The following is a 171,575-nucleotide window of genomic DNA, read 5'->3' on the forward strand; positions in this document are numbered from 1 at the left end:
CATCTGGCCCGGCACGGCATCGTTCAAAGCATGAGCCGAAAGGGGAACTGCTGGGACAACGCCGTCGTCGAACGCGTCTTCCGAAGCCTTAAACAGGAGTGGTTCGGCGAGGAAACCTTCCCGACCCGAGCTTTGGCATCACAAGACGCGATCGACTATCTGGTTCGCTATTACAACCACGAGCGCCTGCACTCCGCGCTCGACTACCGCCCGCCAGCCGAGTTTGAGAGGATGGCGGCTTAACGCTCCTATGCGTGGTCCTCAAATACCCGGCCACTACAGCCTTGCGCGCGATGCCCTTATCGCCGTGCCATCACCGTGGCGAACAGAAGCAGTAAGCGTAAACGTTAGGCTTGCCCGCCTCCGCCGTGCGGAACAACGCGAACTCCGGCGCCAGCTTCGGCAGCATGGCCACCCAGGACGGCAGGCGCATGCCCCACGAAAGGGCGACACGCGTTTCGGCGCTGTCGCCGACATTGGTGAGGAAACGCTCGACCGCGCCCATGGGCTTCTCGGCGTAACGCACGTTGAAGTCCTTGCCCAGATGAGCTTCCTGCGCGGCATCGTTGATGGCGTCCTCCAGGCTGCCGAGCTTGTCGACGAGACCGCGATCCAGTGCCTGCTGGCCCGTCCAGACACGTCCCTGCGCAATCGCGTCGATCGCGGCGAAATCCTTGCCGCGCGCCTTCGCCACGTTGCCGACGAAGTCGCGGTAACCCTTGTCGATGATGCTCTGGATCAGCATGCCGACCTTGGGATCGAGCGGACGCGTCACGTCGAACGCGCCCGCCAGCGGGCCCGTGGCGACGCCATCGCTCTTCACGCCGATCTTCGCCAGCGTGTCGGGCACGGTGAAGAACATGCCGAAGATGCCGATCGAACCGGTGATGGTGTTGGGCTCGGCATAGATCCGGTTCGCGTTCATCGAGATCCAGTAGCCGCCACTCGCGGCGACGTCGCCCATCGAGACGACCACCGGAATACCGGCGTCGCGCGTGAGTTCGACTTCGCGGCGGATCTGCTCCGCCGCATACACCTCACCGCCCGGCGAATTCACGCGCAGGACCAGCGCCTTGGTGCGACGGTCGTTGCGCACGCTGCGAATGAGCGCCGCGGTGGAATCGCCGCCGATGGTGCCCTGCGCCTGCTTGCCGCCACTGATCTCGCCCTCGGCGACGACCACGGTCACGCCATCGCCGGTCTGCAGCACGTCGATATTGGACAGGCCGCGATCGGCGAGATAGCCACCCAGGTCGACCTGGCGGAAGCCCTGCTCTTTCTTGCCGGCGGGTACGCCCTGCTTGCGCAGCATGTCGACGAACTGCTGCTCCGTAGCGATGCCGTCGACGAGTTTTTCCTCGACGGCGAGATCGGCAAGGCTGCCCCTGGCGTCGCGGACGCGCTCAGCCAGCCCGTCCACGTCACCGCGCAGCGTGGCGGGGTCGAGGTGGCGACGCGCGGCGACTTCGTCGATCCAGGTGGACCAGAGGCCGCCCAGCCAGAACGCATCCGCTTCTTTCGATTCGGGCGACGCGTGATCGAGGATGAACGGCTCCGCCGCGCTCTTGAACTGGCCGACGCGGAACAGGTGCACCTGCACGCCGAGACGGTCGAGCAGGTCCTTGTAGAACAACCGGTAGTTGGCCAGGCCCGTAGCCATCACACCGCCCTGCGGGTCGATGTAGACCTTGTCGGCGTGCGACGCCAGGTAGTACTGGCCCTGATCGAGATTGGCGGCCCAGACCAGCACCGGCTTGCCCGACGCACGGAAACGGTCGAGCGCGGCGCCGACTTCGCGCAGCGCGGCGAAACCGCCGGCCTGGATGCGATCCGGACGCAGGACGATACGGCTGACGTGATCGTCCGTGGCGGCCGCGTCGATGGCGCGGACCATGTCGCGCACCTGCACCTGCTTCACGCCGTCGCCGGACATGCGGCTGAGCGCGCGTGACAGCGGATCGGCGCTGTACTGCTCGACCAGCGCGCCCTCGGGCGCGATCACCAGCACCGTCTTGTCGTCCACCCTGGCGTTCCGGCCGCCAAGGAAGAGCGCCAGCAGGAACACCGCCAGCAGACCGAAAAAGAGCACGTTGATGATGATCAGGCGGGTGACATTGATGCCGCGGCCGAGCCCGCGCATGAAACGACCGAAGCCACCACCGCGACGCGGCGACGGCGCGGGACGGGAGCGATCCGGCAGGGGCGGCGGCACGGCGTCGTAGCGATCCGACATCTAAGCGATTTCCTTGATGATTGAGTGCAGCGTAGCGCGTCGCAGGGCCTGCATCACGTGTGGATTGGCACAGGCGTGGCGTTGTCGGGATCGTCGCGCCAGCGGCCGCTCGCGCTGCTGCGCCAGAACCGCGCGAAGAGCAGGATCGCTGCCATGCTCAGGCCCGCGATCAGCCCCATCCACATGCCGCGCGCGCCCAGCCCCTGCGGAAAGGCGAGCCACCAGCCGATCGGCATGCCGACGCCCCAGTAGGCGAACAGCGTGATGCCCATCGGCACCCGGGTGTCCTTCAGTCCACGCAAGGCGCCGTTGGAGGCCACCTGGATACCGTCGGAGAACTGGAAGAACCCGGCGAGGATCAACAGCTGGGACGCCATGGCGATGACCGCGGCGTCGCTCGTGTACAGGCGGGCGATCGGGCCGGGCAGCGACAGCATGATGCCGGAGGAGATGAACTGCGTGACGAGCACCAGCGTGATGCCGGACATGCCGGCATAGCGCACGCCCGCGGCGTCACGGCGGCCGGCCGCGTTGCCGACCCGCACCGTGATCGCCATGGACAGGCCGAGTGGAATCATGAAGGCCACCGAGGCCACGTTGAGCGCGACATGGTGGCCGGCGGTAACCGTCTCGCCAAGCCGTCCGATCAGCAGGGCCACCGCGACGAACAGGCCCGCCTCCATCAGCAAGGTCACGGCCATCGGCACGCCGATGTGCAGCAGCTGGCCGATCTGTTTCGCGCTGGGCGGCGCCATCCGCTGACGCAGGTTGAGGTCGCGGTAATTGCGGTGACGCCAGACGTAGATGCCGAAACCGAGCATCTCCAGCCAGAGCACGATCGCCGTGGCGATACCGCTGCCACGCGCACCCATCGGCGGAAAACCCAGCTTGCCGTACATCAGTACGTAGCCCAGCGGCGCCAGCACGAGCAGTCCGCCGAAGCTGAAGTACATCGAGGGTCGGGGCATCGACAGGCCCTCGGAGAGTCCGCGCAACGCGAAGTACGTGGTGAGGGCCGGGGCGGCCCAGCAGATGGCGTGCAGGAAAGCCCGCACGTCGGCCCGCATGGATTCGACCACGCCGAACAGGTCCATCAAAGGCGAGGCGTTCCAGACCGCGATGCCCAGCAGCAATCCAAGACCCCACGCGATATACAACGCCTGGTGGAACACCGCGCCGACCTCACCCCGGCGACCGGCGCCGTCCAGCTGGGCCACGGTGGGCGGCACGGCCATCATGGTGCCGATGCCGGTGACGATGGCCAGGACCCAGATGTTGGCACCCGTGACCACCGAGGCCTGCGTATGCGCGCCCTGGTGCCCGGCGAGCACGGCATCGACCACATTGGTGCCGATGGCGGAAAGCTGCGCGGCGATCATCGGCAGCGCCAACCGGACGGTGGCGCCGATCTCGCGGCGGGCGCGGGCGCGGTCGAAGGACATGGGAGGGCAATGGCGTGTGGGCCGCCCATTGTACCGGGCCGCGTGCGATGATCCGACCCCGTCAGGGGACAATGGGGAACTCACGGAATGAAAGAGCTCGAGCCGTCGCCCGCGCTGCTGTGCGCGAACTGCTCCGCGCCGCTGCGGGGCGCGTTCTGTCACGACTGTGGCCAGTCGATCAAAAGCGTGCTCCAGCCGGTCTCGCACATGCTGGAGGATGCCGGGGACATCTTCTTCCACCTCGACGAGCGCATCGTCCATACGCTGCCACCGCTGTTTACGAAGCCCGGCTTCCTGACCCTTGAGTATTTCTCCGGGCGGCGGGTGCGCTATATCGCGCCGTTCCGGCTGATGTTCGTGTTCTGCCTGCTGGCTTTTTTCCTGCTCCACCTGGCCATCGGCGACACGAAGTTCGGCAGTAACGACGGCAAGCCCGTCGCGGCGGATTCGATGGACGCCTTCGCCGCGGCGAAAACGCCGGACGAGGTGCACGCGATCTACAAGGATCAGGTCCGCGAACTCCATGAGTCGCTGGATGACCCGGAGACCCCGGCCGCGGCCAGGGCGGGCATGAGCGCCCTCTACGGCGTCGTTCGCAACGCCGCCAACACGCGCCTGACCGAACTGAAAGCACCTCCGATCGAACGGCAGGCCGACGAGCCGGCGTCCGATGTGCGACGGAGTGGCGAGGAGCGGGTCGACAGCTGGTTCGGCAACCACGCGAAGATCGACGTCGCCTGGCTGCCCGGTGCCGTCAACCGGCGCCTCGACGCCGCCTTCAGCCACTTCAAAGCCAACCTGATCCCTGTTCTCAACGGCGGTGCGCAGCGTCAGGAGGCCATGCATCGCATCCTCGAGGGATTCTTTTCGGTCCTGCCTCAGGCCATGTTCGTCATGGTCCCGCTGTTCGCCCTGATCCTGAAGGTGTTCTACGCGTTTCGCCGCCGGCTATACATGGAACACGTGATCGTGGCCCTGCACAGCCACGCTTTCCTGTTCCTCTCCCTCATTGCGCTGACGCTGCTGGGGCTCGCGAAGGAGCCGGTCCGGTCGCATCTGGCGATCGGCGGCAGCGCGATCGGGCTGGTCCAGTTCGCCATCTGGGTGTGGATGCCGCTGTACCTGCTGATCATGCAAAAGCGCGTCTATCGACAGGGATGGCCCATGACGATCGTAAAGTACTGGCTGATAGGCAGCGTCTATTTCTGGCTACTGCTCTTCGTCATCACCGTCGCCTTCGTTATCGGCATGACGCATTAGGACTATTTCCTAAGTAGAGAAGGGTTGTGCACAGGCGGAGTGGCGCCTTCGCATTTGTCAAGGTTTTGCGGACGCCCGCTGAACGATCGTGACAAGCAATTTGCAACTAATTGATTCATAAGTACATTTCAGCTTGGTTAAAATGTACGCAAGCTAACCCGGAGGGCCCAACCATGCGCCTTGGACCCCCTCCATCCGAAGCTCATCCACAGAGTTATCCACAGAGCCTGTGGATAACCTCGAAACCCTCCCGACGGCGGGCACTTACTCGCGATTCCTCTTCCCGGAGGTCTCAATAGGTCCCAAACCCATGGCGCCGTGGTCAATCATTGACCAGCAAAATCGGTACACCCCGGTAAACTAGGGCCGGCATGACACTCGTTCTCCGCGTCGCCTTACCCGTCCCTTTGCTCACCCTGTTCGACTACCTGCCGCCGGCGGTGGGCGAAGCGCGGGCGGGATCGCGCGTGCGGCTGCCTTTCGGTAAGGGCGAGATGGTGGGCATCGTGGTGGACCCGGCCGCCGAAGCCGCCGTGGGTGTGAAACGGCTCAAGCGGGTCAGCGAGGTACTGGACGATGCGCCTCTGCTCGATGCCGAGCTCATGGCCACCCTGGCCTGGGCGGCGGATTACTGGGCCGCCGCGCCGGGAGAGGCCTTTTCCAATGCCCTGCCCCTCGCCCTGCGCGAGCCGCGCGCCCTTCCCGCGACCGGGCGTGAAGTCTGGTCGCTGACCCCGGACGGGCAGGCGGCGCGCGAGGCGAAGCGGCGCAAGGGTGGCTCCGCCGCTTTGCTGGACGCCCTCGCCGGGGGCCCGCGTGCCGCCGACGAGCTGGGACTGGCGCTGCCCGACTGGCGGGCCGCCGCGCGTCGGCTCGCCGAGGCCAATCTGGTCGAACGGCAGGAGATCGAGGAAGCCGTCGCTCCGAACAGCCCCGCCCCCGGCCCGGCCCTCAGCGAGGAACAAACCGCCGCCGTCGCCGCCATTGGCGAGGGCTTTGGCGGCTTCCAGCCTTACCTCCTCGACGGCGTGACCGGCAGCGGCAAGACCGAGGTGTACCTCGCGCTGATCGAACGCGCGCTGGCGGAGGGCAGGCAGACCCTGCTGCTCGTTCCCGAAATCGGCCTGGCGCCGCAGACGGTGCGCCGACTGCGCGAGCGACTGGGCGTCGCTATCGAAGTACTGCATTCGAACCTGGCCGAGGGTGAGCGCGCGCGCGCCTGGCTGCGCGCCCGCAACGGCAGCGCACGTGTGGTGCTGGGCACCCGCTCGGCGGTGTTCACACCGTTGCCGTCGGCCGGACTGATCATCGTCGACGAAGAGCACGACGCCTCCTATAAGCAGCAGGAAGGTTTCCGTTACCACGCCCGCGACCTGGCCCTGGTGCGCGCCCGTGCCCACGGGGTGCCAGTGGTGCTCGGTTCGGCGACGCCCTCCCTGGAAACGCTCGGCAACGTCGCGACGGGTCGCTACAGGCGCCTGGTGCTGCGCGGCCGCCCCGGCGCCACGCAATCGACCCGGGTGCAGATCGTCGACATGCGCGCCCAGCGGCTCGACCACGGCATGTCGCCCACGTTGATCAACGCCGTCGCCGCCTGTGTCGGTCGTGGCGAGCAGGCGCTCGTGTTCCGCAATCGCCGCGGCTACGCGCCGGTGCTGCTCTGCTACGACTGTGGCTGGCACGCGGACTGTCCGCGCTGCGACCGACCGATGACGCTGCACGCGGGCCGTCGGCGCCTGATCTGCCACCACTGCGACAACACCGTGCCGGTGCCGGCGGTGTGTCCGTCCTGCGGATCGGCCAACATCAGCCCGCAGGGCCAGGGCACCGAGCGACTGGAAGAAGCCCTCACCGAACGGTTTCCCGAGGTGCCCGTGGTTCGCATCGATCGCGAGACCACACGGCGCAAGGACGCCTTCGGCGACATCCTCGACGGCCTGCGCGAAGACAAGCCCGCGATCCTCGTCGGCACGCAGATGCTGGCCAAGGGCCACGACCTGCCCAACCTGACGCTCGTCGCCATCGTGGGTGTGGATGAGGGCCTGCACAGCGTGGACTTCCGTGCGAGCGAGCGGCTGGCACAGCTGGTGGTCCAGGTCGCCGGCCGGGCCGGCCGGGCAAGCAAGCCGGGCAGCGTCCTGCTGCAGACCCACCATCCCGATCATCCGATGCTCCATGCGCTTCTTCGCGGCGGCTACGGCGCGGTGGCGACGGAGTTGCTGGAGGAGCGCCGGCTGCTCGAGCTGCCACCGTTCGCCCATCAGGTGCTGCTGCGCGCCGACGCGCACGGCCGCGCGGAGGTCGACGAGTTCCTCGGCCAGGCCAACGCCGTGCTGGGCGATCCGGGCGACCTGCGTGTGGCGGGGCCCATGCCGGCCCCCATGCCGCTCAGAGCCGGTCGTCATCGCGGCCAGCTGCTGGTCGAGGCAGGCACACGCGCGCGCCTTCACGCGTTTCTGCGGCCGTGGCAGCAGGCGCTCACCGCGCTGCCCGCGGCACGCAAGGTGCGCTGGTCGCTGGACGTCGATCCGATCGATCTGTACTGAGATTACTGAATCGATACCTTCGGATGCCTGTCACTTCACATCGAACGGCGCGACAATAGGGGTCTCATCAGGTAACGGAACTCTCAACGTGACCACTCAGCTCGAGCAACTGCGCAAAATCACCACCGTCGTGGCCGACACCGGCGACATCACCGCCATCGCCAAGTACAAGCCGGAAGACGCGACCACCAATCCGTCGCTGCTGCTGGCCGCCGCCGGTATCCCGACCTACTCGGGTTACATCGACGAAGCCGTGCAGTGGGCCAAGAGCCAGAGCAACAGCCGCGACCAGCAGCTGACCGATGCCAGCGATCGCCTGGCCGTGCTCGTGGGCCGCGAGATCCTCAAGATCGTCCCGGGCCGCGTTTCCACGGAAGTCGATGCCCGCCTCTCCTTCGACACGAACGCCTCGATCGAGAAGGCCAAGCGCCTGATCGGCTTCTACGAAGACATCGGCATCGACAAAGAACGCATCCTGATCAAGCTCGCCTCGACGTGGGAAGGCATCCGCGCGGCGGAGAAGCTCCAGAAGGACGGCATCAACTGCAACCTGACGCTTCTCTTCAGCTTCGAACAGGCCGTGGCCTGCGCCGAAGCCGGCGCGTTCCTCATCTCGCCGTTCGTCGGCCGCATCTTCGACTGGTACGTCGCCAATACCGACAAGAAGACCTACGAGCCGGCCGAAGACCCGGGCGTGCAGTCGGTCCGTCGCATCTACGACTGGTACAAGCTGCATGGCTACGAGACCGTCGTCATGGGCGCCAGCTTCCGTAATATCGGCCAGATCCAGGCCCTCGCCGGTTGCGACCGCCTGACCATCTCGCCCAACCTGCTGAAGGAACTGGAAGAGAACAACGACGACCTGCCGGTCGCGCTGAAGGACAGCGGCCGCCGGGAAGACAAGCCGGCCAGGCTCGACGAGGCCAAATTCCGCTGGGGCCACAACGAAAACGCGATGGCCACCGACAAGCTCGCGGAAGGTATCCGCAAGTTCGCGGTCGACCAGCGCAAGCTCGAGGCACTGCTGGGCGCGAAGCTGTAAAGCCACGCGCGACCGGGTGTAAGACGAAGGGGCCGCGAGGCCCCTTCTTTTTGCCCGTCGCCCGGTATCTACCGGCGGATCTTGAGAGAGAGCAGCCGCTTTATCGTCGTGCCATACGGCGGCCTGAGCATGGCCGTCACGTCGAAGCGGGCCTGTCGGTACACCGACCGCGCGTGGCTGAAGGTGAGAAACCCGTCGTGCCCGTGGTAGGCACCCATGCCCGAAGGACCGATGCCGCCGAAGGGCAGATCGTCCATCGCCAGGTGCATGACGGTGTCATTGATCGTGACGCCTCCCGCGACCGTCTTCGCCAGCACACGCTCCTGCTCCCCGGTGTCGTTGCCGAAGTAGTACAGGGCCAGCGGTCGCGCATGCGCATTGATGTAGTCGACCGCACCATCGATGTCGTCATAGGGGAGGATCGGGAGCAGCGGCCCGAAGATCTCGTCACGCATGATGTCCATCGAATCGTCGGCGCCCAGAACCACCGTTGGCGCGATGCGGCGATCGTCGAAACGTTCGTCGCCCCTGCCGAGCACCCGTAGCGTCGCGCCTTTCGCACGCGCGTCGTCGAGGTACCCGAGCAGGCGGCCATGGTGACGCTCGTTGACGATGGACGTGTAGTCCGGATTGTCTCGCAGCGTCGGAAACATCGATGCGACCGAGCGTGACAGCGCATCGACGAAAGCATCGACGTGCTTGCGCGGCACCAGCGCGTAATCGGGCGAGACGCAGACCTGACCGGCATTGAGTGTCTTGCCGAACAGAAGTCGCCTCGCGGCGAGTTCGAGATCGGCGTCGCGTCCTACGATAGCGGGAGATTTTCCGCCAAGCTCCAGCGTCACCGGTACCAGGTTTTCCGCCGCGGCGCGCATGATGTGCTTCGCCACCGATGTCGCGCCGGTAAACAGCAGGTGATCGAAGGGCAGACGCGAAAACGCTTCGCCGACGTCGGAGCCGCCCGTGAACACCGCGACCTCCGTCTCATTGAAGGCCTTGCCGATCATTCGCTGCATCAGTGCCGACGAACGCGGTGTGAATTCGGAAGGTTTGATCATCGCGCGGTTACCCGCTGCGAGGATGCCTGCGAGAGGCGCAAAGGTGAGATTGAACGGAAAATTCCACGGCGAGATGACGCCGACGACGCCCTTGGGCTGATAGTCGATCCAGGCACGCGCGCCGATCAGCGCCAGCGGCGCGGGCGAGACAGGACGTCGTTCGCGCCGCATCCACCGACGCAGATGGCGCTTCGCGTGCTTCAGCGGCTCGATGGACGCGGCGACGTCGGTGAACATCGATGCGTCGACACTGCGATGACCGAAGTCCTCCCGGAGCGCGTCGGTGATGTCGCTGGCGTGGTCGACGAGCAAGCCGATCGCGCGATCGAGGCGATCGATGCGTACCGACGCCGAGGGAGGGCCTTCGGCGAGCTGGGTGGCTTTCTGGCGCTGCAAGGTATCGAGCATCAGCCTAGTGTAGGAGCGCGCCATGCGCGCGAAAAGCCTACGCAGCGGTGAAGAGGTACGGCTTCACCGCTGCGTAGGCTTTTCGCGCGCGAGGCGCGCTCCTACGGGGCCGCGTGACCGCGTCAGGTCGTCGACCAGCCACCACCCAGCGCACGGATCAGCTGCACACTGGCCCGGAGCTGACGCGTCTCCAGATCGATCACGCTACGCCGTGCGTCCAGCGCGGTCGTCTGCGCCTGCACCACGTCGAGGTAGCCCACCGCGCCTTCACGGTACCGGTTCAGCGACAGGTCGACCGAACGCTGCGCCGCATCGGCGGCGGCGCGCTGGTCGTTCAGCGCCGAGCCGAGATCGCGCAACAGCGTCAGGTTGTCTTCCACCTGCGCGAACGCATTCAGTACGACATCGCGATAGCGCGCGCCAGCTTCATCGGTCGCTGCCTGTGCCTGCGCCACGACCGCCTTGCGGCGACCGCCGTCGAACAGGTTGAGCGCGAGCGTGGGGCCGATCGCCCAGAAACGGTTCGGTGCGGTGGCGATGCTGCCCCACGCCGAGCTTTGCCAACCGCCCTGTGCGTCCAGCGTCAGCTGCGGGTAGAACGCCGACCTGGCCACACCGATACGCGCATTGGCGGCGGCGGTACGACGTTCCGCCGCGGCGATGTCGGGACGACGCTGCAGGATCACCGACGGCACCTCGACCGGAATCGTCGGTACCTTGACCTGCTCATCGTCGGTGGCGAGCTGGAAGCTCGACGCCGAGTCACCGACGAGGACGGCGATGGCGTGCAACACCAGCGAACGCTGTGCCTGCGCCTGGGTCAGCTGCGATTTAGCGCTGGACAACTGCGTCTGCGCACGCGCGACGTCGAGACCGGAAGCGATACCCCCTTCATGGCGCGATTGCGTCAGGTTGAGCGCCTTCGCGAAGGCGTCGATGCTTTCGTTCAGCACCTTGATCTGACGATCGAAGCCATTGAGCTGGAGGTAGCTGTCAGCCAGCTGCGCCTGAAGACTGAGGCGTGCGGAGGCGAGATCCGCCGCGGATGCCGCCTGCTCCGCCGTGCCCGCGGTGACGGTGTCACGCACGCGACCCCACAGGTCGATCTCGTAGTCGAGCTGCGCGCCGATGGTGTACGAGTTGTAGTAAGTCGGCGACGTGGCGCCGCGAAGCGGACGCGTGTCCGACTCGCGGTTACGCGTGCCGTTACCGTTCAGGCCGATCTGCGGGAACAGCCCCGCACGGACCTGGCGCGTGAACGCCTCGGACTGTTCGTAGTGGGCGAGTGCGGCCGCGAGTGACGCGTTATTCGCGACGAGCTTTGTCTGCAGGTCATTCAGGCGGCTGTCGCCGTAGAGCTTCCACCAGCCGTCGCGATCGAGGTGATCGGCGGGCCTGGCTTCGGTCCACGGCGATTCCGCGTTGGCGTATTGCGGGGCGACGGGGACGTCGGGGGTCTTGTACGCGGGTGCGAGGGAGCAGGCTGACAGGCCCAGTGAGACCACGAGGCCGGCGAGGATCGATCGTGTCGGGGAGCCTTCACCGAAAGGATTGGCTCCCATCACGGCCCGCATGGCCAGGCCGGTCCGCTGCCGTGTGGAATCACGCCTTGGCATGGTCGGCTTCCGCTTTCTTCGGCGCGTTGACGCGGACCGTGTCGCCATCGGCGAGGCCGTCGGGCGGACTCTCGATCAGCCGGTCACCCTTCGCGATGCCCGAGCCGAGCTGCACGGTCTTGCCCATGTCGCGCGAGATGGTGACGTCCTTGAACTTCACCTTGTTCTGCGCATCGAGCACCGCCACGCGCAGGCCCTTCTCGTCGAAGACGAGCGCGCTTGCCGGCACGTTGAAGAGTGCCACGTTGCCGGGAAGGTCGAACGTGACGCTCGCGTACGCACCCGGCAGCAACTTGCCGTCCTGGTTGTCGACGGATACCTGCACCAGCGTGGTGCCGGTCGCCGCGCTGATCGACGACGACGACGATTCGACCGTACCGGTGAAGGTCTGACCGGGGTATTCCGGCACGGTGAGCTTTACCGTGGCGCCCTGCCTGATCGACGGCGCGTAGTTCTGCGGCACGTTTACGTACATGCGCAGCTTGCGCGTGTCCGACACGACGAACAGTTCCTGGCCACCGCCACCGGCGTTGATCAACGCGCCGACGTCGGTCTCGCGCGCGGTCACCGTACCGTCGAAGGGCGCGGTCAGCTTCGCGAAGCCCTTGAGTGCCTGAATGCGTTCGAGGTTCGCCTGCGCCGCGGTCGCCAGCGCGTGCTTGGCATCGTAGTCACCGGTCTTCTCGTCGACTTCCTGTTTGGAGACCGAATCCGAGTCGCGCATGGACTGCCAGCGCTTCGCCGTGGTCTGCGCCAGCGCCTCGTTGGCACGCGCACTGGCGAGATCGGCTTTGGCCTGGAGCAGCTGCTGGTCGAGATCGGGGGTCTCGATCTCGGCGAGCACATCGCCCGCTTTCACCTTCTGGCCGATGTCGGCCTTCCAGTATTTCAGGTAGCCGCTGGTACGTGCGTAGATGGGCGCGCGGGCATAGGCCTGCAGGCGACCGGGGAGGTTCAGGTCTCCACCGCCCTGCCCGCCTTCCGGGCTGACCACGTTCACCGTGGGCACGGCCTGATCGTCGGTCCACTCGCGCAACTTATGCGAGTCGTTGGCGCGAGTGGCGACGCCGGCGACGACGATGGCGAGAACCACGATCGCAGCGATGATGCCAGCGAGACGGAGACGGCGCGGCGGAGGGGTGTGCAAGGTATCAGGCGACATGGACGGGCTCTCCGGAATTCGCCGGGGTGGGGGACGGGTGACCACGACGCGCGTGGATCATGCTGAAGACGACGGGCACGAAGAACAGCGTGGCGGTGGTGGCGAAGATCAGGCCACCGATGACGGCGCGGCCGAGCGGCGCGTTCTGCTCACCGCCTTCGCCCATGCCGAGTGCCATCGGCGCCATGCCGATGATCATCGCCAGCGCGGTCATGAGGACGGGACGGAAGCGGACGAAGCCGCCTTCCAGCGCCGCGGCGGTCGCGTCGCCGAGTTCGGCGAGCCGCTCGCGACAGAAGCTCACGACCAGGATGGAGTTGGCCGTGGCCACACCCATGCACATGATCGCGCCGGTAAGCGCGGGCACCGACAAGGTCGTATGCGTGGCGAACAGCATCCAGATGATGCCCGCGATGGCGGCCGGGAGCGCCGTGACGATCACGAAAGGATCGCTCCACGACTGGAAGTTCACCACGATCAGCAGGTAGATCAGCACGATCGCGCCGAGCAGACCGAAGATCAGGCCGGAGAAGGCGCTGTTCATCGTCTGCACCTGACCGAGCAAGGCGGTGCTGGACGCTTTCGGCAGGAACTTCTTGTTCGCGTCGATCACTTTCTGGATGTCCGCGGCGACCGCACCGAGATCGCGATCCTGCGTCGTCGCGAAGATCTCCACCATCGACTGAATGTTGTACTGGCTGACCACCGAACTCGACGTCGTGCGCGAGACCGTGGCCAGGCCGCCGAGGACCTGCGAGCCACCATTGCCCGTGCTCGGGCTGATCGGAACGTTCTCGAGGTCCGGCAGCGAGTCGATGCTGTACTGAGGCGTCTGCATCACGATCGGATAGGACACGCCGTTCTGCGGATTGAGCCAGAACGTCGGTGCGATCTGACTGGAGCCGGCCAGGTTGACGCCCAGGCTGCTGGTGACGTCACGCTCGGTGATACCGACCTGCTGCGCACGACTGCGGTCGACGTCGACCTTCAGCGTCGGGCTGGCGTTCGATTGCTGGATGCGCGCATCCGCCACGCCCGGAATCTTGCGGATATCGCGCAGCAGTCGGCTGGCGTAACCGAAATTGGCGTCGAGGTTCGGACCACGCACCTGCAGGTCGATGGGTGCGGGCGAGCCGAAGTTCAGGATCTGACTGATGATGTCCGCCGGCGGGAAGGAAAACGTCACGCCGGGAAACTCACGCGGCAGCTTCTCGCGCATCTCGCGCACGTAGTCGGCGGTGGGCGCGTGCCCCTCGTTGAGCGCGATCTGGATGTCGCCATCCTGCGAACCGACCGTACCCGTGTTGTTGTACGTGTTGTTGATGCCCGAGGAGGACAGGCCGATGTTGTCGACGACGGTGCCGAGCTCTTCCCTGGGCACGATGCGGCGTACGGCGTCGGTCACTTCGGCGAACAGACGCGCGCTCTCCTCCACGCGCGTGCCGATCGGCGCGCGGACGTGCATGAGGATCTGCCCCGAGTCCACCGAAGGAAAGAAGTTGCGACCCAGCATCGGCACCAGCGCGAAGGACAGCACGACGAAACCCATGAACCCGATCACGAACGCCTTGCGATGATCGAGGGCCAGCCGCAGCAGTCCGTGGTAGCTCTCGCGGATCTTCTCGAAGCGCGCTTCGAAGCGACGCTGGAAACGCACCAGGGGATTGCGCGACGGCGCCTTGCCCTCGCCGTGGGGATCGTCGTGATCGTGCGGATGAAGCAGATACTTCGCCATCGTCGGCACCAGCGTGCGCGAGAGAATGAACGAGGCGATCATCGCGAACATCACCGCCTCGGCCATCGGCACGAAGAGGAAGCGGGCGACGCCGTTGAGGAAGAACATCGGCACGAAGACGATGCAGATGCACAGCAACGAGACGAAGGCCGGGGTGACGATCTGCGCCGCGCCGTCGAGGATCGCGGTCTCCACGTCCTTGCCCTGCTCGAGATGCCAGTTGATGTTCTCGATGGTCACCGTCGCGTCGTCCACCAAGATGCCGACGGCGAGCGCCAGGCCGCCCAGGGTCATGATGTTCATGGTCTCGCCGATCGCCGAGAGTGCGGCGATCGAGCCGAGGATCGCCAGCGGAATCGATGTGGCGATGATGACCGTCGAGCGCCAGCTGCCGAGGAACAGCAGGATCATCAGACTCGTGAGCGCCGCCGCGATGATGCCCTCGCGGGCCACGCCCTCGATGGCCCCGCTGACGAACAGGGACTGGTCGCCGATCGGTGCGATCTTGAGATTGGCCGGAAGACCGTCCTTCATTGCCTCCACGCGCTCCTTGATGCCGGCGATGATCGCCAGCGTGGAAGCGGAACCGTTCTTCAGCACCGTCATCAGCACCGAGCGGTTGCCGTCGACGTGGACGATGTTGGTCTGCGGCGGCGATCCGTCGCGCACGTTGGCGACGTCGCGGATGAACACGGTGGCACCGTTGACCGTCTTCACCGGCAGGTTGCCCAGTTCGTCGATCACCGAGGGCGAGTTGTTGAGCTGCAGGGTGTATTCGTACTTGCCGATCTTCTGCGTACCCACCGGCGTGATCAGGTTCTGCGCCGCGAGGGCGTTGGCCACGTCCTGGGCCGACAGTCCGCGGGCCTGCAAAGCCGGCGGATCGATGTCGATCTGCACCTGGCGCGTCTTGCCGCCGAACGGATACGGAATAGCGGCGCCCGCCACCGAGGTCAGCTGGGGTCGGATGATATTGAGGCCCAGATCGGCCAGGTTCTGCTCGGTCAGGCCGTCACCGGAGAGCGCCAGCTGGATGATCGGCACCGTCGAGGCGTTGTAGTTGAGGATCAGCGGTGGTGTCGTACCCGCGGGCAGCTGGCGCAGCAGCGTCTGGGCCACGGCGGTGACCTGCGCGTTCGCCGTGCGGATGTCCACCGTCGGCTGGAAGAAGATCTTGACGATGCCGAAGCCCTGGATCGAGTTGGCCTCGATGTGCTCGACGTCATTGACCGTGGTGGTGAGCACCCGCTCGAAGGGCGACGACACGCGGCCGACCATCTGATCCGGCGGCAGGCCGGTGTACTGCCAGACCACCGCGATGACGGGAATCTTGATGTCGGGAAAGATATCCGTCGGCGTGCGCAGCGCGGCCAGCGGACCCACGATGAGGATCAGCAGGGCGAGGACGACGAAGGTATACGGTCGCGAGAGTGCGATCCGGACGATGCCAATCATGAGGGACGGATTCCGTGCGCGAATGTTGCGTCGCGGCGAATTTTGCGCCCATGACGATCGTCGTCGTAGTTAAGATTTGTTTATGAGCTTACGACCGGGGGGCAGGTGACTGAAAACACAGCGCCTTTTTCGTCCCCACCGACCGACAGCGAGTACCCGTGCAGACGAACGATCGCGCTGACGATGGCCAGTCCCAGACCGCAACCAGGCTTGGTACGGGTTTCGTCCCCGCGGTAGAAACGACGGAACACCGCCTCGCGCTCGCCCTCGGGAATACCGGGGCCTGTATCGGCGATATCGATCCGCGCGTCGCCGGCGGCGTCGGTGGTCGCGACGAGGCGAACCGCCCCGCCGTCCGGGGTGAACTTGATCGCGTTGCCGACGAGGTTGGCGAACGCCTCGAACATCAGTTGCGGATCGCCTCGCAGCGGCGGCAGTTTGTCCAGCCGGATCTCGAAGGCCTGCCCGCGGTCCTCGGCGAGCGGCGCATAGAAGTCATGGACGTTGCGCAGGACCGCGCCGATGTCCAGTTCCTCGAAGCAGGCGCTGCGCTGGCGATCTTCCAGTTCGGACACGCGCAGCAGCGCGCGGAAGCGTCCCAGCACCGTATCGATCTCGGCGACGCACGCTTCCAGCTGATCGCCTTCGGGCGTCTCGGCGAACTGTTGCTGCAGACGGTAAAGCCGCGTGCGCATGCGCGTCAGCGGTGTGCGAAGGTCGTGGGCGATGTTGTCGCTGACGCCCTTGACCTCGCCCAGGAGGCGCTCGATTTCGCCCAGCGTGGTGTTGACCGTCGCGGCGAGCAGGTCGACCTCGTCGCCGCCGCGGCTCACGGGCAGACGCACGCTTAGGTCGCCTTCGCGGATGGGCTCCATGGCTTGCTGAATCGCACGGATGCGGCGGGCTGGCCCTCGTGCGATGAGCACGCCGCCCAGTACGCCCGGGATCAACGTGAGCGACAGGCCCCAGAGCAGGCCGCGCCGGATGATCGCACCGAGACCGTCGATCGTGGTGCTGTCCTTGATGACGACCAGGCGGCGTCCGTCGGGGAGCTGCCGCGTGATGCCGCGTGCCCGCATCGGCGCATCGCGCGAGGCATCCACCAGCATGGCCTTCACCGAGGTCACGGTGCCGTCCTCGCTCAGTTCATCCGGTACGCGGGCGATGTTGCCGGCGACGCGCCGGCCATGGGCGTCGAACAGGCCCACGCGCATGAAGCCCTGGACGTCGACCGCGCTGGCCGTCGCCACCGTATCTGGAAGGTTCCGCGCGTCGGTGCCTTCCAGATAATGGATGCGTGCGACCAGCATCTGGTCGACCACGCGCGACAGGTAGCGTGACGCCTCCCACTGCACCACGCCAAGCAACACGACGCACCAGATCGCGAACAGCGCCCCGTAGATGAGGATCAGTCGTGAGGTGGCGGAACGCCAGGCGTCAGTCAGCGGGCGCAAGGAGATACCCCGATCCACGAACGGTACGAATCAGAGGCGCCTGCCCCGTGCCGTCGATCTTGCGGCGCAGGCGTCCGATATGGACGTCGATCACGTTGGTGCCCGGATCGAAATGGAATCCCCAGACGTGCTCGAAGATCATCTGCCGTGTGACGACCTGACCGGCATTGCGCATGAGGAATTCGAGCAGGCGAAACTCGGTGGGCAGCAGCGTGAGCGGCTGACCGCCGCGCAGCGCGTTGTGCCTGACCAGGTCGAGTTCGAGGTCGGCGACACGCAGGCGGGTTTCGTTGGCGGCGGGCCGGCGACGACGCAGCAGCACTTCCGCTCGCGCGGCCAGTTCGTCCGGTGAAAACGGCTTGGTCAGATAATCGTCGCCGCCGGCGCGCAGACCGCGCACGCGTTCGTCGACATCGGACAGCGCGCTGATCATCAGCACAGGCGTATCGATACGTCGCTCGCGCAGCGCGGACACGATGTCGATACCGTCCATGCCGGGAAGCATGCGGTCGAGAGTGATGATGTCGTAGCCATCGGCCAGCGCGCGGGTCAGCCCGTCGCGGCCATTGGCCACCCACTCGGCCGTCAGGCCGTGAGCGCTCAGCTCCGCGACGATGTCGCGAGCGGTGACTTCATCGTCTTCGATGACCAGTGCCCTGGGCATCCGCTTGGACTCCTGACTCAAAGGGGAAACGGAAAACGGCCCCACGAGGGGGCCGCTCCGGATCTTACGCCGAACGGGGCACTCAGGCCGCGATGGCGACGCGCATCTTCTTCATCGCGTTCGCTTCGATCTGACGGATACGCTCGGCGGAAACGCCGTACTCGTCCGCAAGATCCTGCAGCGTGGCCTTGTTGTCTTCCGCCAGCCAGCGACGCTGGATGATGTCGCGCGAGCGGGCATCCAGGTTGCCGAGCGCCGACGACAGCGCGCCCATCTGGTTGTTGCTCGCGTCTTCCTCGGCGAGGTTGTCGTACGGGTCGGCGCCTTCGTCGACGAGGAAGGCGGCCGGTGCCGGCTTGTCGTCGTCATCGGCATCGGCCGGAGCTTCGAAGCCCACGTCACGACCCGACAAACGCGATTCCATCTCGCGGACGGTGGCTTCCGGGACACCCAGGTCGTGAGCGACGACACGGACTTCTTCGGCATTCATCCAGCCCAGGCGCTTCTTGCTCTTGCGCAGGTTGAAGAACAGCTTGCGCTGCGCCTTGGTCGTGGCGACCTTCACGATGCGCCAGTTGCGCAGGATGAACTCGTGCATCTCGGCACGGATCCAGTGCACCGCGAAGCTCACCAGGCGAACGCCCTGGTCCGGGTCGAAACGCTTGACCGCCTTCATCAGGCCGATGTTGCCTTCCTGGATGAGGTCCGACAGCTGCAGGCCGTAGCCGTTATAGCCGCGGGCCACATGGACCACGAAACGCAGGTGGGACATAACGAGCTGCTTGGCGGCGTCAAGATCGGCGTCGTCACGGAAGCGGCGCGCCAGCGACTGCTCCTCGTCAAGGCTGAGCACCGGGATGCGATGAACCGCCGAGATGTAGGAATCCAGACTGCCAACGACGCTCGGGAGCCCGTAGTTACGGGTAACGAGTGCTTGGGACATGTGTGGAACCTCCTGAAAGTCTGTATGCAGATTAGCAGTCCCGATGTGAGAGTGCTAAGTCAGCCCGAAGTTCATCGGTTAACTGTACGCTATGGTACAGAAATACCCCCGGCGTGTCCAGAGTCGGTGCCGGGGTGTTCAGGAGGCAGACGGCTCCCCGGCCGCGAAAACGCGGCGCCAAGGGCGTCTACGGCGGCTATGTGTCCGCCGTTGTTACAGTTATTGGGGCTTGAAGCTGACTTTAAAGGGCGGAGACCAAAGCGGCCTTTGGCGGCAGCGACCAGTCGATCGGCGCCTCCCCGCGCGATTCGAGGTACGCGTTCGTGTCAGCGAAGTGCCCACAGCCCAGAAAACCGCGATGCGCCGACAGCGGCGACGGATGCACGCTGCGCAGAACTTTGTGGCGCCTGGCGTCGATCAGCTGGCCCTTCTTCTGGGCATGGCTACCCCAAAGCAGGAAGACCAGGCCCTCGCGCTCGCCGTTGAGGGCGTCGATCGCCGCATCGGTAAACCCTTCCCAGCCCTTGCCCTGATGCGATGCGGCCTGCCCCGCTTCCACGGTGAGCACCGCGTTGAGCAACAGGACGCCCTGATCGGCCCAGGGCGTGAGGCATCCGTGGTCGGGGCGCGGTATACCGAGGCTGGCCTCGATCTCCTTGAACATGTTTTGCAGCGAGGGCGGCACGCGGACGCCGGGCCGCACCGAAAAGCTCAGGCCGTGCGCCTGTCCGGGACCGTGATACGGATCCTGGCCGAGGATCACGACGCGTACGCGATCGAAAGGCGTGTGCGCGAACGCATTGAAGATCTCGGGGCCGGGCGGGTAGATGACCTTACCCGCCGCCTTCTCCTCGCGCAGAAATGCCGACAGCGCCAGCATCTCCGGACGATCGAGGTAATCGCCGATCCGCTCCTTCCACGATGCTTCCAGCTTGACCCGCTCGTTCAACCTTCCGCCCTTTCACGCAGGTGTAGCGCCACCCGCAACTGGAACAACAGCTTCGTGATCAGCAACTTTTCTTCCACCGGCTTCTCGACGAGATCGTTCGCGCCGGCGCGCAGCAACGCGGCCTGGTTCGCGGGGTTTTCGTCGCCGGTCATGATCAGCGTGGGCAGCTGCCCCTTGCCGTAGCCGAACTCGTTGCGGATACGTTCCACGAGATCGCCACCGGTGAGTTCACCCTTGAGGCTGACGTCGGTAAGAACGATGTCGGCGCCCATGTCGCCGCGGGCCTTCGCCTCGTGCAGGTACACGATGGCGTCTTCGGCACTGATCACGTGGTGCACCGTCAGGCCGTACTTTTCCATCATGCGGCGCGTGGCCAGGGCGACCACACGACTGTCCTCGACGTAAAGCACCTCGCCCTCGGCACCGCCTTCCGGGCGCACGTAGCCACGGATGAATTCGGCCAGCGCGCCGAAGCCCAGTGACTTGTCGAAGTAGTCGGTGACGAACTCGCCGAGTTCCCGCCGATGAAGACGCTCTTCCACGTCGCCGGAGACGACGACGATCGGCATGTAGATCTGCGGCGCGGATTCGCGCACGAAGCGTGCGATGTCCAGACCGTCCATGTCGGGCAGCCGCAGCGCCACGGTGACGAAGTCGAAGACCCCTCGCTGCAGTTCGGCTTGCGCCTCCGCGCCGGTGGAGACGCCCACGATCTCGACGCCCGGCACCTCGGCGCTGACCACGCGCGAAATCAGCTGGCGGACGACCTTGGAGCCGTCGACCAGGAGAATCCGCGGCGCCGCGCCGGCAACGCCTGAACCGATGTGAGTCGCCACCCCAAATCCCCTTGTCTAGACCGCCGCGGCGCGACGGATCTGTCGTGCACTCACCAGACGGGCACCCAGCCAGCCGAGCAACGCGGCGGCGACGGGTACCGAAAGCAACAGCCACGCGGGCAACCCGCCGAAGCTCACACTGCCATCGTACGCGGCCGCAAGACGTCCCACCGGGCCGGCCATCGCAAGTTCGAGCACGACGGCCAGCACCACGGCCAGAACGCCGGCAAGAAACCCGAGCCAGATGCCCGCGTAGAGATAAGGACGGCGAACGAAGGGACGGCTGGCACCGATAAGCAGCAGCACACCGATCTCCGCGCTGCGGCTCTGGATATCGACACGAATGGTGTTGCCGACCACCAGAAGGGCCGCGACACCCAGCAAGGCCGCCAGCAGGCTCACCGCCCGCGTACCCACGCCAAGCAGCGCGTCGAGACGCTGGCGCCATGCGCCGGTGTCCTGAACCATGTCGACGCCCGGCGTGGCCTTCATCGCATCGACCAGGCGTCCGGCATCGTCAGCCGCCAGACCCGGCCGGGGCTGGACCGAGAGGACGTATGGGAGCGGATTGACGTCGAGGGACTGCAGGGAGCCGGAAAACCCCTGGACTTCGGCGAGCTCATCGAGCCCGTCTTTGGGCGTGCGAACGACGACGTCCGCCACTTCCGGGCGCCCGCGCAGCGCGGAGGCGGCGGTTTCCGCCATGGCCGCGTTCTGGCCCGGCTTCATGAAGGCGCTGATGGACTGGTTGCGGCCCAGCGCGTCGCCCATACGCTCGACGTTGCCGAGCAGGAGGTAAAACGCGAGCGGCAGAGCCAGGGCCACGCCCATGACGGCGACGGTCAGCAACGTGCTGAGCGGCCGGGCCGCCAGACGGCGCCAGCTGATCGACAGGCTCCAGGCGTGATGCTCGCGCCAGGCGCCGACCTTGCGCCCTTCGCTGCGCTGGGTCTTCGGCGGCTCCGGCGGACGACGGGATTCGCGAACGGTATTCATACGACCTCCGTCGCAGGCACGTCGGCCACCAGCTTGCCGTGGTCGAGTACGACCACCCGCTTCTTCATTCGCTTGATCAGCATGAGGTCGTGGCTGGCCACGAGGACGGCCGTGCCGACCTGCTGGAATTCCGCAAAGAGGGTCATGATTTCCATGGCCAGCTGTGGATCGAGGTTGCCCGTCGGTTCGTCGGCAATCAGGACCGCCGGCTTAGCGACGATCGCGCGCGCGATACCGACGCGCTGCTGCTCACCCGTGGACAGCGCCTCGGGCAGCTGTTTTTCGTAGCTGAGCAGGCCGACCTTTTCCAGAGCGGCGCGCACGCGACGCGACCGGTCGGCCGGCGCCACGCCGGCGATCACCAGCGGCAGTTCGACATTGGCGAAGACCGTGCGATCCAGGAGCAGGCGGTGATCCTGGAAGACCATGCCCAGCTTGCGGCGGATGCGCGGGATATCCGACGAGCGGACCGTGTTGAGTTTCTGGCCGTCGAGGGTGACGACGCCGTTGGTCGGCCGTTCGATCATGGCCAGCAACTTGAGCAGGGTGCTCTTGCCGGCGCCGGAATGGCCGGTAACGAAGGCCATTTCACCGGCCGCGACCTGGAACGATACATCGGTAAGGGCCTGGTGACCGCCCTCGTATCGTTTGCTCACCAGATCGAAACCGATCACCGCATTACCTGTTGGCCCGTTGGACCCCAGAGGATAAGGGATGTCGGGTGGGTTGTGCGGGGTGGAACGTGCCGGGCATGTGCCGGACGGGATGCAGGAGCGCGCGCGGGCGCGCTCCTGCCGGTCGTGGGTTTACCGGCCGCCGAACAACCGGCCGATGCGGCGGAAGAAACCGACCTTCTCATGCGTATGCGGTGCAGGCGCCGGAGCGGCAGCGGCAGCGGCCGGGCGGTTCGCTGCGACCTGACGCGACGGGCGGCTGCCCTGACGCGACTGACCATCCGCGTGACGCGACGGGGCGGCTGCCTTCGGGCCTGCGGCCTGATCGGTGGCGCCGCTACCCTCGACGGTCTCCACACCCTCACGCGCACCGCGGCCACGACCGCCACGGCGGCGGCGACGCTTTTTCGGGGCGCCGTCGGCAGCGATGGCCTCGGCAGCGGCCGGCAGCTCCTCGACCGACTCGGCAACGATCACGGTCTTTACCGGGACCTCCGTGGAGGCGGCGGTGAAGCCACCGACCGGGGTGTCCTCGCGCGGCGGGCGCGGGCGACGCTCGCGGCTGCCGGAGCGCTCGCCCGAGCGGGAACCGCCACGACCACCCTCCCGACCGCCACGACCGCCCTTCTCCGGCGGTGCGCCGCGCGTCGGGATGTGACCGCCCGTATCGTTCGGATCGTCGACTTCGTCCTGCACGCCGTCGGCGCGCGGGCGCGGCGCCGGCATCACCAACATCTTCGCTTCGATCGAGGCGGTCGGAATCTTCTGGTTGATGTACGTCTCGATGTCCGGAAGGCCCATCGCGTAGAGGTCGCAGGCGAAGCTGATCGCGTCGCCTTCAGCGCCCAGGCGGGCCGTACGGCCGATGCGGTGCACGTAGTCCTCGGCATCCTGCGGCAGGTCGTAATTGAAGACGTGACTGACGGCGGGAATATGCAGACCGCGCGCGGCGACGTCGGTCGCCACGAGCATGTCGATCTGGCCGTCCTGGAAACGCTGCAGCAGCTTCTGGCGCTTGACCTGCGGCACGTCGCCCGAGATGGCGCCGACACGGAAGTTGTGGCGCTTGAGACGATCGGTGATGCGCTCGGCGGCGGCCTTGGTGTTGACGAAGATGATGCTGCGCTCGGCCTTGGTCTCTTCGAGCAGGTTGAGCAGCAGCGGCATCTTCTCTTCCTTGGACGGGAAGTAGACGACCTGGCGGACGCGGTCGGCGGTGACGTTTTCCGTCTCGACGACCAGCTTTTCGGCCTCGTGCATGTGCTCGTAGGCCAGCTCCAGCACGCGATGGCTCAGCGTGGCGGAAAACAGCAGCACCTGACGCTGCTCGCGGGCCGGCAGGCGGCGGAAGATGAAGCGGACGTCCTTGATGAAACCAAGGTCGAACATGCGGTCGGCTTCGTCGATGACCATGACTTCGACCGAGCCGAAGCCGAACACGTCCTGCTTGTGGTAGTCGAGCAGGCGACCCGGCGTGGCGATGATGATGTCGCAGCCGTCGCGCAGCTGCTGGCGCTGCTTGTCGTAATCGACGCCGCCGTAGATGAGCGCGCTGCGCAGACCGGTGGCCTTGCCGATGGTCTGGAAGTCCTTCTCGATCTGGATGGCCAGTTCGCGCGTCGGCGCGATGATCAGGGCGCGCGGATCCGCGTCGCGGCGGTTGGGCGCGGCCGGATGCTTCAGCAGGCGGTCCATCAGGGCGACCAGGAAGGCGAAGGTCTTGCCCGTGCCCGTCTGCGCCTGACCCGCTACGTCACGGCCCGTCAGGGCGAGCGGCAGGGTCAGCGCCTGGATGGGCGTGCAGCGGGTGATGCCGGCGGCGGCAAGGCCCTGATGGAGAAGCGGATGAAGGTCGAGGTTTTCGTAGAAGACGTCGGTGAGAACGGTTTGGGACATAGGTATGGATGGCCTGGCGTCTCGTCGCGCGGAGGCGCGACGGCATCCCGGCGGCCGGGCGGGCCCCGGGACGGTGGGTGATCCGGCCGGCGTCACGGGAGAGTCGGGGGCGGCCAGGTGTCAGTCCGGCGGCCAGACGACGCGCCCGGCGCACGATGGCCGGAGGCGGCGGCGCGCGACCCGACGGTTCCCGCTGGCATAGGTGAAGAGGCTTGAAACGATTAACCTTTTCACCTATGTCAACGGAAACCATCCCGTCGGCGCCCTTGAATCGCTTGAATCGCGCCCCTAGTTGCGTTGGAATGAGGGCCAGCGGCTGCAATGGCCAAGACCTTCGGTTCCGGTTGGACCCGCGACATGAGGCTCCTTAGTGTAGCCGATGCAGGCGTCACGGTCGTCAACCCCCTATTACCCCCATTCTGGAGATCACGGTGAGCGAAAAGATCACCCATACGAGCGACTCTGCCTTCCAGCAGGAAGTCCTCGATTCCGACACCCCGGTCCTGCTCGATTTCTGGGCCGAGTGGTGCGGCCCGTGCAAGTCGATCGCTCCGGTGCTCGATGAACTGGCCGGCGAGTACGAAGGCAAACTGAAAATCGTCAAGATCAACATCGACGAAAATCAGCAGACGCCCCGCCAGTTCGGCGTCCGTGGCATCCCGACCCTGATGATCTTCAAGGACGGCAAGGTCGCCGGCACCCAGATCGGCGCCGTCGGCAAGGGTCAGCTGACCCAGTTCATCGAAAAGTCCCTCTGAATTCCCCGTTTCACCCACGCCGCCGCGTGAGGCGCTTTACGCCGCGCCTCACGCGATGCTAGGCTCTAGGAGTTCGCCGGGACACCGCTTGTCCCCTCCAGTCGCGAACCCTCTCCCTTCTTCTTTTAACGGCGCCCCGTGAGGTTTGCCCGTGTCCGATATCGAAACTAAAGATTCCATCGACGCCAAGGGCGCCGGCGACCAGCCTGCGACCGAACCGCGTCCCCGTACGCGCCGAAAGGCGCCAGCCGCCGCACCCGCGGTAGAGACGAGCGCACCCGCGCCGGCTCCCGTCGCGCCGCCGGCGGTCAAGTCACCGCCGCCGCTGCCTCCGGTACCGACACCGGCGCCGCAGGCCGAGTTGCAGTTGAGCAACGCGCCGGCGTCACCGGCGGAGCAGCGTCCCGCGGCCCCGTCGACTGAAACGCGCGACGGCGGCCAGCCTGCCCCTTCGCAGGGCGGCGGTCAGGGTCAGGGTCAGGGCGGTCAGCAGCAGGCCCGGGGCGACAACCCCAACCAGCAGCCGAATCGCAACGACCGTAACAACCCGAACAACCCGAACAACGAGCGCGAAGGCCGGGGCCGTCGTCGCCGGAACGAACGCAACGACCGCGGCGACCGTGGCGACCGGAACAACCAGCAGCGCCCAGGTGGCGGTAACCCCGGCAACGGCGGCAACTACCAGCACCCGCGCAACAACAACAACAACGGTTATCCCGTCGACGATGACGAGAACGCCGACGCCGGCAGCAACGATCGCCTGATCAACCTGACCGAACTCAAGCGCAAGAACGCGATCCAGCTGCTCGAGTTCGCCGAGTCGCTCGGTGTCCGCGAGGGCGTGGCCCGCCAGCGCAAGCAGGACGTCGTCTTCAATATCCTGAAGGCCCACGCCCGTTCGGGCGGCGGCATCTGGGCGGAGGGCGTGCTCGAAATCCTCCAGGACGGCTTCGGCTTCCTGCGCTCGGCCGACGAGTCGTACCTGGCCGGCCCGGACGACATCTACGTCTCCCCCAGCCAGATCCGCCGCTTCAACCTGCGCACGGGTGATTACATCACCGGACGCGTCCGCCATCCCAAGGAAGGCGAGCGTTACTTCGCGATGCTCAAGGTCGACGACATCAACGGCGATCCGCCGGAGGCGTCGAAGAACAAGCTGCTGTTCGAGAACCTCACCCCGCTGTTCCCGCGCAAGTCGTTCAAGCTCGAGCGCGGCAACGGGTCCACCGAGGACATCACGGGCCGCATTCTCGATCTGGTCGCACCCATCGGCCGCGGCCAGCGTGGCCTCATCGTCTCCCAGCCGAAATCCGGTAAGACGATGATGTTGCAGAACATCGCGCAGGCTATCCAGTACAACCATCCGGACGTCCATCTGATCATGCTGCTGATCGATGAGCGCCCTGAGGAAGTCACGGAAATCGCGCGTACGGTTCGCGCCGAAGTCATCAGCTCGACCTTCGACGAGCCGGCCGTTCGCCATGTGCAGGTCGCCGAAATGGTGATCGAGCGCGCCAAGCGTCTGGTCGAGCACAAGAAGGACGTGGTGATCCTGCTCGACTCGATCACCCGCCTGGCCCGTGCCTACAACACCGTGGTACCGAGCTCCGGCAAGGTCCTCACCGGCGGTGTCGACGCCAATGCCCTGCAGCGCCCCAAGCGCTTCTTCGGCGCGGCGCGTAACGTCGAGGAAGGCGGCAGCCTGACGATCATCGCCACCGCGCTGACCGACACGGGCTCCAAGATGGATGAGGTGATCTACGAGGAGTTCAAGGGCACCGGCAACATGGAAGTGCACCTGTCCCGTCGTATCTCCGAGAAGCGCGTCTATCCGGCCATCGATATCAACCGCTCGGGCACCCGCCGCGAAGACCTGCTCATCGATCCGGACCTGCTCGCCAAGATCTGGATCCTGCGCAAGCTGCTGCACCCGATGGATGAGCTCGCCGCGATGGAGTTCATGCTCGACAAGATGAAGAACACGAAGTCCAACGACGAGTTCTTCAATTCGATGAAGCGCTGATCGCGCCGCACCGGATCTTGCGAAGAGGCCGCCCATCGGGCGGCCTCTTCGTCTTTGGAGTGCCAGCACACGCGCCGGTCAGGCAAGTGAGAGGCTCGCGCGAGAATTTGCAACGTATCGACGGCGAAGGGGGGGGTGCCTTGTGCCACTGGCGGCCCCCGTTCTAAACTTCACGCCTAAGTGGACTGGGGGTTCCCGGTCGGCGTCATAGCCTCGGTGAGTTCACCGGGGCTTTTCGCTTTCTGCGTCAGGGAAAAGCTTGAGCCCCCACCCTTCGAAGTCGACGCCAAGCTTTTTGCGCCCTCCTTTGCAGAAGAACTTACGCTTGAGCACCTCAAATGCCCGATTAGGGCTTTGCGGTCGAAGGACCGACAGACCGATGGGCCGGGCTACAAGATCGGCGAGTTGCAGTCCGGAGGAGTTGGTCTTCTTGTCGGCGAATTTAATGGCGAATGGCAGCTGGCGCCCCCACCTGTTAGCGCCGTCACAAATTCTCCGGAATTCCAGCTCCAGATCACGATCTTCTTTTTTACCTCGGCACTCAACGACGACGTGAGTCGGACGATCGCCCTGTTCTTTCTCCTCAACAAGCTCAAACAGCGTCTCGAGACAGAATCCGAGAGCCAGATGGTATGGATTGCTTTCAAGCTGAGCACGCTCCCTGAGCCTCGCCTTGCTGATGACGCAGCTGATCAGAATAAAGTTGCTCGTGTCGATCAACCCAGTGAGCTCGTCAAGAAAAACTTCCTTTTCCAGGCGATTGTTGAAGCGGAAGATTCCCTTTTCCTTCCGTATGTCGTGTTCGTGAAGCACGACGATGTCATGCCCGAAGTGCCTGAACTTGAATGACTCGATCGCGGGGACGATGGCATCCGCATAATGCCCTTTGTGAAAGACACAAAATGCCAGCACGAAAACAGGATAGTTCGGGTCTACGGTTTCAAGACCATGATCGCCGCTCTCGTCAACGTAAACGACGTAGTTACTGAACCGGCCTGCTGGCGCCACGGCCAGAGCCTCATCGACCGCGTGATCGACCCCGGGCGACAACGGCAGCACCCATTGGCCGGTCGGCAACGCCTCAGGCTCTTGCTCCTTGCTTGACCTTCGCTTGACGGTCATCGCCTCATGACTCCCTTGTCGATGCATATTGCCGCCAGAGTATAGGAAGCATCGACGCATGCCTGGATAGCTGCGCGACTGACGAGCGCCAGGGTCGGCAAGGGCAGAAGGTCCCGACCTCCTCGTTTTCACCGACTCGCCGACGCATTTGCTACCCTGCGCCGCCGGCATGCCACCTTTTCCCGGCGGGCATGCGCCCCCATCTGGGCCGCATCCGGCCAAAAAGCCCCCTCTTCAAGGAAAGCCCCGTGTCCATCCCCAGCGCCGCCAAGAGCACGCCCATCGGCGACCGTGACGATCTGGTCGCCTATCTCGCCAGGGGCGAGAAGCCGCGTGAAGCCTGGCGCATCGGAACGGAGCACGAGAAATTCGGCTTCTACAGCGACGACCTCACCCCGCCACCGTTCGACGGGGACCGTCCGGGCATCCGCCAGCTACTGGAGACCCTGGCGACGCGCTTCGGCTGGGACGTGGCCCGTGAAGGCGACACCCCGGTCGCGCTGACCAAGGGCATGGCGAACATCACCCTCGAACCGGCCGGGCAGCTGGAGCTCTCCGGTGCGCCGCTGGAGACGATTCACGAGACCTGCGACGAAGTCACCAACCACCTGAAGGAAGTCCGCTCGGTGGCCGAGGAACTCGGCATCGGCTTCCTGGGAATGGGCTTCCAGCCCAAGTGGCGTCGCGACCAGATGCCGTGGATGCCCAAGGGCCGCTACAAGATCATGCGCGAGTACATGCCCAAGGTCGGTTCGCTCGGCCTCGACATGATGACGCGCACCTGCACGGTGCAGGTCAACCTCGACTACGCGACCGAGGCGGACATGGTGAAGAAGTTCCGCGTGGGCCTCGCGCTGCAGCCGATCGCCACGGCGCTGTTCGCCAACTCCCCCTTCACCGAAGGCAAGCCCAACGGTTACAAGTCGTATCGTTCGCACGTCTGGACCGATACCGACGCCGATCGCACGGGCATGCTCGACTTCGTTTTCGAAGACGGTTTCGGCTACGAGCGCTACGTCGACTACATCCTCGACGTGCCGATGTACTTCAGCTATCGCGACGGCAAGTATGTCGACCTGTCCGGCCAGGACTTCAAGAAGTTCATGCGTGGTGAGCTGGCCGCCTTGCCGGGCGAGAAGGCCAACATGCGCGACTGGGCCGATCACCTGACCACCGCCTTCCCCGAGGTGCGCCTGAAGCAGTACCTCGAGATGCGCGGCGCCGATACCAGCACGTGGAACTCGCTGTGCGCACTGCCCGCGTTCTGGGTGGGCCTGCTGTACGACGACACCGCGCTGGACGCCGCATGGGACCTCGTGAAGGACTTCACGAAGGCCGAGCGCCATGCGCTGCGTGACGGCGTACCGAAGGAGGCGCTCGCGCTTCGCTTCCGCGACCACAGCGTGCGCGAGCTGTCACTGGAGGCGGTGAAGATCGCCCGGGAAGGCCTCAAGCGGCGCAACCGCACCGGTCACCGCGGCGTCGACGAATCCGTCTACCTCGAACCGCTGGAAGAGATCGCCCTCTCCGGCAAAACCCAGGCCGACACCAAGCTCGAGCTCTTCCAGAGCGAATGGAACGGCAGCGTCGACCCCGTGTTCCGCGACTACGCTTACTGAGTCATTGCCATGCAGATGAATGAAACGCGCCTGGGCCGCCTCGACGACCTCCTGATCTCGACCAACCGCTATTCGCTGGAGACGCTGGACGGACTCTTCTCGGCGGCGATCGTGGGCCCGGCCGACGTCGACATCGACGACTGCATGGCGATCCTCGACACCGACGAGGCGACGCCCTGGGAGTCCGAGGCCGTGCACGCGGAGGTCGCCACGCTGCTCAAGGAATTCTGGGCGGTGATCGAGGCACGCGTGTCGGGCGATCCCAAGGTACTGGCGGAAGACGCTCTGCCCTTCATCGACTCGCCAGAGGAATTCGACGAGATCGAGGACGTCGCTTCGTACAATGGCGACTTCCCGCTCGCGAGCGACTGGGCGCTGGGCTTTCGCTTCGCCCTCAGCGAGTGGGAAGAGGAATGGTCCGAGTGGCTGGATGAAAAGACCTATCCGTTCGTCGGCATGCTGCTGACCCTGACGGCGGATCAGACCGATCCGGACCCGGGCACACCGACGGTGGCCCTGCCGTCGTTTGAGGAGCGGATGAACCTGCTCAACGAGATCCCGTTCCAGCTCGCCCAGCTCTACCGTCGCCGCCATCCGCGGCACGGCAAGCCCGTACAGCGCGACGAGTCGAAAGTCGGCCGCAACGACGTCTGCCCATGCGGCAGCGGCAAGAAATTCAAAAAATGCCACGGCGCCGAAGGCCTGTAGGAGCGCGCCCCGCGCGCGATCCCGTTCGAATGGCCTGAAGGCCACCCACAAAAAAAACCTCCCCGTCACCGGGGAGGTTTTTTTACTGGCTCATATCAGCCGATCGGGGAGACGATCAGAACTGGTACTTGGCCGAGACGCTCAGCAGGTTGCCCTTGTCGTCGTTCTGGCCGACCAGACGATCGTTGGTGGCGTTGGTGACGCCAGCGATGTGAGCCTTGTTCACGAAGATGTGGGCGTAACCCGCGTTGACTTCGAAACGCTCGGTGGCCTTGTAGCCGATACCGAAGGCCAGCCACTTGCGGGTCGAGTCCGGCACGCGCGGCGAGCGGGTATCGTCGTAGGTCGGCGTCGTGTCGACGGCGACACCGGCGCGCAGCGTCAGCTTGTCGGTCGGGTAGTACTCGCCACCGGCGGACAGGAAGTAGCTGTTGCGCCAGCTGTAGTCTTCGCTGGTGGACGGCTGGTTCGGGTTCGAGTAGTTGACCGTGAGGTCCTTGAACTCGTTCCACTTGGTCCACGACAGATCGAAGCCCAGGCCGAACTTCACGTCCTGGTGCCAGAAGCTCGCGGTGGCGACGGACGGCGTGGTGAAGTCAGCCGTACCGTTAGTGTGGGTGAACGGCGGCTGGCCCGAACCGAGCAGCGCACCGACGGCCGGGTTGGACAGCACGGCCGTCACGTTGCTCGGCATCGTGAAGTTACCGGTGCCTTCCAGCTTGTGGCTGATCTTGCTGCGGTAGTTCAGGGCGATGCGGTCGTTCTGGGTCAGCTTCCACAGACCACCGATCTGCCAGCCGTAGGCCCAGTCGTCACCCTTGATCTTGGCGACGCCGTCGCTACCCGGCGGAACCACGGCGGCGTACTGTGCGGCCAGCGCGCGGGCGGTGGCGGGCGGCAGCTGACCCGCGGCGGCGGCGCGCTGGATCAGGCCGAGGCCGACCGTGTTGTAGTTGATCGCACTGGTCAGTTCCGCGGTCGTCTTCTGCGCGATGAAGCTTGCGCCGAGGGCGAAGTCGTCCGTCACGTCGAACGACGCCGACAGCGTCGCGTCATACGACTTGAAGTCGGACTTGATGGCGTTGTAACGACCCTTCCAGTCGGAGTCGTATTCGGTCTTGAAACCGAACGGGGCGGTCAGGCCGAGGCCGATGTGCCAGCGATCGCTGACCTGGGTCGCGACGTAGAACGCCGGAACCGGGATCGTGGTGCCGGCGTCGCCGCCGTTGCCGCCCGAGATGGGACGACCCTGAGCGTCGGTCGCGGTGCCGTGGAACTTGGTGCTGAAGTTGATGCCGGTGACGTCGGCCTGGAACGTGGTGCCCTTGAGCAGGCTCATGGCGGCCGGGTTGTTCACGATCACCGAGGCGTCGTCACCCGCGGCGGCGGAACCGGCGAAAGCGCGACCGAGGGCGGCGGCGCTGTTTTCCTTCAGCTGGAAGGCGCTGGCGTGAGCGGCCTGCGGAGCCACCAGCGCGCCGGCGATGGCCAGCGAAAGGGCGGCGACGGCCAGCGAACGGGTATGGGTCAACTTCTGCATGCGTGGTGGCTCCTGCTTTTGTTCTGTTCTGGGTCGATGTCACGTGCGCGGAACGGAAAAGTTAGCCGTTTTCATACGCGCGTTTAACAATCTGGGGTGGGACTCTGGACGACTTGACGAATAATTTGCAAGTGCATGTGCAACAAAGTCGAAACATCCGACGTTTATGCACACTTGCGCCGTCACTCTTTTGCTAACGTATGCTGCCGATCCGCAAGCGAGACCGCCGTCATGCACTGCTACGTCTACGCAAGCCTTCGCAAGCCCGATACCTACGTCTGGATGACCCGCCGGGACGGCTTCGACATGCTTCCCGAGCCGCTCGTCCTCCTGCTGGGTGAGCTCCGCTTCGTGCTGGAGTTCGAACTCACGCCGCAGCGCAAGCTCCCGCACAACGACACTGAGCAGGTGCTCATCAACCTCGCGGGTTGCGGCTGGCATCTGCAGACGCCTCCCGGCGACACGCTCACCGTCTGCAACCAGCCCAACCACAATCGCGAGATCGACCCCGACCGGACGCTCGTGCGCGTCTGATCGGCCGAATCCGCGCACAGGCAGAGTGCGCGGCGTGGGTTAACACGTCGTTACCGCGTGATGCCATGCGCGTCCGTATACTCGCGCGCATGGCCAATCCCAAACGTCGTCGACCATCGCTGATCAAGGCGCTGCCCTGGTTCCTTCCCGCCCTCGCCGCTGTCGCCTGCGCGGGTCTCACGGCGTCGCCGCTTGCGCTGATTCCGCTGCTGCTCGCTAACGCCCTGGTGATGGCCGCGGTCTGTCACGCGATCGGTTTCGATCCCGAAACGAGCTTCCTGCGTACGGCCTTGCGCCGTGGTTCGGCGCACGTCGTGATCTTCACGGCCTACACCTTCGTCGTGTTCGTGCTCGTCGCCTGGCCGCTGCTCAAGCTGACCCAGGCGCCCAGCCTGGGCGTCGCGCTGCTGCTGGCAGCGACGCTCGTGGTCGCGCTGGCGGCGCTGTGGCGCATGTGGCCGGCGTTCGGGCTTCTTTTCCTCTGGGACGATGCCTACCCCGAGGACAGCGGTAACGGCTCGTGGATCTTCACCGCGGTGGCCCGCTCGGTCAGCTTCGGCCGCCACCTTTCCGCCGAGGAACGTTTCTTCTCGCATTTCCTGCCCGCCGCCTTCAGCCTGCTCGTACTCGCGTTCTGCGCCGTGGCCCTTTCCGGCCTCTACGGCGTGTTTCCCCCGGAGATGCGAATCGCCGCACTGGCGATCTATGGCGTGGTGCTGCTGCCCGTCGCCGGCATGGTGATCGCGAACCGCACCCTCCGTGCGCTGCTCTGCGAGCGCCGCGGGCATATCCGTACGGCCCGCGCCGAGCCCCGGCGTGAGCCGGGCATCGAGCCGGACGTGGCTGCGCCGCCTCCCCCCATTCCCGTACTCAGCAACGAAGAAAGTCAGCCAGGCGTACGTGAGCACGCGCTCCTGGCAGCGGCCCGCGAAGGCGACATCGCACGGGCCGTGGCGCTCGTCGAAGCCGGTGCCGACCCCAACACCGCCGCGGAACCGGGCGATCGCGACCAGCGCCCCGTGCTGACGCTCGCCGCCCTTTCCCCCGACATCCGCCTGCTGCGTGCGCTGATCGCGCGTGGCGCGCAGGTCAGCCGTGCCCATCAGGGCGTGACCGCGTTGCACGCCGCGACGCGCGACAGCTGGCACGGTCGCCCTGAAGCCGTCCTCACCCTGCTGACCAACGGCGCGAACGCTGCCGCCACCGATGCCGAGGGCAACACCGCACTGCACGGGGCGGTGCTCAGCGCCGAGCCGACCGTCGCCGCCATGCTGCTCGATGCAGGCGCGCCGGTCGACGCCGTCAACGCCGCCGGCGACACGCCGCTGGCCATCGCGTGCCGCGCGGCCAACTGGGCACTCGTACGCTTCCTTCTCGAGCACGGTGCCAAACCCGCTCCCGTCGGCGGCGAGCCCGCCCTGGTCGCCGCCGCCGGTATCGCCGACGACGACGCGGAAGGCGTGAAGGTGCTGCTGCGCTACAAGGCACCGGTGAACGCCACCGACGCCCACGGACGCTCGGCCCTGATCGCCGCCTCCGCGGAAGGTCACGAGCAGATCGCCCGGGCCCTGCTTCAGGCCCACGCCCAGCCGAACCTCGCCGACCGGCATGGCACCACCGCCCTCATGGAGGCCGCGCGTGCCGGCGCTCACGGCATCGTCCAGTTGCTGGCCGACGCCCAGGCCAATGCCTCGCCGCGCGACAGCCACGGACGCGACGCGCTGACGCTGGCCTGCCAGTCGCCACGCGCCCAGGCCGCCACGGTACGCGCGCTGCTCGCGCTGGGGGCCCAGCCGAAGGAAGCCGGCGCGGATGGACGCAGCGCGCTCGACCACGCGGCCGGTACGGGCCGCTGGGACTTCGTCGCCCTGCTCGACCCGGAGACGCCACTGCCGACATCGCTGAGCGAGTCGGTCGTACCGGAGGCGGGGGCGGATTCGCCGATGCATCTCTACGATGCCTTGCGTTTCGGACACTGGGCCGTCGCGTCCACGTTCACCGCCAAGGTTCGTGCCTGGCCCGCGGAAGAACTCGCCGCGCTGTATGTCGATCTGGCTGGCACGGGCTTCGATGCGGCACGCGCGTGGCTGCTGGACCATGGCCTCCATGCCGAGGCGCGGCTGGCGCCCCCGGCCGACGGAACCGACACGACCGGTCGCCGGCTGTTCGACGCCCTGCTCCCCCAGCTTCCCCAGTCGGCCGACGCGCTGCTGCAGCTGATGCGCGCGGGCGCCACCCCCGCGGGTGCTGGCCTCCTCGGTCAGGCGGTGTGCCGTCTGGACGGTGCCGACGAACGCCTGACGCTCGCGATGCTCGAAGCCGGTGCCGACCCCTTCGGCGCCGACGCGCGCGGTCGCACGCCGGTGCACATGGCGGCTGCCACCGGCCGCAGCGCGTTGCTCGGTGCCTTGCTCGCCCGGGGCATGGACCCGAACGTGCGCGATGCGGGAGGCCGTACGCCCCTGCATGCCGCGCTGGAACAGGGCGGCGAGAGCCTGCCCCTCGTCCGCCTGCTGGTCGCTCATGGCGCGGACCCGGAAGCGGCGGACGTCAATGGCGAGACGCCGTACGGCCTCGGCATCGGCCATGGCGATGTCGAGCGCTGGCTGAGCTGGACCGCATGGCCACTGCCGCGCCGTCCGCTGCGTGCCGATGACTTACCCGCCGCCGCCGCCGCGGGCGACATACAGGCGGTCGACCGGCTGCTCGAACTCGGTTTTGCCGTGGACACGCGCGATGCGCAAGGCGCCACCGCCCTGCTTCGTGCCGCCGGCGCCGGAAGGCGGGATGTGGCCGAACACCTCATCGAAGCGGGCGCCGATCCCACGCTCGCCGCCGCTTCAGGCATCACGCCACTCGCCGCCGCGGTGAACGCGCGTCGCGACACGATCGTCGAAGCGTTGCTCGCGCGCGGCGTGGCGGCGGACCAGCGACTGCCGGGCGATACGACCGCCCTGATGATCGCCGCCGCCCTCGGCTACCCCGAGATCGCCGAGATGCTGCTCGCGGCAGGCGCCGATGCCCGCGCCGAGGACGCGCACGGACACACGGCGCTGCATGCCGCCGCGCAGTACTGCTTCAGCAGCAGCGACAGCCTGCGCGCACGCCGCCTGCTCGATACGGTCATCGGCAAGGGTGCCGATGTGAACAAGGCGGACAAGGACGGCGTGACCCCGCTGCTGATGCTGCTGGGTGCGCATCTGCGCCCCGGTACCGAGGCGGATGCCACCCACCTTGGCGCGCTGGTACCCGTCCTGCTCGACGCGGGCGCGAAGATCGAACACGCCGACCATCGCGGCGTCAGCGCGCTGCACGCAAGCGCGATGCATGCGCTGCTGGGCCCGGCCCGCGTCCTGATCCATCGCGGTGCGAACCGTCAGGCGGCCGATGCGTTCGGCCGGACCGCCGGCGATGTCGCCCGGCATCTGGGTTACGTGGACATCGCGCACGAGCTCGGAACGCGTGTCGGCGCGATTCCGAGCGTGAGGCAGACGTTGCGGCAGCCGGCGCAGCCGGACTAAGACCACGGCGGCCTGTGGCTCCCTCGCGACGGGCTGTCGCGAGCGGGGCTCGCTCCTACAGCGAGCGCGCTCGCCTCTTCAGGGTCAGGCTTCCTTTTCGCGCTCTTCCACCGCATCGGCCTCGAAGAGCTGCTGCAGGTCGTGCAGGGCTTCCTTCGAGGACTGCATGAGGGCGGCATCGTCGTCATACACCAGGTACTGCGCGCGCAGCACCTGCTCGTCGTGCTTGCGGAACCGCGCGATACGGCTGTCGACGACGTCGGCCGACATGTCCAGCGACTGGAGCACGTGGCGGGTCATCTCCAGGCTCGAGTAGAAGGTCTCGCGCACGGGATCTTCGATGCCGATATCCATGAGACGGAACGCGTGCTGACGGTTACGCGCGCGGGCGACGATCTTGAGGTGCGGGTACTGGCGCTTCACCAGCCGCGCGGTGCGGATGTTGGCTTCGGGATCGTCGGTGGCGATGACGAACACCTCGGCCTTGTCCGCCTGCGCGGCACGCAGCATTTCCGGACGCCCGGGATCGCCGAAAAACAGTGATGTGCCGCCGAAGCGGCGCGAGGTCTCCACCTGCTCCACCGAGCTCTCCAGCGCGACGAACTGGATGCCCTGCGCGCGCAGCACGCGAGCGACGATCTGGCCCATGCGCCCGAAGCCGGCGATGATGACGCGGGGCGTATCGGCCTCGATGGTGTCGAATGCACGGTCCGGCTTGCGCACACGCTCATGCACGAGACGCGACGCGGCAAGCACGAGCAACGGCGTCAGCGCCATCGACAGCGAGATCGCCATGACCATGAGGCCACGCTGGCTGTCGTCGATCAGGCGATTCTGCTGTGCGAGGTTGAGGATGACGAAGGCGAATTCGCCGCCGCTCGCCAGCACGGCCGCCAGGCGCACCGAATCGGCGGTGGTCAGCGAGGCGACCAGCCGGCCCAGCGGAACGATCAGCAGAGCCTTCACCGTGAGCAGCAGCGCCACCATGCCCAGCACGAGCAGCGGCTTGGCGACCAGCAACGCGAGGTCGACCGACATGCCCACGCTGACGAAGAACAGGCCGAGCAGCAGCCCCTTGAAGGGTTCGATATTCGACTCGAGCTCGTGGCGATACTCCGAATCCGCCAGCAGCAGGCCGGCGAGGAAGGCGCCGAGCGTCACGGAGATGCCCGCCAGCTCCATCAGCCATGCCGTGCCCATGACCACCAGCAGCGCCGTCGCGGTGAACACCTCGGTGCTCTTGGCGCGGGCGACGAAGCGGAACACATGGCGCAGCAGCAGCCGGCCGCCGAGGATCACGGCGAAGATGGTGCCGACGACCCGGACCACGCTCATCGTGTCGGGACCGTGCGCGCCGTGGGCGACCGCGCCACCGAGCAACGGCACCGCGGCGATCAACGGAATGGCGGCGAGATCCTGGAAGAGCAGGATGGCGAAGGCCTGGCGACCGTAGGCGGCGCCGGCCTCTTTGCGCTCAGCGAGGATCTGAAGGCCGAACGCGGTGGACGACAGCGCAAGGCTGCCACCGACGATCACACCCGCCTTCCAGGTCAGGCCGAACAGGAAGTAGCCGATAGCACCCAGAGCGAGCGCACAGGTGATCACCTGCAGGCTGCCGCTGCCGAACACCGCACGGCGCATCACCCACAGGCGGGACGGCGACAGCTCGAGGCCGATCACGAACAGCATCAGCACGACGCCGAAATCGGAGATCGTCGCAACGCCCTCGGTGTCGCTGACCAGGCCGAGGACGGACGGCCCGATCACGACGCCCGCCAGCAGGTAACCCAGCACGGCACCCAGACGGAAGCGTTTGGTGAGCGGCACGGCAACCACCGTCGCCAGCAGGAAGACGACGGCCGTCTCTAGAAAGTGATGTCCATCCATGCTGCGGCTCCCGGGAAATCGTCCCGGATTATGTCATGCGGATCCCGCTGCCGTTTTGGACGAAATGCCGCTCAACCCTTCAGCCAGCGCGCCACGTCCACCGCGAAGTAGGTCAGGATCGCATCGGCGCCCGCCCGTTTCATCGCCAGCAGCGATTCCATGACGACGGCCTTCTCGTCCAGCCAGCCGTTCTGCGAGGCCGCCTTGATCATGGCGTACTCCCCGCTGACCTGATAGACGAACGTGGGCGCGCCGAAGGCGTCTTTCACCCGCCGTACGATGTCCAGATAAGGCAGGCCCGGCTTCACCATCACGGCATCGGCGCCTTCGGCGAGATCCAGTTCGACCTCGCGCAGGGCCTCGTCGCTGTTGCCGACGTCCATCTGATAGGTGTGCTTGTTGCCCTTGCCCAGATTGGCCGACGAGCCGACCGCGTCGCGGAACGGGCCGTAGAAACTCGACGCGTACTTCGCCGAATACGCGAGGATACGGGTATGGATGTAGCCGGCGTCTTCGAGCGCGTCGCGAATCGCGCCGATGCGGCCGTCCATCATGTCCGAAGGTGCGACGAAGTCCATGCCCGCTTCGGCCTGGGCCAGCGACATCTTGATCAGCGCCTCGACGGTCGGCTCGTTCATGACGTAACCGTCGGCGTCGATCAGGCCGTCCTGACCGTGCGTGGTGTACGGATCGAGTGCCACGTCACCGATGAGACCCAGTTCCGGAAAGCGCTTCTTCAGCTCGCGCGTGGCGCGCTGGAACAGGGCATCGGGATTCCACGCCTCACGGGCGTCTTCGCTTTTCACCCCGTCGCCGACGGACGGGAACAGCGCCAGCGCCGGTATACCCAGGGCGACGCACTCCTCGGCGAGCTTCAGCAGTTCATCGATCGACAGCCGGTCGACACCCGGCATGGACGAGACCGGCTGGCGCACGCCTTCGCCATCGACCACGAAAGCGACCATGATCAGGTCGGACACGGTGAGCACGTTCTCGCGCATGAGGGCGCGGGAGAAAGCATCGCGGCGCATGCGACGCATGCGGACGGCGGGGAAGGTCATGGGACGGAGGCCTGTTGGTTGGCGATCGCCCCATTTTACGCCTCGGCCGACGCGCCGGTGGTGGCAAGGCGTCGCAGGCGTCTCACGCCCCGCCGATACGCCCGTCGACGGCAGCGCATCGGCGGAACGCCGCCATGAGGCGGCCCCGCCCCATGCTTACACGTCGATTCGCAGCGTGCTTTCCGGATCGAAGAAGTGGACGCGCTCCAGATGGAAGCCCAGCGCGACGTCGCTGTCCGGCTGCACCGTCGAATGGGGCGGTACGCGCGAAACGAGCTCTTCGCTACCGTGACGCATGTTGAGGAACACTTCGTTACCCACGGGCTCCACCACGTCGACATGCGCCTGCAGGCGTGCGTCGACACCGGGATGGTCGCTGACCGTGAGCAGATCCTCCGGACGTACCCCGACGATCAGCGGCTTATCGATGTAGGGGTCGAGCGCGGCCGCCTCGGTGGCGAGCGCGAGTGAGCCATCCTTCATCTCCAGACGAAGCCCGTCGGCGCGACGCAGCGTCCCGTGGAAAAGATTCATGGCGGGGCTGCCGAGGAAACCCGCGACGAAAAGATTCGCCGGCTTGTTGTAGAGGTTCATCGGCGTATCCAGCTGCTGGATCACACCGCCGTTCAACACCACGATGCGCTGACCCAGCGTCATCGCTTCGATCTGGTCGTGCGTCACGTACACCATCGTGGCGCCCACGCGGCGGTGAATACGCGCGATCTCCACGCGCGTGGAAAGGCGCAGCTTCGCGTCCAGATTCGACAAGGGTTCGTCGAGCAGGAAAACGGAAGGATCGCGCACCATCGCACGGCCCAGCGCCACGCGCTGCCGCTGACCGCCGGACAGCGCGGCGGGACGATGATCGAGGCGTTCGTCGAGGCCGAGCATGTCCGAAGCGCCGGCGACACGGCGATCGATCTCCGCCTTGTCCACGCCACGCAGGCGCAGGCCGAAGCCGAGGTTCTCGCGAACGGTCATGTGCGGGTACAGCGCGTAGTTCTGGAAAACCATCGCGATGTCGCGATCCTTCGGCGGCACGTCGTTGACGACGCGGTCGCCGATGCTCAGCGTGCCACCCGAGATGGACTCGAGTCCGGCGATCATCCGGAGCAGCGTGGTCTTGCCGCAACCCGAGGGCCCGACCAGCACCAGCAGTTCGCCATCGGCGATTTCGAAGCTCGCCTCCTTCAGGGCCACATGCCCGTTCGGATAAACCTTGCGCACCTTCTCGAGGCGAACCACTGCCATCACATACTCTCCCGTTGTACCCGTGCCTGGCAGGCAACTGCCTGCCATTGACCCGGGCGATGGGGTATTCTGCCGACGTAAACGTTTACGTCAAAGTGCCGGTCCCCACCGTCACACCGGGAGGCTCTGCGTATGTCAAGACGGCGCAGAGCAAACCGTCACTAGACGCCAGCGCCCGCGCGAGGCAACCTTGCGGGCTTCCGTGATCTGACAGGTCCTTAAAACATGTCCAAAGTTAGCGCCGCGGCGCCGACCCTGCTCGCCGACCTCGGCGGCACCAACGTGCGCTTCGGCATTGCGCATCCGGAAGCAGATCAACCACTTATCCAGGAAAGTGTCCGGCGTTACCACGTCAAGGACTACGCTTCGCTGGGCGATGCCGCCAAGCAGTACTTCAAGGAAACCGGCCACGAGGCGCAGCGCGCCATCATCGCCGCCGCCGGTCGCATCGATAACGGCGAGACGGTGAAGGTCACCAACAACCCCTGGGCCATCTCGGCGAAGAATCTCGCCGCGGAGCTCGATCTGGAGTGGGTTCACCTGGTGAACGACTTCGCGGCGCAGTCGATGGCCGTGATGCTGATGAGCGCGGACAAGGATGCCGAGGGCCACCAGGATCTGGTGGAAGTCGGCACCCTGCCCGTGCCGAAAATCGGCGCCAAGGAAGAGCAGACCTTCGTCGTCGTCGGTCCGGGCACCGGGCTTGGCGTGGGCGGCCTGCTCATTCGTGGCGACAAGGTCAGCGTGCTGCAGACCGAAGGCGGCCATGCCGGCTTCGCGGCGCACAGCGCCGAGGACATCGAGATCCTCAAGGTGCTCAACCTTCGCTACGGCCGCGTGTCCAACGAGCGCCTGATCTGTGGCCAGGGTCTGGTGAATCTCTATGAGGCGATTTGCGAAATCTCCGGTCAGAAGCCGCAGGCCGACATCACCCCGGAAGAGATCACCAAGCGCGCCACCGACGAAACCTGCCCCATGTGCGCACGCGCGGTTGAAACGTTCGCGGGCATCTTCGGCAGCGTGGCCGGTGACCTCGTGCTCACGCTGGGCGCGTGGGACGGCGTGTATCTCACAGGCGGCATGACGCCGATCCTGCTGCCTTGGATCCAGAAGGGCAAGTTCCGCGAACGCTTCGAAGCCAAGGGCCGCTTCCGCGACACCATGGAGCAGGTACCGACCCAGGCCATCATGAACCCGGAGCCGGGCCTCATCGGCGGCGCCGCGCTGGCGATCGTCGAAGCCGGCGGTACGCCGCTGCGCCGTTAAGCCCATCGACCGGTAAACGTCATGCCGCGCGCAGGTGGATGCCTGGCGCGCGGATGATGCGCATGACCGTGGAGAACCCGGGATTCCCGTTCGCCGGGAGTGCGCGATCGCTCCTACGCAGCACGGCGGGAGAGCCCGCGGACTGAGTGCTTCAGGCCGGCGGAGCGAGCAGTGCGTCGAGATCGCTTTCGTCGAAGCTCAGTCGCTCACGGCTTCCGCCACCTTCGAGCACGGCGTCGGCGAGCTCGGCCTTGCGGGCTTTGAGTTCCTCGATGCGTTCTTCGACGGTGCCCGCCGTGATCAGCCGGTAAACGAACACGGGCTTGTCCTGACCGATGCGATGCGCACGGTCGCTCGCCTGTGCCTCGGCCGCCGGATTCCACCAGGGGTCGTAGTGGATGACGGTATCGGCGCTGGTCAGGTTGAGGCCCACGCCGCCCGCTTTGAGCGAGAGCAGGAACAACGGCACCTCGCCGTCCTGAAAACGCTGCACCGGCTCCGCGCGATCGCGCGTTTCGCCCGTCAGCGTCACGTAGCTGATGCGCCGGCGATCGAGCTCGACCGCGATCAGCTTGAGCATTTCCGTGAACTGGCTGAACAACAGGACGCGGCGGCCTTCGGCCAGCAGCGCGGGAAGCATGTCCATCAACAGTTCGAACTTGGCGGACTCGCGCACGCCGCGGGCGGCCTCGAGCTTCACCAGCCGCGGATCGCAGCAGACCTGACGCAGCTTGAGCAGCGCATCGAGGACGACGATGCCGCTATGGGCGATGCCACGCTGCGCGATGACCTCGCGCAATTCCTCGGCCAGCGACAGGCGCAGGCTTTCGTAGAGATCGCGCTGACGCGGCTCCATCACCACACGACGTGTGATCTCGGTCTTCGCCGGCAACTCCGACGCGACCTGCGCTTTGGTGCGACGAAGGATGAACGGCGCAATGCGACGGTTCAGACGGTCCTGGCACTCGATGTCCTGGTGCTTCTCGATCGGCGCACGGTAGTGGCGACGGAACGCACCTTCGTCACCCAGCAAGCCGGGCACGGCGAGATCGATCTGCGACCACAGTTCGCCGAGGTGATTTTCCAGCGGCGTGCCGGTGAGGCAGAGGCAACGCGGCACCTTCATCGCGAGCAACGCGCGGCGCGCCTGCGTGCGCGGGTTCTTCACCTGCTGCGCTTCGTCGAGCACCACGAGGGAGAACGCCTGCTTCTTCAGCGTCTCGACGTCGCGCGGAAGCAATGCGTACGTCGTGAGGATGACATCGTTCTCGCCGATGTGCGCGAACGTTTCCGCGCGTTGGGGACCATGCAGCGCCAGCACACGCAGACTGGGTGCGAAGCGCGCGAGTTCGGACGACCAGTTCGGCACGAGGCTGGTCGGCACGACGACGAGCGCGGGCGACTCGAGATTGCCGTTTTCCTTCAGCGCCAGCAGATGCGTGATGAGCTGGAGCGTCTTGCCCAGACCCATGTCATCGGCGAGTACGCCACCGGTGCCGGCTTCGGCCAGGGCGTTCATCCAGCGCAGGCCATCGCGCTGATAGCCGCGAAGCTCCGCCTGCAACGCCTCGGGAACCACATCGCTGGCGCGCTCGGCCGCTTCACGCAGACGCCTGGTAAAACCACGCAGCCGCTCGGGCGCTTCGAACGAGCCGCCACTGGGCAAGGCCTGCGCGAGCTCTTCGAGACGACCGGCCTGTACGCGAGGCAGATGCAGTTGCTGACGCGGCTTCTCGAGGTATTCGGCGAGCGGAGCGAGCAAGCCTCGCAATTCTTTCAGACGCACCGGGACGCGACGGCGTTCGTCGACGGGCGCGTACCAGACCGAGTCTTCAGCCTCACCGGGCGTCGGGCTCAGACTGAGCTGGTGCTCGGCCAGCGCCTGCGCGACGGCAGGCAGCAGGTTGACGCGCTTGCCCTCGACTTCGATGCCGATTTCCAGATCGAACGCACGGTCCGCGTCGTCTTCGTGCGCCTTCCCGTACCAGTGCACGGGACCCTCGAGCACTTCGAAGGGGAAACTGCGGTCGTACTCCAGCACGAAGCCATCGCCTTCGAGCCGGGGACGCAAGGCAAGCCATCGGGCCGGTGTATTGACCTCCAGCGCACCGGCATAGCCCTTGCCCGGGAACAGCCACGCGTCATCGGGCAGCGTGTCGGCCATGTCCCAGGGCAAGCCCTCGGTATCGACCGCGGGATTGAGGCCTGCGCCTTCCAGTGTTTCCATCGAGGCGAGTTCTTCAGCACGGCGTCGCGTGATTTCAAGCAGCGCACCGTTGCGCACGCGTCGGACCAGCGGCTCACCGCCGCGCCCGGGCAGGCGCTCGCCTGCGTAGTCGAAGGCAAGCCTTCCATAGGCCAGGGGGGGCGTACCCGCGGCGAGCCGCGCATGCCGGGTCAGGGCGTGGAGTACGAGCACCGGGCGCGGGGAAACTTCCGCCCGACGCATGTCACCGAACACCTGCGGCGGCGGCACGCGCGGCCCCATGCGCGTGCCTTCCATCCGGGCGAGGAACGCGGCCGTGCTTTCGGGCGGCAGAGGCGGAAGATCGAGCCAGGCGCCTTCGTCAGGAGAACCTTCCAGCGGACCGATCTCGGCATGCTCCGCGTCGAGGAACCAGAGCGAGCCCACACGAAAAAGACGCTGACTGGTCGGAAGCGCCGGCACCAGCTTCTGGCTGCCGTCCTTTTCGAGGTTCCAGCGCCAGCTCAGGGGATGAGCCTGCCCGCGCGACAGCTTCAGACCGGCAACGCCGCCGAAGAAACACGGTGCGCCATCGAGCACTTCAGCCAGGAGCTGGTCGCCCAGCGCACCGGCGAAACGCGCGTAGCTGCGACTCTTGCGCAAGGTCTGCGGCAGGCCGAGCACCGTGGCCGCCAGACGCTTCTCGGCCACCGTGAGCGCGGCTTCGGGCAGGTGGCGGCTATCCAGCGGCAGGGGGCGGGAGTAACGGCCCTCCGCACTCAGCGTGAGCAGGACCGGAGCGGCATCCAGCCGGGCCGCCGGCTCGTGGTCGTCGTTGACGCCCTCGAGGAAGAAGCCCAGCACACTGCGCTCGGCCAGCGGAGGAGCGGCCGGCTCGTCGAATGCGCGCTGCCACGCCAGAGGCAGCACTTCTGCCATGGCGTGACGCCTGCGCTTGTCGTCCGGTTGATGCATCCGTATGCGAGCCTGTCAGCGCGACCAAAACAGGAAGCTTAGCAAAGGCGGGATGGCGTGCCCGTAAGACTTTTTACCCGGCGGACCGGCCCGGTTCAGCCAGACGGGAGACCCGCCGCGGCGTCAGTCGCGGCGGTGAGGGAACAGATCGACGGGATATTCCGCCTTCTGCTCGCGCCCCATGAGGGTGCGCAGACCCTCTTCCGGGGTGACTTCGCCATGCAGCACCGACCGGACGGCGGCCGAGATGGGCAGGTCCAGCCCATGGAAGCCGGCGAGGCGGGCGACTTCGTCGGCCGTCACGACGCTCTCGACCACCTGGCCGATCTGGCGAACCGCTTCCGTCAACGGAATGCCCCTGCCCAGGGCCAGACCCAGGCGGCGATTTCGCGACAGGTCGCCGGTGCAGGTCAGGACGAGATCGCCCAGGCCGGCAAGGCCCATGAGCGTCTCGGCACGCGCCCCAAGCGCGACACCGAGGCGAAGCATCTCGTTCATGCCGCGGGTGATGAGGCCCGCGCGGGCGTTGAGCCCCAGCTCCATACCGTCGGCGACGCCGGTGGCGACAGCCAGCACGTTCTTCATCGCACCGCCGAGCTCGGCCCCCAGGATGTCGTTACCCGTGTAGGCGCGGAAGTTGGGCGCGTGCAGCAGCACGGCGAGTTCCTTGCCGAAGGCGTCGTCCGTGGCGTGGACCGTGACGGCACTGGGCAGGCCGGCGGTCACCTCGCGGGCGAACGAGGGGCCGGTGACGACCGCGGCAGGCCTGCCGGGAAGCTTTTCGTTGACCAGTTCGTGCAGGAAACGCCCCGTACCCGTCTCGAAACCCTTGGTAGCCCACGAGATGCGGACACCGGGTTCGAGCATGGGCACGATCTGGTCGAGCAGCGCGGCGAACGCGTGGCTCGGCACCACGAGCAGAACGATGTCCGCCCCCCGCAGCACGCTGGCCAGATCGCCGTCGTAGGCGAGTTCCGGCGGCAGGTCGAGGTCGGGCAGGTAACGCAGGTTGCGACGCGCCGCGGCCATTTCCGCGAGCGCGTCGGCGTCGCGCCCCCACAACCGGGTGGGGACGTCGTTGCGCGCCAGAAGCGCAGCCAGCGCGGTACCCCAGGAACCGGCGCCGAGAACGGCGACGGTGGGTCGGGAGGCGGAGGTCATCGCTCAGCTGTTGAGCGTATGGGTACCGGCGCCGCCTTCGACCTGCTGACGCTGCTGCTCGGCGTAGAGGGCGTCGAAGTTGATCGGCTGCAGCAGGAACGGCGGGAAGCCACCTTCCTGAATCATCGCCGAGACCATCTGACGGGCGTAAGGGAACAGCAGGTTCGGGCAGTACGAACCGAGGATGCCGTCGCGGTCGTCATCGGTGAAACCACCGATACCGAAGATGCCGGCCTGGTGCACTTCGGCGAGGTAAGCGGTGCGCTCGCCGAGGTTGCAGGTGAGGGTGAGGCTGAGCACGACTTCGAACAGGTCGTTGCCGAGGTCGACGGCCTTGTGGCCGAGGTTGAGCTGGACCTGCGGCTGCGCCTCGGTCTCGCCCATTTCCTGGAACACCTGCGGAGCGTTCGGCGCTTCGAAGGAAGCATCCTTGACGTAGATCTTCTGCAGCACGAGCTGCGGCTGGCCGGCCTGGCCGTTGGCGGTGATTTCTGCCATTGCGTAAGTCCTCGAGAAGGCGTCGTGTGGGCGGGATACGTGCCGCTGGCACGAAAGCCGGGATTGTTTCACACAACCCGGCGCCCCGCACAGTCCGGCTTGCGCGAGGACGTAGGATTCTGAGAGAATGCCCGGCTTCCCTATGCCAACCCGATCCGTCGGGAACGCCCGTCATGCGATGCGGGCCTCATTGTCAGGGATGTTCCACCCCCTCCAGCCATCGCATGGCGCCCCGTAACCGGGTCGTGGCTGGGCCGTCGCCACCCTGGCCAAAGGGCGGTCCAACGAATCTAAAGGAGGTCATCATGGCCCGTAGATGCCAAGTCACCAATAAGGGCGTGCAGAGCGGCAACAACGTCTCGCACGCAAACAACAAGACCCGTCGCCGCTGGTTGCCGAACCTGCACGAGCGCCGCTTCTGGGTCGCCAGCGAGAACCGCTGGGTGAAGCTCCGCGTTTCCAACCACGCGCTGCGCACCATCGACAAGAACGGCATCGAAGCCGTGCTGGCCGACCTCCGTTCCCGCGGCGAAAAGATCTAAGGAGATCAACCATGGCAAGCAAGCGCGATAAGCACCGCCTGATTTCCACCGCGGGCACCGGTCACTTCTACACGACCACGAAGAACAAGAAGAACACGCCGGAAAAGATGGTGTTCATGAAGTACGATCCTGTCGTCCGCAAGCATGTGGAATACAAGGAAGGTAAGATCAAATAAAAATTGGCCGCCGAATGGCGGCCTTTTTTTATTTACGCGGCGCAAGCCGCGCGTAGGAGCGCACTTCGTGCGCGAACCCTCAGCACAACATTCGTGCGAATGAGGCCTTACGCCACCTCGAGCCCGATGTCCCGGCTACGAAGCGGCTTTGCGGCTCTTACGCATGGCCAGACAAAAAAAGGGCCCGCCAGATGGCGGGCCCTTTTTTCGAATCGGCTTGATCGTATTACGCGCCGACCGCCGAGTAACCCTTCAGCCGCTGTGCAAACTGCTGCAACGAACGGATGCCGCTTTCTTCCGCCTCGACGATCCACTGCTGCAGAGACTTCAGCGCCTTGTCGGCACCGCGCTCTTCCATCAGGGCGACCAGGCGCGCGCGGAACTCGCACACCGTGGTGAGCGCCGGGCGGTTGGCCAGCGCGGCATGCATTCGCTCACGCGCATCGTTGTCGAGCCAGCGACCACCGTCGGCCAGCGCACGACGAACACGACGCGGCACGGCTTTCAGATTGTCTCCGGCCTGACTGACTTCTTCGCGCATGGTCGGAAGGATGACGTTGCGGTAGTAGTCCGTCGTGGCCTGGAAACGCAGTGCGAGGACGCCCTTGAGCGTTTCGGCATCCGGCAGGTGCACGTTCGGACGGATGTTCAGCGTGGGCGCGACACGCAGCACCTTGGCCAGACGGAAGAAGCGCAGGCTGCAGATCACCGCCCAGCCGATATCGAACTCCCACTTGCGCAAAGCGAACTTGGCCGAGCTCGGGAAGGCGTGATGATTGTTGTGCAGCTCTTCGCCGCCGATCCAGAAGCCCCACGGCGAGATGTTGGTCGCGGTGTCGGAGCTTTCGAAGTTGCGGTAACCCCACCAGTGGCCGATGCCGTTGACGAAACCGGCGGCCCAGAACGGAATCCAGATCATCTGCACGGCCCAGATGGCCATGCCGATCACGCCGAACAGCGCGACATCGATAAAGGCCATCAGCACCGGGCCCCAGTACGGGTGCGCGCCGAACAGCTTGCGCTCGAACCAGTCGTCGGGGGTGCCACGGCCGTACTTCTCCATGTCGGCCTTGTTGTAGCTGGCCTCACGATAGAGCGACACACCGTCCAGGAAGACTTTCTTGATACCGAAGACCTGCGGGCTGTGCGGATCTTCCTCGGTCTCGACCTTGGCGTGATGCTTGCGATGGATCGCTACCCATTCCTTGACCACCATACCCGTGGTCAGCCAGCCCCAGAAACGGAAGAAGCCGTTGAGGGTCCAGTGGAAATCCACACCACGATGGGTCGCGCTGCGGTGGTAGTACAGCGTCACCGTGAAAATGGTGAGCTGGGTGACCACGAGCACATAGACAGCGATCTCGCCCCAGCTTGCGTGGGTGAGGCCGTTGGCCAGGAAATCGAGCAGGGTGTCGAGCATCAGGTCGGTACCGCGCGGGAAGTGAAGGGGTCGTACAGGTACCAGTCTAACGAGCCGATTCCATACCCACCAGCACGGAATTCGGCGAAATGTGAAGCCCACTGTTGTGGTTTCCGAACCCCTTTCCGCACAATCGCGGGATGACCGCCCCCTCGCTCGTTCAGCATGATCACTCCCCTGCGTCTTTTTGCTCGCAAGATAGTGCGCGTTACGCGGTGTTCGGCGACGTAGCCGCATGAGCGCGGCCCATTTGCTGAATGTCGCAGACGTTACGAGACGCCGTGCCGGGCGCCTGGCCGTCGAGGGGGTGTCGTTTTGCCTGAACCGTGGTGAAGTCCTGGGCCTCCTCGGCGTCAATGGCGCGGGCAAGTCCACCACGCTTTCGATGCTCGCCGGTGCCCTTCGCCCTGACAGCGGACGTATCGAGCTGGACGGCATGGATTTCGTGCGGCAACCGGCCATGGCGGGACGTCTGCTCGGCTGGCTGCCTGAAAGCGCCCCGCTGTGGCCTGAGCTGTCCGTCGACGAGCACCTGATCGCGTTTTCCCGGCTCCGCGGCGCCAGCCGGGCCGTGGCAAAGCGCGCGGCGGACACGATCGTCGCCCGCCTGCAGCTCGGCGACCTTCGCAGGCGCCTCGCGGGGGTCCTGTCGCAGGGCCAGCGCCAGCGACTCGGGCTCGCCTGCGCCCTCGTCCACGACCCGGCGCTGATCATTCTCGACGAACCCGCCAACGCACTGGATCCGGTGCAGGTGGGCGAGCTGCGCCGACTGATCCGCGAGCGGGCCGCCGCCGGTGCCGCTGTGATCCTGTCGACTCACGTCCTTGGTGAGGTGGTCGCCGTGTGCGACCGCGTGGCGATCCTTCACGAAGGGCGCCTGCGTCACGATGCGCCGCTGCACGACGACCACGGCGGCGATATCGAATCCATCTTCTTCGGCATCGCCACGGGAGCCGGCGCATGAGCATCGCCGCCGTCGCCCGCCTGGAATGGCGCCGCCTCGCTGTCCGCCCGCTCGCATGGGCGCTCGCCGCACTCACCATCGCCTGGCTGGCCTGGACCTTCGTCCTGGGCCTCGGGCAATTTCTCGGTGCGCAGGTGAAGCTGGCGGGGATCGCCGACGCGCCGGGCTTCACGGATCTGGTCGCCATTCCGCTGCTGGCGGAACTGGTCAAGCTCGCGTTTCTGGTGGTCCCGCTGATGACGATGACCCAGCTCGCCGGTGAACGCCGCGCGGGCACCCTCGCCCTGCTGGCCTCCACGGGCCTGTCACCGACACTAATCGTGCTGGGCAAATACATCGCCGTGCTCGGATGGCTGGCGCTCTGGCTGCTTGCCACGCTGTCGATGCCCCTGCTGGTCGGTGCCGAATCAACCGCCGACTGGGGCAAGCTCGCCGCGGCGACACTGGGCACGGCCCTGCTCCTGGCGACACTGGCCGCGATCGGCCTCGCCTGCTCCGCGGCGACGGCGTTCCCTGCCATTGCCGCGGCGATGGCACTCATCGTGACGCTCGTCCTCTGGACGATCGATCGGGGCGCTCAGGCGGCAGGCCTGAGTGGCGGCTTCCTCGGCTGGCTGACCATGGCCACGCATCTGCAGAACCTGCTTCGCGGGCTGGTGGTCTCCAGCGATCTCATCTGGTTCGCACTGGCCATCGCCCTGTCACTGATCCTCGCCATCCGCCGACTCGGCGCCGACCGGGAGCGCCAGTAATGCGCCGCCTCGATCGCTGGCTCGTCCTGCTCGGGCTGCTGGTCGCCACCGGTTGCATCGGTTTCCTGAGCACACGTCACACGTGGACGGCCGACTGGTCGCGAGGCGCGCGCGCCAGCCTCGCGCCGGAAAGTGTCGCGGTGCTCGACACACTGCACGGCCCGGTCGAGGTGGTCGGCTACCTCTCGCCCACCGGGCCACTGAGCGAGCAGATCGCCGCCGTCATCGAGCGCTATACGCGTGAAAAGAAAGACCTGACGCTGTCCTTCGTCGACCCCGACCTCGACCCGGCGGCCTCGCGCCAGCTCGGTATCGCCGGCGACGGCGCCCTGCTGGTGCGCTATCAGGGCCGCGAGCAGCGGGTCGAAAGCCCGATCAACGAACGCAACCTGTCGAACGCTCTCGAGCGACTGGCCCGGGGCGGCGAACGCGTGGTCGCGTTCGTCACCGGCGACGGCGAACGCCAGCCCGACGGTCGCGCCAATGCGGACCTGGGCACGTTCATGACCCAGGTGGAGCGCCGCGGCATTCGTGCCGTACCGCTCAACTTCAGCCAGACGCGCGGGGTGCCGGATCACACCGACCTGGTCGTGCTCGCCAGCCCCACGAGCTCCCTTCCGGCGGACAGCGTCGCCGCGCTGGTCGACTACGTGCATGGCGGCGGCAACCTGCTCTGGCTCACCGAACCGGGTAACGAGGACTTCGGCACCGGCCCGCTGGCCGACGTGCTCGGCGTGCGTGTGCTTCCGGGCGTCCTCGTCGACGGTCAGGGCAGCACCCTCAACGTCAACGATCCCCGGATGGTCGTGCTCGGCGACTACCCGTTCCACGCCATCACTCGCGGGTTCCGGGAAAGCACCCTTTTCCCGCAGGTATCGGGACTGGCCCAGGTCTCCGACCACGACTGGGCCGTGGTGCCTTTCCTGCGCTCGGGCGAGCGCAGCTGGACGGCCTTCGGCGGTATCGATAACGCCAGACCGTCGACGATCGCCTTTCACCCGGAAGCGGGCGAACTCAAGGGCCCTCTGGATTTCGGCTTCGCCCTGAACCGACTGTCACCCAGCCCCGATCGCAATGAGCAGCGAGCCGTCGTGATCGGCGATGGCGACTTCCTGTCCAACACGTACATCGGCAATGGCGGCAATCGCGCGCTCGGCGAACGCGTGCTCGACTGGCTCCTCGGCGACGACGTACTGGTCGACCTGCCGACGCGCGGTGCACCGGACCGGGTGATCTCGTTGTCGCAGGACGGGCTCAACGCCATCAGCTTCGGCTTCCTCATCGCGTTGCCGGTGACGCTGCTCGGCCTCGGCGTCGGCATCGCCTGGCGCAGGCGGAGACGCTGACGTGCGCACGCGACTGATCGGCCTGCTCGTCGTCCTCGCGCTGATCGTCGCGGTGGCCTGGCAATGGCGCGCGGATGAAAGCGATGCGCGCGCGCACCTGCTTACCGCGCTGGATCCGGACACGGTGAGCCACGTCGAGCTGACCCTGAAGGGATCGCCTGCGCAGCGTTTCGAACGGCACGACGGTCAGTGGCTGACCGATGGCACCCGGATCGCCGATCAGGGCCGTGCCGACGAACTCGCCTCGCTGGCCGCCACGCCGGTCGCAACGTGGAATCCGGCCTCGACGTTCGATGAGGCAAAAATCGGGCTGGCACCGCCGGTCGCCGTGCTGGTGCTCGACGGCGTCCGCGTCGAGTTCGGCGAGATGGCCGCTCTGGGTAAGCAGCGCTACGCGAAAGTCGGCGACCGGATCGCCTTCGTACCCGCCCAGGCCCTGCCGCGCGCACCACGCACGGCCTCGCTGCCGACCCACGATTCACCGGCGCCCTGACCGGCAACGGTTGCCAGCCGCCGCGACAGCCCCCATCTTCGGCCCATGCCAGAACTTCCCGAAGTCGAAACCACCCGTCGCGGTATCGCACCTCACCTGGAAGGGCGTCGCGTGACGGGCGTCGTGCTGCGTCGACCCGATCTGCGCTGGCCGATTCCACCGGAAATTTCTTCGTTGCTGCCTGGGCAGGTCATCGAAGCGGTGGACCGACGCGCCAAATACCTGTTGCTGCGAACACAGGCGGGAACCGCCCTGTTCCATCTGGGCATGTCCGGCATGCTGCGCGTGCTTCCCCCGGACACGCCCGTGGGCAAACACGACCACGTCGACCTGATGCTCGAATCCGATCGCGTGCTGCGTTTTACCGACCCCCGCCGGTTCGGTGCGCTGCTGTGGCAGATGCCCGGCGAGACGCACGCCTTGCTCGATGGTATCGGTCCGGAACCTCTGACCGACGCGTTCGACGGTGACGTGTTGTGGCGACTGTCCCGCGGCCGCAGCGCCGCGGTAAAGACCTTCATCATGGACAACGCGGTCGTGGTCGGCGTCGGCAACATCTACGCCAGCGAGGCGTTGTTCGCCGCGGGAATCGATCCGCGCCGCGCCGCCGGCAAGGTGTCACGCGAGCGCTACGCGAAGCTCGCCAGCGAGATCAAACGGATTCTCGCGTACGCCATCACACGAGGGGGCACCACCCTGCGCGATTTTCTCGCGCCGGATGGCGCCCCCGGATACTTCTTCCAGGAGTTGTTCGCTTACGGACGCGCCGGCGAGCCGTGCCGAACCTGCACGACGCCGATCAAGGTCGTGACGCTCGGCCAGCGAGCGTCGTTCTATTGCCCTACATGCCAGCATTAGAAAAGACGACAACGTTTCGAGCGTTTCGCGGACTCCGAAGCGCGTGGGCACGCCACTAGGCTGACAGTTATCCTACTGCGGCAGGGAATGCCCTCATGAAAAAACTGCTGTTCGCCGTGGCGACATCGATCGCTACACCGATGGCCCTTGCCGGCCCGACGGAAACCCTCGGCCTGGACGAACCCTTCGACCGCTACACGTGGCTGACCGCGCACAACGCCTTCACCAGCAACGGACTGATTCGGAATCAGCGGACGACGATCGCCCAGCAACTCGAGGCTGGCGTACGCGCGTTCATGCTCGACCTGCATCCGTTCGAGGGACGCGTGGCACTGTGTCATGCGAAGTGCACGTACGGCCCCGGCACCGAGCGGTTCGCCACGCTGCTGGAGGCGACCATCCTGCCCTACCTGGATACCCATCCGGAGGCGGTCATCACGCTCCAGCTCGAGGATTTCAGCACGCTGGCACAACTCAAAGCCGAGCTGCGACGTGTTCCGCGCCTGGGGAGCGTCACCTTCGATCCCACGACCTGGGACACCGAACGATGGCCGACCTATCGCGAGCTGATCAGCCGCGGCCAGCGCCTGTTGATCTTCAGCCTCAACGAGGCGAACAGCGGTGCGATCTTCACCGAGCACGGGACCGTACACATCATGCCGACCGTCCGCTACACCGTTGAGAACTACTGGAGCCTGGGCATGACGATACTGACCCACGACCGCAGCTGCCGCAGCCGGTGGGATGCGGACGTACAGCCCCTCGACCGCACGTCCATCCCCGGCAAACCGGGCTGGCGACCGCTGTTCACCATGAATCACTTCCACGGTTTACCGGTCGCACACCACGCAAGTCACGACAACGCCTTTGAAGAGCTGCGTCGCCGTTACCTCGACTACTGCCTTCCGGCAGCGAAGCGCAAGCCCAACTACGTCGCCGTCGACTTCCACGACGAAGGCGATGCGCAGGCGTTCGTCGACTGGCTCAATCAGCTACCTGACGCGCGCTGAACCACGCTGACTCAGTCAGGCCAGCGCATCGCCGCATGCGAGTTGTTGAACAGCGGATCGCTCTCGTCACCGGAGAGAGCCACGGTCAGGCCACCCTTCACCCCATCGACCTCGACGGTCTGATCCTGCTCGAAATGCGCGCCCAGCGCCCCGAGGTCGACGAAGCGCTCGGACAAGGCGCCCGCGCGGTCGATGTCGCGATCGGGCACGTTGGTCAGGCTGATATCCGGACGACCGAACTTGCGCATGCCACGCGTACGGATCCACGAGCGCCCCTTGGTTTCCTCAGGGCTGCAGAGAATCAGCACGTGATTCCGCGTCGGCGCGCCACCCTGGACCAGGTAGTGCTCGCGCCAGCCGGCGGCATCGAAAAGGGTCAGGATCTGCGGATCGACGACGGCCTTGCCACCGATGTCGGTCAGCGCGGCTACGACGCCGAGGGTGTCACGCAGATAGTCGAGATTGTCGCGGTCCGGGAAGCGGCCGCGGATCGCCACCACATGCGGCGCCGCCTTGGCGGCGGCAAAGGCCTCGGGGCTATCTTCGCGGAGCAGGTCGCCGAGGGCGCCGGACAGCGGGTACCCCTCCCAGCGCGACAGCACGGCGTTCTGAAAACGCTGCAACTCCACACCTTCGGGCAGGCCCGGGCTGCCATAGCGGGCAGCGGGGATGGCGAGATCCTGCGGAAAAGCGCCGAAGACGAAGAAGAGCAGGACCGCCTCCTCGTGACTCGGCTGCCAATGGGGGCGCGGCCAGCTGGCGGCGGTGGTCGTCGTCTCGGTCACGCGGGCTTTCCTTCGTCGGAATCGGATTCGCCGAGCGGCAGCACGGATTGCTGCAGCTCGATACGGCCTTCACCACCGGTAATGCTCTTGAACTCGGCGCGGCTGACGGAGACATAGCGGTCGTTGCCGCCGATCTCAACCTGCGGCCCCTGGGTGACGGCGCGGCCGTGTTCATCCACGCGCACCACCATCGTCGCCTTCTTACCGGAATGGCAAATCGTCTTGATCTCTTCCAGGTTGTCCGCCCAGGCCAGCAGATACCGGCTGCCTTCGAACAGCTCACCCCGGAAGTCGGTGCGCAGCCCGTACGCCAGCACGGGAATGCCTAGGCGGTCGACCACGTCAGACAGCTGCCAGACCTGGTTCCTGCTCATGAACTGGGCCTCGTCCACCAGCACGCAGTGCAAGGGCCCACGCGCGGCGATATCGCGCTCGACCATGGCGAAGATGTCCTCTTCGCCAGCGAAACGCAGCGCCCGCGCCTGCAGGCCGATCCGCGAGGCGACGATGCCCTCGCCGTAACGGTTGTCCAGCGCCGGGGTCAGGATCAGCGTGCGCATCCCGCGCTCGTGGTAATTGTGCGCGCTCTGGAGCAGCGTCGTGGTCTTGCCGGCATTCATTGCCGAATAGTAGAAATACAGCTTGGCCATACGGGATCGGTCCGGAACGTGACCGGCCATGGTACCGCCAAGTGCCCGCCACGGCAGTCTCGCCGCCGTTGAGAGTGACGAGTCCGGGGTCCGCCGACCTCCGCACCTGATACCATCCCCGTCCTCGTTCGCCTGTCCTCTCCGGCCCGAATCCCGATGCTCAATCCGCAACAACACGCGGCCGTCGAGTACTGCGACGGTCCCCTTCTCGTGCTGGCCGGCGCCGGCTCGGGCAAGACACGCGTCATCACCGAAAAAATCTCGCACCTCATCTCACGGCGCCACCTGGCGGCCGAGAAGATCGCCGCCATCACCTTTACCAACAAGGCGGCGAAGGAGATGCGCGAGCGCGTGGGCAGGCTGATCTCCGAGCAGTCGGCGAAGGCGCTCACGGTGTGCACGTTCCACGCGCTGGGGCTGAAGTTCCTGCAGATCGAGCACGATCGCGCGCAGCTGCGTCGCGGCTTCTCCGTGCTCGACGCCGACGACAGCGCCAACATGATCAAGGAGCTGTCGCCCAAGGGCGTCAAGCCCGAGGTGATCCAGGGCATCCGCAACCTGGTGGGCAAGGCCAAGAACGGTGGCCTGACACCCGAGGAAGCCATGGCCTCGGCGCGCAGCCCGCGCGAGATCGAAGCGGCGACCATCTACGACCTGTACCAACAGCGCCTGGCCGCCTTCAACGCGGTGGACTTCGACGACCTGATCCGCCTGCCTCTTCGCATCCTCGAGACGGACGACGAGGCGCGCGCGATCTGGCAGGAGCGCCTGCGCTACCTGCTGGTCGACGAATACCAGGACACCAACGACGCGCAGTATCGTCTGCTCAAGGCCATCGCCGGCCCCAAGGCACGCTTTACCTGCGTGGGCGACGACGACCAGAGCATCTACGCGTGGCGCGGCGCGAACCCCGAGAACATCGACCAGCTCGGGCGCGATTTCACCAACCTGCGCGTGATCAAGCTCGAACAGAACTACCGCTGCGCCAAGCGCATCCTGCGCGCGGCCAACCAGCTGATCGCCAACAACCCGCACGTCCACGAAAAGAAACTGTGGAGCGACCACGTCGAAGGTCCGCCCATCCGCGTACTGGAATGCAAGGACAACGACCACGAAGCGGAACGCATCGCCTCGATCGCCGCCAGCCTGCATGAAAAGTACAAGGACAAAGGCATCCGCTGGGATGACTTCTGCATCCTGTACCGCGGCAACTTTCAGGCGCGCGTGATCGAGAAGGCGCTACGTCTCGCGCGCGTCCCGTATCACCTGAGCGGCGCACTGTCCTTCCTCGATCGCGCGGAAGTGAAGGACATCCTGTGCTACCTCCGCCTGCTGACCAACCCGACCGACGACGCCGCGTTTCTGCGCGTGGTCAACGTACCCAAGCGCGAGATCGGCGCCACGTCGCTCGAAAAGCTCGGCCAGATGGCGCAGGCACGCAATGCCTCGCTGCTCGACGCCGCGCGCAGTGACAGCGCACTGAAGAACATCGCGGCCCGCCCCGCGTCGGCACTGGCCAGCTTCGCACGCCTGATGGACGAGCTGCGCAGCCACGCCGTACACGAAAGCGCGGCCGACCTCGTCAACACCGTCATCGAAAAGACGGGTTACGGTGCGCAGATCGCAGCCTCCACCACGGACGAAGTGCTGCGCGAACGCCGCCTCGGCAACCTGCGCGAACTGGTCGACTGGTTCCGCGCGATGGGCAAGGACGGCGGCCGCACCGGCGATATCGCCGCGCAGCTCGCACTGCTCAGCCACGCGGATCGGGACGACCCGGGCAACGCGTTGCGCATGATGACGCTGCATTCGGCGAAAGGCCTCGAGTTCCGTTTCGTCTTCATCGTCGGCTGCGAAGACGGCACGCTGCCTCACGAAGGAGCGATCGACGAAGGCCGTCTCGATGAGGAGCGACGATTGATGTATGTGGGCATCACACGCGCCAAGGAAATGCTGACGCTGTCGTTCTCGGCACGCTCGCGCAAGTACGGCGAGGTGCTGTCGAACGATCCGAGCCGCTTCCTCGACGAACTGCCGCAGGACGATCTGCACTGGGATGGCAAAGACCCGGATGCGGATGCCGAGGTGAAAAAAGAAGCGGCCGATACGCATATCGCGCGCATCAGGGCGATGCTGGCGGGCGGTGGATAACAACTGCGAATCCGGCAGGTCGTTCGAGGCGAAGCTGATGTACCGCGTGGATGGCTGCCAGATAACGTTAACCGGCGAACGCATGGAAGAAACGAAAGATGAAGACAGGTATTTTGCTAGCCCTGTGCATGACGGTTCTTACGTTTGGGACCTCCGCCTTCGACGCTGAAAGTCGTACGGCTCAGGCAATGCGCCGCAGTGCGCCGAAAGGAATCACAGAAGCGCTCTATGCGTGCGTTGATAACGCCGGCCTCGACCAGGCACTGCTTGGAAAATGCCTCGCATCGGAGCGAAGTATCCAGGACGCTCGTCTCAACAAGGCCTACGGGCAGTTGATGAGGAAGCTGGACGACAGAACCAGGGAGGCCGTCAAGGTAGCCGAGCGTGCATGGCTGGATTTCAACGTCAAAACGGTAGCTGCCGAGACCGCCATCGGCGGCACCAATCAGGTCGCCAATGTTGACGTAGCCAACGCCGAGCTATTCAGGTACTGCGAGCGCGCGAACGTTCTGGAAAATTATTTATTTTCCATCGGCGACTAGCTAGTCTCGGTTTCAGGGAAGGAGCGGATCAGATAAGCCGCTCCGCCTCCAACTCGCTCTTCAGGTAGGCGTAGTAAATCGGAGCCGCCACAAGGCCCGGAATGCCGAACGCCGCCTCGAACACCAGCATCGCGATCAGCAACTCCCACGTGCGCGCGCGAATCTGCCCGCCGACGATCTTTGCGTTGAGGAAATATTCGAGCTTGTGGACGACCACGAGGAAGACCAGCGCCGCGACGCCCACCCAGAGTCCGACGGACAGCGCCGCGACGACGATCAGCGTATTCGAAATCAGGTTGCCCGCGACCGGCAGCAACCCGACGACGAAGGTCACCGCCACCAGCGTTTTCGCCAGCGGCACATGGATGCCGAGAATCGGCAGCGCCACCAATAGGAACAACGCCGCGAGCGCCGTGTTGATCGCCGAGATCTTCAGCTGGGCGAAAATGATGTTGTGGAAGGCCTGAGCCAGGCGCATCGTGCGCGTCGAGAGTTCGAACGCCAAGGGCTTGGCCGGACGGCCACCGGCCCCGTGCGATACGGCAACGATCGCACCCAGCACGAGACCGATCAGGATATGCGCCATGACGCGCGCCGCGGTCGTGCCCACGAGCTTCAGGTCGCCCGCGTGCTCATGCGCCCATCCCATCCCTTGCGATCGGAAATCGTTGAAGCTGTCCGGCAGGCGAGTGGTCAGCCACGCCGGCAGCTGCTCGTGTGCCTTGTCGAGCAAGGGCACCAGCTTGCTGTCCCACAGTTCCTGGGGATCGCCGATATCGCGCCGGTAGAAGCTGAGCGCCGCGAACACCAGCAGGATGATCGCCCCGACCACGATGATCGTGACGACACCCACGGCGATCGGGCGCGCACGCTCGCCGGGGATCACCCGTCGGATCAACGGCGTCAGCGCCTCGACGACCTCATAGACCAGCAGGCCGGCCAGGAGGGCCGAAACCAGGTGCAGCATCAGCACGCCCCACAACGCCAGCGCCGCGAGGACGTAGGTGGCGATGCGGACGGCGCGGGAATCTCCAGGCGTGCGGATCATACGGAACTCCTTGAACTGGCGGCGATTCCACCAGCAAGGAGATGAACGTCAGATCAAGCGTTCCGCTTCGAGTTCAGACTTGAGGTAGGCATAGAAGATGGGGGCCGCGACCACGCCGGGCAGGCCGAAGGCGGCCTCGAACATCAGCATGGCCACCAGCAGCTCCCAGGCGCGGGCCCGGATCTGGGTGCCGACGATACGCGCGTTGAGGAAGTACTCCAGCTTGTGGATGACGATCAGGAAGACCAGGGCACCCAGGCCGACGTAAAGGGACACGGACAGGCCGACGATGGTGATCGCCGTGTTGGACAGCAGGTTGCCGATCACCGGCAGCAGGCCGACGATGAAGGTGACGATGATCAGGGTCTTGGTCAGCGGCAGGTGCACACCGCACAACGGCAGGATGCAGAGCAGGTAGATCGCCGTGAACGCGGTGTTGACCAGGGATATCTTGATCTGCGCAAACACGATGTTGTGGAACGCGTCCGCCAGGCGCGCGCTGCGGAGCGACAGTTCGGCGGCGAACGGCCCCACCTGATGCGTGGGGCGGGTGCGGCTCAGCGCGACGATGGCGCCGAGGATCAGGCCGATGAGGATATGCACGAGTACGCGCGCCGCCTCCTTCCCTGCCAGCTGCAGTGTCACGGCGTGGGAGCGCGCCCAGTCCATCGCCGTGAAGCGCAGCGCTTCGACGCTGTCGGGAAGACGATCGACGATGGCCGCCGGCAACTGCTGGCGCGCCCGTTCGACGAGCGGCATCAGGCGATCCTGCCAGAGCTCCTGCGGGTTGCCGATCTCGTTGCGGAAGAAACTGATGCCGCCCAGGATCAGCAATGTGAGCAACCCCACCACGACCACGCCTATCACCGCGACGGCGAGCACGCGCGCACGGTCGCCGGGAAGGCGACGTCCCATGAGCGGCGCCGTGGATACGACCATTTCGTAGACGAGCAGGCCGGCAAGCAACGCCGGCAAGAGACGCAGCAGGAGAATGAGCAACAGCCCGACCGCGGCGGCGACGTAACTGGCGATGCGCACGGCGCGGGTCCGTGGGGTGGAAGCGTCCATGGACGACCTCGTCGTGTGTGAGACCGCAGTCTGTCAGTACGCGGGGCCACAGCGCCAGAGGCGTGCGCCTCGTCGTCAGGCTGTCGTAAACTCCGTGGAGAATCGCCGCCCCTCGGGTGCCGATACCCGATCCACAAGGGGTTTTCATGATGAAGTTCGCTCCGGTCGCGCTCGCGGCCGCTCTCGCTCTCGCGGGCTGCGCGCAGGCGCAGCGTCCCGCCGCGTCCACACCGACGGCGGTGTCGGCGCCTGCCGCCGCCGTCGAGGCACCGGCCACGGCCGGCGTCGCCGCCGACGACAATCTCAACGCGGTGGCCTGGTCCCAGCGCGCCAGCGAGCACGACTTCATCTACGTGCAGACGTTCCGCAATGCACAAGAGAAAATTCTCAAAGCGAAGCAGGATCCAAACTGGGACGCCCTGCCCCGGGACGACCGCGCGGTGCACCCCTCGCTCAAGGGCCTGAAGCCGGCCGTGATCCTCGACATCGACGAGACCGTGCTGGACAACTCACCCTATCAGGCGCGTCTCATCCGCTCCGGCGGTGAATTCAACGAGGCCGCCTGGGCCGACTGGTGCAGAGAAGCGGCCGCCCGTGCGCTGCCCGGCGCCGTGGAGTTCACCCGTTTCGCCGCGGACCACGGCGTCGCCGTCTTCTACGTGTCCAACCGTGCCAAGGATCTGGACGAGGCGACCCTGGCCAACCTGCGCTCGGCCGGCTTCCCGGTGGCCGGCAAGGCATCGTTCCTGGGCCTCGGGACGTTCGTCGAAGGCTGCGAGCAGGCCGGCAGCGAGAAGAGCTGCCGCCGTCAGCTGGTGGCAAAGAACTATCGCGTGCTGATGCAGTTCGGCGATCAGATCGGCGATTTCACCAGCATCCCCGGCAACAACGACGAAGGCCGGACCAGGGCCATGGCACCCTACACGGCATGGATCGGCGAACGCTGGTTCGTCTTGCCGAACCCGACCTATGGCTCGTGGGAGCCCGCTTTGTTCGACAACGACTACGATCTGCCCCGTGCCGAGCGCCGCCAGAAGAAGATCGAAGCGCTTCGCATCAAGTAAAATCAGATACTTAGATGCATGTTTATGACGTATTGCTTTAGCAATGTCGTCCAACTATCATCCCTCTCGCCGAAACCCGTGGCGCCAAAAGCAATGCGGGCAAGGCCATTTCCCTTTCCGGCTTCGGGCTGGATAACCCCGTGAGACGATGAGTCTCCGGGGTTTTTTCTTGTACGCTCCCCGTCCCCGCTGTGCCGAGACGCGAGAAGCCCTCCCCTATGCGCCGCCCCCTCCTGCTCGTACCGGTCCTTCTGGCCCTGCTTGCGCTTGTCGCCGCCTGCGACAAGAAAAAGGCGGAAACGGCCGGCACGCCTGGCGGTGGCTCACCCGAAGACGCCACACGCGAGTCGCTCGCCCTGATCCGCGACGGCAAGTTCGACCTGTTCTGGAAGCACGCGCTCCCGCCGGCCGACTTCGACAATCTGCGCAAGGACTGGCCGCGTCGTAACGAAGCGGAGGCGCCGATGGATCCGGACGACCGCGCCAAGTTCGAGGCCGGTGTGAAACGCCTGACCGATCCGGACGCGGAGAAGAAACTGTTCGCCGACCTGCGGCCGACCCTCGTACGCTTCGATCGCGACTATAAAGACCAGATGCCCCTGATTTCCGGTGTGGGCCAGTCGATGGCGCTCACGGCGATCGATCAGGCCAAGGACCTCACCGTGCCGCAGAAGCGGCAGCTCCGGGAGGCGGTCAACGTCATCGCCCCGTGGACGCAGACGGTGGCCTGGGGCGATCAGGCCCGCGCGAAGGAAGCCATCGGCGTGCTGGTCGACACGGCTCGCAAGGCTGGCCTGTCCACGCCTGACGCGCTGCACCAGATGACGTTCGAGCAATCCATGGCGACATGGTCGACCGCCTGGCTCGGCTTCAAACGCCTGCTCGATGTCTATGGCCTGTCGGTCGACAAAAGCTTCGACTCCGTCAGCATCGATACGCTGGAAAACAGCGGTGGATCGGCGCACGTCACGATCACTTACACCTTGCTCGACAAGCCGATCCAGACCGACGCGACCCTCGTTCTGCTCGATGGGCGGTGGTACGACAGCGATCTGCTGCAGCGCGTCCGCGACGACCACGCGCGCCTTGCGCCGCCAGCGCCATCGGCCACCGCGCCTGCCCCGGCGAGCACGGTCGCTCCTCCCACGCGAAGCCCAGGCGCACCCGTCGCGGTCGCCCGGGGCCGCTGAAGCCGTACAATCCCACGATGTCAGAAATTCCGATGAGTGCGGATCCGCACGTCCATGTCGCCCGTTCGCCCTGGTGGTTCAAGCTGCTGGGGCGGCTTCTCGAACCCTGGGTGCGGATCAAACGCGAGCCCGCCGAACCCGCCGTGTTACTCAGGAGCGGGGCGGCCGTGTGTTACGCCATCGAGCGCGATGGCACCTCGGACGCGCTGATCCTGGAGCGCGCGTGCCGCGAGGCCGGCTTGCCGAGCCCGATGCAATTGCTCGATCTGCCGGGGCGCCGCCGTCGCTCGGTGTTCTCGCTCAGTCGCCGTCATGGCTGGCTGTTCGGTCGTACGGATGCCCGTGGTCCGAAGGAGCCCATCGGTCAGCTCATCCGGGCGATCGAAGACGATCCTTCGCGCGACATCCAGATCGTCCCCGTCTCGATCTACGTCGGTCGCGCCCCCAACCGTGAGAGCGGCTGGTTCAGCGTGCTTTTCGCCGAGAACTGGCTGGTCGTGGGACGTTTCCGGCGCATGCTGGCGCTGCTGCTCAACGGACGCGATACGGTGGTGCACTTTTCGGCGCCCGTATCGCTGCGCTCGGTGCTCGACGAATCGCGCGGTCTTACGCCGGAACGTCTGACGCGCAAGATCGCCCGCGTGCTGCGTACGCACTTCCGTCGCATCCGCGCCGCGGTCATCGGCCCCGATCTGTCGCATCGACGCACCGTCGTCGACGCCGTGCTCAACACCGAGCCGGTGCGCGACGCCATCGCCGCCACAGCGAGCAAGGAAAACATCACGCTGGCGAAAGCGCAGCGCCGCGCGCGGGATTTCGCCCTGGAGATCTCGGCCGACTATTCGCATCCCGTCGTGCGTTCGTCCTCGTTCCTGCTCGCGAACTTCTGGAACAAGCTCTACGACGGCATCGCCATGCACCACTTCGACAAGGCACGCGCCGCCGCGCCGGGTCATGAAGTGATCTACGTGCCCTGCCATCGCAGTCACACCGACTACCTGCTGCTTTCGTACCAGCTGCATCACTCCGGCGTCGTGCCGCCGCACATCGCTGCCGGCGTCAATCTCAACCTGCCCGTGGTCGGACCGATACTGCGTCGCGGCGGCGCGTTCTTCCTGCGTCGCAGCTTCAAGGGAAACGCACTTTATTCCGTGGTGTTCAACGAATACCTCGCGCAACTGGTCGATCGCGGCGTTCCGCTGGAGTACTTCATCGAAGGCGGCCGCTCGCGTACCGGACGGCTGCTTGCCCCGCGCGCGGGCATGCTGGTGATGACGCTGCGGGCGTTCCTTCGTGCGCCGCGCCGCCCCGTGCTGTTCCAGCCGGTCTATATCGGTTACGAGAAGCTGATGGAGGGCAAGTCGTACATCGGCGAACTGTCCGGCAAGCCCAAGGAAAAGGAATCGCTGCTCGGACTGATCCGCGGACTCAAGGTGCTGCGTCAGCGCTATGGCCACGTCACGCTTAACTTCGGTGAGCCCATCGAACTCACCCCGATGCTCGATGCCGTCGCGCCCGACTGGCGCGCGACGACCGCGGATCCGGACGTCAAACCGGAATGGATGAACAGCGTGGTCGACGATCTCGCCGACCGCATCCAGATCAACATCAACCGCGCAGCGGACGTCAACCCGATCAACCTGCTTGCGCTCGCCTTGCTGGCGACGCCCAAGCACGCGATGGCGGAAAACGACCTGCTTGCGCAGCTCGAGCTGACCAAGGCGATGTTCATCGAACTGCCTTATTCGGACCGCGTCACGATCACGCCCATGAATCCACAGGGCATCATCGCGTACGGCGAGCAGATGGGCTGGATCCGTCGCGTCAGGCACCCGCTTGGCGACGTGCTGGTCACCGACGACGAGCAGGCGGTGCTGCTCTCCTACTTCCGCAACAACGTGCTTCACCTCAATGCGGCCGCCGCCTGGGTGGCGGCGTGCTTCCTCAACAACCGCCGCATGTCCCGCTCGTCGGTCATCCGGCTGGGCCGGATCATTTATCCGTTCATCCAGGGCGAGCTTTTCCTGCCCTGGGATCAGGACGGTTTCGCCGCGCAGATCCAGGAAACGATCGAGTTCTTCGTGCGCCGCGGCATCCTCGAGTCCAGCGCCGAAGGCCGCGTGCTAGAACGCGGGCCCGGCCAGGACGACGGCTCCTATCAGCTGCGTGTCATCGCACGCAGCATGTTGCAGGCCTTCGAGCGTTACTACATCGCCATCGCCGCGCTGGTGAAGAACGGTCCGCACACGATGAGCTCGGGCGAACTCGAAACCGCGTGTACACTTACCGCTCAGCGCCTCGGCCTGCTCAATGAGCTGTCCGCGCCGGAGTTCTTCGACAAGGCGTTGTTCCGTGGATTCATCCAGAAGCTGCGCGAGGTCAAGGTCGTATGGACCGACAACGCTGGTAAACTCGACTTCAGCGACGCGCTGGAAGACATGGTGCGTGACGCACGCGTCATCCTCGCTCGCGAGGTGCGCCATTCGATCCTGAAGATCACCCCCGGCGGCGAAAACGACCGCGATCTGGACGCCCGCCCGCCGAGCGATCCCGGCGAAACCACCGCCGAGTCGCTGCACGAGCGGCACGTGGCGAACGAAACGATCCGCCACCGGGAGCATCCAGCGGAGTAAGCGCCGACACGCTGTCGCTCTCAATGGGGACAGATGTCGGCGGGCGGTGTGCTTAACCTTTGCTCGGGATTCCCCACGCAAAGGACGCACCATGGATACGACTCCGCCGCAGGCGCCGCCTGCCGTCGTCAGCAGCACCCAGCAGGAGGCCATCGATGCCCTCCAGCGCATGACAGACGCCCAGACATGGCTAGGCCGGCAGCAGGATGCGCTGCCGGCACTGCCCAAATCTCTCACGACCGAGAGCCGCGACGCCTACCTCGCCGGGCTGGACGCCTACTGGCGACAATCCGTCGACGATGCGCCGGGAACGGCTCCCGTGACGCGTGTCGCCGCACTCGCCACCCGGCTTGCGGCGATCATGCGCGACGAAGCCATCGTTCGCCGTAGCGACGACACGCTGGGAGCGCTCGCCGTCGAGCTCGCCACGCGCTTCGCGCGCTCGGCCGACGGCCTGCCGCCGCCCGGCATGGAGGCGCGCTCGCTGCTCATCGGCGATGTCGCCTGTGCCGGTGCGGTTGTCCTGCTCGACAGCAACCATCCCGACACCGTTCTTCGCTTCCTGCCCGATCGCGGGTGGGACGCCTTCACCAGCCTCGAGCAACTGCACGCGCAGACCGAGACGATGATGCGCGAGCGGCTTGCCGCCCAGCGAAAACTTCCGGGATTGCGCGCCGACGACACGCAGCGCGTGATCGCCAACGGGCGGTTCGTCGGATCGGCCCCCATCGAGGGTCCCGTGTTCGATGCGATGGCGCAATCGCTAGTAGCCCTGCAGAAAAGTGAACTCACGGACGCGTGGCCATCGTCGACCGATGCTCCCACGCCGGCGGCGGTGGCCGACGAAACCTCGTCCGCGCTCGATCTGTCGGTAACGGTCGACGTCTTCGCCATCCTCGGCCAGCGCGAAACGCGCCTCGCGGTGGCGCTGAACGAGGAGCGCCTCGCCCGTGTGCCGGCGGACGTGGCACAGGGCTGGCGTGACGCCGTCAGCGCCTACCGCCACGCCAGCACGCTCTCCGGTGACGCCACGCGACAGGATGGCGAAGCACCGTCGACGCTGGCCACGTGGACGCGGACGGAGCTCGCGTCCGCGCTGGCTTCCCGCGGCTTCCCGATCGACCCCGACGATATCGGGATCGAAGCCTCCGGAAGCGAAGCGCTCACGGTCCCCGCGCTGGGGACCGCGCCAGCCGCCCCCGTTACGCGCATGAGCCTGGCCGCTTTCGCCTTGCGCAACACCGGCCACATCGATGCACGGCGCCTTCGTGTCGTCTCGACCGCCTTACCCGACGGGGTGCGAGCGCCCGACATCGCCACCATCAGGGATATCGCCCGCCGTCTCGATCTCGCTCCGCGTTATGAGGCTTATCTGCGCGCGCGCATGAGCGATCCCGCCGGACGCGCGTTCCGCCAGTCGACCATGCGTCTGCAGCAGGCGCGGATGCGTGTCGAAGCGGCGTCCGCGCGCATGGCGACCTACCTTCGCGGCGAGACACCGGTCTTCCTCGACGACCACGAGGAACGCGGCTATCGCCTGGTGGAAGCCGTACTGGACGCTCCCTCCGCGGCGGCGCGCCGTCGCGTCGGCGGTCACCGTGTCACGGTGCGACAGCTGGTCTATCGCGGCGCCGCTGTCAGCGATGTGCTCATCATCGGCGTGCACGATCCGGCAAGTTCACCGCGCGTCGTGATCTACACCCCCGATGCACCCGATGGCCGGCCTTTTCACGAATTCAGCGACCGTGCGACGGCGGGACGGCAGCTGTTCTATGCCAAGGCGTTCGAGCAATACCTGTTGCAGCGGCTGCCGGCGGAATTCAGCGAGCCCGTGCCCCAGGGGGGCGGACGTCGGTTCCGCATCTCGGAAACGACCCGCCGTTCGCACTGGGTGCTTTCGGCCGCCGGTGACGGCCGTGGCACCCTTACCGAGGCCCGGTTCGAGGAACGCGACGTCGACGGCGACGTCCGTACCGCACTCTTCGACGCGGAGGTGGAACGCCAGGCCCGTGACGTCGCCTGGATCGGTCGCAGCACGGACCAGGCGGACAGGGAGTCGATCACCGACACGCTGGCGGTCGTTCTGCGTGCGTTTCGCGGCCCGGAAGCACTGGTCGAGGACTCGCTCAGCGCTGTCGGCCAGGCGCTGCGCGCCACCTGGCGTTTCTACGATAACGTCAAGGCGGGCGACCGCCACCAGGCATTCGTCGATTTTACGGAAGCCTATACCGCATCGCTGCATGTCGCCGGCTGGGGAGCGGGATTCGGCAAGGCGCTGCGTCCACGCCTGTCGCTGCGTCCGCCAGCAGGCGGGCTGCGCAGCCTGGATGCCGGCCTCCGCCTGACGGACACGCGTCAGCGGCTCGATCCTCGTTATGCGACCCGGGATATCGATCTCTCCGGCATACCGTCCGACGCTCTCGGCGTGCACCGGCTACACGGCCGGCGCTACATCCGCCAGCAGGAGTCCGTCTTCGAAATTCGCCATGACGCGGCCTCCGGTACGTGGCGGCTCGCCCGCCCGAATGCCCTCGACGCGGCGTTCGCAGGCCCGGCCATCGAGCCTCTGGCCTACGGCGGCTGGCGCCTGCGCACGGGTATGGGGCTACGGGGCGGCTGGGTGGACGACGCGGCATTCCCGCAACCCGCCTCGCGCGGCGTGACCGGCCAGGAACTTGCCGGTCTGAGCGACTTCCAGCGCTGGACGTTCGAGCAGTCGTTCGCACAACGGCTGCGCAGCGCGGGAGAAGCCAATCTGATCGTCTGGGATGTCACGTCGCAGCCGCACCCCCGCTTCGTCACGCTGCGCCAGCGGACGGCGTGGAACGACGCGCTCCGCACGGCCCGCGGCGCACCGACCGAGCCCCTGCCCCTCGGCGCGCAACCGGGCCCCGGCGCCTCGTGGCGCGTGCTGAATCCGGGCGAATGGCCGAACTCACTGTTTCACTACCCGGCGGGCTTTTACGGCGCCCTCGGCAACGGCTCGCAGGTGATTCCGCTGCAGGTGTCGCCGGGCACCGGGCTGCGCGGCCTGCCGGCGACACGCACACCGCCCGCGGCACGCGTCGCCGGGATGGCCACGGGCAACGTGCCGGGTGCGCGGTCACAGGAGTGGGTGGAAGTGCACCTGGACCGCTACCGGCACCGTCCGGGACCGAACGGCAGGCCGGCCATCCGGGTGATCGAGGATCGTCGTGGGGCGGAAATCACCTATGTGATCCAGCCCGACACGGGGTTCTCCATCAACTTCCTCGGCCTTGAGCCGGGCGACTTCACCGCGGGACGCCAGGCCTTGCCGTGACCGCGCCCGCCGCTTCCCGACGAGCCCTGCGCTCGCCGGGGGGCGGCAACCGGGGTACCATCGCCGCATGGAAAAGACCGATACCACCCACTTTGGTTTCCGCGACGTCCCTGTCGCCGACAAGCAGAAGCTCGTCGGCCAGGTGTTCACCTCGGTCGCCCGAAACTACGACCTGATGAACGACCTCATGTCGTTCGGCATCCACCGCCTGTGGAAGCGCCATTTCGTGGCGGTGAGCGGCGTGCGTCGTGGTGACCGCGTGCTCGATCTCGCGGGTGGCACGGGGGATATCGCCGCCCTGCTGAAACCCGTCGTGGGCGACGATGGTGAGGTGGTGGTCGGCGACATCAATGCGGCGATGCTCGGCGTCGGCCGCGATCGCCTCACCGATCGCGGACTCGTCTCCGGCTTGCGCTGGGCGCAAATGAATGCCGAGGCGCTGCCGTTTCCCGACAACAGCTTCGATGCGGTGACGATCGCTTTCGGCCTGCGCAATGTCACCGACAAGGACAAGGCGCTGGCGGACATGCATCGTATTCTCAAGCCCGGCGGCCGCGCGCTCGTGCTGGAATTTTCCAGGGTGCAGAGTCCCGTCCTCTCGAAACTCTACGACGTGCATTCGTTCCGCATCCTGCCCCGCCTGGGCAAGCTGTTCGCCAACGATGCCGACAGCTATCAGTATCTGGCGGAGTCGATTCGCAAACATCCCGACCAGGAAACCCTGAAAGGCATGATGCTGAAGGCCGGCTTCGGCCACGTGGAAGTTCGCAACCTGACGAACGGCATCGTCGCCATCCATCGCGCTTATAAGCTCTGAAAGCGCGGGGCTCGTTCTGACGAGGTTTATCCCGACGCGGTCGCTGTCGCAGCACTGACCGGAAGTCGGTGAGCACGGGGACATATCTCCGTAGGGCGACTGCCTAACCTTTGCGTGATATCCCACGCAAAGGACGCACATGGACATGACCCCGCCGCAGGCACCCCCTGCGATCGTCAGCGACGCCTCGCAGGCGAGCATCGACACCGTCGCCCGCCTCGACGCAATGCAGGCCTGGCTGATCGCGCAGCAGGATTCCCTGCCCGTACTTCCCGACGCTCCCGACGTGGATGGCAAGGCCGCGTTTCTCGGTGCCTTGCATGCGCACTGGCAGGCCCCGGTCGATGGTGCGCCCGGCATGGCTCCGGGAACGCGCGTGAGCGCTCTTGCGCAGCGCATGGCCGACGTAGCTCGCGACGACGGCGCCCTGCTACGCGACGACGGCACCCTGGACGCCGCGGCGGCGGACCTCGCCATGATCGCCTCGCGCGCAGGCGGAGCCCCGCTGCCCGCCTCTGTGACGATGAGCGAGCTGCTCGTCGGGGGCAGCGCCTATGCGGGCGCCTTCGTCGTAGAAGACGGCAGCCGGCCCGACCTCGTGCTCGCCTTCACGCCCGACCGTGGATGGGAACGCTTCGACGGTGTGGAATCGCTCCGGCAGGTGCTCGACCATCGCTTGCGCCAGGCACTCGCGTCGGGTCATGGCCTGGTCGCCGTCGACGACGCCTCGCCGCTCGTGCTCGGCGAGGGCGTGGCGGTAAGCGAACGTCCCCTGGGCGAACAACCCTTCGCGCGCCTCGCGGAACGCATCGTCGCGACCCAGGCCGGGAAGATCGGCAGCGCATGGGATCGGTTCGCCGCGGGCGACTGCGACGTCGCCGGTCTGGTGGACCATGTCACCGCGGCCTTGCGCCTGTCGTCCTACGTCGATGTTCACGCTGTGCTCGCTCAGCGGGACGTACGGCTCGCGGGAGCGATCGACGAGGCACGGCTGCGCGACGTTCCCGCCGCCGTGCGCGACGACTGGTATCGCGCCCGCGCCGATTACCGGAACACGATGCAGGGCATGGGCGAAGCGAGGCGCGGTGAAGGCATGACCGAGACCCTCTCGCTCGACGCCTTCGTGCGCGCGCAGCTCGCGGCGCGGCTCGTACCGCTGGGCATCACGGACGATCCATCCACCCTCTCGGTCACCATGGCGGACATGCCGACCGGCGATCCGATCGCCACGCTGTCCATGCTGTTCGGCGGAACGCAGGGGCGGAAGGTGCCGCTGGTCGCGCTGGCGTTGCGCAATATCGCGTCGCATGGCCTGTCCGTGGGCGCGGTCTCGCGCGACGACGGGCAGCCACTGTCCGTACCCCTGAACGGTGCGGCGCTCGCGACAATGATCCGCGAGCTCGACGCGGGGCGGCGCTACGCGGAGTACCTCGAATCGCGACTGCGTTCGACACCGGCCGGAGCGACGTCGCGCGATTTCGCGATCGCGTTGCAGCAGGCGCGGATGCGGTTCGAAGCCGCCGACGCGCGGATCGCCTATTACCGCCGGGACGAGCCGCGAAGCTTCTACGACGATCAGGGCGAGTTCGGCTACCGGCTGCTCGCCGCCGCGCTCGATGCGCCCACGCCAGGACGGCGCGCGAAGGTACTCGGTCACGACGTCGTCGTTCACCAGCTCACGTTCAAGGGCGTACCTCTATCGGACATGGTCTTCGTCGCCGCGCGTGACAGCCGTGCCTCGTCGCGTGTGGTTTTCTATACACCCGACGCGCCGGATGGTCGCACGTATCGCGAGTTCGCTTCGCGCGCCGAAGCGGCACGGGAATTCCTGCTCAATCCCACTTTCGAAAGCTACCTGCTCGACCGGCTTCCCGCGGAATTCGCGCAGACCGAGCAGAACGGCAGCCGGCGGTTCCGCATGAGCGACGGTTCGCGTCTGGCGAACTGGGTCTTGTCGCAGCAGGGAAATACGGGCCAGTCGCGCATGGACAGTCCCTTCGAAGAGCGTGAGATTCACGACGATTTCCTCAAGGCCATGTACGACGCCTCCGTCGATCACATGCTGCACGATGTGCGCGCGGGGTCCCGGACGACCGGCGAGGCCGATGCCGAGGGGCGCCAGGCCGTACTCGCGTCGCTCATGTCCGTCATCGGCTGGCAGGAACGCGCCGTCGCGCACACCGTGTCCAGCGTCGTGCAGTCGGTACCGCGCACGTTCCAGGCGTCCTGGCGCTTCTATGACAACGTCAAGGCGGGCGACTACTCGCAGGCTTACCTCGACATCGTCGATGGCTATACCTCGGCGCTGAACGTCATCGGCCTTCGTCCGGTGCTGCCACGCGTCGCCGGTGCGATGGTACGCGCACGGGCTTCGTCCACCCTGCTTACGCCGACGCGGCGAAGCATCACCCGGGCCGACGCCGTGTTCGAATCACGCTTCGAGGTCACCGTCGATCTGGCGGGAGCGACGCGCAGTTCGGAAGGTTTCCACGTGACGGGCGGGCGGCATTACCTGCGCCAGCATGACAAGGTCTACGGCGTCCGCTACGACCGCGAACACGCGACCTGGCGTCTCACGCGTGCGGGCGCACCCGATGCGAACTTCACGGGGCCGGCGATCGCCCGCTCGCCGGACGGTGTGTGGACGTATCGGCGCGACGTCGGCCTGCTCGGCGGCGCACCGCATGCGGTCACCCCGGAGATGCACGTGCTGCTGCGCAACCGGGGTCTTACCGATCCGGAGGTCGGCGCACTCAACCTGGCCCAGCGCGATATCCTCCTGCGCGAGCTGTCGCGGCTGGCCGGCGGCTCGGACGAGGCGGTCCAGGTGCTTCGCGGTACGGGAACCGCCGCAGTGCCGACAGGCGCCCACGCATCGACCTGGCGCGAAGCGCTGCGTCTTGCCCGTCACCTTCCCGGAGCCCCCATCAACCGCTCGCTCGTGGCGTCATCCCAACTCGTGCACGACCTCAGCGTGGGCACAGCACCCGCGAACATGGTGGTCGTTCCGCCGTCCGAGTGGCCGGCAACCGTGTGGTATTACCTGCCGCGCGATCAGGCGGACCTGTTCCGGGGCGCCGCCGTCTCGATACGCCAGCATCGGCTGTTCACGCACACCGGGATTCCCGTCTATTCACACTCGCCCCACACCGCGTTTCCCGGGATCGCCGGGGCCACGTACGGGTCGCTCAAGGGAGCGTGGCTGCGCATCGACCTGCGCGTGATCGCCACACGGCAGACCGGGTCGTTGCTGCCCCCGTTCGACCTGCTGCGGTACGGTATCGGCGATCCCGGAACCCTCACGATCCGGCCGAGACTGCCGACCGGCGCGCCGCGGGCGGCCCCGCCGAACGTATGGCTATGGGGGAACGAGTTCGAACTCGGCACCTGGCCGCGCCTTCCGCGCTGAAGGCCAACCCGTCGATCCGGTGCGTACGCGCCGGATCGATCCGGGCATGAATGGCATACTGGGTGCTTCCTTCCACCGGAATCCCGCAATGCGCCTGCTTCCCGTCCTTGCCCTGACCATGACGTTTCCCGTCGTGGCTTTCGCGGCCGACCCGCACTCGTACGCCCAGCCCGACGCCGTCCGCGTCACCCACCTGAATCTCGACCTGAAGCTCGACTTCGGCAAGCGCGAACTGGCCGGCGACGCCACGCTCGACCTGGACTGGAAAGATGCCAGGGCGAAGGATCTCGTACTCGACACGCGCGACCTCAAGATCGCCAGCGTCGACGCCGTCGATGCGAACGGCAAGACCTCTTCGCTGAAATTCGCCCTCGCACCGCGCGACAAGGAACTGGGGTCGAAGCTGACGATCCAGGCACCGGCGCACCCCGCCAGCGTGCGTATCGCGTATACGACCGTGCCGGAGGCCTCGGGCCTGCAGTGGCTGACGCCCGAGCAGACCGCGGACAAGAAGCAGCCCTTCATGTTCTCGCAGTCGGAGTCCATCCACGCCCGCTCCTGGGTACCGCTACAGGACTCTCCCGCCATTCGCTTCACCTACGACGCGCACATCAGCGCACCGAAGGACGTGCGCGTGGTGATGAGCGCGATCAACGACGCGAAGCACCCGCTGAACGGCGACTTCCGGTTCGACCAGCCGCATCCGATCCCCTCGTACCTGCTGGCCATCGCGGCGGGCGACATCGCGGTGAAGGAAACCGGACCACGCAGCGCCGTTTATGCCGAACCGAGCATCGTCGGCAAGGCCGCGCACGAATTCGAAGACACCGAGAAACTGATCGCCACGACGGAGAAGCTGTACGGGCCGTATGCGTGGGGTCGCTACGATATTCTCGTGTTGCCGCCGTCCTTCCCCTTCGGCGGCATGGAAAACCCGAACATGACCTTCGCCACGCCGACGGTGCTCGTCGGTGACAAGAGTCTCGTCTCGCTGGTGTCGCATGAGCTGGCCCATTCGTGGTCGGGCAACCTGGTGACCAGCGCCGCGTGGCGCGACATCTGGCTCAACGAAGGTTTCACCACCTACGTACAGGGACGCATCACCGAGGCCGTTTACGGCAAGTCGCAGGCCGACGAGGAAGCCCTGCTTTCCGCTCGCGAACTCGAAAAGACGATCGGCGCCATGCCCGCCAACACCCAGAAGCTCACGCCGGACGCACGTGGCGTCGGCGCGGACGACTCCCTTTCCTCGGTCGCCTACGACAAGGGGTCGTGGTTCCTCCGCACCCTGGAACAGCGTTTCGGCCGCGACACCTTCGATGCCTATCTGAAGGGTTACTTCGCGCACTTCGCTTTCCAGAGCATCGACACCGACACGATGTTCGCGTATCTGAAGGCCAACCTGCTCGACAAGTACCCGGGCAAGATGAGCGAAGCCGAGGCACGCGCGTGGATCTGGCAGCCGGGCATTCCGAAGAACGCACCGCTGCCGACCTCCGCACGCTTCGACGGCATCGACAAGCAGCGGGACGCTTTCCTGGGCGGCACCCTGGCGGCGGACAAGCTCGAGGCGAAAACCTGGAATACCCAGGAATGGATGTACTTCCTGGATCGCATGCCGGACGTCCCGCCGCTGGCGAAGATGAAGGAGCTGGACGCCGCCTGGCATCTCACCGGTACGCCCAATGCCGAAATCGGCATGCGCTGGTATGCCCATGCGATCGCCGCCGGCGACAAGGACGTCTGGACCGCCGCGGCCGAACACATGACCCGGATTGGCCGTCTGTACCTGACGACGCCGGTCTATCGGGCGTTCGCGCGGACGCCGGAGGGTCTCGCATACGCGAAGGCAACCTACGCCAAGGCGAAGGGCGGCTACCACCCGATGACGCAGCAGGCGGTGGAGCGCATCCTCGCCGGGACGTCGAAAAAGAACTGACCGCAGGTTCCTGCGCGCCGCTCCGGCGGCCGCGGGGCTTGCATCCTGCTCCCACGCCCCGCATCTTGCGGGGCGTCCTTCGTTCCAGGCTTCCGATTTCATGGCAAAGACCCCCATCCCGGCCACCACCACGTCGCGCCCCCTCTGGCAGCGCCTGTTGCTGCGGCGACTCAAGTTCCTCATCGTCGTCGCGGCGGTGCTGGGCGTAGGGGCCGGAGGCATCTACCTGTTCGCGCCATCGCTGTTGCTGAAAGCGGACGCCGCGCGTCTCGCGATGGCGGCACACATGGAGGAGAAGCAGGTCGTGGCGGGCGATACGACCTGGTCTTACTACGAGGGGGGAACCGGCCCCACCATCGTGCTGCTGCACGGCTTCGCCGCCAACAAGGAAACCTGGCTGGAAATGGCCAAGGGCCTGACCGATCACTTCCATGTCGTCGCACCGGACCTGCCCGGCTGGGGCGAATCGTCGCGCAACGACAACGGCGACTACGGCATTCCCGCACAGGCGGCACGTATCGAAGCGTTCGCGGCGGCGACGGGACTGCAGCATTTCCTGCTGGTTGGCCAGTCGATGGGCGGCGCGATCGCCGGTGTCTACGCAAGCGAACACCCGGACCGGGTCGCGAGCCTCGTGCTGATGAGTTCGCTCGGACTGACCTTCAAGGACAACGACTTCGTTCGTGACGTGAAGGCCGGCAAGAATCCGTTCCTGCTCAAGGACCGTGCCGACCTGGAAGCCCTCCTCGCGCGGATTTTCCTCAAGCCACCGCATATTCCGGGGCGTCTCGAGGACGCGATAGTGGACCGTAACGCCAAGGACCACGAGTTCATCGCGCGTACGTTCGCCCAGCTGAAAGACCCCGCACAGGCCTACGCGCTCGATCCCGTCATCGGCACATTGCCCATGCCGGTGCTCGGCATGTGGTGCCGGGACGACAAGATCATCGACGTCTCCGCACTGGATACGCTGCGCAACGGTCTGAAGAGCTCGCCAGCCATCAGCGTGACGATCATGAATGGTTGCGGGCACATGCCGATGCTCGAAAAACCCGATGAGACGGCGCGGGTCATCACGGGTTTCGCGCTGGCGCATTGAGGTGGCTTGTCATCGCCAGCGAGCCTGGCGATTCAGTCCGCGACGTCGGCCACCAACCGGTCCAGCTGCATCTTCAATCCGCTGCCATGCGCGCGGAGCCAGTTCCGCTGCTCCTTCCAGTCCGGGAAAATGCCTTCGACCCAGTGCCAGAAGCGCGGCGAGTGATTGCGCACCTTCAGATGACACAATTCATGGACGAGCACATAGCGTAGTGCCGCGGGGGGCGCCAGCGCGAGGGCGAGATCCAGATTGATGCGATCGCGCGTATCCAGACTGCCCCAGAGACTTTTCAACGGGCGGATTTTCAATGCGGTAGGGGCCGCGTTGATCATCGGTATATAGGCCGGCAGCCAGCGCGAGACGTCCTTTCGGATCTGTGCTTCGAAGTGGGTGGCGAGCAGACCGCGAGCCACGAGCAACGCCCGCGTGTGCGGACGTGGAATGACAAGGGTGAGGCCGTCCGCCGTCGGCTCGACGCGGGGATAGGGGCCCTCGGCCCAGTCAAGCGCGATTTCTTCGCCGCGGAACGGGAACGTCGTCGGCACACCGACTTTCAGCCGCGGAAGCGGCTCGGCATCGAGGTGAAACTCGCCGAGCTTCTGCTCGAGCCAGTCGGCATGATGACGGAGAAAGGCCGTCATCTGCGCCGTGTGCGTACCGTTGGGGTAGGTGAGACGGGCACCCTTGGGGGTGACCGTAAGGCGCAGTCGACGCGCGCGCGGGTGCGCCGACTTGAGCACGCGGATCGTGCCTCCGGTCGGCGTCGACAGCTCCAGCCACTCACTTTCTTCCGATGCCATGTCGCGAGTCTCTTTTCGATCCCGACGAACATCCCACCAACCCATATCAATTCCTGCGACGCGGCGCCTGAATCACTCGGGGCGCGGCAACTTGAACCATTCTTCCAGCTTGCCGAGAAGTCGCGCGTACTCGCCTGCCATCAGGGCGAAATTCGCGTCCATCTCCGCGGCAGCCGATTCAGGGCTGTCGCCCTGCTCGTCCAGCACCACATCCGTGAACTTGATCTTACGCAGAATCAGGTCTTCACCGAGCACGAATGAGATGCGGTCGTCGAAGACCAGGCCGAGCTGAAACACCTGCTTACCCGTACGCAGATGCTCACGGATCTCATCGGTGTCGAGATCCTGTCGGCGGCAGCGCGCGATGGCGCCGGAGGCGGTGGCCGGGTCGCGCAGTTCGCATTCGTCGCCGAGCGCCAGACCCGCCGGCAATTCTCCGGTGGCCACCCAGTGAGTCATGAGGATGCGCGGCGATTCCTCCGGCGCCAGCGGCACGGCCGGAAAGCTGCCCAGCGCCTCACGGATCTGGCTGAGCGTGTTCTCAGCCGACTTGCGACTGGATGTGTCCATGACCAGCCAGCCGTGCTTCTTGTCGGCATAAGCGGACATACGCGACGTACGCACGAAGGCGCGCGGCAGCAGCTCGTTCATGACGTCGTCTTTCATGCGCTTACGCTCGCGACCGCTGACCTTGCGGCCCTCTTCGTCGACGATCTTCTGCACGCGGTTGGCCAGCTCGTCGTTCACCACGGACGTCGGCAGGAGCTTGTCTTCGCCGGCGACGGTGACCATCGTGTTGCTGGCGACGGAATGGGTCAGTGCTTCTTCCTTGCGGCCGAGCGGGGAGATAAAGCCGCGCGTCGACATTTCCATCGGACCCACGGAACGAAGGCGATGCTCGGGCAGCACCTCGTCGAGGCGCTGGAGGTCGGCGGCGACCGGCTCGGAGAAACGGAACAGTGTCAGGTTGCGATAGAACATGGATCGGCGATTCTCTTGCGAATGAGGGACCGCGGCGGGCGCGAGGCGCCGCCGGCGTAGGAGCGCGGAATGACGGTCAGACGACCTGGGCGATCGCGGAAGCGACGCGGTCCAGATTGCCGTCGTTGAGCGCGGCGACGCAGATACGGCCGGTACCGACGGCGTAGATGCCGAACTCAGTGCGCAGGCGATCGACCTGCGCCGACGAAAGACCGGAATAGGAGAACATGCCGCGCTGTGCTTCGATGAAGCCGAAGTCGCCGTGCTTCGCCAGTCGCTCGACCAGACCACGACGCATGGCGCGGATGCGATCGCGCATCTCGCCCAGCTCGGTTTCCCACTGCGCGCGCAGCTCGGCGTGGTTGAGCACCGCCGAGACGACGGCGGCACCGTGGGTCGGGGGGTTGGAATAGTTGGTGCGGATGACGCGCTTGAGCTGCGACTGCACGCGAACGGCTTCGTCATGCGAACCGGTCACGATGGACAAGGCACCCACGCGTTCGCCGTACAGCGAGAACGACTTCGAAAACGAGCTCGCGACGAAGAACGGCAGGCCGGCATCGGCAAAGAGGCGCACCGCGATGGCGTCGGCTTCGATACCGTCGCCGAAGCCCTGATAGGCGATGTCGAGGAACGGCACGAGGTCGTACTTGCGCACGGCCTCGATCACGCGCACCCAGTCCGCCTCGACGAGGTCGACACCGGTCGGGTTGTGGCAGCAGGCGTGCAGGACGACGATCGCGCCCCGGGGCAGTTTCGCGAGGCCGCCGAGCATGGCGTCGACGTCGACACCGTGCGTCGCGGCGTCGTAATACGGGTAGTCGACGACCTCGAAGCCCGCTCCTTCGAACAGCGCGCGGTGGTTTTCCCAGCTGGGGTTGCTGATGGCCACGGGCACCGACGGGTTCAGGCGCTTGAGGAAGTCGGCGCCGACTTTCAGAGCGCCGGTGCCGCCCAAAGCCTGGGCCGTGACGACGCGGCGATCGGCAAGCAGCGGGGATGCGGCACCGAACAGAAGGTTCTGTACGGCGCTGTCGTAGAGGGCGATGCCGTCGATGGGCAGGTAACCGCGCGGCAGCTGCGCCTCGAGGCGGGCTTTTTCGGCCTCACGCACGGCGCGCAGGAGCGGCACATGGCCGTTGGCGTCGTAGTACACGCCAACGCCAAGGTTGACCTTGTCGGTGCGGGTGTCTGCGCCGAACGCTTCGTTGAGGCCGAGGATCGGATCGCGCGGTGCGAGTTCGACGGAAGAGAAGAGAGTCATGGTCGGCAGGCCTTGAAGCGGGTAGAGGAAATGATCAGTCGTTATCGTCACCGGCGTCGCCGCCGGTCAGCCAGGCATGTGCGTCGGCGCGCGCCGCGCCTTCGCGTGCGCCCAGCGCCGCGAAGTCGAACAGGCTACGGTCCGTCAGCTGTGAGGGCGCGATATTGCCCATCGCCCGGAAAATCGTTTCGCTGCGGCCGGGATGGGACTTCTCCCATTCCTGCAGCATGCGTTTGACCACCTTACGCTGCATGTTCTCCTGCGAACCGCACAGGTTGCAGGGAATGATGGGAAACGCGCGGGCCTCGGCGTAAGTCTCGATGTCATCCTCGCGGCAGTACGCAAGCGGGCGGATGACGACATGGCGACCGTCGTCCGAGAGCAGCTTCGGCGGCATGGCCTTGAGGCTGCCCTGGTAGAACATGTTCAGGAAGAACGTCCCCAGGATGTCGTCGCGATGGTGACCGAGCGCGATCTTGGTGATCCCGTTGTCCGACGCCCACTGGTACAGCGCTCCCCGCCGCATGCGCGAGCAGAGGCTGCACATGGTCTTGCCCTGCGGAATCACACGGGTGACGACGCTGTACGTGTCCTGCTCGATGACGTGGAACGGCACGCCCCGTCCTGTCAGGTACTCCGGCAGCACGTGCGCGGGAAAATCCGGCTGCTTCTGGTCGAGATTGACCGCGATCAGTTCGAAACGGACGGGTGCCTTCGCCTGCAGCGACAGCAGCATGTCCAGCATCGTGTAGGAGTCCTTGCCGCCGGAGAGGCAGACCATGATGCGGTCGCCGTCCTCGATCATGCCGAAGTCGGCGATCGCCTGGCCGACCTGGCGACGCAGGCGTTTGGCCAGCTTGCCGGCTTCGTAGCTCTGCTTGCGTGTGGCGTCGGGCGTGGCGGACATGCTCAGGCGGTATTCGGAGGGGACGGCCCCCTATTGTAGCCGCTGCGGGACCCCGCGCCCGGGGTTACAATCGTCGCTCCCCTCCTCGCCCGGCCCAACGCCATGCAGGTCCAGGATCCTCACGAGCTCCAGCAGCGCCTCGCCGAACTGAAGGTCGAGCATCGCGACCTCGACGCCGCGATCGACCATCTGGCCGCCGCCATCAGCCGCGACGAGCTCCAGCTGACTCGTCTTAAAAAGCGTAAGTTGCTGCTGAAGGACACCATTTCCCGTATCGAAAGCCGGCTCATCCCGGATCTGGACGCCTGAAGGACGCCGATGGACCCCGTTCGCCTGGAAAACCCCTACGTCAGCCTCGAGCCGCTGCAACTGGCCCACATCGAGCCGCTGGAGCGCGCGGCGGCGGACGGTGACCTCTGGAACCTCTGGTTCACCTCGGTGCCCGCCCCGGGCCGGATGACCGACTACGTCGAAGCGGCGCTGCGCGGCCAGGAAGAAGGCCGGATGTCTCCCTGGGCGATCCGCGAGAATGCCTCCGGCGAGATCGTCGGCAGCACGCGCTACTACGACATCGTGAACGATCCGTCCCGGCTGGCCATCGGCTACACCTGGTACGCCCGGCGCTGGCAGCGCAGCCATGTGAACACGGCAAGCAAGCACCTCCTGCTGTCCAACGCCTTCCAGAACGTCGGCGCCGTGGCCGTCGAATTCCACACGGATGCCTACAACCAGGATTCCCAGCGAGCTATCGAGAAGCTGGGGGCAAGGCGTGAGGGCGTGCTTCGGGCCCATAAGCGTCGTCCCGACGGATCGCTGCGTGACACCGTCTGCTACAGCATCCTCGCCACCGAGTGGCCGGATGTGGACAAGTGGCTGCAGTTGCGGCTCGCGCGGCTGGCTCCGCCGCAGGCCTGAGGGACCGCGGCGCTCAGCGCGCCGCCACCGCCTCCGGGTGCGACGGCCGCACGATCAGCGTCGCCGTCATGCCCGCCGACAACACCACGCCCGCCGGCAGGTGGTCGCTGTCGATCCGCACCCGGACCGGCACGCGCTGCGCCAGGCGCACCCAGTTGAAGGTCGGATTCACATCGGCCAGCAGGTCGCTTCCGGTCGGGTTGTCGGCGTCGGTGATGCCGCGGGCGATGCTCTCGACGGTGCCCTTCAGGCGCGCACCACCGCTCATCAGGCGGATATCCACCGGATCGCCGATGCGCAGGCCCGGCAACTTGGTTTCTTCGAAGTAGCCGTAGATCCAGTAGGAATGGCTGTCGATCAGGGCGAGGCGGGCCGTGCCGGCACTGGCGTAGTCGCCGACGCGGACGTCGAGATTGGTGACGAAGCCATCCACCGGCGCGCGCACCTCCGTGCGGTCGAGATTGAGCTGTGCGGAAGCGAGTTCGACCTGAGCCTGCGCAACGGCGGCCAGTGACTGCTGCTGCGCCGCACTGGCCTGCTTCGTGCTGGCCTGCGCCTGCTGCCAGCCTGCCTTCGCGGCATTGGCGGCGGCCATCGCGTTCGCCTTGTCTTCCGCCGAGATCACGTTGTTGATCAGTTTCTGGCGGCGCTCGGACTGCGCCTCGTACATCTCGAAGTTGGAGCGGCTCTGCAACGCGCCAGCCTGAGCCGCATTGATGCTCGCCCCCGCGGCACGCGCCGCCGCCTCGGCGGCATTGAGGTTGGCCTCGGCCTGCGCCACGGCGTTGAGATAGCGGGCCTTGTCGACGACGAAGAGCAGGTCACCCTTCTTCACCGTCTGGTTGTCGATGACCTTGACGTCCGTCACCAGTCCGGCGACGTCGGGAGCGATACGGACGATCTCCGCTCGTACGCGCCCGTCACGCGTCCACGGCGAATACATGTAGTGCTTCCACATGGCATGTCCGACGAAGGCGGCGATGACGACGACGACCGCGGTAACGGCGAAACGAATGATGCTGGCGAGTTTCATGAGGGTTCCACTCAGAACATGAACAGCGCGAAGGCGCCGAAGACACAGACGAAGACAGCAAGACGAAACAGCGGCGGATGCCACACGAGCCGGTACAACCCCAGGCGACCGGCGATACCGTCCAGCAGCCACAACAGCAGCAGCGCCAGGACGAAGAAGACGAGCAGGCCCGGAACGAGCGCGTCGCCGAGTGCGATTTCACGAGGCATGAGCGATGTCCTTGCTGAGCGGGGCATTGGGCATGTAGGCGGCGAGGACGGATTCACCGTCGAGCAGCGCCATGCGGACGAGATGGAGATGTTCGAGCAGATGAGCGACACCCTCATGCTCACCCACGCTGGCGATGGCGGTCGCGACGGCGTCGCGCGCCAGCAGGTAGCCGGCCGCATCGGGCTTCTCGTAGAAGCGCGCCAGCGTGCGCAAGGCGTCGTCGAGGTAAGGACGAAGCGTCGGCGGCACATCCCCGCGCGCCATGTCGTGACGGAGTTCGATCAGCGCGCGCCCGGTCTCGTGGACCGCGAGGGCCCAGGCGATCAGGGACCGCGAGTCCGCACTGCCCGGCTGGGTCTGCGCGACGACCTGACTGACCAGATCGTAGTTGACGCTTTCGAACCGATGGCGGAGGCCCGGCAGCGGCGCTTCGGCGGCAAGCGCGACCTGCCCGCGCAGACGGGCCAGCTGGCGCCGGCGCAGCCACGCGCTGCCGATGGCTGGCGGAATCACGACGAACGAGACGGCGGCGGCGCCAAGCCCCACGACCTGGGCGATGGCGTCATTGATGAAGTGAGCGGGATCGTAAACCTGCACGTTCTTCAGCGAGAGGATGTAGGCGAAGCCCATCGCCCAGCCGAGTCCATAGAACGCGAGACGCTGCGTCATCATCATGACCAGCCCGAGGGCCAGGAAAGGTGCGACGCACACGACGAGCAGCCCATACCCGTCGACCTGGGTCAGCAGTAGAAACTCGCAGATAAAGCCCACCGCCATTCCCGACAGATAGCCGAGCATGACCTGCCAGGTCACGCGCGTCGGATTGGGAATCGTGGCGAAGAGGCCCGCGAAAACCGTCGCCAGCAGCATCGCGCTCGAGCCCAGCGGCCATGCGCTGTAGATCCAGAACGCACCGAGCACGAGCATCGTCAGCGTCGTGCGAAACGTCGCAAGACCCGCACCGAGGAAGTCGTTGCCGCGATCGAAGCGCACGCGCTCGGCGGAGCCGGCGATCACCCGCGGCGTCTGCAGCGACGCCGCGGCGTCGACGTAACCGTGCAGCTCATCGACGAAGCGGGTCAGCAGCGAGGCGCCCGTATCGAAGTCACGCACGTCCTGTGAGTCGGACAAGGACGCGCGCAGGCCCGGAACCGATGCGCGCATCGTGTCACGCGCCGACACCAGCCTGGGCAACAGGACACGGGCGGCGGCGCCGGCCTCGATGGGTGCATCGAGCGCCTCACCGATGGGCGCGTAAAGCCGGATGAGCGTATCCGCGGCGAGATCGCGCTGCGCGCGCTTCAGCCGGTTGATCAGGTGATGCAGCGACTGGAAGCTGGTCGACGCGGCCATGAAGCGCTGGTTGAAAAGACGCAGGTGATTGCTGCGCGCACGCGCTTCGGCGTCCTCGAAAATCACCGAGCTGCGCAGGTCTTCCAGCGTCACGGCGGCGCGCACGAAGCGCAGGTGCGCTTTCTCCATGGTGTCACGCGCGATGCTTCCCCCCGTGCTGTCGCGGACGAAGCCGACGAAGCTCGCGAACTGCTCGCGGGCCGCGCGACGCAGGACGTCACGCATGCGACTCGGGAAAACGATGTCGTTGACCAGGCCACTGACCATCAGGCCCAGCAGCACCTCGCTGATGCGAGCCCACGAAGAGTCGAAGACGCCGGGCGGATTGTCGATGACGGGAATGGCGACGATGGCCGCCGTGTAACCGCCCAGTACGAACGCGTACGACTTGAAGTTACGGTACAGCGTGGCACCGCCGGCGCAGACGCCGATCCACAGCGACAGCGCGAGAAGGAAGAGGTCGCGCTCCTGCGGGAAGGCGGCCACGATGGCGATCGCCGCCGTGGCACCGGCGAGGGTACCGATCGCACGATAGAAGCTCTTGGCCAGCACCATGCCCGACTGGCGGTTGGCGACGATGACCGTGGTCAGCATCGCTGTCGAAGGCGCCGGCAGGTCGAGTCGCATGGCGAGCCAGCCCGTCAGGAAAAAGGCGATCAGCGTCTTGACCACGAACAGCCAGACGTTGACCTCCTCGCGCAGCGTCTCGACGACGATCTGGCGGGTGTCGGGGGTGGCGTTTTGTAGGCCGGTGGCAGACATGGCGCGCCCTGGTTACTCCCCGAATCCAGCCAGCATCTTCTTCAGCAGGCCTTCCAGCAGCGCCTGTTCCGATGGCTGCAGATTACGGGTCTGCCGATGAAGCAGCGTGACGATATCCGGCAGGAAGCTCTCGATCAGTTCGAGGCCCTCGGGCGTCAGGGTCAGGGTCACCTTGCGGCGATCCTCGTCGCTGCCGGTCCGCACGATGTAGCCCTTGTCGCAGAGCTGGGTCGTCAGCCGGGTGATGTTGGCCGACTTCTCCCCGGCGGCCTCGGCCAGCTGCGACGGATTCATCGCGCTGTCCGGCGAACCGTAGAGCATCATCAGGATGTTGTACTCGGGATGGTTCAGCCCGAACGGCTTCGTCACGGCGTTGGCCTCGTCGTGCACTTCCTTGTAGATGTGCTTGATGAGGCGAACGAGCACGGCCGGCTCCCGCGGAAACCCCGGATACTTCGCGCGGGTGACGTCGAGGCGTGCTTCGGTGGGGGCGAAATCGCTCATGGGGTGTCCCGTCTTCGGTTACCCCATAAGTATATAGTTCATTTATGTATTATCAATAGGTGTAATTTATCCGGAAGAAATCGCGGTGCGGTCGAGCAGGCGGCGGAGTCGCTGCGGCTCGCTGCTGGCGGACGGACGGACGACATTGGCAATGATGGAGCGGGTCGACAACTTTGCACGCAGGAGGCTGCATCGATCGGTAGTGAAAGGTCTACGCGCTCAGCGCAACGCCTCGGCGAGCCGCAACAACAGCGCCGCGACCGCCTGCGGATCCTCCGGTGCCGACGCCTCGCGCAGACGTCTTTCCGCGTCGGCCGCGATGCCCGACGCGGCGTCCAGTGCATCGAGTCCCGCGGCGGTGAGCTCGGTTTTCTGAACCCGTCCGTGGTCGGGATCGGCCGTGCGCACGATGAGGTCCGCGCGCTCCAGCGCGACCAGGATGCCTTGCATCGTCTGTGGCGTCACAAAGGCGCGCCGTGCGAGCGTCGCGTTCGACGCACCCGCTTCGTTCTTCAGATAGGTGAGCACGGCGTATTGCGGCGTCGTCAGTCCGATCTCCCGCAGACCGGCGTCCATCCTCGTTCGCAGCGCCTGCTGGGCCATTTTCAAGGCGTAGCCGATGGTCGCGTAGGGATCGCTCATCTCGGGTCGCGATTTACGGCTGGTCATATCAGGGCCCTTACATTAGTATCAGCACACTGATATCTTAGCCCAACTCACGCACAGGAGAGACTGTCATGCCCCATCTGATCGGCCCCGACTTCGTCGGCATTCAAACCCATGATCTCGATGCGGCACGGGCTTTCTACGCCGATGTCGTGGGGCTGAAGGTCGCAGCCCAAAGCCCTCCCGGCGCCGTGGTCTTCGATACCCGACCCATTCCGTTCGCCGTGCGCACGCCTGTCGCCGAGCTCAGCCGAAACGACAACCTCGGTGAGGGCATCGCTCTCTGGTTCGGATGCAACGATGCCGATGCGCTGCACGATCATCTCGTCGGGCACGGGACGCCCATTGTGTTCGCACCGAAAGATGGCCCTTTCGGCCGCTACTTCGCCTTTGTCGATCCGTTCGGTTACACGATCACGGCGCATACCGTCGCGCACTCCGGCAGCTGAGCAAGAGCAATGCCCTCATCCCGCCCGCGTCGCCACCACAGGCGGGACCGCCGCCGCGCGCAGGGCGGGCCCCAGCACGGCCAACTGCCCGAGAATCCAAAGCGTCGCGCCACCCACCGCCAGATACCACGGCGGCAACAAGGGCACTTCGTAGAAGTGCATGAGCGTGAGGCTGGCAGCGTAAGCCAGCAGCACGCCTGCGCCGATGCCCATGCTTACGATGAAGAAATTCTCCAGCTGGAAGTACTGGACGATGTCGCGACGGGACGCGCCGATCGCCCGGCGAATGCCGATCTGCTTACGCCGCCGCTGCACCCAGAAGCTCGCCAGGCCGACGATGCCCAGCGCCGTCACCAGCAACAGGGTCACGATGATGCCGACGAGGAGGCTCATCATCGCCCTGTCGTTGGCGAAGTGGGCGGCGCGCAACGCCGGCAGAGAGTCGCTGTTTTCACGGATCAGCACGGCATCCGGCGCCAGTGCGGTCACCGCCTCGCGCGCCTTATGCATCACGGCGGGTAGATCGCCCGGCTTCGCGCGAATCACGTAAGTGCCGGCCAGCGTGGGCCCGGCAAGCGACGGCGCGAACACCGACCAGTCCGTTTCCTCCGGCCCCATGGAACCGGGCCTGGCGATGGAGAGGTGTTCCATGACGCCGATGACACGGAAGTGGTTCTTGTCGACGAAGATCTCCTTGCCCAGAGGACTCACACCAGGCCACATGTGATCCGCGGCGGCGCGTGTAATCAGCACGTTCGCCTGGGAGGGAAAGAAGTCGCCCACAGGACGGTAGTCCTCGGCGCCGGGCGCGCGCCCTTCGACGATGAGTATGCCCAGTGCCTCCAGCGTACCGGGCGTGCCCAGATAAACGTCGACGACGCCCCCCTCGCGCTGCCCCGCGGCGTCCAGTGTCACGCCTACGGTTCCCGCGCCGTGACTGAAGGGCACCGTGTTCACCACGTTGACCGCCGTCACCCCGGGGATGGCACGAAGCCCGGCCACCATCCGCGCGTTGAGGTCATTGGCGCGTCCCGGTTCGAAACCCGACAGATACAACGTGCCGAGCGAAGCCTCGTCGATACCGGTCACCAGCTGCATGGCCTGCCAGCGTGCCGCGATCAGCGAGCACGCATTGCACATGACGGCGCAGGCAAGCGCGATCTGCAGCACGATGAGCGTGGTGGCGAGGCGGTGATGCCGGAGTCCGGCGAAGATGGGGTGCGTCCGCATGGCGATCGTCCTTACAGCGTCTTCAGGTGCAGCGCGGGGGCGACCCGACCGGCACGGATGGCGGGTAGCGCGCCCGCCAGCAAGCTGGTCGTCACGGCGAGAACGAACGTCGTCATGAACATCGATGCATCGAGTCGGACCATATCCGCATAAGGCACAGGTTGCTGGCGCACGAGCCACAGGCCGGCCAGGGTGAACAACCAGCCGAGCAGACCGCCGGCGATGCCGATGACGCCGGTCTCGACGAGGCACTGCATGACGACCGCCCCGCGCGTGGCCCCCAGCGCCCGACGCACACTGAAGTCCGCGCCACGGCGAAGGAACTTCGCGAGCAACAGGCCGACCGTGTTGCACAGGCAGATGGCGAGGAAGGCGAACGCAAGCCATACCTGCAAGCGCACGTCACCGGGTACGACCCGATTGCTCGTCATCCATTCCATCAGCGATGGCACGGCCGTCAGGTCGTGACGGAAGCGACCTTGCGCCTTCTGTTGCGCAGCGTAGTCGGCCACGAAGCGGCGATACGCCGCGACTTTCGCATCGTCTTGCAGCCGCACCCACAACCTCACCCAAAGACACGGCGCATCCTGCAGATGGCCCGGTGACGGAGGAAGTTGCCAGCACGTGAACTGGACGAAATTGCCGTCGTTGATTTCGAGGCCGGACTGGAAGGGCGTCATTACGTCCTCGATCTTCCCGTAGAAGTCGGCGGTGTCGCCATGCGCCATGCGGCCGCCATAGACGTCGTAAAAGAGCGGCGACGGACGCCAGGGTTTCAGCACACCCACGATGCGAACGTCGCTGTCGCGCAGGCGGATGATCTTGCCGATACTGTTTTCGCCTCGGAAGAGCCTGTGGTTCAGATCGGACGAGATCACGGCGACCCGAGCGTGCTTCTCGTCATCCTCCGCCGTCCAGGCGCCACCATATTCAAAGGGCGCCGCGAACATGGTGAAGAAGTCCGCATGAGTCGACAGCATGCTCAGCAGCAGTGGCGGCGATGTCGACGCCGGGACATGGACCTTGATCGTGCTTCCGACCAGAAGTGCCTGCTGATCCGCGCGCTTCGCCTTCCACAGATCCATCGCGGAGCGGTAGTCCATCACTTCGCTGGGATGCGTGGGCGTTGCATCCTGGGGATACGGCGTGACCTGCACGTAATGGAGATGCTCGCTTCGACCCGGAAGCGGATCCCCTGAGAGCAGATGCATCACGGTCAGCGTGGTCATGCTGGTGCCGATACCCACCGCGATGGCCAGCACCATCAGGCCCGTCAGTACGGGATTGCGCCTGAGGCTGCGCACGGCCAGTTCCACGTAATAGCCAAACATCCCGGTCGGTCCCCTGCCCTTGTTCGCATACCCGAAAGAGCAAGAGACGGGCCAAACCCACAAAAGGACGCTAACTCGCGCTGGCTCAGCGAGTTGCGGCACCGCGTGACACGCCGGCCAGGTGTCCGCGGACACTGTCCGTGTCCGCCACCGTGTCCGACCGGGCTGACGGTCACGTGCCCTATCCGTGCCGGCGCTTTCCCCGATCGGATCAGCAGCACGCTGGCGATCAGCCCGCCCTGACCGTCAGCAGATCCTCGATGCCCGCGCGCCAGAACAACTCGCGACGCATGCGGTCCGCGACGCCACTGACGATTTCCGCACCATCCTGGGACGGATCGACATGCACCCGGAACGGCCGCTTGCCGAAGGGCAAGCCGACCACCTCGACGATCTTCGTTGCCACCTCACCCGCGTCGGCATCGGCCGGTTCGAGCGCAGCCAACCCCTTCAGGATCGTGTCCGGCATGCCCTTGTACGGACCATCCATATAGGCGGCCGCGCGCGGCTCATCGGAGGGCTTGCCCGCGTGAGCGAAGTGGTTGGTTCCTCTGGTGAAGGCGCCCGGCACCATGATCGAAGTCTCGATACCGAAGCGGGTCAGCTCGCCGGCATAGCTGACCGCGAGCGAGTCCATGGCGGCTTTCGCGGCGAAGTACGGAGCGAGAAACGGCGGCGTGCCGCCGCGCGTGCTGCTCGATGAGACCCAGAGCAACAGGCCCCTGCCCTGCGCACGCATCACCGGTAACGCGGCGCGGTTCACCCTTTGCGTGCCTAGGACGTTGACGTCGTAGAGCTGGGCGTACTGCTCCGCCGTAAAGGCTTCAGCGGGACCGAACACCATATGACCCGCGTTGTGCACGAGGACATCCAGACGGCCATCGCGATCCACAATGGTTTTCACGGCCGCCTCTGCGGATGCCTCGGAGGTGACATCGAGCTCGACGACGCGAAGATCGACCTGCCGTTCAGCCGCTTCTTTCAGGACCGCTTCGGCGTTGGCGGCATTGCGACCCGCGACATCGCGCATGCTGGCATAGACCGTGTGTCCCGCCGCCGCGAGTGCGCGCGCCGTCAGCAGGCCGAAACCGCTGGATGCCCCGGTAATGAGGATGATCTGCTTCACGTCAGACCACCCCGCCGTTGGCGCGCAGCACCTGACCGTTGATCCAACCGCCGTCCGGCCCCGCGAGGAATGCCACGGCAGCGGCGATGTCGTCCGGCGTGCCGAGACGCTCCAGCGGTGACAGCTTGGCCAGCCGGTCAACCAGCTCGGGCGACTTGCCGTCGAGGAACAGGTCGGTGCCGGTCGGACCGGGGGCAATCGCATTCACCGTGATGTGGCGGCCACGCAGTTCGCGCGCCAGCACCATCGTGGTCGCTTCGATGGCCGCCTTGGTCGCGGCATAGGCGGCATAGCCCGGCTGCAACAGGGCAACCACGCTGGATGAGAAATTGACGATGCGGCCACCTTCGCGAAGGCGCGTCGCCGCTTCGCGCATGGTGTTGTAGCTGCCTTTGACGTTGATCGCGAAGAGGCGATCGAAGTCCTCGTCCTTCAACTCGGCCACCGGGGCCAGCGCCATCACGCCCGCGTTGTTCACCAGGACATCCACGCCGCCGTAAACCTCCTCGGCCTTGTCGAACAGGCGACGCACATCCGCGGCGTTCGCGACATCCGCCTGCGCACTGATCGCCTGGCCACCGGCCGTTTCGATCTCCCGGACGACCGCCTCCGCCGCCTGCGCGCTCCCCGAATAGTTCACGAGGACGGTAAAGCCGTCGCTGGCGAGCCGTTTGGCAACCGCGGCACCGATGCCGCGCGAGGCACCCGTCACGATGGCGATCCTGCTGTTTTTCACGTTCATCTCGGTTCTCCGATACCGGCGCGATTGCCGGGCGAGACCAAGATGGGCGTTGGCTGTCGGCGGATAATCCACCTATATTGGGCTTCACTATTCCTTGCAACGGAACAAAGGATGGCCCTGGATCGTTTCGACACCATGCGATTGTTCGTCCGCATCGTGGAACGGAGAAGCTTCACGCTCGCTGCAACGGACCTCGACCTGCCGCGGTCGACCGTTACGCAGGCGATCAAGCGACTCGAGGCCAGGCTCGGCGTCCGCCTGCTCCAGCGAACCACCCGACATGTCAGTCCGACGCTGGATGGGGAGGCTTACCATCGCCGCTGCGTATCAATCCTCGCCGACGTGGAGGATGCGGAGGCTGCGTTCGTGGACGCCCGCCCGGCCGGTTTATTGCGCGTGGACGTACACGGCACCCTCGCCCGCCACTTCGTTCTTCCGTCGCTGCCGGAGTTCCTGGCCCGTTATCCCGCACTGAATATCCACGTGGGCGAAGGCGACCGGTGGGTGGATCTCGTTCGCGAAGGGGTGGACTGCGTGTTACGTGTCGGCGATCTCAGCGACAGCACGATGGTGGGACGCCGCATCGCCTGGCTGGACGAGGTGACGTGCGCCAGCCCCGGATATCTCGAAAGACACGGTGGCATGCCCTCGTCTCCGGACGATCTCGACGGGCATGAGGCCATCGGCTTCCTGTCGACGTCGACGGGAGCAACGCTGCCCCTGGAATTCGTCGTCGGCGACGACGTGCGGCACGTCACCTTGCCATCGACGGTCACGGTGACGGGCGCGGAGACGAATCTGACACTCGCGCGGCTGGGGCTGGGCCTGATTCAGGTGCCGAGATACCACGTGGCCGCTGACCTCGCGGCCGGCACGCTCGTCGAAGTACTCAAAGCGTTTCCGCCGACACCGTCGCCGGTATCTCTGCTCTACCCGCACAACCGGCAGCTGTCGCCGCGGGTGCGCGTGTTCATCGACTGGCTGGCGGCGACCTTCGCCCGGCACGCGGGCGAAGGGGTGAGGCCGATCTGAGCCAGGCTCAGTTCTTCAGCGGGACGGTTTCGAACCCAGCCTGCGGCGCCGCGTTGTTGTTCTGCGGCGGAGGCGGCGGCGGGTTGTTGGCACGGCCCGGACCGGCACCGCGAGGCCCACACGAATAGGCGCCCCACTCCTGCGAACCACCGTTCGGATCGCCGAGCGGCTTGACGGTATCCGCGCCCATCTTCGCGGCTTCGTTGCGTGCGAGCACTTCGAGTTCGTCGCGGACCTTCAGGTCGTTGCGATCGATAGGGCCGACACGACTCTGTACGGAGACGGTGACCTTGCCCTGATCGCGGCAGCTGGACACGTCGCCGTTCCAGGCGGTGCGGACATTGCGCGCGCTGTCATCGAGCTTGATGCCCCACGTGCAGGCCGAAAGGGCGAGCGGGATGAGGAGGACAAGGGCCTTGCGCATGGTAGAGCTCCGGAAGATCGTTCGATGGGTATGCTAGCCGGATGGAAGCGAGGGCGCGATCTTCTTCGTTCGCGCCCTCGCGCCCGGTCACTTTTTCGAGGGGGCCGGTTTGGACCTGGCCGCCCTGGCAGGCACGGTGTCCTTCGCCGGCGCGCCATCGGCATCGATCACGTGCACTTCGCCGAGGTTCAGCGCACGCACCGGGGCTTCGATCTTGCGCAGGTCACCGACGATCACCCAGGTCAGCGCGTCCGGATGGATCACGGCTGACAAGGCGTCTTCGGCGTCCTTGCGGTCGACGCCTTCGATACGCGACTTCAGCGTCTGCACGTAGTCGTCCGGACGGTCGTAAATCAGGATGCCCGTGATCGCCCCCAGAACGGCCGAGGTGGTCTCGAAGCTACCGGGCAGCGCACGAACACGCTGCGCGCGGATCTTCTCGATTTCCTCGTCGGTCAGCGGCTTCGGTCCGATAACGGCCTTTGCCTCCTTGAGGATTTCCGCAGCGGATTCGGCGGTCTTATCGGTCTGCACCGGCGCGTAGAACAACAGCGGGCGCTGACCCTGAGCATCGGAAAGCATGCTGCCCGCACCATAAGCCCAACGCTTCTCCTCACGCAGGTTCATGTTGAGGCGCGAAGTGAACGTGCCACCGAAGGCACCATTGGCGATGCCGAGGTCGAGCGCGTTCTTCGCCTTGGTCGACGGCGCCAGCAGACCCGCCAGGATCAGCGACTGTGGGGCGTCGGTCCGGTTGATCAGGAAGACGCGCGGCCTGGGCTGCGCGGCGACTTCACCGATGTTCTTCTTCGGCAGCGCGGTGGACGGCGCCTGCCAGTCGCCAAAGACAGCATCGAGTTTTGGCAGGATGTCGGCAAGCGTCGTATCGCCGGCCACGACGATGCGCACGTTGTCGGGGCGCAGGTAGTCGCGCTGGAATGCGGCGAGATCATCGGCGGTGAGCGAAGCGATGGCCTTTTCGGTGCCGCTGCCGGTGAACGGAATACCGTACGCGTGATCCTTGCCGTAAAGCAGCGGCGGCAGGGTGCGCAATGCGAGCCCGGTCGGCTCGGTTTTCTCCTGCGCGATGCCCGCGATCCACTGGCCGCGCACGCGCTCGATGTCGTCCGCCTTGAACGCCGGATTGCGCGTGATGTCGGCGAACAGCGCCAGCGACGGCGTGAGGTCGGTGTTCAGCGCGTTGAGACCGACGCTGCAGTTATCGAGCGAGCAGCTGGACGACACGATGGCGCCGAGACGCTCCTTGCGGCGCGCGACCTCCACGGAATCGAGCGACTTCGTGCTCTCTTCCAGCAGGGCGGAGGTGAAGCTCGCCGTGCCCAGCTTACGGCCCTGATCCGCCGCGTAGCCGGCATTGAACAGAAGCTGCACCTGAGTGACCGGCACCGTGTGGCGCTCGGCGAGCACGACTTCGATGCCGTTCTTCAGCTTGCCGCGCTGCAGCTTCGGGAAGGACAGGTCGGGGAACGTGTCGACGGCGGGTACACCCGTGCTGCGGTCCACCTCAGACTTGCCGACGGTATACGTCTTCGCGGGGGGAGTGACGGCGGCCGGACGACCTTGCGCGTCGCCGAGACCCACCACGGCCTTGTCTTCGGCCGCGGGATCGAAACCCGGCGCGGCAGGCAGCACGGTCAGCGTGTAGTCGCCCTTGGCCAGCCAGGTTTTCGACGCCGCCAGCACGGAGGCCGTCGTGGCTTTCTGCGCGCGCTCGAGATCCTTCTTATAGGCTTCGGGATCATTCCGGTAGACCTGGCCCTCGGCAAGGATGACCGCCTTGCCACCGAAACCGCCGACCTTTTCGAGGCCGCGCACGAAGCCGGCACGATTGGCGACCTTGGCCCGGAGCAGTTCGTCGTCGGTCGGCCCCTTGGCCAGGTAGTCCTTCCAGACGTCGGCGACCGCCGCTTCGACCTTCGCCGGATCGACGCCGTTTTTCACGTCGACCGTCAGCTGCACCTGACTGGCCAGGGCGAAAGGCGAAATACCCAGGCTCACGTCATCCGCAATCTTGTCCTGGTAAACGAGGCGCTGGTACAGCCGCGATGTCTTGCCGCCACCGAGCACGGTCGTGGCCAGGTCGAGCTGCACGGCGTCGTCGGTCCCCAGCTGCGGCACGATCCACGTACGCACGATGCGCGTCTGCGCCACCTGATCATGCTGGGTGCCCCGGGAGGATGTCTGCACCGGCGTGATCCACGCCTGCTGGCGAGGAACCGGCGGACCCGCCGGGATGTCACCGAAGTACTTCTCGGCCTTGGCCTTCGCCTGTGCCACCGTGATGTCGCCGGCGAGCACGAGGGTGGTGTTGGACGCGCCGTAGTAATCGTGGAACCACTGCTTGACGTCGGCGAGCGAGGCCGCGTCGAGGTCGGCCATCGAGCCGATGGTGTCGTGATGGTACGGGTGGTTGGCCGGAAAAGTGTTGACCAGGACGTTTTCGTCGACGCGGCCGTAGGGGCGGTTTTCGCCCTGGCGCTTTTCGTTCTGGACGACACCTCGCTGGGTGTCGAGCTCCTTCTGGCCGATGGCGCCGAGCAGGTGGCCCATGCGGTCGGATTCCATCCACAGCGCCATGTCGACGGCGGTGGTCGGGACGGTCTCGAAATAGTTGGTGCGGTCGAACCAGGTGGTGCCGTTCATGTCCGTGGCGCCGGCACGTTCGAAGGGCTGGAAGTAGGTGCCCTTACGGTTTTCCGACCCGGAGAACATGAGGTGTTCGAAGAGGTGCGCGAAGCCGGTCTTGCCGGCCGGCTCGTCTCCCGAGCCCACGTGGTACCAGATGCTGACCGCGACGACGGGCGCCTTGTGGTCCTCATGCACGACCACCGTCAGCCCGTTGGGCAACTGGAAACGGGTGTAGGGAATGTCGGGAATCGCATCGGGAGAGGTGGTGGCCGCGGCGGCGGCCCCGACGAAGGAGATCAGCCCGGCGGCAAGCAGGGTGAGGCGGTTCTTCATGCACGGCTCCAGTGGGCCTTCATGGCCCGGGTCCCGTGGAGGCTAGCCCGCGATGTCGTCCCGACGCAATCGGGCATGCCGGAGTGTGCGGACGGTGTCCGCTCGCACACGGTCAGTGTCCGCGGACAGGCATCGCTTTCGGAACGACCTGACAAACCTCATGCGAATCAGCTGATTGCGCACTCTTAAAGACTGGCACGGCGTTTGCGTTACTAGTCATGCCCCGCCGGACGGCCTTTCGCTCCGGCAACACTGAGGACGACGCCATGAAATACGAAATGCTGATGCTCCGCGCCCTGCTCGCCACGTCGATGTTCGTCTGTGGCCTGACGCTGTTCCAGATGGTCTGACCCAAGAAAACCCGTACCCGGAGCCACCGACATGCAACACGAACTGCTCATCCTGCGCACCCTGCTCGTCGCCTCCCTGCTGGTCTGCGGCCTGATTGTCGGCAACATGCTCACGTACACGGGCGCGCCGATCCAGCTGGCTGCGACCAGCCAGATGAATCCCGTCGCGACGACCGCGTGCGTATCGGGCGAGGATGCCGCCGCGTGCCCACCGCCGGCGGCATAATGGGGGCATGCCCCACGTCATCCTGTTCCGACCCGAGATTCCGCCCAATACGGGCAATGTGATTCGTCTGTGCGCCAACACCGGCGCGACCCTGCACCTGATACGACCGCTCGGCTTCGAGCTGGACGATGCCCGGTTGCGCCGTGCCGGCCTGGATTACCACGAGTTCGCCAGCGTCGCGGTCCATGACGACCTGGACGCCTGTCTGGATGCCATCGGACGGCCGCGTGTCTTCGCCTTCTCGACCCGGGGGCGCCAGCTTCATACCGACGTCGCCTTCGGGATGACCGACGCGCTGCTCTTCGGCTGTGAAACGGCCGGCCTGCCCGACGACGTACTCGACGCGATTCCGGAGGCACAGCGCGTGCGCCTGCCCATGCGTCCGGGCAATCGCAGCCTCAATCTGTCCAACGCGGTCGCGGTCGCCGTGTTCGAAGCGTGGCGTCAGGCGGGTTTCGACGGCGCGGGCTGACCCGCGCAAGCTACAATCGGGGCATGACCCCCGAACGACCCTCAGCCGACGCCGGCCCGAACCGCTTCCTGCCCCGTCCGCTGCGCGTGCTGGCCGGACGCGCCATGGAGACCGCACTCAACCGCGCGGTCGACCTCGATCCCGACACCCGTGCCCGTCTCGACGCGCTCGATGGCCGCAGTGTGCAGGTGCATCTCGCCGGCCCCGAACTGGGCATCCGCATTACGGTGGAAAAGGGCCGCTTGCGCGTGGGACCGCCTGAAGACGGCGGCAGCCTGCGTGTCGTCGCCTCGCCCGGCAGTCTCCTCGCCATGGCCATGCGCCGCGACGACGACGGCGTGGCGCCCGGTAAGGTCGACATCGCCGGCGATGCCGAACTCGCTCGCCGCCTCGAGCGTCTCGCGCGCCAGTATGCGCCGGATGTCGAGGAAGCTTTCGCGAAGACCTTCGGCGACCGGATCGGCGTTCCCCTGGCCAAAGCGCTCCGCGATGGACTCGCCCACGCGCGCGACACGGTGTCGCACCTGACCGAGGACGGCGCCGACTGGCTTCGTGACGAAGGCAGGGTCGCGGTAGCGCCGGGCGAGATGGATATCTTCCTCGACGGGGTCGATACGGTCCGCGAGCGCGCCGAGCGCGCGGAGGCCCGGCTTGCCCGACTCGAGCGTGCCCTGAAGGAGCGACATTCATGACGCCGCTGCGCCTTGCTCCACGCCTGCTGCGTGTCGCCGCCATCCTGCTCAAGTACCAGCTCGACGAAGTGATCGAGGGCGCGCGTATCTACCGCCCGCTCAAGCTGCTGCGCCCACTGTTTCCCGGGCCGGCCGCCGACACCCGAGGCATGTCGCGCGGCGCGCGGTTGCGTCTCGCTCTGACCGAACTCGGCCCGATCTTCGTCAAGGCCGGCCAGGTGCTGTCGACACGGCGCGATCTGGTGCCGCCGGACATCGCCGACGAACTCGCGCTGTTGCAGGATCAGGTGCCGCCTTTCCCCGGCGCCGAGGCACGCGCGATCGTCGAGCGCGAATTGCGTGCGCCGGTCGCGACACTGTTCGCCAGCTTCGACGAGAACGCACTGGCGTCCGCCTCCATCGCCCAGGTGCACGCGGCCACGCTGCACGACGGCCGCGAGGTGGTGCTCAAAGTGTTGCGCCCCAGTATCGACAAGCGGATTGCCCGCGACATCGACCTGCTCCATGCACTCGGTGAGCTCGCTCAGCGCTGGCACCCGGCCGCGGACAAGATCCGTCCGCTCGAAGTGGTGGCCGAGGTCGAGAAGATGCTCGAGAACGAGCTCGACCTGCAACGCGAAGGCGCCAGCGCCAGTCTGCTCCGGCGCAACTTCGCCAGCGGCATCGACCTGTATGTCCCGGAAGTGCACTGGGACTTCAGCACCCAGGGCGTGCTGACCCTGGAACGCGTGCGCGGCGTCAGCGCCGATGACGTCGTCGCGATCGATGCCGCCGGCCTCGATCGTAAGGCGCTCGCCGAGAAGGGCGTGCGCTTGTTCTACGAGCAGGTCTTCCGCGACAACTTCTTCCACGCCGACGCCCACCCCGGCAATATCTGGGTCGACACCTCGCGTGTGGACGAGCCGCGATTCATCGCACTCGACTTCGGCATCATGGGTTCGCTGCCCGAGGCCGACCAGTACTGGCTCGCCGAAAACTTCATCGCCCTGTTCGAGCGCGACTACGCGCGCATCGCGCAGCTGCATGTCGCCGCCGGCTGGATGCCGTCGACCATTCGGCTGGATGAGCTCGAGGCCGCTGTGCGCACGGTCTGCGAGCCCTACTTCACACGCCCGCTGTCGCAGATATCCATCGCCGAGCTGGTGGTGAAGCTCTTCCAGACCGCGCGTCGCTTCGAGCTCACGCTGCAGCCGCAGCTGATCCTGCTGCAGAAGACGTTGCTCAATATCGAAGGCGTCGGCCGTATGCTCGACCCCGAGATCGATATCTGGGCCGTCGCTCACCCGGTGCTTCGCCGGATCCTGCGCGAGCGCTACAGCGTGCGGGCCACCCTGCGCGACGTGCGTCGTCGCCTGCCGGAATGGATCCATACGGCGCCGCGCGTGCCCGAGCTGGTGCGCGACGCACTGCGTCAGGTCGCCAGCGGCGAACGCCGCGAGATAGCGGACCCGATCGCTCTCGCCCTGGCACGCGACGATGCGAGACGCATGCGTCGCCTGATCGCGTGCGGCCTGCTCGGCGCTACGCTGCTGATTTGTGCGGCCCTGATCGGTACGTTGTCGTCGCGTGGCATGTGGCCGGCGATCGCCGCCGCCGTGGTGGGTGTCGCCGCATTCATCGCGGGCTGGCCGCGCCGGGTGCCCTGACCGACGTGCTAGAGATTCTCTATCAGGATGACGACATCGTCGCCGTCAACAAACCCGCGAACCTCGCAGTACACCGCTCGAAGTTCGTCGGGCCGGACGATGCGTTTCTGATCGACCTGCTCCGTGAGCAAGTCGATGGGCGACTGCACCTCGCGCATCGACTGGATCGCGCGACATCGGGCGTGTTGCTCGTGGCGCGCTCGCCTGAAGTCGCCGCCCAGCTCGGCGAGCAGTTCATGGGCCGCAGCGTCCGCAAGCGTTACCTCGCGGTGGTGCGCGGCTGGCCCGATCCGGCGGAAGGCACGATCGACTACCCTTTGCCGGGCTCGAAAGACACGGGACCACGACGCGAGGCCAGCACGGACTACCGGCAACTGGCCACCACGGAAGTCGACATTCCGCTGGGCCGTTACGAGAAACAGCGATACGCCCTCGTGCTCGCCGAGCCACGGACCGGCCGCTTCCGACAGATCCGCAAGCACTTCGCCCACATCCATCATCCGTTGGTGGGCGACAGCCAGCACGGACGCGGCGACCACAATCGCCTGTTCAAGCAGCACTTCGCATCGCACCGCCTGCTGCTGCACGCCGCGGCGCTCGACTTCGTGCACCCAACCGCCGTTCGCCCGATGTGCATCGAAGCCAGTCTGGACGACACTTGGCTACGCCTGATTGAACGCTTCGCCTGGCAGGACGCCTACGCCTGGCCTGCGGCAGCGCACGACGGGATTTAGCGGGCCGGCTGCTAGAATCCGCAGCCATCATGCTTAACGTCACCGCATCCATCGCCATCCCCGATGCCGAACTGATCGAGCGCTTCACCCGCGCGGACGGTCCGGGGGGACAGCACGTCAACCGAACCGAGAGCGCGGTCGAGCTGCGCTTCGATGTCGCGTCGTCGCCGTCGTTGCCCGACGCGGTTCGCGAACGACTGCTTGCTCGAGGCGACCGCCGGATAACGGATGCCGGCGTGCTGGTGATCCAGGCCCGTCGTTTCCGCGAGCAGGCGCGCAACCGCGATGACGCGCGAGACCGTCTTGCCGAGATCATTCGCGCCGCGACGGTCGTGGCGAAGAAGCGCGTTGCCACCAAGCCGACCCGAGCCTCGAAGGAACGCCGTCTCGCGGGCAAGACCCAGCGCAGCCAGACCAAGAAAGGTCGTTCCACCAAATGGAGCGCCGAGTGACCCTCCCTCCCGTGGATGGCATTCCCGTACTCGGCCCGAACATTCCGCAGCTGCCCGTGTCCCGCTGGATGCGCATCTGCCGGTGGGTGATCAAGCGCAGCGGATGGCGTGTCGTCGGCGACATGCCGAACCTGCCCAAAGTCATTCTCATCGGCGCACCGCACTCGTCGTACTGGGACGGTGTGTGGGGCTTGCTGGTGAAGTCGGCCATGGGCATGGACGTCGGGGTGATGATCAAGCGCGAAGTCCTCAACGGGCCGTTGGGTCCTGTGGTGCGCAGGCTCGGCATGATTCCCATCGATCGTTCCGCGGCCACCAATGTCGTCGACCAGATGGTCAAGCGCTTTGCCGAGCACGAGAAGATGTGGGTCGCCATTGCGCCCGAGGGCACGCGTAAGCCCGTCAAGCAATGGAAGTCGGGATTCCTACGTATCGCGCGAGCCGCCGGCGTGCCTATCCAGACGGTGTTTATCGATTACCCGACGAAGACATTCACCGTGGGACCGCTGGTCCATGCCTCGGGTGATATGGAAGCGGACATGACGCGCATCCGCGCCATGTTCGCGGGGTATCGCGGGAAGCATCGCGGGGTGTGAAGCGCGATGGTCACCCGATGCCGTAGGACAGTCGGACGAGGTAATCGAGTGGAGTGTGGTTGATGTTCTTTACTCGCAGGCGGTAGGTACCGGGCGGGAGTCGCGCAAGGTTGACCGAGATGCCTTCGGCGCGGGGACGCCATGCACCGTCCTGAAACTGCTCGAACGACAGGTAGCCTCGTCCGGCGGAAGCCATCACCGATCCCGTGCATCCAGTGCGCCACTCCCGGACGACCGCGAACTGTTGGCTCTGCAGCCTTCCACTAAGCCCTTCCAACCTCGTGTAGATCTGGCACGTACCCGCTGGCACGCCACGGGACCCTGCTTGCGCGGCGAGTGCGGCGGCAGACAGAAGTCCGAACGCAATGAGTACCACTACCTTCTTTTGATGACGCATAGATATTCCTTGGCGACGCGCAGAACCGCGCTTCGGCAAGGTATGCGGTATCGACGACCTCAAACGGCGATCTGACGGCAGTCAGGCGGCGAGACGACACAATGTTCGTCGGCAGCTCACGAGGTCGACTTACCCACACACTTCGCGCCAGTCACCTGCGCGTCCACGCGAACCAAACTGACATCGATTTTCCGACGCCGGCTGCATTCTCGTGCTAAAGAAGGGAGATCAACATGCAAATCGCGAATCGCACTCATGGCCCGCATCTGACACAGCAAGATCCCAATATCGTTCGCGGCCATGTCCAGCGAATCGGCACCGGGCGATTCAACACAGGCACCGCGACAGACGCTCTGCGTCGTCTTAAACCTGAGACGCAAGAGCTGATTCGCGATCTCGATCTGACGCATGCGACTCCCCGCCAGCTAAATTCCATTACAGCTCGACTGTTCTGGGAGGGAGCGATCGACATCGAGGGCGAGGATACGCTCGCGGCCATGGGCTATGACCGGGGGATCGATACGCCGTTCGATGTCATGGAACGGCTCAATGGCCACCTTTCATACGTTAGGAATTCGACGTCCGGAATCGACTGGACCGATACCATTCGCATCTATGAGAAAGGGATGGAACTGGCCACCGGCTTGCGCGACATGATCCGCGCGTTGCACCCCGAGCGGAGCATCGACACCTACGCATGAGTGTCAGCGTTCCGAATGCCCCGATTCATCGTAATCACGATGGGTCAGCAGACCGGGGCGAATAAGATCGATGAAGGCGCGTGCCTCAGGACTGAGAAACTTTCCTTTACGCATCACAACCCCATAGCTGCGCTGCGGGAAATACTGCCGCAGGTTTCGCACAGCAAGCTTCTCGCGATCCGCTTCCGTAATGCAGATACCGGTGACGATGGAGATACCCAGACCCATCGCGACGTACTGCTTGATCACGTCCCAGCCACCGACTTCAATCGCGACGGTGTAAGGCACATGCCGTTGCTGGAAAACCATATCGACCAGGCGAAATGTCGTAAGCCGCTGCGGCGGCAGGATCAGCCCATAGGGAGAGAGATCTTCAAGCCGAATCTCCGACTTCGCAGCCAGCGGATGATCGGGCGGCATGATCAACATCGGGTCGTAGTGATAGACCGGCGCCCATGCGATGTCGTTGGGCACGTCGAGCATCGAGCCAATCGCGATATCGGCGTCGTCGGCACGAAGCAGCGCGAGGCCATCCTTACCCGTAACGTTTGCGAGCTGGAGTTGTACGGACGGATACCGCTCCCGGTACGCCTTCACGAGCTCGGGCAGCAGGTACTGGATGGTCGAGGATCCCGCCGCCACGGTCAGCTTGCCTGATTGCGCACCCCGCGTTTTCTTCTGGAATTCCCGGTCGAGGTTCTCGAAGCCTTCCACCAGTGGACGGGCCATCTCATAGAGGGCTTCGCCGGCGTCGGTCAGGGTGACGCGACGTCGTGTGCGCTCGAGGAGGGGCATACCCATCTCGCGCTCGAGCGCCTTGAGCTGCAGGCTCACCGAAGGCTGAGACAGGAATAAAGCCTCAGCAGCGCGGCTCAGCGTGCCCAGGCGGGTGGTGTAGACGAAGGCACGCAGCTGCTTCAGACGATTGCCCTTGTAGTAAAAGCGGCTCGTGGCATCGGGGCTCTCGCGGCCTTTCGTCCGTGTCGGAGCCGGCTTCGATGAGCGTCTGGCTCGCACAACCGTCTTCTTATCCGACATTTTCTTCCAATATTTCCGCGAGATACGTACTACATTAACATATTTAATATTGATCTTTGAAACATATGCTTTGTCAAAAGCATAGCCCCGGGCATAGCTTCAACTCCAGACCCGCATCCCGAGGCACGGACCCATGGCAGTTCCAAAGAGCGCGATCGATCCCCTCTCCGGCGTCCGCTTCGGTGACGGCCGCGACACCTACGGCGACATCCTCACGCCGGATGCCATCGCCTTCGTGGCGGGGCTGCACCGCCGGTTCGACGGCCGTCGCCTGAGCCTTCTGGCTGAGCGGACGGCACGCCAACAACGCTACGACGCGGGCGAACTCCCCGACTTCCGCACCGATACGACGGCGATCCGCGATGGCGACTGGGCCGTCGGCCCGATCCCGGATGCCCTGATGGACCGCCGGGTCGAGATCACCGGTCCGGTCGAGCGGAAGATGATCATCAACGCCCTGAACTCGGGCGCGAAGGTGTTCATGGCCGACTTCGAGGACTCGAGCGCGCCGACCTGGGCCAACCAGATGGAAGGGCAGCGCAACCTCCGCGACGCGGTGAACGGCAGCATCGAGTTCACCAACGGCGAGGGCAAGGTGTATCGCGTCGGCAAGCATCCGGCAGTGCTGGTGATCCGCCCGCGCGGCTGGCACCTGCCCGAGCGCCATGCCGAGGTCGACGGTGACGTGGTCGCCGGCGCGCTCGTCGACTTTGGGCTGTACGCCTTCCACAACGCCACCGCGCTTCACGAAAAAGATCGCGGCCCGTACTTCTATCTTCCGAAGCTGCAGAGCATGGAAGAAGCCGCACTATGGGAATCGGTGATGACCTGTGCGGAGGAGCAGCTCGGCCTGCCCCACGGATCGATGAAGGCCACCGTGCTCATCGAAACCCTCCCCGCCGTGTTCCAGATGGACGAGATCCTGCACGCGCTGCGTGCCCGCATCGTCGGGCTGAACTGCGGCCGCTGGGACTACATCTTTTCTTATCTCAAGACGTTCCGCGCTCATTCGGATCGACTGCTACCCGAGCGCGGTCAGGTCACTATGACGGCGCCCTTCCTGAAAGCATATTCCGAACTGTTGATCCGAACCTGCCATCGCCGTGGCGCCTTCGCGATGGGCGGTATGGCGGCGCAGATTCCGATTCGCGGCGACGACGCCGCGAACGATGCCGCGATGGCAAAGGTCCGCGCCGACAAGCTGCGCGAAGTGACCGCGGGACACGATGGCACCTGGGTCGCCCATCCAGCGCTCGTCCCCGTCGCGATGGCGATTTTCGACGAACACATGCCGACATCGAACCAGCTGCATGTGACACGCGACGACGTGACCGTTTCGCGTGACGCGCTCATCGCGCCCGCCATCGGTACGGTCACCCGCGCCGGCTTCGACAATAACGTCGAGGTTTGCCTTCGCTATACGGCGGCGTGGCTCGAAGGCCTCGGCTGCGTACCGATTCACAACCTCATGGAAGACGCCGCCACCGCGGAGATCGCCCGCGCGCAGCTCTGGCAATGGCTGCATCACGGACCGATCGAGTTCAGCGACCACGCACACATCGACTTCGGCCTCTTCGACCAGGCACTCGCGGCCCATGCGCACCGCCTTCGCGGCAGCGACCTGCCCGGCGCATCGCGCGCCGATGATGCGGCCCGCCTGATTTCCGCACTGACTCACGCCGACGAACTACGCGACTTCCTCACCCTTCCCGCTTACGAACACCTGTCCTGACCGACCTCTCGAAGGAGCCTTACGATGAAGACGCATAACGCCGAGCACATCACGCTGGACTGGACCAACAACGAACGCTGGAAGGGCGTCGAACGCCCCTACGCCGCCGAGGACGTGGTGAAGCTGCGTGGCACGGTCCAGGTTGAGCACACGCTCGCCCGCCGCGGTGCCGATCGCCTGTGGCGCGCCATTCATGACACGCCTTACGTCAATGCGCTGGGCGCGCTCACGGGCAACCAGGCGATGCAGCAGGTCAAGGCCGGACTGCAGGCCATATACCTCTCCGGCTGGCAGGTCGCCGCCGATGCGAACACGGCCGGGGCGATGTATCCCGACCAGTCGCTCTATCCGGTCGACTCGGTGCCCAACGTCGTCCGCAAGATCAACAAAACGCTGCTGCGCGCGGACCAGATTCATCACGCCGAGGGCAAGGACGGTCTCGACTGGCTGGTGCCGATCGTCGCCGATGCCGAAGCGGGCTTCGGCGGCGTGCTCAACGCGTACGAGCTGATGACGCACATGATCGAAGCGGGCGCCGCCGGCGTGCATTTCGAAGACCAGCTGGCCAGCGCGAAGAAGTGCGGTCACATGGGTGGCAAGGTGCTCGTGCCGACACAGGAAGCCGTGCAGAAGCTGGTCGCGGCGCGACTGGCCGCCGACGTCGCCGGCGTGCCAACACTTATTGTCGCGCGCACGGATGCGATGGGTGCCGCGCTGGTCACCTCCGATGTGGACGACTACGACAAGCCCTTCCTCACTGGCAAGCGCACGGTGGAAGGTTTCTACGAGGCGAAGCAAGGCATCGAACAGGCGATCAGTCGCGGGCTCGCCTATGCACCTTATGCCGACCTGCTGTGGTGCGAGACGTCGACACCGGACATGGACGAGGCGCGCCGGTTCGCGGAGGCCATCCATGCGAAGTATCCGGGCAAGAAGCTGGCGTACAACTGCTCGCCGAGCTTCAACTGGAAGAAGAACCTCGATGAAAGGACGATCGCGACGTTCCAGAAGCAGCTTGGCGAACTCGGCTACGCCTTCCAGTTCATCACCCTGGCCGGCTTCCACGCGCTGAACTATTCGATGTTCCAGCTGGCACGTGGCTACAAGGACCGCCAGATGGCGGCCTATGTGGAACTGCAGGAGGCGGAGTTCGCCGCGGAGAAGGATGGCTATACGGCGGCGAAGCATCAGCGCGAGGTCGGCACCGGCTACTTCGACACGGTGAACCAGGTGATCTCAGGCTCGTTCAGTTCGCTCTCCGCGCTGAGCGGTTCGACGGAAGAACAGCAGTTTCATCCGGCCTCAGCGGCGTAACGCGTTCGACGCGAATCGTTTGCGCCCGGGCACGGCGGCGAAAGTATGTTCGCCGCCGTGCTCATGTTCATCGATGGACCCTGCGAACGCCGCCCCGTGTCGCGGCAGCGATCAGCGCTCTGGCGGCACCAGGGCGATCACCGTCCAGCCGGGCTTAGGCTCCAGCACCTTCTTGCCCGAAGCGATGCGAAGGTCGCCCTTCTCTTCGACCCCGAACAACGGCACCGTGCGCGAACCGTACTCTTCGATGAAATGCGGCCAGTCGAATGTCTCGGTCAGTCGCGTGGACTTGATTCGCCATCCCTCGTGCAGCAGTTCCGCGAAGCGCGCGTGAGTCATGTCCTCGGCGAACAACGCGGTGGCGACGAGACTCCCCGCAAGCGAGGCGCGACCGTGGCTTTCCTCGGGCGACAGGTTGCGCAGGCGGAATACCTTGTCGCGACCGAACTCCTCGCGATAGTGCACGCTGGCCAGCGAGTTCAGTTCGCGATGTGTCGATACGGCGAGCAGGTGGCCGATGCCCGCGAGATCGAGATTGCGATCCGCCGCCTGCGACGAAGGATTGCCGAAGAACGTCGACAGTCCCGCCATACGCGCCGTGCGAATACCGTTCCAGTCGTCGTCGGCGACGACGACACGCAGCCCCTCATTGGCGGCCAGGGCGCGCGCGATCTCCAGCGCGACGATGTCGGATCCGTAGATCAGCACGCCACGCGGTTCGGGGTCGGCAACCTTCAGCCAGCGCGCCAGCGGACGCGCCGTCGCGCTCTGGAAGACCACCGTGCCGATGATCATCAGGAAGACGAGCGGCACCATCTTGTCGGCACCGGCCATGCCCGCCTTTTCCAGACGAATGGCGAACAACGCCGACACGGATGCGGCGACGATGCCTCGCGGCGCGACCCAGGCGATCAATGCACGCTCACGCCACGACAGCCCGCCGCCAACGCTCGCCACCAGGACCGACAGCGGACGAATGACGAGCTGCGCGACGAAGAAGATCAGCACGCCACCCAGCAGCGCGCCATCGGGAAGCGGCCAGTCCAGACGCGCCGCCAGCAGGATGAAGAGCATCGAGACCAGCAAGGTGGTCAGGTGCTCCTTGAAGTCCATGATGTCGTCGATGTGTACGTCACGCATGTTGCCCAGCGCGATTCCCATAAGGGTCACCGCCAGCAGGCCCGACTCGTGTGCCACCGTGTTGGACAGCGTGAACGTAGCGAGCACCGCGGCCAGCGTGCCGAAGTTCTGCAGGTACTCGGGGATCCAGTGGCGACGCAGCAGGTTGCCGTGAATGAATGCGGCGACGCCACCGACGATCGCGCCACACGCGATCGTGCCGAGGAAGATCTGGATCGAGTGACCTTCGCGGTGCGAGACGATAGCTTCATAGACCAGCACCGCAAACAGGGCGCCGATCGGATCGATGATGATCCCCTCCCAGCGCAGGATGTTGGCGATACGGGCATTGGGCCGAACCGTGCGCAGCATGGGCGCGATCACGGTCGGGCCGGTCACGCAGGTCAGTGCGCCGAAGAGCAGCGCCAGTTCCCAGCTGAGACCACCGATCCAGTGGGCCGCACCCGCCAGCATCAGCAGCGCGATGATCGCGCCGTAGCTGACGAGGCCACGGACCGCGTGCCCGATACCCTTCAGCTCGCTGAAGCGCAGGGTCAGGCTGCCTTCGAAGAGGATGACCGCCACCGCCAGCGATACCACCGGGAACAACAGGTCGCCCAGGACCTTGTCCGGGTGAAGGAGCCCGGTCACCGGGCCCGCCAGAATGCCTGCCAGCAGCAGGAAGAGGATGGCCGGAAGGCGCACCCGCCATGCCACCCACTGGCAGAGGAAGCCGATGCCAAGCATCAGTGTCAGCAGGATGCCGAGTTCGAGTCCCATGATTTTCCCTGTTCCAAAAAAGAAAACGGCCAGCGCCAGAGGCGGGCCGTCAAGAAGAGCATAGGGAATCGTTGGTGAAGATAAAGGCCGGGCCCCGGTGCTGGAGCGGGGGGAGGGAGGGGTATCCAGCACCGGAGCGGGGCAGACAGTCCATTAGAGAACCGCCTGGTACAGAATCATGCTCCTGGCCGGGGGATTCGTCAACTGGTCAGTACATGAAATAAGTCTTAATTGAGCGCTACGGGTGGTCGCCTTGCCTGAAAGCGCCCTTGTCGTAGAAAAGTACGTGGGCCTGATCGAAGAGGAGGTGATGATCGAGATGCTCAAGAAGTCCATAACGCTCGATCAGCGGCTTCAGCTTCTTCGTCCCGTGGACTGACACGCCGTTATAGAAAAGAAGCAGCAACTCGAACCGACTCATGCGACACGTCAGCCAGGAAATCAGACGCTTGCGATCGTCATCAGCCAAAAGAGATTCATCAATTGATCTCACGATCGTGTAGTAGGTTCTGAAGTAATGCCCAACCAGACTTCCGTACTGTCGGTGGAAGAGTGAGTAGGCGCTCGTCGCCGCTTCGACACTGTTCCCAGGAGACGTCTTAAGTTGCGAACGAAAACTACGTCGCAGGTGCCAGTAAAGCGGACGAAATGCAGAGGCGCCGGTAACGTGCCGCTTTTTCCACGGAACCGTAATGCTGGCGACAATATTGCTGAGGGTGTCGAGTAGACCGCCGATTGTATTTTCAATACGGGCTTCTCTTTCCCGGAGCCTGTTTCTTTCGTCGTAAAGACGAACGTCCGCGAGCTGCGCGGATTGGACCCGCAGCGTTGCAAGAACTGCCAGAAGACCGAACAAATTCAGCAGCGGACCGGCGACGCCCCCGAAATAAGATCCGAGATTATTCCATCCGCTTGTAACGCGGTCAACCGCCGCATGCGGCACAACGAGAAGAACGACGATCGGGACGGTCAAAACAGCAACCAGTACGAACACCCACTTCCAGTGCAATCCTCCAAACATCGATTCGTCCATGGTCACGCCCTCACTCGTTATCAAGACCGTCATAGTCATCGAGCTCTTGATCCTCCAGTTCAAAATCAACATCAATATCATCAGTATCGATTTCGAGCTGTACCGCAAGGTCAGCAAGGGGAATAAGAAGAAAATCACTGGGCATGCTGATCGACAGAAAGCCCGACAGCTGAACGTCGACTTCGCGCTCTTCAGGCTTCGCGTCATTGCCACCGTCCATCCAGGACGCGGATGCCAAGGCTTGCCCAGTAATTTCAGCCGATATGGTTAGATCATCCAAAGTCGCCGGACCGAACTGGATGTCAATTCCGCTCGCGCCAGACAGCGCAACGCTCTCCTGCCCACCCGTCGGCACTTGCATCGAGTCGGCTATCGAATTGATGCGATTTCTAACCGCATCCTCGATCGCGGAGATGAAGCTGGTTTCTTGTTGAAGGTCATCCCAAATACTCATGAACATTCTCCTTGAATGAATCACTGCAAAGCTCAGTGGCTAGAACCGCCTATAGTGCAACGCCTCCGCCAGATGCACCTGCTCCACACACCCCGCCCCGCCTTCCAGATCGGCGATGGTCCGCGCGACACGAAGAATCCGGTGATACGCCCTCGCCGAGGCACCCAGCTTATCCAGCGTCACCTGCAACCACTCGCGCTCCGCGGACGGCAGCGCGCAGTCGCGTTCGAGGTTGACGACGCTCAGCTCCGCGTTCGCCTGGCCAGCGCGCAGCAGCGCTTTCTCCCGGGCCTTGACCACCCTCGCGCGCACGGTCGCGCTGTCGTCGTCCCTGGGCCCACGCATGGCCGAGAACTCGGCGATGGAAACGCGCGGCACTTCGACGCAGATGTCGATGCGATCGAGTAGCGGGCCTGAGATACGCCCGCGATAGCGCTGTACCTGATCGGGCGTGCAGCGGCACTCGTGCAGCGGATCGCCGTTGTAACCACAGGGGCACGGATTCATCGCCGCGACGAGCTGGAACTCGGCCGGGAACGTCGATTGCCGCGCGGCGCGTGAAATCACGATCTGCCCGGACTCCAGCGGCTCGCGAAGCACCTCGAGCACGTGCCGACTGAACTCGGGCAACTCGTCGAGGAAGAGCACGCCGTTGTGCGCCAGCGAGATCTCGCCAGGACGCGGATTGGCCCCGCCGCCGACCAGGGCGACGCCTGAGGCCGTGTGGTGGGGAGCGCGGAAGGGACGACGGCGCCAGCAGCCCGGCTCGATCTCTTCGCCGGACAGCGAACGAATGGCGCAGCTCTCAAGCGCTTCCGATTCGGTCATCGGCGGGAGGATCCCCGGGAGACGCTCGGCCAGCATGGTCTTGCCGGTGCCGGGCGGACCGATAAGCAAAAGATGGTGACCACCCGCAGCGGCGATTTCCATGGCGCGGCGCGCCTGATACTGGCCGCGCACGTCACGCATGTCAGGGCCGCAGGTCGGCAGGTCGTAGAAGTCGGCCGTGGCGGGACTGGTCAGATTGCCGTTGCCGCGCAGCCAGGCGCAGACCTCGGCGAGGCTGTCCGCCAGCAGGATGTCGCCCTCCCCGATCAACGCGGCTTCCGCGGCATTGGCCCGGGGTACGACGATGCGGCGACCGCTACGGCGAGCGCGGATCAGGGCGGGAAGGATGCCGGGTACGGCACGGAGCTCGCCGGACAGGGCAAGCTCGCCGAGGAACTCGCAATCGTCGAGCCGCTCGCGAGGCACCTGGGAGCCCGCGGCGAGGATGCCCAGCGCGATGGCCAGATCGAACCGGCCGCCGTCTTTCGGGAGTTCGGCGGGTGCCAGATTCACGGTGACCCGACGGGCCGGATATTCGAAGGCGGTGTTCTGGATGGCGACACGAACACGATCCCGCGCCTCGCGCACCGCCGCTTCGGGCAGACCGACGATGGAGGTGGAAGGCAGGCCGCCGGAGAGATGCACCTCGACGATGACCTGTGGCGCGGCAACGCCTTCCTGCGCGCGCGAAAGGGTGACGGCGAGGCTCATGACGGGGAGTATCGTAACCGGTTACGCATCCACAAGGGATGCGAACGTCGGTGATCCTGAAGGGATCCGGCTCGCATACGCACTCCTTGCGCCTGTTCGGAGAAAAATAACCGCCCCCGACCGCTCTCGGGGTGAGGGTGACGGATCGGGGGCGGTCCCGGGCTGTGCGGCCTTCCCTATTGGCCGCGCTGCGCAGCGCTGACTTCCAGGTCGGCAATGCGCTTTTCCAGAGCGTCGAGCTTTTCTCGCGTACGAGCCAGTACCTGGCTCTGCACATCGAATTCTTCGCGGGTTACGAGATCGAGGCGGCGTAGTCCCTGCGCCAGAATGTCTTTGAAGTTGGCGTGCATATCCTCACGCGCTTGCGCCAACCCTGGCGGAACCAACGATGCCAACCGCTGTGCGAGTTGATCGATACCCTGCACATCCATCTTGCGCACCTCGATGTCGTGGAATGAAGTTTAGGTGATTCGTTTGTAGGCGCTATAGGCGGATGCCTACACGTCGTGTAGGGTTTCCCCTACAAAATGCTCCCGGAGGACGCCGACCGACCGCGGATGGCACAATGACCGTCCGCGCGCCGACAGCCGGACGCGCCCCGAGGAGTGTTACATGAAGCTGGTCGTCGCCATCATCAAGCCGTTCAAGCTGGACGACGTCCGCGAAGCCCTCGCCGATGTGGGCGTCCAGGGCGTCACGGTCACCGAGGTGAAAGGCTTCGGCCGGCAGAAGGGCCACACCGAACTGTATCGCGGGGCGGAGTACGTGGTCGACTTCCTGCCCAAGATCAAGCTCGAGGTCGCCATCACCGATGATCAGGTCGAGCGCGTGGTCGAGGCCATCCAGCAGGCGGCCCGCACGGGCAAGATCGGCGACGGCAAGATCTTCGTCAGTCAGCTCGACCAGGTCGTGCGTATCCGTACCGGCGAACTGGACAACGACGCCCTCTGAGGGCGTCTCCGGCGATCAGACCGCCTGCACCAGCCGCTTGAAGCGGCGGTGGTGCATCAGGATCCCCGCGTAGTAGGCCGCGTAGTAGCCGATCGTCAGACCGACCACCAGCATGGTGAGCGGGCTGTTGCCGGGCGGCGGCGCATGGGCGACGGCCGGACCCTCGCCCTGAAACAGGGGGGCCAGCACCAGGAAGCGCCAGGCCATGCGGCCCAGCAGCAGCGCGGTGAGCGCGGCCCCAAGCCAGGGATTGGGGATATAGAAGTCGCCGCCCTGCGGGCTGGACTCGAAACGGGTGAGGCGCAGGCCGACGAAGGCCAGCGCACCGCCGAGCACGAGGCCGCCGAGGGCGCCCTCGGCAAGCCGGATGTCCTGCAGACCCGAGGTCATCATCAGGCCGGCGATCACCGCGAAGATGACGATGCGGGCGGTCATCCGCTTCGTCCGGATCGGCTGCCGGCCGAAACTGCCGCGAACACGGCGGTAGACGGCGAAGGCCATCAGCGGGGCGACGATGAACGGGATGGTGGTCGGAGCCAGCATGGGCGCGGTCTCGGTGGTGGTGACTGTGACGCTACCTTACGGGGACCGTGGCGGGCATTCGAGGGCGGGGTGTGAGGTGTTGGGGGTGACGGGTGTCATGCGGTCGGAGTCCCGCGCCGGGCCCGTGGGGACCGGCGCGAAACGCTGTCGCGCGCGGGGCGCGCTCCTACACGAAGCGGGCAGAGTTACTTGGCTTTGCCCTGGTTGGCGACGGCGGCCATCTTGGCCTCGATTTCGGCCTGGTCGCCCAGGTAGTAGTGCCTGACCGGCTTGAGGTCGGCGTCGAACTCATAGACAAGCGGGATACCGTTGGGGATGTTGAGCTCGGCGATGTCGTCGTCGGAGATGCCGTCGAAGTACTTCACCAGCGCGCGCATCGAGTTGCCATGGGCCGCCATCAGCACGCTCTTGCCGCTCTTGATCGCAGGCGCCAGTACGTCGTGCCAGTACGGCAGCACCCGGGCCACGGTGTCCTTCAGGCACTCGGTCAGCGGGACGTCGGCGATGCCGTCGTAGCGGCCGTCGTCCGCGAACGACATCTCGCCCGGCTTCAGGGCCGGCGGCGGCGTGTCGTAGCTGCGGCGCCAGATCTTGACCTGGTCTTCGCCGTACTTGCTGGCGGTCTCCGACTTGTTGAGGCCGGTCAGGGCGCCGTAGTGGCGCTCGTTGAGGCGCCAGTCGGTAACCACCGGGATCCACATCAGGCCCATTTCGTCCTGCACGTGCCACAGGGTGCGCACGGCACGCCTGAGGTAGGAGGTGTGAGCCAGGTCGAAGGTGAAACCGGCGTCCTTGAGCAGGCGACCGGCCTCACGGGCCTCGGCCACGCCCTGCTCGGTGAGGTCGACATCGGCCCAGCCGCTGAAGCGGTTCTCGAGGTTCCAGGCCGACTGGCCGTGGCGGATCATGACAAGCTTGTACATGGCATCCAACGTCAGGAGGAAAAATCCGATGGTGGAACCTCGCCCGCGAGGCGTCAACTTAAGCGGCGACGGCAGGCAGCCGTGCCGGAAGTCACGCTAAACCTTGCGCGAGGCGCGCGCATCTCAGGTGTCCTAGTCCACTCGCGGAGTGCCGCACCATGCGTCGTAGCCTGATTTCCCTCCTCATCGCCCTGTCCCTCGCCGGCGCCGCCGTCGCGGCCGACGACATCAGCAAGGTCAACGGCACCGCGTCGGTCGACGCTGGCCAGAACGCGGGCGACGTCCATACGGTGAACGGCTCGGTCCGCATCGGTTCGCGCGCCACGGTACAGAAGGCCAGTACCGTCAACGGTTCGGTCGAGCTCGGTGAAGGAGCCACCGCCACCGCCGTGAAGTCGGTCAACGGCGCGGTGTCCCTGCATGAGCAGTCGCGCGTGAGCGATGACGTGCAGACGGTCAACGGACGGGTTCAGCTCGAGCGCGGTGCCGACGTCAAAGGCCACCTGTCCAACGTCAACGGTGAGATCTCGCTCGACGGCGCGCACGTGGGCGGCGGCATCGAGACCGTCAACGCGGACATGGATATCGGTGGCGGCTCGAAGGTCGAGGGCGGCATCCTGGTGAAGAAGCCCAACATGGGCTGGCACACCAACAACGACCGCAATCCGAAGATCGTGATCGGACCGCACGCCGTGGTTCAGGGCACCCTGAAGTTCGAACGTGCGGTCGATCTCTACGTGAGCGACTCCGCGACGGTCGGCAAGATCGAAGGCGCCACGCCGCACACGTTCTCGGGCAGCGCCCCGTAACTCAGACCCAGTCGCGCGGCTTCAGATATTCCTGCAGCCGCGCTTCGGGGCTGTCCGCCTCGGGCGCGTACGCGTATTCGAAGCGAACGCGTGGCGGCAGACTCATCAGGATCGATTCCGTGCGCCCGCCCGACTGCAGACCAAACAAGGTGCCGCGGTCGTAGACCAGGTTGAACTCGACGTAACGACCGCGACGATAGAGCTGGAATTCGCGCTCGCGCTCGCCATACGGCGTGTCGCGACGGCGTTCCACGATGGGCAGGTAGCCGTCGAGAAACCCCTGACCGACGTCGCGCGTGAAACTCATGCACCGCTCGAAGCCGCCCTCGTTGAGATCGTCGTAGAAAAGACCACCGACACCGCGCGTTTCGCCGCGATGCTTGAGGTAGAAATACTCGTCGCACCACTGCTTGTATCGCGAGTACACGTCATCGCCATACGGCGCGCAGAGGTCCCTGGCGACCCGATGCCAGTGACGCACGTCCTCGTCGACCGGATAGAACGGCGTGAGATCGAAGCCGCCGCCGAACCACCACACGGGCTCCGCGCCTTCTTTCGAGGCCTCGAAGTAACGCACGTTGGCATGCGTCGTCGGGATGTGCGGGTTACGCGGGTGCAGAACCAGCGAGACGCCGGTGGCGATGAAGCTGCCGCCGACGAGGTCGGGCCGGTGCGCCGTGGCGCTCGGCGGCAATGGCGAACCGGCGACCCGCGAAAAATTCACGCCCGCCTGTTCGAAGATGGCGCCGTCGCGCAGGACGCGCGTGCGTCCACCGCCGCCCGCAGGGCGCGTCCAGGCATCCTCTTCGAACGTCGCCTTGCCGTCGATCCCCTCGATGGCGGCGCAGATGCGGTCCTGTAGCCCGCGCAGGAACGACTCGGCAAGATCGGCTTGTTCGGACATGACGGCGCAGGATCCTTGGGCGGGAAATGTCGCGAAGCTTAGCAAGTCGGGCCGGGAGGCCCGCTGCGGCACGCCGCCGCGTAACGATGACGGGTCAGGGATGACGGGTCAGGAGATGCGTGCGGCCATGCGCCGGTTGCCCGTGAGCGCGGCCCAGCGCATGCCGATATCGATCCACATCAGATACCCCGCTTCCATGAGCATCCGCACGACATAACGACCGCTGAGCGCGAGCCGGGGTTCGGCGGCGATGGGCGAGGCGTCGAAACCCAGCCGGCGGGCGAGGTACAGGCAACGCGCCAGGTGGTAGCGACTGGTGACGAGCCAGACGGCGGGCAGGCCGCCTTCGCCCGAAGGACGCAACAGTTCGCGGGCGTGCCGCAGGTTTTCGAGGGAATCGATCGACAGCTGCTCGAGCGTCATCGGCACATCGACGGGCCAGCCGGCGGCGACGAGCCAGCGACGTCCCGCCTCCGCTTCGCTGACCGAGCCGCCACTCGTGCCGCCAAGCAACAACACGCGATCGGCGGCGCCGGCGAGCACGTTTTCGCGCCCGCGCGCCAGACGCTCGGTGAAGTCGGCCTCCGGCAGATCGTCGACCAGGCGACGCCCGAAGATCAGCAGCGCCCGACGATGCCCTCCGGCGATCGGACTGCGTCGGGCGAGGCCCCATACGTTGATCACGTGCGCGACGTAGACCAGGCCCAGGGTGCCGACGAAGACCACGACGGTGACGAACGCCGCGATCAGGATGTCGCGGTCACTGAGGTAACGCCAGACGCCACGACGCAGGGGTTTGAGAAGACCGGCCATAGACAGCGGAGTCTGGCGACTTGGCTGGCGAGGCGCAACGATGCGGTCCTGCGAATGAATGGCCATGTCATGGGTGCCGTCATTCACGCGACGCTGCGGCTCAAAAAGGATAGGCTCGCCGCATGCCTCATCCCATGCCTCCTCTCGCCATCCGCGCGTACACGGCGACCTCCGCGCTCGGTCGCGGTCTCGACGCTCACGCCACCGCCATCGCCACCTCCCGGGGCGGCCTTCAACCCAACGACTTCAGCTCAGCGCCCCTGGATTGCTGGATCGGCCGCGTCGCCGGACTCGAAGACGAACCGCTCCCGCCGGCTCTCGCCGAATGGGAATGCCGGAACAACCGCCTGGCCTGGCTGGCGTTGCGTCAGGACGGTTTTATCGACGCGGTCAGGGACGCACGCGAGCGCTACGGCGCCTCGCGCGTCGCCGTCCTGCTCGGCACGTCGACCGCCAGCATCGGTGCGACCGAAGAAGGCTATCGACGCCTGGAAGGAGGCCGGATGCCGGCGGATCTCCATCGCTCCGTCCTGCACACCCCCCATTCGCTGGCGGGATTCGTCGCCACGGCGTTCGACCTGGAAGGGCCTTGCCTGACCGTCGCCACCGCGTGCTCCTCCAGCGCCAAGGTGTTCGCCAACGCCGAGCGCATGATCCGCCTCGGACTGATCGACGCCGCCGTCGTCGGTGGTACCGACACGCTCTGCGACAGCGTCCTGTTCGGCTTCAACTCGCTCGAGCTCGTGTCACCTGAACCGTGCCGCCCGTTCGACGCGAACCGTGGCGGCATCTCGATTGGCGAGGCGGCCGGCTTCGCGCTCATCGAGCGCGCCGTGGAGGGTGGCGGACTGCCGCTGCTGATCGGCTACGGCGAAGCCAGCGACGCGCATCACATGTCGACACCGCATCCCGAAGGGCTCGGCGCCGAGCTCGCACTGAACGACACGCTGGCGCGGGCGGGCATCGTCGTGGGCGATGTCGATTACATCAACCTGCACGGAACCGCCAGCCAGAAGAACGACGAGGTCGAGGCGGCACTGGTGGCACGGCGTTTCCCGGCGAGCACACGCGCCAGCTCGACCAAGGGCTTCACCGGTCATACGCTGGGCGCCGCGGGCATTCTCGAGGCCACGCTCACGCTGTTGTCGATGCGCGACGGCGTCGTGCCCGCCAATCTGGGTGCGACGACACCGGATCCGCTGTGCGGGCCGCAGATGGCGTGGACATCCGAGCGCGGCGATCTTCGCATCGCCCTGAGCAACTCGTTCGGCTTTGGCGGAAACAACGCCTGTCTCGCCTTTGCCCGGGCGGAGGTTGCCGCATGAGCGCCGCGCTGACCGTATGGATCAAGGGTATCGGCACGTGGGCACCCGGCGCCGACGACTGGCAGGCGTTCCGCGAGATCGCCAACGGTGCCGCCGCGCCGGGTGCGACCACGCGGCCCGTGGCCGACGTCCTGCCGCCGAACGAACGGCGACGCGCGCCGGAAAGCGTGCTGCTGGCCGCCGCCGCCGCGGGTCAGGCCGTGCGGATGAGCGGTCTCGACGCGGCCACCCTGCCCTGCGTCTTCGCTTCCGCGCACGGCGACCAGGTGATCACCGACTACATGTGCACCACGCTGGCGACGGCACCCACGGAACTGTCGCCCACCAAATTCCACAACTCCGTGCATAACGCCCCTGCCGGCTACTGGACCATCGCCACGCATTGCCATGCGAGCTCGAGCGCGGTGTCCGGCGGCGAGACGAGCTTTGGCGCCGGACTGCTCGAGGCCGCCACCCTCGCGGTGGCCGACGAGCGCGACGTCCTGCTGGCCAGTTACGACATCGCGGGCACCGGCCCGCTCGGCGAGATGACCAGCACCACCGGCCCGTTCGCCTGCGCGCTGGTCTTGTCGCCGCGTCCGGAGGGCGCCCTGGCGCGCCTCGATCTGACGCCGTCGGCCGGCAATACGGGCGCTGTCGCGCTGGGTGACGCCTGGATGGACGACATCGCGGCCAGCAGCCCCTCGGCCCAGGCGATACCGCTGTTGCGTGCACTGGCCCTCGCACGCCCCACCGCCTTGCGCGTGGCCGCCGCCACCGGCCTGGATCTTCACGTGGATATCGAGGCCGCACCATGAACGCCACCGGTGATCGCTGCTGCATCCTGATTCCATGCCTCAACGAGGAACGTGCCATCGGTCGCGTGGTTGCCGAAGCCATGGAGCTGGGCTTGCCGGTCATCGTCGTCGACGACGGCTCGGACGACCGCACGCCCGGGATCGTGGGTGAGCTGCCCGTCACCCTGATCCGCCACGCGACACGACGCGGCAAGGGTGAGGCCCTGCGCAGCGGCTTTCGCGAGGCGCTGCGTCAGGGTTTCGACAACGTCATCACGATGGACGGTGACGGCCAGCACCTGGCGTCCGACATCCCGGCGATCCTCGAAGCTCACCGCCGCTATCCCGGCAGCATCGTCATCGGTGCGCGGCTGCTCGAGCGCGAACAGCAGCCGCCCGGACGCCGCCGTGCGAACGCGGTGGCCGATTGGGGCATCTCCTGGGCCTGCGGTCGCCCGGTGGCGGATACGCAAAGCGGCCAGCGCCTGTACCCGCGTGCCGCGCTCGACCTTGTCGACCTTCCCGCCGAGAACTTCGTCTTCGAAGCCGCGCTGCTGATCACGGCGTGCCGCGAGCGCGGCATCGGCGTGGTTTCAGTGCCGATCGCCTCGCGTTACGAGGGCGAATTCCGCCTCAGCCACTTCCAGCCGGTGCGCGACGTGACACGGATCACGATGTATACCGTAGGCCGGATCTTCCATTACGGCCACGTAATGGCATGCTACCGGTCCTCCCGCGCGACACCGACGATCGTCGGTGCGCCGCAGGGGACACGCGACACGCACTGAAAACGTTACGCGCACGCACCGCGCAAGGGGTCGATACGATGGATCGCAAGTTATACGACGCAGTCGTCCTGGGCGGTGGCCTGGCCGGACTGTCTCTGGCGCTGCAGCTGAAAGGCGCCTACCCCGACATGGACATCGTCGTGCTGGAAAGGCAGGCACGACCGCTGCCGGTGGCGGCGCACAAGGTCGGCGAGTCGACAGTGGAAATCGCCGCCCACTACTTCACGCATACGCTGGGCCTGCGCGAACACTTCGAGACGGAGCACATCCGCAAGTTCGGCTTCCGGTTCTTCTTCTCGGAAGGTCGCGACGACCTCGCCGACGTTCTGGAACTGGGGGTCAGCGCTGTGTTGCCGACGCCGAGCTACCAGATCGATCGCGGCATTCTGGAAACCTTCCTCGGCGAGGAAGCGGTACGCCGCGGCATCGATTTCCGCGAGGGCGCCACCGTCCGTGGCTTCGACATCGGCAAGGGCGACGACAACCACACGGTTCGCTTCAGCCAGTCCGGCGGTGACCACGAGCTGCAGGCACGCTGGCTGCTCGACGCCTCGGGGCGTGCGGGCATGATGCGGCGCAAACTCGATCTCACCCGCGACAACGGCCACCACGCCAACGCAGTGTGGTTCCGTATCGACGATCGCCTGGAGATCGACGGCTGGTGCGATGACGCCGAATGGAAGGACCGCGTGCATCCGCCGGAGCGCTGGCGTTCCACCAATCATCTGGTCGGCCCGGGCTACTGGCTGTGGCTGATTCCCTTGTCGTCGGGGGCGCATTCGGTGGGCATCGTGGCCGACGCGAAGATGCATCCCCTGGATGGCATGCGCGATTTCGAGAAGGCCCTGGCGTGGATCCATGAGCACCAGCCCGTGGTCGCGCGCGAGATCGAAAAGTGCCGCGACAAGCTGCTGGACTTCGCCTTCTTCCGGCATTTCTCCTATGGCTGCTCGCGGATGTTTTCGTCGGACCGCTGGGCACTCACCGGCGAAGCGGGCGCGTTTCTCGATCCGTTCTATTCGCCCGGCAGCGACTTCATCGCCATCTCCAACACGTACATCACCGAGCTGATCGGTGTGGACCGGCGCGGTGAACCGCTGGCGCCGCACGCGCGTGCGTACGAGCGGCTGTTCTTCTCGTTCTACGAGAATACGCTGCACATGTACCGCGGCCAGTACAACCTGTTCGGCGATCCCGAAGTACTGTCGATCAAGGTGATCTGGGATTACGCCTATTACTGGGGTGTGCTCTGCCAGATCATGTTCCAGGAGCGACTGGCCGACACGCACTTCATCGGGCGCCTGGGGCCGGAGCTGCTCGCCGCGGCCGACCTCAACAAGGAGATGCAGGTCTTCTTCCAGCGCTGGCACGCCGTGTCCGAACGCCGTAACCCGAAGATGATGCTGGATCAGCGCGACCTCACCTGGTTCGCCGACATGAATGCCACGCTGCACGATTCGCTCAACGAAAAAGCGCTCGGCGATCGCATCCGCGCCAACGTGCACATGATGCGGCTGCTCGCGGCCCATGTGGTCGAGCGTGCGGCGGCGGACCATCCTTCGTTGATCGAAGGTGCGGAGCATCTGGTGGATGTCGAGGGCGCGCGGACGACGCTGTTCGATCAGGTGGCGTGAGTCGCGCGATCTGAGACGCTGAGGATCGACACTACGGTGGTCGGTCCGGAGGGGCCGGTCAGGCTCCTCATCAGTCACCCTTTCGCGCTGCCCCTCCGGCCCGGCGAATCAACCCGCCGGGTGAATGACCGCGGCGCGGCCCGAGGCGATCTCGACGCCGTCATGCGCGATACGAAAGCTGTACTGAGCACCGGACGTATCGGCCATCAGGCACTCCGCGTGCACGTCGAGGCGTCCTTCCAGCGTGTCGATCCGTTCGACCGCCAGCTTCACCCCTCGTAGGCTCACCAGCATCCCCGGACGGGGCTCGGTGTCCCCGCGCTCCTTCGCCAGTAAAGCGCCATGCACCGCCATGGCCTGCGCGCCGTATTCGGCCAGATGCAGCGCATGAAGGCCGTGGGCGCCGCGTAGCGGATGCGTCGGCAGTACATGGCGCGTGCTGAACGCATGGAGGGCGGATGCGTCAAAGGCGACCACGCCGTCGAGCAGGCACATATCGCCCGCATGCGGAATCAGGTCGATGAACTCGTGTCTGGACAGCAGGGACACGGTCATCCGCCGTGGGCATCGGAGTGCCCGGAGAGAGCGACGGCGGCGGCTGGCTCCTCTACGGACTCCATCTCCTGCCAGAAGTCGTAGAAGTTGAACCAGTTGAACGGATAGGCGCGGGCGTAGTGCTCCACGCGCTGGGCGTAGCGGGCCACGACCGCATCGAGGACGGCGGCGCGTTCCGTACGAGGCACGTCGATGCCGTCGGAGAAGGCCTCGAAGATCAACCGGTAGCGATTGCCGCCCAGATAGATACCCATGCAGACCACCACCGGAACCTTGAGCACGGCGGCGAGCTGCCACGGCCCCATGGGAAACGGCGCAGGCTTGCCGAGAAACGGCACCATGCGCGTCGATTCGCCACGATGCCCGCGGTCGGCCAGCAGCGCGAGCATGCCGCCCTGCTCCGCGGCTTCGGCCATCGCGAGCGCGATGGATGCGCCTCCCAGCGCCGCATCGATCACTGCGGCGCCGACATCGGGCGCGAGCGCCTCGAGCACGGCGGTCAACGCTGGCGTCTTCTGCTTGTCCAGCACGACGCGCAGCGGCACATCGGGACGGCGCCCGCCAAGCGCGCGCAATGCTTCGAAGCTGCCCTGATGCGAGCCGATCAGAAGAACACCGCGTCCCGCGAGCAGCTGTCGGTCGAGTTCCGCCAGGCCCTCCACCTCGACCTCGAAGTCGCGCTCGCCACGGGCCAGGAAAAACAGCCGGTCGAGCAGCGTCGCGGCGAACATGTGGATGTGGTGAAACACGTCATACGCGGTCACCGGCCTGTCGAGCACGCGCGACAGATAGGCGCGCGAGGCCGCGCGTTCGTCGGCGCGACGCAGGAAGAAATACAGCGCGATGGGGTAGAGCAGCAGGCGCGCGACGCCCCGTCCGAGGCGCAGGGCAATCGTGCGGATCAGCCAGATGGCAAAGCGCCCGCCACCTTCCCGTTGTTTCCAGTGACTCATGCCCGGCCCTCGAGCGTGCCGCGTACCAGCGTGTCGGAGCCGCGGCGGACGGTGAAGCGCACCCGCTCGCCGTCCAGTCCGGCCAGCTCGACCTCGGCATCCTCATCGGGAAGCAGCGGCAGCAGGAACTTCGCGTCGATCACCTGGCCCACGCCGACGCCGCGCCAGGCACGCAACGCGTCGGCCGCGGCTTCGAGCAGCAGGACGCCGGCAACGATGGGGCGACCGGGAAAATGTCCGGCGAAACTCGGGTGCGCCGCGTCGAAACGCAGCGGGCGCACGAACGATGCGATGTCGGCTGGATCGGTCATGGGCATCTCAGGCTCACGGTCGGGGCGAAGCAAAGCACGCTCCGGGCGAGTGGTGCCTGAACGACGATCAGGCCGCGGCGCGGTGCTGTTCGATGTGCTCGGACAGCGTGCGGAGGCTGGTGAAGATGGTCCGGTTGTCCGGATTGTCGGACTTCAGCTGGAAGCCATAGCGCTTGGACACCGCCAGAGCGATTTCGAGGGCGTCGATGGAATCCAGGCCCAGGTCGCCGCCGAACAGGGGCGCTTCCGGGTCGATGTCGGCCGGCTGCACCGACTCGAGGTTGAGACTCGTGACGATCAGTTCGGCGAGTTCGTGCTGTGCTGCGGTTTGCGTTGCCATTGAGTGTTTCCAGGTCCTGGATTTCCTGCCTCCCCCCGGATGGCAGCGGTCGCGGAGTTTATCACAGGGTCCTGGGGCGAGCCCCTGTGGCCGCTCAGCTTCGTGAAGAATCGACCGTTCACGTTTATCGCCGACGGCGTGACGATATGATGCCCCGAACGCGTTCTATGGACTACCTGATGCCCCACGGCAATGAAATGCGCGAGCGCACGGCGCTCACCGCCCCTCCTTCCCCGCTGGTCCGTTATCGAGACGGCTCCGCTTCGCCGGGTCCGCGGACGCTGGCCCTATTCGGCTTTGGCTCGACACCTCGTGAGATCGACGATCCGCGCTGGCTTCGGGTCGTCCTCGATCCGCTGGGCGACGCGCCGCTGGAAGCGTGGGAAGTGGATGCCCCCGTCGAGGCGGGCCGCGACGGCGACCTGCGTTGGTCGCGCGGCGGCGGCTGGCTCTACGCCGCCGTCGAATGCCACGAGGACGACCATGGTGGGCCCGAAGGCGCGGCCGTGCATGCGTATGGTTTGCTTTCGCGGTTCGTCGAGTCGGCCGAAGAACGGCACGTGCAGCGCATCTGGAATTACCTCGGCGCGATCAACGAGGGCTCGGGCGACGACGAACGCTACAAGCACTTCTGCACGGGGCGTATCCGCGGCATGGGCGACGTGTTCGCGCAGGGATTTCCGGCGGCCTCGGCGATCGGGCATCACGGCGATCCCGGGCTGTTGCAGGTGTATCTGCTCGCGACCGACCGGCCGGGCACCCGCGTGGAAAATCCGCGTCAGGTCAGTGCCTGGCAGTATCCGCGTCAGTACGGGCGCACCCCGCCGAGCTTCGCGCGCGCCACCCTGCTGCCGGCGGGCGATGTGCTGGCGATTTCAGGCACCGCCGCGGTCGTGGGTCATGCCTCCGCGCACGCCGGGGATCTCGAAGCTCAGCTGGCGGAAACGCTGCGGAATCTCGATGCCCTGCTCGAGTCCGGCGGCATGCCCGCCGGCCTCGATGGCGGGGCACCGCTGAAGGTGTACGTACGGCATCGCGAGGACGAAGCCGCGGTGCGGGCCTTCGCGGCAAAGCGCTTCCCCTCCGCCCCCTTGCTGCTGGTGCACGGCGACATCTGCCGGGCGGAGTTGCTGGTGGAGATCGATGGATGGCGCTACCGGGGCTGATAGCCTCACGGCTTCCTGACAGGTCGCACCCAGCCCTCGATCGCCGTCTGCCGTGCACGCGAGATCGTCAGCGTATCGGCCGGTGCGTCCTTGGTGATCACCGAGCCCGCACCGATCGTCGAACCGGCACGCAGGGTCACCGGCGCGACGAGCGAGCTGTTTGATCCCACGAATACCCGGTCTTCGATGGTGGTACGACTCTTGTTCACGCCGTCGTAATTGCAGGTAATCGTGCCCGCACCGATGTTGACCTTGCTGCCGATCACGGTGTCGCCCAGATAGCTGAGGTGATTGGCCTTCGATCCCTCCGCGATCACGGCGTTCTTCGTCTCGACGAAGTTTCCGATGTGCACGCCGGCCGCCAGGTCGGTCCCCGGGCGCAAGCGGGCGAACGGACCGATCGTGCAAGGCCCGTGGGTGACCACGCCATCCAGGTCGCAATGCGCGAGCACGACGGTGCCGGCAGCCAGCGTCGCGTTGCGCACGCGCGTAAACGGACCGATGCGCACGTCGTCGCCGAGCACGACCTCGCCTTCGAAGATCACATTGACGTCGACCTCGACGTCGCGCCCCGCGCTCACGCTGCCACGCACGTCCAGCCGCGCCGGATCGGCGAGACGGACGCCCGCCAGGGCCAGCTCGCGCGCGGCGCGTTCCCGGTACAGCGTCTCGAGACCGGCCAGCTGCCACGGGTCGTTCGCGCCTGACGCTTCGACCGGATCGCAATCGACGCAGGCGGCGGGCGCTCCTTCGGCCGCGGCCATTTCAAAGACGTCGGTGAGGTAGTACTCGCCTTGCGCGTTGCTGTTGCCCAGCGCACGCGTCCAGGCGAGAAGGCGTGCCGCATCGCCGGCGACGATACCCGTGTTGACGAGGTCGACCGCGCGCTGGGCAGGGTTGGCATCCTTTTCTTCGACGATGTGATGGACCTTGCCGGCCGCATCGAGCACGACGCGCCCGTAACCCTTCGGATCCGCGAGGCGCGTCGCCAGCATGGCGAGACCCTCGCCGGTGCCGACCAGTGCCGCCAGCGTTCCGGCGCGAATGAGAGGAACGTCGCCGTAGAGGATGAGGACCCGTCCCGCGAGCTTGCCATCCGTCTCCAGGGCCTCGAGCGCCGTGCGTACGGCATGCCCGGTACCGAGACGCTCGCGCTGCTCGATCCAGCCCAGCGAGCCATCGGCGGCGAACGCATCGCGCACCTGCTGCCCGTTATGTCCGTAGACGACGTGCACGCCAGCGGGATTCAGCGCACGCGCGGAACCGATCACGTGCGACAGCAGGGGCCGCCCGGCCAACGGCATCAGCACCTTGGCGGATGCGGACTTCATCCGCTTGCCTTCGCCCGCGGCGAGGATCAGGACGTGAAGGGGCGTAGCGGTCATGGGCTCTCGTACCTGCCTGGAAGTGAGGGCCGCACTGTCGCGCGTTTGGCCGGCGCTGCCAAGTCGGCTACTCGTCGTCCTTCCGTTTGCTCAGGTTTTCCAGGTTCGGCTTATAGGCCTCGACGAAGGCATTCCGCAGGATGCCGATGATGGCGTCCGACGTGGAAACGCTCTTGTCGTCGATGTTGCCGGATATCGTCACACGCGTCGCGAACTGGTCCTTGGACTGGTTCTTGAACAGCTTGGCCACGCCCTCGGCCGCCGCTTCGTAGACGATCTTCAGCGGACCCTTCTTGTCTTCCTCCACGTCCTGCTTCCAGCTGAAGATCTTCAGTCCGTGGAAGAGTGGCTTGGCATAGCCACTGAGCTTGCGATCCTTGGCCTGAAGCTCCATGACGAAGTCGCCTTCGCCGCCCGCGAAATCGAGGCCGGAATAAGCGCGCGCGAGATCGTTGGCCTTGACCAGCTTGATGTCGTGGACGGTGATCGAATAATGGAAGTCGCCGAGGCGTTCCACCGGATCGATGTCGGCATGGGTTTCGAGCGGCGCGTCGCCAAGCACCTTGGCCGTCGCGTGCATATGGGCCACCCGGTCTCCGCCTTCACGCTGGACGTTGGTGAGGTTGGTCACCGTGCCGTTGACGTCGGTCATCTTCAGGTCGACCTTCGGGCTCGACACGAAGTTGTTGAAGGTGATCGTGCCATTCATGACGTTGATTTCGTCGAACCGGAACGGCGCCAGGGCACGAAGCTGCTCGCGCCAGTCCACGCCCTTACCCGTCTGCTTGTCGCCCTCCGACTTGCCGTCCACGAAGTTGACGACGGGATCGTAGAAATCGATCTTGCCGCGGAAGTGACCCTTCACCAGCGCGCGCCAGGTCAGCGAAATGTCCGCGCGCGTGGTCTTGAACAGTGGAACCGGCACCTTGCCGTCGACCTTGGTCACCGACATCTGGTCGATCGAGTACGACCCGCGCCACAGATGGATGTCGATATCGGCAATCCGTCCGGCATAGGCGCCCATGTGAGCCAGGCGACCGTTGAGGTAGTTGAGCACGACATACGGCAGCGCGACGCGGGCCGCGATGAGCACGACGGCGACGATCCCCAGGATCCAGAAGCTTCGGCGGTAGCGGGTGCGCATGAGACTTTCACCTTGAAACGACAGCCCAGTGTTGCGCCGCGGCAGTCATTTCCGGATGAAGAAGCAAAAAAAACCCCTCCGGAGAGGGGTTTATCGGGCGAGGCTGCGTCGCTCAGTGCTTCAGCGTCTTGCGCATGCGCTCGAGTGCCTGGAGCTGCGCCAGCGCCTCGGCCAGCTTGGCCTGGGCTTCGGCGACGTCCATCTCGGGGCCGCGGTTGGACAACGCGGCCTCGGCTTCTTCCTTCGCCTTCAGGGCGGCCGCCTCGTCGAGGTCGGCCGCGCGGGCGGCTGTGTCGGCGAGGATCGTCACGACCTGCGGCTGCACCTCGAGGATGCCGCCGGAGACATAGAACTGCTGGCGATCGCCGTTGGTGCCGACCACGTCCACGTGGCCCGGCTTCAGGCGGGTAATCAGCGGCGCGTGACGCGGCGCGATACCCAGCTCGCCAAGCTCACCGGTGGCGACCACGAGCGTGGCTTCGCCGGAGTAGATCTCGGCTTCGGCGCTGACGATGTCGACGCGGATGGTGTGGGTCATGGGCTTGTCTTCCGTTGGTCGGGAATGGGAGGAGAAGGTCGCTTACGCGGCCTTCTTCGCACCCATGTCCTCGCCCTTCTTGATGGCTTCGTCGATGCCGCCGACCATGTAGAACGCCTGCTCGGGCAGGTGATCCAGGTCGCCGTCGAGAATCATCTTGAAGCCGCGGATGGTTTCCTTCAGGGCGACGTACTTGCCCGGCGAGCCGGTGAAGACTTCGGCCACGTGGAACGGCTGCGAGAAGAAGCGCTCGATCTTGCGGGCGCGCGACACCGAGGCCTTGTCTTCCGGCGACAGCTCGTCCATGCCGAGGATGGCGATGATGTCCTTCAGCTCCTTGTAGCGCTGCAGGGTGCCCTGCACGCGACGGGCCGTGTCGTAGTGCTCCTGGCCGATAACCGAGGCATCGAGCTGACGGCTGCTGGAAGCGAGCGGATCGACGGCCGGGTAGATACCCAGCGAGGCGATATCGCGGCTCAGCGTGACCGTGGCATCGAGATGCGCGAAGGTCGTGGCCGGCGACGGATCGGTAAGGTCATCCGCGGGAACGTAAACGGCCTGGATCGACGTGATCGAGCCGGTCTTGGTCGAGGTGATGCGCTCCTGCAGCACGCCCATTTCCTCGGCCAGCGTCGGCTGATAACCCACGGCCGACGGCATACGACCGAGCAGCGCGGACACTTCGGTACCGGCCAGCGTGTAGCGGTAGATGTTGTCGACGAACAGCAGGACGTCCTTACCCTTGCCCGACTCGTCCTTCTCGTCACGGAAGTACTCGGCCATCGTCAGGCCGGTCAGCGCGACGCGCAGGCGGTTGCCCGGCGGCTCGTTCATCTGGCCGTAGACCATCGCGACCTTGTCGAGGACGTTGGAGTCCTTCATCTCGTGATAGAAGTCGTTACCTTCACGCGTACGCTCACCCACGCCGGCGAACACGGACAGACCCGAGTGCGCCTTGGCGATGTTGTTGATGAGCTCCATCATGTTGACCGTCTTGCCGACGCCGGCGCCGCCGAACAGACCGACCTTGCCGCCTTTGGCGAACGGGCACATGAGGTCGATGACCTTGATGCCGGTTTCCAGCAGTTCGTTCGCCGCGGCCTGCTCGTCATACGACGGGGCTTCGCGGTGGATGACCCACTGCTCTTTCTCGCCGATCGGGCCGGCTTCGTCGATGGGGTTGCCCAGCACGTCCATGATGCGACCGAGCGTGGCGGTACCGACCGGCACCTTGATGCCTTCGCCGGTGTTGCGGGCGAGCAGGTTGCGGCGCAGGCCGTCGGTGGAACCGAGCGCGATGGTGCGCACGATGCCGTCACCGAGCTGCTGCTGCACTTCGAGGGTGATCTCGGTGCCGTCGATCTTCAGTGCGTCGTAAACCTGCGGCACCTGGTCGCGCGGGAATTCGACGTCGACGACCGCGCCGATGATCTGAACAACTTTGCCCTGGCTCATGGAATGCTCCGGATGAATCTTCGTAAGGTTCTGTTCGGGCGCCGCTCACTGCGTCGCCATCGCGTGTAGCTTTCGGTCAGACCGCGGCGGCGCCGCCGACGATCTCCGAGATTTCCTGGGTGATCGCGGCCTGACGTGCCTTGTTGTAGACCAGTGTCAGTTCGCCGATGACCTTGTTCGCGTTGTCCGACGCGGCCTTCATGGCGACCATGCGCGCGGCGTGTTCGCTGGCGAGGTTCTCCAGCGCGGCCTGGTACACCACCGACTCGATGTAACGCGTCATCAGGTGCTCGAGGACCGTGCGCGCATCGGGTTCGTAGATGTAATCCCAGTCGTGGGTCTGCTCGACCTTCACGCCCGTGGATGCATCGCCTTCGGCGTCCTCGAGTTCCTTCGCCACCAGCGTGAGCGGCAGCAGGGCCTCGATGGTCGGCTTCTGCACGATCGTGTTAACGAAGTCGTTGTAGACCAGGAAAACGCGATCGAGCTTGTTGTCGCCGTAGGCGTCGAGCACGACCTTGATCACGCCGATCAGGTCTTCCAGCTTCGGTTTTTCGCCGAGGTGCGTGGCCGAACCGATCAGGTTGACGCCCTTGATGCGACGGAAGAACTGCACGGCCTTCTGGCCGACGGCGACGACGTCGATCTCGGCACCCTTCTCCTGCCACTCGCGGATGCTGGTCAGCGTGCGACGGAACAGGTTGGAGTTGAGACCGCCCGCGAGGCCGCGATCGGTCGACACCACGATGAAGCCCACGCGCGCGACGTTCTGACGCTCGGTGAGGTACGGATGGGTGAAGTCCGTGCTGGCCTGGGCGACGTGCGCGATGACCTTGCGCATCAGACGCGCGTAAGGACGCGAAGCCTTCATCAGGTCCTGCGCCTTGCGGATCTTCGACGCCGAGACCATTTCGAGCGCACGCGTCACCTTGCGCATGTTCTGCGTGCTCTTGATCTTGGTTTTGATTTCGCGGCCGCTAGCCATGGCTTACTCGTCTGTAAAGGGTGACGCCGGATCACGGGGCGGACGTTGCCGCCGCCCCGCGGGTCTCGCTATTACCAGCTACCGGTCTTCTTGAACTCGTCGGCGGCCGACTTGAAGGTCGCCTCGATGTCCTTGTCCCAGTCGCCGGTCTCGTCGATCTTCTTCATCAGGTCGCCGTGATTCTGGCGGAAGAAGGCATGCAGGCCCTTCTCGAACGGCAGCACCTTGTTGACCGGCAGGTCGTCGAGGTAGCCCTTCTCGGCCGCGTAGACCGAGACGCCGAGTTCGGCGATCGACAGCGGCGAGTACTGCGCCTGCTTCATCAGTTCCGTGACGCGCTGGCCACGATCGAGCTGAGCGCGGGTCGCGGCGTCCAGGTCCGAGGCGAACTGTGCGAACGCAGCCAGCTCGCGGTACTGGGCGAGAGCGAGCTTCACGCCGCCGGACAGCTTCTTGATGATCTTGGTCTGGGCGGCACCACCGACGCGCGACACCGAGATACCGGCGTTGACGGGCGGACGGATACCGGCGTTGAACAGATCGGTCTCGAGGAAGATCTGGCCGTCGGTGATCGAGATGACGTTGGTCGGAACGAACGCGGAAACGTCGCCGGCCTGGGTTTCGATGATCGGCAGCGCGGTCAGCGAACCGGTCTTGCCCTTCACTTCGCCGCTGGTCATCTTCTCGACGTATTCGGCGCTGACGCGCGAGGCGCGCTCGAGCAGACGCGAGTGGAGATAGAACACGTCGCCCGGGTAGGCTTCGCGACCCGGCGGACGCTTCAGCAGCAGCGAGATCTGGCGGTAAGCCACGGCCTGCTTGGAGAGATCGTCGTACACGATGAGCGCGTCTTCACCGCGGTCACGGAAGTACTCGCCCATGGCGCAGCCGGAATACGGCGCGACGTACTGCAGGGCGGCCGCTTCGGATGCCGAAGCGACGACCACGATGGTGTTGGCCAGCGCGCCGTTCTCTTCGAGCTTGCGCACGACGTTGGCGATCGAGCTGCGCTTCTGGCCGATGGCGACGTAGATGCACTTAATGCCCGAATCTTTCTGGTTGATGATCGCGTCGATCGCGACGGCGGTCTTGCCCGTCTGGCGGTCGCCGATGATCAGCTCGCGCTGGCCGCGGCCGATCGGGATCATCGAGTCGATGGACTTGTAGCCCGTCTGCATCGGCTGGTCGACCGACTGGCGCCAGATGACGCCCGGAGCGACCTTCTCGACCGGGCTGCTGCCCGCGGCGTCGATCGGACCCTTGCCATCGATCGGGTTACCCAGCGCGTCGACGACGCGGCCGAGCAGGCCCGGGCCGACCGGCACTTCGAGGATGCGGCCGGTGGTCTTGGCGGCATCGCCTTCGCGCAGGTGCTGGTATTCACCGAGCACCACGGCGCCGACCGAGTCGCGCTCGAGGTTCAGCGCGAGGGCGTAGGTGTCGTTCGGCAGTTCGATCATTTCGCCCTGCATCACATCGGCCAGGCCGTGGATGCGCACGATGCCGTCGGACACGCTGATGATCGTGCCTTCGTTGCGTGCCTCGGCGCCGAGCTTGAACTGCTCGATGCGGGTCTTGATCAGCTCGCTGATCTCGGACGGATTCAGTGTGGTGCTGGACATGGTCGGTTCCTTGGGTCGCGCCGCTTTCACGGCACCCGGTGGTATGAGAATCAGTGCGTCAGCGCGCTGGCCAGCCGCTGCAGGCGGCCTCGCGCGGAACCGTCGATGACCTGCTCGCCCGTGTCGATGACGACACCGCCAAGCAACGCCGGATCGACGTGCGTATCCAGTTCGATCTCACGCTTGAAGCGGCGCTTCAGCGAAACGCGAAGCTTGTCCGACTCGGCGGCGTCGAGATCCATCGCGCTCGTGACCTTGACCAGCAGGGTCGACTCCGACTCACGCTTGTAGTCGTCGTACAGCGAGGCGATTTCCGGCAGGAGCGCCATGCGGCCGTTTTCCGCGAGCTCCTCGAGGAAGCGGGCGAACGGCGCCTCGGCGGCCATGCCTTGCGGCAGGTGCAGCGCGACCAGCTGGGTCGGCAGCACGCGCGGATCGTTGCCGAGGCCGGCGACGCGCTGGTCCGCGGCGACGAGCGCCGCGAAGTTCAGCGCCGACGACCAGTCGGCCAGCGAACCCGACGCATGCGCCACTTCGAAGGCGGCGCGTGCGTAGGGACGGGCGAGGGTGAGCGCCTGGGCCATGATCAGATCTCGGCAGCGAGCTGGTCGAGCAGGGCCTTGTGGGCCGCCGGATCGATTTCGCGCTGCACGATCTTCTCCGCGCCACGGACGGCGAGGGCGCCGACCTGCTCGCGAAGCTGCTCACGGGCACGCTGGGCCATCGAAGCGATCTCGTCCTGGGCCGAAGCCTTCAGGCGGTTGATCTCTTCGATCGCGTCGGCGCGGGCCTTCTCGAGAATCTGGTTGGCCTGCTGCTGCGCCTTGTCGATGATGTCCGTCGACTGCACGCGGGCCTGCTTGATCTCGGTGGCGACCTTGGCGTCGGCATCCTTCAGCTCGGCGCGGGCGCGCTCCGCCGCGGCGAGCCCTTCGGCCACCTTCTTCTGGCGTTCTTCGATGGCACCGTTGAGCTGGGGCCAGATGAACTTGGTGGTGAACCAGACCAGGATCGCAAAAGAGATCATCTGGCCCAGGAAGGTCATGTTAATTTCCATGATCTCTCCAAAGACTCCGAACGCTGGGGTACTGACGGTCGCCGTGACGCATTACGCCACGGCGACGAAGACGAACGCTTGCTCAGCCGCCGGCGGCGGTGCGCAGAACGCCGATCAGCGGGTTCGAGAAGGCGAGCAGCAGGGCGATGGCGAGGCCGATAATGAACGCGGCGTCGATCAGACCGGCGAGCAGGAACATGCGGCCCTGCAGCAGCGGAACCAGTTCCGGCTGACGAGCGGCCGACTCGAGGAACTTCGAGCCCATGATCGCGATGCCGAGGCAGGCGCCGAGCGCGCCGAGGCCGATGATCACGCCGATGGCGATGGCGGTCATGCCCTGCACGTGTGCGAAGAGTGCGGTGAGTTCCATGGTGTTCTCCTGGGATATCTAAGAATGACGAATGGGTGGAAACGAAACGAAACTGGACTAAGCGGTCTAACGTCGGTGCGGTGAGTTAGTGGTGTTCACGTGCCGTGGCGATATAGACGATCGTCAACATCATGAAGATGAACGCCTGGAGGGCGATGATCAGGATGTGGAAGATCGCCCAGGCCGTGTTGAACACGACACCAGGCACGAAGCCGATCCAGCTCACCATCAGGCCGGCGATCAGCATGAACACCAGTTCGCCACCGTACATGTTGCCGAAGAGTCGCATCGCGAGGGACACGGGCTTCGACAGGGTCTCGACGACGTTAAGAAGCAGGTTCGGGATGAGCAGGACGATCTTGGCGCCCATGCTCTCCGCATGGAACGGCGCGGTGAGCATTTCCTTACCGAAACCGAAGCCGCCCTTGGCCTTGATGCCGTGGCCGATGACGATGAGGATCACCGCGAGGGCCAGACCGACCGTGGTGTTGATGTCAGCCGTGGGAACCTGGCGGAAATAGGTGTGATGCGCGACTTCGGCACCGCTGAACGTATGCACCAGCCAGCCGGGCAGATCCACCGGCAGCAGATCCATCGCGTTCATGAAGAACACCCACATGAAGATCGACAGCGCCAGCGGCGTGACCGTGCGGCGGTCGCCGTGGAAGGTGTCCTTCACCTGAGTGTCGACGAATTCGACGGCGAGTTCGACCAGCGCCTGACCCTTGGACGGGACACCCGACGTCGCCTTGCGGGCGAACAGCCAGAACCACAGGCAGAAGATGGCGCCCAGCACGAAGGACACCACGATCGAGTCGAGGCGGATGTTCCAGAACCAGAAATGATCGGCGCTGAAATTCACCGTCATGTGGTTCAGGTGGTGCTGGATGTATTCGGTCAGACCGCCTTGCGGTTCGCTCGCCATGCCTCAACCCTTGAATCTGAATGCAAATACGTTGACCGTGAAACCCGCGACCAACCCCACGAGCGCGGGCAGGAACGGCAGTTTCCACTGGACCAGAATGAGCGCCAGCCCGCCGACGAGGACGATCCAGCGAAGGATCATTCCCACCAGGAACCTCACGAACGTCGCCGCGCCTCCACCCAGCGCGCTGAACGCTCGCGCTGCAAAAAGCGCGTTGGCGATAGCGACGATCAGGGCGGCTGCAAACGCGGCCAGTCCGGCGGCACGCCCCTGCAGTGAAAAAGCGAGTCCCGCGATGATAGCCACCCCGATCTGCGCGATAACGACGCGCATGGCGAGATGACGACCGGCGGCAAGACTGTTGAGCAACGCGAGGCTCCCGTGGTTTCGCTCGAGGCGGCACCTTTGGTTCAACGGGCCACGGTCTAATCTGGAAAAGTATACCAGCGCCGTAAACGACGGGACAAGCGACGAAAGTCCAATAACCACCCGCCGGCGCGACCGTCCGTCGCGTCGTTGGCGAGGGAGCGGCGGTGGATCAGGCCCTGGCGGGCTGACCTACCAGCGCGCCGAGCGAGGTGGCCGTCTCAACGGCCACGTCGAATATGCCACCGGCGGCCGATGCGGCACGCTCGACGCCTTCCCGCTGGAGGTCCCCACCGCGCGCCATGATGGCGCGCATCGCGTTCGCATCCGTAGCGAGCATGGCATCGGCCATCAGGCCGGATGCCGCACGCGCATGCCCTTCCATCGCCTGCAGGTGCAGGTCGGCCACGCGCTCCATGCCGCGCCAGGCCAGGGCCTGCGCGGAAGTGGCCTGCTCGACGAAGCGGGCAAGATCGGCGTAACCGTTTACGTGAGGCATCGAGTGCATCCGTGGGGAACGGGGAGGTGCCGGAGTGTAGACCCGTCTGCGGCGGCGCAGCAACCGCTAATTGTTGCGATGACAGCCTTTGCCTCAGTCGCCCGTGTATTCCGCACCCGAGGTACAGGTCTCGTTGACCACGACCTTGGCCAGACCCGGCACGTCGACACGCAGCCGCTGGAAGATCCAGCGCGCGAGGTTTTCACTGGTCGGATTCTCGAGACCTTCGATATCGTTGAGATAGTTGTGGTCGAGGCGGTCGTAGAGCGGCTGGAAGCGCGCCTTCAGGTCGCCGAAGTCCATGACCCAGCCGAAGACGGGGTCGACCGGGCCTTCCACGTGGAGTTCCACACGAAACGAATGACCGTGCAGCCGCGCGCACTTGTGGCCTTCGGGCACATTCGGCAAGCGATGCGCCGCCTCGATGTTGAACGTCTTATAGATACGCATGAGGGTGAATCGATCTCTGATGACTGGACAGTGTAGCGGACCGGGCTTCAAACGATCTCAGCGACCGCCTTCACGACGTGGTTCGCATTTTCGAACCGTCAGGGCGTCGTTTCGTGGACTTTTACGACCGGAACGGTTGCAGTGGTAACTTGTCCGACGGAGCCGGGGGGCGTCCGTTGAGGGGATTCGTGCTCACTGAGGAGGCATCCATGTGCCTTGGTCGTGACTCGCTCGACCGCCCGCACCAGTGCGGGCTGGCCGAAGAAGTGTTTGCCGCCCTGCCCATGCCCTGCGTGGTGTGGCGCGATGAAGGCGGGCGCGCGGTGATGGTCAACGCCGCATTCCGGCGGGAGTTTGGCGTGGGCCGCGGAACAGCCGGACCGCGCTGGATCGCCGACCACCTGGAGCCTTCCGGCGGCGCCGACGAATTCGCCTTCCGCGATCCGCACGGCCAGCCTCGCCGCTATCGCGTGACCCGGCAGCGCCTGGAAGCACCCAGCGGTGCGTTCCAGGCCGTTTTCCTGATGCCCCTCTCCGATGATGAGAGCGTGGCGGCGGATTCTTCTCCTCCGGCCAGCCCCGTCTCGATCGCCGCCACGCGTCCGGACCTCGGCCTGACGCGAAGGGAATCGCAGGTGCTCGACGGAATCATGAGCGGCAAGCTCAACAAGGTCATCGCCAGCGAACTCCGGATCAGCCCGAAGACCGTGGAACTCCACCGCGCCAATCTGATGGCGAAGCTGCGCGTGCATAACGTCGTGGAACTGGCGAGGGCCGTGCTGGACGGGCCTCCGACCCGTCCCGACGAGCGGGTCGCGGACGTCGACCTGTCGGCTGCCTGAGGCATAAAAAAAGCCGCATCGTGACGATGCGGCTTTTCTCGTTTTGGTGGCTAGAGGCGGGCTCGAACCGCCGACCTCAGCATTATGAGTGCCGCGCTCTGACCAGCTGAGCTACCTAGCCATGGAACCTGGTCGTTCGTAAGCGAGGCTCACGAAGGCCGGGCAGTTTAATCGGGGCTGAGCTTCCGTTCAAGTGGTGCCTTGCCCCGTCTTCTCGCGCTGTGGTTGAATCGGGCCCATCGCGCACGTTTCCGGCCTGCAAGGCTGGCGCGCGGCATGGATTCGCGGAGGGCGGATGATCGACGCAGATGGCTATCGACCGAATGTGGGCATCGTTCTCCTCAATGGGGACGGGCGCCTGTTCTGGGCGCGCCGTGTCAATCGCGACGGCTGGCAGTTTCCTCAGGGGGGCATGCGCAGCGACGAAACGCCGCTGGAGGCCATGTATCGCGAGCTGGAAGAAGAGACCGGCCTGCTCGCCAAGCACGTGGAAGTCCTCGCCGAGACCCGTGGCTGGCTGCGCTACCGGTTGCCCAGCCGCTTCGTGAGACACCATCAGCGCCCCACCTGCATCGGCCAGAAGCAGGTGTGGTTCCTGCTGCGCCTCAAGTGCACCGAGGACACCTTTCGCCTGGATGCCTGCGAAAGGCCGGAGTTCGACCTCTGGCGCTGGGTCGATTTCTGGTATCCCGCCAACCACGTGGTGAACTTCAAACGCCAGGTGTACGAGCGCGCCTTACGTCAGTTCGCACCCACGGTCGAGACCGTCTGCTCGGTCACGGTGGGCACCTGCCCACAGCAGGCCGAAGCCGAACGGCTCGCCCGCGGCGGCGAATGATGGCGCGGTCACCTCGCGGCTGAATTTCACATCTGTGTAGTTGACAATCGTTCGCATTCGTATTCGAATGCCGACCCATGTACATATGCATGTGCAACGCCGTCACCGACCACGCCATTCGCCGCGCCGCGGCCGATGGTGTCGAATCGTTCGCCGAGCTACAGGCCCGCACCGGCTGTTCCGACTGCTGCGGCGCCTGTGAGTCCGAGGCCCGGCAATGCCTCCGTGAGGCGGTCTCCGAGATGCGCCCGGTGCTGAGCTTTCTCCCTACCCCGGCCTGATCTCGCGCCCGCCTTTGCGGACGCAAACCGTCTTCATTCTCGTTACGTCATCGCTTCTCCGCGAGTCGTATAGTCGCCGCTGAATATCCAGGGAGACACCCCCATGAAGGGCGACGCGAAGGTCATCGAATTCCTCAACAAGGTCCTCTACAACGAGCTGGCCGCCATCAACCAGTACTTCCTGCATTACAGGATGTTCAAGGACTGGGGCTACAACGAACTCGCCAAGCACGAGTACGAGGAGTCCATCGAGGAAATGAAGCACGCCGACAAGCTGATCGAGCGGATCCTGTTCCTCGACGGCCTGCCGAACCTTCAGCACCTGGGCAAGCTGCGCATCGGCGAGAACGTGGTCGAAGCGCTGCAGGGCGACCTGGATCTCGAAATGATCGCGACGAAGGATCTGCGCGAGGCCATTGCCTACAGCGAAGGCATCCACGACTTCGTCAGCCGCGACCTCTTCAAGTTCATCCTGGGCCAGGAAGAAGAGCACATCGACTGGCTGGAGACGCAGTTCAGTCTGATTTCGGACATCGGTCCGGAGCGCTACATGCTCAGCAAGGTCGGCTCGCTCGACAAGCACTGATCAGGTCGCTTCGACGCCCCGGAAGGCCGCCGCAAGGCGGCCTTTTTCGTGGAACGAGAGTGGGTTCCTTGACCGCGGCGGAAGCCGGGGGCTATACCATCCGGCCTTCACGCCTTCTCCACGGATCCATTCATGGCCCCAAGCCATCCACCTCGCTTCGTCGTGCGCCGTCTCGACGACATGTCCGTCGAGCGGCGAAAGCGGCTGCTGATGGGAGCCGCGTGGCTGGGCAGCCTGCTCCTGACCGCGCTGGTGACCTGGAGCCTGACGGCGGGCAGGGCGCCGGCCGGGACGCCCGGCCATGGCCGCATCGTGGCGCACGAGACCGAGGCTGAAGACCTGCGCCAGCAGGTGGCCAACCTGCAGCGAGCGGGCCAGGTCAGCGAGATCGCCGCGCGGGAGCTGAAGCGGAACCTTGCTGAGCGCGACGAGGAGATCAGTGGCCTGCGCACGGATCTGGCGTTTTATTCGCGCCTGGTCGGCGGTAACGGGCAGCGCGACGGGCTGAAAATCCAGGGCACACGCACCACGGCGATCAAGGGCACGCCGAACGCCTGGAACGTGATGATCACCCTGACTCAGAACGCGCGCCGGGGCGATGAGGTCAAGGGCGACATCCACCTCGCCGTCGAGGGTATCCAGGACAACAAGGTGCGTACGCTCGAGGGCGCCGCTCTCGGCCAGGCCGCATCCGTGGATGGCCTGCCCTTCGCCTTCCGGTATTTTCAACAGATCCAGGGCAGCTTCACGCTGCCGGCTGGATTTCAGCCGACGCGGCTGCGCCTCGAGGCACGGCCTGCCGGGGACGACGCCGTCAGCGCCACCGTGGCCTGGGCCGACGCAACACGCAACGACGAGGCAAGCGATGTTCAACAGTAAGGGGAAGAATCAGGGACCAGCCGTCGGCATCGCCGCCACGAGCCTGATCGCGCGGGGCGTGATCATTCGTGGAGACGTGCTTTTCAGCGGCTCGCTGCACCTGGATGGCGCGGTCGAGGGCTCCGTCCACGCCGACACGGGTAGCGACGGCTTTCTCACCATCAGTGAGACGGGACGCGTCACCGGGCGGATCGAGGTGCCACACGCAAGCATCAACGGCGGCGTGACCGGCGACATCGATGTGTCCGAAAGGCTCGAACTGGCGCCGCTGGCCCGTATCGAAGGCGACGTTCACTACCAGGTGCTGGAAATGGCCGCCGGTGCACAGGTCAACGGCAAGATGATCCATCGGGCGCCCCCGACCGTACGGCAGCTGGCCCAGGCGGGTATCGAGAAGACCCCGACGCTGTCCGAGGCTTGACCTGTAGCCGATCGGCGCCATTATGGGAGGCATGAACAACCCCTTCCCCATGGCTCCGTCGGCAGCCGCGCCGGATTACCGCTCGGCGGGTTCGCCCCTGATCTTCACCGAGGCCGCCGCACGAAAGGTGCACGAGCTGATCGACGAAGAGGGCAACCCCTCGCTCAAGCTCCGCGTGTATATCAGCGGAGGCGGCTGCTCGGGTTTCCAGTACGGCTTCACCTTCGACGAAGAGCAGGCCGAGGACGACCTGGCCGTATCGCGCGAGGGCGTGACCCTCGTCGTCGATCCGTTGTCGCTGCAGTACCTGACCGGCGCCGAGATCGATTACGCCGAGTCGTTCAGCGGTTCGCAGTTCGTGATTCGCAATCCCAACGCGAAGACCACGTGCGGCTGCGGCTCCTCGTTCAGCGCATGACCGGTCGTACCGCGTGAGCTCCGGCACGGAGCGCCACACGTCCGTAGAAGGTCGCGTGCGGGAGAACGTCTTCGCCGGTGTCGCTATCGACCGGATGGCCGAGCGCCGCGACGACCGTCTCTGGGTCGAAGAAACCGAACGCGCCGACGACACGCGCTTTCTGGTGCTTGACAGCGAAGGGCAGGCCTTCGTCGACGAGCGTGGCGAGCATCCTCAGTGGATGACTCCCGTGATGCGGGCCGAACGCTTCGGCGATGTGGTCTCCACGCTGCTGGGGATCGCCAACGGAACGGCATGGTTCACGCTGGTGCTCGACGAGGCGCATGCTGAGATCTTCGTCGACCTGACCTCCGCGCGACGCATGTCGCTGCGCGAAGCCGGGTTGATCCTGCCGGCCTTCGAAGCGGGACTCTTCGCGTTCGCCAAGGGCATCACGCATTGGCAGCGGCAGACGCGTTTCTGCAGTCTCTGTGGTGCTCCCACGCTCGTCGTGGCTTCGGGACATCGCGTGCAGTGCACGAATCCCGACGGTCCGCACATGCATTTTCCCCGCACCGACGCCGCGATCATCGTGATCGTGGAGGACGGCGACCGTTGCCTGCTGGGCCGACAGCGCGGCTGGCCGGCGGGCCGGTATTCCACACTGGCGGGTTTCATCGAGCCGGGCGAGTCGCTCGAGGATGCGGTCAGGCGCGAAGTGCGCGAAGAGTCCGGCGTCGAGGTACTTCATGCGACCTACCACTCGTCACAGCCCTGGCCCCTGCCGGCGTCCCTGATGGTCGGCTTCACGGCCACGGCCAGAACCCGCGAGATCGTCCTCCGCGACGACGAGCTGGAAGATGCCCGCTGGTTCACGGCCGAGGACATCGTCTCCGGCATGCGCTCGGGTGAACTGGGCGTACCGCCTCCGCTTTCGGTCTCGTATCGCCTGATCGAACACTGGCTGGCGCAGCGGAATATCTCCCTCGAGGAACTGATCGCGAGTTCGCCGGCCCGCTGACGGTTCGCCTACAATCGGGCCATCGATCTGCGGATTCCGCTTGCCATGGCTCTACGTCTCCTCGCGATTCTCATCTCCCTGGCCATCGTCTGGAGCGTGCCCCGGCTGGCGCGCTGGCGTGACGACCGCTGGTTCCGGGGCTGGGTCTCCCGCTTGAGCGATCTTTCCGGTCCAGGTCGCGTCGCGGTCGTGCTGCTGGTTCCCGTCATCGCGGCGGCGATCATCGCAGGCGTACTCCGCGCCCTGCCCTTCTTCGATCTGGCATGGCTGGCTTTCGCGATCGTCGTCCTGACCTACGCACTCGGACCCCGCGAAATCGAGACCGATATCGACGCGATCCTGCGTGCGAGCGATACGCTTCGCCGCGACGAGGCCCTGATCGCGCTCCGCCACGACGAAGAGACCCTTCCGTGGTTTGCGCCGGTTCTGGTCGAGGCGGCCTTTTACGGCGCGCTGCGCCGTCGCTTCGGCGTGCTGCTGTGGTTCCTGCTGCTCGGTCCGGCCGGCGCGCTCGGCTACCGTCTTGCGCAGTTGCTGGGTCGCGACGCGTCGCTATCCGTCGACACGGACACGCGTACCGCGGCACGTCGCCTGGCCGATGCGCTCGACTGGATTCCCGCGCACCTCATGGTCTTCGCGATGGCGCTGGTTTCCGACTTCGATGCCGTCATGGGTGCCTGGAAACAGTGGCATCGCACCTCGGGCAGCCCGCGCTCACGGCTGGATCCGGACTTCCTGGGTGCCGTCGCCCGTGCCGGTGTCGATGCCGACGTGGAAGCCGGCGATGGCTACGCGCAGGACGTCAGCGACCCCGTCGTTGAACTCGAAGATGCGCGCCGGGTCATACGGCGCGTGCTTGTGGTCTGGCTGGCAGTGGTCGCGTTGATCGTGTTGGCCGCCTGGGTGGCGTGATATATCGACTTACGCCGATCCGAGGCAAAGCCCTACGTGTTAGCGATGGGGTGACTGAGCCAAATTCGGGGCGAAGGACTGACCTCGCTTCGTAGGGGAAAGCGGCACGCTTCGTACTCCCCCCTGCCAAGGATATGGCGACCATGAAAACCCGCACCCTTGCCCTGGTCCTGTTGGCCAGCCTGAGCTCTGGCGTAGACGCCCACTCGCTGCCTTCCCCCACACCGAACGACAGCGCCGTTCGCTTCCTGCGACTGAAGACCCTCCCCGAGGCCATGGCCACGGCTCAACGCGATCCGGCTCGCTGGCGAACCCCCGACGAGCTCCGCGGCCTGTCCTACCGGGAAGCCGCCGCGGAGCGAGAACCCGTCGTCGCGTGGATCTCCGGTGACGCCCTGAGCGACGCAACCGTTCGTTCGCTTGCAAGCAGGGCTCTCCACGAGGGCATCGGCGTACTGGTGACCTCGCCCGAAGGGACCACCCGTCATGAGGCGGAAGTCTTCGGCATCGAAGGCCAGGGACGGACATCGCTGTACAGGCGTGGCAAGGATGGCGTACTGGAAGTCTCGACGCTCGACGACATGACAGCCGACGTCGAAACGTCCCAACAGCTTTATCGCGAGCTGGCGGCGGCTCCAGCGTTCAGGGCATTCGCGCGCAGCGGCACCCTGAACGGTGCGCACTCCGCGCCTGACGACATACCCGACCACGTGCCGCACGAGCGCTTCCGCTACAAACCCATCAGCGCCCATGGCAACAAGGTCGTCCACGACATCGTCGTACTGCGCGATGCGCGCACCAGCGGGGACAGCAAGGTCATCGTCGTCAAGGCGAGTGTCGATATCGCGCCATGGGACAACGGCGTCTATGGCAAAAACCGCCCCGCCTTCGAGCGTGATGGTATCCACGACTTCCTCGCCATCGCGGGTCGCTACGAATTCAGAACGCTTGTGGATTGGGAAGGCAAGGACCGTGGCCCGGAGCTCCGTCTGGACCGGATGGTTCCCGACACCTCGCCGGACGTGAATCGTACCGTTGCGAAGAGCAGCGAAGTGAGCACGTCCTATGGCGTCAGCACCGCATCCAATGCCGAGGATGCACTCAAGGGTATCGGCATCTCCGCCATCGGCAAGGTCCCGTTCGAGTTCTCCGCCAATCGCACGTACACCGACGCCACCTCGGTATCGATGGAGACGGAGTCCTATTACATCGACGCCGTGACCGAGAACTATGGCAGAGCCCAGGGCGTGACCTGGAACATGCACCTCGCCAACGATGTCGCAGGCAACCCCGGCTACTTCAACGCAAAGAGCAAGTACAAAGTCAGCACGGCGATGGTGACGCCGATGATGCGCAAAGCCTCCGCCCAGCTGATGTCGGTATGGCGAGTCCGTGGCGACTACGAAGGAAATCTGCTGATCGGTACGGGCGGCCGTGTCGAGAATCGACGTTACGGATGGAACCGATCGATGGGCCTTTCCTGGGACCGCAGTTCCGATGTCCATCCCGACTACACGGCCGACATTCCATGGTGGTTCTGGCACAAGGGCAACGATCCGTGGGCGCATCTCCGCCAGGTACCCGCGCAGCCGACGCAGGTGGTAAAGATCAACCTTGGCTCACCCTTTCTCACGTCCAGCCCGACGGTGCTGATTCAGTCGAGCAGCGGCGAAGGCCTGTGCATCACCCAGGGCCCCTTTGACGAGAAAGCCGGCGCCGCCCAGCTCATGGAATGCGACAACGCCGAAAGCCATCTCGCCCAGCAATGGAACATGGATTCGGAAGGCCGATACCGCAACCGCGAGAGTGCGCAGTGCCTTCAGATCGACACGAAGAGTGGCACGGTCGGCACGGCGAAGTGCGCCCTTCGTCACAACCAGCGCTGGAAGTGGGCCGCGGATCGCGTCATGTCCCTGATGGAAGGGGGCACGCGTCATCGCCTCGAAGTGTCGAATGACTCCCTCATCGCAAAGTTCGATGACATGCGACATGACGAAGTCGTGGTCAACACGGAAAACGCGTTGCTGCCGCCGTGGAGCAACTATCCGCTGGCACCGTCACCTGGCAGCACCATTCCGCGCCTGTCGACGAATTCGCCGACGGTGCCGGACAGCTACCTGAGCTACCGTCGTGTACCGGCAGCGGAGCGTTGGCAGACGATCGCCCTCAGTCGCTGAAGCAGGAGAATCGAATCGCCGGCGCTCAACGCGCCGGCGATGCCCTCAGGCTTTGTCGCCCCGCAGTTCACTGACACGCGCTTCCAGTGACGCCGCATTCGCGGCCTCCGCAGGCAGCGGTGCACCACCCACCAGTTCGATCTTCGACCAGAACCGGCGCGGCAGACGCGCACGGCGCAAGGCACCGTCACGGCGACTGAAGATACTGCCCCACATGCCTCGCAGCGCCAGCGGCACGACGGGTACCGGCCGACGCGCAAGGATGCGGTCCACGCCAGGGCGGAAGGTCTGGATGTCACCGTCGCGCGTCAGACCACCTTCCGGGAAGATGCAGACGACCTCTCCGGCCGCCAGCGCCTCGTCGATCTCGTCGAACGCCTTGTCCATCAGCGCCACATCCTCGTTACGCCCGGCGATGGGAATCGCCTTCGCGGTGCGGAAGACGAAGCGCAGCACCGGGATGTTGAAGATCTTGTAGTACATGACGAAACGCATGGGGCGGCGCACGCTGGCCATCAGGATCAACGGATCCATGAAGCTCACGTGGTTGCACACGACCAGCGCGGCACCTTCGTCCGGCACGTTCTTAAGACCGTCCACCCGCACCCGGTAAAGCGTGTGCACGAGCACCCAGGTGATGAAGCGCATCATGAATTCGGGAACGAGGGTGAAGATATACACCGCGACCGCGATGTTGATCAGCCCCGTCACGAGGAAGATCGTCGGCACGGAAAGTCCCAGCGCCGTCAGGCCGATGCCGAAGCCGGAAGCGGCACAGATGAAAAGCGCATTGACGATGTTGTTGCCCGCGATCACGCGCGACAGGCGGTCGCGAGGCGCGCGACTCTGCACGAAGGCGAACAACGGGACGACGTAGAAGCCCGCGAAGGCTCCGATCATGGTCAGGTCGAGCGCGGCGCGCCACGCGCCCGGTATGGCGAGAAAGGCCAGCCAGTCGAGCGAGGCGCCGGGTGTCACACCGGGCCGCGCGAAGTACAGATCGACGGCGAACACGGTCAGGCCGAACGCGCCCATCGGCACCAGACCGATCTCGACACGTTTGCCCGAGAGCTTCTCGCACATGAGCGAGCCCACGCCCGTACCCAGCGAAAACAACGTCAGCACGAGCGTATTGACCGAACCGTCCCCGCCGAGAACGTGACGCGTGTAGTTTGGCAGCTGCGCGATCATCACGGTGCCGAAGAACCAGAACCACGAGATGCCCAGCACGGCGTTGAAGACCGCGCGATCGGCGTTCGTGATCTTCAGCACCCGCCAGGTTTCGCTGAACGGGTTCCAGTTGAACTTCAGATCGGGCGCGGTCGCGGGCGCGGGAGGTACGGACCGGCTGACGAGGTAACCGGTCACGGCGATCGCGATGGTCGTCAGCGATGCCGCGAGCGTTCCGTAGCCGGCGATCAGCATCAGCGAATTGCCGACGATCATGCCGATCAGCATCGCAAGCTGCGTGCCCATCTCGACCAGCGCGTTGCCGCCGACGAGTTCGCTGCGATCGAGGGTCTGCGGAAGAATCGAATACTTGATCGGGCCGAAGACGGTCGAATGGATGCCCATCAGAAACAGGACGACGAGCAGCAGCGATACGTGGTGAGTGAAGAAGCCGACGGCCGCGATGGTCATCGCTGCGATTTCGAAGAGCTTCACGTAACGGATGATCCGGGTTTTCTCGAACTTCTCGGCCAGCTGTCCCGCCGTGGCGGAGAACAGGAAATACGGCAGGATGAAGAGCGCGGGCGCGAGGTTCGTGTATAGCGAAACCTCGGCGTCCGGCAGGCTCATCTGGAAGGCGACCAGCATCACCATCGCGTTGCGGAACGCGTTGTCGTTGAAGGCGCCCAGCGCCTGGGTCCAGAAAAAGGGTGCGAAGCGGCGCGTGGCGAGCAGTGAGAACTGGGACATCCGTGATCGACCCTCTGATTTTTCCGGAGTGTAGCTGAGACATGGGTCACCGTGGCCGGTACACCCGGTCTCGTCGCGGTGCGCTGCGTTTTCAGGAAAAACCTCACGGACAGCAACGTCGGGTTCCTACGTCGCCGCCTGCAAGCAGATGCCATCCTGACCGGCGTGACTGCCCACGATCCAAGGAAGACAACCCATGACAAGAAGGAAGAGAGCACCGGACCCCACGCGCCACCCGGAACCCTGGCTTGTCGCCACCGTGCTCGCGGCGGCGCCTTTCGCGGCCGTCGTCGCTCAGGACGCACGCACCGTCGGCGGTTACGTGCCACGCATGGAAGTGCGCGACAGCGACGTCTTCGACAACGGCCGCAGCATCCACCACGACATCGTCGTCGTCCGGGAAGTGAGTCCCAGCGTCGACGAGAAGGTCGTCATCGTGAAGACCGTCGTCAACCAGCTGCCTGGCGTGCAGGGTCTTCACATGTGGGGAGGCCGCGAGCCCGAGGACAACTACGGAAACATCCTGACCCTGCCCCTTCTTTACGAGGTGGAGACCACCCTGACCGCACCGGACCTGCGGGAAGGACAGGTACGCCTGATTTCGCAGGCACCCCGTTCGGACGGCGCGACCGATCGCACGTTCGTGGACAAGGTCGGCGTGAAAACCAGCGTGGGCGCGGGGGCGAGTGCGGAACTGACGTCGGCCGTTTCGAAAGACAGCGGCTTCTCATGGGGGAAGCTGCCTGTCTCGTTCAACGCGGGATTCGAGCAGACGTCGGAGCGCAGCGTCGCGATGACGCTGAAGGATTACTTCACCGAGAGCGCCGTCACGAAGAACGCCGCGGGTGAGGCATCGGCGCTGTGGCGTTTCCGGCTGGCGCCCGACATCGCCAGCGACGTCTGGTATTCGTACTCGCACTATCGGGTGGGGCCAGGCTGGCTCTTCAAGCTCCCCACGACGACTCCGATGATGCAGCGAGCCACGATCGAGACCGTCTCGGAGTGGCGCCTCCCGGGTGGCTACAGCGGTCCCATCGACATCGCCACGCGCAGTTCGGTGGACAACTCCACGCGGCTCGCGCCGACGTCATCGATGGAGACATGGCGCGACGAGGACGCCGGCATCGGGCATCTGACGCGCATCGATCTCGGCTCGCCGCATCTCGAACGGCAACCCGTCGTCAGGTTGCAATCTCTCGCAGGCGAGGGCCACTGCCTCACCCAGTCACAGCGGGACCAGCCTGCCGTGACGTTGACGCCGTGCAAAGGCGGCACCGACGGTGCGGAGCAGCAGTGGTATCTCGACAGCGACCACACTTATCGCAACGTCGCGAGCCGGCTCTGCCTTGCGGCGGATCCGGCGGGTGGCGGCGTCAGGACAGAAGCCTGCGCAGGCTCCATGCTGAACAAGCAGTGGCAATGGCGCGCCGACCGCCTGCACTCCACCTACATGGACGGAGGTTCCTGGCGCCTTCATGTACGCGACGGCGTACCCCGGGCTATCTTCGACCCCGTGCGACACCAGGAGATCGGCAGCAACCCATTCCATCACCTGCTGCGCCCGTGGTCGTCGTATCCGCAGGCACCGACGCCGGGCGACGTCGTGCCGGCCGTTGCGGGTGCCTCTCCCGCCATCTCCCAGGGGCTGCTCCGGCACACGGCGGTCAGTGCGGAAGAACGTTGGCAACCTTTGCCGATCGATTCGAACCGCTAGCCCACGTAGCGTGGCGGCCTCACGCTCGTGAGAGCGCGCGGTGTGCGATGTCGTGGCGGAAATACATGTCGGCGAACCGCACGCTGCCGAGCGCCTCGTAGGCCGACGCGCGGGCGGCCGCCACGTCCACGCCCAGCGCGCAGACGGTGAGTACTCTGCCCCCGGCGGTGACGGCCTGCCCGTCGGCATTGTCGGCCGTACCCGCATGGAACACCTTCACGTCCGCACCGAAGTCACCCTCCGCGCCGGTGATCACATCGCCGGCGCGGACCTTGCCCGGATAGCCGCCCGCGGCGAGCACCACGCCCAGCGACGGGCGCGGATCCCACTCGGCGGTGACGTCGCCGACGCGGCCATCCAGCGCCGCCTCGATCAGATCGACCAGGTCCGAACGGAGGCGCAGCATGATCGGCTGCGTTTCCGGATCGCCAAAGCGCACGTTGAACTCGATGACCTTCGGCGCGCCCGCCTTGTCGATCATCAGCCCGGCATAGAGAAACCCGGTGAACGGCGCACCGTCGGCGATCATGCCGTCAAGGGTGGGCTGGATGATCTCGCGCATGACCCGCGCCGAGACCTCGTCGGTCACGACCGGGGCTGGCGAATAGGCACCCATGCCGCCCGTGTTCGGGCCGAGATCGCCGTCGTCGCGCCGCTTGTGATCCTGGCTGGTCGCCATCGGCAGCGCATGCCTGCCATCGGCGATGACGATGAAGCTGGCTTCCTCCCCGTCGAGGAATTCTTCGATGACCACACGGGACGAAGCGTCACCGAAGGCCTGCTGACCGAGCATGTCCTCGAGCGCGGCTTCCGCGTCGGCGAGCGTCATGGCGACCACCACGCCTTTACCGGCGGCGAGGCCGTCGGCCTTGATGACGATCGGGGCGCCGGTACCGCGCACATGCGCGAGCGCAGGCGCCAGCTCGGTAAAGACCGCGTAGTGCGCCGTAGGAATGCCGTGGCGGGCGAGGAAGTCCTTGGCGAAGGCCTTGCTGCCCTCCAGCTGTGCGGCGGCGGCCGAAGGGCCGAAGCAGCGCAAGCCTTCGGCGGTGAAGCGGTCGACCACACCGGCGACGAGGGGGACTTCGGGGCCGACCACGGTGAGGCCTACGCCCTCGGCTTTCGCCAGGGCCACGAGACCGTCGATGTCGGTGACCGGGACTGAGGCGTTACGGAGGCCCGGCTCGCGTGACGTGCCCGCGTTGCCGGGAGCGACGATGACCTCGTCGACGCGGCCCGACTGGCCGAGTTTCCAGGCAAGCGCGTGTTCGCGACCGCCGCCGCCGATAACGAGGACCTTCATGCTGCTTCTCCCGACAAGTAGCCGGAGATTCTATCAGCCGCGTGCGGCCAGCATTTCCAACAGGAGGCCGCGCGGCAATTTGCCGGTCTCGTTGCGCGGCAGCGCCTCCACGACGCGCAGCCGGCGCGGCAGAAACACCGGGTCCATCGCCTGGCGCAAGGCGGCCAGTACGGCCTGCTCGGTCATCCCCGGCGCTACCACGAGGCCCGCGATGCGGCGGATGCCGGAGGCGTCGGCATCGTCGAGCTGGAACAGTACGCCGTCGCGCACGCCGTCGATGGCCAGCAGACGGCGATTGAGGTCGCCCAGCGAAGCGCGCTTGCCGGCGATCTCGAGGAGATCGGTGTTCCGGCCGCGGAGCTGGAAGCGGCGCCCGCCGTCGTGCAGCGAGACGATGTCGGCAAGGGCGATCGGCTCAGCGAGCTGCGGCGCATCGACCAGGGTCCCGTCAGGCTGCGGATGCAGCGTCACACCCTGGTAGAGCGACCAGTTGTCGTCGGTCGCGGTACGTCGACTGGCGAAGACGCAGGTTTCGGTCGAACCGAACACCTCGTGCAGGGGTGCGCCGAAGCGCTCTTCCGCCGCACGCGCCAGCTCCACCGGCATCGGCGCGGTGGCGGAGACGAACGCGGCGAGGCTCGGCAGAACGACGCCGGACTCGACCAGCGCGCGAAGGTGCACGGGCGTCGTCACGAGTGCGCGCGGTTCCGGCATCGAGGCCAGCGCGGCGGCGACATCGGCCGGGAAAAACGGGCGCCCCGAATGGACGCTCACTTCGGACAGCAACGGCATCAGGACCGACATCTCCATGCCGTACATGTGCTGCGGGGGCACCGTGGCGACCACATCGAAGGCGCGTCCGATGGTGCCACCGAGCATCGCGGCGTTACCGGCATTGCTGGCGACGAAGCTGCCCCAGGTCTTTACGTTGGGCTTGGGCCTGCCGGTGGACCCGGAGGTGTAACCGATGGCGACCACGGCGTCCGTCGGGATCGAGGGCACCTCACCGCCGGCCAACGACGTATCGTCCAGCGTCGGCATGCGCAGGTAGCCGGCCGGTGCGGGCGCCAGGGCCAGCTCGCCGATGGCGTAGGAGCCAGGGTGGCTGGCCATGACCTCGTCGACCGCATGCGTCGCGCGCGAGGGGGGCAAGAGGTTGATCTGGCCACGCGTGACCAGCGCCGCGAAGGCGACGAGGAAGGCGTAACGGTCCTCGCAGAGGTTGACGGCGCTGTCGGCCTCGGGAAGCAACGCGGCCACCTGGCGGACGTGGGCCAGGAAGGTGGACGCGGTGACGGCACGGCCGTCACGCCAGGCGATGGCGCGCGACGGCGCGCCTACCAGCAACGGCAACGATGGCGCGGTCTCGCGCCCGGTGATTTCGTAAACGGTCGACAACGTGATTCCCCCCTGTCAGGCGCGGATGATAGCGCCGGTGAGGGCGTCGCGGATGGTGGTCGGGCGCTCCTGGCCGCCCAGCGGAGCGTCCAGCGCAGCATCGAGGCGGTCGCCGAAATAGCGCTCGAGAGTCGCTACGTCGCGAGCAGGCGGCTCGCCATGCGGGTTCGCGCTGGTCGACACGAGCGGTGCGCCGAACGCCCGGCAGAGCGCCGCCGATGGCTCGTGCGCCGTCACTCGCAGGGCGATGCCGGCGTGTGCGCCCGCCACCCAGGCCGGTACGCGCGCGCTACGGGGAAACACCCAGGTATGTGGGCCTGGCCATGAGCCGCGGACATCGCGAAGGATGTCCGGAGAAACGGCGGCTACATCGATATACGGCTCGACCTGTGCGAAGTCCGCCGCGATGAGCAATACACCCTGAGTCGGCGGACGCCCCTTCAGCGCGAACAGACGCTCGAACGCGCCTTGATCGTGGGGATCGCAACCGAGGCCGAAAACGGCCTCGGTGGGATAGGCGATGACGCCACCCTGCCGAAGCCGAGCGGCCGCCAGGGCGACATCGGAAAGATCGAAACGTCGCATATCAGTCCGCGGCAGGCGCCGCCGTTTTCGATACCGGGGCCGCGGTCTTTTTCACCGCCGCCTTTTTGGTTGCGCTTTTCTTCGTGGCGGCCTTCTTCGCGGCCGTCTTCTTCGTGGCAGTCTTCTTCGTGGCCGTCTTCTTCGTCGCAGTCTTCCTGGCGGCCGTCTTTTTAACGGCCGTCTTCTTCACCGCGGCGTCCTTAGTCGTTGCCGTCTTCTTTGCCGCGGCCTTCTTTGTCGCGGTTTTCTTGGCGGCGCGACCACCACGCGGCTTCTTGACCGGTGCGGCGGCGAGCAACTCGCGACATTCGGCCTCGGTCAGCGACTTGGGCTCCTTGTCCTTCGGGATGCGCGCATTCTTCTCACCGTCGGTGATGTACGGCCCGTAGCGGCCGTTCAGCACCTGCACGCCGTCACCGAAGTCGGTGATGATGCGGTTCGCGATGGCTTCGAGCTTCTCCTGAACGAGCTGCAGGGCCCGCGGCAGCTCGATGGTGTACGGGTCATCTTCCGGCTTGAGCGAGGCGTACGTGCTGCCCTGCTTCACGAACGGCCCGAAACGACCGACACCGACCGTGACATCGTCACCGGCTTCCGACTGGCCGAGGTTGCGCGGCAGCTTGAACAGCTCCATCGCCTCTTCGAGGGTAATGGTATGCATGCTCTGGCCGGGGCGCAGGCTGGCATAGGTCGGCTTGGCCTCGTCGTCCTTGGTGCCGATCTGGGCATAGGCGCCGTAGCGACCCAGGCGCACCGACACGGGCTTGCCCGATTTCGGATCGTCGCCCAGTTCGCGCGCACCGGTGGCCTCGTTACGGTCGACCGATTCGGTCTTGTCGTCGACCAGCGTCTTGAACGGCTGCCAGAAGCGCTCGAGCAGCGGCACCCAGGCCTCCTCACCGCGGCTGACGGCGTCGAGCTCGTCTTCCAGCCGGGCGGTGAAGTCGTAATCGACGTACTGGGTGAAGTGCCCCGACAGGAACTGGCTGACCGCGCGGCCGACGTCGGTCGGCTTGAAGCGCCGGCTTTCGAGCAGGACGTATTCGCGACTGAGCAGCACCTGGATGATGCTGGCGTAAGTCGACGGACGACCGATGCCGTATTCCTCGAGCGTCTTGACCAGGCTCGCTTCCGAGAAGCGCGGCGGCGGCTCGGTGAAGTGCTGGTCGGCCACGATGGCGGCGACAGGCACCACCTCGCCCTGCTTCAGGCGCGGCAGACGACGCTGATCTTCATCCTCGTCACCCTTCTGATCCTTGCCCTCTTCATAGACGGCCAGGAAGCCGGGATCGATGACCGTGGTGCCCGTGGCGCGGAACGCGGAGTCGCCGACCGGAAATTCCACGGAAACCGTATTCAGCGTAGCGTGGATCATCTGGCAGGCGACGGTGCGCTTCCAGATCAGCTCGTACAGCTTGCGCTGGTCGTCATTGAGGAACGACGCGACGCTGCGCGGCGTACGCATGGCTGAGGTCGGGCGGATCGCCTCGTGCGCTTCCTGGGCATTCTTGGACTTGGACTTGTAGACCTGTACCGCGTCAGGCAGGGCGTTCTTGCCGTATTCGCTGGCGATCAGCCCGCGCAGCTCGGCGACCGCATCGTCGGACAGCGCCACGGAGTCCGTACGCATGTAGCTGATGAGGCCGACGTTGCCCTCGCTGCCGATGCTCACACCTTCATAGAGGCCCTGGGCCACACGCATGGTGCGGCTGGTCGAGAAACCGAGCTTGCGCGCGGCCTCCTGCTGCAGGGTGGAGGTGGTGAACGGCGGCGCGGGACGGCGCTTGCGCTCCTTGCTGGCGACCTCGCCCACCGTGAAATTGCCGGCGGCGGCACGCTCGAGCGCGGAACGCGCGGCGGTGGCATCGGCCTCGTTGGTGAGGTCGAACTGCTCGAATTTCTTGCCGTCGAGCCGCACGAGGCGGGCGTCGAACGCACCGTCCTTGTGGGTCAGGTTGGCCTGGATCGTCCAGTACTCGCGGGCCTGGAACGCTTCGATCTCGAGCTCGCGCTCGACGATCATCCGCAGCGCGGGCGACTGCACACGGCCAGCCGACAGGCCGCGCTGCACCTTGCGCCAGAGCACCGGCGACAGGTTGAAGCCGACCAGATAGTCCAGCGCGCGACGCGCCTGCTGGGCGTCGACCATGTCGTGCGAGAGCTGTCGCGGATTGGCGACGGCTTCCTTGATGGCCTTGGGCGTGATTTCACTGAAGACCACCCGCTGGACGTCCTTGCCCGCCAGCAGGCCGCGTTCGCGGAGGATCTCGCTGATGTGCCAGGAAATGGCCTCACCCTCGCGATCCAAGTCGGTCGCGAGATAGATGCTGCTTGCCGCCTTGGCCGCCTTGGCGATCGCATCGACGTGTTTCTCGTTGCGCTCGATGACCTCGTAAGCCATGGCGAAGCCGTGTTCCGGGTCGACCGCGCCCTCTTTGGGTCGCAGATCGCGCACGTGACCGTACGACGCCAGCACCTGGAAGTCGGCCCCCAGGTACTTGTTGATCGTCTTGGCCTTGGCCGGCGACTCGACGATGAGGAGGTTCTTTGCCATGCGTTAACCGATTCCAAAGGCCGCCGGGGCGAGTGGACCCCAGGGCATGTATATATTTAGTGGGGGCATACCACCGTGATGCCTGTCAAGCGCCGGATGCTTACATCACGCGCTGATAACGGTTTCCGGGGAGGCTTGCGACCTCACCTTCCAGCTCCAGCATCAACAACATGGAAGACAATGGCCCCGCAGCGAGACCCGTCGTGCCCACCAGGGCGTCCAGAGAAGCGGGATCGTACCCCATGACGTCGAGCAGGCGGCGATATTCCTCATCCTCGCGCCAGTCGAAGGGGCCGCGCTTCGCCCGCCCGGTGGCCGGCTTCGCCTCGCCGGCGGCCAGCCGCTCACGCAGCTGAGCCCCCAGTTCCATGGCCGCGGGGGCCAGCGCCGCGAGGACCTCGTCGGGACGCTGGACCAGACGGGCGCCTTCGGCGATCAGCGAGTGACAGCCCTCGGCCAGGGGGTTGTGGATGGAGCCAGGCAATGCGAAGACGTCCCTGCCCTGCTCCCCGGCGACGCGCGCGGTGATCAGCGACCCCGAACGCAGGCCGGCCTCGATCACGACGACGCCCAGGCTCAGGCCGGCGATGATGCGGTTGCGCTCGGGGAAATGGCGGGGCAGCACGGCGGTACCCGGCGAGTATTCGCTGACGATGGCCCCGTGAGCCGCGATACGGCGGGCCAGGGCGTGGTGCTTGCGCGGGTAGACCCGGTCGGGGCCGGTGCCGATCACGGCGATGGTGGGCTGTCCGGCGTCCAGGGCCGCCTCGTGCGCCGCGCCGTCGATGCCGTCCGCCATTCCGCTGGTCACCACGAGGCCACCGTCGGCCAGCCCGGCCGCGAACCGCCGTGCATTGGCGAGTCCCGGGACCTGAGCCTTTCGTGCGCCGACGATGGCGACCTGGGGTCGCAGGAGCAGCGAAGCGTCACCTTTGACGAAGAGCGCCGCGGGCGGATCCGGGATGGCCTCCAGCTGCGGGGGGAAGTCTTCTTCCGTGCACAGCAGCAGGCGCTGGTCGTCGGCGCCCTTCACCCAGGCCAGATCGGCGGCCAACGCAGCTTCGTCCGGCTGAGCCAGCCAGTCGCGGCCCTCGGGTTTCAGGGCGCTCTCGTGCCGGGTCAGCCAGCCCAGCAACGCCGATGCGCTGCCACGTGCGACGAGCCCCTCCCGCAGGTTTCGCGGCATGAGGCCCGGGGTCCGCAGAAGGATCAGCCAGGCGCGAAGGTCTTCGGTGTCGGTCATCCGCGCAGTGTAGACACTGCGCGGCGACTTACTGTCAGCGGGCGGCTTGACGCCACCGGCGATTATTCCGGCAGAACGAGCTTCTCGCCCTTCTTGATCGGCCGGAGTGCGTCCATCACGAGCGCGTAGCTGACATGGTCGAACGTGCGGAAAACCATGATGTGGCCCGCGAACTCGTCCGGCAGCTTGACCTTCGGCGACGTGTCGCGGCGCTTGTAGTTGCCCCTGACTTCGTCGGGAATGACTTCGCCCTGATCCATCACCGTGAAGGTGGCACCGTTGTCGACGCCGTCGGCCGAGCCGGCGGAAATCGATACGACCTGGCGGCTGCCGGCGTAGTTGCCGTCCGCGATGCCGATGACGCGGCCGTCCGCCGGCACGCCCTTTGCGGCGTGCGGATAGAAGTACGGGTCGTAGGGCGTTTCGTCGATCTGCGTAAGGCGATCACCCTTGCGGATTTCCAGGGTCGAATCGACCAGGACCAGGCTCGTCACGTCGCCCTTGGTCGCGATGACTTCCGCCGTGCCGATGACCGATACCTCGACACCGCGATCGTCACCCTTGCCGGTGTGCGTGTCGTGACGCGAATCTTCCTGCCAGGGGCTGTTGGCCATCGAGGCGTCGCTGTCCAGTTCGTCCGCGACGAACGAACCGTGGCCCGGGTTGTTCAGCATGTCCAGACCACCGGGGTTTCCGCCATGGTCGCGGAAGCGATTGGTCGGGCGGACGATGGCCCAGCGCTGACCCAGCTGCGCCGAGTCCAGATCACGGGCGTAGATCTTGTTGCCCGGCGAGGCGCGCAGGTGCGATTCCTCGAACCCGACGAGGTACGGCAGCTGTTCGACCGCGTCGGCGTCCATGACACGCATTTCCTTCAGGAACATGCGCAGGTCGCCGAGCGGGATGGCCGCGACCGCTTCGCCTTCATGGCGGATGCCCGGCTGCAGGCCGACACGCGGGCCGCCTCCGGTCATCGAAAGATTCAGAACGTCACCCGGGTAGATCAGGTGCGGGTTGCGGACCTGGGGATTGGCCTGCCAGATTTCCGGCCACAGCCATGGCTTGCTCAGAAAGCGGGCGGAAATATCCCACAGCGTGTCGCCCTTGCGGACCGTATAGGTATCCGGATGGTCGGGACGTAGCTGTGCCGCTGCGGCATAAACGGCCACAGTGAAGAACATGCCGCCGAGCAGCATGGCGAACTTCTTGATCATGCGGGATTTCCCCCTTCCCCGGTGCTGTCGCGAGTGTAACTGAATCGTTAACGGGCACAATACGTGGCGTCACTCGCCCGGCCCTCGGCGCGCGCGTAGAATACAGGCTCATCCTACAGGTTGCCGCTGGTTGGATTTCGCCGATTTGCCCGCAAATTTGCGGTCAGGCAGGCGCCGCAGTGGCCCGCGCATACGTTCAAGGTGACACCGTGTCCACCCTCACCATCCTCGAATTCCCCGATCCCCGCCTGCGTACCGTCGCGGCGCCGGTCACCGTCTTCGACGCCGAACTCAAGCAGTTCGTCGCGGATATGTACGAGACGATGTACGCCGCGAACGGCGTCGGGCTGGCCGCCACCCAGGTCAACGTGCACCAGCGCGTCCTCGTCGCCGACATGAGCGACAACCGCGACGAGCCGATGGTGCTGATCAATCCGGAGATCCTCGAGAAGGACGGCCAGCAGGTCTATCAGGAAGGTTGCCTGTCGTTTCCCGGCATCTATGCCGACGTGACCCGTGCGCTGCACGTCAAGGTTCGCGCGCAGGATGCCGACGGCAAGGAAATCCTCGTGGACGTCGAAGGCCCGCTCGCGGTGTGCATCCAGCATGAGATGGACCATCTCGCCGGCAAGGTCTTCGTCGACTACCTGTCGCCCCTCAAGCGCGGCATGCTGCTGAAACGCATGGAAAAGCAGCGCAAGGCAAGCGCCTGAGCGTGGCCGGTCGTCCTCTGCGCGTGGTGTTCGCCGGAACACCCGACTTCGCCGTTCCGTGTTTCGAGGCCTGCCGCACTTCCGGCGCCGACGTCGTGGCCGTATACACGCAGCCCGACCGGCCCGCCGGCCGCGGGCGCAAGCTCGCCGCCAGCCCGGTCAAGGAAGCGGCGCTCGCCGCCGGGGTCCCGGTCGAACAACCGGAATCGTTCAAGGCCCAGGCCGACCGCGATCGCCTGGCTGCCCACGCACCCGACCTCATGGTCGTGGTCGCTTACGGGCTGATTCTTCCCCGCAAGGTACTGGCGATTCCACGGCTGGGCTGCTGGAACGTCCACGCGTCCCTGCTGCCGCGCTGGCGCGGCGCGGCGCCCATCCAGCGGGCGATCCTGGCCGGCGACGAAGAGTCCGGCGTCGACCTGATGCAGATGGAAGCGGGTCTGGATACGGGTCCCGTACTGATCGAACGGCGCACCCCCATCACCGGCGACGACACGGGCGGCAGTCTGCACGACCGGCTGTCCGCGCTCGGCGCGGACGCGCTGGCCGAAGGCCTTCGTCGTGTCATGAACGGCGAAACCCTTGTCGCCCGTACGCAGGCGGAAGACGGCGTGGAGTACGCGCACAAGCTCGACAAGGCCGAGGCTCGCCTCGACTTCTCGCTGACGGCGATCGCGCTGGAACGCAAGGTGCGGGCGTTCGATCCATGGCCCGTCGCGGAAGCCGATATCGCGGGCGAACGCCTGCGTATCTGGTCGGCGCGCGCGATCGACGCGGAGACGGCCGGAACCACGCCGGGACAGGTACTGCGTGTCTCGCGCGAGGGTCTCGACATCGCCTGCGCCGACGGTGCCCTGCGCCTGCTTGCCGTCCAGCGGCCCGGTGGCCGCCGGATCGGCATCGTCGACTACCTCAATGCGCGTCCGGAGCTGAAGCAGGCGGTCTCGTGAGTCGGACGATCTCGGTCCGTGCCCTGGCCGCCGAAGCGCTGGCCGATATCGCCCTGTCAGGGCACTCGCTGCGCGAAGTGGCCGACCGGGCTCTCCCCCGTCTCCCCGATGCCCGCGACCGGGCGCTTCTCACCGCCCTCCTCAATGAAGGTGCGCGCTGGTGGCCCCGGTTCGACGCCGCGCTCGACCGCCTCCTGGCCAAACCCATTCGGCGGAGCGAGCCGGTCATCCACGCCCTGCTGGTGACCGCGCTGGTCCAGCTCGAGATCCTCGAGATGCCGGGTTATGCCGCCGTGGCCGCCACGGTGGAAGCCGTGCGCGAACTACGCCGCCCGCGACTTGCCGGCATGGCCAACGCCGTACTGCGCCGCTGGCAGCGCGAGCGCGAGGCCCTGCTGGCCGACCTCGATGCGACGCCGGCCACGCGGCATGCTCATCCGGCGTGGCTGGCCAAGGCTATCGCGCGCGACTGGCCCGGCCACGCGGAGGCGGTCATGGCTGCGGCCAATCACGAGCCGCCGCTGATGCTGCGCGTGAATCGTCGACGCGCGGGGCGCGACGCGGTCGCCGACCGCTTGCGTGAGGCCGGTCAGGAGATCGCCGCGCACACGTGGCTGGCGGACGGTCTGGTACTCCCCCACAGCACCGATGTGACGCGCCTGCCCGGATTCGCCGAAGGCCACTTCGCCGTCCAGGACGGCGCCGCCCAGGTGCCGGCCGACCTGCTCGATCTGGCCAGCGGCCAGCGCGTGCTCGATGCCTGCGCCGCCCCCGGCGGAAAGGCCTGCCACGCGCTGGAACGCTCGGATATCACCCTCGTCGCCGTGGAATCCGAGGCGCGACGCGCACTGCGCATCACCCAGAATCTGGACCGCCTCGGCCTCGCTGCCGACGTCATCGTCGGCGACGCGGGCGACGTGCGGGCCTGGTGGGATGGCAAACCCTTCGATCGCGTCATGATCGACGCCCCCTGCTCGGCTACCGGCGTCATTCGCCGCCGACCGGACGTACGTCTGCATCGCCGCGCCGCCGATATCGAAGCGCTCGTGGCACTACAGAGCCGCATCCTCTCCGCCTGCTGGGAAACCCTGGCACCCGGCGGCACGTTGCTTTACGTCACCTGCTCACTGCTGCGTGCCGAGAACGAGGGTGTGGTCGGTGCCTTCGTCGACGGTCGCGCCGATGCCTCCGTGCTGCCATTGACTCTGCCCGTGGGCCAGGCGGCCGCCATCGGCTGGCAGATCCTGCCCGGCGACGGCGACCTCGACGGCATGTACTACGCCCTGCTGCGCAAACAGGGCTAACCCGGCAGCGTGGCGAGCCTGAGTTCGCGGTAGAACGCTTCGGTGGCGTCGATGAAACGCTCCAGTCCGAACTCGGCCTCCGCATGTGCTCGCGCCGCGAAGCCCATCGCGGGCAGCTGGTCGCGCTCCTCGACCAGCCGGCGCAGGGCGGCGGCGATCGCATGCCGGTCGCGGGCCGGCACGATCCAGCCGTCTTCGCCCTGACGAATGTTTTCGGGCAACCCGGCGTAGTCGCTGACGAGCACGGGCTTCTCCATCGCCATCATTTCGCGGCAGGCGAAGGAAATCGTTTCGACGTCCCAGGACAGGACGAATCCGGCATCGAGCGTCGCCACCAGCGGCCGGACGTCGTCGAGCCGGCCGGCAAAGTGCACCTGCGATGCCACGCCCAGGGCTTCGATACGGCGGCGGTCTTCCGCGTCGGGAAGACCGCCGGCAAGGACGACACGAAGGCGATCGCGCCAGGCCGGTTCCAGCGACGCCAGCGCTTCGATGAGGTCCATCCAACCCTTGTAGCTGGCCGTACCCGCATTGCTGCCAATCAGCAGCGGTGCTTCCGCGGTGGCAGGCGCCAGCCATCCGGCACGAAGCGTCGTATCGGCAGGTCGCGGCGCGAAGCGATCGATGTCGACCCCATTGAAAACGGTGACCACACGGCAGCGCGCATAAGGCGAAGCCATCACCTGCCGGTGCACGTAGTCGCAGACGGCAATGACGCCATCGGTGCCGACGCGGGCCCGCCAGGCGTTTCCGATGCCGGACATCGGCTTGGAGTTGTGCTTGGTGAGCACGATGGCCGGGCGACGGCGCAGTCCACGCACGGCGGCAATGACCAGACGATGGTCGGCGGAGCCATTGACGTGGATGACGTCGAACCGATGCTCAGCCAGATAGGCCGACAACTGCTGGCGCGCGCGGCGCCGTGCCGGCAGCTTGCCCAGGCCGTTCGGATAGGGCTGGTCGAGCACATGCACGCCGGCAAGCGCGCGGGCCTCGCGATTCAGACGGCTACCCGGCGGCGCGGCGACGTGCACCTCATGCCGGCCCGACAGTCCGCGCGCGAGGCTGATCAGGTAAGTCGTATGGCCGCCACCGTCGCCGGCGTGGAAATTGGTAAACAGGAGCTTCATCGCCCGGGCGGGTCCTTACGGAAGCTGAATTGGCGCCGCTCACCCGGAACCGCACGGAGAGGCATCCGCGATCCGTTAAAGTACCATGCCCTCGCGCCGCCCCGGCGGCACGAGCCGGTGACGGCGAGGCCGCCGTGCCGTTCCGATCCCAGCAGGTGCCGAGTGCTCGACAAAACGAATCCGTGGCGCGTGTGGATCCTCTCGCTGCTCATCGCGATCATGCCGCTGTCCTTCGCCTTGCCGGTCAAGGCCAAGGCAATCCCTGCGCTGATCCTGTTTCTGACGGGGCTCTGGGTGCTCGCGACGCGTGCCGACGTCCGTCGCGCCTACCGCCGCGCGGCGCCCGTACTCGTACCCGCCGCCATCGCCTTCATCTTCTGGGCCCTCAACGTCGGCGCCCACGGGGTGAACTGGCGCGAGTTCGACGTCACGTCGCACATCCTTGCGTTTCTGGTCATCGCGGCGACGTTCGCCCTGCCGCTGCGGACCGCCGCCCTTCGCGTCGGCTTCAGCGGATCGGCGGGCGTTCTGGGCCTGATCTGCGTCGAACAGCATTACATCGAGCATATCGACCGCGCCTACGGCATCAACAACGGCGAATGGGGTGCCATCGAATTCGGCATGTTCATGCTGGTGCTGTCACTCATCGCCATCGTGCAGGCCCTGCGGGGTGAACTCCGGTCGCGCGAGCGCGCGATGCATGCGGTCTTCGCCGTCATGGGCTTCTATGGCGCGCTGCTGACGCAGAGCCGCGGCCCTCTGCTGGCGTTCGTCCCCGTCTTCGCGGCACTGATGCTGATCCAGGGTCGCCGGACGGGACGCTGGCGCCAGAGCGTGCTGGCCCTGGTCATCGGTGTGGCCGCCGCCGGCCTGGCGGCGACGACGCTGCACGGCGAGATGGTGGAGCGCCTGGCCGCCGTGAAAGACGAAGTAGCCACCTACAGCGAACAGGACGCCACCGGCGCCGTGCGTGAGCGCCTCGAAATGTGGCGCACCGCACGAATGGCCGTGATCGCGCACCCCGTCACCGGCGTCGGCATGAACCAGTTCGGCCCCTTCGCCCGGGCGCGGATCGCCGATGGCGAGGTCAATCCGTCGGTGGTCCGCTATGACCATCCGCACAGCGAGTACCTCGAATGGGCGGCGACGGGCGGCATCCCGGGCCTGCTGGTCCTCGTGCTGCTCTTCGGTGGCTCGCTGATCTATTTCGGGCGGCATGCGCTGAACCGCGATAACGCCATCGCCATGCCGGCATGCGCCGGATTCTCGACGACGGCCATGTACGCGCTATGCGCCCTCACCGACAATGTCTTCTATCGGGCGATGCCACACTCGTTGTATTTCTTCCTCACGCTGGGACTCGCCGTTTACGTCGGACGCGCGCTCGATCGGCACCGCACCGACGCAGGAGCGTCCTGAGATGGCCCACATCAACCTCATCGCCTGGGACAACGGTCGCGGGCTCACGCACGATATCCGTCTCTTCGAGAACGCCTTGCGCGAACTCGGTCACCAGGTGACGGTGACGCGGACGCCGCAGCGCAATCATGGATGGCCGTGGCGGGCCTGGGCGCAGCGTGCCGCCATGTTCGGGCGCTGGCTGACCGGCCGCGGTCCGCGGCGCTACGACCTCGGCCTGACGATCGAGCACGTGCACCCGGGCTACCTGCCGATGTCCCGGCGCAATGCGCTCATTCCCCATCCGGAATGGATGAGCAAACGCGACCGCCGCCACCTGCATCGTTTCGACACCATCCTGTGCAAGACTGACAGCGCGATGAAGACGTTCGGCGGGATGGGGCTGCGCACCGCCCACATCGGATTCATCAGCACGGACTGCCGTCGTGAAGGTGTCGCACGCGACCGCGCCTTCCTGCATCTTGCCGGCGGCAGCCGCATGAAGGGGACCGAGCGCCTGCTCGACGTCTGGCGCCGGCACCCGGAGTGGCCGACCCTGCATGTGCTCCAGTCACCGTCGGTGGCCGCACCGGACCGACCACCGGCCGCACCGAACCTCGATCACCAGGTGACCTTCCTGCCCGACGTGGAATCGATCTACCGCCTGCAAAACGCACACCGTTTCCACCTCTGCCTGTCCGAGGCCGAGGGCTGGGGCCACTACATCGTCGAAGCCATGAGCTGCGGTGCCGTGGTACTGGTCACGGACGGTGCGCCGATGAACGAACTGGTCGACGACACGCGAGGGATGCGCGTCCCCGCGCACGAAAACGGCACGCTCAACGCCGCCACGTTGTGGAAGTTCGACGAAGAGGGGCTCGAAGCATGCGTCGAGCGCATCGTCGGTATGTCCGATGCCGAGGTCGAGGCCCTTGGCGAGGCCGCACGCAACTGGTACGACGCCAATCAGGCCGGGTTCCCCGCGCGTCTGGGGCACGCCCTGGACACGTTGCTCCGGTGAAGCGTTTAGAATTCCTGATCCCTTAACGGTGACGACGCCCTTGTCCAACAGCGCCTATACCCGATCGGAACATGTCCGCGCCCTCTGGCCATGGCTGCCCCTGTGGGCCGCGATGGCGTTGCTCGCGATCTTTTCCCACGGTCCGATGCCGATGTTTTCCACGCGGACCCTCGCGGTCGCCTGGGAAATGTGGGCGCACGGTCACTGGCTGGTGCCGTACATCAACGGCGAGCCGTACAGTGAAAAGGTGCCGCTGCTGTTCTGGATGATCCACGCCGGCTGGGCCGTGTTCGGGGTCAACGATGTGTGGCCGCGCCTCCTCGAGGTCCTCTTCGGCGGCACGCAGCTCGTACTGGCCTCCGTTCTGGCCGGGCGCCTCTTTCCGACGCGCCCGTGGGTGGCCAAGGCCACGCCGTGGCTGCTTATGGGCTTCGCCTACGCGTTTCTGTTCGGCCTGCAGATCATGTACGAGGTGCTCCTCGTCGTCTGGGTACTGGCCGCGCTGCTCACCCTCACCCCGACCGCCACGCGTGCGGAGCCCCGCTGGTGGCTGTTCGGCCTGTTCGTTGGCGCGGGCCTGCTGACCAAGGGGCCGGTGATGGCCCTGCACGTGCTGTTCCCCCTGCTCTTCGGCCCCCTGTGGAACGACTGGGCTCGGCAGAACAAGGCACGCTGGTATGGCTTCGGCGTGCTCGGCCTGCTGCTCGGCTTCGCGATCCTGCTGGCCTGGGCACTGCCGGCCGGGCAGGCCGGTGGCGAGGCTTACCGCCAGCGTCTGTTCTTCACCCAGACCGCCGGCCGGGTGGTCGAAACGCATAACGCCGACCTGCAGAACCACGCCCGTCCCGCCTGGTACTACCTGGTTTTCCTGCCGGTCATCGTGTTCCCGCTCAGCGGCTGGCTGCGCGGGATCGTCGCGCTGCCGACGGCACTGTTCCGCAAACCATGGCGCGCCGGCACCGGTGGGGCGATCGCCTGTGCGGTCGTCGCCCTGGTGCTCCTGCTGACTTCCGCCGCGTTCGCGCATTTCCCGCCGCTGGCCGAGAAGCTGCTGCTGATCCTCGTGATCGCGCCGCTGTTTGTCGCGCTGATGCGGCAGCCGCTGGAGACGGGGCTGCGTTTCCTGCTGGTCTGGCTGCTGCCGGCGCTGCTGGTCTTTTCACTGGTCACCGGCAAGCAGCTGTACTACCTGCTGCCCGAACTGGCCGGTGTCACGATGCTGGTGGCCGCGTCGGTGGCCGACCTGCGCGAGCGCCACAAGGCGCTGGCCACGAGCTATGCCCTGGGCACCTGGCCGCTCTCGGTCGGCGCCTTCCTGCTCGCTATCGCCTTGTTCGCCATGCCGTCCGTGGTGCCTTCGCGCTTCCCGGACAACATGTGGCTGACCGGCATGGCGCCGTATGCGCGCTTCTTCGGTGTGATCTTCATCGTGCTCGGCGCGCTGTTGCTGTTGCGCGGTCGCGGCGAGATGCGCCGGCTGGCCTTCGCCGGCCTGATCGGCACCGTGTCGCTCAATGCCCTGTTCACGCTGGGCCTCTGGTACCGCTACGACCTGGCGCCCGCCTCCCAGTTCCTGGCGCAGGCCGACGCGGCCGGGCGCCCCATCGGCAATCTGGGCGTCTCGTATAACGGCCAGTACCACTTCGCCGGCCGCCTGATGCACCCGATCGCACGCATCAACGTCGTGCCCGGTATGGCGGCGCCCATGGAAGACGACGAAGACGACGCCGTGCACGACGGTGACAGCCTCGACGACTTCGCGCGCCATCACGCCGACGGCGTCATCATCTCCTACGCCAAGCATCCGCCCGCGGAAGCCTTCCGCTACGCCCGGCTGATCCAGCCGTCGCGCACCGGATGGCTCATGATCTGGGATGCCGGCACGCTGGCCGCGCTGCAATCCGGACGGGCTCCGCCCGAGCCGAAGCAGCCCACCCTGCTCTACCCGCAGGAGTATTGGCGCACACGGACGGCAGTCCGGTGACCGATCCCCTCGTCGAGCGTCTGCGAGCTCAGGTGGGCGGCCCGAGGGACGGGGCGCTGCTGCGCTTCTCCATCGGTAACGCGCTTCTGGGCGACGGGATGTACGACGAGGCCGCCACGTCGTTCCGCGAGGCGCTGGCGTTCGACCGCGACTACTCCGCGGCGTGGAAACTGCTCGGCAAGGCGCTGCTCGCGAAAGACGACGAGACAGGCGCGGCCGACGCATGGCGCGAGGGGGTCGACGCGGCCACGCGTCGCGGCGACATTCAGGCCGGCAAGGAAATGACCGTTTTCCTCAACCGGCTGTCGCGGAAGAGCTGACCTTGTAGGGGTCGGGGCGATCGTGCGCCGTGAACCGCTTGTAGTGCCACTGGTACTGCGGAAAGGCACGTTCCACGCATTGCTCGACGCCACGATTCAGTGCCGCACAGGCGACTTTCAGGTCCGTGCTGTCGATGCCTCCGGGCGCCGGCAGGATGTGGATTCGAAAGCCTTCGCCATCGGCCAGGCGCTCGGCGAAGCTGAAGAGCACCGTCGCGCCGGTGCGAGCCGCAAGACGCGGCAGCAGCACCATCGTCAGCGCATCCACGCCGAAGAAGGGCGCGAACTCGCCCTCGCCTTCGCGCGGTTTCTGGTCGGGCAGGATGCCGACCGTGCCACCGGCACCGAGACGCTTGAACAGCGTGCGCACACCGGCGCCCTCGGCCCGCACCTGCTCCGGCGCCAGCTTGCCCCGCACCTTGCGTAACAGAGCCTCGATGGCCTGAATACGCGGCGGGCGATACAGAATGGCCATGGGCGTCTTGCTGCACAGCCAGTAATTGAGCAGCTCCCAGCAGCCGAGGTGTGGCGCGGCGATGATGGTGCCCTTGCCGGACGCGAGCGCCGCCTCGAACAGCTCGCCGCCGACCACTTCGCGGACCAGGCCGAGCGACCGGTCGGCGCCGCCGCCCCAGATCGCCGCCACCTCCGTCACCGACTTGCCGGACTCTTCCATGGTCTGGACGAGAAGCCGTTCGCGATCCCCTGCCAACAGCTCCGGCCGGGTCAGTCGCAGGTTGACCGCGCTGTAGCGGGCGCTGCGCGACTTCGAGCGCAGCGAACGGCGCCCGATCCACGCGCCTGCGCGGTGAACAGTTCGCAGGGACAGCAGGCTGACCAGACGGAGCAGGAGGTAGAGGAGATAGATATCCGGACGCATCCGGAGAAGTGTAAGGCAAGGCGGCCCGGACCGACTCCGCCGCTGTAAAGCCTCGCGCGCACGCTTTAAGCTTGGCGCCCCCTGGCCGTTAAACCCCTACATGATTGCATTGATTCAGCGTGTCGAATCCGCGCGCGTCGACGTCGACGGGCAGACCGTGGGCGCCATCGGCGCCGGCCTGCTTGTTCTCGTCGCGGTGGAGCCGGGCGACGGCGAGGCCCAGTGCACCCGGATGCTCGAGCGGCTGCTTGGCTACCGTGTGTTCTCCGATGCCGAGGGCAAGATGAACCTGGCGCTGTCGGACACCGGCGGCGGACTGCTGCTCGTCAGCCAGTTCACCCTGGCGGCCGATACCCGCAAGGGCATGCGCCCCAGCTTCACCACCGCGGCGCCGCCGGAAGAAGGCCGGCGCTGGTTCGACCGGCTGGTCGATCTGGCCCGGGTGGCCCACCCGGGGGTGGAAACCGGACGCTTCGGTGCCCATATGAAGGTTCACCTGATCAACGATGGCCCGGTCACCTTCCGTCTGGAGGTGCGCTGAGGCGTCAGTGCGCGGGGCTTCGTCCCCGTCTCCCTCCTCATCGTGGCGCGATCGCCCGGCCTCCAGCGGCCATCTGGCGCGATTCTTGCGTGATCCCGATGAGTCCGATCCACTTGAAAACTGGTCAAAAAATCATCAAATGACTATACTGATCGGTTCCTGTAACCCGCGGCGGTCGGCATGACTAACAAAGCTCACGAGCAGCAGTCTGAAATCAAACAGCTCATCTCCAAGGGCTTGGAGCAGGGCTACCTGACCTACGCGGAAATCAACGACCACCTGCCCGACGACATCGTCGATCCGGAGCAGATCGAAGACATCATGGCGGTGCTCAAGGGCGTCGGCATCGAGGTCCATGATTCCGCGCCCGACACCGACACCATCTCCGATGGCGCCGCCCCCGGCACCAGCACCGACGACGAATCGGCCGCTGAAGAAGCCGTGGCGCTGCTGTCCGCCGTCGACGCCGAGGTGGGCCGCACCACCGACCCCGTCCGCATGTACATGCGCGAGATGGGCACGGTCGAGCTGCTCACCCGCGAAGGCGAAATCGCCATCGCCAAGCGCATCGAAGAAGGCCTCAGCCAGGTTCAGACCGCGCTGGCCAGCTTTCCGCTGACCATCCAGCTGCTGCTCGAGGAATACGACCAGCACGTCGAGGGCAAGCGTCGCCTGAGCGAAATCCTGGCCGGCTTCGCCGACCTCGAGGAAGCCGCCGATCAGGCCAAGGCCGAAGCCGCCGAGGCCGCTGAAGCCGCCGGCGACACCGAAGGCGACGACGACGAGGAAGACGGCGTCGAGGGTGCCGAGGAAGAGGAAGCGGGCCCGACCGGCCCGGATCCCGAGGAAGTGAAGCGCCGCATGGAAGAACTGCGCTCGCTGCACGCCAAGTTCCAGAAGACCGCGCCCAAGGCCGAGATCGCCGACAAGAAGGTCGCGAAGATCCGCGAGCAGATGTCGGAAGCCTTCCTCAACCTCAAGCTCCCGTCGGCGCTGATCGACAGCTTCGTGCGCAAGCTGCGCGAAGTGGTCAACGACATCCGTCACCACGAGCGGATCCTCATGGACATCTTCGTCAAGCAGGTGAAGATGCCGCGCGCCGAGTTCCTCAAGAGCTTCCCGTCGAACGAAGGCAACCTCGAGTGGGCCGCGGAGCTGTCGCGCAAGCGTCAGAAGTGGTCGCCGAACATCAAGAACTACCGCGAAGTCATCGACGGCGAACAGGAGAAGCTGGCCGCTATCGAGCGCACGCTGTATCTGCCGCTGACCGACATCAAGGAAATCAATCGCGCGATGTCCGTCGGTGAGGCCAAGGCCCGCCGCGCCAAGAAGGAAATGGTCGAGGCCAACCTGCGTCTCGTCATCTCCATCGCGAAGAAGTACACCAACCGCGGCCTGCAGTTCCTCGACCTCATCCAGGAAGGCAACATCGGCCTGATGAAGGCCGTGGACAAGTTCGAATACCGTCGCGGCTACAAGTTCTCGACGTACGCCACCTGGTGGATCCGTCAGGCCATCACCCGCTCGATCGCCGATCAGGCCCGCACCATCCGTATCCCGGTGCACATGATCGAGACGATCAACAAGCTCAACCGCATCTCCCGCCAGATGCTCCAGCAGTTCGGCCGCGAGCCGACGCCGGAAGAACTGGCCAAGGAAATGGAGATGCCGGAAGACAAGATCCGCAAGGTCCTGAAGATCGCGAAGGAACCGATCTCCATGGAAACCCCGATCGGTGACGACGAAGATTCGCATCTGGGCGACTTCATCGAAGACACCAACGCCAGCTCGCCCATCGAGTCGGCCACGGAAACGGGTCTCATGGAAACCGTGCGCGACGTGCTGGCCGGCCTCACCCCGCGTGAAGCCAAGGTCCTGCGCATGCGCTTCGGCATCGACATGAACACGGATCACACGCTGGAAGAAGTCGGCAAGCAGTTCGACGTCACCCGCGAGCGCATCCGCCAGATAGAAGCCAAGGCCCTGCGCAAGCTGCGTCACCCGAGCCGCTCGGAAACCCTGCGCTCGTTCCTCGATATCGACTGATATCGGGTCACCGGTAGATGCCAAAACGCCCGCTTACGCGGGCGTTTTCTTATGTCTTGCCAGGAACCTGCTCTGGTAGGAGCCAGCCCCGCTGGCGATGGGAACCCCTCACCCTTCACCCCTCCCCTCCGCCCGCTCACGAGTCACCGCCCCCGCGCGCAACCCCATCGGCCGAAGCAGCTTCGCCACCGTATCCAGCGTCGGACTTTTGATACCACGCTCGATATCCTGAAGCCCTCGCGCGGACACGCCGCAGAGCTTCGCGTACTCCGCAATGGTGAGGCGCAGCGTCGTGCGCACCAGACGGATGGTCTCTGGTATAGGTCGACCCGGGTTATGTTCGATGTTGTCCAGCAGGCCCCGCCGGACGTCGAGCTCCTCGGCCATCGTTAATGACTTGAAACGCCTATCCACAATCAAACCCTGGACCAACAGCCTTATATACGCACTCTTGTATCATATACGCGCCTCCAACGACGTTATATATACTGCTTTAGTGTGTATTTGTTGACACGTCGCACTGGGGCCCCCAACGGCATGATGGGAAGCCTTCGCCGCTGTCTAATGGCGACACACCCAACTGGGCTCAAGGAAATTGCATATGTCGTATTACCGCCCCGCTTCGATGATCGCTTGCGCCATGATGGCGACGCTCTCGGCAGAGGCTTATTCAGCGCCTCCGCAAACTGCGCCAGCGGCCGCTACCCCCTCGTCCCAGAGCCCCATCGCCAAGGACCTGAAAAGCCTCCCCCTCGCGGACCAGAAGCGGTTCGCCGCCGGTCGCTTCCTCGGCTTCTACACGCTCAACGGGCGCACCACGGGCGACGTATGCCGTGCGGAGGGCGTCGACCTCTCCGCCTACGTGCAGGCGTTCCAGCGCAAGCACGACGCCGAGTACGAGCGGGCCGACAAGATCATGGTGGCATCGGGTTTCTCCACCGCCGAGATGGCGGCAGCGACCGACGCCAACCGTGGCCGGCTCGAGGAGAAGGTTCGCCAGTCGATGCAGGACCTCGCCGGCGCACTGCACAAGACCACGGTGGCCGAGGGCTGCGCCTATATCGCGGCCCACGTGAGCGACGCGGTCGCTGGCCAGTCATTCGCCCAGCAGAACCCCGAGATCGAAGCGGTCCTGATGTCGAACTGACAAGGGCTGTAGGCGAAAGGGCATTTCGATGCCCTGCGCCAACCGTTACACTTCGCAGCCGCGTGGGCCTATAGCTCAATGGTTAGAGCAGGGGACTCATAATCCCTTGGTTCCAGGTTCGAGTCCTGGTGGGCCCACCATTTGATTCAGCTGCCCATGGCTGATTCGCCCGGTCGAGGCGCCTCTCGCGGTGCCATCGCCTCGGACTGATGCCGTCCGTTACCTTCGCACCAAGTGCGTCGTCTCGAAGCCCCGCTTGCCGGCGAACGGTTCACGGACGAGTACCGCCGAAGGTGATGGCCGCCGAGCTACTTCGGTCTGGTAGATAAGAGTCCCTTGGCTGATCGGATGCTGGACCGGCGACGTATGGAGATCGCCATGCGTACGAAGGCGATGGACTGCTGTCAGGACTTGACCTGTCGGTCGCGATCCCTCCTTGCGCGGAAATCCGCCAAAGGCAAGCCGCTCTGTCCGATATCTTCGATTTCGTGCTCCTGAAAGAGAACGATCGTGTCGTCATGGGGCTTGCCCATAACGTCGAACAGCAGGTCGGCAATGCCTTTGTAAACGGCCGCCTTCTGCTCCTGAGTGGTTTTTTCTGCGCCAGGACGTGTGCCCTCACGGGTCACGAGAATGTTCACGATCGGCATTACGACTCTCCCGAATAAAGGGGACGCCAAACGCCCCCATGGTTTGCTCAGCGACCGGCGATCAGGCCGCCGTCGACATGAAGGATTTCGCCTGTCGAGAAGGCGGCGTCTTCGAGGTAAAGCACAGCGCGGACGATGTCTTCGACTTCGCCCAGCTTGTTCATCGGGTGGAATGCGGCCAGCTCATCGACCAGCTTCGGATCGTGCATGGGTGTACGGATGACTCCGGGCGCCACGGCGTTCACCCGAATGCCGCGCGTCGCGTACTCGATAGCGAGGCTCTTGGTGGCGGAGTTCATTCCGCCTTTGGTAAGCATGGCGATGAAGGCGGGCCCCCGGGAGCTGGCGAATTCGGCCGTTGACGCCGTGATCTGTACCAGATGGCCGCTGCCCTGTTTCAGCATCACGGGGACGACCTGCTGGGTAGTGAAGAAAAACCCGTCGAGGTTGGTCTTCAGCTTCAGCCGATAATCTTCTTCGGTGTAATCGATGAACGGCTTACCGATGAAGATCCCGGCGTTGTTCACGAGGGTGTCGATGCGACCGAACGTGTCCACCGCAGCGGCAACGAGGCGCCTTGCGGTTTCCGGATCGCCGATGTCACCCGCCACGGTGAGAAGGTCCGGATCGGTCGAGGGCTTGATGGAGCGGGACGTGGCCACCACGGCGTAGCCGCGTGCTCGAAATCCTCTGACGATGCCTTCGCCGATACCCTGCGACGCGCCGGTGACGATGGCTACTTTCTTGGTGTTTGACATGGCTGTGGTCCGTTCTGCTTGCGGGATGGGCAGAACTTAAGGCACTGTCGCCCCTTCGAAAATTAGCTATCTTCGATCAATGACTGAGCAAAAACGCACAGACCTGGATTGGCAGGATGTCCGGGTCTTCGTGGCCCTGGCGCGGCAGGGCAGTCTCTCCGCAACGGCTCGGATGCTTTCGGTCAATCACGCGACCGTTGCGCGCAGGGTGCAGTCGCTGGAACAGGCGCTGGGCGAAAAGCTCGTCGAGCGGCGACCGGAAGGCTACGTGCTTACGGCGGCTGGGACGCAGGCGCTTATGGCGGCCAGCGACATGGAGCAGGCAGCGCAAACCCTCAGGCGAGGCTTGGCCGACGGGTCGCCGAGCGGGCTGGTCCGGATCAGCTCGTCACCAGGCTTGTCAGCCGGCTTTCTCGCCTCGCGCCTTGCCCCTTTGGCGTTGCGATATCCACAGCTCGATATCGATCTTGCCCCTGCCCTGCGGTCGGTCAGCCTTGAACGGCACGAGGCGGATATCGCCATCCGGGTCGACAAACCCAAGGACGGTGACATCGTTGCGCGCCCGCTGACCACCATGGGTTACGCGTTCTATGGGACCGAAGAGACATGTCGCTCGGTCGAAGCCGGCGGCGAGCCGGTGTTGATTGGCTTCAACGAAGCGGACGGGTATATCACCCAGGCCGCATGGATGTCGCAGCGCTTTCCCCGGGCGCGGGTGGCGTTCCGCGCGAGAGACCAGTTCCTGCAATCGATCGCTGCACAGGCGGGCGTGGGCCTGGCGCTCATCCCGCACTACATCGGCCGCAGTACCCCCCTGCTCCGTATCTGCGATCTCGGATCGGTACCGGCTGCCAGGGACGTGTATCTTCTGACCCGCAGCCGCGACCGCAAGGACGCGTCGATTCGAGTCATCGCCGACGAGATCGTCAGCATGTTCGAGCAGGCGCGCGATCTCTTTCGATAATTGAAGATTGGAATCGACCGCGCTCGTGGCCAAATGCCAGGCTTAGGTATGTCGTCCCCCGTTAGTTAGCACCAACCATAACCAGGGGCAGCCGGATCGTTTTGATGCCTGAATTCGGCGGACGTCAGCCCGCCAAGAGTGCCTTGTGAGGTCTCGCGGTTGTAGTCAGCTAGCAAGAGCTCTGCCTGCTCTCGCACTTCCGTCAGGTTCCGAAAGACGTGCATATCGAGTGCGCCACGCCGAAGGCTGCCGTTGAAACGCTCGATGAAGCCGTTCTGCATCGGTCTACCGGGCTCGATGACATCCAGGAAGATCCCTTTGTGCTCGGCGCATTCGCGTTGGACAGCCCCGTGCCTCCCGTCGGTAGTTTCACGAGTGAACGCGCTCCCGATACCGACGCTGGCGCTACGTACCGCTTAGGGAGAGGCGATTATGACGTGCAGCAACGAAGTCGATTGATTCCAGGCCTAAACAGGGGGCTCCCAGCTGAGAAGCTCAACGGAATTGAACACATCACACCCTTGAAGGGTAGCCATAATCCTCTGAGGTCCAGTCATTGCTTTGAGGCTGAACCTCTCGTCATCATCGATGCATATCATTACGTCTGAGTCGCCGCCGACTGAACGAAACACGACTGCATAGAGAGACGTGCCGACAGATATCGCATCGGCGGGCACCTGGTCCAGACGTCCGGCAGCCTCGATAATCTGCTCAAAGTGGGATGGCACCTCTCCCAGAACAGTCGGCCTCGTCCACTCTGTCTTGGCGTAGAAGTCTATCTGCTCGAACTCTCCGATGCTGCCTGCCTCGACCAACGTCGCCGGAGCCCGCTGAACAGGTTCAATCGAAATACCGTAAGTCTCAAATTTGAACTCGATGTCAAAGTAGTTCCAAGTGAGCGCAACCCATCCCCCGCTTTTGGTTGGAAAATAGACCGATGCCCACTCCGGATTAGCGCTGGGGTCAATAAAATAGGCTCCCGCCTTTAACGTCCCAAGGGTTTCGATTTGGCTACGGTCTGGAAAAAACCTTTTCCATTTCTTCATGGCGTTGGCTTCAGCTCGTCAGGAATCTGGGTATCCTCGGAAAAATGGATGATTTCCGGGGGCTTGGAATCATTCGCTGGAACGTCAATCTGCGGACCGTCTTTGCCGCCTGTTCGAACGCTAATGCAATGACCCGCCGCTTCCTGCACAGGTCAGGCCGCTAAAGCATACGCTTGCTGCAAGGCATAGCTGCAGACCAGGCTGGTGTATTTTCGGCTGGTGAAAGCCAAGCCGTTGTCCGACCGAAGAAGGAAGGGGCATTGACCTTGCCCAGGGTCCCGAAGCGTCTGGAGGCAGATGGTCACGAGGAAAAATATTGGGAAATGCTACGGGAAGCTCGCGGGCTGCCTTCGCTTTGGCACCCACCGACTTCAGTGGGCGGGCCAGAATCCGGTTGCAATCAACGATCCGACAATCCCGCCAACGATCGTTAGAAGCGCCCCGAGTACGTGCGTGGATATTGTTCGCCTTCTACACGAAAGCAGTTGTTCCTTCGCCGCGCGCAAACCATTCCCGTCACTGGGCTTGAGGAAGGATGCTGGGCGAAAGACAAAGTCCGATTTCAACGAACCCGCCCACACGAAGCCTAACGTATCCCCTTCGGAACGCGCGACAAGTTCAGCTCGTGCGATTCTCCGTCTGAACTGTAGCAAGTTTCGAAACACCACGTAGAGGCCGGGGAGCAGGCTTAAGAAAAATCCCAAGTCATTTGCGCTCATTATGATCAACCATGAGGATGGGCTATTCGTGCAACGTGTTGAGGCCAAATTGCCCTGCCTTCGTCCACAAACGGAGGACACGCCCAGCGTGGTTATTATGCCGCCTTGCTGCGACGTCCCCCCGCCTTCAGTAGCGGTCCGGTTTGAGTCCGGAATTACTGTAACTGTTTTGCATAGGCGGCGGGCGTCAGCCCGCCCAGTGCTTTTTTCGGTCGCTCCTCGTTGTATTCACGGCGCCAGTTTTCGATTTCTGTGCGGGCGTGCAGAAGGCTGGGAAACCAGTGCTCGTTGAGGCATTCATCGCGTAGCCGTCCGTTGAACGATTCGATGTAGGCATTCTGGTTCGGCTTGCCGGGCTCGATATGCCTCAATTGCACGCCACGGTCGTGAGCCCAGGCGACCATCGCCTTG

The 171,575-nt window shown here is 65.6% G+C and carries 157 protein-coding genes, 2 tRNA genes and 1 pseudogene; 74 read left to right on the forward strand and 86 right to left on the reverse strand.

What is annotated here, in order from left to right:
* On the forward strand, positions 1–243 hold a 243-nt coding region (locus tag B5X73_RS14170; RefSeq protein WP_139382793.1), incomplete at its 5' end, for an integrase core domain-containing protein.
* Between the two features lie 70 nt (positions 244–313).
* Here the strand turns inward: B5X73_RS14170 and sppA are convergent.
* On the reverse strand, positions 314–2,140 hold the full coding sequence (sppA, locus tag B5X73_RS14175) for a signal peptide peptidase SppA (protein WP_254857310.1): 1,827 nt from the start codon (positions 2,138–2,140) through the stop codon (positions 314–316).
* Between the two features lie 146 nt (positions 2,141–2,286).
* A complete protein-coding gene (locus B5X73_RS14180) occupies positions 2,287–3,675 on the reverse strand; it encodes an MATE family efflux transporter (RefSeq protein ID WP_079522269.1) in 1,389 nt (462 codons plus the stop codon).
* Between the two features lie 87 nt (positions 3,676–3,762).
* On the opposite strand from B5X73_RS14180, the gene B5X73_RS14185 reads away from it, so the two are divergent.
* The 3 genes from B5X73_RS14185 to tal all read left to right on the forward strand — a co-directional run bounded on the left by B5X73_RS14185 (position 3,763) and on the right by tal (position 8,523).
* On the forward strand, positions 3,763–4,935 hold the full coding sequence (locus B5X73_RS14185; RefSeq protein ID WP_079522271.1) for a DUF3667 domain-containing protein: 1,173 nt from the start codon (positions 3,763–3,765) through the stop codon (positions 4,933–4,935).
* 371 nt (positions 4,936–5,306) lie between these two features.
* Positions 5,307–7,481 (forward strand): primosomal protein N', encoded by a 2,175-nt coding sequence (locus tag B5X73_RS14190; RefSeq protein WP_079522273.1) that lies wholly within the window; start codon positions 5,307–5,309, stop codon positions 7,479–7,481.
* A gap of 88 nt (positions 7,482–7,569) precedes the next feature.
* Positions 7,570–8,523, forward strand: a complete 954-nt coding sequence (tal, locus tag B5X73_RS14195; RefSeq protein WP_036109799.1) for a transaldolase — start codon at positions 7,570–7,572, stop codon at positions 8,521–8,523.
* A gap of 68 nt (positions 8,524–8,591) precedes the next feature.
* Here tal and B5X73_RS14200 read toward each other — a convergent pair whose 3' ends face one another.
* The 12 genes from B5X73_RS14200 to B5X73_RS14255 form a co-directional block, all read right to left on the reverse strand.
* Positions 8,592–10,013, reverse strand: coding sequence for a coniferyl aldehyde dehydrogenase (locus B5X73_RS14200; protein ID WP_079522275.1), 1,422 nt, complete (start codon positions 10,011–10,013; stop codon positions 8,592–8,594).
* A 98-nt stretch (positions 10,014–10,111) separates the two neighbouring features.
* Positions 10,112–11,605, reverse strand: a complete 1,494-nt coding sequence (locus B5X73_RS14205; RefSeq protein ID WP_254857302.1) for an efflux transporter outer membrane subunit — start codon at positions 11,603–11,605, stop codon at positions 10,112–10,114.
* Positions 11,592–12,767: an efflux RND transporter periplasmic adaptor subunit gene (locus tag B5X73_RS14210; protein ID WP_079522278.1), complete on the reverse strand. Its 1,176-nt coding sequence runs from the start codon at positions 12,765–12,767 to the stop codon at positions 11,592–11,594. Before B5X73_RS14210 ends, B5X73_RS14205 begins: the two co-directional genes overlap by 14 nt.
* Positions 12,757–15,957 carry an efflux RND transporter permease subunit gene (locus B5X73_RS14215; RefSeq protein ID WP_079522280.1) on the reverse strand — a complete coding sequence of 1,067 codons (3,201 nt, stop codon included), beginning with the start codon at positions 15,955–15,957 and terminating at the stop codon, positions 12,757–12,759. Before B5X73_RS14215 ends, B5X73_RS14210 begins: the two co-directional genes overlap by 11 nt.
* 80 nt (positions 15,958–16,037) lie before the next feature.
* Positions 16,038–17,411: a sensor histidine kinase gene (locus B5X73_RS14220; protein ID WP_254857303.1), complete on the reverse strand. Its 1,374-nt coding sequence runs from the start codon at positions 17,409–17,411 to the stop codon at positions 16,038–16,040.
* The gene (locus B5X73_RS14225) at positions 17,395–18,075 is read right to left on the reverse strand and encodes a response regulator transcription factor (RefSeq protein WP_079522281.1); all 681 of its coding nucleotides are present in this window, start codon (positions 18,073–18,075) and stop codon (positions 17,395–17,397) included. The genes B5X73_RS14220 and B5X73_RS14225 overlap by 17 nt, the downstream gene beginning before the upstream one ends.
* Before the next feature lie 82 nt (positions 18,076–18,157).
* Positions 18,158–19,018 (reverse strand): RNA polymerase sigma factor RpoH, encoded by an 861-nt coding sequence (rpoH, locus tag B5X73_RS14230; protein WP_036109786.1) that lies wholly within the window; start codon positions 19,016–19,018, stop codon positions 18,158–18,160.
* Positions 19,019–19,259: 241 nt separating this feature from the next.
* The gene (gene ung, locus B5X73_RS14235) at positions 19,260–19,967 is read right to left on the reverse strand and encodes a uracil-DNA glycosylase (protein WP_079522282.1); all 708 of its coding nucleotides are present in this window, start codon (positions 19,965–19,967) and stop codon (positions 19,260–19,262) included.
* A complete protein-coding gene (locus tag B5X73_RS14240; protein WP_051943227.1) occupies positions 19,964–20,803 on the reverse strand; it encodes a response regulator in 840 nt (279 codons plus the stop codon). Before B5X73_RS14240 ends, ung begins: the two co-directional genes overlap by 4 nt.
* 15 nt (positions 20,804–20,818) lie before the next feature.
* Positions 20,819–21,799: a permease-like cell division protein FtsX gene (ftsX, locus tag B5X73_RS14245; RefSeq protein ID WP_036109781.1), complete on the reverse strand. Its 981-nt coding sequence runs from the start codon at positions 21,797–21,799 to the stop codon at positions 20,819–20,821.
* Positions 21,796–22,473, reverse strand: a complete 678-nt coding sequence (gene ftsE, locus B5X73_RS14250; RefSeq protein ID WP_036109778.1) for a cell division ATP-binding protein FtsE — start codon at positions 22,471–22,473, stop codon at positions 21,796–21,798. The genes ftsX and ftsE overlap by 4 nt, the downstream gene beginning before the upstream one ends.
* 132 nt (positions 22,474–22,605) lie before the next feature.
* A complete protein-coding gene (locus B5X73_RS14255; protein ID WP_079522283.1) occupies positions 22,606–24,369 on the reverse strand; it encodes a DEAD/DEAH box helicase in 1,764 nt (587 codons plus the stop codon).
* A 431-nt stretch (positions 24,370–24,800) separates the two neighbouring features.
* On the opposite strand from B5X73_RS14255, the gene trxA reads away from it, so the two are divergent.
* Positions 24,801–25,127 carry a thioredoxin TrxA gene (gene trxA, locus B5X73_RS14260; protein WP_043696284.1) on the forward strand — a complete coding sequence of 109 codons (327 nt, stop codon included), beginning with the start codon at positions 24,801–24,803 and terminating at the stop codon, positions 25,125–25,127.
* Between the two features lie 151 nt (positions 25,128–25,278).
* Complete coding sequence (gene rho / locus B5X73_RS14265; RefSeq protein ID WP_079522285.1) at positions 25,279–27,150, forward strand: transcription termination factor Rho; 1,872 nt, start codon at positions 25,279–25,281, stop codon at positions 27,148–27,150.
* 222 nt (positions 27,151–27,372) lie between these two features.
* On the opposite strand, the gene B5X73_RS14270 is transcribed toward rho, so the two are convergent.
* Positions 27,373–28,272 (reverse strand): DUF3800 domain-containing protein, encoded by a 900-nt coding sequence (locus B5X73_RS14270; protein WP_079522287.1) that lies wholly within the window; start codon positions 28,270–28,272, stop codon positions 27,373–27,375.
* A 248-nt stretch (positions 28,273–28,520) separates the two neighbouring features.
* Between B5X73_RS14270 and B5X73_RS14275 the strand changes: the two genes are divergently transcribed.
* Positions 28,521–29,891: a glutamate--cysteine ligase gene (locus tag B5X73_RS14275; protein WP_036109768.1), complete on the forward strand. Its 1,371-nt coding sequence runs from the start codon at positions 28,521–28,523 to the stop codon at positions 29,889–29,891.
* Positions 29,892–29,900: 9 nt separating this feature from the next.
* A complete protein-coding gene (locus B5X73_RS14280; protein ID WP_036109764.1) occupies positions 29,901–30,599 on the forward strand; it encodes a YecA/YgfB family protein in 699 nt (232 codons plus the stop codon).
* A 115-nt stretch (positions 30,600–30,714) separates the two neighbouring features.
* Here the strand turns inward: B5X73_RS14280 and B5X73_RS14285 are convergent, their stop codons facing one another.
* Positions 30,715–32,139, reverse strand: a complete 1,425-nt coding sequence (locus tag B5X73_RS14285; protein ID WP_079522289.1) for an OmpP1/FadL family transporter — start codon at positions 32,137–32,139, stop codon at positions 30,715–30,717.
* 231 nt (positions 32,140–32,370) lie between these two features.
* Here B5X73_RS14285 and B5X73_RS14290 point away from each other — a divergent pair, with 231 nt between their 5' ends.
* Together B5X73_RS14290 and B5X73_RS14295 are read left to right on the forward strand one after the other, a co-directional pair.
* Positions 32,371–32,673 carry a YcgL domain-containing protein gene (locus tag B5X73_RS14290; RefSeq protein ID WP_036109757.1) on the forward strand — a complete coding sequence of 101 codons (303 nt, stop codon included), beginning with the start codon at positions 32,371–32,373 and terminating at the stop codon, positions 32,671–32,673.
* Positions 32,674–32,738: 65 nt separating this feature from the next.
* The gene (locus B5X73_RS14295; RefSeq protein WP_343124644.1) at positions 32,739–36,194 is read left to right on the forward strand and encodes an ankyrin repeat domain-containing protein; all 3,456 of its coding nucleotides are present in this window, start codon (positions 32,739–32,741) and stop codon (positions 36,192–36,194) included.
* An 84-nt stretch (positions 36,195–36,278) separates the two neighbouring features.
* On the opposite strand, the gene B5X73_RS14300 is transcribed toward B5X73_RS14295, so the two are convergent.
* The 3 genes from B5X73_RS14300 to ugpC all read right to left on the reverse strand — a co-directional run bounded on the left by B5X73_RS14300 (position 36,279) and on the right by ugpC (position 40,393).
* Positions 36,279–38,081, reverse strand: coding sequence for a monovalent cation:proton antiporter-2 (CPA2) family protein (locus B5X73_RS14300; RefSeq protein ID WP_036109754.1), 1,803 nt, complete (start codon positions 38,079–38,081; stop codon positions 36,279–36,281).
* A 71-nt stretch (positions 38,082–38,152) separates the two neighbouring features.
* On the reverse strand, positions 38,153–39,142 hold the full coding sequence (gene hemB / locus B5X73_RS14305) for a porphobilinogen synthase (protein ID WP_036109750.1): 990 nt from the start codon (positions 39,140–39,142) through the stop codon (positions 38,153–38,155).
* A gap of 156 nt (positions 39,143–39,298) precedes the next feature.
* Positions 39,299–40,393 carry an ABC transporter ATP-binding protein gene (gene ugpC, locus B5X73_RS14310; protein WP_079522291.1) on the reverse strand — a complete coding sequence of 365 codons (1,095 nt, stop codon included), beginning with the start codon at positions 40,391–40,393 and terminating at the stop codon, positions 39,299–39,301.
* A 225-nt stretch (positions 40,394–40,618) separates the two neighbouring features.
* On the opposite strand from ugpC, the gene glk reads away from it, so the two are divergent.
* Positions 40,619–41,659 (forward strand): glucokinase, encoded by a 1,041-nt coding sequence (glk, locus tag B5X73_RS14315; protein WP_079522293.1) that lies wholly within the window; start codon positions 40,619–40,621, stop codon positions 41,657–41,659.
* A 151-nt stretch (positions 41,660–41,810) separates the two neighbouring features.
* Here glk and B5X73_RS14320 read toward each other — a convergent pair whose 3' ends face one another.
* The 3 genes from B5X73_RS14320 to secB form a co-directional block, all read right to left on the reverse strand.
* Positions 41,811–44,783, reverse strand: a complete 2,973-nt coding sequence (locus B5X73_RS14320) for a DEAD/DEAH box helicase (RefSeq protein WP_239709123.1) — start codon at positions 44,781–44,783, stop codon at positions 41,811–41,813.
* A 159-nt stretch (positions 44,784–44,942) separates the two neighbouring features.
* Positions 44,943–45,980 (reverse strand): NAD(P)H-dependent glycerol-3-phosphate dehydrogenase, encoded by a 1,038-nt coding sequence (locus B5X73_RS14325; protein WP_036109739.1) that lies wholly within the window; start codon positions 45,978–45,980, stop codon positions 44,943–44,945.
* A 3-nt stretch (positions 45,981–45,983) separates the two neighbouring features.
* On the reverse strand, positions 45,984–46,478 hold the full coding sequence (gene secB / locus B5X73_RS14330) for a protein-export chaperone SecB (protein ID WP_036109736.1): 495 nt from the start codon (positions 46,476–46,478) through the stop codon (positions 45,984–45,986).
* 305 nt (positions 46,479–46,783) lie between these two features.
* On the opposite strand from secB, the gene rpmB reads away from it, so the two are divergent.
* Together rpmB and rpmG are read left to right on the forward strand one after the other, a co-directional pair.
* Entirely contained in the window at positions 46,784–47,020 is a 237-nt protein-coding gene (gene rpmB, locus B5X73_RS14335) for a 50S ribosomal protein L28 (RefSeq protein WP_036109731.1), read from the forward strand.
* A gap of 11 nt (positions 47,021–47,031) precedes the next feature.
* Positions 47,032–47,196, forward strand: a complete 165-nt coding sequence (gene rpmG, locus B5X73_RS14340) for a 50S ribosomal protein L33 (protein ID WP_036109728.1) — start codon at positions 47,032–47,034, stop codon at positions 47,194–47,196.
* Positions 47,197–47,422: 226 nt separating this feature from the next.
* Here rpmG and B5X73_RS14345 read toward each other — a convergent pair whose 3' ends face one another.
* Positions 47,423–48,616 carry a DesA family fatty acid desaturase gene (locus tag B5X73_RS14345; RefSeq protein WP_036109723.1) on the reverse strand — a complete coding sequence of 398 codons (1,194 nt, stop codon included), beginning with the start codon at positions 48,614–48,616 and terminating at the stop codon, positions 47,423–47,425.
* Between the two features lie 235 nt (positions 48,617–48,851).
* Here B5X73_RS14345 and B5X73_RS14350 point away from each other — a divergent pair, with 235 nt between their 5' ends.
* The 6 genes from B5X73_RS14350 to B5X73_RS14375 all read left to right on the forward strand — a co-directional run bounded on the left by B5X73_RS14350 (position 48,852) and on the right by B5X73_RS14375 (position 54,039).
* Positions 48,852–49,580: an ABC transporter ATP-binding protein gene (locus B5X73_RS14350; RefSeq protein WP_079522295.1), complete on the forward strand. Its 729-nt coding sequence runs from the start codon at positions 48,852–48,854 to the stop codon at positions 49,578–49,580.
* Positions 49,577–50,332 (forward strand): ABC transporter permease, encoded by a 756-nt coding sequence (locus B5X73_RS14355; RefSeq protein WP_079522296.1) that lies wholly within the window; start codon positions 49,577–49,579, stop codon positions 50,330–50,332. Before B5X73_RS14350 ends, B5X73_RS14355 begins: the two co-directional genes overlap by 4 nt.
* Positions 50,332–51,678, forward strand: coding sequence for a GldG family protein (locus B5X73_RS14360; RefSeq protein WP_079522297.1), 1,347 nt, complete (start codon positions 50,332–50,334; stop codon positions 51,676–51,678). Before B5X73_RS14355 ends, B5X73_RS14360 begins: the two co-directional genes overlap by 1 nt.
* Position 51,679: 1 nt before the next feature.
* Positions 51,680–52,171: a hypothetical protein gene (locus B5X73_RS14365; protein WP_079522299.1), complete on the forward strand. Its 492-nt coding sequence runs from the start codon at positions 51,680–51,682 to the stop codon at positions 52,169–52,171.
* Between the two features lie 45 nt (positions 52,172–52,216).
* Entirely contained in the window at positions 52,217–53,029 is an 813-nt protein-coding gene (gene mutM / locus B5X73_RS14370) for a bifunctional DNA-formamidopyrimidine glycosylase/DNA-(apurinic or apyrimidinic site) lyase (protein WP_079522301.1), read from the forward strand.
* A gap of 95 nt (positions 53,030–53,124) precedes the next feature.
* Positions 53,125–54,039 (forward strand): phosphoinositide-specific phospholipase C-related protein, encoded by a 915-nt coding sequence (locus B5X73_RS14375; RefSeq protein ID WP_079522302.1) that lies wholly within the window; start codon positions 53,125–53,127, stop codon positions 54,037–54,039.
* An 11-nt stretch (positions 54,040–54,050) separates the two neighbouring features.
* On the opposite strand, the gene B5X73_RS14380 is transcribed toward B5X73_RS14375, so the two are convergent.
* Together B5X73_RS14380 and B5X73_RS14385 are read right to left on the reverse strand one after the other, a co-directional pair.
* Complete coding sequence (locus B5X73_RS14380) at positions 54,051–54,824, reverse strand: hypothetical protein (protein WP_036109706.1); 774 nt, start codon at positions 54,822–54,824, stop codon at positions 54,051–54,053.
* Positions 54,821–55,474, reverse strand: coding sequence for a thymidine kinase (locus B5X73_RS14385; RefSeq protein WP_079522304.1), 654 nt, complete (start codon positions 55,472–55,474; stop codon positions 54,821–54,823). The genes B5X73_RS14380 and B5X73_RS14385 overlap by 4 nt, the downstream gene beginning before the upstream one ends.
* A 156-nt stretch (positions 55,475–55,630) precedes the next feature.
* Between B5X73_RS14385 and B5X73_RS14390 the strand changes: the two genes are divergently transcribed.
* A complete protein-coding gene (locus tag B5X73_RS14390; RefSeq protein WP_036109700.1) occupies positions 55,631–57,625 on the forward strand; it encodes a UvrD-helicase domain-containing protein in 1,995 nt (664 codons plus the stop codon).
* Between the two features lie 98 nt (positions 57,626–57,723).
* Entirely contained in the window at positions 57,724–58,167 is a 444-nt protein-coding gene (locus tag B5X73_RS14395) for a lysozyme inhibitor LprI family protein (protein ID WP_079522306.1), read from the forward strand.
* A gap of 28 nt (positions 58,168–58,195) precedes the next feature.
* Here B5X73_RS14395 and B5X73_RS14400 read toward each other — a convergent pair whose 3' ends face one another.
* Together B5X73_RS14400 and B5X73_RS14405 are read right to left on the reverse strand one after the other, a co-directional pair.
* Entirely contained in the window at positions 58,196–59,215 is a 1,020-nt protein-coding gene (locus B5X73_RS14400; RefSeq protein WP_079522308.1) for an AI-2E family transporter, read from the reverse strand.
* 48 nt (positions 59,216–59,263) lie between these two features.
* On the reverse strand, positions 59,264–60,283 hold the full coding sequence (locus B5X73_RS14405; protein ID WP_036109691.1) for an AI-2E family transporter: 1,020 nt from the start codon (positions 60,281–60,283) through the stop codon (positions 59,264–59,266).
* Between the two features lie 146 nt (positions 60,284–60,429).
* On the opposite strand from B5X73_RS14405, the gene B5X73_RS14410 reads away from it, so the two are divergent.
* The 8 genes from B5X73_RS14410 to B5X73_RS14445 all read left to right on the forward strand — a co-directional run bounded on the left by B5X73_RS14410 (position 60,430) and on the right by B5X73_RS14445 (position 75,735).
* Positions 60,430–61,347 (forward strand): 5'-nucleotidase, lipoprotein e(P4) family, encoded by a 918-nt coding sequence (locus B5X73_RS14410; RefSeq protein ID WP_079522310.1) that lies wholly within the window; start codon positions 60,430–60,432, stop codon positions 61,345–61,347.
* Positions 61,348–61,565: 218 nt separating this feature from the next.
* Complete coding sequence (locus B5X73_RS14415; RefSeq protein ID WP_079522312.1) at positions 61,566–62,537, forward strand: hypothetical protein; 972 nt, start codon at positions 61,566–61,568, stop codon at positions 62,535–62,537.
* Between the two features lie 32 nt (positions 62,538–62,569).
* On the forward strand, positions 62,570–65,170 hold the full coding sequence (gene plsB, locus B5X73_RS14420; protein WP_079522314.1) for a glycerol-3-phosphate 1-O-acyltransferase PlsB: 2,601 nt from the start codon (positions 62,570–62,572) through the stop codon (positions 65,168–65,170).
* 91 nt (positions 65,171–65,261) lie between these two features.
* Positions 65,262–68,471: a dermonecrotic toxin domain-containing protein gene (locus B5X73_RS14425; RefSeq protein WP_079522316.1), complete on the forward strand. Its 3,210-nt coding sequence runs from the start codon at positions 65,262–65,264 to the stop codon at positions 68,469–68,471.
* Positions 68,472–68,538: 67 nt separating this feature from the next.
* Positions 68,539–69,288, forward strand: a complete 750-nt coding sequence (gene ubiE, locus B5X73_RS14430) for a bifunctional demethylmenaquinone methyltransferase/2-methoxy-6-polyprenyl-1,4-benzoquinol methylase UbiE (RefSeq protein ID WP_036109683.1) — start codon at positions 68,539–68,541, stop codon at positions 69,286–69,288.
* Positions 69,289–69,433: 145 nt separating this feature from the next.
* Positions 69,434–72,697, forward strand: coding sequence for a dermonecrotic toxin domain-containing protein (locus B5X73_RS14435; RefSeq protein ID WP_176167849.1), 3,264 nt, complete (start codon positions 69,434–69,436; stop codon positions 72,695–72,697).
* An 88-nt stretch (positions 72,698–72,785) separates the two neighbouring features.
* Positions 72,786–74,636 (forward strand): M1 family metallopeptidase, encoded by a 1,851-nt coding sequence (locus tag B5X73_RS14440; RefSeq protein WP_079522319.1) that lies wholly within the window; start codon positions 72,786–72,788, stop codon positions 74,634–74,636.
* Between the two features lie 100 nt (positions 74,637–74,736).
* On the forward strand, positions 74,737–75,735 hold the full coding sequence (locus B5X73_RS14445; RefSeq protein WP_254857304.1) for an alpha/beta fold hydrolase: 999 nt from the start codon (positions 74,737–74,739) through the stop codon (positions 75,733–75,735).
* Positions 75,736–75,767: 32 nt separating this feature from the next.
* Here the strand turns inward: B5X73_RS14445 and B5X73_RS14450 are convergent, their stop codons facing one another.
* The 4 genes from B5X73_RS14450 to ttcA all read right to left on the reverse strand — a co-directional run bounded on the left by B5X73_RS14450 (position 75,768) and on the right by ttcA (position 79,687).
* The gene (locus B5X73_RS14450; RefSeq protein ID WP_079522321.1) at positions 75,768–76,535 is read right to left on the reverse strand and encodes a M48 family metallopeptidase; all 768 of its coding nucleotides are present in this window, start codon (positions 76,533–76,535) and stop codon (positions 75,768–75,770) included.
* Positions 76,536–76,607: 72 nt separating this feature from the next.
* Positions 76,608–77,516 carry a recombination-associated protein RdgC gene (locus tag B5X73_RS14455; RefSeq protein WP_043696330.1) on the reverse strand — a complete coding sequence of 303 codons (909 nt, stop codon included), beginning with the start codon at positions 77,514–77,516 and terminating at the stop codon, positions 76,608–76,610.
* 76 nt (positions 77,517–77,592) lie between these two features.
* On the reverse strand, positions 77,593–78,780 hold the full coding sequence (locus B5X73_RS14460; RefSeq protein WP_079522323.1) for an amino acid aminotransferase: 1,188 nt from the start codon (positions 78,778–78,780) through the stop codon (positions 77,593–77,595).
* Between the two features lie 34 nt (positions 78,781–78,814).
* Positions 78,815–79,687 (reverse strand): tRNA 2-thiocytidine(32) synthetase TtcA, encoded by an 873-nt coding sequence (gene ttcA, locus B5X73_RS14465; RefSeq protein ID WP_036109665.1) that lies wholly within the window; start codon positions 79,685–79,687, stop codon positions 78,815–78,817.
* Positions 79,688–79,789: 102 nt separating this feature from the next.
* Here ttcA and B5X73_RS14470 point away from each other — a divergent pair, with 102 nt between their 5' ends.
* Together B5X73_RS14470 and B5X73_RS14475 are read left to right on the forward strand one after the other, a co-directional pair.
* Positions 79,790–79,996 (forward strand): YdcH family protein, encoded by a 207-nt coding sequence (locus tag B5X73_RS14470; protein ID WP_036109662.1) that lies wholly within the window; start codon positions 79,790–79,792, stop codon positions 79,994–79,996.
* A 9-nt stretch (positions 79,997–80,005) separates the two neighbouring features.
* Positions 80,006–80,602, forward strand: coding sequence for a GNAT family N-acetyltransferase (locus B5X73_RS14475; RefSeq protein WP_079522325.1), 597 nt, complete (start codon positions 80,006–80,008; stop codon positions 80,600–80,602).
* Between the two features lie 13 nt (positions 80,603–80,615).
* On the opposite strand, the gene B5X73_RS14480 is transcribed toward B5X73_RS14475, so the two are convergent.
* The 5 genes from B5X73_RS14480 to B5X73_RS14500 all read right to left on the reverse strand — a co-directional run bounded on the left by B5X73_RS14480 (position 80,616) and on the right by B5X73_RS14500 (position 85,133).
* The gene (locus B5X73_RS14480; protein WP_036109656.1) at positions 80,616–81,635 is read right to left on the reverse strand and encodes an HlyD family secretion protein; all 1,020 of its coding nucleotides are present in this window, start codon (positions 81,633–81,635) and stop codon (positions 80,616–80,618) included.
* 11 nt (positions 81,636–81,646) lie between these two features.
* On the reverse strand, positions 81,647–81,844 hold the full coding sequence (locus B5X73_RS14485; RefSeq protein WP_036109654.1) for a DUF1656 domain-containing protein: 198 nt from the start codon (positions 81,842–81,844) through the stop codon (positions 81,647–81,649).
* Positions 81,834–83,960, reverse strand: coding sequence for an FUSC family protein (locus B5X73_RS14490; protein WP_079522327.1), 2,127 nt, complete (start codon positions 83,958–83,960; stop codon positions 81,834–81,836). Before B5X73_RS14490 ends, B5X73_RS14485 begins: the two co-directional genes overlap by 11 nt.
* A gap of 12 nt (positions 83,961–83,972) precedes the next feature.
* On the reverse strand, positions 83,973–84,464 hold the full coding sequence (locus B5X73_RS14495; RefSeq protein ID WP_079522329.1) for a MarR family winged helix-turn-helix transcriptional regulator: 492 nt from the start codon (positions 84,462–84,464) through the stop codon (positions 83,973–83,975).
* 219 nt (positions 84,465–84,683) lie between these two features.
* The gene (locus B5X73_RS14500) at positions 84,684–85,133 is read right to left on the reverse strand and encodes a MarR family winged helix-turn-helix transcriptional regulator (protein ID WP_254857305.1); all 450 of its coding nucleotides are present in this window, start codon (positions 85,131–85,133) and stop codon (positions 84,684–84,686) included.
* Positions 85,134–85,201: 68 nt separating this feature from the next.
* On the opposite strand from B5X73_RS14500, the gene B5X73_RS14505 reads away from it, so the two are divergent.
* Positions 85,202–85,579, forward strand: coding sequence for a VOC family protein (locus tag B5X73_RS14505; RefSeq protein WP_079522331.1), 378 nt, complete (start codon positions 85,202–85,204; stop codon positions 85,577–85,579).
* Positions 85,580–85,594: 15 nt separating this feature from the next.
* Here the strand turns inward: B5X73_RS14505 and B5X73_RS14510 are convergent, their stop codons facing one another.
* The 4 genes from B5X73_RS14510 to B5X73_RS14525 form a co-directional block, all read right to left on the reverse strand.
* Positions 85,595–86,809, reverse strand: coding sequence for an ABC transporter permease (locus tag B5X73_RS14510; protein WP_079522332.1), 1,215 nt, complete (start codon positions 86,807–86,809; stop codon positions 85,595–85,597).
* An 11-nt stretch (positions 86,810–86,820) separates the two neighbouring features.
* Positions 86,821–88,140 (reverse strand): ABC transporter permease, encoded by a 1,320-nt coding sequence (locus tag B5X73_RS14515; protein ID WP_079522333.1) that lies wholly within the window; start codon positions 88,138–88,140, stop codon positions 86,821–86,823.
* Between the two features lie 229 nt (positions 88,141–88,369).
* Complete coding sequence (locus tag B5X73_RS14520; RefSeq protein WP_079522334.1) at positions 88,370–89,266, reverse strand: SDR family oxidoreductase; 897 nt, start codon at positions 89,264–89,266, stop codon at positions 88,370–88,372.
* Between the two features lies 1 nt (position 89,267).
* A complete protein-coding gene (locus B5X73_RS14525; protein WP_036109600.1) occupies positions 89,268–90,008 on the reverse strand; it encodes an SDR family oxidoreductase in 741 nt (246 codons plus the stop codon).
* A gap of 117 nt (positions 90,009–90,125) precedes the next feature.
* Between B5X73_RS14525 and B5X73_RS14530 the strand changes: the two genes are divergently transcribed.
* Complete coding sequence (locus tag B5X73_RS14530) at positions 90,126–91,040, forward strand: LysR family transcriptional regulator (protein WP_079522386.1); 915 nt, start codon at positions 90,126–90,128, stop codon at positions 91,038–91,040.
* Between the two features lie 7 nt (positions 91,041–91,047).
* Here the strand turns inward: B5X73_RS14530 and B5X73_RS14535 are convergent, their stop codons facing one another.
* The gene (locus B5X73_RS14535) at positions 91,048–91,464 is read right to left on the reverse strand and encodes a DUF4156 domain-containing protein (RefSeq protein ID WP_079522335.1); all 417 of its coding nucleotides are present in this window, start codon (positions 91,462–91,464) and stop codon (positions 91,048–91,050) included.
* A gap of 87 nt (positions 91,465–91,551) precedes the next feature.
* Positions 91,552–94,446 carry a M16 family metallopeptidase gene (locus tag B5X73_RS14540; RefSeq protein WP_079522336.1) on the reverse strand — a complete coding sequence of 965 codons (2,895 nt, stop codon included), beginning with the start codon at positions 94,444–94,446 and terminating at the stop codon, positions 91,552–91,554.
* Positions 94,447–94,664: 218 nt separating this feature from the next.
* Here B5X73_RS14540 and B5X73_RS21535 point away from each other — a divergent pair, with 218 nt between their 5' ends.
* From B5X73_RS21535 to B5X73_RS14575, 8 genes are read left to right on the forward strand one after another with little or no spacing between them, the layout of a single operon-like run.
* Positions 94,665–94,796: a hypothetical protein gene (locus B5X73_RS21535; protein ID WP_303048767.1), complete on the forward strand. Its 132-nt coding sequence runs from the start codon at positions 94,665–94,667 to the stop codon at positions 94,794–94,796.
* Positions 94,797–94,827: 31 nt separating this feature from the next.
* Complete coding sequence (locus B5X73_RS14545; RefSeq protein ID WP_036109589.1) at positions 94,828–95,022, forward strand: hypothetical protein; 195 nt, start codon at positions 94,828–94,830, stop codon at positions 95,020–95,022.
* Positions 95,023–95,029: 7 nt separating this feature from the next.
* On the forward strand, positions 95,030–95,494 hold the full coding sequence (locus B5X73_RS14550; protein ID WP_036109586.1) for a tRNA (cytidine(34)-2'-O)-methyltransferase: 465 nt from the start codon (positions 95,030–95,032) through the stop codon (positions 95,492–95,494).
* A gap of 23 nt (positions 95,495–95,517) precedes the next feature.
* Positions 95,518–96,186 (forward strand): ubiquinone biosynthesis accessory factor UbiJ, encoded by a 669-nt coding sequence (locus B5X73_RS14555; RefSeq protein ID WP_036109583.1) that lies wholly within the window; start codon positions 95,518–95,520, stop codon positions 96,184–96,186.
* Positions 96,183–97,832, forward strand: coding sequence for a ubiquinone biosynthesis regulatory protein kinase UbiB (ubiB, locus tag B5X73_RS14560; RefSeq protein ID WP_079522337.1), 1,650 nt, complete (start codon positions 96,183–96,185; stop codon positions 97,830–97,832). Before B5X73_RS14555 ends, ubiB begins: the two co-directional genes overlap by 4 nt.
* Before the next feature lie 5 nt (positions 97,833–97,837).
* A complete protein-coding gene (locus B5X73_RS14565; protein WP_079522387.1) occupies positions 97,838–98,566 on the forward strand; it encodes a pseudouridine synthase in 729 nt (242 codons plus the stop codon).
* 29 nt (positions 98,567–98,595) lie between these two features.
* Entirely contained in the window at positions 98,596–99,018 is a 423-nt protein-coding gene (gene arfB / locus B5X73_RS14570; RefSeq protein WP_079522338.1) for an alternative ribosome rescue aminoacyl-tRNA hydrolase ArfB, read from the forward strand.
* Positions 99,015–99,614, forward strand: a complete 600-nt coding sequence (locus B5X73_RS14575) for a 1-acyl-sn-glycerol-3-phosphate acyltransferase (RefSeq protein WP_254857306.1) — start codon at positions 99,015–99,017, stop codon at positions 99,612–99,614. The genes arfB and B5X73_RS14575 overlap by 4 nt, the downstream gene beginning before the upstream one ends.
* A gap of 10 nt (positions 99,615–99,624) precedes the next feature.
* On the opposite strand, the gene B5X73_RS14580 is transcribed toward B5X73_RS14575, so the two are convergent.
* Entirely contained in the window at positions 99,625–99,810 is a 186-nt protein-coding gene (locus B5X73_RS14580) for a hypothetical protein (RefSeq protein WP_079522340.1), read from the reverse strand.
* A gap of 434 nt (positions 99,811–100,244) precedes the next feature.
* On the opposite strand from B5X73_RS14580, the gene B5X73_RS14585 reads away from it, so the two are divergent.
* A complete protein-coding gene (locus B5X73_RS14585) occupies positions 100,245–100,712 on the forward strand; it encodes a hypothetical protein (RefSeq protein ID WP_036109571.1) in 468 nt (155 codons plus the stop codon).
* A 3-nt stretch (positions 100,713–100,715) separates the two neighbouring features.
* Here B5X73_RS14585 and B5X73_RS14590 read toward each other — a convergent pair whose 3' ends face one another.
* Positions 100,716–101,750, reverse strand: coding sequence for a LysR family transcriptional regulator (locus B5X73_RS14590; RefSeq protein ID WP_036109570.1), 1,035 nt, complete (start codon positions 101,748–101,750; stop codon positions 100,716–100,718).
* A 133-nt stretch (positions 101,751–101,883) separates the two neighbouring features.
* Between B5X73_RS14590 and aceB the strand changes: the two genes are divergently transcribed.
* Positions 101,884–103,482, forward strand: coding sequence for a malate synthase A (gene aceB, locus B5X73_RS14595; protein ID WP_079522341.1), 1,599 nt, complete (start codon positions 101,884–101,886; stop codon positions 103,480–103,482).
* Between the two features lie 24 nt (positions 103,483–103,506).
* A complete protein-coding gene (gene aceA, locus B5X73_RS14600) occupies positions 103,507–104,796 on the forward strand; it encodes an isocitrate lyase (RefSeq protein ID WP_079522342.1) in 1,290 nt (429 codons plus the stop codon).
* Positions 104,797–104,907: 111 nt separating this feature from the next.
* Here the strand turns inward: aceA and B5X73_RS14605 are convergent, their stop codons facing one another.
* The 5 genes from B5X73_RS14605 to B5X73_RS14620 form a co-directional block, all read right to left on the reverse strand.
* Entirely contained in the window at positions 104,908–106,695 is a 1,788-nt protein-coding gene (locus tag B5X73_RS14605) for a cation:proton antiporter (RefSeq protein ID WP_043696368.1), read from the reverse strand.
* Positions 106,696–106,933: 238 nt separating this feature from the next.
* Entirely contained in the window at positions 106,934–107,728 is a 795-nt protein-coding gene (locus tag B5X73_RS14610) for a putative phage abortive infection protein (protein WP_254857311.1), read from the reverse strand.
* Between the two features lie 10 nt (positions 107,729–107,738).
* Complete coding sequence (locus tag B5X73_RS21045) at positions 107,739–108,182, reverse strand: hypothetical protein (protein WP_176167851.1); 444 nt, start codon at positions 108,180–108,182, stop codon at positions 107,739–107,741.
* A 39-nt stretch (positions 108,183–108,221) separates the two neighbouring features.
* Positions 108,222–109,721, reverse strand: coding sequence for a YifB family Mg chelatase-like AAA ATPase (locus B5X73_RS14615; protein WP_079522344.1), 1,500 nt, complete (start codon positions 109,719–109,721; stop codon positions 108,222–108,224).
* Positions 109,722–109,897: 176 nt separating this feature from the next.
* Positions 109,898–110,152 carry a ubiquinone biosynthesis accessory factor UbiK gene (locus B5X73_RS14620; RefSeq protein WP_079522345.1) on the reverse strand — a complete coding sequence of 85 codons (255 nt, stop codon included), beginning with the start codon at positions 110,150–110,152 and terminating at the stop codon, positions 109,898–109,900.
* Positions 110,153–110,333: 181 nt separating this feature from the next.
* On the opposite strand from B5X73_RS14620, the gene glnK reads away from it, so the two are divergent.
* Positions 110,334–110,672, forward strand: a complete 339-nt coding sequence (gene glnK, locus B5X73_RS14625) for a P-II family nitrogen regulator (RefSeq protein WP_036109554.1) — start codon at positions 110,334–110,336, stop codon at positions 110,670–110,672.
* Between the two features lie 15 nt (positions 110,673–110,687).
* Here the strand turns inward: glnK and B5X73_RS14630 are convergent, their stop codons facing one another.
* On the reverse strand, positions 110,688–111,215 hold the full coding sequence (locus tag B5X73_RS14630) for a CcdC protein domain-containing protein (RefSeq protein WP_079522346.1): 528 nt from the start codon (positions 111,213–111,215) through the stop codon (positions 110,688–110,690).
* A 185-nt stretch (positions 111,216–111,400) separates the two neighbouring features.
* A complete protein-coding gene (gpmA, locus tag B5X73_RS14635) occupies positions 111,401–112,138 on the reverse strand; it encodes a 2,3-diphosphoglycerate-dependent phosphoglycerate mutase (protein WP_079522347.1) in 738 nt (245 codons plus the stop codon).
* A 158-nt stretch (positions 112,139–112,296) separates the two neighbouring features.
* Here gpmA and B5X73_RS14640 point away from each other — a divergent pair, with 158 nt between their 5' ends.
* Positions 112,297–112,947: a DUF4097 family beta strand repeat-containing protein gene (locus B5X73_RS14640; protein WP_079522348.1), complete on the forward strand. Its 651-nt coding sequence runs from the start codon at positions 112,297–112,299 to the stop codon at positions 112,945–112,947.
* A gap of 1 nt (position 112,948) precedes the next feature.
* Here B5X73_RS14640 and hemF read toward each other — a convergent pair whose 3' ends face one another.
* Positions 112,949–113,851 carry an oxygen-dependent coproporphyrinogen oxidase gene (gene hemF, locus B5X73_RS14645; RefSeq protein ID WP_079522349.1) on the reverse strand — a complete coding sequence of 301 codons (903 nt, stop codon included), beginning with the start codon at positions 113,849–113,851 and terminating at the stop codon, positions 112,949–112,951.
* Positions 113,852–113,959: 108 nt separating this feature from the next.
* Complete coding sequence (locus tag B5X73_RS14650; RefSeq protein WP_254857307.1) at positions 113,960–114,751, reverse strand: YdcF family protein; 792 nt, start codon at positions 114,749–114,751, stop codon at positions 113,960–113,962.
* Between the two features lie 35 nt (positions 114,752–114,786).
* Here B5X73_RS14650 and B5X73_RS14655 point away from each other — a divergent pair, with 35 nt between their 5' ends.
* Genes B5X73_RS14655 through B5X73_RS14670 form a run of 4 tightly spaced genes read left to right on the forward strand, consistent with a single transcriptional unit; the run spans position 114,787 to position 119,187 of the window.
* Positions 114,787–115,989 carry a beta-ketoacyl-[acyl-carrier-protein] synthase family protein gene (locus B5X73_RS14655; RefSeq protein ID WP_176167852.1) on the forward strand — a complete coding sequence of 401 codons (1,203 nt, stop codon included), beginning with the start codon at positions 114,787–114,789 and terminating at the stop codon, positions 115,987–115,989.
* Positions 115,986–116,786 (forward strand): beta-ketoacyl synthase chain length factor, encoded by an 801-nt coding sequence (locus B5X73_RS14660; RefSeq protein ID WP_079522351.1) that lies wholly within the window; start codon positions 115,986–115,988, stop codon positions 116,784–116,786. The genes B5X73_RS14655 and B5X73_RS14660 overlap by 4 nt, the downstream gene beginning before the upstream one ends.
* The gene (locus B5X73_RS14665) at positions 116,783–117,553 is read left to right on the forward strand and encodes a glycosyltransferase family 2 protein (protein WP_079522352.1); all 771 of its coding nucleotides are present in this window, start codon (positions 116,783–116,785) and stop codon (positions 117,551–117,553) included. The genes B5X73_RS14660 and B5X73_RS14665 overlap by 4 nt, the downstream gene beginning before the upstream one ends.
* Before the next feature lie 38 nt (positions 117,554–117,591).
* The gene (locus B5X73_RS14670; protein WP_079522353.1) at positions 117,592–119,187 is read left to right on the forward strand and encodes an NAD(P)/FAD-dependent oxidoreductase; all 1,596 of its coding nucleotides are present in this window, start codon (positions 117,592–117,594) and stop codon (positions 119,185–119,187) included.
* A gap of 108 nt (positions 119,188–119,295) precedes the next feature.
* Here the strand turns inward: B5X73_RS14670 and B5X73_RS14675 are convergent, their stop codons facing one another.
* The 4 genes from B5X73_RS14675 to B5X73_RS14690 form a co-directional block, all read right to left on the reverse strand.
* Positions 119,296–119,730, reverse strand: coding sequence for a hotdog family protein (locus B5X73_RS14675; RefSeq protein ID WP_079522389.1), 435 nt, complete (start codon positions 119,728–119,730; stop codon positions 119,296–119,298).
* A gap of 8 nt (positions 119,731–119,738) precedes the next feature.
* Positions 119,739–120,695, reverse strand: a complete 957-nt coding sequence (locus B5X73_RS14680; RefSeq protein ID WP_079522354.1) for an LpxL/LpxP family acyltransferase — start codon at positions 120,693–120,695, stop codon at positions 119,739–119,741.
* Positions 120,692–121,006 (reverse strand): ApeI family dehydratase, encoded by a 315-nt coding sequence (locus B5X73_RS14685; RefSeq protein ID WP_079522390.1) that lies wholly within the window; start codon positions 121,004–121,006, stop codon positions 120,692–120,694. Before B5X73_RS14685 ends, B5X73_RS14680 begins: the two co-directional genes overlap by 4 nt.
* A gap of 67 nt (positions 121,007–121,073) precedes the next feature.
* The gene (locus tag B5X73_RS14690) at positions 121,074–121,457 is read right to left on the reverse strand and encodes a phosphopantetheine-binding protein (RefSeq protein WP_303048769.1); all 384 of its coding nucleotides are present in this window, start codon (positions 121,455–121,457) and stop codon (positions 121,074–121,076) included.
* A gap of 68 nt (positions 121,458–121,525) precedes the next feature.
* Here B5X73_RS14690 and B5X73_RS14695 point away from each other — a divergent pair, with 68 nt between their 5' ends.
* Positions 121,526–122,512, forward strand: a complete 987-nt coding sequence (locus B5X73_RS14695; RefSeq protein ID WP_176167853.1) for a chorismate transformation FkbO/Hyg5 family protein — start codon at positions 121,526–121,528, stop codon at positions 122,510–122,512.
* Between the two features lie 5 nt (positions 122,513–122,517).
* Here the strand turns inward: B5X73_RS14695 and glmU are convergent, their stop codons facing one another.
* The 13 genes from glmU to queD form a co-directional block, all read right to left on the reverse strand.
* Positions 122,518–123,897 carry a bifunctional UDP-N-acetylglucosamine diphosphorylase/glucosamine-1-phosphate N-acetyltransferase GlmU gene (glmU, locus tag B5X73_RS14700; protein ID WP_079522355.1) on the reverse strand — a complete coding sequence of 460 codons (1,380 nt, stop codon included), beginning with the start codon at positions 123,895–123,897 and terminating at the stop codon, positions 122,518–122,520.
* Positions 123,898–123,964: 67 nt separating this feature from the next.
* Positions 123,965–125,041 (reverse strand): AsmA family protein, encoded by a 1,077-nt coding sequence (locus B5X73_RS14705; protein ID WP_079522356.1) that lies wholly within the window; start codon positions 125,039–125,041, stop codon positions 123,965–123,967.
* A gap of 112 nt (positions 125,042–125,153) precedes the next feature.
* Positions 125,154–125,579 (reverse strand): F0F1 ATP synthase subunit epsilon, encoded by a 426-nt coding sequence (locus B5X73_RS14710; protein ID WP_036109528.1) that lies wholly within the window; start codon positions 125,577–125,579, stop codon positions 125,154–125,156.
* 42 nt (positions 125,580–125,621) lie between these two features.
* The gene (gene atpD, locus B5X73_RS14715; protein WP_079522357.1) at positions 125,622–127,034 is read right to left on the reverse strand and encodes a F0F1 ATP synthase subunit beta; all 1,413 of its coding nucleotides are present in this window, start codon (positions 127,032–127,034) and stop codon (positions 125,622–125,624) included.
* 76 nt (positions 127,035–127,110) lie between these two features.
* Complete coding sequence (atpG, locus tag B5X73_RS14720; RefSeq protein ID WP_043696403.1) at positions 127,111–128,019, reverse strand: F0F1 ATP synthase subunit gamma; 909 nt, start codon at positions 128,017–128,019, stop codon at positions 127,111–127,113.
* A gap of 71 nt (positions 128,020–128,090) precedes the next feature.
* Complete coding sequence (gene atpA / locus B5X73_RS14725) at positions 128,091–129,641, reverse strand: F0F1 ATP synthase subunit alpha (RefSeq protein ID WP_079522358.1); 1,551 nt, start codon at positions 129,639–129,641, stop codon at positions 128,091–128,093.
* Between the two features lie 50 nt (positions 129,642–129,691).
* Entirely contained in the window at positions 129,692–130,225 is a 534-nt protein-coding gene (locus B5X73_RS14730) for a F0F1 ATP synthase subunit delta (protein WP_036109524.1), read from the reverse strand.
* 2 nt (positions 130,226–130,227) lie between these two features.
* Positions 130,228–130,698, reverse strand: coding sequence for a F0F1 ATP synthase subunit B (locus tag B5X73_RS14735; RefSeq protein ID WP_036109523.1), 471 nt, complete (start codon positions 130,696–130,698; stop codon positions 130,228–130,230).
* Between the two features lie 82 nt (positions 130,699–130,780).
* The gene (gene atpE / locus B5X73_RS14740; RefSeq protein WP_036109522.1) at positions 130,781–131,068 is read right to left on the reverse strand and encodes a F0F1 ATP synthase subunit C; all 288 of its coding nucleotides are present in this window, start codon (positions 131,066–131,068) and stop codon (positions 130,781–130,783) included.
* Between the two features lie 85 nt (positions 131,069–131,153).
* Positions 131,154–131,993, reverse strand: a complete 840-nt coding sequence (gene atpB, locus B5X73_RS14745) for a F0F1 ATP synthase subunit A (RefSeq protein ID WP_036109521.1) — start codon at positions 131,991–131,993, stop codon at positions 131,154–131,156.
* A 3-nt stretch (positions 131,994–131,996) separates the two neighbouring features.
* Positions 131,997–132,326 (reverse strand): ATP synthase subunit I, encoded by a 330-nt coding sequence (locus tag B5X73_RS14750; protein ID WP_079522392.1) that lies wholly within the window; start codon positions 132,324–132,326, stop codon positions 131,997–131,999.
* Between the two features lie 205 nt (positions 132,327–132,531).
* A complete protein-coding gene (locus B5X73_RS14755; protein WP_036109519.1) occupies positions 132,532–132,858 on the reverse strand; it encodes a phasin family protein in 327 nt (108 codons plus the stop codon).
* A gap of 93 nt (positions 132,859–132,951) precedes the next feature.
* Positions 132,952–133,308, reverse strand: a complete 357-nt coding sequence (gene queD, locus B5X73_RS14760; RefSeq protein WP_036109518.1) for a 6-carboxytetrahydropterin synthase QueD — start codon at positions 133,306–133,308, stop codon at positions 132,952–132,954.
* Between the two features lie 209 nt (positions 133,309–133,517).
* On the opposite strand from queD, the gene B5X73_RS21540 reads away from it, so the two are divergent.
* Positions 133,518–134,150: a LuxR family transcriptional regulator gene (locus B5X73_RS21540; protein WP_079522360.1), complete on the forward strand. Its 633-nt coding sequence runs from the start codon at positions 133,518–133,520 to the stop codon at positions 134,148–134,150.
* A 44-nt stretch (positions 134,151–134,194) separates the two neighbouring features.
* On the opposite strand, the gene B5X73_RS14770 is transcribed toward B5X73_RS21540, so the two are convergent.
* A tRNA-Met gene (locus B5X73_RS14770) sits at positions 134,195–134,271 on the reverse strand.
* Between the two features lie 174 nt (positions 134,272–134,445).
* Here B5X73_RS14770 and B5X73_RS14775 point away from each other — a divergent pair.
* From B5X73_RS14775 to B5X73_RS14815, 9 genes are all read left to right on the forward strand, one after another.
* The gene (locus tag B5X73_RS14775) at positions 134,446–134,988 is read left to right on the forward strand and encodes an RNA pyrophosphohydrolase (protein WP_079522361.1); all 543 of its coding nucleotides are present in this window, start codon (positions 134,446–134,448) and stop codon (positions 134,986–134,988) included.
* Between the two features lie 77 nt (positions 134,989–135,065).
* Positions 135,066–135,269 carry a (2Fe-2S)-binding protein gene (locus B5X73_RS14780; protein ID WP_036109516.1) on the forward strand — a complete coding sequence of 68 codons (204 nt, stop codon included), beginning with the start codon at positions 135,066–135,068 and terminating at the stop codon, positions 135,267–135,269.
* Between the two features lie 103 nt (positions 135,270–135,372).
* A complete protein-coding gene (gene bfr, locus B5X73_RS14785) occupies positions 135,373–135,855 on the forward strand; it encodes a bacterioferritin (protein ID WP_036109515.1) in 483 nt (160 codons plus the stop codon).
* Between the two features lie 132 nt (positions 135,856–135,987).
* The gene (locus B5X73_RS14790; RefSeq protein WP_079522362.1) at positions 135,988–136,734 is read left to right on the forward strand and encodes a DUF6776 family protein; all 747 of its coding nucleotides are present in this window, start codon (positions 135,988–135,990) and stop codon (positions 136,732–136,734) included.
* Entirely contained in the window at positions 136,721–137,155 is a 435-nt protein-coding gene (locus tag B5X73_RS14795; RefSeq protein WP_036109514.1) for a bactofilin family protein, read from the forward strand. The genes B5X73_RS14790 and B5X73_RS14795 overlap by 14 nt, the downstream gene beginning before the upstream one ends.
* A gap of 31 nt (positions 137,156–137,186) precedes the next feature.
* Complete coding sequence (gene erpA, locus B5X73_RS14800; RefSeq protein ID WP_036109513.1) at positions 137,187–137,573, forward strand: iron-sulfur cluster insertion protein ErpA; 387 nt, start codon at positions 137,187–137,189, stop codon at positions 137,571–137,573.
* 13 nt (positions 137,574–137,586) lie between these two features.
* Positions 137,587–138,573 (forward strand): NAD(+) diphosphatase, encoded by a 987-nt coding sequence (gene nudC, locus B5X73_RS14805; protein ID WP_254857308.1) that lies wholly within the window; start codon positions 137,587–137,589, stop codon positions 138,571–138,573.
* Between the two features lie 45 nt (positions 138,574–138,618).
* Entirely contained in the window at positions 138,619–139,485 is an 867-nt protein-coding gene (locus B5X73_RS14810) for a hypothetical protein (protein ID WP_079522363.1), read from the forward strand.
* A 143-nt stretch (positions 139,486–139,628) separates the two neighbouring features.
* The gene (locus B5X73_RS14815) at positions 139,629–141,662 is read left to right on the forward strand and encodes an RICIN domain-containing protein (protein ID WP_139382794.1); all 2,034 of its coding nucleotides are present in this window, start codon (positions 139,629–139,631) and stop codon (positions 141,660–141,662) included.
* Between the two features lie 45 nt (positions 141,663–141,707).
* Here B5X73_RS14815 and B5X73_RS14820 read toward each other — a convergent pair whose 3' ends face one another.
* Positions 141,708–143,582 carry an MFS transporter gene (locus tag B5X73_RS14820; protein ID WP_079522365.1) on the reverse strand — a complete coding sequence of 625 codons (1,875 nt, stop codon included), beginning with the start codon at positions 143,580–143,582 and terminating at the stop codon, positions 141,708–141,710.
* Between the two features lie 196 nt (positions 143,583–143,778).
* On the opposite strand from B5X73_RS14820, the gene B5X73_RS14825 reads away from it, so the two are divergent.
* Complete coding sequence (locus B5X73_RS14825) at positions 143,779–145,296, forward strand: RICIN domain-containing protein (RefSeq protein WP_079522366.1); 1,518 nt, start codon at positions 143,779–143,781, stop codon at positions 145,294–145,296.
* 19 nt (positions 145,297–145,315) lie between these two features.
* Here B5X73_RS14825 and purD read toward each other — a convergent pair whose 3' ends face one another.
* The 6 genes from purD to B5X73_RS14855 form a co-directional block, all read right to left on the reverse strand.
* Positions 145,316–146,599 (reverse strand): phosphoribosylamine--glycine ligase, encoded by a 1,284-nt coding sequence (purD, locus tag B5X73_RS14830; protein WP_079522367.1) that lies wholly within the window; start codon positions 146,597–146,599, stop codon positions 145,316–145,318.
* Positions 146,600–146,632: 33 nt separating this feature from the next.
* Entirely contained in the window at positions 146,633–147,997 is a 1,365-nt protein-coding gene (locus B5X73_RS14835; RefSeq protein WP_079522368.1) for an AMP-binding protein, read from the reverse strand.
* A 15-nt stretch (positions 147,998–148,012) separates the two neighbouring features.
* Positions 148,013–148,582 carry an L-threonylcarbamoyladenylate synthase type 1 TsaC gene (locus B5X73_RS14840; RefSeq protein ID WP_079522369.1) on the reverse strand — a complete coding sequence of 190 codons (570 nt, stop codon included), beginning with the start codon at positions 148,580–148,582 and terminating at the stop codon, positions 148,013–148,015.
* Between the two features lies 1 nt (position 148,583).
* Positions 148,584–151,136, reverse strand: coding sequence for a DNA topoisomerase I (locus tag B5X73_RS14845; protein WP_079522370.1), 2,553 nt, complete (start codon positions 151,134–151,136; stop codon positions 148,584–148,586).
* Between the two features lie 100 nt (positions 151,137–151,236).
* Positions 151,237–152,379: a DNA-processing protein DprA gene (gene dprA / locus B5X73_RS14850; protein WP_079522371.1), complete on the reverse strand. Its 1,143-nt coding sequence runs from the start codon at positions 152,377–152,379 to the stop codon at positions 151,237–151,239.
* Between the two features lie 62 nt (positions 152,380–152,441).
* A complete protein-coding gene (locus B5X73_RS14855; RefSeq protein WP_079522372.1) occupies positions 152,442–153,593 on the reverse strand; it encodes a LysM peptidoglycan-binding domain-containing protein in 1,152 nt (383 codons plus the stop codon).
* 209 nt (positions 153,594–153,802) lie between these two features.
* Between B5X73_RS14855 and def the strand changes: the two genes are divergently transcribed.
* From def to rsmB, 3 genes are read left to right on the forward strand one after another with little or no spacing between them, the layout of a single operon-like run.
* Entirely contained in the window at positions 153,803–154,306 is a 504-nt protein-coding gene (gene def, locus B5X73_RS14860; protein WP_036109486.1) for a peptide deformylase, read from the forward strand.
* Between the two features lie 2 nt (positions 154,307–154,308).
* Positions 154,309–155,256: a methionyl-tRNA formyltransferase gene (fmt, locus tag B5X73_RS14865; RefSeq protein WP_176167854.1), complete on the forward strand. Its 948-nt coding sequence runs from the start codon at positions 154,309–154,311 to the stop codon at positions 155,254–155,256.
* On the forward strand, positions 155,253–156,560 hold the full coding sequence (gene rsmB, locus B5X73_RS14870) for a 16S rRNA (cytosine(967)-C(5))-methyltransferase RsmB (protein WP_254857309.1): 1,308 nt from the start codon (positions 155,253–155,255) through the stop codon (positions 156,558–156,560). The genes fmt and rsmB overlap by 4 nt, the downstream gene beginning before the upstream one ends.
* Here the strand turns inward: rsmB and B5X73_RS20675 are convergent.
* On the reverse strand, positions 156,557–157,690 hold the full coding sequence (locus B5X73_RS20675) for a glycosyltransferase family 4 protein (protein WP_139382795.1): 1,134 nt from the start codon (positions 157,688–157,690) through the stop codon (positions 156,557–156,559). The genes rsmB and B5X73_RS20675 overlap by 4 nt on opposite strands.
* Positions 157,691–157,852: 162 nt before the next feature.
* Between B5X73_RS20675 and B5X73_RS20680 the strand changes: the two genes are divergently transcribed.
* The 4 genes from B5X73_RS20680 to B5X73_RS14890 are packed head-to-tail and all read left to right on the forward strand — an operon-like array spanning position 157,853 to position 162,413.
* On the forward strand, positions 157,853–159,109 hold the full coding sequence (locus B5X73_RS20680) for an O-antigen ligase family protein (RefSeq protein ID WP_139382796.1): 1,257 nt from the start codon (positions 157,853–157,855) through the stop codon (positions 159,107–159,109).
* A 1-nt stretch (position 159,110) separates the two neighbouring features.
* Positions 159,111–160,109 carry a glycosyltransferase gene (locus tag B5X73_RS14880; protein WP_079522374.1) on the forward strand — a complete coding sequence of 333 codons (999 nt, stop codon included), beginning with the start codon at positions 159,111–159,113 and terminating at the stop codon, positions 160,107–160,109.
* Between the two features lie 40 nt (positions 160,110–160,149).
* Complete coding sequence (locus B5X73_RS14885; protein WP_079522375.1) at positions 160,150–162,093, forward strand: ArnT family glycosyltransferase; 1,944 nt, start codon at positions 160,150–160,152, stop codon at positions 162,091–162,093.
* Complete coding sequence (locus B5X73_RS14890) at positions 162,090–162,413, forward strand: tetratricopeptide repeat protein (RefSeq protein ID WP_036116966.1); 324 nt, start codon at positions 162,090–162,092, stop codon at positions 162,411–162,413. Before B5X73_RS14885 ends, B5X73_RS14890 begins: the two co-directional genes overlap by 4 nt.
* Here B5X73_RS14890 and B5X73_RS14895 read toward each other — a convergent pair.
* Positions 162,388–163,293: an LpxL/LpxP family acyltransferase gene (locus B5X73_RS14895; protein WP_079522376.1), complete on the reverse strand. Its 906-nt coding sequence runs from the start codon at positions 163,291–163,293 to the stop codon at positions 162,388–162,390. The genes B5X73_RS14890 and B5X73_RS14895 overlap by 26 nt on opposite strands.
* Before the next feature lie 100 nt (positions 163,294–163,393).
* Between B5X73_RS14895 and dtd the strand changes: the two genes are divergently transcribed.
* The gene (gene dtd / locus B5X73_RS14900) at positions 163,394–163,834 is read left to right on the forward strand and encodes a D-aminoacyl-tRNA deacylase (protein WP_036109472.1); all 441 of its coding nucleotides are present in this window, start codon (positions 163,394–163,396) and stop codon (positions 163,832–163,834) included.
* Positions 163,835–164,014: 180 nt separating this feature from the next.
* Positions 164,015–165,880 (forward strand): RNA polymerase sigma factor RpoD, encoded by a 1,866-nt coding sequence (gene rpoD, locus B5X73_RS14905; protein WP_036109469.1) that lies wholly within the window; start codon positions 164,015–164,017, stop codon positions 165,878–165,880.
* A 108-nt stretch (positions 165,881–165,988) separates the two neighbouring features.
* Here the strand turns inward: rpoD and B5X73_RS14910 are convergent, their stop codons facing one another.
* A complete protein-coding gene (locus tag B5X73_RS14910) occupies positions 165,989–166,267 on the reverse strand; it encodes a helix-turn-helix domain-containing protein (RefSeq protein WP_217699781.1) in 279 nt (92 codons plus the stop codon).
* A gap of 214 nt (positions 166,268–166,481) precedes the next feature.
* Between B5X73_RS14910 and B5X73_RS14915 the strand changes: the two genes are divergently transcribed.
* Positions 166,482–167,027 carry a hypothetical protein gene (locus tag B5X73_RS14915; protein ID WP_079522377.1) on the forward strand — a complete coding sequence of 182 codons (546 nt, stop codon included), beginning with the start codon at positions 166,482–166,484 and terminating at the stop codon, positions 167,025–167,027.
* 64 nt (positions 167,028–167,091) lie between these two features.
* A tRNA-Ile gene (locus tag B5X73_RS14920) sits at positions 167,092–167,167 on the forward strand.
* 264 nt (positions 167,168–167,431) lie between these two features.
* On the opposite strand, the gene B5X73_RS14925 is transcribed toward B5X73_RS14920, so the two are convergent.
* Together B5X73_RS14925 and B5X73_RS14930 are read right to left on the reverse strand one after the other, a co-directional pair.
* Positions 167,432–167,677: a tautomerase family protein gene (locus B5X73_RS14925; protein WP_043696452.1), complete on the reverse strand. Its 246-nt coding sequence runs from the start codon at positions 167,675–167,677 to the stop codon at positions 167,432–167,434.
* A 47-nt stretch (positions 167,678–167,724) separates the two neighbouring features.
* Positions 167,725–168,435: an SDR family NAD(P)-dependent oxidoreductase gene (locus B5X73_RS14930; RefSeq protein WP_079522378.1), complete on the reverse strand. Its 711-nt coding sequence runs from the start codon at positions 168,433–168,435 to the stop codon at positions 167,725–167,727.
* A 79-nt stretch (positions 168,436–168,514) separates the two neighbouring features.
* On the opposite strand from B5X73_RS14930, the gene B5X73_RS14935 reads away from it, so the two are divergent.
* Complete coding sequence (locus B5X73_RS14935; RefSeq protein WP_079522379.1) at positions 168,515–169,399, forward strand: LysR family transcriptional regulator; 885 nt, start codon at positions 168,515–168,517, stop codon at positions 169,397–169,399.
* Between the two features lie 65 nt (positions 169,400–169,464).
* Here B5X73_RS14935 and B5X73_RS14940 read toward each other — a convergent pair.
* From B5X73_RS14940 to B5X73_RS14950, 3 genes and pseudogenes are all read right to left on the reverse strand, one after another.
* A pseudogene (locus tag B5X73_RS14940) lies at positions 169,465–169,734 on the reverse strand (transposase); the annotation flags it as partial.
* Positions 169,735–169,866: 132 nt separating this feature from the next.
* A complete protein-coding gene (locus B5X73_RS14945) occupies positions 169,867–170,445 on the reverse strand; it encodes a hypothetical protein (RefSeq protein WP_079522381.1) in 579 nt (192 codons plus the stop codon).
* Positions 170,446–171,319: 874 nt separating this feature from the next.
* The coding region (locus B5X73_RS14950; protein ID WP_139382797.1) for an integrase core domain-containing protein at positions 171,320–171,575 on the reverse strand (256 nt) is incomplete at its 5' end.

It is taken from the genome of Luteibacter sp. 22Crub2.1 (assembly GCF_900167995.1).
In the GTDB taxonomy this organism is placed as follows: domain Bacteria; phylum Pseudomonadota; class Gammaproteobacteria; order Xanthomonadales; family Rhodanobacteraceae; genus Luteibacter; species Luteibacter mycovicinus.

What these genes read in the sequence shown, in the direction of transcription:
- B5X73_RS14355 (WP_079522296.1), top strand. Translation starts at nt 49,577, where the DNA reads ATGAGCATCGCCGCCGTCGCCCGCCTGGAATGGCGCCGCCTCGCTGTC.
- B5X73_RS14710 (WP_036109528.1), bottom strand. Translation starts at nt 125,579, where the DNA reads ATGACCCACACCATCCGCGTCGACATCGTCAGCGCCGAAGCCGAGATC.
- atpE (WP_036109522.1), bottom strand. Translation starts at nt 131,068, where the DNA reads ATGGAACTCACCGCACTCTTCGCACACGTGCAGGGCATGACCGCCATC.
- B5X73_RS14400 (WP_079522308.1), bottom strand. Translation starts at nt 59,215, where the DNA reads ATGATCCGCACGCCTGGAGATTCCCGCGCCGTCCGCATCGCCACCTAC.
- aceA (WP_079522342.1), top strand. Translation starts at nt 103,507, where the DNA reads ATGAAGACGCATAACGCCGAGCACATCACGCTGGACTGGACCAACAAC.
- B5X73_RS14415 (WP_079522312.1), top strand. Translation starts at nt 61,566, where the DNA reads ATGCGCCGCCCCCTCCTGCTCGTACCGGTCCTTCTGGCCCTGCTTGCG.
- B5X73_RS14910 (WP_217699781.1), bottom strand. Translation starts at nt 166,267, where the DNA reads ATGGCCGAGGAGCTCGACGTCCGGCGGGGCCTGCTGGACAACATCGAA.
- B5X73_RS14210 (WP_079522278.1), bottom strand. Translation starts at nt 12,767, where the DNA reads ATGTCGCCTGATACCTTGCACACCCCTCCGCCGCGCCGTCTCCGTCTC.
- aceB (WP_079522341.1), top strand. Translation starts at nt 101,884, where the DNA reads ATGGCAGTTCCAAAGAGCGCGATCGATCCCCTCTCCGGCGTCCGCTTC.
- atpA (WP_079522358.1), bottom strand. Translation starts at nt 129,641, where the DNA reads ATGTCCAGCACCACACTGAATCCGTCCGAGATCAGCGAGCTGATCAAG.
- B5X73_RS14460 (WP_079522323.1), bottom strand. Translation starts at nt 78,780, where the DNA reads ATGACTCTCTTCTCTTCCGTCGAACTCGCACCGCGCGATCCGATCCTC.
- B5X73_RS14350 (WP_079522295.1), top strand. Translation starts at nt 48,852, where the DNA reads ATGAGCGCGGCCCATTTGCTGAATGTCGCAGACGTTACGAGACGCCGT.
- B5X73_RS14375 (WP_079522302.1), top strand. Translation starts at nt 53,125, where the DNA reads ATGAAAAAACTGCTGTTCGCCGTGGCGACATCGATCGCTACACCGATG.
- B5X73_RS14470 (WP_036109662.1), top strand. Translation starts at nt 79,790, where the DNA reads ATGCAGGTCCAGGATCCTCACGAGCTCCAGCAGCGCCTCGCCGAACTG.
- B5X73_RS14485 (WP_036109654.1), bottom strand. Translation starts at nt 81,844, where the DNA reads ATGCCTCGTGAAATCGCACTCGGCGACGCGCTCGTTCCGGGCCTGCTC.
- rpmB (WP_036109731.1), top strand. Translation starts at nt 46,784, where the DNA reads ATGGCCCGTAGATGCCAAGTCACCAATAAGGGCGTGCAGAGCGGCAAC.
- B5X73_RS14540 (WP_079522336.1), bottom strand. Translation starts at nt 94,446, where the DNA reads ATGAAGAACCGCCTCACCCTGCTTGCCGCCGGGCTGATCTCCTTCGTC.
- B5X73_RS14205 (WP_254857302.1), bottom strand. Translation starts at nt 11,605, where the DNA reads ATGCCAAGGCGTGATTCCACACGGCAGCGGACCGGCCTGGCCATGCGG.
- glnK (WP_036109554.1), top strand. Translation starts at nt 110,334, where the DNA reads ATGAAGCTGGTCGTCGCCATCATCAAGCCGTTCAAGCTGGACGACGTC.
- B5X73_RS14450 (WP_079522321.1), bottom strand. Translation starts at nt 76,535, where the DNA reads ATGGCATCGGAAGAAAGTGAGTGGCTGGAGCTGTCGACGCCGACCGGA.
- B5X73_RS14605 (WP_043696368.1), bottom strand. Translation starts at nt 106,695, where the DNA reads ATGGGACTCGAACTCGGCATCCTGCTGACACTGATGCTTGGCATCGGC.
- B5X73_RS14290 (WP_036109757.1), top strand. Translation starts at nt 32,371, where the DNA reads ATGCACTGCTACGTCTACGCAAGCCTTCGCAAGCCCGATACCTACGTC.
- B5X73_RS20675 (WP_139382795.1), bottom strand. Translation starts at nt 157,690, where the DNA reads ATGAAGCTCCTGTTTACCAATTTCCACGCCGGCGACGGTGGCGGCCAT.
- B5X73_RS14525 (WP_036109600.1), bottom strand. Translation starts at nt 90,008, where the DNA reads ATGAACGTGAAAAACAGCAGGATCGCCATCGTGACGGGTGCCTCGCGC.
- B5X73_RS14405 (WP_036109691.1), bottom strand. Translation starts at nt 60,283, where the DNA reads ATGGACGCTTCCACCCCACGGACCCGCGCCGTGCGCATCGCCAGTTAC.
- B5X73_RS14215 (WP_079522280.1), bottom strand. Translation starts at nt 15,957, where the DNA reads ATGATTGGCATCGTCCGGATCGCACTCTCGCGACCGTATACCTTCGTC.
- hemB (WP_036109750.1), bottom strand. Translation starts at nt 39,142, where the DNA reads ATGACCTTCCCCGCCGTCCGCATGCGTCGCATGCGCCGCGATGCTTTC.
- B5X73_RS14395 (WP_079522306.1), top strand. Translation starts at nt 57,724, where the DNA reads ATGAAGACAGGTATTTTGCTAGCCCTGTGCATGACGGTTCTTACGTTT.
- B5X73_RS14445 (WP_254857304.1), top strand. Translation starts at nt 74,737, where the DNA reads ATGGCAAAGACCCCCATCCCGGCCACCACCACGTCGCGCCCCCTCTGG.
- ftsX (WP_036109781.1), bottom strand. Translation starts at nt 21,799, where the DNA reads ATGAATACCGTTCGCGAATCCCGTCGTCCGCCGGAGCCGCCGAAGACC.
- B5X73_RS14750 (WP_079522392.1), bottom strand. Translation starts at nt 132,326, where the DNA reads ATGCGCGTCGTTATCGCGCAGATCGGGGTGGCTATCATCGCGGGACTC.
- ubiE (WP_036109683.1), top strand. Translation starts at nt 68,539, where the DNA reads ATGGAAAAGACCGATACCACCCACTTTGGTTTCCGCGACGTCCCTGTC.
- B5X73_RS14615 (WP_079522344.1), bottom strand. Translation starts at nt 109,721, where the DNA reads ATGAGCCTCGCCGTCACCCTTTCGCGCGCGCAGGAAGGCGTTGCCGCG.
- B5X73_RS14495 (WP_079522329.1), bottom strand. Translation starts at nt 84,464, where the DNA reads ATGAGCGATTTCGCCCCCACCGAAGCACGCCTCGACGTCACCCGCGCG.
- B5X73_RS14845 (WP_079522370.1), bottom strand. Translation starts at nt 151,136, where the DNA reads ATGGCAAAGAACCTCCTCATCGTCGAGTCGCCGGCCAAGGCCAAGACG.
- atpG (WP_043696403.1), bottom strand. Translation starts at nt 128,019, where the DNA reads ATGGCTAGCGGCCGCGAAATCAAAACCAAGATCAAGAGCACGCAGAAC.
- B5X73_RS14185 (WP_079522271.1), top strand. Translation starts at nt 3,763, where the DNA reads ATGAAAGAGCTCGAGCCGTCGCCCGCGCTGCTGTGCGCGAACTGCTCC.
- B5X73_RS14840 (WP_079522369.1), bottom strand. Translation starts at nt 148,582, where the DNA reads ATGCGACGTTTCGATCTTTCCGATGTCGCCCTGGCGGCCGCTCGGCTT.
- B5X73_RS14390 (WP_036109700.1), top strand. Translation starts at nt 55,631, where the DNA reads ATGCTCAATCCGCAACAACACGCGGCCGTCGAGTACTGCGACGGTCCC.
- B5X73_RS14325 (WP_036109739.1), bottom strand. Translation starts at nt 45,980, where the DNA reads ATGACCTCCGCCTCCCGACCCACCGTCGCCGTTCTCGGCGCCGGTTCC.
- B5X73_RS14630 (WP_079522346.1), bottom strand. Translation starts at nt 111,215, where the DNA reads ATGCTGGCTCCGACCACCATCCCGTTCATCGTCGCCCCGCTGATGGCC.
- B5X73_RS14915 (WP_079522377.1), top strand. Translation starts at nt 166,482, where the DNA reads ATGTCGTATTACCGCCCCGCTTCGATGATCGCTTGCGCCATGATGGCG.
- purD (WP_079522367.1), bottom strand. Translation starts at nt 146,599, where the DNA reads ATGAAGGTCCTCGTTATCGGCGGCGGCGGTCGCGAACACGCGCTTGCC.
- B5X73_RS14270 (WP_079522287.1), bottom strand. Translation starts at nt 28,272, where the DNA reads ATGACCGTCAAGCGAAGGTCAAGCAAGGAGCAAGAGCCTGAGGCGTTG.
- B5X73_RS14590 (WP_036109570.1), bottom strand. Translation starts at nt 101,750, where the DNA reads ATGTCGGATAAGAAGACGGTTGTGCGAGCCAGACGCTCATCGAAGCCG.
- glk (WP_079522293.1), top strand. Translation starts at nt 40,619, where the DNA reads ATGTCCAAAGTTAGCGCCGCGGCGCCGACCCTGCTCGCCGACCTCGGC.
- atpB (WP_036109521.1), bottom strand. Translation starts at nt 131,993, where the DNA reads ATGGCGAGCGAACCGCAAGGCGGTCTGACCGAATACATCCAGCACCAC.
- B5X73_RS14655 (WP_176167852.1), top strand. Translation starts at nt 114,787, where the DNA reads ATGCCTCATCCCATGCCTCCTCTCGCCATCCGCGCGTACACGGCGACC.
- B5X73_RS14455 (WP_043696330.1), bottom strand. Translation starts at nt 77,516, where the DNA reads ATGTTCTATCGCAACCTGACACTGTTCCGTTTCTCCGAGCCGGTCGCC.
- hemF (WP_079522349.1), bottom strand. Translation starts at nt 113,851, where the DNA reads ATGTCCGAACAAGCCGATCTTGCCGAGTCGTTCCTGCGCGGGCTACAG.
- B5X73_RS14880 (WP_079522374.1), top strand. Translation starts at nt 159,111, where the DNA reads ATGGCCCACATCAACCTCATCGCCTGGGACAACGGTCGCGGGCTCACG.
- dtd (WP_036109472.1), top strand. Translation starts at nt 163,394, where the DNA reads ATGATTGCATTGATTCAGCGTGTCGAATCCGCGCGCGTCGACGTCGAC.
- B5X73_RS14440 (WP_079522319.1), top strand. Translation starts at nt 72,786, where the DNA reads ATGCGCCTGCTTCCCGTCCTTGCCCTGACCATGACGTTTCCCGTCGTG.
- B5X73_RS14895 (WP_079522376.1), bottom strand. Translation starts at nt 163,293, where the DNA reads ATGCGTCCGGATATCTATCTCCTCTACCTCCTGCTCCGTCTGGTCAGC.
- B5X73_RS14545 (WP_036109589.1), top strand. Translation starts at nt 94,828, where the DNA reads ATGCAACACGAACTGCTCATCCTGCGCACCCTGCTCGTCGCCTCCCTG.
- B5X73_RS14475 (WP_079522325.1), top strand. Translation starts at nt 80,006, where the DNA reads ATGGACCCCGTTCGCCTGGAAAACCCCTACGTCAGCCTCGAGCCGCTG.
- atpD (WP_079522357.1), bottom strand. Translation starts at nt 127,034, where the DNA reads ATGAGCCAGGGCAAAGTTGTTCAGATCATCGGCGCGGTCGTCGACGTC.
- B5X73_RS14490 (WP_079522327.1), bottom strand. Translation starts at nt 83,960, where the DNA reads ATGTCTGCCACCGGCCTACAAAACGCCACCCCCGACACCCGCCAGATC.
- queD (WP_036109518.1), bottom strand. Translation starts at nt 133,308, where the DNA reads ATGCGTATCTATAAGACGTTCAACATCGAGGCGGCGCATCGCTTGCCG.
- B5X73_RS14735 (WP_036109523.1), bottom strand. Translation starts at nt 130,698, where the DNA reads ATGGAAATTAACATGACCTTCCTGGGCCAGATGATCTCTTTTGCGATC.
- secB (WP_036109736.1), bottom strand. Translation starts at nt 46,478, where the DNA reads ATGGCAGAAATCACCGCCAACGGCCAGGCCGGCCAGCCGCAGCTCGTG.
- B5X73_RS14640 (WP_079522348.1), top strand. Translation starts at nt 112,297, where the DNA reads ATGCGTCGTAGCCTGATTTCCCTCCTCATCGCCCTGTCCCTCGCCGGC.
- B5X73_RS14585 (WP_036109571.1), top strand. Translation starts at nt 100,245, where the DNA reads ATGCAAATCGCGAATCGCACTCATGGCCCGCATCTGACACAGCAAGAT.
- B5X73_RS21535 (WP_303048767.1), top strand. Translation starts at nt 94,665, where the DNA reads ATGCCCCGCCGGACGGCCTTTCGCTCCGGCAACACTGAGGACGACGCC.
- glmU (WP_079522355.1), bottom strand. Translation starts at nt 123,897, where the DNA reads ATGACCGCTACGCCCCTTCACGTCCTGATCCTCGCCGCGGGCGAAGGC.
- B5X73_RS14180 (WP_079522269.1), bottom strand. Translation starts at nt 3,675, where the DNA reads ATGTCCTTCGACCGCGCCCGCGCCCGCCGCGAGATCGGCGCCACCGTC.
- B5X73_RS14680 (WP_079522354.1), bottom strand. Translation starts at nt 120,695, where the DNA reads ATGAGTCACTGGAAACAACGGGAAGGTGGCGGGCGCTTTGCCATCTGG.
- B5X73_RS14190 (WP_079522273.1), top strand. Translation starts at nt 5,307, where the DNA reads ATGACACTCGTTCTCCGCGTCGCCTTACCCGTCCCTTTGCTCACCCTG.
- B5X73_RS14345 (WP_036109723.1), bottom strand. Translation starts at nt 48,616, where the DNA reads ATGCTCGACACCCTGCTCGATTTCCTGGCCAACGGCCTCACCCACGCA.
- B5X73_RS14535 (WP_079522335.1), bottom strand. Translation starts at nt 91,464, where the DNA reads ATGCGCAAGGCCCTTGTCCTCCTCATCCCGCTCGCCCTTTCGGCCTGC.
- B5X73_RS14280 (WP_036109764.1), top strand. Translation starts at nt 29,901, where the DNA reads ATGCAGATGAATGAAACGCGCCTGGGCCGCCTCGACGACCTCCTGATC.
- B5X73_RS14505 (WP_079522331.1), top strand. Translation starts at nt 85,202, where the DNA reads ATGCCCCATCTGATCGGCCCCGACTTCGTCGGCATTCAAACCCATGAT.
- B5X73_RS14360 (WP_079522297.1), top strand. Translation starts at nt 50,332, where the DNA reads ATGCGCCGCCTCGATCGCTGGCTCGTCCTGCTCGGGCTGCTGGTCGCC.
- B5X73_RS14385 (WP_079522304.1), bottom strand. Translation starts at nt 55,474, where the DNA reads ATGGCCAAGCTGTATTTCTACTATTCGGCAATGAATGCCGGCAAGACC.
- sppA (WP_254857310.1), bottom strand. Translation starts at nt 2,140, where the DNA reads ATGCGCGGGCTCGGCCGCGGCATCAATGTCACCCGCCTGATCATCATC.
- B5X73_RS14510 (WP_079522332.1), bottom strand. Translation starts at nt 86,809, where the DNA reads ATGCGGACGCACCCCATCTTCGCCGGACTCCGGCATCACCGCCTCGCC.
- B5X73_RS14425 (WP_079522316.1), top strand. Translation starts at nt 65,262, where the DNA reads ATGGATACGACTCCGCCGCAGGCGCCGCCTGCCGTCGTCAGCAGCACC.
- B5X73_RS14825 (WP_079522366.1), top strand. Translation starts at nt 143,779, where the DNA reads ATGACAAGAAGGAAGAGAGCACCGGACCCCACGCGCCACCCGGAACCC.
- B5X73_RS14780 (WP_036109516.1), top strand. Translation starts at nt 135,066, where the DNA reads ATGTACATATGCATGTGCAACGCCGTCACCGACCACGCCATTCGCCGC.
- B5X73_RS14665 (WP_079522352.1), top strand. Translation starts at nt 116,783, where the DNA reads ATGAACGCCACCGGTGATCGCTGCTGCATCCTGATTCCATGCCTCAAC.
- B5X73_RS14580 (WP_079522340.1), bottom strand. Translation starts at nt 99,810, where the DNA reads ATGGCTTCCGCCGGACGAGGCTACCTGTCGTTCGAGCAGTTTCAGGAC.
- bfr (WP_036109515.1), top strand. Translation starts at nt 135,373, where the DNA reads ATGAAGGGCGACGCGAAGGTCATCGAATTCCTCAACAAGGTCCTCTAC.
- B5X73_RS14795 (WP_036109514.1), top strand. Translation starts at nt 136,721, where the DNA reads ATGTTCAACAGTAAGGGGAAGAATCAGGGACCAGCCGTCGGCATCGCC.
- B5X73_RS21045 (WP_176167851.1), bottom strand. Translation starts at nt 108,182, where the DNA reads ATGAGTATTTGGGATGACCTTCAACAAGAAACCAGCTTCATCTCCGCG.
- dprA (WP_079522371.1), bottom strand. Translation starts at nt 152,379, where the DNA reads ATGACCGACACCGAAGACCTTCGCGCCTGGCTGATCCTTCTGCGGACC.
- B5X73_RS14755 (WP_036109519.1), bottom strand. Translation starts at nt 132,858, where the DNA reads ATGCCTCACGTAAACGGTTACGCCGATCTTGCCCGCTTCGTCGAGCAG.
- B5X73_RS14810 (WP_079522363.1), top strand. Translation starts at nt 138,619, where the DNA reads ATGGCTCTACGTCTCCTCGCGATTCTCATCTCCCTGGCCATCGTCTGG.
- ttcA (WP_036109665.1), bottom strand. Translation starts at nt 79,687, where the DNA reads ATGTCCGCCACGCCCGACGCCACACGCAAGCAGAGCTACGAAGCCGGC.
- mutM (WP_079522301.1), top strand. Translation starts at nt 52,217, where the DNA reads ATGCCAGAACTTCCCGAAGTCGAAACCACCCGTCGCGGTATCGCACCT.
- B5X73_RS14790 (WP_079522362.1), top strand. Translation starts at nt 135,988, where the DNA reads ATGGCCCCAAGCCATCCACCTCGCTTCGTCGTGCGCCGTCTCGACGAC.
- B5X73_RS14550 (WP_036109586.1), top strand. Translation starts at nt 95,030, where the DNA reads ATGCCCCACGTCATCCTGTTCCGACCCGAGATTCCGCCCAATACGGGC.
- B5X73_RS14930 (WP_079522378.1), bottom strand. Translation starts at nt 168,435, where the DNA reads ATGTCAAACACCAAGAAAGTAGCCATCGTCACCGGCGCGTCGCAGGGT.
- B5X73_RS14285 (WP_079522289.1), bottom strand. Translation starts at nt 32,139, where the DNA reads ATGCAGAAGTTGACCCATACCCGTTCGCTGGCCGTCGCCGCCCTTTCG.
- plsB (WP_079522314.1), top strand. Translation starts at nt 62,570, where the DNA reads ATGAGTGCGGATCCGCACGTCCATGTCGCCCGTTCGCCCTGGTGGTTC.
- B5X73_RS14320 (WP_239709123.1), bottom strand. Translation starts at nt 44,783, where the DNA reads ATGGCAGAAGTGCTGCCTCTGGCGTGGCAGCGCGCATTCGACGAGCCG.
- B5X73_RS14500 (WP_254857305.1), bottom strand. Translation starts at nt 85,133, where the DNA reads ATGACCAGCCGTAAATCGCGACCCGAGATGAGCGATCCCTACGCGACC.
- B5X73_RS14695 (WP_176167853.1), top strand. Translation starts at nt 121,526, where the DNA reads ATGCCCCACGGCAATGAAATGCGCGAGCGCACGGCGCTCACCGCCCCT.
- arfB (WP_079522338.1), top strand. Translation starts at nt 98,596, where the DNA reads ATGCTTAACGTCACCGCATCCATCGCCATCCCCGATGCCGAACTGATC.
- B5X73_RS14300 (WP_036109754.1), bottom strand. Translation starts at nt 38,081, where the DNA reads ATGGATGGACATCACTTTCTAGAGACGGCCGTCGTCTTCCTGCTGGCG.
- B5X73_RS14705 (WP_079522356.1), bottom strand. Translation starts at nt 125,041, where the DNA reads ATGCGCACCCGCTACCGCCGAAGCTTCTGGATCCTGGGGATCGTCGCC.
- B5X73_RS14610 (WP_254857311.1), bottom strand. Translation starts at nt 107,728, where the DNA reads ATGGACGAATCGATGTTTGGAGGATTGCACTGGAAGTGGGTGTTCGTA.
- B5X73_RS14480 (WP_036109656.1), bottom strand. Translation starts at nt 81,635, where the DNA reads ATGAAACTCGCCAGCATCATTCGTTTCGCCGTTACCGCGGTCGTCGTC.
- B5X73_RS14685 (WP_079522390.1), bottom strand. Translation starts at nt 121,006, where the DNA reads ATGACCGATCCAGCCGACATCGCATCGTTCGTGCGCCCGCTGCGTTTC.
- erpA (WP_036109513.1), top strand. Translation starts at nt 137,187, where the DNA reads ATGAACAACCCCTTCCCCATGGCTCCGTCGGCAGCCGCGCCGGATTAC.
- B5X73_RS14670 (WP_079522353.1), top strand. Translation starts at nt 117,592, where the DNA reads ATGGATCGCAAGTTATACGACGCAGTCGTCCTGGGCGGTGGCCTGGCC.
- B5X73_RS14925 (WP_043696452.1), bottom strand. Translation starts at nt 167,677, where the DNA reads ATGCCGATCGTGAACATTCTCGTGACCCGTGAGGGCACACGTCCTGGC.
- ubiB (WP_079522337.1), top strand. Translation starts at nt 96,183, where the DNA reads ATGACGCCGCTGCGCCTTGCTCCACGCCTGCTGCGTGTCGCCGCCATC.
- ugpC (WP_079522291.1), bottom strand. Translation starts at nt 40,393, where the DNA reads ATGGCAGTGGTTCGCCTCGAGAAGGTGCGCAAGGTTTATCCGAACGGG.
- rpmG (WP_036109728.1), top strand. Translation starts at nt 47,032, where the DNA reads ATGGCAAGCAAGCGCGATAAGCACCGCCTGATTTCCACCGCGGGCACC.
- B5X73_RS14295 (WP_343124644.1), top strand. Translation starts at nt 32,739, where the DNA reads ATGCGCGTCCGTATACTCGCGCGCATGGCCAATCCCAAACGTCGTCGA.
- B5X73_RS14935 (WP_079522379.1), top strand. Translation starts at nt 168,515, where the DNA reads ATGACTGAGCAAAAACGCACAGACCTGGATTGGCAGGATGTCCGGGTC.
- B5X73_RS14200 (WP_079522275.1), bottom strand. Translation starts at nt 10,013, where the DNA reads ATGGCGCGCTCCTACACTAGGCTGATGCTCGATACCTTGCAGCGCCAG.
- B5X73_RS21540 (WP_079522360.1), top strand. Translation starts at nt 133,518, where the DNA reads ATGTGCCTTGGTCGTGACTCGCTCGACCGCCCGCACCAGTGCGGGCTG.
- B5X73_RS14255 (WP_079522283.1), bottom strand. Translation starts at nt 24,369, where the DNA reads ATGTCCCAAACCGTTCTCACCGACGTCTTCTACGAAAACCTCGACCTT.
- B5X73_RS14225 (WP_079522281.1), bottom strand. Translation starts at nt 18,075, where the DNA reads ATGCCCAGGGCACTGGTCATCGAAGACGATGAAGTCACCGCTCGCGAC.
- gpmA (WP_079522347.1), bottom strand. Translation starts at nt 112,138, where the DNA reads ATGTACAAGCTTGTCATGATCCGCCACGGCCAGTCGGCCTGGAACCTC.
- B5X73_RS14555 (WP_036109583.1), top strand. Translation starts at nt 95,518, where the DNA reads ATGACCCCCGAACGACCCTCAGCCGACGCCGGCCCGAACCGCTTCCTG.
- B5X73_RS14515 (WP_079522333.1), bottom strand. Translation starts at nt 88,140, where the DNA reads ATGTTTGGCTATTACGTGGAACTGGCCGTGCGCAGCCTCAGGCGCAAT.
- B5X73_RS14730 (WP_036109524.1), bottom strand. Translation starts at nt 130,225, where the DNA reads ATGGCCCAGGCGCTCACCCTCGCCCGTCCCTACGCACGCGCCGCCTTC.
- rpoD (WP_036109469.1), top strand. Translation starts at nt 164,015, where the DNA reads ATGACTAACAAAGCTCACGAGCAGCAGTCTGAAATCAAACAGCTCATC.
- B5X73_RS14820 (WP_079522365.1), bottom strand. Translation starts at nt 143,582, where the DNA reads ATGTCCCAGTTCTCACTGCTCGCCACGCGCCGCTTCGCACCCTTTTTC.
- B5X73_RS14620 (WP_079522345.1), bottom strand. Translation starts at nt 110,152, where the DNA reads ATGGATGTGCAGGGTATCGATCAACTCGCACAGCGGTTGGCATCGTTG.
- rpoH (WP_036109786.1), bottom strand. Translation starts at nt 19,018, where the DNA reads ATGTCCCAAGCACTCGTTACCCGTAACTACGGGCTCCCGAGCGTCGTT.
- B5X73_RS14660 (WP_079522351.1), top strand. Translation starts at nt 115,986, where the DNA reads ATGAGCGCCGCGCTGACCGTATGGATCAAGGGTATCGGCACGTGGGCA.
- B5X73_RS14435 (WP_176167849.1), top strand. Translation starts at nt 69,434, where the DNA reads ATGACCCCGCCGCAGGCACCCCCTGCGATCGTCAGCGACGCCTCGCAG.
- B5X73_RS14855 (WP_079522372.1), bottom strand. Translation starts at nt 153,593, where the DNA reads ATGATCAAGAAGTTCGCCATGCTGCTCGGCGGCATGTTCTTCACTGTG.
- B5X73_RS14945 (WP_079522381.1), bottom strand. Translation starts at nt 170,445, where the DNA reads ATGAAGAAATGGAAAAGGTTTTTTCCAGACCGTAGCCAAATCGAAACC.
- B5X73_RS14775 (WP_079522361.1), top strand. Translation starts at nt 134,446, where the DNA reads ATGATCGACGCAGATGGCTATCGACCGAATGTGGGCATCGTTCTCCTC.
- B5X73_RS14815 (WP_139382794.1), top strand. Translation starts at nt 139,629, where the DNA reads ATGAAAACCCGCACCCTTGCCCTGGTCCTGTTGGCCAGCCTGAGCTCT.
- B5X73_RS14410 (WP_079522310.1), top strand. Translation starts at nt 60,430, where the DNA reads ATGATGAAGTTCGCTCCGGTCGCGCTCGCGGCCGCTCTCGCTCTCGCG.